We start from the raw sequence: 230,686 nt of genomic DNA on the forward strand, positions 1-230,686 counted from the left end.
GATTGCAGAAAGGCTGGATTCCAGTGTCTGGGCACTGGGATGACAGCTAGCCTGACAACCGTCATCCCGCTACGTGTTAGCGGGATCTATGCTAAGCTTACTATTACCCACAAATAAAAACATAGTATTGTATTTACTCAAATAATTTAATTTTATTAACCTGAAAGCTTATTGGATTAAAATTATTAAACTAAGAGTTATAATTTTAGCAACTAAAAGCTGTAAATTGCACCATATAAACAATTATTTCAAGCAAAAGTTATGCCATTAAGAGCTATGCAACAAACATTTATATTTGTGGGTAATAGTAAGATGCTAAGAGATACCGCGAATGAATCGCGGTATGACGTAGGAAAACCTTTCTTGGGTTAGCTATAGATCACCTTAACAAAACAAACGTTCGTACAGTTGTGCATAGGATAGAGCTATAGAAAGCATTTTTTCTATTGAAGATAAGAGCATCTTTTATATATGCTATATAGTAAAACATAGAACGCCCATGATTCCAACTATAGCAATTTTAAGTGGTGGGTTTTCTTGTGAGAGAGAAGTATCGCTTATGAGTGGAAAAGCAGTAAAAAAGGCGCTTGATAGCCTTTCATATAATGCAATAGAAATAGATGTTGACAGCAACATTGCTGAAAAGCTTAAAAAAATTAATCCCCACCTTGCTTTTATCGCTCTGCATGGACCTTATGGTGAAGATGGCTGCATTCAAGGTTTACTGGAGATTTTAGGTATAAAATATACACACTCAGGAGTTATGGCTTCTGCTGTTGCTATGAATAAAGTGATGTCAAAGCATATATTTCGATCCCTTAGTATCGACACTCCAAAAGGTTATGTAATTAGCCGAGAAGATGTACTAAAAAATAATATTAAAATCGATTATCCGTACGTCTTAAAACCAATTAACGAAGGTTCAAGTATTGGAGTGCACATAATTTTCTCGCACGAGGATTACTTAGAACTGAAAGATAATAGTTCTACTATAATGGAAAAGATGATCGTAGAAGAATACATACCGGGCATAGAGTTACATACTGCTGTATTGCTGGATGAAGCAATTGGCACTATAGAAGTACGACCAAAAAATAAATTCTATGATTATGAAGCAAAGTATACAGATGGATTTGCAGAACATATATTTCCTGCTGAAATTCCTAACAATATATATAAAATGACCTTGGAACACGCACTGAAAGTTCATCAATTTTTAGGATGCAAAACTATTTCCCGCTCAGATTTCCGTTATAATCCCCAAAATAACACTTTAAAAATGCTTGAGATTAATACACATCCTGGCTTTACTGAGCTATCGTTAGTGCCAGAAATTGCAAAATTGGCAAAAGGAATCGATTTTAATGAATTAGTTAAAATTATTATTGAAGATAGTTTGCAGCACAAAAATATTAGGGATTTAAGTCATGTTGAGCAGTATTACTAGAAGCCAAAGGAGTTTTTTGCGTAAGTGTGCCTTGGTTATTATCACAGCACTTTTTCTTACGCTAATACTTTACAGCTCACTTGATAAAATAATAAATCGATTTAATTACTACTTTACTTGGTATAATGACTGCCTATCTAGTTTATTACTCAGTAGTGGATTTTCAATCGACGAAGTAGTCGTGAGCGGCAATAAATTTACAAACAAAAAGGATATTCTAAGTTTGACAGATAGAACGCAACCTATCCTGTATATATCACTTTCAAAACTTGCCGGTAACATACAATCCGTAAGCAGGTGGATAAAACACGTAAGAGTTCACAGAATTTTGCCCAATACTCTACGCATTAATATAGATGAGCATAAACCGTTTGCTCTCTGGAAAGATAATAACAAAACCTCGGTAATTGATTTCGAAGGCAAAGTGATCGTAGATGACTATCCAGTAGATGATCTTGTTGTAATTACAGGACAAAACTCGTTATCAAACCTAGAATTTGTTAGAGATGTGTTAGAGAGTAAAACTCAATTAAGTGACCACATTTCTTCTTTTGCTTATATAGGGAATAGAAGATGGAATATCATACTTGATAACGATTCCACAGTAAAACTGCCTGAAGATAACCCTTATAGTGCATGGGACTATTTAAACCACTTACACAATACAACTGATTTTACTTTCAGCGATTGGAGTATTATTGATATGCGTATTACTGATAAAATTTTTGTGAAGAGGTGATCTGCTGTAATCCAAGTAGCCCCTTTTCCTGTCATCCCAGTGCCCAGACACTGGAATCCCGCCGCGAACCGTCATACCGCGATTCATTCGCGGTATCTCTTAACATAGATCCCTTATTTAACCGCCATACCTTAACATAGATCCCGCTAACACGTAGCGGGATGACGAGGTTATCGTCATGTCACCGCGAACCGTCATACCGTCACGAACCGTCATACCGCGATTCATTCGCGGTATCTCAGCCGCTAACAAGAGATCCCGCTAACAAGTAGCGGGATGACGGTTGTCGTTTAGCTATAAATATTTAAGAAATTTACCAAACGAAAAAAAAGGCAAAAGAAGCCCCGTGGTTGGCTAATTACTTACATTATACTTTCAAGTATGGCGTTTTTTTATTCTAAACGCTTAATAACCGCGATTTAGCTGCTTTTTAATGCAACTAACCTTTAGTCATAAATGTTTAAGAAATTTACTAAACAGAAAAAAAGGCAAAAGAAACCCTAGGGTAGCTAGTTATTCACTATCCATTTTTTAAGTTGGCGTTTTTTTATGTTTTAAATGCTTTATAAGCGCATTTTAGCTTATATTAGGTAAAACCCTAGAAATTTTATAAAGACATAAGGTGCACATAGTGCAAAAAATTAAACATGAGACGCCAGATACGTGAGTTTTTTTGTCATTTAATCTGTACAGAGAAGATAAATAAATAGCTTCAGTTTCATGATAAGGGGGCTGGCGAGGTTTGTCAAGGAATTTTTATGCAAGAGATCTATTGAAATGCCCCTGTAAAATTATACTATTAATTAGTACACTATAAATTTAAAATTATAGATATGTTAAGCAGATTGGTAATTTTGCTATTAGTTTTTATACTTCCTTTTTCTTCATACTCATACCAGTTTAGAACCAAAGCAAAGCAAGCAGTAGTCTTAGATTTAGCTTCAGACTCGTTCATTTTTGACCATAATTCCGATGAAAAAATGGCCCCATCTTCAATGAGCAAGCTAATGACTTTATATATAGCCTTCGATTATCTAAAAGCTGGAATAATACACATGGAGGATAAATTTCGAGTAAGTAGAAAAGCGTGGGAAAGGAGAGGCTCTTCTATGTTTTTGAAAGAAGGTCAATCCGTTACGGTGAGGGAATTACTTGAAGGAATTACAATAGTCTCAGGCAATGATGCCTGCATAACACTAGCCGAGGGCATTGCAGGATCAGAAGAGAATTTTGTGGCTGAAATGAATGAAGTTGCACAAAACTTGAATCTGAATGACAGTCATTTTGTCAACTCAAGCGGGTGGCCAGATGAAGATCATTTTATGAACGCAAAAGACTTGGTAATGCTGGCAAAAAGGATTTTCACCGATTTTCCTGAATATTATGATTTATTTTCCGAACAATATTTGACATATAATGAAATTGTACAAAAGAATAAAAATCTTCTACTTTTTCACGATATTGGGGTTGATGGCTTAAAAACCGGTTATACAAATGCTGGTGGTTACGGCATTGTAGCATCTGCAAAACGAAATGATAGGAGAATTTTTGCTGTCGTAAATGGTTTAAACACTGAGAAAGAGCGAATAGAAGAAGCAAAAAGATTGATACAATATTCCTTAAATCATTTTAACACCAAGAAAATATTCGCTAAGGATAGCGTAGTTGAGGAAGTAAATGTTCTCTATGGAAAAGATAAAAAAGTGCCTATTACAGTTGCAAACGATGTTACCATAACTTACAACCGCAAATTGCATGACCAAATTAAGGTGCGTATTGAATATAAAGATATGATACCTGCACCCATTAAAAAAGGTCAAGAAGTGGGCGAAGTTTTTGTAGAAATACCAGGTATTGAGCAACAAACTACACCACTTTATGCAGCAAATGACGTGCAGGAATTGAATTTCGTAGAAAAGTTTTTTAGGATGTTGTTTTAAGTTTGATATTAAAGCAATTTCGAAAGAGAGATCTATTGCACTTTAGTGTAGTTTTAACTAACAATTTCTGTTACAATACAAGATTGAAGTGTTACGAAAATGTGCTGGTTATATTTGTTGCTGTCTAGTATCCTAGAGATACTGTGGGCTGTAACACTAAAGTTTAGTAACAGTTTTACTAAAGTTGTGCCTTCGATTGCAACATTGGTAATTATGATCATTAGCATTTACTTTTTATCTCTTGCAGCATGCTTTCTACCTATTAGGGTATGCTATGCAGTTTCCTCTGGAATATGCACAATTGGAATAACTATAATTGGTGCAACCACTTTCACAGAGAATATTAATTTATCTCAAGTTTTATGTATCGTTTTAATTGTAATAGGAAGCATAGGGCTGAAGCTCTCTATTTAAACCTAAAAATTTATGCATGAATTGGATATATTTACTCTTATCGTCACTAATTGAAGTGTTCTGGGTCATAACACTTAAGCATAGTTATGGATTTACTCATCTCGTACCATCAATAATTAGCATACTCTCCATGGCTCTTAGTACATATTTACTTTCGCTCGCTACACGTTCTATACCTATCGGAGTATGCTATGCAATTTGGACTGGAGTGGGCGCTATAGGAGCTTCGATACTTGGAGTTTACCTATTTGATGAACCAGTTAATTTATTCGAAGTAATATGCTTTATTTTAGTTACATTCGGGATTATAGGATTAAAATTGTTTGATACTGCAAAACAAACTGTTGATAAAATGGAATAAAAGATCCCACTGGGATGAAAGAAGCAGATACTCCATATTGTCATGCAAATTGGAATCCAGACTTTTTTCTATATAGCATGGTGAAGACGGGAAACCGTAACCGTTCACACAATGGCGTCAACTTAAGGAAAAATGTCAGAGATTGTGTATAAAATTTCTCTCCAAATTTTTTATCATTAAATTATCCAAAGAGTGCAAGGGACAGCACTTTTGTTTCTGTTTTATTTCAACAAAGAAGTCTAAAATGTGTCCTTTTTAGGTGAAATATGCAAAAAGGAAAAAACCTTATTCTACAAATTAAAAATATAATATACTCGAAAACTTTTCAGAAAATCCATTGTGTTGAGTTTTACACGAACAAGAAAACTTCCTTTTTCGACAGTATTTTCTATGATTTTAAAGTTAGTTAAAAAAAGTTTGGGAATAGAATGTGAACTTATGGAGCCATTGACATGTACCCTCAAAGCAAGCTTTTTCTAAAGCAAGATATAAGATTTGCCATACAGGCTTTCAAGAATTTAAGCATCCAAACAGCCTATCAGGATGAACCTGAGTTGGAGAGGCTATAGACTTATTGCAGCAGATGGTTCTGGTATGAGATTACCCAGCTCTGGGGAAATTGTATCCGAGTTTGAACCAAATGGAACAACAGGCACCATTGGCAATTTGTTTGTTGATTTGTGTACTTCGCTGATTTGTAGTGCTCGTCTTGCAGCTTGGAATATAGGTGAACAAACGTTGGCGGCAGAGCAATTACCCGAAGTTATCACTCAAATGCGTTTATTAAATCAAGAGAAATTATTATTTATCTATGATCGTCTTCAGTAAAATTCATTCAGCAGCATTATGATTTGGAAGTAGATTTTATTTTTCGCTTGCAAAAAAGAAATTATAGTAAGCTATGGGAACGCTGGCGAATTAGATTTTGATTTTATATTAGAAAATGAAAAGCTAAAAAATAAAATGAAAGGACAGAAAGTAAGAGTTATAGTGCTGACATTAGCCAACTGAGAAACAGAGTTTTTGACCGAGACTTTGGAGCAAAGCTTATGTGTTAAGGTGGCACATAGAGGAGTGCTATAAACGACTCAAAGTAGGAGCAGAGTTAGAGAATTTTTCTGGAGAGGCTGTATTACAAGAATTTTGGGCAAACTTGGTCATGTGCAATATATTATCGCTTCATATGTGTGATGCACAAGGGCCTTGGAACCCAGATCAAATTACTGAGTATCGTTTAAATTTTTCAGTTTTATTTAGTGTAATGAGACAGAAACTCTATCAGGTACTTATTGCGCCAAAAAACTTTCAAGCCCTTTTTAAGTATACGCGCTAAAGTTAAAATCCGACCGGGACAGCCGCAATAAAGTAGATAAGCCTAAACGCCATCATGTCTTTAGGAGAGTTTGCTAATGAAAGTTCTTAAGTTGACGCCATTGGCTGAACGGATACGATTTATTTCAGTGCATGAGCTGGTCCTTTTCGGATTTTAGCGCTGTGTACATAACTGCACGAACATCTAGTTTAGGGGTAAGAAAAATTAGGGCCCGCAAATTAATCCAAACACATAAGTGTAGTGTTACCACCAAATGCTGTAGTGTTAACACTTACAACTTTTTCTGTAGAAAAACGCTGTAAATAATGAGGACCACCAGCTTTTGGCCCAGTGCCAGATAGTCCTCTACCACCAAATGGTTGTATCCCAACTGCTGCACCTATCTGGTTACGGTTGATGTAGACATTTCCAACTGATATTTTTTTACTTATAGTGTCAATTTGACTTTGTATACGGCTCTGCAAAGAAAACGTAAGCCCATATCCAGTACTATTTATATCACTTATAACTTCATTTAATTGTGACTTGTTAAAACGTATGATATGTAAAATAGGACCAAATACTTCTTGCTTTAATTGCGAAATTTTTTGTATCTCATAAATATATGGAGGAAAGAAATAACCATTATGAGAATTTGCATCCATGGGTACTTTAAATAACAGATTTGAATCTTTATCCTCTGACATTTTTTGCGTATGTTGAGTGAGCATATCGATAGATGCTTTGTCAATTATTGGACCAATATCAGTACTAAGTTGTATTGGGTCACCAATCTTGAGTTCTTGCGCTGCACCGCATATCATTTTTATCTGCTTCTCTGCTATGTCCTCTTGAATAAACAGCACTCTAAGTGCAGAACAGCGTTGACCACTGCTACGAAACGCAGAAAGCAAAACATCCATAGCCACTTGCTCTAAAAGAGCAGAGCTATCAACTATCATAGCATTTAATCCGCCAGTTTCAGCAATAAATGGCACAATAGGACCATCCCTATTTGCAAGCATTCTATTAATTATTTGAGCGGTTTGTGTTGAACCAGTAAAAGCTACACCGGAAATTCTATTGTCTGGAACTAATATTTTGCCTAAATATCCACCATCCCCAGGAATGAGGTGCAACACATTTTTTGATATCCCAGCTTCATGTAGTATCTTAACAGCTTCATAGGCAATAATCGGCGTTTGCTCTGCCGGTTTTGCCAGCACTGCATTACCTGCTGCAAGTGCAGCTGAAACCTGCCCAATGAAGATAGCGAGCGGAAAATTCCACGGTGATATGCATAAGAAAACTCCTCTGCCTTCAAAAAAGATGAAGTTATCTTCACCTGTTGGCCCTGGCAATTTTTTCCAGTCGCTCAGTTCATTTTTTGCTATCATTGCATAATAACGCAGAAAGTCGATTGCCTCTCTTACTTCTGCTATTGCATCGGATAAAATTTTTCCTGCTTCCACAATCAGAATGTAAATTAACTCTTTCATCCTTTCCTCAAGCAAATCTGCAGCTTTTTCAAGGCATTTAGCGCGCTCTTCTGCTGAAACATTCTGCCACTTAGCAAAAGCACTATGTGCTATTTCAAGAGCGTTTAAAGCTTGATCGCTTGTTGCACTTGACACTTCTCCAATTACATTTTCCAAATGTGCAGGATTCACTACTTCGATAAATTCAGCATTATCAAATAGTGCTTTTCCATCAATTATTGGTCCAACTTGCCACTTTTTTTCACTAAAACCCTTTATATCATCTGCAAATTGTGAGACTATCACAGAATCACTAATATCCATCCCCAAGGAATTTTTTCTTTCTGGTCCCAAAATATCTTGTGGTAATGGAATGCCTGGATGAGGTTCATAATTAAAATTTATAGCTTTTTCCAGTGGATCTGAAATTAACTCATCGATTTTAACGTTAGGATCACTTATTTGATTAACAAACGAACTATTAGCTCCATTTTCAAGAAGGCGTCTTATAAGATAAGGCAACAAGTCACTATGTTCCCCAACGGGTGCGTAGACACGACAGCTAACATTTGTTGCAAGCTCTGACATTGCATAATCATATAAGTCTTTTGCCATTCCATGTAAGCGTTGAAATTCAAATCCAGGGTGGTTTTTATCAGCAAGTTCCATGATAGAAGCAAAAGTATAGACGTTATGAGTTCCAAAGCATGGGTAAAAGCTGTTTGGTTTACTCAAAAGTTTCTGTGCGCACACGAGGTAAGATACGTCAGTATAGCTTTTTCTTGTAAATACTGAGTAATCATTTAATCCCAATTCTTGCGTACACTTGATTTCTGAATCCCAATATGCACCTTTTACAAGCCTCACCATAATTTTGTGCTTTGATCGAATAGCAACATCCTCTACAAAGTCAAGAACAGATAAAGCACGTTTTTGATATGCTTGTACAGCCAAGCCGAGCCCTTCCCACTCAGAAAGTGATTCATCAAGCCGTAATTGTTCAAACAAGATTAAGGAAATTTCAAGCCTTTCTGTTTCTTCTGCGTCTATGCATAGTGAAATGTTGTATTTTTTTGCCTCGCGGCAGAGCTCTAAAACCTTAGTGAATATCTCACCAGCAATTCGGCCAAATTGACTAAATTCATAACGTGGGTGTAAAGCAGAAAGTTTGATTGAAATTCCATGGGATTTAAAACAATCATTTATTTCAGTGGATTCACCTATAGCTTTTATTGAGTGCATGTATGAATTAAAATACTCTTCTGCATCCTCAGTTGTGTGAGCAGCTTCGCCAAGCATATCAAAAGAGTATAAAAACTTACTATTGTCATCTAGTTTTGCGTACCTTAAAGCTTCTTCTATGGTTTCTCCAACAACAAAATGATTACCAAGCATAGACATTGCTTGTTTTACTGCTTTGCGAATGATCGGTTCTCCTAAATTCTTAAGTAACTTAGAAATTGCGTAATAGAACTTCGAATCGCCTTCATTATCTCTCAATATACTGCTACCTATCATTAAACTCCACGTGGAAGCATTGACGAACAATGAAGAAGAATATCCTAAATATTTACTCCATTCTTGATTGGCAATTTTATCTTTGATTAGCTCGTCTATTGTATAATCATCTGGTATTCTAAGTAGCGATTCAGCAAGGCACATCAATGCTATTCCTTCATCATTGGAAAGCGAGTATTGCTGCATAAAGGAATCTACAATACTTAATTTATTGTGTTTGATTTTTTCAATAACTTGTTTTGCAATATTATAAATTCTATTTTTTGAATCAGCCGAAAGCTCTGCTTTTTCTACAAGATAACGTATATAACTCTTTTCATCAGTACGATAAAATCCTTGTAAACGTTTTCTGAGTTCATTAGGTTCTTGTATAGAGCTTATCATATATAATTATCTCCAAAAAATACTCCGACACCATATGTATGGTGAAATTATATCATAACTTTGCGCAGAGGAAATTGCTATTTACAAAGGGATCAGGGCTGGCTAAAAGAAGTCCATGCAATAACTTCACTAAATCAAAAAGATTGTGCAAGTATGTAGCTCAACACTCCACCACACATCAAGTATTTAGTCTCAGTTGCGGTTTGTACACAGCATTTGAGTTGAATTGATTGCCTTGAATTATCCTTTCTTTTGATGATACATTCTAGATTTCCACCTGGCACTATTTCACCTTTTATGCTTATTACCTTACTACCATCAAATATCTTTCTGGTTATTCCATTTTGAAATACAAGTGGAAGAACACCCATACCAACTAAGTTGGACCTATGTATACGCTCAAAGCTTTCTGCAATGACAACTTTAACCCCCAACAATAAAGTACCCTTTGCTGCCCAATCCCTACTTGAACCTGTGCCATATTCTTTTCCTGCAACAATGATTAGAGGTACATTATTTTCCTTGTAACGCATTGCTGCATCAAAAATTGACATAATTTCTTGAGAAGGAATATATTTTGTATATCCACCTTCGGTGCTAACCATTTCATTTTTTATTCTAATGTTAGCAAAAGTGCCACGCATCATTACATTGTGATTACCACGGCGAGACCCATATGAATTGAAATCCTGTGGTTCAATTCCAAGCCCTTTTAAATATAGACCGGCAGGACTACTCGAGGCAATATTTCCCGCAGGGGAAATATGATCAGTAGTTATGCTATCGCCAAACATTGCCAATATTTGTGCACCCTTTATATCGATTTTATTATTTTTAGGTGATAAGTTATCAAAATAAGGCGGATTTTGTATGTAAGTGCTGTTTGCATCCCAATTATAGATTTCACTTTTTTCACACTTTATCTTTCGCCAATGTTCATCACCAGAAAAAACATCCTTATACTTTTGTATGAACATCTCACGTGTTACCACACTTTTAACACAATCTTCGATTTCATTGTTTGTTGGCCATATATCTTTGAGATAGACATCATTTCCATTCTTATCTTTGCATATTGAATCTTTTGTCAGATCAATTTGCACAGTACCAGCAAGTGCATATGCAACAACAAGTGGCGGAGATGCCAAGTAATTAGCTTTGACTAACGGATGAATTCTTCCTTCAAAGTTACGATTGCCAGATAAAACTGCAGCAACGGTTAAGTTTTTGTTTTTAATGCCATCTTCTATATCTTTATTAAGTGGACCAGAATTCCCAATGCAAGTTGTGCAACCATATCCAACTAGATTAAAACCCAAAGCATTTAGATCTACCTGCAATCCAGACTTTTCTAAATATTCTGTTACAACTTGTGACCCTGGAGCAAGAGAAGTTTTAACCCAAGGCTTTGATTTTAATCCAAGTTTAATTGCATTACGAGCTACAAGACCTGCAGCAATCATCACACTTGGATTAGAAGTATTAGTGCAGCTTGTTATTGCTGCACTAACTACACTTCCATCTTGGAGTTTATCGCTTTCCTTTGACTCATTAACTAAAAACGATTTAGAAAAAGACTCTGCCACTTGTGAAAGAAAAACCTTATCTTGTGGTCTTTTGGGACCAGCCATTACTGGCTCCACGCTTGATAAATCAAGCTCTAGTGTGTCAAAAAATGCTAACTCGTCACTACTACGCCACAGTCCTTGCTCTTTCGCATAAGCCTCAACTAGCTTAATCAGCTTTTCTGGCCTTCCGGTTAAGCTTAAATAATCTAGCGTTTTTTGATCAATTGGAAAAAATCCACAAGTTGCGCCATACTCCGGGGCCATGTTTGCTATAGTGGCTCTATCTGCCAAAGATAAATAATCTAAACCATCACCATAAAATTCTACAAACTTACCAACAACGCCTTTTGTTCTTAGGATATTGGTAACCGTCAGCACTAAATCGGTCGCAGTTACTCCTTCCGACAATCTGCCAATTAATTTAAATCCAACTACTTCTGGAATCACCATACTAATTGGTTGACCAAGCATCACAGACTCAGCTTCTATGCCTCCAACACCCCAACCAAGAACTGATAATCCGTTAACCATTGTAGTATGGCTGTCAGTACCAACTAAAGTATCAGGATATATGACTCCATCATTATTACACACAACTTGCGCTAAATATTCAAGATTCACTTGGTGGCAAATCCCTGTGCCAGGCGGCACTACTCTAAAATTTGTGAAGGACGATTCTCCCCACTTTAAAAATTGATATCTCTCCAAATTTCTTTTTACTTCTAACTCAACATTCTTACTGAATGCGGAAACACTTCCATAACTATCTACTTGAACAGAATGGTCAATCACAAGATCAACCGGTACAGACGGATTTATATTGCTTGGGTTTCCTCCATTTTTCTTAACATAGTCCCGCATTGAAGCTAGATCAACAACAGCAGGAACCCCTGTAAAATCTTGCATCAACACCCTTGCTGGTTTATAGCTAATTTCGTGATTAGTGTGTTTATTAACGCAGTCTGCTAGTACTCTTATGTCATCTAGCTTTACGTTCACTCCATCTTCATTGCGCAATAAACTTTCAAGCAGAACCTTAAGTGAGCAAGGCAATTTAGTCACATCTATTCCTAAAAATTCACTAGCACTACTTAGGCTAAAATAGTTGTATGACTTCCCGTCAATGTTTAAAGTCGTTTTTGCATTTAAAGAATTGTTCATCCTATCACACTATATTAGTTAAAATTGGAATTACTGCCGTTACTTTTTTGTTGTTGACCTTGCTGCTCATACATAGTTTCGAAATCTATCGGATCTAGCATCAGTGGGGGAAATCCACCACTACTTGTAACTCTTGCAATTATTTCTCTTGCAAAAGGAAAAAGAAAAGTAGGTCCGCCAATAAACAAAGCTTGTCTTACCTCTTCCTCACTCAACTCTTTTAAATTTTCTATTGAAAAAATGCCACAATATTTCGTCTCACAAATGAAAGCTACACCATCTTTTATGCCTTCATCTTTTACCGTTGCTTTGACTTCTATATGCAAAGTAATTTCATGAAAAGATTTTTCTTCATTCACTTCTTCTTTGTTTTTCGTCCCTTCTAATTTTGCTGAATTGATATTAACCATTACATTAATATCTGGAGCTTTACTAGAAGAAAGGAATGGCGAATTCGGATTCTCAAATGATAGATCTTTAACATATTGACCGTGAATTCTCATTTTTTGTTGTGGCATTTCTTACGTCTCCTTTAATTAAGTTGAGATATTTAATACTTTCTTATATAATATATTCATTTACAAACGAATAGCAAACCTGATTATAAGTTGATATGAAAAACATATTTTCATTAATAATTAATAATGTTCGGATACTTTATATGCCAAGGAGTTGAGTTACTATGATAGAGCTTGTAATATATGCTTTATTAGCGGCGTTCATTTTTTCACGTTTGTATAATTCTTTAGGAAGGTCAGCCAACCTCAACCTAAAAAAGCTAACTAATGTATTGGATGTAAGCCGAAGTAGAGAAGATGTAGTAGAAAACATTGAGGGTTACATTGATAGCAATGATGAAAATTCAATAAAAGTTACTTATAAACAAATATTAAAAAAAAACAAAGATTTTTCTATTTCCCACTTTATAGAAGGTTCAAGCATAGCTTTTGAATTAATAATAAAATGTTTCAATCAAGGAAATTTGTCTCAGTTAAAACCACTTCTCGATAAAGACTTATATGATAATTTTGCAGAGAAGATTAAACATCGTAAAGAGGTGCACGAGTCTATAATTGTTTCTATCGTTTCACAAAAGATTTTAGAAATAAAGCTAGTAAAAAACGCAGTGTTTATTGCAGTATATTTCCTTTCAGAGCAAATTAACTTCGTTAAGAACAATGAAGGAGATACAATATCAGGTAGTACATCCACTATTAATAAAGTTGAGGATGTATGGCAATTCAAAAAAAATGTTAATTCATCAGACCCAAGCTGGTTGCTTGTTTCTATTCACTATAAAAAGACAAGTAACGATAAGACAAATGATAAGTAAGATGAGTTTTATTTGAAATGGAAAGCAAGCTACGCGAAATAGTACTTGACACTGAAACGACAGGTCTTGACACTGAATCTGGTCATCGAATTATTGAAATAGGGTGTGTGGAATTAATTAATCGTATTCCAACAGGTAAAGTATTCCATCGGTACCTTAACCCAGAAAGAGATATACCTTATCACTCGTTTAAGATTCACGGTATTAGTGAAGAATTTTTAGAAGATAAACCATTATTTTCAGATGTTGCACTTGAATTTCTTGACTTTATATCTAATGATATTTTGGTAATTCACAACGCTGAATTCGATGTTAAGTTCCTTAACATGGAGCTAAGCAAGCTGAATGCTGGGTTAATTTCCTCAGATAGAGTGCTAGATACATTACCTCTTGCGAGGAAAAAATTCGCAGGATCACCTGCTTCTTTGAATGCATTATGTAAGCGTTTTGATATATCGCTAGAGAATAGAGAATTGCACGGAGCACTAGTTGATGCTCAATTGCTTGCAAAGGTATATGTTGAACTTACAGGAGGGTTACAAACCTTTCTGTTTGATAATGAATGCAATCAGGACAGTAACTCTACATTCGTTCAGCATAAAGTGCGTAATCTAACTCCCAGAGAACATTCACCAAATAGTGAAGAAATTGATGAACATAAGAAACTGTTAGACAAAATTAACAATACACTTTGGAATAAATATATTGAATAGATCAACCAATAAAGATACAATTTAATTTTACTGAGAGCACCCTAATGGTAAGGTTTATAAGATTGTTATCTAATATGCTAGTAGCATTAGCAGTTGTTTTTTTAGGTTATTGTTATTTCACTAAAAAAGGCATATTTGCCCCAGCAGCGATTCACAACGCAGAAGTTAAGATAGGCGGAGATTTTTCTTTAATTAATCAGGACGGACAGATCTTGCGCAGTAGTGATTTTAAAGATAAATACATGATGATTTTCTTTGGGTTTTCCTCATGCAAAAGAATTTGCCCTATGAACCTTGGAATAATTTCAGAAACACTTGCAAAGTTAGATGAGAAAACTAACAACAAGCTACAAACATTCTTCATCACAGTCGATCCTGAGCGCGATAGCACGGAAAGACTTAAAGAATTTCAGCAGCAATTTGACCACAGAATACAAATGTTAACTGGTGAAAGAGAAAAAATAGACGAAGTAATTGCAAAGTATAAAGTATATGCTAGCAAAGTTGGTGGAGAAGAAGAAATCAACCATTCTTCAATAATGTACCTTATTGGCCCTGGAGGAAAATATGTTACACACTTTGCAGCTGATTTAAATTCAGACGAAAGTCAATCTGATAAGATTTTGGCTGAGATAAGAAAATACGTAAACTGAATTATAGATTTTTCTGTTAATTAGTCGAGCATGCAACTGCATGAGCATTATGATTTGAGAGCAATCTCCATGGGAAGACACACACAACTGTACGAACGTTGTAGTTTGGGAGCAATTCCCACCAGTGGGGTGTCATCCCAGTGCCCAGACACTGGGATCCAGCTTCTATGCAACTTAATTAAAAACGTTTGTTTTAGCGTAAGACAACTACCTTTAGCTCATCAGCTCAGTTATAAGCAAAATTTCTGGATTCCAGTGGGCTTTGTTGCATCGCTACTTATGAAAGGCTAACTATAGTTAGGATTATAAGTAACCTATTGAAAATCTTGTTTTTTTGCAATCAATCTGATCAAATTTAAGAATAGTAATTTATTATTTACATTAATAAATTTAATTCTATTGAAAATAGCTAAAGCATTGAAATTCTTGAATTTTAGCCGGATTAGTGAGTGGTAGTGAAATTTCTTTTACTCAAATTTAGGTATTCACTGACCGTTCTTGTTATAAATACCAGAATAATAAGCTACTGATATTCTCCATCTTTTTTATCTTTAATCCATCATAGCTAGCGATGCAACAAAGCCATTCCAGTGTCAAGCACTGGAATGACATCATCTGTTGTGCAATTTACCTTCAAAAATGAATGTTCGTACAGTTATGGAAGACACATTGGAATGACACTATTTGCTGTCTTCAAAAATAAACATTCGTAAAGTTGTGCTTTTAATATGGGTTATCAGTTTAAAAATGTTGCTAATCAGCATATATGAATGTAATATTAATTAACATTCATAAACGAAGCAATACCATGGAAAATAGTTATAATGCCGATGCAATAAAAATCTTAAGGGGTCTTGATGCTGTAAGGAAACGTCCAGGTATGTACATTGGTGACACTGACGATGGATCTGGCTTGCACCACATGGTATATGAGGTTGTTGATAACGCAATAGATGAATCTTTAGCTGGATATTGTGATCAAATTGAAGTTAGCATAAATAAAGATGGTTCAGTATCTGTAACTGATAATGGTCGTGGCATTCCAACTGACATTCATGAAGAAGAAGGAATATCAGCAGCAGAGGTAATAATGACTCAACTCCATGCTGGTGGTAAATTTGACAGCAATACCTATAAAGTTTCTGGGGGATTACATGGTGTTGGAATCTCAGTTGTGAATGCATTATCAAGCTGGTTGGAATTAACTATTTGGCGCAATAAGAAAGAACACTTTATGCGTTTTGAAGATGGTGAGTCTATTGAACCTTTAAAGGTAGTCAACGAAAATACAAACAAAAGAGGAACTAAAGTCACGTTCATGCCATCAACAGAGACTTTTAATGGCATTAATTTCAGTTACTCAACGCTTGAAAGTCGTATAAGAGAATTAGCATTTTTAAATTCAAATATCGACATTACTTTACGTGATCTGCGCAATGAACCATATACAGAATCTCATTTCAATCAGAGCAATCAATCTAAAGACAATTTTGGTACAGCAAATTTTGTGCAGTATTTAGATAAGAATAAGACACATGTAACTAAAATTGCCAGTATGAAAGGAGATGCAGAAGATCTTGGCATCAGCTTGGAAATATCGATGGAATGGAATGATTCCTACTATGAGAATATGTTGTGTTTCACTAATAATATACGGCAACGAGATGGTGGTACGCATTTGGCAGGATTTAGATCTGCACTAACTAGATGTATCAATACCTATGCAACTAATGAAGGGTTTTTAAAGAAAGCAAAAGTAAATTTAACTGGAGAGGACGTTAGAGAAGGTTTAACTTGTGTTTTATCTCTTAAGATGCCTGATCCTAAGTTTTCTTCACAAACAAAAGATAAACTAGTTAGTTCTGAAGCACGTGCAGTTGTAGAAAGTATAGTTTCTGATAAATTGAGCACAATCCTTGAAACTGATCCCAAATTGGCAGCAAGCATAGTAGAAAGAGCAATCAGGTCAGCAAAAGGAAGAGAAGCTGCAAGAAAAGCGCGCGAGCTAGTTAAAAGCAAAAACAATATTGATATTGCAACTCTGCCAGGAAAGCTTGCTGATTGCCAGGAAAAAGCCCCTGAGTTATCGGAATTATTTATAGTAGAGGGTAATTCAGCAGGTGGTACTGCAAAGCAGGGGCGTAATCGTAAAACACAAGCAGTGCTTGCCTTAAGAGGAAAAATTCTAAACGTAGAACGTGTAAGTTTAAATCGTATTTTTTCATCTGCAGAAATAGGCTCTTTAATCACTGCAATTGGTGCTGGAATAGGGAGTGAACACTTCGATATTGAAAAAGCTAGATATCATAAAATTATCATCATGACAGATGCAGATGTTGATGGTTCACATATAAGAACTTTGATTCTAACTTTCTTTTTTAGACATATGCGTGAAGTTATTGAAAAAGGTTACTTATACATAGCACAGCCACCCCTCTATAAAGTTACAAAGAATGCCAAAGACACTTATATTAAAGATGACGAAACTTTTGAAGAGTATATAATAAACTCAGCAGTTAAAAGATTAACACTAAGTGGTACAGCTACAGAATTTAACAACTTACGCCTTATTTTGAATAAATGCGTTAGCACTTCTAATATTAGCAAAAATTATGATAGAGAAATACCACAAAATCTCTTAGAGTCATTGCTAATTTTAAGTAAAAAGAATGCTCTATCATCGGCTGATGAGATATTAAAGTATTTGAAGTTAATGTACAGCGAATACACTTGGGAAGTGGAAATAAAAGATGAAGAAAAAGAAATTCATATCTCTAAATTGTTTCAAGGATTGGCAGACAAATATATATTTGCACTTAGTATGCTTGAAGGCAAAGATATGCAAAACATATTAAGTTTGCTTGATGGTATAAGTAATTTATTTAATGGTGATTCATTTTTAAAGTCACAAGAAACTGAAATAAGAATCACTTCTCCAAGTACGCTTGCAAAAATAATAATGGACTATGGTAAAAAAGGTTTAACTCTGCAGAGATTTAAAGGTCTTGGTGAAATGAATGCTGATCAGCTATGGGATACTACGTTAAATCCTGAGGCTAGAACTTTATTAAAGGTTGAAATAAAAGATTGTGAAGAAGCTGATTCCATATTTTCAATATTAATGGGTGATATAGTTGAACCACGCCGTGATTTTATTAATAGCAATGCACTTAATGTGCATGATGTTGATATTTGAACTTTTAGCAAAATGTACGAACGTTACGGGTTTAAGCAAAGACTGTGTCATTCAAGTAGCTGACACTGGTTCCTTTATAACGGTGTCATTCCAGTGCTTGACACTGAAATCCAGGTTGCTCACAAGCAAACTAGCATAGAAAGTGGTTACAACGTTTTCGATGAGATTGCAGAAAGGCTGGATTCCAGTGTCAAGCACTGGAATGAAAGCAGTCCTACGTCATGCCGCGATTCATTCGCGGTATCTCTAGATCCCGCTAACAAGCAGCGGGATGACGGTTGTCAGGGTGTCATCCCACTACCTTCTCCTGTCATCCCAGTGCCTCCCTCCCCTGTCATCCAAGTAGCTTGACACTTGTATCTTTATGATGTGAGGCATTAGAGCTAAAATACCTCACAGGGAGGGTGAAGCTGATGCAACGCTAATGCCATTAAGGCCGAATCCCAGATTTTGCTTCCCTCCCATAGAGTTATAGCTCTTCTCATAATAATCCCAATAAGGTAAGAATGGATTTATGGTAGAGGGGTTTGTATGCCAGCAGCGTATAGTTACGACTTAAGGAAAAAAGCAATGGAAGCAATGGAAGCATTGGATGAAGGAGAAAGTAGAGCAACTGTTGCCAAGTGACCTTACCCAGAAAAAGTGGAGAGAAAGAAAGGAGTTTTTTCGGGTAAAATAAAATTTTGGAGGATTAGAAATGGTAAGAGAATATACGGCAGAATTCAAATTGGAAGCTGTTAAGCTGGCAAATGAACAAAGAAAGGTAGGTCAACCAGTTGCAAAAGTAGCAAGAGATCTAGGAATAAGGGATAGTGTATTAGGAAAATGGATGAAGAAATATAACGAAAAAAAGTCAGCGGCAAATGCATTTCCAGGTAGAGGTAACATGGCTCCTTACGACAAAGAGAGGTTTGATTTACAAAGCAAGAGTAACAAGGGAAAGAGACATTTAAAAAAAAGCCCTGGCCAGTCAAAAAGAGTAAAATATTTTTTTATATAGTAACTGCTATAAAGTACAGGAATTATGTAGGATTTTCTGCTAGTGGCTACTATAAGTGGACCACAAGAAAAATAAGCAGTAGAGAATCAGCAAATAAAGAGCTACTCGCAGCTATTCAAAAAATATATCAAGTTTCTAAATGTAGATATGGAGCTCCTAAAATTCATGCTGAATTGAAGGCTTTGGGTAAAAGTTGCAACTTAAAAACAGTGCAAAGTATTATGCAGAAAAATGGTATTCAGGCTATATTGAGAAGAAAATTTAAAATTAAGAAACAACAAACGGACAGTAGCTCCCAATATATTAGACCAAAACTTTATTGTCGATCAACCAAATAAAGTATGGGATTACTTATATAAAAACCAAAGAAGGATGGCTATATTTGGCAACAATAATCGATCTATATTCACGCATGGTAGTTAATGAGCAGTTCAATAAATAAACAATTGGTTATGGACTCTTTATTAATGGCCGTTAACAAGCGTAAACCTGCCAAAAATCTACTATTACATAGTGATCAAGGTTCACAATATACTTCGCAAGGTTATCAATATCTCTTATCCATAAAAAACATAGATGAGTTATAAAGGTTGTTGTTACGACAATTCTGTTGTGGAAAGCTTCTTCAGTTCTCTAAAAAGGGAGTTACCAATAGACACCTCTCGACACTCTAAACAGCATATCAAAACTGCTATATTTGAATATATAGAAATTTTTTATAACAAACAACGTCACTATTAACTATTGCATTCCTGAGCATTTTGATTCATCATTCTCTTTGTGAAAAACATTCCAAACTTTCTCTCCACTTTTTCTGGGTAAGGTCAGTCAAACCTCCATTTTTTTTATATCAATTTATTACTTTTTTTTCGGTTTGACACACTTTTTTGAACCATACGCGTCAAGTTAAGGAAATAAAGGTATGAAAGAGATAGAATAATAAGGTATAAGTTCTCCCAGATATACTTTTAGTGAGAGAACCAATGAATAAAATAACTTGCTTATCAAAAAAGCTCAAAGAATTTTTTAATGAAAAAGCAGAGAAAATCTCAATTACAACAAGGTTTATAAAAAGAAAGAGAAAGCTAAAAGGTTCATCATTCGTAAAAGCCATGGTCTTGGGTAATATAGGAGTTGATAATTGTAGCGTAGAAACAATGTGTCAATTACTAAACGAGGACTCGATAGATATAACAAAACAAGGTTTGGATTTTAGATTTACTGAAGAAGCAGTGGAATTTATGAAAAGGATGTATAATGAATCTGTGATTCTCTTTAAAAATATCTTGCAAGTTGATTGCAAAATCTTACAGCAATTTAATAGTGTTAAATTATTGGACAGTAGCTATATTACTCTACCTAACAGTATGGAAGAGATGTATAAAGGTTATGGTACTAGCTACAGTGGCTATGAAAGCAATACTAAGTCTGGAATAAAGTTACAATTAGTTTTCGACTACATGAATCAGATAATAGACCAACTTAATTTAACGGAGGGGGTAAGATCAGACCAGGGATATAGGAAACATTTAAGTAATATATTAAGCAATGATTTGCTAATATCTGATCTCGGTTATTTTGTGCCAAGTTCTTTTAAACAAATCAATGAAATAGGAGCTTATTTCATAAGTCGTTATAAATCCGATACCAACATATATGATGTAGAAACAAATCAAAAAATGGAGTTATTAGAATGTTTAGAGGATAAGTTATTTTTAGAAAACGAGGTATTGTTAGGAAAAGAAGCAAAAATTAGAGTAAGAATTATATGTCAGAAACTAACTGAAGAACAGTCTATGGCCAGAAGAAGGAAAGCTAATAGATTAGCAAGATCGCAGGGATATACATCCTCTAAAAGAAATCAAAAATTGTTGAACTGGTCAATATTTATAACTAATGTTCCAGAAAATAAAATTAGTGCTGAGCAAGTATTAACGATTTACAGAGTAAGGTGGCAAATTGAGTTATTATTTAAATTGTATAAAAGCCATATCAGGCTTGATAAGCTAAAAGGAAAGCCATGCAGAGTATTATGTGAACTATATGCTAAATTGTGCGCAATTCTTATATTTCACGGCATAGTTGGTTGCACAGAAGTGAAAAAGAATACAGAACTTAGCTTAACAAAGGCATTTATTGAGCTAAAAAGGCGGGTTAGAGAGTTATTTTTAGTATTAACCAAAATTAATAGTTTAAAAGCATTTCTTAAAAAACTCACTATAACTTGGTCGCGATTTTCATTAAAAGACAAACGTAGAAGGGCTAGAGTATCCACTTTAACCTCTCTAAATTTGCTCACAATCTCTTAACTTGACGCGTATGCTTTTTTGAACATTCCCAACGAAAAAAGAAAAACAAGGTTTAATTTTCTTTTTTATTTGCGATTTATCTATTAATTAACCGTGAAAGGTTACGTGTAATGCTTCTTCACATAATTATCAATAATTGCCTTAAATTCTTCAGAGACATTATCACCTTGTAAAGTTTTGAAATATTTGCCGTTTTTGTAGACTGCTGAAACAGGTTTTTCTCCATATCCAGGTAAGCTGATTCCCAAATTTGCGTGTTTGCTTTCTCCAGGACCATTTACTATGCATCCCATAACAGCAATGTTCATATGCTCTACACCTGGATTTTTTTTCTTCCACATCGGCATATGAGTTTTTATATAGCCATTCACCTCTTCAGTTAATATACGAAAACGATCGCTACTCGTGCGCCCACAACCAGGACATGAATTAACCTGAGGGTTAAAGTGTCGCAAGCCTATAGACTGCAATATTTCCTGACACACCACCACTTCATTAGTACGCGATTCACCAGGACGTTGAGTCAAAGAAGCCCGTATTGTATCTCCAATGCCATTTTGCAATAAATAAGTAAGCCCTGCTGCGGTATTTACCACACCTTTATTGCCCATACCAGCCTCAGTTAAACCCAAATGCAGCGCATAATTGGAAGATTTTGCAAGTGCCATATAAACTAAAATTAAATCTTGTACTTTGCTAACTTTACATGAAATGATTATTTTGTTTGAATTTAGACCAATTTCTTCAGCTTTTTTTGCACTATCAAGAGCAGACATTACAAGTGCTTTGCGCAGTATAACGTCAGAAGGCCTTGAATTACTAAGCGAAGAGTTTTCATCCATCAATTTTTGCAAAAGGTATTTATCAAGACTACCCCAATTTACCCCAATTCTAACCGGAAGATCGTGCATTATTGCATACTCTATCACCCTTTCAAACTTCTCATCACGTTTGTCGCCAAAGCCTATATTGCCTGGATTGATTCTAATTTTACCCAGCATTTTGATGTTGTCTGGATAATCTTGAACTAATTTATCTAGCTCATATTGACCGCAGCCTACCAATATTTTACCGTCAAAACCTTCTTTATTTATCTCTTCTACTATATAAGGTATTGCTCTTGCTACCTCCTCTGAGTTCAAGGCAATTCGCACCAATTCTGAACCTGTACGCGCTAGTTCTGTTATCTCTTTTGCATAATGTTTTGCGCTACTTTTTATATTATCAGAATCTATATGCACACCAAGCGCCATAGATTGTACAACTACAGGATTATTTCCGCCTATCTTTACTTTTCCAACTTCTACAACATGAGTTTTGTGCCTGGAAATTGGCGATAATTCACATGCATCGTCATTCAATATCAGGTCTGTATCTAGCATATTATTAATTGTGATACTATTTTACTGTGTCAGCTACGCTGCCAAACGAACTTGAACCATTCAAACTATAAGCATCTACGTTATCCAAATTAGCAATAGAATCATGTGAGCACGTTCTTCTTGAAGGAGTTTCTTTTATAGTGATATTTATAGGAGAAACTTTCTTTTCTCGTGTTGAAGTAACTTTCTTCCCTTCTTGTTGTTCACTTTCATGCTGTTTACTTTCATACTGAGAAACTGGCTCTTGATCTATAAATACAGCACCCTTTAAACGTGCGATATTAATACCATGCTGATTTATCATAGTGCTCTCTTCATCGTCGACTATGCAAGCTTCCATGTCATTTGGCTCATTATCAAGACTAGCAATTTTTTTCTCTTTTAATTTTTTGATTAGATCTTCTTTATTTATAGCTCGATCTTGTAATTTTTTTTTCTTGAGCAATTCCCTACGCTTCTCATACAGTTTATATGACTCAGCAAAATCCTCATCTGTATGAAAGTTTGCACCACCAGGGTTACCAGGAGGTATGTATCTCTTACTGAGCTTAGATTTAGCTTCAGCACTATGCACAGTAAAAAAGCTAGAAACCAAAAACATTAATATAAATAAAATTTTAGAAAAAACCCTAAGCATATGGTGCTATAGTAAATATCGTGTTTTAAAAGATAGCAATTAACAAACTTTAAGTAAACCAGAATCTTTACTAACTTTACAATACAAATATTTTTCTAAAAAGTGATATGTTTGCTATCAAAAAAACCTACGCAGACTAAGAGAAGAGTAAGGTGTTACAAGTTGCGTAACACCTTTTCAAGAAAAGTGTTATGCAGCTATATGTTTGCAACTTTTAAGTTATTCTGTAGTTTTTCAGTACCATCGGTAGTATCTACATTACTAAGTTTTGCGTCTGGCGTATCTTTAGATAAGTCGTTTTTCTTCTCTTTATCAAGCTTAACTCCCTGATAGATACAGAATGCAACAAAACTAGTTATTGCTATTGCGGCAACAGCACTGACTATGATACAAATTGCCATTATTTTTTGTTGATCTGCTACTGCCTCTGCAAGTGTTTCCACTTTTTCTTGCAGGCCGTTTAAGTGCTCTTGCATAGCTTGAAACTGCTTAGTACCAATCTTGTCTTCTAATGCACTAAAAACTTTTTCAAACTGCTCAACATCTATCTTTTGAGCTTCTTGCCATTCTTTTAATGCACTAAATACCTCTTCAAACTGTTTAGCATCTATCTTTTGAGCTTCTTGCCATTCTTTTAATGCACCAAAAACTTTTTCAAACTGCTCAGCATCAATTTTTTGACTTTCTTGCAATTCTGTTACACCTAACCAATTGCACAAAATTCCTTTTACCATTTTAACCCCCTAGTTAATTAATATATTATAATTTTACATTCCCAATGTTTAAATTATTATTAAATTAACTGTCATTATGTATTGACCTTTTAATAATTTTGTTTGACTTGCTTTTTGAAAGTGCGGAAACTTAAATTAAGGTATTACAAGATTGTTATTCAACCAATATCTCTCTTTTCCCTGAGTAATTTGGAGCGCTGACAATACCTTCCTTTTCCATTCTTTCAACGATGTTTGCTGCTCTGTTATAGCCTATTCTAAGCTGCCTTTGAATGTAACTGGTTGAAACTTTTTGATCTCTTTGAATGATGGCCACTGCTTGGTTATAGAGGTCATTTTCTTCATCCTCCGTTTCATCGTGTGACTCTGTAGAAGAATTTTCATCTTCTTTAGTGATTTCCTCCATGTAGTTTGGCTCACCTTGCATTTTCAGATGATCAACTATATCTTGCACCTCATTATCACTTACAAATGGGCCGTGAACTCGAATGATCTTACCACCAGAGGCCATATAGAGCATGTCACCCATGCCGAGCAATTGTTCAGCCCCTTGTTCGCCAAGTATTGTACGGCTATCTATCTTAGAAGTAACAGCAAAACTGATTCTCGTTGGAAAGTTCGCCTTTATCACACCTGTGATCACATCCACAGATGGGCGTTGTGTTGCCATTATGATGTGTATTCCTGCAGCACGAGCCATCTGAGCTAAGCGTTGAATAGAGCACTCTATTTCTTTGCCGGCAACAAGCATCAAATCTGCCATTTCATCCACGATCACTACAATATACGGAAATGTCTCCATCTTGATTGGTATTTTTTCAAACAAAGGCTTACCTGTTGTTGAGTTAAAGCCAATCTGCACAACGCGCTCCAATTCTATTCCACTATTCATCGCTTCTGTGATTTTTTGATTATAGTTTATAACATTGCGTACATTCAAATACGACATCATGCGATAGCGGTTTTCCATTTCTTTCACTATCCACTTAAGAGCGACTACAGCCTTTTTTGGCTCTGTTACTACTGGCGTTATTAGATGCGGTATTGCATCATATATTGAAAGCTCAAGCATTTTTGGGTCGATCATTATCATCTTACATTCATCAGGACTTAATCGATAAACGAGTGAAAGAATCATAGTATTAATCGCAACTGATTTACCAGACCCTGTGGTTCCAGCAACAAGCAAGTGAGGCATTTTAGTCAGATCTGCAATAACTGGTTTTCCGCTTATTTCTTTGCCAAGCGCAATTGGGAGATTTAAGTTTGCATTTTGGTATTCTGGTGATTCAAGCAAATCACGCAGCATTACAATTTCCCGTTCCTTGTTCGGCAACTCTATTCCCATAGCATTTTGCCCACGAATTATTGAAATACGTGCAGAGAGTGCACTCATCGAACGTGCAATGTCATCTGCAAGGCCAATTACTCTTGCAGATTTCGTGCCAGCTTGTGGTTCAAGTTTGTATAAAGTCACAACCGGCCCATAGCATACACTGATAATTTTTCCTTGCACGCCAAAATCACTCAGGACTTGTTCCAGCAGAGATAAATTTTTATTGCTCTCCATTTCATTCAGCTGTTTTCTCTGCAAAGACTCCTCTGCTTTGGAAAGTAAATGAATGCTTGGAAATTCGAACTCACTGAAAATTTCTTTGGTGGCTTTTTTCTGTCTTTCTTTTGGTTGTTGTTTAGTAGTGATTTTAGTTTTATGTTTTTCTTCTACTACTAATGGTGCAACTGAATATTCAGCAGTTTTATGTGATCTGAAGAATGGAACATTTACAAATAAGCAAGCTATTTTTTTACATAAGAAGAATAGAGAGTAAATTGTTCTCTTCCAACCAACAGATCCTACAAGACCTATTGATGTTACTATCACAAATATATAAAACGGGCAGTTATTAATTAGTGCATTCCCTATTATTCCACTGTGTCTGTACCTTGCAGTGATGCCTAGCGAAAGTTGTGGTAATATAGCACATACCCCTAAATTGATTAATATTAAATAGAGAATTTTCAGCAGTATTTTTGCTGGCCTGAAGATCAACAAGTAAACTATGGTTGTAGCTATTGTAACACTAGTTAATCCAAGAAATTGAACCAATATATCAGCTAAATATGAACCTACTATTCCACCTAAATTTGTCACTTCCTCATTTGTAGCCGTGTTTAAGGAAGGATCTTTATAGTTATAGCTAAAAACTGATATATATATATATATTAAAAGGGATAGATATATTGCTGATTTTAGATATTTTTTTAACATCTACCTAAAGTAGTAAGCTACTGTATATTTTACAAAGTGAATTGTTATTAGCAATATCATTATAGATAAATCTAATCCGTTGAACGGTGGTATATATCTTCTAATAATCTTTAGTGGTGGATATGTCAATTGGTTCAAGATGTGCATTATGCTACTGACAGTTTCATTATATATGTTCACCATATTAAGTTTAACCAGCCAGTTTAGGACAACCCAACATATTAGAATGAAGCTATAAAGATCAAGTAACGTATTGAGTAGATATATGATTGGATGCATACATATCTATTACACGAAAGTTATATAAAAGACAAGTATTTAGCCTTTTCAAACTCAAAATGTTGTTTTTGCTGAACCAAAAAAAACTTCATTTTTTGAGCTGCGCAAAGCCACCTAAAGTAGAGAATGGACAAGGAAGGAGGGGTGTATAATATATATTAATGTTGATATTTATTTCTTATAAATATCATCTCTATGTCCTATCTCTGTGATAGTTACTATATGATCTAATTGATTTACTCTGTAAATTACACGATAGTCACCAACTCTTAGCCTTCTACGTCCTTTTAAGTTATGATGTAGTGGTTCACCAAAATTTATTGGGTCAACTGTAAGACGTTCTTTTATAGCCTTTTGAACTTTTAGCCTTATTGTCTTTGGAAGGTTTGGTAAATCTTTTTCAACAACACTCTTTAGAGACTTAACCTTGTAACGCTCTAATCCCACTTAATATCTTCAAAATCAACTGTTTCTGCACCTTCAACATCACGCTCATCAGAAATTTTAGATACTAAAAAATCCTCCATTTCAAGCTCAACTGCTTCTCTAAATAGTTTTCCTGCTAATTCTTGAACGGGCTGTTTAGTAAATTCAGATAATTCAGCAAGATGCTTTAAAGTTTCTTCGCTAAGAGCTATGTTAATGCCTGAATTTGCCATATGTTTTACCAAAGTCCACTAATAATTATACAACATTTTTTTTAATTTTTCAATAAAGAAAGGAAGGAGGGCTGTATAAAAATATATTTAATGTTTATCAAGTAGCCTTCTCATAAATGGTGTCTCTATGTCCTGCTGTAGCAACAAACACCTTATGTTTTGCAATATTTACAGTATAAATAATTCGATAATCACTAACCCTTATTCTTCTATACCCTTTTAGCCTGCCACGTAATGGTTTACCAAATTTAATTGGATCAGTTGTAAGCCGCTCGTTTATCGCTTTTGTAATCCTTGATCTTATTGTTTTTGGAAGATTTAGAAAATCTCTTTCAGTAAAGTTTTTTGAGTAGACAATATCGTATTTCAGTTTATGTCCTCTCCCTTTCAGATAGTACTGTGTTCCAGTCTACATCCTCACATTCCTTAATAGTTTTATATAACGCAATATCTTCTACTTCGCACTCGATTCCTTCGATGACTAACCTTTTTGCTAGTTCTTGAACGGATTCCTTGGTGATTTCAGCTAACTTAGTAAGGTTATGTGAAGTTTTTGGGTCAAAAGTTATACTAATTCCTGAATCTGTCATATGTTTTACCAAAGTCTACTAATAATTATACAACATTTTTCTGAATTTTTCAATAAAGGAAGTTGATGATATGTAAGAAAAATTTTGCCACCTGCGTTAATAAATAATTAAAGATTTAGCATATTTATCTACCCTCTATTCTATTACTTAAGTTAGACCACTTTTTTCTATTAATATTTTTTGTTTATAAAGATGAGCAGTTACTCATCACGCAGTTGATCTATGGATATAATACTACCGTTTGATAGTTTTTCAGTACATTTTTCACTTTTGTATTCTTTATCAGAGTCGATACTGATTTTGTCAAATATTAAAACATCTCCTGAAATTTTATCACGAAACTCACTAATAGCAAAAAACGGTATAGTAATTCGCTCTTGTTTTCCTTGAAAACTCAAACTGACGCTAAATTTATCCTCAGAAACTTTTAAATCATAGAATTGATGCTGTAATATAATAAGCATTTGAGTAGGGTATGACTTTTTCAAACGATCTGGCATGGTCACACCATTAAAATATGTGAAAAATAATATTTCTAAGTGAGGGATAAAACCATTACCTGATATAACATCTAAAGTCTTTTTGATAACTTGAAACTTAGCAGAATTAAGCAGTTTTTTGTAATCTGTTTGCTCCATATAACTTTCACATACGTAAATTTTGGGGGAACTTCTGTTACCCGGCGTTCCCTAAACCGTGCTTTAGTAATAAACCGGTTGTGCTAAATTAAGCAGCAACACGATATTCTTCAGCAGCAAAATTATCGTTTGCATTTAAATTATGAACTCTTAGCGGTGGTGTCTAACCGAGCAAAGCTACCATCTTTACTATGCATGTCGATCCTTAATCGCCCCCGTATAATTAAAAAACATGGTGGAGGCGCCGAGTACTGCCCTCGGGTCCAATACACCTATTACAAGGTAATTTTATTGCTATAGTACACAAAATGTACATAGCTATTATATAGCAACATTAAATAAATGTCAAGATATTATGACCTTAAGTTGATTTATTGCTAAAACAAAATTAATATTTCCAGTAAAAAATTCTGTGCTCTTAACCTGACACATATGGCTTTTTGAATACTCCCAATGAAAATATTTATAAATAAATATTTACTCTTCTTTTTTATTGTTTTTAGGTTTTTCTTGATCAACCATTTCTCCACCGATCTCTTTTATTTTTAGTATCAACGACTCTGGTACATACATGTCAATTACTTCTTCTGCTGTCACAAATAAAGCCTGATAAGAGTGTGAATTTATTATCCAATTAGGCAATATGTCTTCTGCTTCTATTTTATACTCTCCCTCTTTTTTGTCATATACTGTGTAGCAATATAAGTGCACAGCAAAAAATAATACATAAGAGAGCAATATTCCTTTAAGCACTCCGAGAAAGATTCCAGTAACTCTATCGATAAACCCCAACCTTATGGGTAATAATATGTACATTAGCCAGTTATTTATTATCATGAATATAAGATTAAGTATAATAAATACAGAGATTGTAGAAAGTATGTTTAGTGTAACTTTAGAATCAAAATATTTACTATAATTTGGAGTGAAAAAATCATAGTGATTAGCTGTCAGAAAGACCGATAAAAATAGAAACATTAGTGCGCATAGCTCTTTTATAAAGCCTCTAGTTACCGAGATTATTACGCATAGAACAACAATGAAGATAATTAGGCTATCGAAAAGCATGTTTTATATCTATATGGTTTTCAAGATATAATAGTTGTAAATAACAAGGTTGTAAAATTAATTGTATTTATGCTGCATCAATTGATCTAAATACCTAGCGATCATGTCAATTTCTAAATTCAAATAATCATTTACTTTGTTGTACTGAAAAGTTGTATTTTCCCATGTATAGGGAGTGATATTTACTGTAAATTCCTGATTAATAACTGAATTCACTGTGAGGGAAACCCCATCTAGTGTAACGGAGCTTTTTTTTGCAACAAATTTAATTAATTCTTGTGGGCACGATAGTTTGATTTCATGAGAATCTAAATTTTGATTAATTGTTAAAAATTTTACTATCCCATCAACATGACCCTGAACCAGGTGGCCATCGATCTTATCGCTTAATCTCATTGCTTGTTCGAGATTTATTTTTTTTCCTATTCTCCACGTATTTAAGTTAGCAACCTTCATAGTTTCTTGAGATGCTTGGACTGTAAATATATCGCTCATTATATCAACAACAGTTAAACACACACCAGAGCAAGCTATTGAATCTCCTTTATTTATAGAGGATAAATTTTGTGTCTTGATATGGAAAATTTGATCAGAGTTGGAGTGAGTGGTAGTATCAGTTATAGTCCCGATATCCGTGATAATTCCTTTAAACATATGGTGAAAATAAATAATTTTACCATGAAAGATCTCTTAGGACAACTTGTTTACATTTTGGGTAAGTTTAAATGCGAGAAGGAGATTTGTTCTGTTCAATAGATTCTATAGAATATTCAGAATATATAAAGCGAGCTAAATTCAAAATACACAGCGCGATTAATATTGGCAACCCTATGTTCAATGCTAACCCAATACTTTCCCTTTTTTCTGGTGGCACTAATCCTTTTAACATTGACACTTTTCCTAATGGAAAATGCCATAAGCAAAGTGTTGATGCAGATGCTACTATTATAAATAGACAAAAATAAGCCTTTTTTGAGGAAAATACAGTTTTTAACGGTGATTTGAGTGTAATGTTAGTAGGTGGTAGAGTTTTAGCTTCATTTGTTGCTGGTGAAAGATCTTTAATTGGTAAAGGGTTTGTAGATTTATGAGGAGTATTTTCATGTTGTGGAGAAGGTTGTTGTATATAAACACCTGAAACTAATTTAAGCAATTGCTCTTTTTTTCTATATACTTGTTTTTGTAAATATTCTTTACCTAAAAGTGAGTTACTAAGAGGTTGTGGCCTTTCGAGTATCTGTAATACTTCTGATATTTCGCCTGGCTCTAATATTGCATGTAATTGTTTATCTTGAAAGTAAACAATATTGAATACTGAGCTGAAAATATTGCAAAATGTTTCTGGATCTTGATTTTTGTATCCACTCATCACTTCAATAAATATTTTATCGAGTTTTTTCCCCCTGTGCTCAATTTGGTTATCTATCATAGCTACTCTAGCATCATTTTGTGCTTGTTTTATGGCTAATGGTTTTTCTTTCTCTGATAGTTCTTTGGTCTGCTTTTTTGACTTCTTTTTTCTGTTAGCCTTAAAATACTCTGTGTGCGAAGTAGTTTGACCGAAATCAGAAATAAGCATTGTGACGTCTTCTATTCTTCTTTCGTCGATTCCATCTTTTTGTGTTACCTTGTCCTGTTTTATCTCTTGAAGTGTTGGATGGTAAGTCAAAGCCCTCTGGTTTCGTATGGACAGTTTTGGTGGCTGTTGAAAGAAGAATTGTATTGTATTAAAAAAATTGGATAGCCGAAAAGAAGATCCAAACCAAAAAAAATTGTCACGCATTGCAGCAACAACTATTGGAACCCGCATCACTTGCTTTTTACTACTTGTTAAATTATAGCCAAACAGGCCTGTAACTGGTACGATTTGTTTATTTTGTGCATTTTTTTGGTTAGTTTCACTCTGTTCTTTTTTGTCTTCATTTTCAGTTTTTTCTGCATGTTGTAGCTTTTCATTTAGAAATAACTCGATTTGGTACAAGTTGTCCAGGTTAATGTTTTCAACGTCTGTTTGTAGCGTTATCGTTGTGCCCTGCAGAAGGATTTGAGGCGGAGCACTATTTACGAATTCTTCTACAGTTTTATAACTGTTAGTTTTACAGTAGTTATTATATAGTTCACTGCTTTCTTTGGGCACTTTTATGTTGGCTGTAAATTTTTTTTCCCGGGAAAGGCAGATTTTGAAAAAATCAATTAAAGGGTTTATTCGAAATAATCTTATATTAAAGGTGTCTTTATCTGTTGCTGTTAGCTCAAATGAAAATTTTTGTATATTGCTTTCAATACTTCTCGAGCGAATAGCACTGATCTTAATTGTTTCGCTAGAAAATGCTTTACTTATGTTTCTGGATTTTTCCTTAAAGAGCTTAGGTAAATCCTCTATTTTATACTTATTCTTAGTTTCAGTGTTACTGTTGTGCATAGTTGATACAGCAAATTCATCAACGCAAAGGTAAATAAAAAAGATTAATTAGTCAATAAATTAATAATCAGAATAGGGCAATTTTTCGGATTGTTGATGATATTTAAAATTTCACTATAATGAAAGTTTAAGCCAGCGTTTTTAAGATGAATAAAGAGTTATTAGATGACATACTTTCACTTGAAGATAAAGCAGTTTCCGAAATTGAGAATGCTTCTTCTTTGCAAGATTTAGAAAAAGTCAGGCTATCATATTTGGGAAAAAAGGGTGTAATTAAAGCTTATTTTGACAACTTAAAAGAGATAGAAGACGCAGGAAAAAAGCGCAATTTAGGCGAAGTTATCAACGTTTTACGTAATAAGCTAGATCAGCTTATAATGAATAAGGAGAATATACTAAAAGCCGAAGAAGTTAACTTTAAATTGCAGAACGAGGCGGTTGATATCACGTTGCCCGTTAGACCAGAAAAAATGGGCAAGGTCCATCCACTCAGTAAGGTTATAAATGAAGTAAAGCTTATTTTTGCACATATGGGTTTTAAAGCAGTTGATGGCCCTGATATTGAAGATGAATTTCATGTATTTGATGCACTGAATACTCCAAGTCATCATCCTGCGCGAGAGGAGCAAGATACCTTCTACTTAAAGAATAAAATAAACGATAAAAGAATGGTACTGCGCACTCACACTTCATCTGTACAGATTAGAACCATGGAAAAAACAAAAAAATTCCCAATTAAAATAGTAGCCCCTGGTAGGGTATACAGAAATGACTTTGATGCAACTCATACTCCTATGTTTCACCAGATAGAAGGGTTATATGTCGATGAAAACGTCAATATGGGCCAGTTAAAATTTACTATTCATCACTTCCTTAATAAGTTTTTTGGAGATAAAGGGCTGAAGATACGTTTTCGTAATAGTTTTTTTCCTTTTACTGAACCCTCTGCGGAAGTGGACATAAGTTATAAAGGTAGTAAATGGATAGAAGTGCTTGGATGTGGTATGGTGCATCCAAATGTCTTTCAAAATGTTGGAATAGACCATACTAAATACAACGGTTTTGCGTTTGGCATTGGTATAGAAAGGCTTGCGATGCTAAAATATCAAATCAGCGACCTAAGAAGCTTTTACGATAACAAAATCAGTTGGCTTGATCATTATGGTTTTCATTTTTCATCTTTAAGATAAGTGATAAATAAAGCTCATACTTTTCTCATACTTGCTGCCGGGCATGGCAGGCGGATGAATTCAGATTTGCCTAAGGTTCTGCACGAAATAGGCAATTTTTCCATACTTCAGCATGTCATTTACAATGCAAAACAGTTAAATCCTGAAAATATTGCTGTTGTAGTTGATCTGCCTTTAATTGAAAGACTAAAGTGCTTTAAGGATATACAGTTAATTACACAAGAATTAACACTTGGCACGGGAGATGCGGTCAAAACTGCGATGAGAAACCTAAGAGAATTGCCAGATTCAAGCATAGTTGTTGTGCAGTATGGGGATACTCCGCTCATAAAAAGCAGCACAATAACTAAAATGATTAGTTATTTAGAACGCAAGGCTCTAGTTTGCCTAGGTTTTAGGACAAGCAATAAAGAATACGGTAGGTTAATTATTGAGAATGGTTCCTTAAGAGAAATCGTAGAAGCAAAGAGTGATAAAAATAATCATGAAGAATTTCTTGCAAATGCTGGAATAATGGTTGCATGTGCAAAGAATTTACGTGAATTGGTGGAGAAAATAGAGTGCAATAGCTCAACTCATGAATATTACTTGACCGATATAGTTTCCATTGCAGTGAAGAGTAATTTAAATGTCGGTTACGTTATTACCGGTGGAGAAGAAGCAACGGGAATAAATAACAGAAATGACCTTATAAAAGCTGAGTTTTACTTTCAAGAAAATAAAAGAAAAATTTTTACCGACTCCGGAGTAACGCTTGTTGCACCAGAGACTGTTTTCTTTTCTCTTGATACGCAAATTGCCAGAGATTCAGTTATTTACCCATATGTTTTTTTCGGTACTGGAGTGAAAATAGAGTCTGGTGCGAAAATACTGCCATTTTCGCATTTAGAAAATTGCTTAATTAAAAGTAATGCTGAGGTCGGTCCATTTACCAGAATACGCGGAAACACAACAATTGGTAATAAGGCAAAAATAGGAAATTTTGTGGAAGTGAAAACAAGTGAAGTTGGTCAAAACACTAGAATAAAACACTTAAGTTATATAGGAAATGCTAAAGTAGGGCAGGAGAGTAATATAGGAGCAGGCACTATTGTTTGTAATTATGATGGGAAAAATAAACATGAAACGAATATAGGGAGCAATTGCTTTGTTGGCGCCAATAGCTCACTAATTGCGCCGCTTAATATTCATGATGAATCTGTAATTGCAGCAGGTAGTGTTATAGTTGAGGATGTACCAGAAAAAAGCCTTGCAATAGCAAGAGAAAAGCAAGTAACTAAGAGAATAAAGTAGTCTAATTTAATTATGTTGTTGTGTCATTTTTAATATTAGACTTCTTGCATAACCATATAACAAACTTTTATTGGGAATAGAAACAAAAAAACTTCCTTGACAAACTCCGCCAGCCCCCTTATCATAACAGTGAAGCTATTGTATTTGCTTTCGCCAATCTGCAGATTAAAAGGTAAGGATTACTTAATGTATCGGCGTCTTATGTTTAATTTTTTGCAGTATATAGATACTGTATGTCTTTACAAAACTTCATCTACATCTAGATTTTTATCTAAATAAGCTGAGCGCGCTTATAAAGCGTTACAAGACATCAAAAAATGCCAATACTCGACAGAGATAGTAAAAGACTAGCTAACTCGGGGATTCTTTGTCTTTTTTTCTGCTTAGTAAATTTCTTAAACATTTGCAGCGTAAGTTAGTTGCAATTAAAAGCAGCTAAATCTTGCTTGTCAAGCGTTTAAAACATAAAAAACGCCAATATTTTAAAGCAGATAATAACCCTAGGGTTTCTTTTGCCTTTTTTTTTATTTGGTAAATTCCTTAATATTTATGGCTAAACGACAATCGTCATCCCAGCGGGATCTAGAGATACCGCGGCGGTATGACGGTGTAGATAGTATCCCGCTACGTGTTAGCGGGATCTATGTTAAGGTATGACGGTTAAGTAAGGGATCTATGTTAAGAGATACCGCGGCGGTATGACGGTGTAGAAGTAATTCGTCATCCCGCTACGCGTTAGCGGGATCTATGTTAAGGTATGACGGTTAAGTAAGGGATCTATGTTAAGAGATACCGCGGCGGTATGACGGTGTAGATAGTATCCCGCTGCTTGTTAGCGGGATCTATGTTAAGGTATGACGGTTAAGTAAGGGATCTATGTTAAGAGATACCGCGAATGAATCGCGGTATGACGGTTAAGTAGGGTGTCATCCTAGTGCTCCTTTTTTTGTCATCCAAGTAGCTGACACTGGGATCCAGTTTTCCATATAATCTCATCGAAAATGTTGTAACCACTTTCTATGCTAGTTTACAAGCAAACTTTCCTGGATCCCAGTGTCAGCTACTTGGATGACACCTCTGGGCGCTGGGATGACAGGAGAAGGAGGCTACTTTCATGACACCATTCTTTTTCCTGGATTCCAGACTGGAATGACATCATCCTTTTTTCTAGATCCCAGTGTCAAGCTACTCGGATGACAGGAGAAGGGGCTACTTGCATGACGGTGTCGGTAAACTTAGAGCTATAATAACTATTTGCCTTTTTTCTGCTTAGGTTATGCAAGAAGTCTACTGTCTGAGAAAAGGTAGATAAAAGATGAAAACAGATAGAAGTATTTTAGTAGCTCAAAAAGAACGTTAAGTCATGCTTTTTATTTATATTGACAGCGTATATGACATCGTTTACGATTAAAGTTAATAACAATAATTTATATTTATCATGTTTGCAGTAATTGAGACTGGTGGAAAGCAATATTTAGTAAAAGAAGGTAGTATAATAAAGGTAGAGAAGTTAGAAGCTGAAGAAAAAAAAGAGGTGGAAATCAATAAGGTGATTTGTATTTCAAGTAATGGCTTATCTTATTCATCTAATGCTACTGTTAAAGCTGAAGTGTTGGAGCAGTGCAGGGGGGAAAAAATTATAATCTTTAAGAAGAAAAGAAGAAAAAATTACCGTAGGAAAACTGGTCATAGGCAGTATATAACTGTTCTTCGTATAAATGAAATTAGTCTTCAAAAGTAAGAGGTAAGATATGGCAACTAAAAAATCAGGTGGTAGTTCCTGTAATGGTAGAGATTCAGCGGGTCGTAGGTTAGGAATAAAGAAGAATGGGAAGGTTATTCCTGGTAACATAATTGTGCGCCAAAGAGGCACAAAATTCCATCCTGGAAAGAATGTTGGTATAGGTAAAGATCATACGATTTTTGCTAAAATAGAAGGCTGGGTCAGCTTTAGAAGGTCAGCAAATAAAAAGACTTTTATTGATATCGTGCCTACAGATAATATGAAAGCTTCAGCTTGAATAAATCATGGGTCTGTAGCTCAGGTGGTTAGAGCGCACGCCTGATAAGCGTGAGGTCGGAGGTTCAACTCTTCCCAGACCCACCATTTAGTAGTTACTAACTGTGTTTTCTATAGCGGTTTTGATATTGTATAAGCAAAAACATGAGTTTATATAAAAATTTAGTAACCAGTGAATCAGTGGCGGCTGGTCATCCAGATAAAGTAGCAGATCAAATTTCAGATGCAATACTTGATGAGTACCTTTTTACTGATCCTTTTGCGCGAGCTGCAATAGAGACTTTAGTCACCAAAGATAACGTTATTATAGCTGGGGAAGTGTTTGGGCCTAACATCAAAAATAGCAGGATTGAAAGTATTGTACGGAATACAATAAAAGATATTGGTTACAAGCACGATGGGTTCCACTGGAGAAAAGTGAAAGTAAATATATTGCTGCATGAGCAATCAAATGACATTGCAATAGGGTTGGATCAAGGTGCTGGAGATCAGGGCATAATGTATGGCTATGCAACAACAGAGACAGAAAACCTTATGCCGGCACCCATTTTTTATGCACACTCGATTCTGAAAAATATCATGAGCGCAGTTAAAGAAGCAAAACTTGGTCCAGATGCAAAGTCACAAATCACTTTGGCATATGAGAATAACCTCCCGGTACGTGCTGAAAGTATTATTGTCTCAATACAGCACCCTGAGGATTTGGATCAATCAAAAGTAAAAGAAATAATTTACCCTTACATAGTTTCATCTTTACCTGAAGGATGGATGTGTCCTGAGGAAAATCTCTTAGTCAATCCAACTGGTAGATTTGTTATTGGTGGACCGGTTAGTGATTGTGGATTAACCGGACGAAAAATTATGGTTGATACTTATGGAGGTTATATTCCACACGGTGGAGGAGCGTTTTCCGGAAAAGATGCAACCAAAGTTGATAGATCTGCGGCTTATATGGCAAGATATCTTGCTAAAAATATTGTCTTTGCAGGTTTGGCTGAACGTTGTCTTGTGCAGCTTTCTTATGCAATTGGTGTATCAAAACCTACTTCATTCTATATTGATACATTTGGTGCGAATAAGGTAGAGGAAAGAGTAATTAAAAAGTTTATCGAGAATAATATAGATTTATCAACAAAAGGCATAATCAAGCATTTATCGCTTAATCATCCTATATATAAACGTACAGCCTGTTATGGACATTTTGGTAAACAGTCGGAAAGGGACGGTGGATTTTCTTGGGAAAACATGGACTTATCTGCTGATCTTTGTAGAGAATTCAATATAGAAGGTAATAGTAAAATTTCTTTAGATTGCTAAAATTTTTGATTTACAGCCCCATATTTATATACTAGCTTATTGTTAAAGCATAGCACGCTTTTTCATAATAATTATACCACATTAGTAATAATTTTTATATTCAATTTTTATTGTGAGGCTTATAAAGCGTATAACGAAATAGAAGGAGAACTGTACAACGTAATTGTAAAAGAGTTTTCTGATCTTATTGATAAAATAAAAGAACACCCTTTTAATGTTGAATTGATAAATAATACATTAGATTATGAAAAATTCAAATTCTACCTTCAGCAGGATTTTCTGTATTGTATAGATTGCGCTCGTGCTTTTTTAATTGTTGCAGCTAGAGTTGATGATATTGAAATGATGAGTAGTTTAATCAATTTGGCACAAGGAGCATTTTATGTTCGAGAACAGTATAAAAAATATTTTGAAGATTGTGATCTATCTGATGATCACAAAAAGTCAAGAGCTTGTTCTGCCTTTACTGACTTTTTCATGAGTGCCGCATATCACAATTCTGTTAATGAAGCTTTAGTAGCATCTTATTCTTGCTTTAACATATACCAAATCGTTATACGCCATATGGTATATGAGATAACAACTAAAGGGGTTAAAAATAACAAATACAAAGAGTGGATCAACATTTATAGTAGCGAAACAGTAAATGCTGTAATTGATGAGGTTACTGATATTACAAATAAGCTATATAAAAAAGCTAGTGACTGTGAAAAAAAGAGGATGTATGAGTTTTTTAAGAAAGGGCTGGAATTAGAAATAATGTTTTGGGATGAGGCATATTACTCTAATATATCTAGCAAAGAATATTAGCAGCGGATTATTTACGTTAACTTGATCTTTTATCGGTAACTACAGTGTTCAGTGGCATAATTAGGAGCTGTTACGGGTCAAATCTTTTAAAGGATATAATTGAGCATCCTTTTAATGTTGAGTTAGCGAATAACACCCTAAATATAGAGAACTTCAAATTCTATGCTCAACAAAAGACGTTGTTCTTAGGTGATTATATTCGTACCACCTTAATTACTGCATCCAAAATGGAAGATTATAGTAGTATTATCTCGCTTGCTGAAGTAGCCCAAAGAGTAGTGACTGTTAATAGAATGCTATATGACTACTACTTTACTATGTACGGTATAAGTCGCGAAAAGAAATCTCTTGAGTGTTTTAATTTCACTAATTTTCTTTTATCCATCTCGCATAGTAATACCTATGAGGCTATGACGGTTTTGTATTCTTGCATGTTTATATACGAGACTGTCGTTGATAGCATGAAAAATAGATTCAAGAAAAATAATAGATATAGGGATTGGTTTAATTTTTGTTACAGTGATTCAGTAAAGTCTGGATGCATTATTTTAGAAAATATTGTTGATGGATATTGCAGCAGAGCAAGAGAAAACGAAAAGAGCAGAATGCTTGAGTTGTTTAGAATAACTGCACAATTTGTGTTAGATTTTTTGAACGGTGCATATAATTTTTCAAGATTCAATCAATTTCCTAAGGAACATTGACAATTTTAAGCTAATTTGTATCCTTAATAAGTATTTTTTAAAATGCTATGAAAAGTAAAGAACATGATTTTCATTTAGTGGATCCAAGCCCTTGGCCAATTGCTGTATCAGCAGCAATTCTTATTCTTGCACTTGGATTAGTTGGCGCGCTTCATAAACAAATTGTCGGAATGTTTTGTTTAGTTTTGGGAATCTCCGCAGTATCAGGGGTGCTGTTTTATTGGTGGAGAGATGTAATAAGGGAGGCCATTTATGACAAATGTCACACTGCCATTGTAAAACATGGACTCAAATTTGCAATGTACTTGTTTATTCTCTCGGAGGTCGTATTTTTTATAGTGTTCTTTTGTTCATTCTTTAAAGCCTGGCTTGATCCAGTTTTTTTATTTGAGGCGTTTTCTCCTGCAAAAAAAGTTGAATGGCCCCCTGAGGGAATTTTGCCACCTGATCCGTGGTCACTACCATTCATGAATACATTAATATTATTGCTTTCTGGTACAACAATTACTTGGGCAAATCACTCTTTACTTAAAAATGATAAAAAGAGCATGATTAAAATGCTGTCCATAACTATATTGCTTGGAGTTTTTTTTATAATAGTGCAAGCAATAGAGTATCATGAAGCGAGTTTTTCTCTACAAGAAACAGGAGAAAAGCTTATTTATACATCCAATTTTTACATGATTACCGGTTTTCACTGCGCACACGTTATAATAGGAATAATATTTTTATCAGTGTGTTTATTTAGAGCACGGAAAGGCCAATTTACACTTCAGGACCATTTGTGCTTTGAGTTTGCCTCCTGGTATTGGCACTTTGTAGATGTAGTCTGGATATTTTTATTTTTGTTTGTCTATTGGTTAAGCGTTTATTAAGTGGTTAAAATAATAGGTCTAGATCCAGGAATAAGCAAGACTGGGTGGGCCATTATCAGCCTGAACGAAAAAAATAATATTGAATTTTTGGGCGGCGGTACCATATCAACTGATGGTAAATTGGGTACAGGTGAACGCCTACATACAATTTTTGAACAATTAAAGAAAGTAATTTCCCTATACTCTCCGAATGAAGCTGCGGTGGAGAAAATTTTTGTTAATAAAAATCCTAAATCTTCACTAACTTTAGGATATGCAAGAGGGGTTGTAATTTTAGCGTTAAAAATAACAAAGCTAACTATGAATGAATATGATGCAAACTATGTAAAAAAAAGCATTACCGGAAATGGCCATGCTGATAAGGATCAGATGATATTTATGGTGAAGCAAATAGTTAAAAATTTGAGTATAAAATGCCACCATGCTGCTGACGCTCTTGCTGTAGCAATTTGTCATGCTTATACGAAAGGTTCTTGTTTTGTTGAGTAACTTTTATATGGGATTCAGTTTGAAGATTTCCAGATCTGGAAAAACTATTTGATTGTATTTATCTTGTCTAACGTTCGTTGCAAAATAATACATGCGGAGATTTTATCATCTATTTTTTTCGATTTTGTGATTGATATTCCAGTAATTTTTAGTGTATGAGTTGCGATAGATGTTGAGAAGCTTTCGTCTTGTAAGTATATATTTACTTTATATTTTTTTATTATTTTATTTGCGAATTGGATTATAGTTTTACACCATTTAGTTTCTTGCTCGTCCATTTTTAATGGTAGTCCTATTACCATTGATCCAGATTCATTTTCTTTGAATATTCTATGCAGATAACCTAAATCTTTGCTCATATTTTTTCTGTGATATATGCTATGAGCTGTGGCTATGAGCTGTGTTTTATCGCTAAATGCTATGCCTATTTGCTTTTCTCCCATGTCAAGGCACATTATGCGCTTATCTTTTGGAATAGACTTTAGAAACTCATCTGGATTTCTATGTAGCATCTATTAGACTTCCTTTAAAGTGACCTTACCAAAAAAGTGGAGAGAAAGTTAAGAAAATTTTTTACAAAAAGAATAATGAATCAAATTGCTCAGGAATGCAATAGACTTCTTGCATAACCCAAACTAAGTAGAAAAAAGGTATCATCTAAGTAGCTGACACTGGTTTCCATCCAAAAGGGCAGTGCCCCTATGATGTCATTCCAGTGCTTGACACTGGAATCCAGACTTTAATTGTTATACTTGTAAATAAGTCTGGTGAGAATAGACGTTCATCTCAAAATGCAGTATTTTTGTTGAAATAGCTCAACTGGATTCCAGCGTCACGCGCTGGAATGACACCTTTGTGTTTGCATAGCTGTACGAACATTGTGATTTGAGAGCAATCTCCACAAGGGAGGATGTCATTCCAGTGCCCAGACACTGGAATCCAGGAAAAAGAATGGTGTCATCCAAGTAGCTGACACTGGGATGGCTTTGTTGCATCGCTACTTATGAAAGGCTAACTATAATTAGGATTATAAGCAACCTATTGAAAATCTTGTTTTTTTGCAATCAATCTGATCAAATTTAAGAATAGTAATTTATTATTTATATTAATAAATTTAATTCTATTGAAAATAGCTAAAGCATTGAAATTCTTGAATTTTAGCCGGATTAGTGAGTGGTAGTGAAATTTCTTTTACTCAAATTTAGGTATTCACTGACCGTTCTTGTTATAAATACCAGAATAATAAGCTACTGATATTCTCCACCTTTTTTATCTTTAATCCATCATAGCTAGCGATGCAACAAAGCCCACTGGGATCCAGAAGACTTAATTTCAACCAAATAATAAAGGCTGGATCCCAGTGCTTGGCACTGGAATGACAGCAATCCTACGTCATACCGCAATTCATTCGCGGTATCTCGGCCGCTAACAAGTAGCGGGATGACGGTTATCGTTTAGCTACAAACATTAAGAAATTTACCAAACGAAAAAAAAGGCAAAAGAAGCCCCGTGGTTGGCTAATTACTTACATTATACTTTCAAGTATGGCGTTTTTTTATTCTAAACACTTAATAACCGCGATTCAGTTGCTTTTAAACCGCAACTAATCTAAATTATAAACGTTAAGAAATTTACTAAACAGAAAAAAAGGCAAAAGAAACCCTAGGGTAGCTAGTTATTCACTATCCATTTTTTAAGTTGGCGTTTTTTTATGTTTTAAACGCTTTATAAGCGCGTTTCAGCTTATGTAGGTAGAAGTTTTATAAAGACATAAGGTGCACATAGTGCAAAAAATTAAACATGAGACGCCAGATACGTGAGTTTTTTTGTCATTTAATCTGTACAGAGAAGATAAATAAATAGCTTCAATTTTATGATAAGAGGGCTGGCGAAGCTTGTCAAGTAATCTTTTGCATTTAACCCGTTTCTATGGGTAAAACAATCTGCATACCACTTAGCTAACATGAGTTTTGTTTTGACTTTTTGTGCTAATTTTGCAGAATATTAAGATTATCATTTAAATAAAATACATGACGAAAGAGGATTGGGAAGCGGTAATTGGGCTTGAGGTACACGCTCAAGTTTCTTCTAATACGAAGCTATTTTCTAGCTCATCAACGGAATTTGGTGCTGAGCATAACACTCAAGTTTCTCTAGTTGATGCGGCAATGCCAGGTACGCTGCCAATACTAAATTATTACTGCATAGAGCAAGCAATACGCACTGGTCTTGCACTTTCTGCAGAAATTAATAAGTGTTCTTACTTTGATCGGAAAAATTATTTTTATCCTGATTTACCGCAAGGTTACCAGATAACCCAGTTTTTTGAGCCGATAGTTAAAAACGGTAGAGTATTTATCAACGACAATGAAAAAGAAATAAGAATTGCGAGAATTCATTTAGAGCAAGATGCAGGAAAGAGCGTTCATGAGGAAAGCAGAACCTATGTAGAGTTAAATCGTGCAGGGGTTGCTTTAATGGAAATTGTTTCAGAGCCAGATCTCCGTTCATCTGCGGAAGCTGCAGAATGCATGAAAAAATTGAGGCAGATTTTGCGTTACATTGGTTCGTGTGATGGTGATATGGAAAAGGGATCACTTCGTTGTGATGCAAATGTTTCTGTCCGCCTAAAAGGCAGTAGTACATTTGGCACTCGTTGTGAGATAAAAAATCTGAACTCGATACGTTATATTGTGCAAGCTATAGACTATGAAATACAAAGACAAATTGAAATTTTAGAAAGTGGAGAAGAAATAAGTCAAGATACCTTATTATTTGATGTTGCTTTGGGAAAAACAAAAGTGATGAGAAGCAAAGAGGATGCAAGCGACTATAGATACTTCCCTGAGCCTGATTTATTACCTGTTGAGGTAAGCCAGGATAAAATCGATTCTATTAAATCATCTTTACCCGAGTTACCAGATCAAAAAAAGCTGCGATACATTGAGGAATTGGGTATCAACGAATACGATGCAAACGTCATTACCTCCGATAAAGCAATTGCTGATTATTTTGAGGAATTGATAAAAAAACATGATTCAAAGCTCGCCGTTACCTGGTTAACCGTAGAGCTTTTTGGTCGTTTGAATAAAGCAGGTATTGATATTGTGAGCTCCCCAATCAAAGCCAATGCCCTGTCCGAGCTCTTAGATTTTATCGTTGATGGAACAATCTCTGCTAAACTTGGCAAACAAGTGTTCGATAGTATGTTTGAAACTGGCAAACCTGCATCTCTCATCATAGAAGAGCAGGACCTAAAGCAAATAACCGATAGAGGTCAAATATCAGAAGTTATCGACACAATCATCAATAGCAACCAAGATAAAGTTCAAGAATACAAAAGCGGTAAAACAAAATTATATGGTTTCTTTGTTGGTGAAGTCATGAAATTCACCAAGGGAAAAGCCAGCCCTGATGTTGTGAATTCAATTTTGAGTGAGAGATTAGGATAAAAACAGGGGTAATGTATCTAGAAGATGATTCTACTTGGGGGGTCAAACGCATTTACCATGGTATTACCTTTCAAGAGTTATTGATCGTAATATCTCTAATGTCTAAGATGGGTAAAGAATGTTCTTTCTCCATAGACACAGAGTTAGAGTCAGCTCAAGGTTTTGATGATATTGTTGTCCGGCATGAGCAAAATAAAGGTATAGTACATGAGTTTACACAAGTTAAGCACAACCAAGATGGAACTGAAAAAATCAGTGTAAGTAGCTTATTAACAAAAAGTGGTAAGTTTAGTATTTTAAAACTTTTTCCTGCCTATTTAAAAATCAAAAATAGTGAAAAGTTTAGTGATGGAATAAAGCATTTTTTTGTCGCTACGAATATGGATTTTGATTCACCATATTCAATACAACATAAAGTAAGAAACCTAAGAGCAATGTTAAGTGGAGAAAATAAAGGAAAAAAACTTTCATTTGTAAGGATAGACACAAAAGATGAGTTTCTGGATATAGGTGATAGTGCAAGATATAGAATTAGTGATTCAGATGGTAGTGCTGCTCAATACTTGAAGCAAAATATGGATTTTATAAAGCGTGAGATAGGCAAGGAAGTTAGCAATAAAGAGATAGAAGACTTTTTAAATGAATCGGTGTTTGTGGTTAATTTACCCCATGAAGCTCAGCTAAGAGAATTATTGCTAGGTAAGTTGAGTAGTAGGTTGAACAAAAAGTTTGGCTATATTGGTGACAATCAAATCTTTTGTAATAATCTTCTAAAAAAAATATCAGACTGGGTAAAAGATATAAAAGCGCGTCCTCTTTCGTACAAAAAGGGAGAAGAACTTTTTCGAGAAGTTGAGCTGTGGGCTAGTACTTTAGGTAAGATAGAACAAGGAGTAAAAGAAAAGAATGAAAGAATTGATAAAGTAATAGAACAACAACATAAGGATAGTAAAACACTACATAAAATATATGTGGCTGTAACGACACAGGATAACAAGCGGGTAGGGAAACCTATTCAGTTTAATATAAAACATCCGGTTGAAATGTTTGTTGGAAGAAAAAATGAATTGCAAGAAATATATGATAGGCTGCATAAAAGCACTGACAAACCAATGGCAATATCGCGGATTGTTGTTATTGGCGGTTCTGAAGGAGTAGGGGAGAGTGAGTTAGCCAGAAAATATGCTTGTGAATATAAAGAGCATTATGATGGTAATCTTGTATGGGTAAATGCAGGAACACAAAAGGATCTTGAAGAATCGTTTAAAGGATTAGCTAAGGAGTTAAATAGAAGGTTACCTGAAGGTTCGAAAATTTTTATTACAGATGAAGATACTGAACAAGAAAAGGGAATCAGATCTATTATTAAGAGTGTATATAGATATTTTAAAGATGTAAAAAGTCTTTTTATTTTCGATAATGCAAGAGAATATAAAGACATCAGTAAATTTTTACCACTGTCTTTATATCCTGACTATAAAAAACCTTATGTTTTAATTACTTCTCGTGATAATAAGTGGGAAGCAAGAGGAGATATAGAAGTAATAAAGTTAGATATATTCAATAAAACGGAGGCTTTGGGATTTATTAAGAAGTCCTTAAATATAGATGACCCTTTACAGGATAAGGAAATAAAAGAGCTAATGGAAAAGCTGCAGTATTTGCCCTTGGCTTTAAAGCAAGTGGTAGTGTACATTCGCAACAAAAATAAAGAATCAAAGTTGAGAGGTTATGGAAGATTTGAGATAAGTGATTACTTAAAGGAGTGTCAACGGTACACAGGAAAATCACTTAAAGAAGGAGTTTGTAAAGATGAAGATTGTTATGCTGAAGCAGTTTCAATAACTTGTACCATTACGATGACACATATACAAAAAGAATACGGCTGTGAAACGTTGAATATTCTGGAGATAATGGCTTATCTTGCTCCTGACAAGATTCGTATAGAAGAAATCTTTTTAAAATTAATAGCAAATGATGAAGACAAACTGCGGGGTGCTGTTGAGTTACTCGATAGATATTCGATGGTTAACTTAAGTGAAGGAGTAGTAAACATTCACAGACTGGTGCAGGAAGTAACAAGATTAAAATTACAAAAAGAAGGCCGAGAAGAAGAAATTTTGAGAAAAGCTCTAGAATTGATAAACGGTGGTAATATAGCACAAGACAATATAAGTCATATTGTCTCTATTTGGGGATATGCAAGCAAATACGGTAAGTTGATTGATGACTTTTACTTTAACTCATCTTATGTATATGGAGGACCACTGTTTATAAGGAAAAGCACCCCTTTGCACTTGCTTGCTGAAAGTGGTGATTGTAAAGCAATTAGTGCAATAATAGCACATATAGAAAAACATTACTCTGGTGAATTTGTAAAAACTGTTAATGTTAAGGACAATCACGGTCAAACTTTGTTGCATATTGCTGCTAGGAGTGGGAGTTTGAATGTAATGAAATGTCTAGTCAATAAAGGTGCTAGCACTAATGCTAGAGACAAATATGGTAATATTCCATTGCATTCAGCTGCTTACGCTGGAGAATTGGATATAGCAAAATACCTGATTGTTAAAGGTAGTAACATCAATGCTACAGGCGAATGTGGCTGGGCTCCATTGCACGTTGCTGCTCAAAATGGAGAGTTGGATATGGTAAAATATCTCATCAAAAAGTATGCTAATATTGACGCTAGGGACGAATGTGGTAATACTCCACTGCATGTAGCTGTTTACACCAAAGAATTAGATATAATGGCATGCCTAATCAATAGAGACGCTTATATTGATGCTAGGAATGCACAATACAAAACCCCATTATTTTTTGCTGCTGAGAGTGGAGAATTAAATGTAGTAAAGGGCCTCGTTGAAAAAGGTGCTAATGTTAATGTTAGGGATGAGTATGACGAAACAGCGTTACACCGCGTTGTTTATAGGGCTACCTTTAGTGGAGATTTAAGAATAGTAGAGTATATAATCAATAAGGGTGCTAATGTTAATGCTAAGAACAGAGATGGTAGAACTCCATTACACTACTCTGCTTTATCTGGGAGCTACAATATTGCAGGATGCCTTATTCGAGAAGGTTCTGATGTTAATGCTAAGGATAAAGATGGCAACACTGCACTACACTTGGCTGTTATTAGGCAAAAGGTTGATATAACGAGGACGCTACTAAAACACAATGCAGACGTTAACGCTAGAAATAATTTAGGGAATACAGTACTGGACTGTGCAGTTGATAACTGCCAAGAACTTGTGGAGTTGCTTTTAGCTCATGGTGCATCCCGTGACTATTGAAATTTTGCATTTAATTTATAGCTCCGCTTCTATCAGGGCATAGGATGACAGAAGTGGGCTTTAATGGCTGTAGTACTATAGCTGTTATACGCCAAAAGTAAGTATTAGATATAACAAATAGAAGAAATTAGATAGAATGATTAAAGGGGCAAGGGTATAAAGGTTTAACTTAAAATAACCTGATAAAATTTGAATCACACTTCCAAGTGCTGGCACCCATGAAAGTAATGTAACTGCACAAATCAGTAGATTTTTTACGATTTTTGGTGTTTTATGCTCGTTCTCTAGTTTGTGGTATGATTTTCGTATAGAGATTGTTATTCTACCTAAGTACCAGTTAACTATTCCACCAAGGCTTGATCCTAGTACTCCAAAAAATAACATCAGTAGTGGAGTGTAATACGACCTGAAATAAAGCATCGTATTGAACACAAAACCTTGATGTATGGGTAAAACTAACGACGATACTAGACTATCTGTGAATAACAGAAAGTAATTTTCCATATGAGTTTACCAGGTTGTTGTACCATCTTCATTGTCAGAAATTGTAATCCCCATTTGTTTCAACTGATTTCTTATTTTGTCTGCAGTATCGTAATTTTTATTTTTTTTTGCAATTTTTCTTAAGTCTATCAACCTTTCTATTTCTTGATGATTTACATCCACAGCAAACCACTTTTCATAACTTGACTCAAGAAGACCAATAAATCTGGCACTCTTAACAAAACTCTCAGTTAATTTAAGCTTTTCACTTTCATTACTCATTTTGTTAATTTTTGCAGCCATTTCATGTAATATAGCTAGAGCTTCAGGAATGTTTAAGTCGTTTTTTAAAGCGTCTATAAAATCTTTAGAAATCTCTGCGTTACTTTCATCAATATTCGTTATATCTAAACCACGTAATAACCGATAAAATTTGTTTAAGGTTTCCTGTGCATCAGAAATAACGTTTTCTGTCCAATCAAGTGGTTTTCTGTAGTGAGTTTTGAGCAGTGCATAGCGTATTACTTCACCCTTTATTCCACTATCTAGCAAATCTCTTACTTTGACTATATTAAATAAGGACTTGCTCATTTTTTCTTCATTTACTGTAAGAAAGCCGTTATGTATCCAGTATTTTGCAAACATTGATCCAGCAAATGCAGACTTACTCTGTGCAATTTCATTTTCATGGTGAGGAAATTGTAAATCTATGCCGCCACCATGAATATCAAAATCTTTGCCAAGGTAAGCATATGACATTGCTGAGCATTCTATATGCCATCCAGGCCTGCCCTCTCCCCATGGGCTATCCCAATAACTTGAAAGTTTGTAGTCAATATCACTTGCAGGCTTCCACAGCACAAAATCTCCCGGGTGCTTTTTATTTTCATTAACTTCAACTCTGCTACCTGGAACCAATTCATCAGTTTTTTTTCCTGATAAAGCACCATATTCATGGTAAGATTCTATATTAAAATACACGTGTTTGTCAGATTCGTAAGCGTGGCCTGATTGCAGCAAATGTTCAATTAATTTTATAATATAATCTACGTTTTCCGTTGCTTTTGGTTCATATGTTGGCTTTTTACAATTTATGCTTTCCATATCATCATGAAAAGCTTTAATGTAATATGTGGTTATACTTTCTGTGTTGCTATTTTTCTCGCTTGCTGCATTAATTATCTTATCATCAATGTCGGTTATGTTACGCACATAGGTAACTTTGCCATAACAAAACTTAAGTAGCTGAAATAACACATCATACACAACAACAGACCGTGCATTGCCTATATGTGCTGTGTCATATACTGTTGGTCCGCAAACATACATTTTCACATGATCTTTATCGATTGGTGTAAAAAGTTCCTTTTTTTTTGTTAAGGTGTTGTAAAGCCTAACCATATACGAAGCTTTTGAGAAAAGAAAATGCCCCAATGATAAGTTGTGGCCCTTTGACTACTACAACAAGAGTAAGCAATAACCCACACAATGATATTAGAACTCCCAATATGGATAGAAACCCATCTTTACTCATGATACCAAGCGAAATAAGAGTTGTACCAATTGCAGGAATGAAGTTAGTAAGAGGTAGTGGAAGAGCTATTGATAACGCACAAAGCAGCATTATAAAAGCTAAAATTTTTTCACCGGGCCCATAGAAAATAAAAGACATTCTTGGTCTCATGAACTTTTCTATTTTTTTTAATGCTGGAGAAGTTTTCTCTACCACAAAAGCTAGTGTTGAACGCTGAAAAGACCTTCTTTCCAACCAATGCGGCATCCAAGGAGAATCAAATCCAAATAGAAGCTGCAGTGAGAATAAGATTAAAGGTATAGAAAGAATAGTTGTATAACCAGGTGGAACCGGTATAGGCACCGATAGCGGCAAGGAGAAGATGATTATTAAAATACCAAAACCACGCTCATGCAAAGCTGTTTTAATGTCAAACAAAGTTACTTTATCGCTATCATTGTTATTGGTATCTGCAACTTCTTTTAGAATATCAGAAGCTAATTTATCACTTTTAGTCAACTTATCATTTTTTGACACGAAAAACCTTTGATAAAAATAATTCTTAACACAATTATTGTTTTATTTCAATATGCATTATTCATTTTGCGCTAGTAATTCGTTCTTTTGTTAAAGTGTTGTAAAGCTTTTAAGAAGAGAAAGTGCTCCGGTTATAAGTTGTGGTCCTTTGACTATTACAACAAGAGTAAGCAACAACGCGCACAATGATACTAAAACTCCCAATATGGATAGAAACCCGTCTTTACTCATAATGCTAAGTGAAATAAGAGTTGTGCCAATTGCAGGAAGGAAGTGAGTAAAAGGTAATGGAAGAGCTATTATTATTGCACAAAGCAACATCATAAAAGCCAGAATCTTCTCACCAGGCCCATAGAAAATGAAAGACAGTCTTGGCTTCATGAATTTTTCTATTTTTTCTAATACAGGGGAAGTTTTCTCTACCACAAGAGCTAGTGTTGAACGCTGAAAAGATCTTCTTTCTAGCCAACTGGGCATCCAAGGAGAATCAAATCCAAATAGAAGCTGCAGTGAGAATAAGATTAAAGGTATAGAAAGAATAGTTGTATAACCAGGTGGAACCGGTATAGGCACCGATAGCGGCAAGGAGAAGATGATTATTAAAATACCAAAACCGCGCTCATGCAAAGCTGTTTTAATGTCAAACAAAGTTACTTTATTGCTATCATTGTTATTGGTATCTGCAACCTCTTTTAGAATATCAGAAGCTAGTTTTTTATCTTTAGTTAGTTTCTCACTTTTTTGCACAATTATCCTTTAATAAAATATTCCTCTTAAGCTAACATAGTTGTTGCTGTATTTCAATATTTGTTATTTATTTCATACCAACACTTCATCTCTTTCATTCTTTAACCTGACTAAGTTTTTAAACAGATGACATGCACTAAGGTGCATGTCACGAAGTATGAGGACGCTAACGATCTGGTTCATTAGACGATAATTTTTCTGAGTCCTTAAGCTCCTGTTTAAGGTTTTTGATGCCTTTTCCTAAATCACCCATAACTTGCGGTAATCTGCCTGCACCAAACAGAACTAAAATTATTATTAAGACTAGAAACAATTGCCATGGTCCTAAACTCATTTTCACCTCCATTTAAAATATTGACCTTTAAATATTAAAACTTGACTGAAGTCAAGTAACACATAGATTATATCACCTTTATTTAATTATAAATCAAGGTTTTTTAATTATTTTATAACAATCCCAAACTAGATTATTTTCTTGCAGCGAATAAGTGGAAACTTTTCGCTTAACTGTAGAGTAGAAGAGAGCTCACTAAAAAACTTTGCTAGCGTATCATCTTTAGGCTTATGGTATATATCGCTAGAAACTCCTGATTGAATAATTTTACCATTTTTCATTACGTAGATAAAATCTGCAACTTTCAATGCTTCTTGCGGGTCATGAGTTACCATTAGCACAGGGATATTTTTACTTCTGAAAAGGGACAATATATGTTGTCTTATTCGGCACTTGAGCAGTATATCTAAATTAGAAAATGGTTCATCTAACAACACAACATCAGGGTTTTGTGCCATCACTCTTGCTATTGCAACTAATTGTTGCTGTCCTCCAGATAAGGCGTTAGGGTACATATTTTCATATTTTTCTATATTGAGTAACTTCAAGATTTCCAATGCAATTAGGTGCTTTTCTCTCTTGGAAGAGCTGCGGATAGCAAAGGTTATATTTTCTACTACTGTTTTATGAGGAAATAATGCAGAATGCTGAAAAATCAATCCGATATTTCTATGCTCTATAGCGACTGATGCCTTATTACTTGCAACTAACCTATCATTTATAAAAATAGTTCCAGATTTTGGATTTTCTATCCCCGCAATTAATTTCAAAATTGTTGACTTGCCACAGCCAGAATGCCCCAATAAACATGCAACATTTCCTTTCTTTACTTTAATGTTTATATTGCTTAAAGCAAAGTCGTTTTGATTGTTATAGAAATAACCAATATTGTTAACTAGCATTAATCTTACTTAAACCATGTTATTAAATATAATAGCATTATACTCAAGAAGTACAGAAATGTTTTTTGTCGTCATAAATTGGTTATGCAAGAAATCTAGAAAAGAAAGGATTTTTTGCTATAACTTTACATGAATGGTAGGAAACACGGGACTATAGCTCAGCAGGATAGAGCGTTGGACTCCTAATCCGAAGGTCGTGCGTTCGAATCGCACTAGTCCCACCACATTAAATTTTATGGAGATTTTTTTTCACAAATACGCACACCTTTTTTTGCGGTTTTAAGATATAAATTCCCTAATAATAAAACGGGTTTTGTGTCATTCCAGTACTCCTCTCTTATAATTCACGTATTTAAGAATGACTTCTGCTAAACCTTTACTAATTCCAGGTACGTTTTGAATTTCAGCCAGAGAAGCTTTGCTTATATTTTTCACTGAACCAAAATAAGACATCAACGCTTTTTTTCTTTTGTTGCCAATGCCGGGTATTTTGCTTAATTGTGAAACTATAAACTGTTTATCGCGTTTTTTTCTATGTGAAGTTATCGCAAAACGGTGGGCTTCATTACGCAGCGATTGTAAGTAAAGCATGACTTTGCTGTCATTTGCCAGACTGAATTCTTCCCTGCCCAGCATATAAAATCTTTCATTTCCTGCGTTACGATCAGGACCTTTTGCCATACAAGCAAAAGGAACGTTTATATTCAATACTTCCAGTACATTCTGTACTATGGAAACATGTCCTGGTCCACCATCAATCAGTAAAAAATCAGGTATTATGCCTTTTATATTGCCGGAGAAACGTCTGGTTAGCACTTCCCTCATCATTTTATAGTCATCGCCTGAAAATTTTTCCTTTATAGTAAATTTTCTGTACTCACTTTTTAAAAAACCCTCCTGCCCTGCAACAACCATTACACCAATTTGTTGGTTTCCAAATATATGGCTATTGTCATAAACCTCAATACGCTTTGGAATGTTTGGTAACAAGAAGATTTTGCTAAGCTCTTCAAGCTTTTCTAGGTTATTTCTATAATCGATAAGCTTCTGCTCTAAGCTATGCTGAGAGTTATCATAAACAAATTTCAATAAATCACGCTCTTTTTTATTCTTTGCATGCAGAACTTTTACTGGCTTTTGAGCAACCTTATATAGTGCTTGTTCTATAATTTCCTTATCCACAATAGAATCTGGAACGTAAATTTGTATTGGAGGTATGTTAGCTGAATTATAAAAATTGACCAAAAAGGTGGATAAAATTTCATCATTTGAGTGATCACCACAGTTCTCGGCAAAGTAAGGAGTGCTGCCGTAGTTGTCTTTATTTCTGAACGATAACACACTAATACATGCTAGATCCTCTTCACGTACAATACTGAAGAAATCTGCATCTTTTTCAAAAGAAAAATCCGTGTGCTGTATTTGAATTTGCTCAAGAAACTTTACCCGATCTCTATATATAGCAGCAAGCTCATAGTTTTCTTCACTGCTGCACTTTCTCATTGTGAAAAGTAACTGTTCTTTCACTTCCTTATTTCTTCCAAGCAATGTATTTCGTGCCTGTTTTACTGATTGGCAGTAGTCGTCTTTTGTGATTTTGTTTATGCATGGTGCTGAGCAGCGCTTAATTTGATACTCAATACATGGTCTTTTTGTTGATGAAAAGTATTGATCTGAACATACTCTCAAGAGAAAAGCTCTTTGCAATGATAATATAGTTTGCTTAACAGCAGCGGCAGATGTAAAGGGACCATAATAATGAAACTCATTTTTCTTAAATTTGCCTCTATATTTTGCTATTCTTGGATAATCGTGCTTGGAAATTGTTATATAAGGATAAAATTTTCCATCCTTGAGCACAATATTATAAAGTGGTTTCAATGATTTTATTAGCTGTGCTTCAAGAAGCAGTGCTTCGATTTCATTCTCAGTGATGAATATTTCAACCTTAATAACCTGTAAGAGCATAACTCTAATTCGTTCAGAAAGGTTTTCGAATTGAAGGTAGTCGGATAACCTTGACTTTAAGTTTTTTGCTTTTCCAACATATAAAACTTTATTCTTATCTCCAACCATCTTATACACGCCACAGGATTGTGGAGATGATTTGATTTGTTCTTTATATTGCCTGAGCATTTATCCATTGTTTAACCTGTATGAGGTTAAAATCTGCTACTAAATGAAAGATGGAAACTACATTTTCAAGCAAAGATAATCTGTTTCTTCTCAGCTTATCAGAATCACAGTTAATCTTTATACTGTCCATAAACTGATTGATAAACGGAGCAAAACCAGCAAGTTCATCAAGTGCTACATTAAAGTGGTTATTTTTTATCGCTTGTTTTATGTTTTTACAAGCAGTTATAGCACAATTTGATAGCGCAATTTCTTCACTTTCAATCAAAAACCTCTTACCGTAAGATGCACTATAAGTAGTGCCATCACTTTTCCTTGCTTTGCTCATCATGTTACTGACTCTTTTGTAAGTGCTTAGAATTTGTTCACCTTCTGGAGTACTAAGATAACGATCCAATATAACAGTTTGCTTTTCTGCTGTCAGCAGATCATTAATATCGATTTTATATAGTATTGAATCTACAACATCTTGCCTTATATCTCTATTTTTTAAAATAACCTTGAATCTTTCTAAGCAAAATCTAAATACTAGTTCTGAAATTTGTTTTCTATTCGGCTTATCAACTGACGCTGTATTTTTATTAAATAGAAGCCTTGAATATAAAGATACTGACTTGTCTATCATTAGCCTAATTGGAACATGCAAATTATTTTCAAGTATTGTCCTAATTATACCAATTGTCATTCTCCGCAAACCAAATTGATCATACGAACCAGAGATTTTCTCACCTGCTGCAATTAAACCAACTAAGCTATCCACTTTGTCTGCAATTGACACAGCAATTGCAGAAGGAGATTTAGGACACTCCTGCTCTGGCCCGATTGGCTTATAATGCTCAGTTATAGCTTCCACTATTTCTCTATCTTCTTGAAAATAAGAAGCATAATATCCACCCATTACTCCTTGTAATTCTGGAAACTCTCTTACTATCGATGTTGCCAAATCAGCTTTTGCCAAATATGCAGCACGTTCAACTTTTATCAGCGAAGCATGTGGAATAAATATAGCTATATACTTTGACAAAGCCGTAATACGCTTCACCTTTTCCCCCACGCTGCCAAGTGAAGCATGAAATAATATTGAACCTAATCTTTTGACATAATAATCTAGATTTTCCTTTTTATCTTGAGATATTAAAAATTGGGCATCAGCAAGACGTGCTTCTAATATTCTTTCGTGTCCTTTAACAACTTCACCATTGTTGACGTTGACAACAGTGACAAAGTGTGAAATTCTCTTTCCATTACTTAAAGCAAGGTATTTTTGTTGTGTATTAACTATACTAAGTATTACTTCCTTCGGTAATCCAAATGACTTTTCTTGATTCACTTCACCAAACAGTACGATTGGCCACTCTATAAGCCCTGTCAATTCATTTAGTAAATAATCATTTTTCTCAAGTTGTAAATTCTGCTCTTTTGTGAATTTATTAATCTGATCTAGTATAAATTGCTTTCTTTTGTCCATTTGGAGAATTACACTGTTTTTTTCTAGCAATTCAAAATAGTCTTTAGGTGTTTTAACAGTAAGCGCCGTACCACTTGAGAGAAATCGATGGCCATATGTTGTGTTAGATGCTGTAATCCCTGCAAAAGATACAGGTATTATTTCATCATTTAAAATGCATAAAATGTTTTTAATTGGCCTAACCCACCTTTCTTTTCCTTTGCCCCATCTCATACTTTTTGGCCAAGAGAAATTTTTTAATATTTCTCCTAGTTGATTTTTAAGAAACTCTTGAATGTTAAATGAGCAGCTTTCTCTTTTAATGAAGTAAAAATCCTCATTATTTACTTTTCGAACGAGCAAATCTTCTTCATTTTTCTGATATTTTCTTAAAAAACCCTCGATAGCACTTTTTGGTGCGTTAATGTTTGGTCCCTTAACTTCGTTATTGGAATCCTTTAGCTCCAAAGCATTTATGTTGTCAACAAATAGAGTAATGCGACGTGCCGTTATAAAAACCTCCATTGATGTAAATTTTACATTATTTTTGTTAAAAACATTGGCAATACAGCTCTTAACTTGAGTTGCAGCTACATTCTGCATTCTCGGTGGTATTTCTTCTGAAAGGCACTCAAATAATAACTGCAACGACATACGCTATTTACTCATGTACAATTCACAACATTTTTTTGTTAGCTCTCTAACTTTACCAATATAAGCTGTACGTTCATTTACACCAAGCACACCTCTTGCATCAAGCAGATTAAGTAGGTGACTAGTTTTAATACATTGGTCATAGGCTGCCATTGGTAGCTCCTTTTCAATAAGGAACTTACACAATTTTTCCGTATCTTCGAATTGCTGCTGTACCACTTTAGTATCATAATAATCTAACGCTAGATAAGAAAATTCATATTCTCTTTGTTTAAAAATATCTCCGTAAGTTACACCGTTATCGTTCCAAATTATATCGTAAACATTATCTACACCTTGTATGCACATTGCTAAACGTTCCAACCCATATGCCACCTCACCAGGAATCATCTTGCAGTCAATCCCTCCAACTTGCTGTATATAAGTAAGCTGTGTTACTTCCATTCCATTGCATGTAACTTCCCAACCAAGTCCTGATGCTCCAACGCTCGGATTTTCCCAATCATCTTCAACAAACTTAATATCATATTTTTCTGTAGATATGCCAAGAACTTTTAAGCTATCTAAATAGACGTCTTGTAAATTATTACCAGATGGCTTTATTATAACTTGATATTGGTGATGTTGATACAGGCGATTAGGATTATCACTATAGCGTCCATCTGCTGGCCTAATTACTGGTTGTAGATATGCAATTTTTGTCGGTTTTGTATCAATTGCAGACATAATTGTTGCGGGATGTAATGTGCCAGCACCAACTTCAGATGTGTATGGGTGAAGTATAACACATCCTTCACTAGCCCAAAAATCTTGCAACTCTTTTATTATACTTTGTAAGTTCACACAAATTGCACACTTTTTATACTAAATATATAAATAAATAAGTACTATTCAATACCTATTTTTTTAACAGTATCATGTAAATAATCACCTAAGACTGCTGAACTTTCTCTCACATACTGAATTATGCTTTTATTTAGGACAATTGCATCATGCATAGTTAAATCGCAGAATATAAATGCTGTTAAATACAGTAAAATCACCGCATAAAATGTGTGAAAAATCCCCTCAAATGTAATTGACATTGCATTATTATAGCTGAGCTGTATTGAACTTATTGGCCATGGTTTTATCGCTTCTACGACATTAAAAAATACGTAAGGTATCATAAGAAAAAAGAAAAAGTGCATAAAATCATTAAACCAAAATGGGCATTGAAACATCTGCTTACATATATTCCCATAGAGTTTACTTACAGCATAATAAATTGACATTATTGCTGGCATTGAAAGTGCTACAGTCAGTACTTGCCCTGACGCTATTTGTATTACTATTTCTTCACCACTGTTTGCTGAAGGGTCTTGAGCATGAAAAATAAATATTCCAATTAATTGCATTACTAACATAACTATTGCCAATTTTGTAAAAACAGCAGCTACAACTATTCCTGAGTCTGGCATTTTATATAGTAAGTATTCGCCTCCATATGTAAGAATTAATATAACATCGACAATAAATAATATTAAAAAAGAAGACCAATAGTTCTGCCAACTTGGTAAATATCCTATTCCTAAAAGAGAGCTTACTGTTTTGGCAGGAAAAACCTTACCTAGCATCTTTCCCAAAAATTTAAAAAAAATCCCCATGTTCTAAGTAACACTTGGTTTATATTATTTATAATACTGTATTGTAACGGACTTATCAACAACTTAAAACATGTATTGAAAGATTTTAGGTAATATGCAGCAACAGTAGAAGAACGTGCGCCAAAAATTTAATAATTTTATAGGGCTTATGCACTTAAATTTTTTGCAATATCAAGTGCAGCGTAAGTGAATATTGCACTTGCACCCGCACGTTTGAAACCAATCAAAGATTCATAAATCACCTTGTCATAATCCAGCCAGCTATTATTTGCAGCAGCTTTTATCATTGCGTACTCACCGCTTACTTGGTAAGCAAAAATCGGAAAATTAAACTTATCACTTGCTGTTTTGATAATATCCAAATATGGCATACCTGGTTTAATCATAATAAAATCTGCACCTTCATTTATATCCATTTCAATTTCGCACATTGCTTCGCGCGCATTTTTATAATCCATTTGATAACCACTTTTGTCTATAGAATGTGATAGCCCACATGAACCAACGACTTGCCTGAATGGAGCATAGAAGCTAGAGCAGTATTTTACTGCATAAGATAATATTAATACGTCTTGAAAATTGTTATCATCTAATGATTTTCTGATTCTTCCTATTCTACCATCCATCATATCAGAAGGAGCAACTACATCACATCCTGATGCTGCTAAAGCAAGTGCTTGCTTACATAATATCGACACGGTTTCATCGTTTTCTACATCCATCTGATTATCTTTTAAAATGCCGTCATGGCCGTGAATAGTGTATGGATCCAATGCAATGTCTGCAATAATACCAATTTCAGGTACCTTTAATTTTACAGCACAAATTGCTCTGCAGATTAAGTTGTCAGAATTATATGCTTCCTCAGCGTTTTCAGATTTTAGTTTACTATCAACTACAGGAAAAATTGCAACAGCATTAATTCCTAAATCTTTAGCTTCCTTAACTATAGACACTAATCCATCTATTGAATAACACTTTACATCTGGTAAGCCAGAAATTGGTTCAGTTGTTTCTTCTCTGTCATGAACAAACAGAGGAAGAACCAGATCGTTTACTGATAAACTATTTTCACTTGTTAAATTGCGAACCCATTTGCTCGAGCGCCTGCGTCTTAATCTTGTATTTGGGAAATTAAACATTGGATCCAGGCAAATTCCCAGTAAAGAGCAACACCCCTGAAATGAGTATTACCCAAAGCACCGATATTGGTAGAAATACTTTCCAACCAAGGCGCATTAGCTGATCATATCGATAACGAGGTATTGTTGCTCTAATCCAAATAAATACGAATAAAAGTATAATTATCTTCAAAACGAACCAAATTAAACCTGGAATTTTATAAAGCAAACCAAGTTCTAACGGAGGATACCATCCTCCTAGAAAGAATATCGTCATCATAGCACTTGCTAGAATCATATTTGCATATTCTCCAAGAAAAAAGAGGGCAAAAGGCATGGATGAATATTCAACGTTATATCCAGAGACTAGCTCTGCTTCAGCTTCTGGTAAATCAAATGGGTGACGATTAGTTTCTGCAAGCAAAGAAATAAAAAATATTATTCCTATAGGCATTAGTAGTAAATCAACCCAAAATGGCATATTGTGTTTCGCTACCACCATCTCTCCAAGATTTAATGTTCCAGTGGTAATAACGACTGCAGCAACTATTAAGCCTATTGAAACTTCATATGAAATCATCTGAGCAGCCGACCGTATAGCACCAAGAAATGCATAATTAGAATTGCTTGACCAGCCTGCAATAATTACGCCGTATACTCCCAGCGACGATATAGCTAGCACGTAAAGCACTCCAACATTAATATTTGCTATAACCTTAGGAATAACTACTTGCTGGCCATTTTCTACAATTACTTCAGCACCAAACGGTATAACTGCCCAGGCAATTAATGCCAAGATAAAGGTAAGCATTGGAGCCATAATGAACAGTATGGTGCTCGCTCTAAATGGTATTATCGGCTCTTTAATCAGTAGCTTAATAGCATCTGCAAATGGCTGCAATAGCCCAAAAGGTCCAACTACACTCGGGCCGTGCCTCAGTTGAATTGCAGCAAGGACCTTACGCTCAAAGTATGTCAAATATGCAACTGAAAGTAGTAGCGGTACTAAAATAAATAAAATATTAACTAGCGTGTTCATAAAAAGCTTTAGTACAATCTGCCATTATTTTTGAAGCGCGACTTATTGAATCCGTCATATAAAAATTACACTCCTTTAAAGTAAAAGGTGTATTACTTAAGCTTATCTCACCATTGCTAATTGGCACCCATGTGTTTTTTACCACTTGATCAGCATTTCTAAACTGTGGACCGATAGTATCTAATTTTTTTCTCACGTCAAATAAACTATCATATGGTAAGGAGAGATCCAAATATTGCGAGAGATTTTTAATAATTAACCAATCCTCCTTTGCTTCACCTGGAGGAAATACAGCTAAATTTGTTCTTTGCACTCGACCTTCAGTGTTTACATAAGTTGCATATTTTTCTGTATATGCAGCACCAGGCAAGATAACATCTGCCACATGTGCACCCTTATCACCGTGATGACCTTGATAAATTACAAATGTGTTTTCTAACTTTGATGTGTCAATTTCATCTGCACCAAGAAGATAAACAACTTCTATTTCACCACTTTCTGCATGTTCCAATATTTGATTAATATCCCTTTCGCCTTTTTTAGGAACAAACCCAATATCTAGCCCACCAACTCTTGCTGCAGCTTTATGCAGCACATTAAAGCCATTCCAGTCATCTCTTACCATATTAAATTTTTCTGCAATTTTGCCAGCTAGAGCTAAAACTGATTCAGAATCATCTCTTATTAATGCATCTTGACCGATAATCAGCATAGGGTTTTGAGCAGCTACCAGCAGCTCACAGAACTTATGATTTCCATTTGCCATTTCACTCAAAATATCAGGATTATCGCCCAATTTCTCAACATGATACAAATATTCAATGTTAGGACCAACACTTGCAACAGGAAAGTTGCCCTGTAAATATCTCTTTCTCAATCTTACGTTAATGATCGGTGCTTCTATCCTTGGGTTTGTATTTATAAGCAGACACAAATCCGCATTCTCTATACCTTCAATAGTGGTATTGAACACATACGATCCACGATTATTTGGTATAAGTTTTGCACCATCCTGCCTGCAATCTATATTTCCCGAGCCGAGCTTCTGCATCATTTCTTTAAGTAGAAGCATAGACTCACAATCTGCTAAATCACCTGCAATTGCAGCTATTTTATTTGATTTTGTATTCTTTAATTTCTTTGCAGCAACAGTTAATGCCTCATTCCAATCAACTGGGGCTAATTTACCATCTTTTTTTATATAAGGTCGATCAAGACGCTGAACTTTTAGTCCATCATAGGCAAAGCGGGTTTTATCTGATATCCATTCTTCATTTACCTCTTCGCTCAGCCTTGGTAATATCCTCATAACCTCCGGGCCACGATAATCAACTCTAATTGCGCTACCCACAGCATCTAGCACATCTATAGTCTCACAATGTGATAGCTCCCATGGACGCGCTGTAAAGGAGTAAGGCTTTGAAGTTAAAGCTCCTACCGGGCAGAGATCTATGATATTTCCAGATAATTCAGAACTAATATGCCTTTTTATGTAAGTGCTAATCTCTACATTTTCTCCCCTTCCGATTCCTCCAAGTTCATTTGTACCTGCAACATCAGACAAAAATCTAACACACCGAGTGCAATGAATGCATCGATTCATCGCAGTCTCAATCAGTGGTCCGAAGTGTTTTTTTGGCACAGCCCTCTTATGCTCATCAAGTCTGCTGGTTCCTTTCCCATAAGCCATCGTGATATCTTGCAAATCGCATTCACCACCTTGATCGCAAATTGGGCAATCAAGCGGGTGGTTAATTAGCAAAAACTCAAGCACACCTTCACGTGCTTTTTTAACCTTAGGGGTATCAGTGTGAATAACCATCCCTTCTGCAACTGGCATTGCACAAGAGGCTACTGGTTTTGGAGGTCCACCCTCCACTTCAACCAAACACATTCTGCAATTACCAGCAATTGCTAAACGCTCATGATAACAAAAACGTGGAATTTCAACGCCCACGACTTCACAAGCTTGAATTATAGTGAGCCCATGCTCTACTTCACATTCCTTAGAATTAATAGTAACTTTAACCACAACTATTATACAGCTTCCCACTTTATAGGATTGCCGCTTACCTCATCTTCAACCAGATTGCCGTTGTCATATTGAGCAGACATATAATTCATGCGCGAATCACGATCTATATATCTAACAGGTTTTACCGGTTTATCTTTATACATTTTTTGCTCAGCTTTCTTACGCTGAGTAGGGTTATTTTTACTAGCTGTCTTTGCTTTCCCACCTGCTGCCATATAAACTCCTAAAAACTTTTCATTCTATTTTAACACTTAAGTATATAGCGTCAATATTTAATAACTTTAAAATTTCAATAGATCTCTTATTATAATCATTTTACAATCATTGTTTAAATAAAAAGTTACCCCTTGATGCCATTCCAGCGCATGACGCACAGCTGTACGAACATTGCAACTTGCAGGCAATTTGCGTGGCAGATTCAAGTAGCTGACACTGGTTTCCATCCAAGACAGCAGTAGCCCTTTCGGTGTTATTTCAGTGCTTGACACTGAAATCCAGGTTTTGATTGGATACTGAGTTGGTAAGCATAAAAGTGTAGCTAACGCGAGCTCTACGTCATACCGCGATTTATTCGCGGTATCTCAAAGCATAGATCCCGCTAACACGTAGCGGGATGACGGTTGTCGTTTAGCTACAAACGTTAAGAAATTTACCAAATGAAAAAAAAGGCAAAAGAAGCCCTGGGGTTATTATCCGCTTTAAAATATTGGCGTTTTTTATGTTTTAAACGCTTGACAAGCAAGATTAAGCTGCTTTTAATTGCAACTAACTTACGCTGCAAATGTTTAAGAAATTTACTAAGCAGAAAAAAAGACAAAGAATCCCCGAGTTAGCTAGTCTTTTACTATCTCTGTCGAGTATTGGCATTTTTTGATGTCTTGTAACGCTTTATAAGCGCGTTCAGCTTATTTAGATAAAAATCTAGATGTAGATGAAGTTTTGTAAAGACATACAGTATCTATATACTGCAAAAAATTGAACATAAGAGGCCGATACATTAAGTAATCCTTACCTTTTAATCTGCAGATTGGCGAAAGCAAATACAATAGCTTCACTATCATGATAAGGGCGCTGGCGAAGGGTGTCAAGTAAGTTTTTCGTTTCTAACGATTGTTAACATGCTGCAAAAAACTATGCAAGAGGTCTACCACTTTATTAGGTATTTGTGCAGTTATTGGTGTTATCAAGATACTCCCTAATCTTCTTCAAATCCTCCCAGGCTAAACGTTTTTGTGCCGGTTGGCGAAGTAGGTAAGCTGGATGAAATATAGCGGCTGTGGTGATTGAATTGGACAAATATTGGTTAGTGTACGTATGAAATCTGCCACGCAAATTCGATATAGTTTTTGTGCTGTCAAGAAGGCTATAACATGCGATTCCCCCGACCAAAATTAAAATTTGTGGTGAAACTAGTGCAACGTGTTTTTCGACAAATGGTCTGCACATATCAAGCTCTAGGTCGGTTGGCTTTCTATTGCCAGGTGGACGCCAAAATACAGTATTGCTTATGTATACCTTAGTGCGATCAAGATTGATTGCATTTAACATTTTATCGAGCAACATTCCACTTGCACCACAAAATGGTATGCCTTGAAGGTCTTCATTTGCTCCTGGAGCTTCACCAACGAGCATAATTTTTGCATTTGGATTACCATCGGAAAAGACAGTATTAGTTGCAGTTTTTTTTATCTCACAACCTTCAAATGATTCAACTGCACTTCTTAATTCATCCACACTACCACATTTACCTGCAAGTTTCCTTGCTTCAATTATCCAATCACTTGGAAACATGTCTTTTCCATCTTTAGTGTCATTCCAGCGCATACCTGCATCTTTCTTCTTGGTCCCAGTTTGGATAACAGAGGGTTGTACACTCTCTTTGCTCTCCAATTTTTTTTCCTCTTCACCCTCCATTAGTGTGCAATCAACGCCCACTTCATGGTAAAATTTTAATAATTCTAGGTCTTCATTGCTCATAATGCTTTTTAACCTTTTGTGCTTTTTTCATGGCCATATCATACTTTAATTTAGATAAATGTCTAATATATAATATGCCATTTAAGTGATCTAGCTCATGCTGAATACACCTTGCGAGCCAGCCGCAAGCTTTTAGCGTCTGTTCCTCATTATTTAAATCCTTATATTTCACAGTCAAATATTTTGGACGCTTAATTTCATAGCTTTGCTCTGGAATTGAAAGGCACCCTTCTTTGAGAATTACTTGTTCATCGGATAATTCCGTAATTTCAGGGTTAATCATGTAAAATTTGCCAGTCGATTCATACCCTACTGGCTCGTCTTCAGCTCGAGAGAGCTGAATGTCCATAACAAAAACTCTCCTCAGCACTCCAACTTGCACTGCAGCAAGGCCAAGACCTTCTGCATCGTACACAGTTTCGAACATGTCGTTTACTAATTCTTTAATTTTATCGTTTATATCTGTTACTTCACTGGCACGTGTGATTAGTCTTTCATCAGGGGCAATTACAATTGGTAATATGGACATAAAATGGACATAAAAATTATAATTCTATGTTTTGCTTTTCCTTTTGTCCAGAATTTAGTGTATATTAAAATGTTGCTATATCTATAATAGAAATATAAATTATTAAAGAAAGCTACAATTTAAATGAAATTGCGTAATAAGGTTAACTAATGTACTCTGCAGTAATAGCAAAACCAAAGAGAAACGTTTTTGCTGTTTTAGACATAGGTACAACAAAGATTATTTGTCTAATCGTTAAGATAAATGGCAACTTCAGCTATAAAGTAACAGGAACGGGTTATAAGATTGCAGAAGGTGTAAACGGTGGGTCGATAACTAATGTAAAACACGCAAATTACTCCATCTCATCAACTATAGGTTTAGCTGAGCAAGTGTCAGAGGAAACTATAGACCAGATATATGTGAGCATTGCTGGATGTGGCATCTCATCTTTCAAAGTACATAATGAAATTATTGCAGCTAATCATGAAATTTCTGACCGGGATATAAAACGTGTAGTTTTTCAGACGTTTGAGAAATATATTGAAGAAAATGTTATCATTCACAATATACCACTGAAATATCACTTAGATGACATGACTGACATAAAAGAAGTTGGTGGATTGTACGGAAAAAGACTATCTGCTGATGTTAATGTTGTCACTGCTTCGCGTCCAGCGCTTACCAATATTGAAAACTGTATTACCAATAATGGTGGATTAAATATGGCAGGTTGTATTGCTTCTGCATATTCTGCAGGTCTTGCGTGTCTCAGTGAAGATGAAAAAGAGCTCGGGACTGCTATTGTTGATATAGGCGGTGGGTGCACTGCAATTGGAATTTTCAAAAGAGGGAAACTTGTGTATGCAAGCAGCGTTCCAATTGGTGGCGTTCATATCACTCGAGATATTGCTTACGGGCTATGCACAAGCATAGAACGTGCAGAGTATATAAAAATACTGTATGGTAGCACTATCGTAACTTCAATAGATGAGAATGAGTACATTACAATGCAAAACAACGAAAATGATGAACCTACTCAAGTATTCAAATCTGAGCTTATTAACATCATAAGACCAAGAGTTGAAGAAATACTTGAAATGGTAAGAGAGCTATTTCAAGAGCAGAAAGATCCAATTAATAAAGTAGTGATCACAGGTGGAACTAGTCAACTCACAAGCATGAAGGAAATTGCAGGCTATATATTCAATAAGCAAGTTCGAATTGGGTGCCCTGAGTCTTGTAGCGGTCTTGATGGCGAATATGATAAAAATCCTGTATTTTCTGCTGCTATAGGCTCTATAAAGCTAATAGTTGACACTTTTTATAAAAATAATTCTGGTATTTTAGGTCAGGATGGTAAAATGAGTAAATTGTATAATTGGGTTAAATCAAAAGTTACAGTCTAGATTTCTGTTTTACCACCTTTCATACAAATGACTTGACACTAGGATCCATAGGACTTATTTTTATAATATGTAAAATTATTATGTTTATGTACTTGCGAGTAAGCGTACCAATTACAATAAGACATGGAAAATATGAACATAACTATACACTCACAAGAAGATTTTGAATTTATGCGCAAGGCTGGCAGGCTTGCTGCTGAAACTCTTGATTTCATTGCACCGTACGTAAAGGTAGGGGTGACAACTAATGAGTTAAATGATCTATGTCATGATTTTATAATTAATGCAGGTGCAATTCCAGCACCACTAAACTATAGGGGGTATCCAAAATCGATTTGCACTTCAAAAAATGCAGTTGTGTGCCATGGTGTTCCCGATAATAAACCACTTAAAGATGGAGATATTTTAAATATTGATGTCACGGTGATTTTAAATGGCTGGCATGGTGATACAAGTCGCATGTTTTGGGTTGGCAAGCCATCAATAAAAGCAAAACGCTTGTGTGACGCTACTTATCATGCATTGATGGAAGCAATCAAACAAGTTAAGCCCGGCAATAAGTTAAATGAAATAGGGCTTGCTATAGAGAAATATATTAGAGATTTTGGATATTCTATCGTACGCAGCTACTGCGGACATGGTATAGGAAAAGTCTTTCATGCTCCACCAAATGTAGTGCATTTCTATGATCAAGATGAAAATCTCGTCTTGAAGGAAGGTATGTTTTTTACAATAGAGCCAATGATTAATGCTGGAAAACATGAGACTCTGCTCAGTAAACTCGATGACTGGACAGTAACAACACGCGATCTTTCACTTTCTGCTCAATTTGAGCATACGATTGGAGTAACAAAAGATGGTGCTGAAATATTCACATTATCACCTAAGAATTGGCATTTCCCACCTTATAATTAGATTTTTTTAAATTCTGCTATACTGCAACTATACTTGGTTTACTTTGGGTAATTTTGAAGAAAGCTCACCCTTAATTTGCGATATAGCAACTAGCCCAATTAATGCACAGAAAATCATGTAAAAACTAGCTGAAGTCTCTTGTCCTGTAACCTTGATAATTGTTGTGCATATAAATGGTGCAAGGCCGCCAAAAAATCCAGCAGCTATATTTCTTGATAAACCAAATCCACTGTACCGAACCTTTGTTGGAAATAATTCGCACATAAGTGCACTGACAGGACCAAGCGATGCAGCTATTGGAATTATAAAAAGAATGTGTGCCAGCAAGTAATTGCCACTACATAACATTGAAAAAACTGGATAACTCACTATTACAAAAGCTATAAATGCAAATTTCATAACTTTTTCTCTTCCTACCTTATCAGAAAGTATTGCAAACAATATTGTCAATCCTCCGAGCGCAATTTGACTCAGTATTTCCACTATATGATTAAAATGAGTATTTACTGTTAATATTTTATTCGTAAGCACATTGAAAAATACCAAATATATATAGAGAGACGCATTTTCAACCAAGTCAATACCTATTGATATTAGAACAGGCTTTTTGTAATTGTTTAATAACTCTTTTAGTGGCAATTTAGACGGATTTTTTTGTCTTTTATACTCTGGGCTTTCATCAAGTATATATCTCATATATATGCTAATTAATCCCATTGCTAAACTGAAAATGAAAGGTAATCTCCACCCCCAAGATTCAAAATCAGATACTTTTTTGCATATGAGTACCGCTATCAAGCTTAATACTGAACCAAAAATTGCGCTTAATACTTCAATGCTGCCAAAAAATCCTTTTTTGTTTTTAGGAGCATGTTCTATTAAAAATGGTGCATTTCCTGCTTCTCCTCCAAGAGATATACCCTGCAATAATCTTAAACACACTACCAGCATTGACGCTAGTATTCCAATGCTTTGATAACCTGGAACAAAAGCAATTAATACGGTTGATAAAGTCATTAATATAATCGAGAGCAATAAGGCAACTCTTCTGCCATGTTTATCACCAATGTGACCAAATATAGCAGCACCGACTGGTCTCATTAAGAAACCCACTGCAAACATTCCAAAAGCCTTCAATACGCTGGTTAGTTGATCATCCGATGGAAAAAACACACCACCTATTATGTTTATTAAGTGGCCAAAAAGCATGTGGTCATACCACAATAAAGTGTTACAAATCAAACTTGAAAATATTACTTTTGTTATTTGCTGCATAATTTCCCTATAGCCTGTTTGATCTTATATATAAAAAAAAATGTGAACGTTATGTGAATATTATATTAACAATATTAAACCTTGATTTTAATATTATTGCTCATATATTCCGATAAGATACCATATTTTGGCAAGAAAATCTATGTACATAAATAAAATTGATGTGAAGAGTAGAGTAGAGTAGGATATCTACACCAACTGTACTTAAATTTTTTGATATGACACACACTCCAGTTTTGTTAAAAGAGATGCTATCACTACTATCACCGCAGGATGGTGGCATATACGTGGACGCCACATTTGGAGCTGGAGGGTATAGCAAAGCAATATTGGAGTCAGCTGATTGCAAAGTATATGCAATTGATAGAGATGAAACGGTAACTAAGTTTTATGATGATTTAAGCGTTAGATATCCAGATAGAATAAAACTATTCATTGAGAAGTTTAGTAATATTAAAAATTTATTAGATAGCAACAATATTGAAGGTATCGATGGAATAGTTTTTGACATCGGAGTTTCATCTATGCAGCTTGATAACGGGGATAGAGGGTTCTCATTTTTACATGATGGTCCACTCGATATGAGTATGGATAACTCTTCTTATATAAACGCTTCAACGTTTGTTAACGCTTTACGCGAAGAAGAAATCGCAAATACTATATATAACTACGGAGGCGAACGTCATTCTCGCAAAATCGCAAGAGCAATAGTAAATGCACGGAAGAAGAAAACTATCAAAACTACATTTGAGCTTGCGGATATTGTACGTTCCGTGGTATTTCGTGGAAAAAGCAAAATTGATCCTGCAACCAGAACATTTCAGGCAATCAGAATATGGGTAAACGATGAGCTGGGAGAACTTGAAAAGGGCATTAAAGCTGCATCTGAGATTTTAAGTGAGAATGGCAAATTAATTGTCGTCACCTTTCATTCCTTAGAAGATCGTATAGTCAAAACTTTTTTTAAAGATTTATGTGCTACTGATTGCAAGACATTCTCTCTTCTAAATAAAAAAGTGATCGAAGCAAGTATAGAAGAAGTAAGTGCAAATCCGCGTTCACGCTCAGCAAAACTAAGAGCTATACAGAGGTTGTCATGAGAACTTTCTGCATCATCTCAATAGTTATGTTTTTTCTTAGCATTGTAGGACTATTTAAGGTAAAATTACATGTTCAGTCATTAAATAGAGAGCTAATAAAAATAAAAAGTGAAATTAATTTAGTGCAAAGTGATATAAAAGTTTTACAAGCAGAATGGAGCTATTTGAATAATCCAAAAAGGCTTGCAAGCCTTGTAAAGAAATACCTGAAAAATAACTCTTTAATACTGGCTAGCCAGGTTAAAAATCTTGACTCTTTAAATGGCCGCAGCGTGCTAGCACAACTTAAAATCCATGATCAACAGTGAGATTAAGTCTTATTTTTTACAGATGAGCACATCACAATAAAACTTACTTTGTATCCGTTCAGGATAGCGGCAAGGTAGTATAACCATAGAGTAAAAGTGAGTTTACAACAAATGGTGTCATCCCAGTGCTTGACACTGGGATCCAGCCTTTCCATAATCATCAAAAACATTGTATTTTAACGTAAAACAGCTATTTTTATGCTTACCAACTTAATAAAATTCCTGGATCCCAGTGTCTGGGCACTGGGATAACAAAGGAGAGCAGTGTCAGCTACTTGCATAACACCATTTGTTGTGCAACTTACTTTAGTATGAAATTGCTTGCGTAAGATTTTGGCAGCCTCTTAACATTTTTTGGCATTTCAATTACGTATTTAACGTTGCGTTTTTTTGCGTAGAATACTGCTTTTTCAAGAGAGTCAAACTTTAATACAATCTGTTTTTTTGGATCTTTTGAGCCAACCCACCCCATCAAAGGTTCAATGTAGTAAGAACCAGATTCAATTTTTAGGTGCCAGAAATTTGTATTACCTAAACCAGATTGTGTTGCAGTTCTTGTTGGTCTATAAATCCTAAAAACTACTTTATCGTCAATGCCCATAGTTCTTGTTAAATAAGCTTAAATATATATCCAAATAAATCCTTTCACAAACAATTAGTATGAAAGAATGAAGTTTGAAATAAATATTTTTATGTTATATTATTATTAAATTATATTAAAAGGATTAGCTAAACAGGAGTAACCGATGACGCAACAGGAAATAGTAACAATTAATGCAGAGTTACGTGATATAACAAAAACAAAAGCGATGCATTCTCTAAGGAAGAAAGGAAACATCCCTGGAATCATATATGGAAAGGGCCATAATAATGTAAATTTGACATTGTCTGCAAAGGAATTCACGAAGCAATATAAATCAGGTTCTCTTTCTGCACATTTGATAGAGCTGAATATTTCGGGCAAAAAGGAATATGCTCTTGTTCGCGATATCCAATTGCATGTAGTAAAGGATACTGTGCAACATGTTGATTTTCAATTTGTTGATAAAGGCAGCGAAATTAAAATAGACATACCTCTATCATTTGTGAATGAAAGTAAAGCTCCAGGGATCAAGTTAGGTGGAGTGCTTAATGTTTTGTGTCGTTCTATTGCTGTTAAATGCTCTCCTGATAAAATACCTCAGGTTATAGAAGTTGATTTATCCGGCAAAATGATTGGCCAATCTATACATATCAATGATGTAAAATTACCAGAAGGTGTTAAGTTTGTAGCTCATGAAGAAGAAAATTTTACCATTGTTACAATTTCTGCTGCCGATAGTGACGTTGAAGAACCTCAAGCAGAAACAGAGGAATAGTGCACCTGATAGTTGGGCTTGGTAATCCTGGCAGTCAATATGAGCTAACTCATCATAATATCGGCTTCATCACCGTTGATGCAATCTGCAAATATTGGAATTTCCAGTCGTTCTCTAAAAAAGCCGATTATCTAATAACCTCTGGCATAATTAATGATAATAAAATCATGTTAATAAAGCCTTATTCATTTATGAATAATTCAGGCATTTCTGTTGCAAAAATACGAAACTTTTACAAATTATCGCTAGATAATATCGTTGTCATACACGATGACGCTGATTTGGAACTTGGAAGAATAAAAGTAAAGAAAGGTGGTAGTTCTGCTGGACATAATGGACTTAAATCCATAGATAGTTTTATTGGCAACGATTATTGGCGCTTGAGATTTGGAGTGGGTAGACCTGAAGATCAAAGAAGCTTAGCAGATTATGTGTTATCAAAATTTTCAAATTTTGATAATGTTACTCCCTTAGTGGAAAAAATAGCAAAAAATATACACTTAATGCTGCAAGGAGATAATACAGCTTTTATCAATTTGATTGTATAATATTACGAAACACAGGGAGTGTATGGTCCCAGAGTGTGATGGTGTGGATTTAGTATGAACAATTCAGGAGATTTTGTCCACTGTAAAGATATAAACTCAAAAGGTGTAAGACCCTTAAGAGTTTTGAGTCTTTTAGCATAATTGTAGGCCATAACAAAGTCATAAAGATGCTCTTTGAGTTGCTGGTGAGACTGATAGTAATACTTCTTAACAGTGGCATTCTTTAAAGTTTTGTTCATACGCTCAACTTGCCCATTTGTCCAAGGATGGCTAACTTTTGTTAGACGGTGTTCAATGTCATTTTCTTCACAAGCTCTATCAAATATATGTTGAAAAGCGTATTTATGGCGTTTTTGGTTGGTAAATTGTACACTGTTATCTGTCAAAATAGTGTGGATTTTATATGGTAAAATTTTAATCAAATTACGTAGAAACTCAGCAGCTATAGGTTTTGTAGCACTTTTATGCAACTCAACATACGTAAATTTGGATGTTCTATCTATTGCAACAAACAAATATAACTTTCCTTCTTCTGTTCTGACTTCTGCAATATCAATATGGAAATAGCCTATAGGATATTGTTTGAATTTCTTTTTTGGTTTAACTTCGCCATCAACATCTGGTAGTCTGCTAATGCTGTGCCTCTGTAAGCAACGATGTAGACTAGAGCGAGTCAAGTGTGGGATTGAGGTTTGCAAAGCGTAGAGACAATCATCTAATGGCAATAGAGTATGCTTACGAAATGCAACAATTACAGCCTCCTCTTCTAAAGTTAAAACAGTTGATCTTGCATGCTTCGGACCCATATCAGCGTCTTTGGCAAAAGACCGTTTTCTCCATTTAATGATAGTTTTTGGATTAAGGTTATAGTACCTGGAGAGTTTTGCTATGCTCTCTTTACTATTTTGTATTGCTCTACGAATTGTCTCTGTTGTTTTGGCGCACCCATGTAATATTTGTCCCATAATTCCTCCTTTGATGGTATTGTTTTCTCATATTTTATCATACCATCACACTCTGGGACCATACATCCCCCCCTCCCCCCCCTAATTCCTATATCAAACCTTTCTTTACTAGATTATATAGTCAATATAAAAAGCCATATAAAATTGCTTCCACTGCTGCCATGAGGAAATTGCTTATTCTTGCTAACTCTTTAGTCAGAGATGACAGGGTTTTTACTGAGGAATATAACTCTCTGTCTGTTTCTATCTAAGAGCCAGTATAGCTGTGGATAAGCACGTTTATACAGATAAAAGTACTTATCCACAGCTACATCAATTTTTCTATTGACTTTTAACACAACTGCTAAACAGATACATTCGTCATCCCGCTACGTGTTAGCGGCCAAGATACCGCGGCGGTATGACGTGGGAAACCTGACTTGCATTAACTATAAAATAGTGATTTATATAAATCCCATAGCATGCCGAATGAAGCGTTTTTTGAGGAAATTTGAATTTTCAACTGCAATCAAGCCAAGATTTCTTAGTGCTTTAGCGCAGAATATTCTGTTGGAAAACATCCTATTTAATCCATCAGTTGCAAGCGCCATTGTAAAATTATCAAAGTATCTGTTACGTGAAATTTTCTTTAATAAATAACTACTGCCAACATCAGTACCAGCCGCTTTTGCAGCAACTACGTGCTTTATAACACTTTCTACATCTCTAATTCCAAGATTAAGCCCTTGACCTGCAACTGGATGAATTGAATGTGCTGCATCGCCGATAAGCAAAACTCTACCCTTATATAACTTTTTTGCGAAAGCAAAACTTAAAGGATAAAGTTTTCTTTCACCCTCTAATTTTATCTCTCCTAAATAAGAACCAAATCTTTTTTTAAGCTCTATAATAAATTCTTCTTCAGACAGATCCATTAGCATTTTTGAAATTTCAGATTTTTCTGTCCAAACTATCGAAGAAGTATAGCCACCCTTCATCGGTAGAATTGCAAATGGACCGCCAGGGAAAAAACGCTCCACAGCTAAGTTTTGGTGATGCAGTTCATGCTTTACATTAAATACTATGCTACTTTGTTTATAGTCAAATTTCACTGTCGGTATAGAAAATAACTCTGGTAATTTAGAGTTTTTGCCTTCAGCGCAGATAAGTAGCGATGATATTAATTCCTGGTTATTATCAAGAATCACTTCCACATATCCTGAATCACAAGCAATTGTTTTATAGGAATGTGGAGAGTATATATTCAGTTTATTTAGAAAATTATTGTTGATTGCATTCCATATAGTAGCATTGTTGATAACATAACCCATTGGCTCTTCGCTAACCATTTTATGATTGTAATGCACAGTAACCGCATCTAATATGCATATATCAAGTATTGGCTCAGCTTCACTTTCCACAAACTGCCAAATCCCTAACTTTTCCAATATTTTTTTCGAGCCTTGAGAAATAGCAAATGCTCGATTATCATCTACTACACGTGGTAGACTATTTTTTTCAATCACAGCTACAGACACAGAGTCACAACTGAGGCCAATGGCAGTAATAAGACCAAGTAACCCACCACCTGAAATGATTACATCATAATTCATTTTATTTACGCTAATTGTAAAATTATATTTTATCTGTTTTGAAAATAGTTTAAACAAACTTTATATATAAATTAAATTTTTTAGATCCCAGTGTCAGCTACTTGGATGACATCTAAAGACACTCCACCTTGTCATTCCAGCACGTAACGAACAACTGTACGAACATTTTGCGAAGGCAGTGTGTTAAATGCTATGGCCGGTTTTGCCTCAAACATAAAGGTGTCATCCCAGTGCTTGACACTGGGATGGCTTTGTTGCATAGCAACTGAAAAAATCTGGTGGCTACTGACAAAATTCATTATAAAATAGCCATTTAACCTTGAAAGAAAAAATATGCCACAAAAAATGAGGGTCAGTAACCATAGCGAATATAACAAATTTCTAGAAAAAAGAGGAAATATTTTTCATTATATCAACGAAGCCATAGAAAAGTGGTACGAGAATGGTCCAAAAATACCAGGTGGCAACAATATTTATAGCGATAAAGTTGTAATTTTGGTGCACATAATAACTTGTTTATTTAGAATAGGCCTGAGGCAAACAGTTGGGTTTATAGCAGGATACCTTGAGCAAATTGGGAAAAATTTGCAAGTTATCAGCTATTCACAATCATCAAGAAGGTTTAAGAAACTCAATATTAAGATCAATGATTGCAGAAAATAATATGGAAGATATCGAAATTGCTATAGACAGTACAGGAATTAGTATATACAACAACACTCCTGGTCATAGCAAAGAAAATAGCGAAGATAGAAAGTATCGCAGCTATGAACAGACAAGAAAATTGCATGTAATGTTGAATACAAACAGCAAAAAAGCCATAGCTGTAAAATACAGTAACGGCTGATCACTATGGAGCTTGTGATTTGCTAAAAGAAGTCGATTTTCAGTATGTCATAAAAGTACTATATGCAGATAGGGCATATGACAGAGAAAAGCTCTATAAGCTGTGTAATCAATATGGTATAAAAACGAAAATTCCTCCGAAAAACAACGCAGCAGAGCATCCAAAGTTAGACTATATGGCTGAGAGAAATTCTGCAGTCAAGCTCATAAAGTCATATGATGAAGATGGTATAAAGAAGTGGAAAAAAGAGATGAGTTATGGAAAAAGATCTTATATAGAAAGTTTTTTCTCGCGACTGAAACAAACATTCGGGTTTAGTTTTAGGAATAAATCTGAGACAAATAGAGAGAAGGAACTACTTGTTAAATGCTATTTGCTCAATAAGTTCACTGATATTGGTATGGCTAAATTTGAGATAGCTTCATAAATTTATTGTGCGTTACCTACTATCCGAAGAGCGATGCAACAAAGCCCACTGGGATCCATTCTTCTTTTTTTCTGGATTCCAGCGTCACGCGCTGGAATGACAAAAGCTGCTAATTTTTCATGTAAATAATGGTTATGCAAGCAGTCTATTTTGTAACTAACAAAAGAGGACTTTGATTCGCATGTTTCTCACGCTTATTCTATTGTTTAACTATACTTTGAGCAATGTCTTCATAAATCTCTGCCAAATCCTCACTTAACATTAAAAGATTTCCGCAATCAGAAGCATGGCATATTTGTGGATCTAGAGGAACTCTGCCTAGAAGTTTGATGCCCAGCTCCTCAGACATTTTTTTTGCACCGTCTTTTCCAAATATGTATATTTTTGAGCCGCTTTGAATGAAATAACTCATATTTTCTACAATGCCAATAACCGGTACGCTGAGCTTTGTAAACATATCATAAATTTTGCGAGCATCGATTAAAGAGAGCTCCTGTGGAGTTGAAACTATTATCGCCCCAGTTAAGTTAAAATTTTCCATAAGACTTAAATGCACATCGCCAGTTCCAGGTGGTGTATCAATTATCAAATACTCTATATCGGACCATTTTGTTCCCATTAGCAGACTATAAAGTGCTTTTGTAATCATAGGTCCGCGCCATATTGCTGCACGATCTTTATCGATAAAATAGCCAATTGAAATAGTATGCAGTCCATACTTTTCTATAGGCATTGCTTTACTATCCTGTATTTCTGGCTTTAATTTTTCAGCGCCAAGCATTTTAGGAATTGAAGGACCATATATATCTGCATCAACCAGCGCAACTTTGTGTTTTAACTTTGCTAATGAGAGAGCAAGATTTAGCGCAACTGTGGACTTGCCCACACCGCCTTTACCAGAGGCCACAACGATTATATTTTTCACTCCTTCGATATGTAATTTAGCTTTTTGTTGCCCAGTTTGTTTTTGACAAGTAGCAACCACGGTCACTTTTGTCACCCCCGGTATAGCTTTAACAGCTTGCTCACAATTTCTTCTTAATTCTTCATTTGCTTGCGTGTTACCGGCAACTTCAAGCACAAAACCAACATCTTGACCTTTAATAATAATTGAGGATATTATGCCAAGAGCGATCACATCTTTACCGCTTTTTTGCTCTATGACTTTTTTTAAGTTCTCTCTTACAATTTTTTCGTTGATCATTAGCCTTTTAGGTGATTTCTTCCTGAAGTCGTTTAATCTCAGCTTGAGGAAGGCCGGTTGTCTGAGAGATAATATCAATAGAGATGTCAGCCTTAAGTAGGTTTTTTGCTACTTCAATCTTTCCTTCAATCTTTCCCTCATCAAGTTTTTTAGCGAGGATGCCTTCTTCTTTCCGCAGATCCATTATTCTTTCTTCATATGCTACTAAATCTTTTTCATTCCAGCTAAACCTGTCTAATGCATCGTAGGCTAACTTTATTATTGGTGCTTTTTCTGCTATATTCCTTAGGTCTTCATCTGTAGTTTCATCTGCATACTGTTGTCTAAGTGAAGAAGGTCGCCCCTCCTCACTCGACTTCAAAACCGTACGTGAGACTTTGCGCCTCATACGGCTTCTCTCCAATTTGGTGCTTTTCATGCACACCTCCTGTGTAATTCATCGTGACAATGTCCATGTAACAAAGATAAGTTTTTGATCATATTGTTTCGTCTATTCCGGTCTTTATGATGTATTTCTATTATATCATCACTTTTAAACCATAGTCTACAATTATCACATTTACTTTGTTGTAACTTCAATAGTTTTATTACTCTTAATGGCTTATCTGGTATTTTTCTCAGACGTTTACCCCAATAAACCCAATCACCATCATATGGAGATCTGGTTTTTTGCACTTTGTTTAATAACATGATCGCTGTGTATAATAAGATGTATCTTGTTACTTGTCATAAAACTCCAGTTATCGTTATTATACTTTTTAAAGTATTTTCTTTTTATCCAGCATTTCCCTTTGTTTGGGTGCCTAAAGACTGACCTTACCCAGAAAAAGTGGAGAGAAAGAAAAGAGTTTTTTTGGGTAAAATAAAATTTTGGAGGATTAGAAATGGTAAGAGAATATACAGCAGAATTCAAATTGGAAGCTGTTAAACTGGCAAATGAACAAAGAAAGGTAGGTCAACCAGTTGCAAAAGTAGCAAGAGATCTAGGAATAAGGGATAGTGTATTAGGAAAATGGATGAAGAAATATAACGAAAAAAAGTCAGCGGCAAATGCATTTCCAGATGTAGCACCTTATGACAAAGAGAGGTTTGATTTACAAAGCAAGAGTAACAAGGGAAAGAGACATTTAAAAAAAAGCCCTGGCCAGTCAAAAAGAGTAAAATATTTTTTTATATAGTAACTGCTATAAAGTACAGGAATTATGTAGGATTTTCTGCTAGTGGCTACTATAAGTGGACTACAAGAAAAATAAGCAGTAGAGAATCAGCAAATAAAGAGCTACTCGAAGCTATTCAAAAAATATATCAAGTTTCTAAATGTAGATATGGAGCTCCTAAAATTCATGCTGAATTGAAGGCTTTGGGTAAAAGTTGCAATTTGAAAACGGTGCAAAGTATTATGCAGAAAAATGACATCAGGGCTATACTGAAAAGAAAGTTTAAAATTAAAAAACAACAAACAGATAATAGAGCTGTAGCTCCCAATATACTAGATCAAAACTTTATTGTTGATCAACCAAATAAAGTATGGGATTACTTACATCAAAACCAAGGAGGGATGGCTATATTTGGCAGCAATAATTCTCACGTATGGTAGTTAATGAGTAGTGCAATAAATAAACAATTGGTTATGAACTCTTTATTAATGGCCATTAATAGGCGTAAACCTGTTAAAAATCTACTATTACATAGTGATCAAGGTTCACAATATACTTTGCAAGGTTATCAATATCTCTTATCCATAAAAAACATAGATGAATCATAAAGGTTGTTGTTACGACAATTCTGTTGTGGAAAGCTTCTTCAGTTCTCTAAAAAGGGAGTTACCAATAGACACCTCTCGGCACTCTAAACAGCATATCAAAACTGCTATATTTGAATATATAGAAATTTTTTATAACAAACAACGTCACTATTAACTATTGCATTCCAGAACAATTTGATGCATCATTCTTTTTGTAAAAAACATTCCACACTTTCTCTCCACTTTTTCTGGGTAAGGTCAATTTTCATTGCACCCTATATTGTCCATTCCATTAGCTTTACTACGCTCGTTACCTCACGCAGCATAATGGTCTGTTCTAGGCTGTTGGCTAGACCATACGCGTCAAGTTAAGGAAATAAAGGTATGAAAGAGATAGAATAATAAGGTATAAGTTCTCCCAGATATACTTTTAGTGAGAGAACCAATGAATAAAATAACTTGCTTATCAAAAAAGCTCAAAGAATTTTTTAATGAAAAAGCAGAGAAAATCTCAATTACAACAAGGTTTATAAAAAGAAAGAGAAAGCTAAAAGGTTCATCATTCGTAAAAGCCATGGTCTTGGGTAATATAGGAGTTGATAATTGTAGCGTAGAAACAATGTGTCAATTACTAAACGAGGACTCGATAGATATAACAAAACAAGGTTTGGATTTTAGATTTACTGAAGAAGCAGTGGAATTTATGAAAAGGATGTATAATGAATCTGTGATTCTCTTTAAAAATATCTTGCAAGTTGATTGCAAAATCTTACAGCAATTTAATAGTGTTAAATTATTGGACAGTAGCTATATTACTCTACCTAACAGTATGGAAGAGATGTATAAAGGTTATGGTACTAGCTACAGTGGCTATGAAAGCAATACTAAGTCTGGAATAAAGTTACAATTAGTTTTCGACTACATGAATCAGATAATAGACCAACTTAATTTAACGGAGGGGGTAAGATCAGACCAGGGATATAGGAAACATTTAAGTAATATATTAAGCAATGATTTGCTAATATCTGATCTCGGTTATTTTGTGCCAAGTTCTTTTAAACAAATCAATGAAATAGGAGCTTATTTCATAAGTCGTTATAAATCCGATACCAACATATATGATGTAGAAACAAATCAAAAAATGGAGTTATTAGAATGTTTAGAGGATAAGTTATTTTTAGAAAACGAGGTATTGTTAGGAAAAGAAGCAAAAATTAGAGTAAGAATTATATGTCAGAAACTAACTGAAGAACAGTCTATGGCCAGAAGAAGGAAAGCTAATAGATTAGCAAGATCGCAGGGATATACATCCTCTAAAAGAAATCAAAAATTGTTGAACTGGTCAATATTTATAACTAATGTTCCAGAAAATAAAATTAGTGCTGAGCAAGTATTAACGATTTACAGAGTAAGGTGGCAAATTGAGTTATTATTTAAATTGTATAAAAGCCATATCAGGCTTGATAAGCTAAAAGGAAAGCCATGCAGAGTATTATGTGAACTATATGCTAAATTGTGCGCAATTCTTATATTTCACGGCATAGTTGGTTGCACAGAAGTGAAAAAGAATACAGAACTTAGCTTAACAAAGGCATTTATTGAGCTAAAAAGGCGGGTTAGAGAGTTATTTTTAGTATTAACCAAAATTAATAGTTTAAAAGCATTTCTTAAAAAACTCACTATAACTTGGTCGCGATTTTCATTAAAAGACAAACGTAGAAGGGCTAGAGTATCCACTTTAACCTCTCTAAATTTGCTCACAATCTCTTAACTTGACGCGTATGGTTGGCTAGACTTTGCCTAAGTTGGATTTTCACCAACTGTATTCTAAACGCTTACTTGGCGCACCCATAACAAAAATGCCTGAAAAACGTTAATAATTATATACTATTATTAATAATTATTCAACCATATTTTAAGCTTACAATTTTGAGCTTAACTGACGCTTATGGATAGGGGCAACTCTATCACCCTGTGTTATGTTTATTTTCTAACGGACGCTGATTTTTGTATCGTAATTTCTTGCTATAAATTGGTTATATAAGAGCTGGCTTCTAAAATTTTATAACCCTAATTTGAATTAACAGACAGTAGAATCGAAAGATTATTACAAGGAGAAATCTACACAGATCGACCCTTTTGTGAATCTGCGTTTCTGCTTTCTTCAACTTGTTTTGCAAAAGATGTTTCCGGTTTCTGAAGTGGCTTAGCAATTTCACGCACAACGGCAATAACTGCTGTTAAAAACGTTTTTAACAATGCACCTAAAGCTCCACCAACTGCTTCCCTGCCATATATATGAGCTTGCTTTTCGTTACCGTCAGCAGTTTCCCCTGCCCTCCTTCTTGGATCCATCCTATGAGCAATCACCGAAAACAACACTCCCCTGATTGAAGACTTCACTTTTTCCTTTGCTTCGTGGACATCCCCATCTTTTGCTGTTTCATGTCCATGACTTAAGTGTTTAGCGTTCATTAGCTCCTTTTGTTGCTGGGCAAACATGCTACTTAATACTTCTTCTATCACTTGCTTTCTTCTCTTCTCTCTAACTCTTTTCATAGATTCTGATTTATCGCGAGTGTGTTTGGTAGTTTCAAATTCTGCATCAATATCTTCAGACGCAGCCTGACTATATAAAGTCTCTATGAGCCTGTCTATGCTTCGCTTTATTTGCATAGTCCTTTCGTAACTATCCGAATTATCAATTCCTTCGTCGATCTGATTTAGAATATCCTCAAAAACTTTCAAATAGTCTTGAATATACTGTATTATGTATTGCTTATCTTCCTCTTTGTGTTGTTCTTCTTGATTTTGCTGATTTTCATTTTCTAAACTTTTCTCTCTTTTATCATCGTTATTTTCTTCAATATCATCACCGTCTTCCTCGAAAAGGTCTTTGTCGTTCATGATTTTTTTTAATTTAGTTAAAATTCTCACCAGTTACTATTGTATATAAAAAGATTAAATTAACATTAATGAAAAGCGTTTACAACTTCAGCACTAGTTAAAACTACAGTAAAGCTGTCAAAAGTAACAGGATCATAATACCTCTCATACAATTCAACTGAACACCTAAGCCTTATCTTTTCCTTAGCATTAAAACTAATTTCATAATCATTATTAGAGTTTAGCATAGCAGAATTACGTAATAATTCATCAGCTAATACAGAGTCTAAAATTCCATTAATTTTTATCGTAATATGTCTGCTTCCAGCAGAGTCCAATACTTTTCTCCAGCCAAAAGAAGAAATATCTTTCACCTCTTCTCTGTTATTACGCAAAGTAAACCTTAGGTTTCTTATATTATTTAACACAATAAAATTATTGTCATGATCTTTAATTTTTAGCTGTAATTTGCTCATTATCACCTCCTTTTATTAAAATATCAAAATTAATTGTTGAATGTAAAATTTCATCGTGCTGACTCATAGCACAATTACTTTCCAAAATAGTTTCATTATCAGAATATTTAATACTCTTAAGTATCAAGTTAATATGCCTTATAATGGCAAACATACTGTCTATATGATAAGTATATATGTCGCATGAAAATCTTGCCTTTGTAGCAAAATTGGACAGCATATGCAGGTTATTATAATTCACTACACGCAATCTCAGGTAAGGAATGGTGACCTGTTTAGGTAAGTAGTCATAAATGTTAGTAACATATTTCCTTAAATCAGAATTTGCTTTTAGTGCTGCATAAACGCTATTGTACAACTCGTTTATAGCTTGAATTTTTTCCATGATTAACCCTCGAAAGATATATAGAAACTCGTCATCCCGCTACTTGTTAGCGGGATCTATCCGTGACGGTATGACGTAGGACTGCTGTCATTCCGCTACGTGTTAGCGGCTGAGATACCGCGGCGGTATGACGATAAGGTTTATACCTCGTCATCCCGCTGCTTGTTAGCGGGATCTATCCGTAACGGTATGACGTAGTAGCCCAGTTTGAATGACCAGAAAGAGCTACAAAACAACCTTTGGTTCGCGAAACGGAGAATATACCTTCTTCACTTCAGACAAATGGCTACTTACCTCCGATTCACGATTTTTGTAAAGAGCAGAAACATGCCGCATAATACCTAGTTTTATCTGCTCAGGAACATTGTCATAACCAGCTTCGTATACAACATCAACTCTTATTGCATTCAAACAATTGAAAAACTCAACGTAGCCCCCTACATCACTAAAATAATACTTAAGTGTTCTCTTCTCTTGATTTTTAGACATCATTGCAGTAGCCAATACTATCTTACTCACAGGGCCATAGCTTAAATAGATCCTACGAGGTACATAATCTTCATATGAAACTTGCCATGTTTGTTTCACCAGTGACTTTTCCATATGCCACTCAGCATAATCAGTAGCCATAAAAATTAGATCTGAAATCAACTTATCATCCTGGTCGTTCTCAATGCGTAAAAAAGATTTAACCTCTTCTAAAGTAACTGGAAAAGATTCAGGCTTAGATTTACGTTGCACAGATATTCTTGGTGAAGTAGATCTTATTGACATAATAACCCTCCTTTTTGATATAGCTAGAATAAGTAAGGTTTACCTCGTGACAGCGTGGGGCAAATCTTACTTACTTTAGCTATGCAGCTTGCATGCAACATTAAGTTAAATTGGCGCAGCAACAACTCTGAGTGCTTTATCGTATGAATATATTAAGAAGAGAACGTATTAAAGCTGTTTCTCCTTTTTTGTTGATAAAATTTGAACTTATAGCATATTCAACTAGGCTAGATTTTAGTAGATTGACATTTTGAGAATGAATATTATTGAAGGTGGAGTTTAACTCTTTAGCAAGCAGACTGCGAAATTTTTGCACACTGTCATATGCGATATTTTCAAGTTCATGTGCAAATTTATCTTGAGCTATAGTTGTTATATCTTCAATTTCCTTATTAAACTCCTCTAGCTTTTTTCCATTACTCTTAGAGTTTTTCGTAAAAGTTTTCATATTAATTAAACTCAACTACTTTTATGATTATAACTGTAATAAAAAAACTACCAAAGTAAAAAATTCGCACTACTGTGTAACTCATGACTGTACGAACATTGCAATTTGGGCCTACCAGGAGGGCAATGACTCTTATCCAAGTACCCTCTCTTCTTGTCATCCCAGTGCTTGACACTGGGATGGCTTTGTTGCATCGCTACTTATGAAAGGCTAACTATAATTAGGATTATAAGCAACCTATTGAAAATCTTGTTTTTTTGCAATCAATCTGATCAAATTTAAGAATAGTAATTTATTATTTATATTAATAAATTTAATTCTATTGAAAATAGCTAAAGCATTGAAATTCTTGAATTTTAGCCGGATTAGTGAGTGGTAGTGAAATTTCTTTTACTCAAATTTAGGTATTCACTGACCGTTCTTGTTATAAATACCAGAATAATAAGCTACTGATATTCTCCACCTTTTTTATCTTTAATCCATCATAGCTAGCGATGCAACAAAGCCCACTGGGATCCAGGAATTTTATTAAGTTGGTAAGCATAAAAGTAGCCGTTTTATGTTAAAACACAACGTTCTTGATGAGATTACGGCAAGGCTGGATTCCAGACTGGAATGACATCATCCTTTTTTGGGATTCCAGTGCAGCTACTTGCATCTGCCACCTGCAAACTGCAATGTTCGTACAGATGTAGGTGCTAAGTTTTACAAACACCGTTGTGCTGAACCTTGAATATCCACTTCTTTCAATTCAGTGGTAGGAGCGATGGGTTTTGATATTGCGTATGTAACGCAACTAGCTAGCAATGCAGCAGATGTTACAAAAACTACAATTATTGGTAGAACAGACAAGTCGAAAGCAATACTGAGAGTAGCACCTACTGTTAACATAGTTACAAGATTCACAGAAGCAACTTTTAAGAAACTCATTTGTCTTTTTCCTGCTTTTTCTAGCGACACTTCATTTGTTTTAGTTTTAGTTTTGCCCAGTTCACCCTCAAGTGGTGTGTTTTCATTCTCCAGACTTTTTATTTTTTGTGTTAGTGATTCATTCTCTTTATTGAATTGTTTCAACTTAGTCTCATGTCCAACTATGCAACTTTTTGATTCTGCTAGTTCCTTTTGCGCTTTTTCTAACAACACTTTTGTTTTAGAATGCTTATTTTCGTTTTCTTCTAATTCGCTATTAAGTGTTGTATTTTTACTTTCTAGATCTTGTATTTTTTGTTTTAGCAATTCATTCTTTTTCTGCTCATCCTTTAGCTGAGTACGTAATTCTTTTAACTTAGCTTTACGTTTTTCAACCTTTTCTGCTTTTTCTGGAGTTTCCGTTGCGTTGTGTGTTTTGGAATGAGAAAAGGTACTAGGTACAACCTCAGATGGCTGATCACACATACTGTTTAGTCTATCTATTAGGTCTTCATCCTTTATCAATGAGCGATCTGCTCCATATTTTATCAAAAGTTTTGCTAATTCTTTATTGTCATTTGTAACAGCAAAGTATAAAGGGATATGTCCATCTTTATCTTGTGCATTAATATTTGCTCCATTATCTATTAGATACTTTACAATCTCTACATAACCATGCACAGCAGCATAGTGTAAAGGGGTCACGCCATCTTTATCTTGTGCATCAACATCTGCTCCATTATCTATTAGATATTCTGCAATCTCTACATAACCATGTATAGCAGCATAATGTAAAGGGGTATGTCCATCTTTATCTTGTGCATTAACATTTGCTTCATTTACTACTAGATATTCTGCAATCTCTACACAACCATATGCAGCCGCATAATGTAAAGGGGTATGTCCACCTTTATCTTGTGCATCAACATTTGCTCCATCATCTATTAGATACTTTGCAGTCTTTACATCACCATTTGCAGCAGCATGGTGTAAAGGAGTCATTCCATTTTCATCTCGTGTATTGTGTTTTTCTAACTCTTTACCGATGTCTTCTGTGGAAGTATTTATTCCACTGTCGCTACTATTACTTTCATCAATAGTCGAATCTAAAAAGGTCTGTTCACCATTATATGTAGCACCGTATTGTTCCGAATGTTGATTATGACCGGGTTGTTCTATGCGCTTCCGATTATTGGCAAATCGTTGTTCTGCCTCTTGCAACTTTTGCTCCACAGCATCTCTTTCTCTTATAGCCAGTTCTCTTTCTAATGTATCATCTACTTTGTTTATATTGTTTTCATTAATGATTGAGTTTGAAGAAGTCTGTTCATCCTCATCTTGTACATAGATTTTTCTGTTGTTTGGTGTAGTTCCGTTGTTCTCTTCCTGATCTCTTGCATTACATGCTTGCACTGCAGCAGTTGCGTTATTTCCGTTCACAGCTAAATTTCCTGGAGTTTTATTATTAGGCTGCGGTAAAGTGCCTTGTCTATTTTGTCTTCTCGTAGCTCCTGCCTCAGCATAACGTTGTTCTCCTTCCTCTAACATTTCTATTATAGCCTTTTTACCTTTTACATCACCGACAATATCCCTTGGAGTTCGGCCTTGACTATCTTTTAGTAAAGGATTTGCGTCATTATTCAATAAAAGCTGAACTATCTCTTGATGACCATGCAAAGCAGCAATGTGCAAAGCAGTTAGCTTAGACTTAGCTTCATCAAGTTCATATATTGGTTCATTAACTTTTGCTTCCTTTGCTAGTAGGAGTTTTACTATTGGTACACTGTTACATTCCACAGCAAGATGTAACAACATACAATTTACAGTTTTGCCTGAATTTAATATACTGAAGATCTTATCTTTTAACCGCCCACTTTTTTTTAAATCACTATACATATTATGTGTTGTATGCTCTTGTGAGTTTATCTTTTCTAACTCATTTCCTATTCTTTCAAGTAAATTATTCTCATTTAAACCTTCACTCTTGCTTACCTCATTTATTATTTCAAAAAACTTTTCCTTTTTTATTGCCATAACCTTTCCTCTCAATTTATTTATTATTGCTGAACAGTCTCACAAAAAAGTTAAGTTTGTCGAAATTCCATGTTTGATCTAAAAATTAGTCATAAACATTTTCTATGCAAGTAGCTGACACTGGTTCATTCTATAATGGTGTCACAGCAGTCCTACATCATGCCACCGCGAACCGTCATATCGCGATTCATTCGCGGTATCTCATCCGCTAACAAGTAGCAGAATGACAGCAGTCCTACGTCATACCGCCGCGGCGCTAACAAGAGATCCCGCTAACAAGCAGCGGGATGACGAGCTTATCTTCATGCCGCCACGAACCGTCATACCGCCGCGGCGCTAACAAGAGATCCCGCTAACAAGCAGCGGGATGACGAGGCTTACCTTATCGGATTGTTTCAACACGTCATACCGCGATTCATTCGCGGTATCTCATCCGCTAACAAGAGATCCCGCTAACACGTAGCGGGATGACGAGCTTATCTTCATGCCGCCACGAACCGTCATACCGCCGCGGCGCTAACAAGAGATCCCGCTAACAAGCAGCGGGATGACGAATTACTTAACCATCATTACACCGTCATACCGCGATTCATTCGCGGTATCTCTTAACATAGATCCCCTACTATACCTTAACATAGATCCCGCTAACACGTAGCGGGATGACGAATTACTTAACCATCATCTACACCGTCATACCGCGATTCATTCGCGGTATCTCTAGATCCCGCTAACACGTAGGGGAATGACGAGGTCATGCCGCCGCAAACCGTCATACCGCCGCGGTATCTCTTAGCCGCTAACACGTAGCGGGATGACGGTTGTCGTTTAGCCATAAATATTAAGAAATTTACCAAATAAAAAAAAAGGCAAAAGAAGCCCTGGGGTTATTATCTGCTTTAAAATATTGGCGTTTTTTATGTTTTAAACGCTTGACAAGCAAGATTTAGCTGCTTTTAATTGCAACTAACCTACGCTGCAAATGTTTAAGAAATTTACTAAGCAGAAAAAAAGACAAAGAATCCCCGAGTTAGCTAGTCTTTTACTATCTCTGTCGAGTATTGGCATTTTTTGATGTCTTGTAACGCTTTATAAGCGCGTTCAGCTTATTTAGATAAAAATCTAGATGTAGATAAAGTTTTGTAAAGACATACAGTATCTATATACTGCAAAAAATTGAACATAAGACGCCGATACATTAAGTAATCCTTACCTTTTAATCTGCAGATTGGCGAAAGCAAATACAATAGCTTCAGTTTCATGATAAGGGGGCTGGCGAGGTTTGTCAAGCAAGTTTTTTCGTTTCTGTGGGCTACCTGGATTAATATTATATAGAAAGTCTGCTGCCAATAAAGCCTAAACTTACCAAATACATTTCTGTAGATTCAGATCTACTTGACTTTGGTTTAAAGTATTTTACTGTTTTAAACATTTTTTTTAGCTCGTTACAAAAATCTTTATCAGATTCTCCTTGGAAAATTTTTACTACAAACGTGCCACCATGGCTCAAGAAATGCTTTGCAAAATTGAGCGCTGCCTCACATAAAAGCATAATTCTGATATGATCCAACGATTTTAAACCACAAGATTCGGGCGCCATGTCAGATAAAATTACATCAAATTTTTGATCCTTGAATTTTTCTCTCAAAATTTCAAACTCATTGATAATATCACATTGTATAAACTCTACTCCATTAATTGCGTTCATTGGTTTTATGTCAAGAGCAACCACATTTGCACCTTTCTGAGATGCAACTTGTGACCATCCACCAGGAGAAGCACCAAGATCAATAATTTTTTGCCCTTCTTGGAATAATTTAAATTTGTTATCCATTTCTACCAGCTTATATGCTGAGCGTGACCTATAACCATCCTTGCTAGTTTTTTGCACATACTGATCATTCAAATGACGATGTAGCCACCTTGTTGAAGATAGTTTTCTGCCTCTAGCCGTCTTTACTCTAGTTTTTATTGCTAATACCCTACTTATTATTGATTATATCTTTAAGCTCTTTTTCAACTACTTCTTTTACCAGTGCATGTAGATATTTATTCAGCCATTCTGAGAGCTGAGGTTTTAAAAGAGATATAACTAATTCTTCAACAGTAAGGTTCGCTTTTTTTTGTTGTTTATGCTGTAATTCGTTTTGCATTTTTCCAAGCAACGCTTTGATCTCTTCCATATTCTCTTTTAAAATTAGATGATCGTTATTTTGCGCTTGTAAGCCGCTATTACTCGCTTTGTTATTACTCATTTGGATATTATCGTACAAATAAATATCTTTTTTTTCTTCTGAATTGTAGCTATGGCCATTAAATTGGTTATTGTTGCAAGCCATTTCCTCACTTTGGTCATCATTATCAATGTCCTCTTTTTCATTATTTTCTTTTTTGCCATCTTCTTCTATTTCTTCTGGATACTCTTCCTCAAGGTATAGCACATCATCATTTTCATCCTTTATTTCTGCTTTATCGTTACTCGCGTTTTTACCCGATATAGCTTTTTTTATATCTTCTAGGATATCTTTTACAGATTGATTGCCTTGTTCATCATGCATAGTGCTAATACCATTAAATTTAGAGGTCTATACTATTTATCATAAAAAGCAAGTTGTAAACACTAATCACATAATTGCTTTTTGCTTCAACTAAGTCTGAACGTGCTTTAAATAATGCATCTTCAGTGTCCAAAAGGTCAGATGTACTCTTTAAATTTAAGTTTACTTCTTGCTCAACTCCTTCCAATGCTAGAGCTGCTGCTTTTTCCGCTTCTTGACTTGCTTTGATAATGGCCTTTGCTGTCAACACATTATTCCAAGCATTTACAACTGCTTGTTCTATATTTTTTACCGTTTCATAATAATCGTAGGTAGATTTTTTTGCATCCATTTTAGCTTTACTGACACCAAAAGCATTAACTCCTCTCTTAAAGATTGGAACATCAAGAGTAAAAACTACATGAACATTTTCTAATAGTTTGTCTACCTTCATACCATCCTCCCCAAAATTTTTGCTTGCACTTAGATTTAAAGAAGGAAGCCACTTGGAGCTTTCAGCAATCACTTCCATTCCGGCTGCTCTTTTTTGATAAACTGCTGCTTTTAGAGATAAATTATTGGTTTTTGCTAACTGTAAACATTCATTTAGCTCTGGAACAGAAGGTAGTTTATCATTAGCTTCAGAAAGGTCATCAGCATCTTCGCCAATCAAATGATAATAAGCAATATTTACCAACTTTAATTTACCTTCAGCATCAACTCTTTCGGATATAGAAGACGAAAATTTTGCTTTTGCTAACAAAACTTCAGCATTGGTTACCTCTCCAAGGGAAAAGCGTTTTTTCATAGCTGACAAATGTTCCAAAGAAACGCGTTCTTTATGTTCTCTGAGCTTTAATATTTCTGTCTTTTGTAAAACATTAACATATGCTTTCACAGCATTAAGTGCAAGCTCTTGTTTTAATTGCTGAAATCGCATCTTTTCTGCTTTGAGAAGATGGCTTGATCGACTGAATGTGGCAAAGGTACCACCACCATCGATTAATTTCTGGCGCAATGTAAGTTTTTTTTCAGATGTATCAAGATTAAAGTTACTATCGAAATTGTATTGCAAATTAATGTCAGGTAAAAATCCAGCTAACCCAGAAGATTTATAGTGTTTTTCTGCGCTTTTATATTGGTAAAATTGAGACTTTATTTTTGAGCTATTTTTGATGGCTTTGCTTATCACTTCTCCCACATCGGTTGCATAGCAACTTATAGTATTAAAAATGATCGCAAGTGTGATAATCAATCGAAACATTCTAATTCCTATGCATATTGGTTGCGCAGCTCAATTACTAACATAAATTACTTTAATAATCAATAACTAATATTGTTGACACTATTGAGAAATTAAGTATATCATAGCTTACTATTGTTGGATCAAATAATGAAGACTTTTTTCTTAAAGGAGAAACAAATCAATAAAAAGTGGTTTGTCATAGATGCAGAAGGATTAGTGGTAGGGAGGCTTGCAGCATTTGTAGCGACACTATTACGTGGAAAGCATAAACCTGAGTATACACCTCATATGGATTGTGGCGATAATGTAATTATTATCAACGCAGAAAAGGTGCATTTCACCGGAAAGAAGCTTAAAGATAAAATTTACTATAAGCATACAGGTTATTCTGGTGGTTTGAAGAAAACTACTCCAGATAATATTTTAAATGGCAAATTTCCTGAGCGTGTAATAGAAATGGCAGTGAAAAGGATGCTTGATGATGGGCCTATGGCACGTAGACGCTTTGAAAATTTGTATGTTTATTCTGGTTCAGAGCATAAGCATCAAGGACAGCAACCTGAAAAGATAGATTTTGCCTCTTTGAATCGTAAAAATAAAAAGTAATGGAGTAAAAATGAAGAGTTCTACAATAAATAACAATGATTGGTCAGAAAAGACAATTAAATCAGCAGTTGATTCGCTTGGTCGTTTATATGCTACAGGCCGAAGAAAAGAATCTGTAGCAAGAGTATGGATAAAGCCGGGGAGTGGAAAATTTAGTGTTAACAAAAAAGGCGATCTAATTTCTTATTTTAAAAGAGAGTCAGTGTGCCAAATAGTAAAAATGCCATTTGTTGCAACTTCCACATTGGATAAATACGATGTATTTGCAACTGTAAAAGGTGGAGGGCTATCTGGTCAAGCAGGTGCTCTAGCTCATGGAATAAGCAGAGCTTTAAGTAGTGTAAGCCAAGATTTGCATTCTATACTACGTAATGGTGAGTTCTTAACTAGAGATTCACGTGTTGTTGAACGTAAGAAATATGGTCAACATAAAGCTCGGAAAAAGTGTCAATTTTCTAAGAGATAGTTATTTTATAGGGGTGTTTTTTTGTAAGTATTATACAAATATTTGCAAAAATGTATGATATCCTCTATTTTTGTGATGAATTTAGTTGACTATCGGTGTCAACATAATATGCTATTTATGTGGTTTTTTCAATATTAAGGTAATTTATGAGTAAAGAAGATATAATAAAACAATTAAAGGAAGATTGTTCTAGTCAGAATATAGATATAACAAAATCTGATTTGAGCAAGATTCATGATGCGTTTATTAAAATAATAAAGAATGAGCTTCATGGGAAAGGTGAAATACGTTTGCATGGAATAGGAACATTTTCTACTGCTATCAGTCAGGAAAAACAATGTCGTAACCCCCAAAGTGGTGAGATCATGACTGTTCCTAAAAAGACAAGGGTAAAATTTAAAGCAAGCCAAACTCTTTTAAGTATTTTAAATGAGAAGGAAAAAGCAGCAGTTAGTTAGACATTGTCATTTTCATTGTTTTTACTACGCTGTGTAAGCCGTAAAATACAGCTTCGCTAATTAAATAGTGGCCTATGTTAAGAGCTGAGATGTGAGGTATTCTTGTCATCTTCTTAGCGTGTTTATAAGTTATGCCATGTCCTGCGTGGCATTCTATTCCTAATTTATTGACGTACTCTGCAGCATTAGTAATTAACTGTAACTTTTTTTCTGATGGATTATCACAGTAATCCCCTGTGTGAATTTCTATTATGTCAGGTTTTGTCCCTAGCTTTTCAAGATATTTTAGTTGATCAATATTTGGATCGATAAACAGTGAGACTTTTATGCTAGAGCTATGCATTTCCTCTATTATACTAGAAAGTTTACTGTGCATATTCACGATATCCAGGCCACCTTCGGTTGTTAATTCTTCTCTTTTTTCTGGTACTATACTAATCGAATAGGGTTTTACCTTTTTTGCTATTTCAAGCATTTCTTCCGTGGCTGCAATTTCAAGATTTAACTCAGTGCTAATGCTTTTTTTTAGGTTAAATACGTCTTCATCTCTAATATGCCTTCTATCTTCTCGTAAGTGTACAGTAATAAAGTCTGCTCCAGCGTCAATGGCTATTTCTGCTGCTTTCAATGGATCTGGATAAGAAGTTCCGCGTGCGTTGCGGAGGGTTGCAACGTGATCGATATTAACACCTAGTTTCACAATCTACCTCAGAAATTATTTATAGATTATACATGTTATTAGGTTTTTTGCATAGTCATTGTTTGACCTTACCCAGAAAAAGTGGAGAGAAAGAAAAGAGTTTTTTTGGGTAAAATAAAATTTTGGAGGATTAGAAATGGTAAGAGAATATACAGCAGAATTCAAATTGGAAGCTGTTAAACTGGCAAATGAACAAAGAAAGGTAGGTCAACCAGTTGCAAAAGTAGCAAGAGATCTAGGAATAAGGGATAGTGTATTAGGAAAATGGATGAAGAAATATAACGAAAAAAAGTCAGCGGCAAATGCATTTCCAGATGTAGCACCTTATGACAAAGAGAGGTTTGATTTACAAAGCAAGAGTAACAAGGGAAAGAGACATTTAAAAAAAAGCCCTGGCCAGTCAAAAAGAGTAAAATATTTTTTTATATAGTAACTGCTATAAAGTACAGGAATTATGTAGGATTTTCTGCTAGTGGCTACTATAAGTGGACTACAAGAAAAATAAGCAGTAGAGAATCAGCAAATAAAGAGCTACTCGAAGCTATTCAAAAAATATATCAAGTTTCTAAATGTAGATATGGAGCTCCTAAAATTCATGCTGAATTGAAGGCTTTGGGTAAAAGTTGCAATTTGAAAACGGTGCAAAGTATTATGCAGAAAAATGACATCAGGGCTATACTGAAAAGAAAGTTTAAAATTAAAAAACAACAAACAGATAATAGAGCTGTAGCTCCCAATATACTAGATCAAAACTTTATTGTTGATCAACCAAATAAAGTATGGGATTACTTACATCAAAACCAAGGAGGGATGGCTATATTTGGCAGCAATAATTCTCACGTATGGTAGTTAATGAGTAGTGCAATAAATAAACAATTGGTTATGAACTCTTTATTAATGGCCATTAATAGGCGTAAACCTGTTAAAAATCTACTATTACATAGTGATCAAGGTTCACAATATACTGCGCAAGGGTATCAATATCTCTTAGCTGTAAAGAATATAGATGAGTAATAAAGGCTGTTGTTACGACAATTCTGTTGCAGAAAGCTTCTTTAGCTCATTGAAAAGAGAAATACTTATTGATACTTCACAACACTCTGCTCAACAAACTAGAACTGCAATATTTGAATACATAGAAATTTTTTATAACAAACAACGTCACTATTAACTATTGCATTCCAGAACAATTTGATGCATCATTCTTTTTGTAAAAAACATTCCACACTTTCTCTCCACTTTTTCTGGGTAAGGTCATTTTTGCCTTGACCAAGAAAAAATTCAGCTATTGCCTTACTTTCTCTTGCAACAACTTCTTCCTTAACAATTTTTCCTTTCTTATCAACGATACTTATAAAAGTTTCTTTTAGTGAGATCGCTATAATATTCCATGAGACTGCTCCTACTAATAAAAGTTTAAATTATTTTTGAAGAACTTATTCTACTGAATTCGTTACTTCGTGCTAAAATAATGGACTCCATCATTCAACAGCAATTACAGTATGTTTACCCTTTTTCTTGTTATTTTTCTAATCTATAGCTAGCGTTCAAAACCATATTCGAAAATACGTTTTCGGATTTTTTTTAATGCTGTTTATTTCATCCTCAACATCGTCTCTACCTTTATGAACTAAGTAGCAGCATTAAAAATTATAACGTACCCCTATCTCTAGAGTTGCATCTGGTATTTGTTTTGCTTTTATACCACTTAGTTGCCCACCCATGGTCATACCAACTGCACCAATTATCTGCGGAGTAATTTCATAATCAACACCTAACTTTAGTTTATAGGAAATAGAACTCAGTATTTTATCTACTACAGATGAACCAGCAGCTTCACCACCTGATTCTGGAGCACCTTGTGTTTCTTCTTCCTTTTCTTTTTCTTCTTGTGAACTATCGCCATCACCATCAACTGTATCACTAACACCAAAGCCAAAAGGTGTTATTTGGAGATATCCTCCTAAACCTCCGCTGACATATAGTTTAACGGGATCAATATCAAGGTCAGGATAGAAGCGGTAGTTTGCCAATAAGCTAGCTCCTATGCTCTTTAATGACTTAATATTACTGAGAACCTCAAGTTCAAATTTAGAGTTTTGGTCATAATGTTAACCAAGAACAACACCAGGTTTCATTTTAAAGCCACCACCCCAACCAGCACCAAAGTTTAAACTTGCATAGTACTTATCTTCTGACTTACTTGCACTATTACTAGCTGCACCTGCTAGAGATGAAGTAAGCAACACAGCCAAAACGCACAATCTCTTTATTTTCATATAACTCCTCATACAAAAAAATATATAATGCATAAGTATATATCCTTTATATTAAAAAAGATATAACTACATGTCAAAAAAAGTATAGCCATAAAATCAGATTATATAAAACGTACTACTCAGGTCTTTTATATAACTATATTTACTATCTTATTTGGTACAGCATATACAGTGCGAACTTTGCTTTGATCGATCTTACTGGACACAGAGTCTATCGCTATTTTCTTCAATTCTTCTTGAGGTAAGTTAATTGCCACCTTGATTGTTGTACGTAATTTTCCATTGATTTGCACTGCTATAGTTACCGTATCGTCAACTAATAATGATTCATCAGCTTTTGGCCAAGGTTGACCTCCTATTTCTTGCCATAGGCTTTCAGCTAGATGTGGTATGAATGGTTCGATTACTCTGATTAATATACATATACCTTCATCAATAAGAGATTTTCCAGTTTTTACGTCTATTTCAGCTATTAAATTCGTCATCTCACGAAATTTTGCCACTACACAGTTTAATCTGCAGTTTTCCAAGTCATCTGTAAGTCCGTGTAAGAGTTTATGAATTTTTTTTCTGTACTCTAGAAGTCCACCCGTAACATTTTCATTATCATAGTGTATATTTACAGGTCTTAGCTGCATGACCATACGCCACAATTTATTTACATAACGAGAACAACCTTCCACACCATCATCGGACCATTCCATATCTTTCTCCGGAGGAGTGTCGGACAACACAAACAAGCGAGCAGTATCAGCACCATACTTTTCTATGATAAAGTTTGGGTCAACTGTATTCTTTTTCGATTTGCTCATTTTTTCAACTTTGCCCACTTGAACTTTTGCACCTCGCGCTATTAATTCTTTTGCTTCTGCGGGAAATAGCCACTTACCATTTTCGTCTTTATAAGTTGCATGGCAGACCATTCCTTGAGTGATTAAAGTAGAGAAAGGCTCTTTAATATCAAAATAGCCACATTTGGTTAAAGCACGGCAGAAAAATCTTGAATAAAGCAAATGCAGAATTGCATGTTCTATCCCACCTATATAATAATCAACAGGCATAAAACGATTACATGCATCTTTGTCTATTGATTTATCTTCACTACAGAATGCAGCAAAATACCAGGAAGATTCAAAAAAGGTGTCGAATGTATCAGTTTCACGCTCTGCTTGCTTTCCGCACTTTGGACAATTAACAAATTTCCAAGTTGGGTGCTTATCCAGCGGATTGCCACCACTTGTAAATTCTACATCTATTGGTAGAACTACAGGAAGGTCTTTTTCTGGCACTGGAACAGTTCCGCAATCTTTGCAATATATGATAGGTATAGGGCATCCCCAATAACGCTGCCTTGAAACTCCCCAATCGTGCAAACGATAGTTTATTGTTTTTTTGCCTATTTTTTTTTCTTCAAATTTTTTAACTATGGCTTCCTTTGCTTCACTAACCATTAATCCGTTTAAGAATTCGGAGTTAAACATTGTCCCGTCTCCAGTATACGCCTCCTTTGTCATCTGAGTAGCTTGACACTGGGATCCATTGTAAGAATTCTGGTCACGCGCTGGAATGACACCTAAGTGGGCTGAAGAAATAACGGGAATTATCGGCAAATTATATTTCTGTGCAAATTCAAAGTCACGCTGATCATGTGCAGGGCAACCAAAAATCGCGCCTTCCCCATATTCCATCAACACAAAATTCGCTATGTAAAGCGGCAATTCCTTATCAAGAAATGGATGTTTGACGTTTAATCCGGTGTAAACTCCTATTTTTTCATCGTTCTCTCTTTTCGATTTTATTTCCTGGATCCCAGTGTCAAGCACTGGGATGACAACAGAAGAACCATTCTTTAAATCCTGCACAATAGGATGCTCTGCTGCCACTGCACAAAAAGAAGCCCCAAACAAAGTATGAGGATAAGTTGTAAAAACTTTTAATTTCTTATTCAGGCCAACTACTTCAAACTCTATAGTTGCTCCTTCAGATTTTCCTATCCAACGCTCCTGCATTGTTTTGACTTTTTCTGGCCAATTTTTCAAACTTTGCAGGCACTTGAGTAAATCTTCAGCGAAATCAGTAATCTTTAAAAACCATTGGGACAACTTACGTTTTTCAACAACTGCACCTGATCGCCATCCTTTTCCATCAACCACCTGTTCATTTGCAAGCACTGTTTGGTCCACTGGATCCCAGTTAACCCATGATTCTTTTCGATAGGCAAGCCCATGCTTTAAAAAATCCAGGAAAAATTTTTGTTCGTGTTTGTAATAATCAGGCTCACATGTGGAGAGTTCACGCTCCCAATTATAAGAAAGACCTATAGATTTCAACTGTGTACGCATATTATCTATATTCTCTTTTGTCCATGTTTCGGGGCTAATATTGTTATCCCTTGCTGCATTCTCAGCTGGTAATCCAAACGCATCCCAGCCAATTGGATGCAAAACCTCAAATCCATTAGCTCTCTTGTAACGCGCTATCACATCCCCTATTGCATAGTTACGTAAGTGTCCCATATGAATTTTACCAGATGGATATGGAAACATTTCCAACACGTAACACTTTTCTTGTTTACCACTCTTGCTTACAGAAAAATCCCATTTATCTTGATAAAATTTTTCAACACTTTTAAAATCATATTTCATATAAATCCAAATTCAATTACAGTTCATATGCATCAAAGGATCAACCGCTTGGCCATTATGTCGTATTGTGAAACACATCTGTGGATCTTTATCTTGTGTGCTTGATTTACCTGCAGATCCAATTACTTGACCTTGCTTTACTTTATCGCCAATTTCAACATGTATGTTTTTTAAATAGGAGTACACAGTCATGTAATTATCTTTGTGTTCCACTATAATTAAATTCCCATACCATCTCAGCCCTTTGCCTACATATATCACTTTGCCTAGTGCAGAGGAAACTACGTTCGTTCCATTTTGAGCAGCAATTTTTATGCCATCCTTACACATTTCATCAGAAGAGGTAGCTGAACCTTTAACTGGCATTACAAATTTACAATTTACCCCCACATTTTGTGTATTATTGTTATCTTTGTATATCCTATTTATGATGGCTTTTCTACTTTCTTTTTGCACTGAAGGCTCCCTAATTAAATGGTACTCTCTTGTATATTCCAGATCTCTTTTTCCGTAAAATTCTTCGCCTTTAAGCAGCACAGGTGCAGGTTTTTGCAGGCCACAGCCTATTAATATTGCTAATAACATAAGAAATGAGGCTATATGCCACATTTTAAACTCTCACAAAACTCCAAAATTTTAGCGAGACGTAGTGTTTCACGCCTGCTTGTTACTTTCCTCGTTATTTATTTTACTAGTTAAATAGTCCCTCAAATCGGTGAGTTCTTGCAACAAATTCTTTGTGACTTTTATATCATTACCAAATTCTTTTTGCACTCCTTTTATTGTATATCCTTTATCATATAGCATGTATTTTACTTTCTTTATGGCCTCTATACACTTGCGATCATATAGCCTTCTTCCTTTACGCTTTGTAGGCTTAATTTGATGAAATTGACCTTCCCAAAATCTCAAAACATGCTGTTCCAAATGTAGCTCTTCAGCTACTTCCCCAATCGTATAAAATAATTTTTCCTTGTTCATTAATTATTGATTGATTTTTTTATAATTTTTGAAGGCCTAAAAGAAACTGAATTTCTTGCCTGAATCATCACTTTCTCCGATGTATTTGGTATATTTCCTGGTCTTTCCTTCTTTTTCTTAACCAAGAATGTTCCAAATGACGATATTTTTACTATTCCATCCTTTACCAAGCTTGTCTTTATTTCGTCCAATATATCATCTATTATCGAAACAGAGTCTTCCTTTGATAATCCTATTTCTTGGTTTATATCTCCAGCTATCGTTGCCTTAGTTACTGTTGTGTCTTTTGTTGTAACGTGATCCATTATTGATAAATATTACAATACGTAAATATAATATAGCAATCGACTCGAGATTCAGCTACTTTATTTTTTAGAGTATGTCTCTTTTGTTGCATAATTTAAAATACCGGCAACTATCAATATCGCAAATATTGCAAAAAGTGCCATTTTATGATCTGTAAAAAGTGCTAACATTGACACTATAACTCCACTGCCAATAAACATAAATCCATTGATAATGGATGATGATGTGCTGATGTATTTTCGTTTCACAATCTCGCTGCCGACAGTAAAATTAAGCATATGTCCTCCCGCAAAAAACCCGAACATTAACATACAAAAGTACACAACGTGGACTGTTAAATGGCTGTATAGTAAAATAATAATTGAGACGCCTTGCAATAAAGCAAAAGCAGAAATTACATGTTTCCTATTTTTAAATAAGTTTGAGATTCGATCTGCAATTGGAGCACCAACTGCAAGACCAAGCCATAGTATTGCAGTTGCTATACCTGACTCCATTGCATTGAGTTCTGAGTTGCCCAGTAACCTTGGAGCCCACAAGGTATTAAGTGCTAAAAATGTTCCAAAAGTAATAGCACCCACCACTGAAGTTATCCAGATATCTCTTAATTTTAGCACTGTTAATATAGAGCACATTACTGTCTTCATAGAGCTTTTTATTGTGCGCTTTTCTGAGCTGCTTTCTGGAAGTGTGTTTGGACAAAAAAGCGTAAGTACAAATATCAACACACCAAATAGTATTATGCATACAATCAGATTTTTCCAATATGCATCTTCGGCAAGCAAGTTAGAGAACAGTATTTGAATTACCAAAGCAGAAAGGCTTGAAATTGTCTGCACTAGTGAAAACATTAGTCCAAATTGGGCAGCGGAAAAACATATGCTACTTGTGTGAGCAGCACCAATAAAACCAAATGATGCTCCAGTTGCAATCAACACTTGAGACAAAATCAAATGGGAGAAATTGTCACTATTAATAAGGACAAAAAACCCCAAGATCATAGTTGATAACGAGAAAAAATAAATTTTTTTACTGGAAAAAACATTAAACGTTGCTCCACTAAAAAATTGTAAGATGGCGAAAGTCCAAGTATATGCTGAATTAGCCAGTGCAACTTGCGCGATTGTAAGTCCAAGTTCCTTTTCGAGATTTACACTTATAAAGGTATAAATTATCTGCATGTTGCTGAATATAACAACCAAGTTACTAATCAGCCAAATGAACCAAGCCTTAGCTCTGCTTTCCATAAGATTTGTTTTTATAAGTAATCTATTAGAAATTTAACACTAAGTCTCTTTTTAAGCTATTGTTTCCTGACTACTGTTATAGCTAACCCAAAAAACGGTTTCCCTACGTCATGCCGCCGCGGTATCTCTTAGCCGCTAACAAGCAGCGGGATGACGATTGTCAGGGTGTCATCCCAGCGCCCCTATGATGTCATCCGAGTAGCCAACACTGGTTTCCATCCAAGACGGTGTCATTCCAGTGCTTGACACTGGGATGGCTTTGTTGCATCGCTCTTCGGATAGTAGGTAACGCACAATAAATTTATGAAGCTATCTCAAATTTAGCCATACCAATATCAGTGAACTTATTGAGCAAATAGCATTTAACAAGTAGTTCCTTCTCTCTATTTGTCTCAGATTTATTCCTAAAACTAAACCCGAATGTTTGTTTCAGTCGCGAGAAAAAACTTTCTATATAAGATCTTTTTCCATAACTCATCTCTTTTTTCCACTTCTTTATACCATCTTCATCATATGACTTTATGAGCTTGACTGCAGAATTTCTCTCAGCCATATAGTCTAACTTTGGATGCTCTGCTGCGTTGTTTTTCGGAGGAATTTTCGTTTTTATACCATATTGATTACACAGCTTATAGAGCTTTTCTCTGTCATATGCCCTATCTGCATATAGTACTTTTATGACATACTGAAAATCGACTTCTTTTAGCAAATCACAAGCTCCATAGTGATCAGCCGTTACTGTATTTTACAGCTATGGCTTTTTTGCTGTTTGTATTCAACATTACATGCAATTTTCTTGTCTGTTCATAGCTGCGATACTTTCTATCTTCGCTATTTTCTTTGCTATGACCAGGAGTGTTGTTGTATATACTAATTCCTGTACTGTCTATAGCAATTTCGATATCTTCCATATTATTTTCTGCAATCATTGATCTTAATATTGAGTTTCTTAAACCTTCTTGATGATTGTGAATAGCTGATAACTTGCAAATTTTTCCCAATTTGCTCAAGGTATCCTGCTATAAACCCAACTGTTTGCCTCAGGCCTATTCTAAATAAACAAGTTATTATGTGCACCAAAATTACAACTTTATCGCTATAAATATTGTTGCCACCTGGTATTTTTGGACCATTCTCGTACCACTTTTCTATGGCTTCGTTGATATAATGAAAAATATTTCCTCTTTTTTCTAGAAATTTGTTATATTCGCTATGGTTACTGACCCTCATTTTTTGTGGCATATTTTTTCTTTCAAGGTTAAATGGCTATTTTATAATGAATTTTGTCAGTAGCCACCAGATTTTTTCAGTTGCTATGCAACAAAGCCCACTGGAATCCAGACTTTAATTGTTATACTTGTAAATAATCTGGTGAAAATAAACGTTCATCTCAAAATGCAGTATTTTTGTTGAAATAGCTCAACTGGATCCCAGTGTCTGGGCACTGGGATGACACCATAGGAGGCTACTTGGATGACAAAAAAAGGAGCACTGGGATGACAGCAGTCCTACGTCATACCGCCGCGGTATCTCTAGATCCCGCTAACAAGCAGCGGGATGACGAGCTTATCGTCACGCCGCCACGAACCGTCATACCGCGATTCATTCGCGGTATCTCAGCCGCTAACAAGTAGCGGGATGACGGTTGTCAGGGTGTCATGAAAGTAGCTGACACTGGAATCCAGAAAAAAAGAAATATGTATCAGCTACTTTCATTTGCTGCGCCTCAAAAATAAACGTTCATGTAGCTGTAAGTCAAGCCATAAATCCAGATAAAGATCTTTAATCATTGGCTTCGTAGTACTTTTCAACCAACTTATTAAGTAACCTTACACCAAAACCTACTGCTCCTCTTGGACAAATGTCAGTACCTTTTTCGTGCCAAGCAGTGCCTGCAATATCTAAATGTGCCCAGCAAGTTTCATCCACAAAACGCTGTAAAAACTGTGCAGCCATTATGCTATCTCCGCCAGAGCCCGCAGGAGCGATATTTTGCACATCAGCAATCGGTGAATCAATAATTTTATCGTAAGTTTCATTCATAGGAAAACGCCATAACTTCTCATTTACTTCATTTCCTGCATCAATCAGACGGTTTGCTAATTCATCATTATTTGAAAAAAGACCAGCATATTCGTTATTTCCAAGCGCAACCACTATAGCACCAGTTAAAGTTGCAAGATCAATCATAAATTGTGGTGAAAATCTCTCTTGCGTATACCACAAAGCATCTGCAAGTATGAGCCTTCCTTCTGCATCGGTGTTCAACACTTCTATTGTCTGTCCAGACATTGAAGTTACTACATCACTTGGTCTTTGAGCATTACCACCCACTGCATTTTCTGCAAGTGCGACCACACCGATCGCATTTACTTTTGCTTTTCGTCCTGCTAAAGCATGCATCACCCCAACCACAGCAGCAGAGCCTGCCATGTCATATTTCATCGACTCCATACCACGTGAAGGTTTGAGCGATACTCCACCAGTGTCAAACGTTATGCCTTTACCAACAAAAGCTATTGGCTTTTGTTCTTTAGCAGCTCCATTCCATTTTATCACTACTAATTTTGGTTCTTTACTACTTCCTTGTGCAACTCCAAGCAAGGCTCCCATTTTTTTCTCTTCCATCTGCTTTTTATCAAGCACCTCGATTTCAAGGCCAAGCTTAGTAAGTTCTTTTTTTATATGATCAGCATAGGATTCTGGATATAGAATGTTAGGAGGCTCTGTTATAAAAGAGCGCGCAAGGAATATACTCTCACCTTCTTGCCTTGAGTGCTCAAATGATCTTTCAGCATTACTTAATTGCTCATCTTTTACTAATACGGTAATCTCCTCTACCTCTGTAATTTTCTCATCCTTTTTAGTTTTATACTTATCAAACTTAAAACTACGCAGAAACGCACCATATGCAACATTTGCTGCACTACCTTCGATTAAAACCGCTGCTTTTTTAATTTTTAATCTGCTTAGCTCACAATATATTTTACCACCAATATTTAATTCTTTATTTTCATTCCATTCATCCTTCTTACCAAGTCCAACAACTATGACATTTTTTTCTTCTGGCAAAGTAGTAGAGAAAAATTCACCAAAACTTCCATTGAAATTGCTAAATTGCTTTATATTATCCATGATCTGTTTTCCTTGCAAAACTCCGCCATCATTTACGGTTTCGTTGTCCTCAAATAAACCCGTTACTATTGTTTTAAAATCGGGCGAAATTTTAGAAATTGTTATTTTCATTGCTGGCATCTCCGTTGCAAATAATTGTAAACTGTACATAAAACACAGCAAAAACATCAGTAAGATATTTTTCATATACATCCTAAGTACAATAACACTCAAGTTTACTATGGACTCCCTTACATGCAAGGGTTTTTTATCTTTTATTAGAGAACTTATTATATCCGCCCAAGGTAATGTTAAACGTATAGGTTTTTATGACCTGATCACTGTAAGTAAATGGTGTTATGAGAAGGCTTGCAAGCCCATTACTAACAAAATCTCCAAGAACAGGATCAGCACAATTATCGCAATTATGGTCAACAAAAAACATTTGCGTTGTGAATTCCGGAAAATCCGGATGTTGAACTAGAAAGTTGATATGTGGAGCTCTATCACCAATTTTACCAGGTGCTATCGTAATAAAATTATAATAGCCAAGATTATTCACTACAAACCTTCCTGATCCAGCAAAATTCGGATCATCCTCTATATTCTTATCGTAATGGTTCACGCCGCGTGAATTCGCGTGCCATATAGAAACTACAGCATTTTGTATTGGTAAGCAGTTTATATCAGTAATTCTACCCACTATGTGTATTAATTCCCCTATTGCACTATTTGGAGAACCAGGTTTCCTTCTTAAATTGTTTGAAGAGCTAAAATTTTTTGGCCTTGCATCAAGGTCATATATTTCCGGAGTTTTAATGCAGTTGAGCAAAACAGGATCAGCTGCAAATAGCGGCAAACTGAATATCATTTGTACTAAAAGTGCTAACAAGATATTTTTCACATTCATTTCATTTATAATAGACTTCTTGCATAACCATATAACAAACTTTTATTGGAAATAGAAACGAAAAAACTTGCTTGACACCATTCGCCAGCCCCCTTATCATGAAACTGAAGGTATTCAGTTATCTTCATCTGTGCAGATTAAACAGCAAGAAAACAACGTAGTTGGCGTCTTATTTTTAATTTTTTGCACTATGTGCACCTTATGTCTTCACAATATTTCTAGGTTTTTACCTACACAAGCTGAAACGCGCTATTTAAAACATTAAAAAACGCCAACTTAAAAAATGGATAGTGAATAACTAGCTACCCTAGGGTTTCTTTTGCCTTTTTTTCTGTTTAGTAAATTGTATCCGTTCAGCGGAGTGGTAGAATAAGGTAGACAAAGCAAGATAATAAAGATAATCATAGAGCAAAAGTGAGGTAATGTGGTAAACCTTTTAGAACTTTGCAAAAATTTACAGCAAAAAATAGAAAAACTGGAAGCAGAGATAGAAAACTTAAAAGCAGAAAATAAAGCTTTAAAGATAGAGAACGCTGAATTAAAGGAAAGGCTCGGTTTAAATTCAAAAAACTCATCCCTGCCCAGCTCAAAAGAGCTATACAAAATAAAAAAGGACAAGCCAAAAAGCGAAAGGAATGTTGGCGATCAGGTTGGGCATAAAGGAAATTTTCATGCCACAATGGAAGCGGATAAAGTAGTAAAAATAGAGTTGCCTAATATTTGCGAATGCGGAGGAGAGCTTGTAATATGCGAAAAACCTTATGTTCACCAAAAAGTTGATCTTCCGGAAATTAGGCCTTATGTAGTAATTGGAACATGGTCGTTGTCGGAGATGCAGAAAAAGAAAAAGTAGCAAGTTACCAGAAGGTGTTACGCCAGATACATTTGGTCCAAGGGTTAAGTCTATAATTGCAGCACTCAGCGGATTTTACAAAAACTCAAAGCGTGAAGTGGCTAGTATCATAAATGACATTTTTAATTTGAACATAAGTGTTGGCAGCATATCAAATCTTACTATTACCCACAAATATAAATGTACTTATAAATAAAGTATTACAATATTAAAGTTTGCAAATATTGAGGGTATAAAAATGGCAAACGAGAGTAATGAATGGGCTAAAAATGAATTTGGAGATGCTGTACTTGGAGATAAAAGATTAACTGACCGATTAGTAAAGATTGCTGATAGTTTGATAAGTTTACCTGAAAGCTCAATTAATGAGGCATGCAGAAGTTGGTCAGAAGCAAAAGCAGCATATCGTTTTTTTCAAAATGAGAACGTAAAAGAAGTCGATATTCTAGCTTCACACATTGATAAAACAGTTGAAAGAACAAAAGCTCATAAAAGAATTCTTGTGATTCAAGATACAACTTATATTTCATACTCAAGCCATAAGCGGATTGGGAACTATTGCTGGAAAAGGAGCAGTAATGCATACAGCCCTTGCTGTTAGTACGGAAGCTGGGAATACTGGATCAAAAGATTTACTCGAGGCAACTCATTTCTGAAGAAGAAAAAAGACTAAAGAGCCATCGTAACAACGTTCATATTGAGGATAAAGAAAGTATGAAATGGCTAGAAAGTTTAAAGAAAACAAATAATATTATAGATCTGGCCCAAACCGAAGCTATAACTGTATGTGACAGAGAAGCAGATATGCATGATTTTTTTGAACTTGCACATAATCTTAACTCAGAAATTTTAGTAAGAGCTTGCCACAACAGAAATGTAAATAAAAAATTCATGCATACCAGGAACAAGCAAAAATTATGGTCATTTATCCAAGGCCTCCCTTGCGCTGGAAAAGTAGAAGTTGAAATCCCTGCTAGAGATAACAAGCAAAAAAGGACAGCGTTTTTAGAAATTAGATTCGGAAAATTTATCACATGAAGGCCATATAAAATGTAAAGAAGGTCACATAAAATATAAACCGACAGAGTCTACAACTTCACGCAATTCATGTTGTTGAAAAAAACTCTCCTCCCGAAGCAAGTCCTCTAGAGTGGATGCTTTTTTCCGGTCAGTACTTTTGAAGAAGCTGTTGAAAAAGTTAGTTGGTATTGTTTGAGATGGAAAATAGAGATATTGCATAAGATTTTAAAATCTGGTCTCAAAGTTGAGGAATGTAGACTTGGAACAGCAGAAAGATTAATGAGGTATTTAACAGTCATGAGCATTATTGCTTGGAGAATTTTCTTTATTACATCAATTGCAAGAACTAACCCAACATTACCATGTACTGCCTTATTAGCTGAGGAAGAATGGAAAGTTTTATATGTTAAAATACACAGGAAACCATGTCCAAATATAGCCCCTACTATAAAAGAAGCCGTTTCGTGAACTTGGAGGTCATTTAGCAAGAAAAAGCGACCCAAAACCAGGACCAATTACTCTTTGGAAAGGGTGGAGACGTCTCTTTGATCTAGCAGAAGGATGGCGACTTGCTCACGAACCTCATATTTGTGGGTAATAGTAAGGTTTCTAAGGGAGGGAGTAGTAGTAATACTGCTTCCTTACCTGACCAGTTTGCTCGTGATAAAGGTTTTGAGAAACGCGCTCAATACTATGCTGCTAAAGCTTATTCAAGTCAAGCTCACAAAGGTGATCAAGATCTTAAAGGAGTTATTTTTATTGCTATCGCCGATTTTATCTTATTTCCTAACAAGCTGGCTTACAAATCTGATCACGTTACTTTTGATAAAATTACCTATGAACATGATCTCAAAGATTTTAGTTGCACTTTCATCGAGCTACCAAAGTTTAATAAGACAAAAGAAGATCAGCTTTCAAATATTGTTGAAAAATGGATTTATTTTTTTAGTGCGACCCTGAAAGTCGTGGTTTTGTGGTGGTTAAATTCCACTTTCCCTAGACATCGGGGATAATGTATATCTCACATTTTAAAGGGTGGCAACCTTTGGGGTGCAAGCATGAGATAAAAGCAGGTAACACTAAACCTCATGGTGAATCCTTGCAAACAGAGTTAGATATGATTACGAGAGGAACCTATGTTTGAATTGTCGTCAAAGCATAGTATGCGAAAGGAGGTTGAATTACGCATAGACCAAAACGGTATGAAGCAAAAGTGGAACTAAAGATTGAAGACTTTAGTTATTGATGTTCCCAGCTTCCGGCAAATAGTAGGAATCTAAGTTTAACGTGAAACGAAGCCATGGAACGGAGTAACCACATAAAAGCTCTTATATTCATTAAAATATAAGTAGGTAGCCAACCACAAGCTGCTATGTGGAAGAAGAAGCTAATGCCCAAAGTAATATCTGGGATATGCAGACGTAAACACTTTAATTTGGAAGGTAAAGTGGTGAATAGTAGTGAATATGTTATGGACCAGCAAAAAGCTAGGTATGAATGGAATTCCTTGGCGAAAGCTGAAGAAATCTTCATTTAAGCTACAAAAACGAATTTACCAAGCTTCTAAATGTAATGATATCAAAAAGATGCACAACCTTCAGAGATTATTACTCAAATCAACAAGTGCAAGAACGATCGCAGTTAGAAGGGTAACTCAGGACAACAGAGGGAAAAAAACTGCAGGTATTGATGGAAAAGCTAACCTTAGTCAAAAAGAAAGATTGCAATTGGCAAACTCCTTAGATATAAGAGAGAAAGCAAAGCCATCAAGACGTGTCTGACCTGGTAAGCCATCGGAATATCGCCCGCTTGGTATACCAACTATATCGTGTCGAGCAAAACAAACACTTGTAAAAATGGTGTTGGAACCAGAATGGGAGGCAAAACTTGAGCCAAACACTTATGGTTTTAGACCTGGTAGATCATGTCATGATGCAATTGAAGCCATATTTGATGTGCTAAAACAGAAAACAGCATATGTATTAGATGCTGATATTTCTGGATGTTTTGACAATATTAACCATAATAAACTGCTTGAAAACCACACCAACGTTAAAGAAAATCATAAGAAGATGGTTAAGGGCAGGCGTTATGGAAGATGGAAAGTTTCAATCCACAAAACGTGGTACAATTCAAGGAGGCACCGTTGCTAGCTTGTGTTGCATTACACGGATTAGAGCAACATGTCAAAAAAGCATTAACAAACGAACTCTTTCAATGCATGAAAAGAAAATATGGTAGGATATCGCATAAAAACGCGCAAAAGTCTATTAGTGTAATTTTCTACTGTGATGATTTTGTCATCATACATGAAAACGAAGAGATTATTCTTAAAGCAAAAATTTTAGTTGAAGAATGGTTAGAAACCATTGGACTAAAATTAAAGCCCTCTAAAACAAGAATTTCTCATACATTAAGAACCATTGACGAAACAAAACCAGGATTTGATTTTCTTGGATTTTCAATAAGACAATATCCAACAAAAGAAAGTAAAAAAGGTTACACATTATTAATAAAACCAAGTCGTAATTCTATAAAGCAGCATACATTTGCTATTAAACATAAACTTAGAGAAATGCGTGGGGCGCCACAGGAAGTAATAATAAGGAATCTCAATCCAATAAACAGAGGATGGAGTCAATATTACTCTTCGGTAGTTTCATGTAAAATCTTTAGCTCATTGGATAATACTATACATAGAAAGCTCTGGAAGTGGGCAGTCTTTAGGCACCCAAACAAAGGGAAATGCTGGATAAAAAGAAAATACTTTAAAAAGTATAATAACGATAACTGGCGCTTTATGACAAGTAACAAGGTACGTCTTACTATACACAGCGATCATGTTATTAAACAAAGTGCAAAAAACCAGATCTCCATATGATGGTGATTGGGTATATTGGGGTAAACGTCTGAGAAAAATACCAGATAAGCCATTAAGAGTAATAAAACTATTGAAGTTACAACAAAGTAAATGTGATAATGTAGACTATGGTTTGAAAGTGATGATATAATAGAAATACATCATAAAGACCGGAATAGACGAAACAATATGATCAAAAATTTATCTTTGTTACATGGGCATTGTCACGATGAATTACACAGGAGGTGTGCATGACAAGCACCAAATTAGAGAGAAGCCGTATGAGGCGCAAAGTCTCACGTACGGTTTTGAAGTCGAGTGAGGAGGGGCGACCTTCTTCACTTAGACAACAGTATGCAGATGAAACTACAGATGAAGACCTAAGGAATATAGCAGAAAAATCACCAATAGTAAAGCTAGCATATGATGAGTTAGACAAGTTTTGCTGGAATGAGAAAGATTTAGTAGCATATGAAGAAAGAATAATGGATCTACGTAAGGAAGAAGCCATTCTTGAATACAAACTTGAGGAAGGTATAGAGAAAGGAAAAATCGAAGTTGCAAAAAATTTACTTAAAGCTGGTGTATCTGTTAATTTAATAGCTGAATCCACTGGCCTTTCTCAAGCTGAAATTGTACAGCTTAAGCAAGAAGTGGCCTAAGTATCACGGTTTTCAGGGCTTTTTTAGCTCGGCAGTGGTCTGAAAAGTCCATTTTTCACTTTATAAAATGTTTATATTTTACCACCTACTTTATTTGAATAAGTTCTTCTGCCACACTCTGAACGGATACTTGAATCAGGCTCAAGTTGACAAGTAGATGTTATCTTGTTATAATAAATATTTATTAATTTAATCTTAACTTAAGAGGGTATTTATGGTAGCAAGTGATAGTGTTTTAAAAAGGTATGCGTTAGCCTATATAAAGAAATTAGGTAATAATAATAATATTGAAGGGTTTCTACAGTATTGTAATAATACACCGAATTTAACTTGGAGCAAGGAGAATTTTAAAAATGTGTATGAAGAATTTACATATCCAAATTCAAGCAATAGGCACGATACAGGAAGCAGAAATGATCAATATAACGCAGGGAATAACACACAACCTACAGGCCCTCAGACTACACATATACATGTATACAATGATAGAGGTTTAGATTTTTGGGATTATTTACTACTTCGCAGCCTGTTTGGTGGTCCATACGCGTCAAGTTAAGAGATTGTGAGCAAATTTAGAGAGGTTAAAGTGGATACTCTAGCCCTTCTACGTTTGTCTTTTAATGAAAATCGCGACCAAGTTATAGTGAGTTTTTTAAGAAATGCTTTTAAACTATTAATTTTGGTTAATACTAAAAATAACTCTCTAACCCGCCTTTTTAGCTCAATAAATGCCTTTGTTAAGCTAAGTTCTGTATTCTTTTTCACTTCTGTGCAACCAACTATGCCGTGAAATATAAGAATTGCGCACAATTTAGCATATAGTTCACATAATACTCTGCATGGCTTTCCTTTTAGCTTATCAAGCCTGATATGGCTTTTATACAATTTAAATAATAACTCAATTTGCCACCTTACTCTGTAAATCGTTAATACTTGCTCAGCACTAATTTTATTTTCTGGAACATTAGTTATAAATATTGACCAGTTCAACAATTTTTGATTTCTTTTAGAGGATGTATATCCCTGCGATCTTGCTAATCTATTAGCTTTCCTTCTTCTGGCCATAGACTGTTCTTCAGTTAGTTTCTGACATATAATTCTTACTCTAATTTTTGCTTCTTTTCCTAACAATACCTCGTTTTCTAAAAATAACTTATCCTCTAAACATTCTAATAACTCCATTTTTTGATTTGTTTCTACATCATATATGTTGGTATCGGATTTATAACGACTTATGAAATAAGCTCCTATTTCATTGATTTGTTTAAAAGAACTTGGCACAAAATAACCGAGATCAGATATTAGCAAATCATTGCTTAATATATTACTTAAATGTTTCCTATATCCCTGGTCTGATCTTACCCCCTCCGTTAAATTAAGTTGGTCTATTATCTGATTCATGTAGTCGAAAACTAATTGTAACTTTATTCCAGACTTAGTATTGCTTTCATAGCCACTGTAGCTAGTACCATAACCTTTATACATCTCTTCCATACTGTTAGGTAGAGTAATATAGCTACTGTCCAATAATTTAACACTATTAAATTGCTGTAAGATTTTGCAATCAACTTGCAAGATATTTTTAAAGAGAATCACAGATTCATTATACATCCTTTTCATAAATTCCACTGCTTCTTCAGTAAATCTAAAATCCAAACCTTGTTTTGTTATATCTATCGAGTCCTCGTTTAGTAATTGACACATTGTTTCTACGCTACAATTATCAACTCCTATATTACCCAAGACCATGGCTTTTACGAATGATGAACCTTTTAGCTTTCTCTTTCTTTTTATAAACCTTGTTGTAATTGAGATTTTCTCTGCTTTTTCATTAAAAAATTCTTTGAGCTTTTTTGATAAGCAAGTTATTTTATTCATTGGTTCTCTCACTAAAAGTATATCTGGGAGAACTTATACCTTATTATTCTATCTCTTTCATACCTTTATTTCCTTAACTTGACGCGTATGGTTTGGTGGTCATACTACAGTTATAAATAACCCTGGTTTCAGTAGTGGTAGCCATCAAAGCAGAGAAGATAAGAAAAAAGACTCAGAAGACAATAGAAAGTTATTAGCTTTAGGTATGGTAGCTGCAGTTGTGTGTGTTGCTTTCCATGCTGGTATGTGTTTTTGGTATAACAGCAGCAGAAAAGTGGCTAGAAAAGAAGAAAAAATAGATTACCTGGATAGTAAATTTAAAACGTTCAGAAATATAGAATTTGCGGTTGGCGCTGTTTCTTTGGCAGCTTTGGTAGCTTGTGCTGTTTACCCAGTCTTACCAGTGTGGGGTTTAGTTATCCTTGGCGTTAATTCTCTTGTGTGTTTTACTGGTGGTTTAGCTTTTCATATGAAGCATGAGGAAGAATCAGAAAATATCGAGAAAGCTAAAGGAGCGGTAGATAGCTGTCTTAGACAAGGGCATGGTTATGGAGATTCTTCTCGTTATGATGCACCACCTCCTTACTTTTCTCAAGATCCTAATACTACTCCAACTGCTCCTCCTTGTAGTGAATTTGATAATTCTAATGCGAAACGGCAGTTTGAGAATTGTGAGGGGTTCACGTATGATAGAAATCAATAGTTTTATTTTTAGCCAAATTAATTGAATCAAGCCACAAAATCTGCTAAAGTTAACTTTATGAAAGCACCCTTAGCTCAGTTGGATTAGAGCATTTGACTACGGATCAAAAGGTCGGGCGTTCAAGTCGCTCAGGGTGCACCACATTTTATAGGAAGCAGAAGTCACACTTGAAATTAATATATGCAATACCTATCTTTAAAGGTTAAGCACTAAACTATTATATATGAGCAAAAAAGACTACTATGAGCTACTGGAAGTAGGCAGAAATGCCAGTATTGATGAGATAAAAAAAGCGTATAAAAAATTAGCGTTAAAATATCATCCTGATAGAAATCCTGGCAATCAAGAAGCAGAGGAAAAATTTAAAGAAGTAACAGCTGCATATGAAGTTCTGTCTGACTCTGAGAAAAGGGCAGGCTATGACCGTTATGGCCACGAAGGTGCTTCTGGTGGATTTCAAGGCTTTAGCTCTGCAGGAGATTTTAGCGACATATTCAATGACTTCTTTGGTGGAGGATTCGGTGGTGGTGCAAGTAGATCGAGAGCAAAAAGAAGTACAACAGGAGTATCTGGAGCAGACCTACGTTATGATCTTGAAATTACCTTAGAAGATGCATTTAAAGGAATACAAGCGCCTATACATTATGTGACAAATGTAAAATGTGATACATGCCAAGGCACAGGTGGCGAAGGAGCAATTAAACCAGTTCAGTGCCACACATGCCAGGGAAGCGGTAGGATTAGAACTCAACAAGGCTTTTTTACCATCGAAAGAACATGTACTACATGCTATGGGGAAGGAGAAATAATACAAAACAAATGTAAGAAATGTGGTGGAAGTGGACGTAGAAGAGATGAAGTAAATATATCCGTTTCAATTCCAAAAGGCATAGAAGAAGGAGCTAAGGTAAGGATAAGTGGTAAAGGAGAAGCTGGAACAAAAGGTGGAAAAAGTGGAGATTTATACGTATACGTGAAAATAATTTTCCATAAAGTCTTTGCTAGAAATAAAGCAGATTTACACTGTAAAGTGCCTATAAGAATGACACTAGCAGTGCTTGGTGGTGAAATCGATATTCAATCAATTGATGGAGCTAAAATAAAAGTAAAGGTCCCTGAAGGCACTCAAACTGGTACCAAACTACGTTGTAGGGAAAAGGGTATGCCATATATGAACTCACATGCTCGTGGTGATTTATACGTACAGGTAATAGTTGAGACTTTAAATCCAAAAAATTTAACTAAAAAGCAAATTGAACTATTAAAAGCGCTTGAAGAAGAGGAAAATGCAAGTGTACAACAGCAATCTGAAGGGTTTTTTAGTAAAGTAAAAAAAAAATAAGAAATCTGCTAAATGACATAAAGGGGTAACTGTTTACGGGTTTTCATTTAATCCTGCAATTCTTTGACCTTATTAATGGAAAACTTAACAATAGTGTTATTATTAGCCAACAGAAACTTCTTAGTTCCTTAAAACTATGTAAAAGCAATAAATTTCTTTATTTAAGGTCGAAGTTTTGCTATTCTCAGGTTTTAATAATTTAAATTTAATGAATATAAACAAAAATGAGTTTTTATTTCTTCCGCTTTGGGGAGTAGGAAGAATCGGGATGAATGTTAGCCTATATCATTACCAAGGTAAGTGGATTATGATCGACCTTGGTGTTGGTTTTGCAGATGAAACTATGCCAGGTGTTGAGCTGCTCATTGCTGATATAGATTTTATTGCTCAAAGAAAAAAAGATTTACTTGGAATAATCATTACACATGCACATGAGGACCACTGCGGTGCAGTGCCCCACTTGTGGGAAGAGTTGCAGTGCTCCATATATACAACAAAGTTTACGGTTAATTTTCTTAAAGAGAAACTAAAAGAATTTCGATTGGAAGGTATAGTGCCTGTGAAAGAGGTAGACATAAATGGCAGCATAAATTTGGGTCCTTTTACCGTCGAGTTTATAAATGTAACTCATTCAATTCCTGAGGCAAATTCAATATTAATTAGCACTGAAATGGGTAGTGCACTCCATACCGGAGACTGGAAATTTGATCCAAAACCTGTTGTTGGATTAACTTCTAATATGGAGCGTCTAAAAGAAATTGGCGATAAAGGTGACCTGCTTGCAGCAATTTGCGATTCAACCAATATATTAAGCAAGCATCACCCTGAGTCAGAAGGTGAAATTTATAATAATATTTATAACATAATAAAGCGGTCTAAAAAATTAGTTGCTGTTTCGCTATTCGCTTCAAATGTGGCACGAATTGAAACGATAAGCCAAGCTGCAAAAGCACTAAATAGAAAAGTAGTTTTACTTGGTAGATCTTTATGGAGAATAGTGAAAGTTGCGCAAGATAGTGGTTATTTAACTGATTCTCCTCAGTTTCTTGAAGCAAAGGAAGCAGTAAATTTTCCAAGGGAAGAACTGGTGCTACTTTGCACAGGTTGTCAAGGTGAGCCACTGGCAGCTACCGCAAGACTTGCTGCTAAGAGTCATCAAGCATTTAAAATGCAGCAAGGTGATACCATGATCTTTTCGTCAAAAATCATTCCTGGAAATGAAACTCGTGCGCACAACATGCTCAATGCCTTTATTGAGATGGGGGTAGAAGTTATTACTGAAAAAACAGAGCATGTTCATGCTTCTGGGCATCCAACAAGAGCAGAGCTAAAGGAAATGTATTCTTTAATAAAACCGAAGATGTCTATTCCAGTTCACGGCGAATATATTCACACGCATGCACATGTAAAATTTGCTAAAGAGTGCGGTGTGGCAAAAGCAATAATGATTGCACCAGGTGATATTGTTAATTTGGAGAACGGAGAAAAGGTTGATTCAATTGATGTTGACTACTTTGGTATTGATGGTATGCTGCTACGTCATCCGGAGAGCAGTGTTATAAAAATGCGTAAAAGAATGAGAGATGCCGGAGTTATTGTGGTAACAGCAGTTGTAAACAAGAAAAATAAATTGCTTGCTAAACCAAAAGTATTTGTACCTGGTGTTTTTGAAGTGCTAGAAGATGCAGCTACCATACAGAAAATTGTCAAGAAAGTTGAGTCGTTGTTTAGTTTGCAGCCAACAAAAAAAATTAAAAATAAGATTGAAAGTTCAATATTGAGTATCTTAAAGGAATATTTACTAAAAAGGCCTATAATTGAGGTTCAGATAGAACAGGTATGAAATGAATGAAGCTATTCGTTCATCTGGTGTTATTTATTTCGTTATTTATTCCTTATTTTACAAAAGCTGCTTTATATGTTGATATAAAAAAAAGCAGTGTTGGTAACATTGGTCTTGTTGTATCTAAATGTACATGTAAAACAGCGTTGGAAAGCGAATTAAGCGAAAATATTGCAAAGGTAATAGGAACAAATTTATCTAATTGTGGCTTATTTAATGTAAAACGTGGCGCGGAAGCTGAATCTAAATCTTGGAAAAGCGATACTGTAGTCACAGTAAGTTTAAGCGAAATATCTGGTAGTGCATTAGAGCTATCATTTCGTTTATTTGACACTTTTACAAAAAGAGAATTACTTACTCAGTCAGTTGTTTTTCCAGCAAAAGACTGGAGAAAAATTGGTCACCTCGTTTCGGATGTGATACATGATAGATTAATTGGTGAGAAAGGGCACTTCAACACAAAAATCACGTATATCGCTGAAGAAAAAGATAGCAACTACAAATCTGTGCGTAAAATTGCTGTGATGAATCAAGATGGAAGTAATATAAAATACTTAACAAATGGCGATAGATTTGTGTCAACACCGAGATTCTCACCAAATGGAAAGGGTATTGTTTATATCTCGTACGCAAATGGTAAAAGTTATATAATATTAAAAAATTTAAAAGATAACACTGAATCAATAATCAGCGCATTTGAAGGAGTTGTTTCTGCACCAAGATTTTCTCCCGATGGTAAATCTCTTTTAATTTCCCACTCATTGGGTGGTGAAACGAATATATTATCTTTGGATTTAAGTAGTAAACGAACAAAAAAAATTACTAAAGGTTCAGCTATAAGCACTTCTCCCTCTTTTTCTCCAGATCAAAAGTATATGGCTTTTAGTTCTGATATAAGTGGGAGTCAGCAACTGTACGTTATCGATTTTACTAACAAAAGTAAAAAACCTAAAAGAATTAGTTTTGGAAGTGGAAGATATGCTACGCCTGTTTGGTCGCCAAAAGGAGATCTGATAGCTTTTACAAAGATTCAGTCAGGAAAATTTTACATAGGAGTTATGAAGCCAGATGGCAAAGAAGAACGTCTGCTTTCAGAGGGGCATAAAATTGAATCCCCGGCATGGCTACCAAATGGTAGAGAAATCATTTTTACAAGAACAGAATCACCAAGCAACTCTAAACTATATTTAGTAGACTTAGTAAAGAAAAATCAAAAAATGGTTTCCACTCCCACAAATGCTTCTTTACCGGATTGGTCTTATTTTTGAAAGTAGATCTATTATAGGTTTGATATGAGCCTTATTTTACTTTAATCGCTTATAACCTTTGGCACTACGAAATACCCATGCTCAGGTTTTGTATTGGACAATATCTCTTTTTTAATGTTTTGAGAATTTATAACATCATCGCGTACATGAATGTCCTTGTCTATACTGCCATAACGCATAGGAGAAACACCTTCAGTATTAACTTGCAATAAAGTATCGTGTATCCAATCCAGCATTGTCAGTTCTTTGGAGTAGTGATCAATCTCGTCATTTGATAACTTAATCCTTACAAGCTGTGCAATTTTAAGCATTTCTTCCTTGGTAATTGTTATTTTTCTCTTATTTGCAAATTCTATTAGTGAAGTAATAACGTCTTCTGTTGACTTAGCTGGCATTTCTACCTCCTTGGATGAAGTGAGTTAAAATATTTACAACCGAAACAACTTCTATTTTACCAGTTTTTTCAAGTTTGTGAAGTATGGTATCCGTAATCACTAATTTATCTAAAGAAGAGGAAGAGATTTTCTCAACTGCACTTCCTGAAAGCACACCGTGTGTGATGCATGAAGTTACGGACTTTGCTCCGTAACTTTTTAAAGCAAGAGCTGCATTACACAATGTTCCACCAGAGTCAACTATATCATCAACAATGACACAATTTTTGTTTGCAACTTCTCCTATTATGTTCATTACTTGAGATGTGCCTGCTTTCTCCCTATATTTATCTACTACAATAATCTTATCACTTAACCCTATCTTGTACTTTTCCTCTAAAGTCTTTGCAAAAGCACGTGCTCTACCAATTGCTCCAACATCAGGTGCAACAATTGCCAAATTTTCCGTGTGTATAGAGTCAACAAATGCTTCAAAGCAGTTCAAATTAGTTATCGGTACATCAAAGAATCCTTCAATTTGACTTGAGTGCAAATCAATAACTGCAACACTACTTGCACCTGCAGTTTGAATAAGATTTGCAACTAATTTGGCACTTAAAGCAGACTGCACATTATTGTTCTTGATAATTCTATCTTGCCTGCTATATCCATAATAAGGAATAATTACTACTATCCTTTTGGCTCCTAATCTATTTACTGCATCAATTATGAGCAGAAGCTCCATAAGGTTATCATTCACAGGGGGAGAAAGAGATTGTATTATATATACTTCTTGATTATATAGATCATTTGCTACTTCTACATTTACCTCGCCATCGGTAAACTTTGATATCCAAGCAGAGGATGGTTGAACATCTAGCCGGTTAACTACTGATTCCCCTAATTCCTTACTAGCATTACCTATTATTATCTTCATAACGCACTAATTGAGTTTTTAAGATTATACAGAAATTGTAAAATAATTGAAATGTAAGTGTCTTTATCTAGCATTCTTGTCGGTGAATTAGGTACCTCTTGTACAATGACCTGTCATTTTCACGCGTTGTTTCAATATACAGACCCAAATTGAAACAACTATACAAAATCCTGCTTATGTTTCAAGATAAATGACTTTAATGAAATATAATTTATCTAGGCAGTGTCGACATTTATTTTAACCAAAGATAAATGCCAGCAATGTGAACAAAAGACAGAAAAGCTATGGCCAATTTGTCGTAGCGTGTAGCAACTCTGCGGAAGTGCTTGATTTTGTTGAACATCCTTTCGATTAAGTTTCTCTCTTTATACAATTCTTTGTCATATTCTCTTGGTGTTTTTCTGTTGGAACGCGGTGGGATTACTGGCTCAGCATTTACAGCTTCTGCAGCCTCAATCATATAATTTGCGTCATACCCTTTATCGGCAATAAGTGCCTCCATGTTCTTGCCTTCTATCAGGTCTAAAGCTTTTACGTAATCCGATCTTTGCCCTGCAGTAACAAAGAATCTCAGTGGGTTGCCCAAAGCATCACAAGCAGCGTGTAATTTGCTTGAAAATCCTCCTTTGCACCGTCCCAGCTCTTGTTCTTGTCTACCAGTTTCCACATTTTTTTCTTGCACCAGCAGCATGTTGATGTGCCCTGATTATTGTTGAGTCTATCATGAGCCACTCTGTGTCTCCATTAACAGCTAATGTGTTGAAAATCATCTGCCAAACACCAGATTTTGCCCACCTTATAAAACGTTTATGTACACTTGACCATTTTCCATACTCAGCCGGCAATGCTCTCCATGTTGCTCCTGTTCTACCTATCCACATTATTGCAGCTACGAATCTCCTGTTATCTTTTGCGCTTCTTCCTCTATCTCCTTCCTTACCTGGCAGACTGTTTTTTATTCCATACGCGTCAAGTTAAGGAAATAAAGGTATGAAAGAGATAGAATAATAAGGTATAAGTTCTCCCAGATATACTTTTAGTGAGAGAACCAATGAATAAAATAACTTGCTTATCAAAAAAGCTCAAAGAATTTTTTAATGAAAAAGCAGAGAAAATCTCAATTACAACAAGGTTTATAAAAAGAAAGAGAAAGCTAAAAGGTTCATCATTCGTAAAAGCCATGGTCTTGGGTAATATAGGAGTTGATAATTGTAGCGTAGAAACAATGTGTCAATTACTAAACGAGGACTCGATAGATATAACAAAACAAGGTTTGGATTTTAGATTTACTGAAGAAGCAGTGGAATTTATGAAAAGGATGTATAATGAATCTGTGATTCTCTTTAAAAATATCTTGCAAGTTGATTGCAAAATCTTACAGCAATTTAATAGTGTTAAATTATTGGACAGTAGCTATATTACTCTACCTAACAGTATGGAAGAGATGTATAAAGGTTATGGTACTAGCTACAGTGGCTATGAAAGCAATACTAAGTCTGGAATAAAGTTACAATTAGTTTTCGACTACATGAATCAGATAATAGACCAACTTAATTTAACGGAGGGGGTAAGATCAGACCAGGGATATAGGAAACATTTAAGTAATATATTAAGCAATGATTTGCTAATATCTGATCTCGGTTATTTTGTGCCAAGTTCTTTTAAACAAATCAATGAAATAGGAGCTTATTTCATAAGTCGTTATAAATCCGATACCAACATATATGATGTAGAAACAAATCAAAAAATGGAGTTATTAGAATGTTTAGAGGATAAGTTATTTTTAGAAAACGAGGTATTGTTAGGAAAAGAAGCAAAAATTAGAGTAAGAATTATATGTCAGAAACTAACTGAAGAACAGTCTATGGCCAGAAGAAGGAAAGCTAATAGATTAGCAAGATCGCAGGGATATACATCCTCTAAAAGAAATCAAAAATTGTTGAACTGGTCAATATTTATAACTAATGTTCCAGAAAATAAAATTAGTGCTGAGCAAGTATTAACGATTTACAGAGTAAGGTGGCAAATTGAGTTATTATTTAAATTGTATAAAAGCCATATCAGGCTTGATAAGCTAAAAGGAAAGCCATGCAGAGTATTATGTGAACTATATGCTAAATTGTGCGCAATTCTTATATTTCACGGCATAGTTGGTTGCACAGAAGTGAAAAAGAATACAGAACTTAGCTTAACAAAGGCATTTATTGAGCTAAAAAGGCGGGTTAGAGAGTTATTTTTAGTATTAACCAAAATTAATAGTTTAAAAGCATTTCTTAAAAAACTCACTATAACTTGGTCGCGATTTTCATTAAAAGACAAACGTAGAAGGGCTAGAGTATCCACTTTAACCTCTCTAAATTTGCTCACAATCTCTTAACTTGACGCGTATGGTTTTTTATTCTCTCCCATTGCTCATCTTTTAAATCATATAGCATTCTCTTTACCTATTAATAAAGAGTACTCTATATCACTATTTTTTTATGTCGACAAGACCTAGTCATTTGTATCTGCTAACATACTACACTTCCCATTGTAGAGCCTCTGCAACTTACTGAAATTTATAATCGCTTTATAAAAAGTTTTATACTCTTTGCTTAATTGGAGGCGCTACCTCTGCACTTTCTGCTCTGTCTAGGGTACTACTTGGTTTTTCTGCAGTAATTTTTTGAATGCTACCATCTACCTTATTCTTGATATCTGCTCCATATGATCTTAATACTTCAATAGCTTTCTCGTTTCCACTATTCAGCGCAATATCCAAAGCATCCATTCCATCATTATTTTTGTGGTTGATAAAATTCTCTAACTCAAAGATTTTTATATATTGCTCAATGATGAATTCCACCACTTTTCCAGGGCAATTATTAGCGGCAGGAAAGAGTACTGCATTGTTATTATTGTCTTTCTTTGTTACATCTGCTTTGAGCTTGTCTATCAAATACTTGATAATTTCTATTCTGCTATCATCTTCTGCTTCAGTGCACTGCCTAGCAGCTAAAAACAGAGCTGTTCGCCCATTATTGTCCACATCTTCAATATCTTGTCCCTTATCAATTAAGGCTTGTATTATATTTTTGTTCCCATATAAAGCAGCAAAGTGAAGAGGAGTATACCCTTCGGTGCTTTCTCTTTCATTAATCAATGCACCATGGCTAGCTAGTAATTCTATAAATTCTGGCGTATTTGCAAAAACTGCAAAGTGCATTGGTGTTAGATCATCTTTACCATGATTTTGAGTTTTTGCATTAACGTTTGCTCCATTTTTTATCAGCAATTTTGCTATTTCTAATTGTTTGCGTCCGATGGCAATATGCAGTGGCGTACGATTGCGTTCATAATGATCATTGACGTTTGTGCCACACTTTATTAGTAGTTCTGCAGCTTCAATATTATAGCCTTTCTTATAATAGTCCGAATGCGATAAGATATGTGTTTATGGCTATAGCAGGCCAGTAGCATATTACGGTCTGTTCGGATTATTGTAAAAAGAGCTATACCTTCCTGAATTGCAACGTATAAGGAAGCATATCCATCTTTTGTTTCCTCTGTCATACGAAATTGCGAACATGTTAGTTCATATATTATTAAGGATTATTATTAAGTTTTTATTAATACAATATTAATGTAGCGGGATGACGAGCTTATCGTCATCCCGCCGCGAACCGTCATACCACTGCGAACCGTCATCCCGCCGCGGTATCTCTAGATCCCGCTAACAACTTACTATTACCCACAAATAAAAACATAATATTGTATTTACTCAAATAATTTAATTTTATTAACCTGAAAGCTTATTAGATTAAAATTATTAAACTAAGAGTTATAATTTTAGCAACTAAAAGCTGTAAATTGCACCATATAAACAGTTATTTCAAGCAAAAGTTATGCCATTAAGAGCTATGCAACAAACATTTATATTTGTGGGTAATAGTAAGCGCTAACAAGCAGCGGGATGACGGTTTTTCAAATTATCGTAAGTCAGTTTAGCTATAGCTACAAGTTTCATTCTTCCCTTACAAATAACTTTACTGCGTCCTTTTTTCGGATTCAGAATTAGCAAGAAACGTTCTTGTAAGGTGGTCTACTAAAATTTTGCTTTATAAAACAATGTCTGAACTATGCAATTAATACATTATCAACACAACTGATTCATAAAAGCAAATATTATAACCACGAAGAGAGAAAATGTTATGCTTAGTTTAATAAGAAAGACCTTGAGAAAAAAAATGACTCATCAGGTAAACGATTCGAAATTGAAAGAGAAAGATGAAAAAAGTATTTTAAAATTAGCATCAAAAATAGAAGGCAAAAAAAGTAGCATTGCTGAAGAACTAGAAAAAATATCTGAAAAGGAAAAACAAAGGATTCTTACTACGGAAGTAAGCAAACATCGGGGTAAAGAACCAACTATTATATCACTTGCTTATGCTATACTACGTAAAGATAGTATAGCTGTTGAGAAAATGTTAAGAGTAGCTAAAGAAAACGGTATTCTGAAAGACATTCTTGACGCAACAACAACTATAAAATATCCAGGTGGTCAGGAAGAAACTTGCACACCACTTACTTATGCCATATTATGTAAAAATAGCAAAACTATTGAAGAAACTTTAAAAGTCTCTAAAGAAAACGGTATTCTGAAAGATATTCTTAACGCAACAACAACTATAAAATATCCAGATGGTCGGAGAGCAACTGTTACACCACTTGCTTATGCTATACTATATGAAGATAGTATAGCTATTGAAGAAATTTTAAAAGTCTCTAAGGAGAACGGTATTCTGAAAGATATTCTTAACACAACGGCAACTATAAGATATCCAGATAACAAGGAAGTGACTTACGCGCCACTTGCTTATGCTATGTTCTGGAAGGATAGCAAAGCTATTAAAGAAATTCTAGTAGCAGCTGAAGAGAACAGTATTCTGAAAGATATTCTTAACACAACAACAACCATGAAATATCTAGACCGGGAAGTGACTTACACACCACTTGCTTATGTTATACTACGTAGAGATAGTATAGCTGTTGAGAAAGTGTTAAGAGTAGCTAAAGAAAACGGTATTCTGAGAGATATTCTTGACACAACAATAACTATAAAACATTTAGATAGCCGGGAAGTGACTTACACACCACTTGCTCATGCTATGTTCTGGGAGGATGGCAAAATTATTAAAGAAATTCTAGTAGCAGCTGAAGAGAACAGTATTCTGAAAGATATTCTTGACGCAACAACAACTATAAAATATCTAGATGGTCAAGAAGAAATTTACACACCGCTTACTTACGCCATATCATGTAAAAATAGCAAAACTATTGAAGAAATTTTAAAAGTCTCTAAAGAAAACGATATTCTGAAAGACATTCTTGACGCAACAACAACTATAAAATATCTAGATGGTCAGAAAGAAATTTACACACCGCTTACTTACGCTATATCATGTAAAAATAGCAAAACTATTGAAGAAATTTTAAAAATCTCTAAAGAAAACGGTATTCTGAAAGATATTCTTGATGCAACAACAACTATAAAATGTCCAGATGGTCATGAAGAAACTTGCGCACCGCTTACTTATGCTATACTACGTAAAGATAGTATAGCTGTTGAGAAAATGTTAAGAGTAGCTAAAGAAAACGATATTCTGAAAGACATTCTTGACGCAACAACAACTATAAAACATTCAGATAGCCGGGAAGTAACTTACACACTACTTGCTTATGCTATACTGCGTGAAAATAGTATAGCTATTGAAGAAATTTTAAAAATCTCTAAGGAGAACAGTATTCTGAAAGATATTCTTAACGCAACAATAACTATAAAATGTCTAGATGGTCGGAGAGTAACTGTTACACCACTTGCTTATGCTATACTACGTAAAGATAGTATGGCTGTTGAGAAAATGTTAAGAGTAGCTAAAGAAAACGGTATTCTGAAAGACATTCTTGACGCAACAACAACTATAAAATATCCAGATGGTCAGGAAGAAACTTGCACACCACTTGCTTATGCTATACTACGTAAAGATAGTATAGCTGTTGAGAAAATGTTAAGAGTAGCTAAAGAAAACGGTATTCTGAAAGACATTCTTAACACAACAATAACCATAAAACATAAAAATAATCAAAAAGTAACTGATAAGTTACTTGCCGCATTACATGATCGCAAAGTTATTCAAAAAATTTTAGACATAGCTAGAGAAAATGATATTCTGAAAGACATTCTTAATGCAACAATAACTATAAAATATCCAGATAGTGAAGAAAAAATCTACACACCACTTACTTATACAATATCATGTAAAAGCAACGAAGCTTTTAATACAACAAGAGCTATAAATCAAGATGGTCAGGAAAAAACTCACATCCCATTTCCTACCCTTGATAAAAGAGAAACTGAATTAAAATTAAAAGAAAAAAGACAAAGTAGAAGAGATGAGGGATTAAATTTTAACAATGGTAGTAGTGACAAAAATGTTGAAATAAAAGTTAATGGGGATATCTTGTTGCAGCATAGTAGTGGAATTGAAAATGAAATAAATCATACTGCTGTACGTAATGATGTAAGGGGGGTAAAGCCTCTAATAGAAAGTAGAGTAAATGTTAAAGTACAGAATATAAATGCAGTGATTGCAACTTCTGTGACATTTAAAATGATTGCAACTTCTGTGACACTTGAGTTGGTAGCTAGTAAAATAACATGTGTACTGTCAAAACCCACCACTAAATTGGAAGAAGTAGCTATAACATATTTTCAAGGTTTAGCACTATATTTGTGAAACTTAATTTATATGTGCTAAACAAGATGCTGATTAGTTTTATAGCTAACCCAAGAAAGGTTTCCCTACGTCATACCGCCGCGGTATCTCTAGATCCCGCTAACAAGTAGCGGGATGACGATTGTCGTTTAGCCATAAATATTTAAGAAATTTACCAAATGAAAAAAAAGGCAAAAGAAGCCCTGGGGTTATTATCTGCTTTAAAATATTGGCGTTTTTTATGTTTTAAACGCTTGACAAGCAAGATTTAGCTGCTTTTAATTGCAACTAACCTATGCTGCAAATGTTTAAGAAATTTACCAAGCAGAAAAAAAGACAAAGAATCCCCGAGTTAGCTAGTCTTTTACTATCTCTGTCGAGTATTGGCATTTTTTGATGTCTTGTAACGCTTTATAAGCGCGTTCAGCTTATTTAGATAAAAATCTAGATGTAGATGAAGTTTTGTAAAGACATACAGTATCTATATACTGCAAAAAATTGAACATAAGACGCCGATACATTAAGTAATCCTTACCTTTTAATCTGCAGATTGGCGAAAGCAAATACAATAGCTTCAGTTTCATGATAAGGGGGCTGGCGGAGTTTGTCAAGGAAGTTTTTCGTTTCTGTGAACCACCTGCTAACCGACAGCTAACATTAACTACCGATATCGTATCTGAAGAAGCCCCCTGGCCATTCTAAAAAATTTAATGCTGAGTACACCTTATTTTTGGCTTCCTCTATAGTGCTCCCTTCTGCTACTATATTTAGCACTCTTCCGCCATCGGAAACTAAGTTACCACTTTCATCGAATTTAGTACCAGCATGAAACACCAACACACCAGGAATGCTTTCAATCTTATCTAATCCTTTAATTACTTCTCCCTTTTGATAATCACCCGGATAGCCTTTACTTGCAACAACTACACAAACTGTAGATTTGTTGTTAAGTTCCACCATTTTGACATTTAACTTTCCTTCTGCAACTGACAACATCAATTTTAACAAATCGCAATTTGAATCAAATCTAGGTAATATAGATTGCGTTTCTGGATCACCGAATCTAACGTTATACTCGAGAAGTTTTGGGCTATCTTTGCAAATCATTAAACCAGCAAAGAGTACTCCTTTATAAGACGTACCCATGTTAACCAATGCTTGAGCTGTAGGGTATATTATTTTTTGGATAATTTTTTGCTCCATGTCCTTACTTATAATTGAAGGTGATGAGTACGACCCCATACCTCCAGTATTTTGGCTTTCATTACTTTCATCAACTCTCTTATAATCTTTTGCACACCCAAGAGTTACTACTTTCAACCCATCAATAAGAGCAAAAAAACTTACTTCTTCTCCAACTAAAAACTCTTCTATGATTATTTCTTCACCTGATTCACCAAATTTTTTCTCCACTAGCATTGAATTTATTGCTGAAAAAGCTTCGCTTTCTGTATTACATATAACCACCCCTTTTCCTGCTGCAATTCCATTTGCTTTCACTACAAGTGGAAACTTTATTTTATTGCTACGTACAAAATCTTTAGCTAACCCTTCATCAACAAAACACTCGTACTTGGCAGTTGGTATACCATATCGTTTACATAGTCCCTTGGTGAAAGACTTCGATCCCTCAAGTTTTGCAGTTGCTTGACTTGGAGCAAAAACATTTATTCCCTCTGCAACTAAATCATCAGCAAGCCCATCAATTATTGGTTGTTCTGGACCAATAACAACCAACTCTATATTTTCTCTCTTGCAAAATTGTGTAACATCCACTGAATTTTGAATATTTACATCCACAAGAGCCCCAAGATCTTTCATAGCTTGGCGACCAGGAGTTACATATAACTCAGTCAAGATAGGAGATTTTTTTAGAGCCCAAAGTAGAGCGTGCTCACGCCCACCAGAACCTATAACCAGAACCTTCATCTTTATTTCCTCGCTTTTCTATATGTCAAAATTATTATTTGCTTATAACAGTATCATTACTCATGTATTTTTGCAACACGTTTGGTATTGCAATCGACCCGTCAGAATTTTGATAATTTTCCATTATGGCAATAATCGTTCTTCCTATAGCTAAAGCTGAGCCGTTTAAAGTGTGAATATATTTTTTCATCTTTTTATCAGTTTCTGAAGAGTATTTAGCGTTCATCCTTCTTGCTTGAAATGCACCACAATTTGAGCAGCTTGATATTTCTCTATATTTATTTTGCCCAGGTAACCATACCTCTATGTCATAAGTCCTTTGTGCAGCAAAACCCATATCGCCACTGCAAAGCAGCATTACTCTGTATGGCAATTCTAATTTTTTTAATATCTCTTCAGCAACACTCGTCATACCCTCAAGCTCATCATTTGATTGGTCTTCAGTTGTGATGCTTACCAACTCCACTTTACCAAATTGGTGTTGCCTTATCATGCCCCTGGTATCGCGACCTGCACTACCTGCTTCTTTACGAAAGCACTCCGAATATGCAGTAAAGCGAATAGGCAGTTCTTTTTCTTCCATTATTTTGTCAGCAACTAAATTTGTTAAAAACACTTCACTTGTGGGAATCAACCTCAATTCGTCGGTAGTTAAATACGAATCGTCAGAAAATTTCGGTAGCTGACCAACATTATACATAGCCTCGTTTTTCACCAAAGCCGGGTGGTACACCTCAGTATAGCCAAATTCATTAACATGCATTTCAAGCATAAAATTTATTAGCGCTCGTCCAAGCTTAGCTAACTGTCCTTTTAATATCGTAAATCTTGATCCGGAAATTCTCGCCGCTTGTTCGAAGTCCATTAAACCTAATTTTTCTCCGAGTTCATAATGAGATTCTGGTACAAAATCAAACTGTCTTTTTCCTCCATATCTTCTCACCTCTAAATTAGAGTTCTCATCTGCGCCTATTGGCACATCTTGCGCAGGAATATTCGGCAAGTTAGATAAAACATTCACTAACTTATCCTTTTCTGCTTGTTCTTTTAAGCTGATTGCCTCTATCTCATTTGTGATGCTTTTTGACAACTCTATTTGCTCTTCACAGGGGCTCTTGCTCATTTTAAGCTTTTTTATTTCCTCTGTGATTTCATTGCGCTGCCTATTTAAATCTTGCAATTTAGTGGTTAATGACCTTTTCTCGTGATCAATTTCTAATATCTCTTTTGCAGTAAACTCTCTTATCCCCCTGCTTTTCATTACCTTCTCAAATTCTTCAAAGTTCTTACGTATATATTCTATATCGTGCATATATTGTGCTATTACTAACATTGTTACTGTACTCCAAAAGCTCTTAATATTCAATATATTCTCATACTACTAAAATTATTATGGTTGATTTTTTTGTTAGAATTTGTTAAAATTTAATTAACTTAGCGTTCATAGGGTGTAGTATGTTGGGTATTACAAAAAATAATCAGAAAGAGAGCACTGACTTTGCTGGTGAGGAATTCGTTATCTACGCTACTTGTGTATGCCTAGCAGCCACATTCGCTGCTGGCTGTTTAGGGGCGGTAATAGGATCCCCTCTATTGACCTTTCCACTTGCTATGCTAATTTCTCATCCTGTGATTTGGATTATAATGGGAGTAGTTCTTACAGTAGCATACAAAATGGTTGTTGAACCTTTATTTTACTTAGCGAAGAACTATATTAATGGAAAAAGAGCTTCAAAGGGGGAAAAGAGTGAAGAAAAAGATACAGAACTACAAGATTTGCAAGGCAAGACTCCAGAAAAGCAAGCAAGACCGAAAACTCCTGATAGGGATAGTGGTATTTTTGACTGCAAAGAAAATAAGGATTCTTTTGTATATAAGACAAATAAAAAAGAAGATTATAAATTTTGGTTAAGTAATTTTGATATTGCAGAGATTGCAAAAAGTTACTATGGATGGATGCCATATCGTAAAAAAGGTCACAGGGAATTTTCCAAAGGAGTGTTCTTTTCTTGCCTCGATAATCTTACATCTTTTCTGGGGAACCGATTGCAAGAATATAAAGATAAAGTAAAAGGGGATAACAATTTAGTATTATCTTCAATTCTTAACTTAAATAACAATCATTGGGTAACATTGGTTATTTCTCATGATGAAAAGAGTAAAAAGTTTAGAGCATATTATTGCGATTCATTTGGTGAACCATTACCAGAAGAGGTATCAAGTGCGCTACAGAAAACTCTAGGAATAGACAATAGTAGTATTAGAAACTCAAAAGCTAAACAACAAGATGATAAGTATAATTGTGGAATATTTGCCTTAGAGAATGCTAAGAAAATTACAGATATGCTGAAAGCAGGCAAATCGTTTGATGAAATTGATGATCAGCTAAAATATGAACTTAGTTCAGAGCAATTAATAGAGAAGAGAAAAGAATTTGCAAAAGCGTTGAAAAAGGATGAACAAAGCAGGGCTGGCACGCCAAGCCCTGTATTAGGTAGTCCAGGAAATATAAGTCGTAAAGATAGCGGAGTAAGTTTAGATTCAGTAGAAAGTAAGCAAACAAAAATTGTTCAATATAATACTACAGGTGATGGCAACTGCTTTTTCCATGCGGTATTTGGTGATAATAGCTCTGGTCAATATAAAACTGAAAAAGCACAAGATATGAGAATGGAATGGCACAAATTTTTAAGTCAATTTAACTCTTTGAATGATCCAAGGATGCCTGAGTTATTGAAGGGACAGATGCAGAAAGTTTTTGGTGCATTCTTAGAAAATCCAAATCATTTGATTGGTATGTCGGACTCAATAAAAGATTTGGTTCAGCATACAAACAGACGGGTAGAGAAGATCAAAAAAAAGACTAATAAATTAATAAAAAAGTTATGTTGTCTTACAACATTAAAAGAAAATGAAGTTATAGGTGATTTAAGAAGCATTAGTGCTAGTAATCTCAATATTAGTGAAAGAAAATATGATAGAAATTATAATAGTGATACTGCAGCAAATTCTTTTCTCAATGGCAAATCCATTTATAGATCTTATCTAGAGGCAATCAGCAGCCAAAGTTACCATGTTTTCATAGAAGAAATTTCTATCTTAGCTTCGCTGGCTAATATTGAAATTGACGTCTACTATAAAAATAATGGTAATGATGTAAATACATTGTTTCTGCCAAATGCGGGAATGATAAATGAAGGTTATCAGCAGAACAACGAGCTATGGGGAAATAAAGAACAAGAAACGGTATACTTGGCACCTGGTCATTATGAGAGAGCTGAGATAGTAGAGGTAGAGCCTTCTCTTATGGAAAAAGTAAGTTCGGCTATACAAAGTGTTGTAACAGTATGTGTAAATGCGCTAGGTTTGAACACATAGAATATATGTCCCTACAAGTAGGAAATTTGACAATTGATTCTCCAGTTATTTTAGCTCCAATGTCTGGAGTGACTGATTATCCGTTTAGAAGTATTGTGAAGAAACTTGGTGCAAGTTTGTTAGTTTCAGAGATGATCGCAAGCAGAGCTATGATTATGCAAACTCGCCAGAGTTTGCAAAAAGCAAAAGTCGATGCATTAACTGCTGTGCAGCTTGCTGGGTGTGAGCCAGATGTTATGGCGGAGGCTGCAAAATTAAACGAGGACATGGGAGCAAAAATTATAGACATAAACTTTGGTTGCCCTGTTAAAAAAGTTGTAAACGGTTATGCAGGATCAGCGCTAATGCGTGATGAGAAAAAAGCCGCTGAGATAATTGAAGCTGTGGTCAAAGCAGTGAATATGCCAGTTACGGTGAAAATGCGCACTGGATGGAACGATGAAAATCGCAATGCCCCGAGACTTGCGAAAATTGCCGAAGACTTAGGAGCAAAAATGATCACTGTGCATGGAAGAACAAGAGCGCAGCTTTATAATGGTCAAGCAGATTGGAAATTCGTTAGAAATGTTAAAGAGCAAGTGAAAATTCCAGTTATAGTAAATGGCGATATTAAAAATTTAAATGATATTCAGAATGCTCTCAAAGAATCTGGAGCAGACGGAGTGATGATAGGTCGTGGTGCCTACGGTAAACCTTGGCTGATTAATCAAGCAATGAACTTTCTCAGTGGAAGTGAAACTTCTGAGCCAACAGCTTCAGAGAGATTAAGCATCATACTCGAGCATTACGACAATATTCTTGAGTACTATGGAAATGACACAGGAATAAAGATGGCCCGCAAACACATAGGTTGGTACAGTAGCGGGCTTCAAGGCTCATCTGAATTTCGTGTGAGAGTAAATAACATGACAGATAGCACAGAAGTGAAAGAAAATATTATTGGCTTTTTTGGTCAAGAGACACACTAGCTGTACTCAATTCGACTGATCGTATGCCACTACGCTCTCTTCCTCACCAGAGTGTAAATGACAACCATTATCCATCAACCATTCCTCGTCATAAGTTTCAATATCAAAATATTTTTCATATTTATCCACATTATCACAAAGTGAAAGTGCTCTGATCTTATTCATAATCAAACCTGTACCAGCAGGAATTAATCTTCCTACTATAACATTTTCTTTTAATCCACTTAAAGGATCACTCTTCCCGCAGAATGCTGCTTCTGTAAGTACTTTTGTTGTCTCTTGGAAAGAGGCAGCAGAAATAAAGGAGCTAGTTTCAAGACTTGCCCTAGTAATCCCCTGCAGAATAGGAAGATAATGAGTAGACCGTTTGCCAGAGTTACTCATAGCATCATTTTCCCTATCAACTTCCAGCTTGTCAATGCTTTCGCCAACCAAGTACATAGTATCACCAGGATCAGTAATTTCCACTTTTTGTAGCATTTGTTTTAAGATCACCTCTAAATGCTTATTGTCTATACGAACACCCTGCAATCTATAAACTTGCTGTATTTCAGAAATCATATAGTGCGCTAAAGCTTCTAACCCAAGCACACGTAAAATATCATGGAGATCAGGGTCACCATCCATCAATAGATCACCTTTACGTACAAAATCACCTTCATTGACTATTACATGCTTACTTCTTGATACCAAATATTCAACTGGAGAAATTTGTTCATCTACAGGTTTAATTAATATACTGCGTTTTCCTCTACGGTCTTTTTCAGAAAACGCTACATAGCCATCTATCTCACTAACAATAGCATGCTCTTTAGGACGACGTGCTTCAAATAACTCTATAACCCTCGGTAAACCACCAGTAATATCACGAGTTTTAACTGACTCTCTTGGTGTTCTTGTAATAACATCACCTGCATGAACCTTCTGGCCATCTTGTACATTGAGCACTGCACCGATTGGTATAAAATAACATGCTTCAACGCCACTTGCGAGTGTCATTACTTTACCATTATCGTCAAGCAGCACAATACGAGGACGTAAATTAGCTCCACCAGAATGCAATTTCCAGTCTTTTACTACTTTGCTTGATATTCCTGTAGATTCATCCATCACTTCAGTGATCGAAATTCCATCTTTTAAGTCCTGATAAGACACTGTACCAGTCTTCTCCGTGATAATAGGCAATGTATAAGGATCCCATTCCGCAACTTTATCGCCAATTTTTACTGACCCACTCTCATCTACATAAAGCTTAGCGCCGTAAGGTACACTGTGCTTCAACTTCTCACTACCAAGGCTATCAATCAACACGACTTCACAGGAACGGCTTATCACAATTTTATTTCCGTTTCTATCTATAATTATATTACTATTGTTTAACTTTATTTTAGCATTAATAGAAGCTATAATATTCGAGGATTCAACGCCTCTAGTCATTACTCCACCTATATGAAAAGTACGCATCGTTAACTGAGTACCTGGCTCTCCAACAGATTGAGCAGCTATAACACCAACTGCTTCACCTATTGAAACAATTTTACCAGTTGCAAGGTCTCTTCCATAACATAAAGAACATACACCAGGACTTATTTCACAAGTTAAAGGCGATCTAATTTTTACAACATCAAGACCTGCAATGCTGATTTGCTTTACTTTATCCTCATCAATTAATTCCCCTGCTTTTACTAATAATTCTTTTGTCACTGGGTTATATATATCATTTGCAGCTGTTCTACCCAGCACAACACTCTCTAGAGATGCAACTATAGTACTTCCTTCAACTGTAGCTCTCACAACAAGACCATTTTTTGTTTTACAGTCATGCTTTGTAACTATGCAATTTTGAGATACATCAACTAAACGACGAGTTAAGTATCCAGAGTTTGCAGTTTTAAGTGCAGTGTCAGCTAAACCTTTACGCGCACCGTGAGTAGAATTAAAGTATTCAAATACGTTCAATCCTTCACGGAAATTAGAAATTATAGGTGTTTCTATAATCTCACCAGAAGGTTTGGTCATGAGCCCTCGCATTCCTGCTAGCTGTTTCATCTGTGAAGTAGAACCCCTTGCACCAGAGTTAACCATCATATACACTGAGTTGTACTTACTATTTCCATCATATATAGATATTGCTTTTAACATATCATTAGCTATCATATCCGTACACTTAGACCATTCATCTATAACCTTGTTATACCTCTCACTTCTAGTTATTAGCCCATCTTGATATTGCATAGAGAATTTCTTAATTTCACCCCTCGCGTGATCAACATGTGTAGCTTTAGTTTCAGGTATAACCATATCACAACGACCAAAAGAGACACCAGAAAATGTGGCATACTCAAAGCCAAGTACCATTAATTTATCAGAAAATGCCACTGTAGCACTTTGACCACAGTTACGATATACCAAATCAAGTATACCAGTTATTTCCTTGACTGTTAATATCTGATTTATTAGATCGAAGCCTAGATTCTCATGCTTAGGAAAAATTTGCCATAATATTAAACGGCCAGGAGTTGTACAAACAGTTTTATAGTGAGTTTCACCGCTGCTATTAATATACTCCATCCTATACTTTATACTAGAATGAATATGTAAAGTACCATCACTCAAGGAATGCTCAACTTCACAAAAAGCACCAAAAGATGGTAAATTATCTTCCTTAGGTTCTTGTAAAGTCAGATAATATATACCAAGTACTATATCTTTACTAGGAACTATAATCGGTCTGCCATTAGAAGGACTTAAAACGTTATTAGTGGACATCATCAACACCCTAGCTTCAAGCTGAGCTTCCAATGAAATTGGCACATGCACTGCCATTTGATCACCATCAAAATCAGCATTAAACGCCGTACAGACAAGCGGATGAAGCTGTATTGCTTTGCCTTCAATAAGGATTGGCTCAAAAGCCTGAATACCAAGTCTATGTAGCGTAGGCGCTCTATTCAACAAAACAGGATGCTCTTTTATTACCTCTTCAAGCATATCCCAAACTTCTGGTTTTTCTGCTCTTATCAACTTACTAGCAAACTTAATAGTTGGAGCCATACCATACATCTTAAGCTTTGAGTAAACAAAAGGTTTGAATAGTTCAAGAGCCATTCTTTTTGGTAATCCACACTGATTTAGTTTCAAAGTTGGACCAACAACTATTACAGAACGTCCAGAGTAGTCTACCCTTTTTCCTAAGAGGTTCTGGCGAAAACGACCCTGTTTTCCTTTTAACATATCACTAATGGACTTTTTATATCCAACAGCACCAGCTTTATTTACCAAAGTATTACGACGACTATTATCAAAAAGAGAATCAACTGCTTCTTGTAACATCCTTTTTTCATTACGAATCATAATCTCAGGAGGATTTAAGCTCAACAATTTCCTCAACCTGTTATTTCTATTAATAATAGCCCTATAATGATGATTCAGATCAGAAACTGCAGGACGACCACTCTCAAGCGATACCAAAGGACGCAAATCAGGTGGTAAAATAGGTATAGTTGTAAGTATCATCCACTCAGGCCTATTTCCAGATTTAATGAAGTTTTCAACAATACGCAATCTCTTTATAATTTTCTTTCTTCTTATCTCAGAAGCAACAGATTCTAATTCTAGTCTTAAATCCTTCCTAATTTCATGTAAATCAAGGCGCGTTAGCAACTCTCTTATAGCTTCAACACCTTGCATAGCTACAAAACTATCGATCCCATAGCTATCTTTAGCTTCATTATAAGCTTTTTCACTAATAATCTCACCTTTTTCAAAAGGCGAAACAAGAGGATCTATTACGATATAATTATCGCTATATAAAATATTCTCAATATCTCTGAGAGACATATCCAATAATGCTCCAATTCTTGAAGGAAGCGATTTCAAAAACCATATATGAGCAACAGGAGATGCAAGCTCTATATGACCCATCCTTTCTCTTCTTACTTTAGAAGATGTAACTTCTACTCCGCATTTTTCGCATATGCGACCTCTGTGTCTTCTTTTTTTGTATTTTCCACATAAACATTCATCGTCATTGACAGGGCCAAAAACCTTAGGGCAAAATAATCCACCTTTCTCAACTTTGAACGTACGATAATTTGCAGTTGAAACATCTTCTATCTCACCACAAGATATACGTTTAATACTTTCAGGGCTAGCAATCGATATGCTAACCTCATTAAAAGGTTGTGCAATGTTAGTGTGAGATATATCTTCAATCACTACATCATTTTGCTTTAAATCTACATTTAAACATAAAGAACGTAGTTCTTTTATCATCACATTAAAGGATTCAGGAATTCCACATTCAAAATTACTGTCACCTTTTATTATCGATTCATAAATCTTAACTCTACCATTAATATCATCAGACTTCACAGTTAACATTTCCTGCAAAGTATAAGCAGCACCATAGGCTTGTAATGCCCAACATTCCATTTCACCAAAACGCTGACCACCAAAATGAGATTTTCCTCCAAGAGGTTGTTGAGTAACCAAACTATAAGGCCCTACTGAACGCGCATGAATTTTACCATCAACCAAGTGGTGCAACTTAAGCATGTACATGTAACCAACTGTAACCTTGCGGTCGAATTTTTCACCACTGCAACCGTCATATAATACAGCTTGTCCAGAGTTATCTAAACCAGCAAGTTCAAATAATTTTGCTATTTGTTCATCTTTTGGACCCTCAAATACAGGTGCAGCAACAGGAACGCCATCACGTAATTTGCGTGCAAATTCAATGAGATTATTATCACTAATATTACGAATATCATTACAGATAGATACGTTACTGCCATAGCTATAAACCTCAATCAGGAAGTTACGTAAATTGCTGTATGAACTTTTACAAGAGTTCAAATAGTTCTCTACTAACTCATTCAACTCGTCATTTAGTGCATTCTTATTAGGTGTATTTAAAACAGAAGCCGTTATTTCATCATCATCAATATTTTCAATTTTTTTATTATCAAGGTATGCTACTGCAAATTGTGTAAAATTATCATCGTTAAGGGACCTAATTCCCTTGCAAAAAGCACTTTTGATCTTATTGATCTCATCGAGAATATTACTTACCTTTTCCCCTAATTTTCTACAAGCCCAACCTACATGCGTTTCCAGTATTTGCCCTACATTCATTCGTGAAGGAACACCAAGAGGGTTAAGAATAATATCAACAGGAGTACCATCTTCCAAATAAGGCATATCTTCCACTGGCACAACTCGAGAAATCACACCTTTATTTCCATGTCTACCAGCCATTTTATCCCCTGGTTGCAGACTATGTTTCACAGCAATGAAAACTTTTACTGACATCGACACACCTTGAGGCAGGTCATAACCTTCATGTAATTTTTCTACTTTTCGCTTAAACTGTGCTATTGCATGTGATACTTTTTCATCAAAATCTTTTTTTAAGCTCTTAACTTGCTCAGAAATGGATTGGTTTTTTAATCCTATACCCCACCATTGCTCATGTTCAATAGAGTCAAATTTTTCTCGATCTTGAGAACCAGAATTAATAAGAAGTTTCTTCAGTTCATCATAGAAATATTCACTAGTAACATTGATTATATAATCTCGCTCTTCCTCAAAGTCATTTATCTCTTTTTGTTTGATGAGTAATGCCCTTTCATTTTCTTCAACCCCCCTGCGTGTAAAGACTTGTACATCAATTACTGTCCCTTCAACATCTGGAGATGTATATAAAGAGGAATCCGCACAATCGAATGACTTTTCACCAAAAATTGTCATTAATAACTTCGTTTCAGGAGGCAATGAAAGAGAAGGTTTAGGTGTAACTTTACCTACCAGAATATAGCCTGGACCAACTCTTGTACCAATTTTCACTATACCACTATCATCCAAGTGATATAGATTTTCTTCATTAACACCAGGTATAGCACGAGTTATTTTTTCTGATCCTAAAGGGGTATCATGTACAACACAGTCAAATTCTTCTATATGAATAGAAGTAAAGAGATCTTTTTTAACAACTTCACTAGAAATAATAATAGAGTCTTCAAAATTATAACCTTGCCAAGACATAAAAGCGACTAGCAAATTTTTACCAAGCGCCAACTCACCACTGTTAATTGCAGGACCATCAGCTATTACATCACCCTTTTTAACATAATCACCTACGCACACTAGCGGTCTTTGATTAATACAAGTATTATGGTTAGAACGCTGAAATTTCCTTAGATGATAAATATCTACGTCCAAGTAGTTAACCCTTTCTTTATCAAAAGCACGTATAACTATAGAGTTACTATCAGAACTATCAACTATGCCATCGCGTTTTGCTAAAACTACAGCACCAGAGCCAGAAGCTACAAAAGACTCCATACCAGTAGCAACCAGAGGAGCGGTAGGCTTCAATAAAGGTACGGCCTGACGTTGCATATTTGAGCCCATTAATGCTCTATTAGCATCATCATTTTCTAAAAATGGAATCAAGGAAGCTGCAACTGATATTACCTGCTTAGGAGATACGTCAATGTAACTAACTTGGTCGCTACTTACCATGACGAAGCTACCAGCATATCTACAGTATAGCATGTCATCAACAAAGCAATTATTTTCATCAAGCTTTACGCTAGTGTCAGCTATATGATGTGAGCCTTCGTCTATAGCAGAAAGATACTCAATTTGATCAGTAACAACCCTATTGACTACTTTTCTATAAGGGCTTTCAATGAAACCATATTTATTAATACGCGCGTATATAGCTAAGCTGTTGATTAACCCTATATTTTGCCCTTCAGGAGTCTCAATAGGGCAAATTCTTCCATAATGAGTTGGATGAACATCACGCACCTCAAATCCTGCCCGTTCTCTTGTTAAACCGCCAGGACCTAACGCGGATAACCTTCTTTTATGTGTTATTTCAGATAACGGATTAGTCTGATCCATAAATTGAGATAATTGAGAAGAATTGAAGAAATCTCTTAAGACATTAGTTAACACTTTTGGATTAATAAAATCAGATGGAGAAACTTTATCTAAACTAGAAGTGGACATAGAATCAACTATTGCGCGTTCCAATTTCAACAACCCAGTTCTAAATTGATTTTCTATAAACTCTCCAACTGATCTTACTCTTCTGTTTCCTAAATGATCAATATCATCTACAGATCCTTGACCGTCACGTAACAATACTATTTTTTTCACAATTTCAATAATATCTTCATGCGTTAAAACAGTTAAATCCTCATCATAATTTAATCCAAGGTAAGAGTTAAGCTTCAACCTACCAATGTTAGACAAATCATAATATTCCGGACTGAAGAAAAGATTACGGAAAAACTCTTCTACTATCTCTAAAACAGGAACTTCACCAGGACGCAAAACTCTATATATTTCATATAGTGCATCCTGATAAGACATGTTTTCATCTAAGAAAAGCGTATTTAATATATAAGGTCCAACAAACAAATTATCTATGTTCAACACTGATATTTCATCTACAGATAATAACTCAAGCTTCTTTATGTCTTCCAGCTTTATAGATTCACCAGCAGATAAAATTTTCGTAGAGCTAGCACTATCCATTAAATCTTCTGCGAGGAATAAACCACATATAGAATTAAAAGGAACCAGATACTCTTTCAATTCATTATCATATAGCTTTTTAGCTAGTCTTGAGGTAATACGAACGTTAGCTTTAAGCAGCACATTACCTTCAATATCCATTAAGTCGAAAGGCAGCCTCACTCCTTTAAATTTATCAGGAACAAAAGGCACTTTCCAACCATCTTTATGTTTTACATACTTTATTTTCTCATAAAATCTATCGAGTATATCATTATTTGATAGACCCAACGCCTTTAATAAAACTGAAATTGGCAATTTTCTTTTTCTATCAACACGAAAATACAAATGGTCTTTAACATCAAATTCAATATCAAGCCAAGAACCCCTATAAGGAATAATTCTAGCAGAATAGATCAATTTACCAGAATTGTAAGTTTTTCCCTTATCGCTATCAAAAAATACACCAGGAGACCTATGCATTTGTGAGACGATAACTTTTTCCACACCATTAATGATGAAAGTGCCCTTATCAGTCATCATAGGCAACCCACAAAAGTGGACTTTCTGCTCTTCTATAGATTTTACAACGGTTGCAAGTTTAGAATGATCTCCACTCTCTTTAATCGATTTATATTCATCAAGAGAAATACCATCCTGCATAACAACAAGACGTATAGAAGCAATAACCTGAGCAGAAAAAGTTACACCACGCTTTATACACTCAGATTCATCATACTTAGGATCATCTACCCTACAACTTATAAACTCAATAGTAGCCCTACGCAAAGGATCATTTATTGGAAAGATTGTATGAAAGATAACTTCAAGTCTTTCATTACCCTTATTCTTAGGAGTAAAAGAATCATATGATTCTTTTTGAACCTTAACCAAATCCAATAAAGAATCTTTTAAATCAATCGACCTAGAATAAGAAACTCTAGGAACAAAAGCACCAGAAGCGTACATATAAGAAGAATCAACCATTAAAATACCCCAAACTAATTAAAAGAGCTATATCAATATAAAATTAATACATTAAATATTATTCAAGCTCCACTTTAGTTGCTCCTGCTTCAATAAGTTTTTGCTTGATTTTTTCTGCTTCGTCTTTAGGAACATTAGCAGTCAAATCTTTAGGTAAAGATTCAACCAACTCTTTTGCTTCTTTTAAACCCAATGTAGAATTAACCTCTCTCACAGCTTTAATAACTCCTATTTTTTTACTCGCATCAATTTCTTTAATCACAACTTTATACTCAGCTTTTTCTTGAGCAGCAGGAGCAGCAGCATTATCACCAATAGGCGCCCCAGCACCAACAGCTCCACCAAGAAAAGAACCAGCAGGCAACCCTATTTTCTCTTCTAAAACTTTTACAAGTTCAGAAGCCTCTAATAGGTTTAAAGATAATATTTTATCAACCAAATCACTTGTTACATTACTCATAATTACCACCTTACTTAACAACAAATTTATTTTTTAGAACTATAATAATCCAAAACTCTCATAAGCCTCATAGAAGATGAATTAATAGACAACGCTAACCGAGCAGGAATATCATAAGATATTAAACGCATAATTTTAACACGCAATTCATCCAGAGAAGGCAACTTAGCCAGTTTATTAACATCTTCCACTGTTAACAATTCATTTAAATGAGCTGCGCAAATCACAGACATTTTTTCTTTGTTAGCATTAGTAAAATCAACTATTAATTTTGCAGCTTCTACTATGCCACTAGAGTATATAATAGCAACAGGACCGGAAAATTTGCCTGATAAATAAGAGAATTTACCAGTCCTTTCCAAAGCCAAGCGTGCTAGAGTGTTTTTAACTACTAATACCCCACCTGCTATAGACTTCAGACTATTCCTCAGAGTTAATGAATCATTAGCATTTATAGATTTAAAATTTACTAATATCAAGAAATCATTATTTACAAATACGTTTATTGTGCTCTGTATAAATTCATCCTTATCTTTACGCTTCACGGTATCACTCCCTTAAATTATATCTTCCACTTTGCCTATCTTATAAGCTTTACCCATAGTTGAATTTAAAAAAACACCCTTAAAGTAAATTCCTTTCGCAGAAATAGGTTTATTATCTTTAATTACTTTAAGAAAGGCTTTTAAATTTTCTAGCAAGTCATCAATATCAAATTTAATATTTCCTAATTTACCATGAATAACACCATTTTTATCTGTTCTAAATTTTACCTGACCAGACTTAATGGTTTTAATAGCTTCTGCAATGTTAGAAGTCACAGTACCAAATTTAGGGTTAGGCATCAGCCCTTTAGCACCCAATACTTTTGCAATAGGAGTGATTTTTGCCATAAAATCAGGAGTAGTAATGCACCAATCAACATCTAACTTTCTACCTTTTTTTATTTCTTCAACTAAATCCTCTCCTCCTGCAATATCAGCACCAGCTTTTTCAGCTTCTAATAAATGTTTATCTTGAGCGAAAACAGCTACTTTAATATTCTTCCCGATACCTTTAGGCAAAACTACTGTACCACGCACCTGCTCTTCAGATTTACGTGAATCTACGCCTAAATTGACCGCAATATCAACTGATTCATTAAATTTTGCTGAAGCAGACTCAACAATCTTCTTCAAACACTGCTTAGGATTATCATTATATGTATTCATTTACCTAACCTTCCACAACTTCTATACCCATAGATTTTGCAGTGCCTACAACCATTTTCACTGCTGAATCTTCATTATCCACTTTCATATCAACCATCTTGCACTTTGCTACTTTAATTATAGCAGACATAGGTAATTTAGCCACTAATTCTTTACCAGGATTACCAGAACTTTTACTTAATTTAGCCTCCTGCTTAAGTAAATAAGCCACAGGCGGACCGCTGACAGTAAAATCATGAGAGCGATCATCCTTTATGGAAATTCGCACTGTTACTAAATCGCCTACTTTATAATTAGCGTTAGCAGCACTAGTAACTTTATTAAAAGCTTCACAAAACTTAGGAACAGGTATACCACGTGGACCAAGTACTGAAGCAATTTTCGGTCCTGGAACTGCTTTCCCAGCTTCCATAAGTAAGTTAATCTTAGCAACTATAACACTCATAATTAATCCTCTATTTTCTCTACTTGAGCCAGATCAAGCTCTATTATTGTCGGCTTACCTAAAATCGATACTTCCACATTAATAATTTTTTTCTCATCGTTTACCATATTTACCTTACCAGTAAAATTTTGAAAAAGACCATCATTAATTTTCACTTTTTCACCTTTTTCATAACCATAACCTAACTTCTTTGTCTCTTGAGCATTATAAAGTGCATTACACATTGAGTGAATCTCATCATCCAAAATCACCTTTGGAATATTACCGTTTTTCAAAAATCCATAAACCTTAAGAGATTTTGGTATATTATTGATAAAATTCAATACTTCATCGCATAAATTCACGTATAAAAAGACATAACCAGGAAAGCATTTCCTTCGTGTAGCAATTTTCTTAGATTTCAACTCTACTTCACTTAGCTCTTCATATGGAATAAAAACTTCCTTAAAGTAATCATTAACACCCAATCTCATAGAATTTTCCAATATATGTTGGCGCACTTTCTCTTCACAATTGGAAGCAACTCTCAAGATATACCATTTATATCTATTAAATTCTTTACACTTTAAACTTATCTCATCATCTGAAATCATCTCAAAATCACCAGATTCGCCACTGCAGAATCCAGGCGTTTGATTCAAAATATTTTTGCTTTCATCACACAGATGCATATATACATACACTTCACATAATTCTTTTATATCAGACTTTGAATTACATACCGTTTGATAAGGAATAAACACTTCCTTAAAATAAACAGCATTACTTACCAATTCGCGTATGTTTTGCTCATATCCATAATCAACTTTAATGATATACCATTTATATTCACATTCCATAAATAATTCCAAATAAAGCCTTAATTACGTAAAGAGACATAAAATCCACAAAACAGAAGAAAATCGAAAAGCATAATATAACAATCATTACAACAAATAGAGATGACAACACCTCCTGTTTCTTTACCCAAGCAATTCTTCGTATTTCTTGCTTTATATCACAGAAAAAACCACACAAACTTTTTAACATTTCCACCACAACATTAATGCAGGAGCGATAGGAATTGAACCTACAACCTCTGGTTTTGGAGACCAGCGCTCTACCAATTGAGCTACACTCCTATAACTCAAACTCTCACTCCAAAATTTCAGAAACAACACCAGAACCAACAGTTCTACCGCCTTCTCTTATCGCAAAACGCAATCCCTTATCCATTGCTATCGGTACTTGCAATTCTACTTCTACACTCACATTATCTCCTGGCATTACCATCTCCTTCCCATCTAGCAATTTTATGCTCCCAGTTACATCCGTTGTCCTTAAATAAAACTGTGGCTGGTAATTCGCAAAAAATGGTGTATGCCTTCCTCCTTCCTCTTTCTTTAATATATAAACCTCCGCCTTAAACTTTCTATGCGGCGTTATCGTCCCCGGTTTTGCCAATACTTGCCCTCTCTCTACTTCTTCTCTTTTTGTTCCTCTTAACAATATTCCTACATTGAGTCCTGCACTTCCCTTATCCAGCAACTTCTTAAACATTTCTACACCTGTGCATATCGTCTTTTGCGTCGCTTTCAGACCTATTATCTCTATCTCTTCTCCCGTCTTTATCTCTCCCTTCTCTATTCTTCCTGTTACCACTGTTCCTCGCCCCGATATCGAAAATACATCTTCGATTGGCAATAAAAATGGTAAATCCACAGGCCTTGGTGGAACCGCTACATATTCATCTAACTTTTCCATCAATTTGTCTATTGATTTCTTTCCATATTCGCTGCTGTCATCCTCCAGCGCCTTGAGCGCTGAACCAACCACCACAGGCACTTCATCCCCTGGAAATCCGTATTTACTCAGTAATTCCCTCACTTCCATTTCTACTAAATCTATCATATCAGCATCAGCAACATCAGCTTTATTTATATACACCACGATATATCCAACACCTACCTGCTTCGCCAGCAATATATGCTCTCTCGTTTGTGGCATTGGCCCATCAACCCCCGACACTACCAATATCGCCGCATCCATCTGTGCTGCACCTACTATCATGTTCTTTACATAGTCAGCGTGTCCAGGACAATCAACGTGTGCATAATGCCTTTTCTCTGTCTGATACTCAACATGCGCTGTTGCTATCGTTATCCCCCTCTTCCTTTCTTCTGGCGCTTTGTCTATCTGATCGTACGCTACAAAATTTCCATAATGCTTCGTTATCGCCGCTGTTAACGTCGTCTTCCCATGATCCACATGTCCTATTGTTCCCACATTTACATGCGGCTTTCCAAATGCTTCCACTACTGCTGTCATAATTATTACCCTTAATTATACTCTAACTTTAACTCATCAACCACATATTGTGGCACTTGCTCATAACAAGAAAAATGCATACTATACTGCGCCCTTCCCTGAGACATAGAACGCAAAACGTTGATATAACCAAACATATTTGCAAGAGGTACCGAAGCAGTAATTATTTTACTATTATTACCTAAATCGAGCATATCAGCAACATTTCCTCTTCTACTATTTATATCACCCATAACATCACCCATATATTCTTCAGGAGTAATGATTTCAACTTTCATTATAGGCTCCAGCATTTTTGGACCAGCTTTATTTGCCATCTCTTTAAAAGCACCTTTAGCAGCAAGTTCAAAAGCTAAAGGACTAGAATCAACCTCATGAAAAGCACCATCAAGAAGGGTAGCCTTAAAATCAATCAACGGAAATCCCGAAATTATACCACCTTCTTTTATCAACTCCAAGCCATTTTCTACCCCAGGAATATACTCTTTTGGAATAGCACCACCTACAATTTTACTTTCAAATTGAAACCCAGAACCAGGCTCAAGAGGTTCAAATTTTATTTTAACCTTAGCAAACTGACCAGCTCCACCAGATTGTTTTTTATGAGTGTAATCAATTTCAACAGATTTAGTGATAGTTTCACGATATGCAACCTGAGGAGCACCGACGTTAGCCTCAACGTTAAATTCGCGCTTCATTCTATCAACAATAATCTCAAGATGGAGCTCACCCATGCCTTTCAATATAGTCTGGCCACTTTCCGCATTTACTGACATTCTTAAAGAAGGATCTTCTGCAACCAACCTATTTAGAGCAATACCTAATTTTTCCTGATCTGAAGTGGTTTTAGGTTCCACAGCAATTTCAATAACAGGCTCAGGAAATTCCATACGCTCCAATAATATAGGAAAATCAACAGAACATAAAGTATCTCCGGTGGTTGTTTTCTTTAGCCCAACTAAAGCAACTATATCTCCAGCCCTAGCCTCAGTTATATCTTCTCGGTTATTTGCATGCATAAGTAACATTCTGCCAATCCCTTCAGTTTCGTTTTTTAACGCATTTGAAACGGTAGATTTAGACTTTAATTTACCAGAATAAATACGGATAAACGTCAAGCTGCCTACAAATTTATCCGTCATCACTTTAAATGCAAGAGCAACAAATTTCTCTTTTTCTGAAGGTTTGACCTCAATTTTCTTTTCTGAATCTTTAGGATCAATTCCAACAATTACATCAACATCAATAGGAGAAGGTAAAAAGTCAACCACACCATCTAAAAGTGGTTGTACGCCTTTATTTTTAAAAGCTGATCCACATAACACAGGAACAAATTTTCCTTTAATGGTCCCATTTCTCACGCATTTTTTCAGTAAATCTACTGGCAGATCATTAGACTCAAAGTAAGTATTCATCGCTTCATCATCCATCTCAGCTGCAGCATCTAATAAAAGATTTCGATATTCTTGAGCCTTATCAAGCAAATCAGAAGGAATATCTTCATAAGAAAATTTAGCGCCCAACGTTTCTTCTTGCCATATAATGGCTTTCATAGAAATAAGGTCAATTATACCTTTGAAATCTTTCTCACTCCCTATTGGTAAATGAATAACTAAAGGTGCTGCACCAAGCTTCGTCTTTATCATATCAACACATCGATAAAAATTTGCCCCTATTCTATCCATCTTATTAACAAAGCAGATACGAGGAACGCTATATTTATCAGCTTGACGCCACACTGTCTCAGATTGAGGTTCAACTCCAGCAACTCCATCAAATACAGCAACTGCACCATCCAAAACCCTTAAAGATCTCTCAACTTCAATAGTGAAATCAACGTGACCAGGAGTGTCTATTATATTGACCCTATGATCATTCCAAAAACATGTTGTTGCAGCAGATGTGATTGTAATACCACGCTCTTTTTCCTGCTCCATCCAATCCATAGAAGCTGCACCATCGTGCACTTCACCAATTCTATTTTGCTTACCAGTATAAAATAAAATACGCTCTGTTGTGGTAGTCTTACCAGCATCTATGTGAGCCATTATCCCTATATTTCTGTATTTAGATATTCCAATTTCCATATCACAATTAATTAGCTAACATTAAAAACGAAGATGAGAAAATGCCTTATTAGCTTCAGCCATTTTATATTTTTCTTCGCACATCTTAAACGCACCACCGCGTTTATTATAAGCATCCAGTATTTCAGATTGCAAACAATCAACAGTGGTTTTTCCACTCTTTTTTCGAGCAGCAGAAGTTGCTTTAGCAATCCACCTTAACGCTAAAGAAACCGCTCTATCTTGTCGAACTTCAACAGGTACTTGATAAATTGCACCACCAATGCGTCGAGAACGCACTTCTATAGAAGGAGTAACATTTCCTACTGCTGTCTCAAAAATTGATAACCCACCTTCGCCTATTTTCTTTTCAGCTAAAGACAAAGCGTCATAGATAATCTTTTCTGCAGTAGATTTTTTACCACATTTCATGATTGTATTAATGAAACGCATCAGCAAAACACTGCCGTAACGCGAATCAGGACTTATTTCTCTTTTTTTTGCTTTATTCCGACGAGCCATAAACTTTAACCAGATTTCTTTACACCATATTTTGAACGAGCTTTCTTTCGATTTTGCACACCACGCAGATCAAGGGCACCTCTTATTATGTGATAACGCACACCTGGCAAATCTTTAACCCGCCCACCACGTATCAAAACAACAGAGTGTTCTTGTAAATTATGACCTTCACCAGGTATATAAGCCGTCACTTCACCATACCCACTAATTTTTACTCTGGCTACTTTACGGAGTGCTGAGTTAGGCTTTCTAGGAGTTGTAGTATACACCTTAGTGCAAACACCTCTCCTTTGAGGGTTGCTTTCTCCCAAAGCTGGTACCTTTTTCTTATGGGTCAATCCTAATCTACCCTTACGTATTAATTGATTTATCGTAGGCATATGTTATAAACTCAAGCTCATTAAAATAACTAAGTTTTTAGTTATAAAATAATAAACCTCAATAGTCAATATAAAAATAAACATTACTACTCTAATAATTAAGCTCAACTGCCTTGAAAGCCATCAGTAGACTTCTTGCACTACCTCCCAAGCCACAACTGTCATTCAGTAGAAACGAAAAAACTTACTTGACACCCTTCGCCAGCCCCATTATCATGGTACTGAAGGTATTCATTTATCTTCAATCTGTGCAGATTAAATGACAACAGTATTACGTAATTGGCGTCTTATTTTTAATTTTTTGCACTATGCACACTTTACGTCTTCACAACATTTCTGGGTTTTTACCTATATAAGCTGAAACGCGCTTATAAAGCGTTTAAGACAGTATAGTACGCCAATTTGCAGGATTAGAGAGTGACAACTAGCTAATACGGGATATCTTTTGCCTTTTTTTCTGCTTAGTAAATTTCTTAAACATTTAAACTAAGGTGAGTTGCATTTAAAAGCAGCTAAATTGCAGTGTTTAAGACTTAAAAAACGCCAATACTGAAAATAGACAATGACTAGGGCTTCTTTTGCCTTTTTTTCGTTTGGTAAATTTCTTAATATTTATGGCAACATGAACTGAGCAGGAAGGTGTCATTCCAGTGCTTGACACTGGAATCCAGTTTTCCATATAATCTCATCGAAAATGTTGTAACCACTTTCTGTGCTAGTTTGCTTGCTTACAAGCAAACTTTTCTGGATCTCAGTGTCTGGGCACTGGGATGACAGGAGAAGGTACTAGGATGACACCCTGACCTCGTCGTCCCGCTACGTGTTAGCGGAATCTAGAGATACCGTGACGGTATGACGTAAAGCTCGCATTAGCTATACTTTTATGCTCACCAACTTAGCTGGATCCAAGTAGTCAAGCTACTTGGATCTGCAAATTGCAATGTTCGTACAGCTGCGTGCTTGACACTGGGATTTAGTGCAGCTACCCTAAACTGGAAGCTCATCTTGCTATTTTTGGCTGAAAGAAACATATTTTTAGAATAATGAAAACAATCAGCTCTTTAATTCAAGAAGGATCGGAGTTATTATCGTCACATAAAGTTGAATCACCACATTTAGATTGTGAAATCATCATGCAGCACGTACTTGGAGTGGAAAGATCATTTATAATTGTGAACCATGCTGATCAAGTGCCAATGGAGAAAGAACTTTTATTTTGGAAATTAACAAAAAAAAGAGCGGAAAGATATCCAATATCGCAAATAATAGGTAATCATGAATTCTGGAGTAAAAATTTTATAGTTAACCAGCATGTTTTAGATCCAAGGCCAGATAGTGAAACAATAATCCTAGCAGTGTTAAAATATTACCCAAACAAAAAACAGAAACTAAAAATTGCAGATTTTGGTACAGGCACAGGTTGTTTATTGATATCCGTACTTAGTGAGTATGAATATGCTGTTGGCGTCGGTTTTGAAAAAAGCTTGGAAGCATATAAAGTTGCCTATCAGAACACAAAAAAACATGATCTTCTCAGCAGAGCCAAAATATTTCCAAGTTCGTGGACAGAGTGCAGAGGTTCATTCGATCTTATAATCAGTAATCCTCCATATATTAAAAGAAGCAAATTGAAAGACTTGCAAGCTGAAGTGCAAAAGGAACCAAGAATTGCCCTTGATGGTGGTATTGATGGTTTGAGTTGTTACTTGAGCATTTTTCCAATATTAAGGAGGTGCCTTAAAAAAAATGGGTTTGCGATATTGGAGATAGGTGAAGATCAAAGCAATATTGACAAAATAATCCCCTCATACGAATTAGCTTTTCAGGAATATGTATATGACTTAGCGGGAATGAAGAGATGCATTGTTGTGAAAAGAACATAGCTAATGTTTTTTTGCCTTCATCCCATATTATCCTATATCATCCCAGTACCCTCTACCTAGTCATCCAAGTAGCGTGACTACTTGGATCTATATTTAACTAGATCCTATGGTCAAGCCATAGGACGACAGGAACGGTTTTATGCATTTTTTAAAGGGCAACATGTTTAAGCTTTGCTGGCAAAATGGAAAGTAAGACCAGCCTCTATACCGTGTGTGTGAAATAGTTGATTACCTATATTTATTTCCTCAGTTACTTTGCTACCTGAGCTAGGATTAAGCTTCTTTTTTTTATCATTATTAGGGTCGTCTACCACTTGTCCTAACCTTTTTGCTGTAAGCTTAATATCGCTACCAATAGCACCAAAACCTCTATATCCGATATGCATATTTACATCTTCGTTTATGCGATAGTCAAAGCCAGCTTTTAATTGACCTGCGGGTCTTATTGACGGTTTTTCAAACATCGTCATTCTTGTTGCACCGATCCCAATACCAACGTAAGGAGAAAAAGAGAAACGGTCACTTTTCCAATGATGATAAACATTTGCCATTACAGATATGTTCTCAATTTGGTCATGACTAACTGCAGCACTATAGAGATAAGTTTCTTTATTAGGATCCTCACCAGTCTCCTTTAGGTATGAAACAGTTATTTGGCTACTTGTTAAACCAATATTATCCACTTTTACAGAAGAATACATCCCTTCCAATTCAGCCCTATAGCTGTTGTTACCCAATTCTCCTGTGTAACCAAATGCCACATTTGCAGCAAAAGGTGGATTATAATCTCCTTTATACTCACTTAGTGACTGACCTTCTGTGTTCTGAGCACCCCTGTCATTTATAGACAAATTTTTGATACCTGTAGTGCTTGTTTTTAGTACGCTTGTGTTATTTAAATATTGACCGTAATACCCACTACCAAAGTAAAACCCTTCTGTTTCACTTGCAAAAGATTGTTGTGACAACAATAAAGCAAATGCTGTAACCGCTAATGTTTTTTTACTAATCATTACTACTCCCCTAGTTAAAATAGCTAATCTAATACTAATTAATTAAAAATGGCTTAATATGAAAAACCTAATTATTTGCATAACTTGCACTTTTCTGAGCTAAAAATAGGCAAAGTTAACCTTACTTCTCGTCATTTTTTAATTTATCCTCATCTTCAAATTCATCCTCCTCTTCTTCGTCATCAAACCCATCATCGCTCCTATCCTCATCTTCCTCGTCATCATCTTCAAACTTATCGTCGATATCTTCATCATCAATATCTTCGTCTGCAAATTCATCTGATTCATCATATACTGCATCTTCGGTTTTAGTTTCAGCAGGATAATCAACTGAATTAGGTCCCTCAAGAACATTATTCCCCTCGTTATTAACCTTATCTTTGCTCGCAGCGGCAGAAAGAACTTTGTTTGGGTCATATGGTTCTTGTGTAGGCACACGAGTTTGTTTGAGCAGCCTTCTTGTGAAGGTGGTATCACTGTAGTACAAAATTTTCTTTGATTTAATTGGGTAAGTCGACTCTATTAAAATTATCTGATCGTCACGTGGCAACATAATAACTTCTTGAGGCAATAGCAATGCTCTCTGTATTTCAGAGATATGTAATGACCTTGAAGCAGGATTTAAATCTAAAAATTTAGGCTTATTCAACGATTCTTGTTGTACAGTTTTGTTTCCTATAAGTTGCGATATTAAATTAGCTGTTTCAATATTATTGGCTGCAAAAGTTATTCTGTAAGTCGAGTTTGACAAAAAGGAGTTCATCCCTGCTTCTTCGTATATTCCTTTGAGCTGCTCAGTATCTTGAACAATTAAGAATAACCTAACTCGATAACCACGAAAATATGCAATACCTGTTTGAAATTGCTCCATTTTTCCAAGTGTAGGAAACTCATCCATTAAAAACAATACGCCATAAGGCTCGTCATCCGATGGCAATTTTCTACATAAAAACTCAGTTGCCTGTTGGTAAAAAACCTGCATTAAAGGCCTGAGCCTAGTCAAGTTGTCAGGAGTTAAACCAACATAAACTGTAATTTTCTTCTTTTTAAAATCTAGAATATTAAAATCACTTGACGCAGTTGCAGTATCAATCAATGGGTTTGCCCACAATTCAAGTGATGAGTTCATGGTTGATACAACACCTGACCTTTCTTTATCAGCTTTTTGTAAAAAAGCTGCAATATTCATATATGCTACAGGGTGTAGTATTTTACCCATTGTATCAAGAGCAACAGCAAGATTATAAACCACGTCATCACTACGCATCGTACGCACAACTTCACCAAAAGATTTAACTTTCTCTGGTGCAGCAAGTAAGTATAATACCACTCCAACAAATAAGCTTCTTGCTTCATTCTGCCAAAAGTCTTGTTCAGGCATGATTAGGTTAGCTATTTTCTGCACATCGTCAACCATCTGCCCAGGTTTTTCACTAATCCATTGTAATGGATTGTAACAGTGACTTATTCCATCTGGCTGCGCTGGATTCCATACGTATACTTTTTGTCCTTGTCGTTCTCGCCAACCACTTGTTATTTCATAGTTTTCTAATTTTATGTCGTGTACAATTACCGAGTCAGTCCAAAATAATAAATTAGGAATTACAAAGCCAACACCCTTACCAGAACCTGTAGGTGCAAATAACAATGCATGCTGAAACCCATCAGAAATGAAGTATCCTCTTTTATCTTTACCAAGCAATAATCCCTTTTTGCTTCTTAATCCTGCTTTTCGTATGTCTTTCTCTGATGCCCACTGCGAATCTCCATGAAGTGATTCCTTCTTTTTAAATGGTCGCCACTCAATTATCCTTTCTCTTAAATTCCATAAGATAATCATTAAAACAATGATAGGCAGTGCAGAAGATATAATTAATGTGATTTTGAGCTCAAGGCTATATAACTCTGGATGATGCCAACAATATTGTATATGATCAAAAATCGTTGGCCAAAGAGCTTGAGGGAAAGGCGTCAAACTAGGATTAATTGCCTTAAAATCCACAGCATCCGGACCATCAGCAAACAGAACAAACAATATACCAGATAGATAGAAGCAAAACTCAAGTACGCTAAAAGCTACTACACCTCCTATGAGAATATTACGTAGGTGATTTCCATTACTCATAAACTACTCTTCCTTAACTTATGTATAAATTTAAGCATTTTCGCTCGCAGATCTAGTAAATAATATCTCAGAAATGCTTCTTTTGCCCCCACCGGTTCTTTTTAGCTGAATAACAATATCAATCACATTTCTAATGTATGGTATAATTTGGTCTGGAGGAATGCCAAGATTTGCCTGCATAACCATCAATTTTATTTGCTCAAGGGCCATTGTTGGACTATCTGCATGAAGGGTTGATATTGATCCAGGGTGACCAGTATTTATCGCCCTGAGAAAACTAAAAGCTTCCGCTCCACGGAGCTCACCAACTATTATTCTGTCTGGCCTTAAACGTAAGCACGCTTCTATCAAATCTTGAGTGGTTACTTTTGCTCTGCCCTGCCCTCCTTTAGAGGCAATTAGATGGACTTTATTGGGATGATCGTTCAAAACGATTTCCCTTGCATCCTCAACAGTAATAATTCTTTCCTCAGCTGGAATAGCACGCAAAGTAGCATTAGTAAAAGTAGTCTTACCAGTGGAAGTTCCACCACTAATTATAATATTTTTCTTACTTATTACAGCGTATTCTAAAAACTCTTTTATTTTTTTTTGCCTTAACAATAAATCCAAATGACGGTCAACTGGATTATCAGTTGCTTCTGTAACAGTTTCAGAAAAAGCCCCCATTTTTTCGTAATCATCGAGTGCTAACTGCATGCTAGAAGGCTTACGAATCGACATGACTACTTTATCAGGTTCACATGCTGGCGGAAATACTATCTGTATACGATAACCATTTGGTAATGTTGCCGAAAGTAACGGCGCTTCTTCGCTAAGTTTTTGTTCTGTAGCTTGAGCAATCAGTCTGCCAAGAGATTTCAAATGGTTAAGATCGAATACTTCTAATTTTTCACACCTTATTTCACCGCGATTTTCAATCCATACTTCCTTTGGCTTATTTATTGATATTTCATTTACGCCTTCTTCTTGAAATATGCCTTGTAATGGCTCCAAATATGTATCAAGTGCAGCATAGTTCATTTCATTGATTTAATATTGCCTGTGGAGGAAATACTATATCTTGGTTAACAAATACTTTCAATGCAGTGCCTTGATCAACATAAATAGTTGGTTTTTTATCTGTATATCTGCCCACTACATCCCGCATATCTTTAGAAAAATCCTCGATTGATTTCCCGATTGCTTCATCATAAACAGACTTGCTTTTTCTTTGAATTTGTTCTAACAGTTGATTTACAATTTCCAGGCTTATATTTACCTCGTCTTCTTCAATTCCTAGTGCTTTTGCTATTTCCTCTTTCATTATTTTTAGTAAATCTTGTCTGCTTTTGGCACTCCGAATTCTTCCGATAGCCCCAAGGCCTAATTTCCATTTGTCACTAGATATCTTCTTTTCTGGGTCAATAATGAGTTGGAGAGAAGAAAAATCTATTTCGGTTGCAGTGATAGACTTTACTGCATCTCTGATAGTTAGCGTATCAACAAGATTAGAAGCCTTTTGCCCTATAACAGCAGAACCAATCGAAACACCAGCAAGTGTCACTGAAGAGAATAACGCACTTACTATTTTGTTATCAACTATTCCTGCTATTCCTGCTCTACCAAGCTCGTCAGTACTAAGTGATGAGATTGCAATATCTATTCCATGTGGCAGAATCACTCTATTCCAGTTTATATTTACACGAGATTTAGCAACATTCGAGTCAAATGAATAACTGCCTATCAATCTTGAGCCTTTAGGTATTAAAACTGTATCACCAGTTTCTGCATAAACATCTCTACTCACCATAGCACGCAGCATTCCTTGCAGATCAGAGTTTATTGCAGTTTCAAGAACAGCATCAATAATTTTACCTTGAGTAATCATTAAACCAAGCTTTCCTACTCTGGTAGCTTTGCTCGATTGTGCTGAAGTGTCGGATAAAATAGCATCAGCAGCCTTGTTCTCTCCACTACCACCTGAAATTGTCAACATCTGTGCACTACGTCTGTCTCTAGGATAACCGCCACCCCCTATTGTAGGAAACGAGGTAGGTAAATTGCCCATAACATTACTAGAAGGAAAATTTTGCTTTGGCAAAATAGGTATATTTGACACAGGAGTTTCTTTTGGTTTCTCTTCTTCTTTTTTCATCACTTCTTCTTTTCTAATTTGTTTTATTTCTGGTATGATTAGTGGTGTAGGAAGAGGAGGTAAGGGTGGTAAGGGATCAGTTATTATTCTTTCAGGAACCATTACATTATCTGGAACTTGTTCCAACTTTCCTTTCAATTCTTGAACGTTTTGCTTTGTTTCCTCTTTTTTAATAACTTCTGAACCCTCTTTAGGAGAAGGACTAAAATAGAGATAATACACTCCACCAGCCAGAAGCACTAAAATAATGACCATCAATGCCCTATGACCTTGATTAGAGCCAACTGTTACTACCTTATTCTCTATTTCTGATTCATCTTCTGAATTGTTACGCCTTTCTTTATTCATATTGCATGTACCACAGCTAAAGTGACCTATTTATAATTTCAACTTCACCATCTTCATAACGCATAAATAGCTTTTTATGTACTCCTTTTATTATAACATAATCATCAAATAACAGCCTTTTACAAGGTTTATCCTCCCCTTCTACAAAAACCTGAGGTATTTTATTATTATTTCTAAATTTTAAATAGGTTAAATAACCATCATCAAATAACTCGATCGGAACTATATCCGCATTACCACCTTCATCAATATATGTATAATTGTACTTCGTATCATTTTCTTGTATTATTTTTTCTAGCTTGTCTGTAGTATATTGCATTTGAGTAGGTAAAGAAACCTCATCTAAATCAACATCAAATTCACCTTCTTCTTGAGGATAATAAAAACGTACTACGTAAGATATATCCTTTTCAGCAGAATAATCGTGATCTACTTTCTTAGCATCAGTATCCGGGTATTTATCGTAGTTTGGCCTTGAGATTAAATCAAAAATGTAATTTCTTTTTTTAGTTGTCGTAATAATCATGTTAGTGCGACTACTAACTTCAAATGGCATGATAAGCAATTTATTGTCATAAGGATTAATTTTCCAACTTGATGCATCACCAACAGCGATATTTTTAACTTTTTCTCCTTCCGCAAATTCAATATAAGAATAGTAACCCTGACTAAAAACCACCGTAAATACTTCATTAGGGCTATACACAAAAGTCTTTATTCTACTATCTATAGAAATAGGCTCATTATAATTAATGGATGCGTTTAAATTGCCACTTACAAGTAAAGCTAAAACTAATAATATCCTATACATATTCATCATCTACTCTATATGAAATAACTTGAAATCCTAATGGGTTAATATATCTTTGCTGATCATCCATTTCAAGCGATGCATATCTATATGACATAATAACTATCTTATTTTTTCTCGTAGAACTTCCATCTTTCCGTGTAAATTCCACAAAAAATCTCACCTGAAGAGCATCGTTACCCAACTTTTGAATTGAGCGAATTTTAAATTCACTTTTGGTATCTGAATATAAATTAAAAAGATCATCCATATTCTGCGATCCTACATAATTTCTAAATTCATTATACACATTAGGTGAGGAAAACAACCTCACCTTTGTATAATAGTTATAATTATAATGATATGGATCAAAAACCTCCCTTGCTTTTATATACTCTGAAATAAAATAATCGTTTAGCGCTTCATCTGCAGAATACTGTTTTACTGTGACAGGATCAACCAATTGCACTATTCCTGATTTCTTGTCAATTTCTATAACAAATGGCTCAATAGTGCTACTTGTGCTAATTTTAAATATGACTAATATGCTGATAGAGATCGTTGCTAATAATATTAATGCAAATAAAAGTAGAATATTCCTTTGAGCAATAACTGTGCTGTAGCGGTTTGAATTCCAATTTATATCCTTATCTAAGGATTCAGTATTTTTTTCTTGCTTAAAAAATCTTAGCATTTTAGTATTCCTAAAAATCTTAACTTATGTTAATAAACATAGCAAATTAACAAAGTAGTTACAGCAAAAAAGCTAAAAAACTCTTAATCTATGGCCTAATTTACCAAACTTTGTCTCCATATATGAATCGTTATATTTATTACGTTCCACAATAAGTGGTAGACACTTTGTAACTCCTATACCACTACTTTCCAATTCTGACAATTTCCTATCATTGTTTGTAAGTAATTGGATTTTGTTAATGTTCAATTTCTTAAGCATTTTAGCTGCAACAGCAAAACTCCTTTCATCATCTTCAAAACCCAATATTCTATTTGCATCAACAGTATCAAGATTATGTCCTCTTTGCATACTGTACGCTCTTAACTTATTAGTTAAACCAATGCCTCTTCCATCTTGCATCAAATACAATATAATACCACTTCCAGAGTCAGCTATCATTTGAATTGCTTGATGTAACTGACTTCTGCAATCGCATGACAAGCTATCTAACAAGTCACCCGTATAGCACGAAGAATGAATTCTCACTAATGGTTCGTCATCTTTATCTGGATTGCCAATGATAATTGCATGATGTTCTCTTCCACCACTTTCGGTTCTATAAGATATGATATTTACTTCTTGAGTCTGTTTTAAAAATAATGATGTTTTGCACACTTCATATACATCCTGATTTTCTTGAAAATTATTTATGAATGACGTGTCCAGTGCAATAACGTCATTTTTCTCGCACCAATTTCGCATTTCATGGTTATTCTCAAAAGTCATATCAGCCACTAACGCGTATGGCAATAATTCTGAGAACTTAAGCAAGGCAATAGCACATTCATCTATTGTCTTTGAGCATTGCAACTCTTTTATGCAATCTTCCTTTGAACAGTTTATTAAATAGAGCAGTTCATCAAAATTATTCACCAACAGACGTTTGCTGTTATGTTCTTTATTCTGAGATATGTATTTTACCTTACTTGAAGTTAAAGTAACATATACATTACTTGATGTAAGCTTGTATTGATTAAATAAATCTCTTTCTAAAGCCTCAGCAGCAGCAAACAATAGGTAATTACTTTCATCATATATTACAATTGGCCGACCGCGCCTGATTTCGCTGATAGCTCTTTCTACCTTATTGCTACTCTGATTTCCTATAAACATTTTTACCCATATTAAACAGCGATAAAAACTGGTGCGGCCGAGAAGACTTGAACTTCCAAGGCCTTATGAGCCACAGCGACCTCAACGCTGCGTGTCTACCAATTCCACCACGGCCGCACTATATTCTAGTTTTTATATAATTATTTTAAATTACTTAATCATTTTAGAATTTTTCATCTAGAGTGTCAATCTGATACTAGAATAATTTAGAAATTGTTTGTATAATTTGATTATGAATTTTGTGATTATAAATTTTAATCATTTAAGATAACCTTACTACTAATTTTTAACTTAGGTTTTTATACAAATGAATATAGCTAATATCTTTATTTTTTTAGCTCTCTCTCTTATAACTAGCTTTCATTTCGTCCATGCACAAATATTATACACATGGTCTCAAGTTATCCCAGAAAATAAACTAAGCATACGCGCAATTACGGACAATGACATGTGTCCCATTGTTTATGTTGATGGCGAGGAAACAGAAATGCTGAATCGCAGCTCAATTAACAATGGTGATCATAACGAAACAGTTTGTGAACTGACAGTACAAACAAGTGCCAAAAACATTAGTATTGAGGATCTACGGGTTCCTATATTACCAAAAAAGGTTAATAAAATTGCTTTCATTGGTGACACGGGCTGTAGAATAAATATGTTATTTCAGCAGGAATGTAATTCGGTAGATAGCTGGCCTTTAAAAAAAAATTTAGATTCAATCGCCCTTCATAAACCAGATTTAATTATCCATGTTGGCGATTATCATTATAGACAAACAAAATGTATAAATACAAAAAAGTGTGGCGATATTTATGGATATAATAAAGAAGTTTGGTACGCTGATTGGTTTGAGCCTGCAAAGGATATTTTATCACAATCCCCTTTCCTTTTTGTTCGTGGAAACCATGAGAGTTGTGATAGAGCTTATGAAGGATGGTTCAGGTATCTAGATTCATACCCCTTTTCGTCTGAAAAATGTGGAAACTTCGTTTCTAGTTGGTCCTTAGATGCTGGACCGATGAAATTTTTTATCTTCGACTCTTCATCCGGTGAGGATATTTTTACAACCCAAAGCACAATTGATGCTTTTGAGAGGCAATTTGATAAATTGATACAAAATAGTTCTGACAAGCCCATGTGGTTTTTAACTCATAAACCGCTTTGGAGATCTCCAAAAAAAGAATTTTTGACATTAAAAAGCCATGGTAATCTTACACAAATCGAAGCTTTTGGAGATAAATTTCCAAGCAATGTTACTACCATAGTTTCTGGCCACATTCATATAGCCCAGATTTTATTAATGGATAATGTTCCAGACCAAATTATAGTTGGAAACGGTGGTGCATCATTACACGCTCAAGATCAAGAATCTGTTTATCAAAATGTAGAATTTGACTATTTAAATGGTAAAAACTACTTAGCACACGAGGTTAGAAACTTTTTTGGCTTTGGCTTTGCAATACTAAATTTAGATGATCACGAATTTACCTTCTATAATCAACACAATAAGGAAATGTATTCTGCGAAGCTAACAGAAGATTTTAAACTTAAACGGATTAAAACTATAGTCGATTCATTTTAGGATTTGTTATTAGCTATTTTAAAAACGCTACTTAAACATTTTTTTTAATCGATTGATTTCATCAGCAAATTTTGAGTCGGTCTTTATAAAATTTTCTACTTGTTTTACTGCATGTATAACAGTAGCATGGTCTCTGCCACCAAAGTTTCTCCCAATATCTGGTAGGCTTTTTTGCGTAAATTTTTTGGCAAAATACATAGCTATTTGTCTTGGCCTTGCAAGACTGCGAAGCCTTCTATTGGATTGCATATCTGCAACCTTTATATTGAAAAATTCAGCTACTTTCTTTTGTATTTCTTCTATTGTGACTGACCTATGATTTGACCTAAGAAGATCGATTAGGGTTTCACTAGCTGATTCTACCGTCATACTTCTTCCAACTAATGAGGTATGGGTAACCTTATTTAATGCTCCTTCTAATTCTCTTATATTAGATTTTATGTTCCTTGCTAAAAACTCTAGGACATCTTTCGGAACATACATATTCATCTGCTCCACTTTTGCCTGCAATATACCAAGCCTTAATTCAAAAGTTGTTTCATTAATATCTGCCACCAACCCCCAACCGAGTCGTGATTTTATTCTTTCTTCCACTCCATCAAGATCACTAGGAGACCTATCAGCTGATATAACCAATTGTTTATTTTGGTCTATCAATGCATTGAAAGTGTGAAAAAATTCTTCTTGTGTACTATCTTTACCACTGATAAATTGCACATCATCTACCATCAATACATCTACTGATCTAAATTGCTCTTTAAATAACATAATATCTTTGCTTCGCAGCGCTGTAATATATTGGTACATGAATTTCTCTGCTGATAAATACACCACTTTTCTTTTTGCTGATGGGGAATTGACTATGTGCCAAGCTATAGCATGCATTAGATGTGTTTTACCAAGTCCCACTCCACCATATAGAAACAAAGGATTGCTGCCTAATATTGGATCTATAGATTCTGCCACACGCTTTGCCGCCGTAAATGCTAATTCATTTGGCTTTCCCACTACAAAATTATCAAAGGTGAACCTTGGATCCAGCGGCGAACCAAGATTATGATTACTTTCCTCTCTGTTTTTTAGTATAACATTAAAATTTGAATTCCTCTCCTCAATTACTTGAATATCAATAGAACGTATACTTTTATCTTCGCTTTGCCATAATGATAATATTTTTTTCATGTAATGAACTGTAATCCACTCTTTTATAAACCTTGTTGACACGGATAAAAGAACTTCCCCATTTCTGCTACTGACAAATTTTAGTGAACTCAGCCAGCTATTATATGTTGCTTCTCCATAAAGATTATAAAGACAATTTTGGATTTTTTCCCAAGTAACATTGTGATCCGTTACTGTAATAATCTGATCAAAAAACATAGTAGAAACCTTAGGGCTAGTTAAGTTCATATACCACACCAAGAAAAAAGCAATAATTAGAAAAATATAAGATAATCAATAGCTTACTGCAAAATGAAAAGCTAATACTACTTAATACATACTAAAAATTATGGTGATTTTTTGATGGGTTGTAAAGGGTATAAAAACATTAAAATTGATCATTTTTATTTCAAAAAAATGAAAAATTTGTAAATGTCGCTTGTATCGAGGATTAGAAGCATGCTATTAAAAACAGTAATACATTATGTATAAATAAGATGTTAAATTTACTGGCAAATAAGTAAAGTATTCATATAAATATAGCTAACCTAATATAGATTTACTGAAGCAAATTTATGATTATATTAAGTAATTTGAGTTGTTATGCTGTATTCGGTATTGAACTAGAGTTTTACATTGAAGGAATAGAAAAAGAATACTTATTTCTGAATAGCATCAAAAATAAAATAGCATCTCTTGAATTTTCTTGCAAGAAGGAGAATTCTACACATCAGTATGAGATAAAAAGTGGTTGTTATACGAACTCCTACAATTTAATTAAGCATTTTGAGTTAGCAAAACAATCACTTACTGAAACAGCACAAAAACTAGGTGGGAATGTTTCTTTTAAAGCAAAGCCTTATTTGGATAGAGCAGGCAGTGCATTAAATGTGCATGTTAATCTCGTGAATTCAAATAACGGTAACTTATTTTATATCAATGAGCAAAAGTACAGTGACTATCTGATTCATAGTATTGGTGGATTATGTGCAATGATGAAAAAACATATGTTGTTTTTTGCTCCAAATGATGATTCATATTTAAGATTTCAGTATCCGGATATTCACACTCCAACTACGATTAGTTGGGGAGTAAATAACAGAACTGCTGCGATAAGAATTCCCTATTTTGGCAACGATTTCAAAAGATGCCGCCTAGAGCACCGCGTTCCCGGAGCAGATTGTGACCTTGAAAAAGTACTCACAGCAATAATTGAAGGTATGGTTTTTGGTATAGAGAACAAAATTGCTCCGCCAAATAGGGTCTACGGCATTGCATCTGATCCTCAATATGAGATGGAGAGGTTAATATAACAACTATCTATCAAATCCTAATCCGTTAAACCCCTTTTGGGTAATTGGCTGTTTTAGCATTTTTTTTACATCATTATCTACATTTTTGCACTGTAATAGCAAGTCTAAAGCAGATAGTTTCTGCGTGCTTTTAGATTCAAGCTCTAGATTGCTTAACACTTGCCCAGGAAGTGGATTACCAGGCACATCCATGTGCTCAGGAAGAGGTTTCATCTGATTCTTTATAGAGCTAGAGTTATTTTGTGTAAGAGTTTTATCATTTAGCATGCTAAGAATAATTTCCTCAGGCACTACCATAGTTTTTGTATAATCAACAGGATTACTATTTTCAGCATCTATAGTCACATGAATTGGTTCGCCAAACGCATTTATAGGACCACCAAGTGATCCTTTCTCCATGCGTTCTTGTGCTCTTTTCCTTATTATTTCTTCTTCTAGCTCAGTTTCAGTTCTTTTTGGTTCTTTTACGGTATCTTTTTCTTCACCTTCATCAACACTGCTATACCCTTCATCTTCTGAAACTTTATCTCCTGAAACACGAGTAATTTCAGCTTTAGTTCTTATTTTATGAACCAGCGAAAGTAATAAGTAAGTAACTGCAGCGGCAGAAACGATAATGGCTATCTTTGCGGCAATGTGGATTGCTGTTAAAAATATTAAAGCTGATAAAGCTCCAGCTAATCCAGACACAATAACTTTATTTTTGCCCTTTGTTACATTTAGAATTGCCACCATAATAACCTCTCAAATACTGTTCTAGAATTATTATACAGGAATTTTCTTATACTTGCAATTTTGCGAAAATTTTAATTATTTGCGTAAAGTTTTAAAGCTACACAAGGATTAATTAATATGCAATGTATCTCGACTATAATATTGTACAAACACACATATTCAGCTAACATTCAACATGCAGAGCTTACTCATAGAGCGAAACAGGGCGGTGGTATTATTACTTATAGTAATTTTTATCTTCGGTTCATACGTTTATGTAAAAATGCCAAGGGAAAGCAATCCTGATATACAGATTCCTATAATCAGCGTGTTTGTTGGACTTCCTGGGATTTCTGCTCAAGATAGTGAAAAGCTATTAGTGCTTCCTATAGAAAATGAACTAAGATCCATCGAAGGTGTAAGAGAATTGAGAGCTTTTGCAACTAATGATGGTGCTCACATGATACTCGAATTTGGAACAGAGTATGATAATAAAGAAGTGCTCGATAATGTTCGTTCAAAGCTTTCAAACATAAAATCGAAGTTACCTGTTGAAGCGGAATCTCCGATAATCAATGAAATAAACTTGAGCTTATTTCCGATACTCAATGTCGGCTTAATTGGTAATTTGCCAGAAAGAGCCTTAACTGAAATAGCACGCAAGCTAAAGAAAGAAATAGAATCTCTGCCAAATGTTCTCAAAGTTGAAGTGGCAGGTATGCGTAAAGAAACAGTGGAAGTGATAGTTGAGCCCACAGTTCTAACAAAATATAACATTCAATCAAACGAAATATTCCAAGCTATATCAAGCAATAACAGACTAGTGGAAGCTGGGTCACTGGAAAATGATACCGGTAAATATTCGATTAAAATATCAGGGTTATTAAAAGATATAGAAGATATTATGAATATTCCTATTAGATCTCAAGGCGATGCAGTTTTGAGAATCAAAGATATAGCAAAAGTATACCCTAGGTTTGAGGATCACCAAGGATTTGCTCGCATTAATGGATTACCTAGTGTCGTGCTAGAAATTTCAAAACGTAACGGAAAAAACATAATAGACACAGTAAATCAAGTAAAATACTTAATGGATAAGGCAAAAGATCAATTACCTGAAAATTTAAAAGTGGTGTACTTAAACGACCAGTCAAAAAACGTCCGCGATGTGCTTGATGACTTGGAAAACGGCATAATATTTGCTGTGTTGTTAATATTGATCATAATGATGCTTTCTATGGGAACAAGGATTGCTATTCTTGTGGCACTCTCGATACCCGGTTCCTTTCTCATTGGGATAATAGCTCTTTACTTTATGGGTATAACCTTAAATATCGTTGTGCTCTTCAGTTTAATTATGGCTGTTGGCATGCTGGTTGATGATGCAATTGTGATCAGCGAATATGCCGATAGAAAGATGATCTGCGGAATGGACAAAGTAGAAGCTTTTTACACTTCAGTTCGTGATATGTTTTATCCGGTTCTATCATCAACGTTAACTAAATTAGCAGTGTTTTTTCCTCTATTATTCTGGCCTGATACTGTTGGTAAATTCATGCAGTACATACCAATTACAATAATTCTAACTTTGACTGGATCGCTCATTATGGCTTTGGTTTTTATACCAACACTTGGTGCAATATTTGGTAAGCCTTCGATAACTTCAAAAAAAGAAATAAAAAAAATGAGTGCTATAGAAAGTGGTGAAATAAAAAATGCTGGGCCTATAATAAGAGCTTACGTACGCATGCTAGAGAAGGTTTTGGATCATCCTAAAAAATTCGTATGTGCTACTGTATTCGTTTTGTTTTCATTTAGTGTGCTGTACTTTACTTTTGCTCCTGGAGTAAAGTTTTTTCCGAAAGTGGATTCAGATAATATTTTAATCAGTGTTAAAGCAAAAGAAAGCTTATCAGCCAAAGAACGAGATCTGATACTCAAAGAAGTGGAAGAACGCATTTTGAGCATTGAAAAAGAAATTCATGTTTCTTATGCTAGATCAGGAGCATTTTCAGACAACGTTATCGCCAGAATACAACTAGAACTTATGGATTGGCGCTTCAGGCGCAAAGCTAAGCACATACTAAATGATATAAGGAGCAGTGTGCAAGACATGAAAGGAATAATAATTAATGTTCAAGAGGAAAAGCCAGGACCGTCGGCTGACAAGCCAATACAAATTAACCTCAGCGGGAGTGTATCCAGTTTGAATTTAGCAGCAGAGAAAATTCTAGAAATTATGAACCAACCTTCATCCGGGTTTATAAATATTCAAGATAGCAGATCAGCACCTGAAATAGAGTGGAATATGAGCGTTGATAAGAGTAAGGCTACAAGTTCTGGAGTAAGTGTTGCAACCATTGGCGATTTTATAAAGATGGTTACAAATGGAGTGTTGATTGGAAAATATAGACCAAATAACACGGATGAAGAAATCGATATTGTACTCCGTTTCCCCAGAAGAGACCGCAACATGAAGACTATAGACAATCTTTTTATCAATACAGTTAATGGCCCGTATCCTATGAGCAACATAGTAAAATATGCCCCCGAAAAAAAGGTAAACAAACTAAGTAGGATTGATGGATCACGCACAGTGACAATCTCTGCTGACCTGGATACTGGCTATCTTGTTGATGAAAGAGTAAAGTTCATTCAGAATTCTATTGCCCAGGATTGGGACAAGGGAGTAAAAATTGATTTTAAAGGCGACAAAGAAGATCAACAAAAATCAGGAGCATTTTTGTTAAAGGCTTTTATATTAGCGATTACACTAATGATATTGGTATTAGTGACACAGTTTAATAATGTATACCATACATTTATCGTAATGACAGCAGTGTTTTTATCCACAACATGTGTGTTTTTTGTTTTCTTTCTTATCCAACAAGTTTTCGTAGTTGTTATGTGTGGAGTGGGGATAATTGCTTTGGCGGGAATTATAGTGAATAATAACATACTATTACTTGATGCCTTTCATCACCAAATTAAGGTACACAAAAATGACATCAAGCGATGTGTAATAAACGCTGCAATTTCTCGCGTTAGGCCAATATTGCTTACCGTTGCAACCACAGTTCTTGGTTTAATACCGATGATTACCAGGTTAAATATCAATTTTTTTACGCTACAAATCACATATGATGCTCCATCAAGCCAGTGGTGGGTTGACATTTCAACAACCATAGCAAGTGGAATATTGGCTGCAACGGTTTTAACTTTATTCTTTACTCCTGCGTTGCTTGTTATACAAAGACATGAAAAAACTTGACTTAAATTAGCAATCATTTAACATTTAAGATAGTGTTCTTTGCCCGTTGGAGCTATAATTATAACTAATTACATTGGATTTATTTATTATGATTGCTAATCGTAAAAGCAGTGTTAAGCAGAAAAGTAACAAGAATAACATAGTTGGAAGCCTTGATGTAATAAAAACAGCAGGAGAGCTTTCACTTCAAAAAGGTTTAGATTTTGATGTTGTAATAAAGGCACTAGAAAGTGCTATAGAAGCAGTGGCTCATCAAAAATATGGTAGCAAAAGTAAAATTGTAGTTGATATAGATAGAAACACAGGCAAAGTTACTTCATATAGAAAACTAAAAGTTATTGATGATGAATCAAATGAAAAAGAGAATACCGAGTGTGAATCAATTACGCTTACACAAGCTAAATTAATAAAAGGAGATGCAAAAGTTGGAGATACTGTTAGTGAATTACTCTCTCTTAACACTGATCTTGCTTCAGCAAGAATTGCCCAGCAAAAGATTGCTCAAATAATTAAAGATGAAGAGTCAAAAAAGCAATATGAGGAATTTAAAGATAAGGTGGGAGAAATAAGGTATGGTATTGTTAAACAAGTAGAATATTCAGATCTTATTATAGACATAAATGGCACTAGGGCATATCTTCCATTGCGAAATTTAACTGGTGGTGAATCATTTCGTGAAGGTGATAAGGTTAAAGCTTACATACAGACTGTTAAGCGCTCTGATGATGGACGTCAAATTATTCTTTCTAGGACTCATGAAGGCTTTTTGGAGGCATTATTAAATCAAGAAATACCAGAAATTGCTGACGGATTAGTGACAATTAAAGGTATAGCTAGAGATGCTGGTTCAAGGTCTAAGGTTGCCGTTTTCTCTCCCGACAAGAACATTGATCCAGTAGGTGCTTGTGTTGGAGTTAAGGGAGATAGAATAAAAACTATTATACACGAATTAAATGGTGAAAAAATTGACGTTATAAATTACTCCTCAGATTTGGGTCAATTTGTTATTAAAGCCATTACTCCTGCAGAAGTATCGAAGGTTATTATTGATGAAAATGAAAATTGCATAGAGTTAATAGTTGCTGAAGATCAATTGAGTTTAGCGATAGGAAAAAAGGGCCAGAATGTAAGATTAGCTTCAGAGCTTGTTGGATGGAAAATTGAGATATTAAGCACTCAGCAAGAATCAGAAAGGCGAAGTAAAGAACTTAGTCAATGTTCAGCTTTATTTGCTGAAGCTTTAAACTTAGAAGAGATTATGGGTCAGCTATTGGTAACAGAAGGTTTTTCAAGTGTAGAAGACATATCTAGCGCTTCAATTAAAGAGCTTGCTTCAATAGAGGGCTTTAATGAAGATATTGCAAACGAACTTCATAATAGAGCAAATAAGTACCTGAAAGCAGAAAATGATAGAAAAATAGAAGAGCTAAAAAGTTTAGGTATGGAGGATGATGTAATCAATTTAACTTTATCAATAGACAATAAAATTGCTCTTAGTAAGCATGATATTAAGACTTTAGAGGACATAGCAGATTTATCAAGTTATGAGTTTTGCAGCATACTCTCTTCCTCATCCGATAGCAAAGAAGATCTAAAAGATACAGTAGATTCAATAATCATAGAAGCACGTAAAAAGCTTGGATTAATATAATAAAATAATATGAATAATGAAGATATCAGTGATAAAAAATTAACGCTCCAAGGTTTAAGCAAGCTTAAATTAGACCTCAATTTAAACTCTTCAGCTAGCCCAAGTACTGGAGCTACAGTAGTAAAAAAAAGAAGAAAAAAATCTCATGATGCAGAAGAACATAATTTATTTGACGAGAGTAAATTAGGTTCTTTAACAGAGAAAGAACAAATTTTTCGCATTAATGCTGTGCAGAATGCTGCTTTGCTGAAAGAAAGAAATAAGAGAGAAGAAAAAGAGAAAACAGCAAAAGAAGACAGCAATAAAGAGATTGACGAGAAAAATGAAGCGGACGCTTTATCTAAGGAAATAAATAAGCAAGTTTTAAGTAATACCCACTTAGTTGAACCAAAAGAAGATAGTATTGACCATGAGGACAACGATAAAAAGTCTTTTAAAGTCAACAAAGATATATATTCTAAGCATTCTAAACTGGTAATTGCACAGGCAATAGATGAAAAAACTGAACAACCCCCTGTATTTAAGCAAAGGTTTGGTATAAGAGGTAGAAAGTCAAAGTTTACTAAGGGTAAAAATATATCAAGAGAAGTTATTATACCAGACAAAATAACTATCAGGGAGTTATCTATTCGCATGGCAGAAGATAGCAAGAGTGTGCTAAAAATGTTCAAAGAAGAAGTCGGTGAGAGTTATAGAGTAGATGATCTGGTGGATCCAGATATAGCATGTGAAATAGTGGAAAAATTTAATCATACGGCTAAACGAGTGAGCGATACCAACAGAGAAAAAGATTTATTTTTTATAGAAGGCAGAGAAAGCCTGCCTAAAAAACCTAAACCACCAATCGTCACTTTTATGGGACACGTCGATCATGGTAAAACCTCATTGCTCGATGCATTTCGTGAATCTAATGTTGCAGAAAGAGAGTCAGGTGGCATAACTCAACACATAGGTGCTTATCAAATAATGACAAAAGATAAGCAAAAAATTACCTTTATTGATACACCAGGACATGAAGCGTTCACTGCGATGCGTGCACGTGGTGCCAATATTACTAATATAGTTGTAATAGTAGTTGCAGCTGACGATGGAATCATGAAACAAACAGTTGAAGCAATAAATCATGCAAAAGCAGCAAATGTTTCCATTATAGTTGCTATTAATAAAATTGATAAATCTGAGCCTGGTGATGTAGAAAAAATAATTAATAGTTTGCCTCAATATGATCTCATCCCTGAAGGGCTTGGTGGTGATGTTATGATTGTGCCAGTATCAGCAAAAAAGAAAACTAATTTAGATAAACTAGAAGAGACGATTTTGTTAATCGCTGAATTAATGAAGCTAGAAGCAATAGAAGATTGTCGAGCACTTGGATGGGTAATAGAATCCAAAATAGATAAAGCGAAAGGAATATCAGCTACATTGATAGTTGAGGAAGGAACGTTAAAGGTTGGTGATATATTGGTAGTTGGTACAACATACAGTAAAGTACGTAGTATGGTTAATCACCTTGGTCAAAGAGAAAAAGCAGCACTACCCTCTGCTCCAATTGAAATTACTGGTCTAAATGGTGTACCAAATGCTGGAGATAAATTTGTTGTTGTAAATTCTGAAAAGCAGGCACGTGAAATTATTGAACATAGGTTAGAGTTAATCAAGAAAAAAGAAGAAAATTTAGATGAGGATGATTTAGATATATTCAGCCGTAATAACAGTGAAATAGAAGAACTATCTGTAGTTTTAAAGTGCGATGTAACTGGTTCTATTGAAGCAATATCAAGTTCAATTGATAAACTCGGTAAAGATCAAGTGAAATTAAATATCCTACACAAAGCAGTAGGAGGGATAACAGATTCAGATGTGCTGCTTGCAGAAGCATCAAGTGCAGTAATTTTAGCTTTTAATGTAAAAGTGGACTCAAAAATAAGGGACTTGGCAAAACAAAAAGGTATAGAAATACATACTTATAACATAATATACGAGCTCATTGACGACATGAGAATGTATTTAACTAAAATGTTAAGGCCTGTTACACGAGAGGTTCGTGTTGGCTTTGCATCTGTGAGGCAAATATTTAACGTATCTAAAGCTGGTAATATCATTGGATGTTACGTAAGTGATGGAGTCATAAGAAAAGATTCTTTAATTAAGGTAATGCGTGGTGGCAAATTGGTGCATGAAGGAAAGTTAAAAGCACTACGTAGATTTAAAGATGATGTTAAAGAAGTAGGTGTAAACTTTGAATGCGGAGTATCACTAGAGGGTAATGTCGATATTAAAGTTGGAGATATTTTGGAAGCTTATCAATTAGTGCAAGAAGAAAGGGTGTTATAGTAGCTGGATATGAAAAAGGAAATTAGAAACCTAAAGATAGCATCGGTATTGCATAGAGCAATATCAAGAGTTCTAATGGAAGGTAAGGTGTTCAATAAAAATGTAGCGGTATCTGACGTAAAATTAAGTAAAGATTTGAAAAAAGCAGATGTATATATTGTGTTATCTTCATTGAATATTCAAGTAGCTGACTACTTAGATCCAGAAAAAAGACGCACTGGAGATCCTTCTGAGAATAATTGTGATATTAATACTGTTGTTAATGAAATGAACCAATCTGCATGGTCAATACGTAAATCTATATTGTGTTATGTTGATTTGCGATTTATACCTGAACTAGTTTTCAAGCCTGACTTAGCGTTCGATAATTTTGTTAATGTAAGCAAAATATTACATAATCACACTTAATTAATGCATTTCAATCGTTACTTTTCATTAATGAGGTTGCACAGTTTAACAGGTTTGTGGCTTGTGCTATTTCCCAGTTTGAGCGGTATTCTTTTAGCCTCAACTTCTCTATCGTATCAGGCTCTTTTTCTCCTTGTTTTGTTTACTATAGGTGCATTTTTAATGAGACCTGCAGGGTGCATAATCAATGACATTTTCGATAGAAAAATAGATGCGCACGTTGAACGAACAAAATATAGGCCACTTGCAAGTGGTGCATTAAACATAAAGCAGGCTTTGGCTTTACTTTCACTGTTACTGTCTATTGCCCTGGTAATCTTATTATTAACTAATAAAACTACACTTATACTTGGAATAATCTCAATGTGTATGATAGCTACTTACCCTTTATTAAAGCGGTATGTTTGGTGGCCACAATTGTTCTTAGGGTTTACCTTCAATATGGGATCGCTCATGGGCTCAGCAGCAATAACAAACCAGATCAGTATAGAATCCTTGCTGTTTTATATAGGATGCGTCTTTTGGACACTTAGCTATGACACCATATACGCCCATCAAGATAAAAAAGATGATGAAAAACTCGGGATGAAATCTACCGCATTATATTTTGGTGATACAACAAAATCTTGGTTGAAAAGATTTTATTTAATATCTCTTATGACGTGGCTATATGCTGGTATCTTATCATCATTAAATAACATCTTTTATATTGCTCTATTTGCCGTAGGGTTCATATTTCACCGCCAACACAAAAATTTCAATCCTGACGATCCCAGTCAATGCATGTCCATATTTAAAAATAACTCCTACGTAGGGTTGCTGCTCTTTTTCGGCATTCTTTTAGATAGAATTATCACCTAGGTCTCAAGAGTTTCGGCTCTAATGAAATCAATAGACTCAGGTAGCCCGCAGAAACAAAAAAACTTGCTTGACAAACTCCGCCAGCCCTCTTATCATGAAACTGAAGCTATTGTATTTGCTTTCGCCAATCTGCAGATTAAAAGGTAAGGATTACTTAATGTATCGGCGTCTTATGTTCAATTTTTTGCAGTATATAGATACTGTATGTCTTTACAAAACTTCATCTACATCTAGATTTTTATCTAAATAAGCTGAACGCGCTTATAAAGCGTTACAAGACATCAAAAAATGCCAATACTCGACAGAGATAGTAAAAGACTAGCTAACTCGGGGATTCTTTGTCTTTTTTTCTGCTTAGTAAATTTCTTAAACATTTGCAGCGTAAGTTAGTTGCAATTAAAAGCGGCTGAATCTCGCTTGTCAAGCGTTTAAAACATAAAAAACGCCAATATTTTAAAGCGGATAATAACCCCAGGGCTTCTTTTGCCTTTTTTTTCATTTGGTAAATTTCTTAATATTTATAGCTAAACAACAACCGTCATCCCGCTACGTGTTAGCGGCTAAGAGATACCGCGGCGGTATGACGGTTTGCGGCGGCATGACCTCGTCATTCCCCTACGTGTTAGCGGGATCTAGAGATACCGTGACGGTATGACGGTTCGCGCGGTGGCATGACCTCGTCATCCCGCTACGTGTTAGCGGGATCTATGCTTTGAGATACCGCGAATGAATCGCGGTATGACGGTGTAGATGATGGTTAAGTAATTCGTCATCCCGCTACGTGTTAGCGGGATCTAGAGATACCGTGACGGTATGACGGTTCGCGCGGTGGCATGACCTCGTCATCCCGCTACGTGTTAGCGGGATCTATGCTTTGAGATACCGCGAATGAATCGCGGTATAACGGTGTAGATGATGGTTAAGTAATTCGTCATCCCGCTGCTTGTTAGCGGGATCTAGAGATACCGCGAATGAATCGCGGTATGACGGTTCGCGGCAGGATGACGATAAGCTCGTCATCCCACTACTTGTTAGCGGCTAAGAGATACCGCGGCGGTATAGCTATAGGATGACAAAAAAAAGGGCACTGTGACGCACAATTATCAGTTAATGCGGCATTATAAAAAACGCCAAACTTTTTTCTGCTTTTATGCAAGAAGTCTAGTCCATATATTCCTCCCACTTCTCCGCGACTTTCCTTACTATTTCCTCACTCATCTCAATTTTCTTTCCCCACTCTCGTTTGGTTTCAGGCGGGATTTTATTTGTCGCATCAAATCCCATTTTACCTCCAAGTCCACTTTCAGGGGAAGCAAAGTCTAAATAATCAATAGGTACACTTTCTATCATGATTGTATCACGCACAGGGTCCATCCTCGTTGACATTGCCCACATTACTTCCTTCCAATCACGTACATTTATATCATTATCAACAACGATAATAAACTTCGTGTATAAAAACTGCTTTAGAAAAGAAAGTATGCCCATAACAATTCTTTTTGCCTGCCCTGGATAGGATTTTTTTATCGACACTATCGCTATTCTATATGAGCAACCTTCCGGTGGCAGATAAAAGTCCACTATCTCTGGAAATTGATTGATAAGAATGGGCACAAAAATTTCATTGAGTGCTTCACCAAGAATCGATGGTTCATCAGGTGGCTTGCCAGTGAAAGTGCTAAGATATATCGGGTTTTTACGCATAGTAATTGCAGTAATATTAAATTCTGGAAATTGCTCAACAGAATTATAGTAGCCAGTGTGGTCTCCATATGGTCCCTCATCTTGATATCTATCCAAACTCACATAGCCTTCCAGAACGATTTCCGCGTGAGCTGGCACTTGAAGTGGAATAGTCTTACAATTTACAAGTTCAAGCGGCTTCTTTCGCAGCAGTCCAGCAAATTGGTATTCTGACAATGTTTCTGGCACTGGAGTTACCGCAGCAATAATCGTTGCAGGATCACTACCGATCACAGCAGCAGCAGGAAATTTCATATTTCTGCCTTCTTCCTTCCAACGCTTATGGTGAGTTGCGCCACCCCTGTGTGCAAGCCAACGCATTAGTGTTGTTTTTTTATCTATAACCTGCATACGATATATTCCAAGATTAAAATTATCTTGCTTTTCTTTCGTGGGTCCTTTCGTTACCACAATTGGCCAGGTGATAAGTGGTGCAGGTTCATTTGGCCAGCATGTTTGAATGGGCAGTAGACTTAGGTCCACTTCATCTCCGGTTAGCACTACCTCTTGACATGGAGCCTTGCTCACGACTTTACTTCGCATCGATAACACGACTTTCAACAAAGGAAACATTTTTATAGCATCCTTAAAGTTTTTTGGCGGCTCAGGTGATTGCAAAAATGCTAAAAGTTTACCAAGATCTCTTAGTTCATCAGGGTTTATGTTCAACCCCAATGCAATCCTCTTAATAGTACCAAATAAATTCACCAAAACTGGAATCGAATTTTTGCCATTTTCTGTGATAACATTTTCAAAAATGATCGCTGGCCCTTTGCTTGACAAAACTCTGCGATGAATTTCTGTCATTTCAAGAACTGTTGAAACTTCCTCCTTAATCCTAATCAGATCTTTTTTTTCTTCTAAGGCTTTGATGAAGTCACGTAAGTTGTTGTACATATTCCAGTTTTTAAAATTTTAAGTTTATATCTAGTTTTCAAGCACTTTATTGAAATTTGATCTATGCACTGTCTAGCGAGCTTTCAGTTAATTTGAGATCAAATCTTCATATTGCTTACTAAGTTTGTATTTCCTTCCTCTATTGGAAAAATCTACAATCTTGATAAACCCCATTTCCACCCACTTTTTACAAAGTTGCGCACTGGTACGAGGCTTAAAATTAAATAGTTCGCCAACCTGACTAGCTGTAATAGCGGAAAACTCCTGGAAGAGCTCAAGAGCCCTACGCTGTTTAGGATCAAGCTTACGTATAAGATCAGTCTGATCAGCGTGGTATTCTTCTTTATTTATACGTTGTAAAACGTTCTCAAATGAATTTGCCATACCTTCTACGAAATACTCCACCCACTTAGTAATATCTGCTTCAGCTCGTCCCATGTAATAGTTGTGCGATGGACCTATACTGATTGCTTCATAATACGCTCCTAGATTCTTAGCATAATATTCTTCCAATGAATAAAGTCCTTTTAGGTCATACCCACCAAGGTGTAAAATTAATGTAGTCAACAATCTTGCAGTACGACCATTACCGTCATAGTAAGGGTGAATTGTTACAAATTGATAATGCGCAATACCTGCAATAATTGGGCAAGGCACTTGCTCACTGTTACGAATCCAATCAATCATACTGCTCATGAGCTTTGGTACATCCTTTGCTTCAGGTGGCATATAAATTATTGCACGTGTAAGACTATCGCGGATAACATTTTGACCATCACGATAAGGTGTTGATTTTATTTTAGATTTTCCACTTGCCATTACTAGAGCATGCAGTGTTTGAATAGCTTTCTCAGTAATAGGCACTTCCCTTGCTGCCCATTGTTCAACTTGAGTTAAAGCTGCATAATATCCTTTAACCTCATTTTCATCTCTCCTATATTTTGGAAAGTGGCTTTTACCACTTAAAACCTCTTCAATCTGTTTAGGTTCAAGTCGATTTCCTTCAATCATAGTAGAATAGTGTGTGGTATAAAGCCGTGCAGTTTCACGAAGAGACAAAAGCATTGATACAGTGAGCGGCAAATGTAACACTTTTTCTTTTGCTGCTTCAATCCTTATAAGACAACTAGCAATTTTAGAAGTAATCGTATAATTCGGCATCGGCATAATATCTGCATTACATTACTTCTATATTATGCTGATAAAATGCAGATAATACAACATTTACACGACGCCGACCATAAACAGCAATAAATTCGGCTGATTGAGAAAGAAGTTTGTCTTGTAGAATAGCTATTTCTTTTTCTCTGCCAATTATTGGTTCACTCATATGTTTATTCCGCGGAAAATTATACACAGCGGAATAAAATTATCAACTTTGTTTTACCGCCGTATTTACAGCGTGGCGGTAAAAGATAGAGCATCTCATAATTGGCTATTCTGGAGGTAGTTTTGTCACTTGGATCACCAAGTCTTCTGATGAACTTTGTGGTAATGTGCTTGAGTTTTATTGTGTAAAGTTTGCATTTGAGGCAAAACTGGTTATAAAATACACTTGATACAAATGTTTTTATATATTAACATTAGATGCTTCTTTTAATATACAGATAAATGTGTACTAAAAGTTTTATGTTGTAGGTTTTTAAATAAATTGTATGTCTAGAATATCGTTTTTATTAATTTTAATAATAGCAATAGCAAGCTTGCCGATAATAAACAATTGGCTTTCAAATCGCAGCCAAATGCTAAGCGATGATTATATAGGTGAGAAATTAGATAATTATATAAGCAGAAATTTTGATAAGATCGTAAAAACTCTCAAAGAGGAGTCGATTAAAAGTAGTTATGCTGCTCGAGATAATGTAACCAAAAGTAAAATTTCACAATACAAGGATCAAATATTTGACCTTACTTATCCTTACTCCGGAAATGAAAATAGTAGTGTTATAGCTGTAGGCTTCCTTGACTATTCTTGTGGACATTGCAAAGCTATAAAGAATGATATAAAGCAGTTAATTAACGACGGCAAAATTAAGTATATCTTTAGGGATGCTCCAATACTTGGTAACGCTTCTTTAAAGGCAGCAAAAAGTGCTTTAGCTGTCTATTTTCTCGATAAAGAAAAATATTTCGATTTTCACCATGCTGCTTTAAGTCACAAAGGAGAATTTTCAGACGAAAGCATATTGGATATAGTGAAAAACATAGGGATTGATGAGGACGATTTTAATGATTCCATAAAAGATAACGCGGACAAAATTGAGCAAATGATAAACAACAGTAGGCTTCTAGTAAGAGATTTGGGAGTAGGTGGTATACCTTTTTTAATAATTGGAGATAGCCTGTTTGTAGGAGCAACTGATTTGAATGTATTACGCAAAAAAGTAGATGAATTAAGTCACAAGCAAGGCTAGTTACAGTTTGCCATAAAATTTTATTTTTTTGCTTGACAACTCAAATGAACCTGAGTATAGTAACTGTGGGTGTGACAGCAGTTTAACTCAGTGGTCTCACCCACTTTCCATAGCGTCATTTGCTATGTAAAACGCTTTCAAATTACAACATTTTCTTCAACTAAACTATTTTACTTTCACAGGAGGACATATGTCATTCACAGAAATTAGATTTCCAGAAAATATATCTTATGGTTCCACTGGAGGACCGGAATTTTCTACTGACGTTGTAACAACTCACAATGGTTGTGAACAGCGCAACATCAATTGGTCTCATGCACGCACTAGATACAACATAGCTTACGGGGTCAGATCAAACGAGCAGCTACTAGAACTAATAACATTTTTTCATGCACGAAAAGGTAAAGCAATAGGGTTTCGTTTTAAGGATTGGTCGGATTTTATAGCCATCAACCAAGAGATTGGTATAGGAGATAACAAAAAAACGACTTTTCAGCTAATCAAAACTTATGTAAGTGGGGAAGATAAGCATATACGTATGATCAAAAAGCCAGTACATGGGACAGTAAAGATTTATTTAAATGGTAAAGAAGAGAGTGAATATTCAGTAAATTATTCAACGGGAGAAATAACATTCATGAAACCGCCAGTAAAAGATGCGATAATCACTGCGAGCTTCGAATTTGATGTGCCCGTACGCTTTGATACAGATTACTTAAACGCTTCGATTGATGACTATGGAAGCAATAGCTGGAATAACATTCCACTAATAGAGGTGAAATTTTAGCTGTAAGCGAGCATAGATCTACATCATAGTAGGGCTACTAGTCTACCATAAATTGAAAAATTAAGCACCACTGAGGCTCTATACCTAAATGAGCCTCAGTATATGCAATTATTTTAAACTTTATCACCAGCTATATACTACAATGTTGCTGAGCTTTGCTAACATTTACACTTGAAGCTTGGGGAGATTCTAACTCAGTGCTTTTTTCTTCCTGCAAAATAGAAAGCTTCAACAATTCCTTTAGAGTTAATTTTTCAAGTGTTGTATCATCTTTGTTTAAGATGTAGTCTAGCATGTTGTTTTTCTGTAAGCGATTAACAAAATATCTATCTTCCTCATTAAGAACCTCTATCTTGTTAATACAAGATAATACTAAATCCGAATTCTTTGTTGCTAAAATTCCATTCAAAAAGATATCTAATTTTGTTTTGTCTTCAGTCAAGTCTCTAGCTAACCTATTTCTGATGTTATCATTATCAAGCACAGTGTACTCGAGGTACGAGCAAGGCTCAATAAGTATAAAGTCCTCTAAAGGTACTAGTTCTAAACAGTTGTCAGCATAAGCAAATATTCCACACTCAGTAATACGCCCTCTTCTTCTCACAACACAGCAATTGAGACGACCATGATACATTGATAACAAAGAAAAAAGACGTATTATACTTGTACCTCTATCTTTCATTTCCTCGAAAAGCTTCCTATCATTTATTAATTTGTGCAAAATGTAATCCATAGCAGGACCTGATTTGCGGAAATGAAACATATTATTCTCTTCAAAAATGGCCTCAGCTAATTCGATAGATTCTTTATCCTCATCTACAAAAGCTTTTTCATTTCTATTTAACTGTATGATCTCAGCTTTGCTATCTCTGCGTAGACCAGTTCTCCTTATTAACATCTCAAATATTTTTGTATTCATATATATCCTATATTAATTAAAGTAAATATTAATAATGTTTACTTTTTAAATAAAAATAAATGAAAATTTTAATAAAAATTAAATTTTTTTTAATAGAATAAAAATCTTTTATATTTGCTTGAGTACCAAAAGGGCTTTATTGGTGTAATGCGTTTTCTATTGCGCCTGGCTGCAGCGCGTGATGCAACCGGATTCAAGTGTCAGCTACTTTTATAGCACCACTTCTGCTTCAATAACTGTAAATACTAAGCGATCTGTCTTAAAATCTCCTCTTGTTGCTGAGCATGTACACTAGCATAACCACATGCAGGAGATGCAGCAGCAGGTCTTGCAATGCACTTAGGTCTTTTTGCTTGAATATCGAGATTGGACAACACTTCTTCTATCAATGGGTTGACAAAAAACCATCCTCCCATATTTTTTGGTTCTTCTTGACACCATATAATTTCAGCGTTTTTGTACTTTTCAAGTTCATTACTTAGTTTATCGGCAGGAAACGGATAGAATTGTTCTAAACGTATTACTGCTATATCGTTTATTTTTTGTGCTTCACATACTTCAATTATGTCGTAGTAAACTTTACCGCTGCATATTACAACTTTACGTATTTTATCATTTAGAACCAAATCTGTTCTACATTCTGGAATCACCGTGAGGAATTTTCCTTCAAAGTCAGATAGGTTAGATACTGCTCTTTTGTGGCGCAGTAGCGATTTAGGTGTAAACACTACCAAAGGCTTACGAAAGTCTCTATGCATTTGTCTGCGTAAGACATGGAAGTAATTCGCCGGAGTGGAACAATTAACTACCTGCATATTATCCTCTGCGCAGAGTTGCAAAAATCTCTCTATACGTGCGGAGCTATGCTCAGGTCCCTGTCCTTCATAACCATGAGGCAGCAATAAAACTAGACCGCTTGATCGCAACCACTTTGTTTCTGCAGATGCGATAAACTGGTCGATCATAATTTGCGCACCGTTTGCAAAATCACCAAATTGTCCTTCCCAGAGCACCAGTGAATACGGAGAATCAAGACTATATCCATATTCAAAGCCCATTACAGCATACTCAGATAGTGCGCTATCTATGACCTCAAAGTGAGCTTGCTTTTCATTTATATTGTTTAGCGGAATAAATGCTTCTTCTGTTACCTGATCAACAAGCCTTGAATGACGGTGCGAGAAAGTTCCACGACCAGAGTCTTGTCCTGATAAACGCACTCCTATTCTTTCTGTGAGCAGTGATGCAAACGCAAGACTTTCGGCAGTTGCCCAGTCTATATTACTACCAAAATTTATGCTGTCTATTCTGCCATCGAGTATTTTTCTAACCTTATTGTTAATGTTAAAGTTACTTGGGATATTGCTATTTATACGCACACCTAATTTTTTCAGCTCATCTGGCGGAACACCAGAATCCGTGTAGTATTCGCTCAAATCGTTCAGCTTTGCTCTTCTTAATTTTGACCACACTCCACCGAACCAGTCAGCTTTTTTTGGAGTGTAAGTCACTGATTCAGCAAGACTTTTATCTAATTTTGCCCTGAATTCACTGCGTAATTTATTTACTTCATCACCACTTAATACTTTCTCTGCAGTCAATTTTTCTTCATACAATGTTCCAGGAGTTTTATGCTTTGATATCGCCTTATACATAAGTGGCTGAGTGAAATTCGGTTCATCACCCTCATTATGGCCATATTTGCGGTAACATATTATGTCAATCACTACGTCCTTTTTAAATTTCTGCCTATATTCCATCGCCAAATTCGCAACAAAACTCACAGCTTCAGGGTTATCTCCATTAACGTGAAACACTGGAGCTTCTATTGATTTTGCTATGTCAGTGCAATAAAAAGAGGATCGCGCACAACACGGATTAGCAGTAAAACCAACTTGGTTATTAATGACAATGTGCACAATGCCATCCACTTTATAGCCTTCAATATTGCTTAAGGTTAAAGTTTCAGCAACCACTCCTTGACCGATGAAAGCCGCATCACCATGAATTGATATGCCAAGCACAGATCTTATATTCTGTTTTGCTCTTATTCTTCCAGCCAAAACCGGATTTACCGCTTCAAGGTGAGATGGATTAGGGCATAAACTTAAATGTATTTTCTTACCACCGGCAAGTGTTTGATCAGAAGAGTAACCAAGGTGATATTTAACATCACCGGACACCTCAAGACCACCTGGATATGCAAGATTGCCTTGAAATTCAGATAGCATTGCCGCATATTCTTTGCCCATAACTTTGGTTAGAATATTGAGTCGTCCGCGGTGAGCCATGCCAAGAACTATTTCTTCAATACTAAAAGCTGCAGAATCACTAATGATTCTCTCAATTGCAACGATAGCTGATTCCCCACCTTCGATAGAAAAACGTTTATATCCAGGAAATTTCATATGGAGAAATTGCTCGAACATCTCAGATTCAATTAAGTGCCTCAGTATTTCCTTTTTATCTTGTGAACTCAGCGTATAGGTTTGATTTTCGATCTTTTCCTGCAGCCACATCCTCTCCTCATAAGAGGAGATATGCATAAATTCAAAACCGATGTTCTTGCAGTAAATATCTCTATAGATTCCAGCGTCACTTGCCGGATATAGATTCGAATATTTCTGATAATCTACTTCCTTATTCACATTGGGTGATAACGGATTAAGATCCGCAAAAAAATGACCGTAAGATCTGAAAAAATTTGCTAAACTAGAAACTGAATCATCCACCTTAGTTACATGTTGTGCACCGCAGGTCTCCGCTTTATTAACTTCTAAATTGCTTGAAAAAATTCTATACCAATCCTCCCCGATTGATTTATCACCCTGCAAATAACGGCTATACATTTCTTCCACAAATTCTGCATTATCACCATAAAGGCAGCTTAAACTCGACATAATCACTATAAAAAGTATCAAATACTTATAAGTATAACTTAAGTTTTTTAAAAAAGAACTTTTTTAGTTTCTATACGTCATACCGCCGCGGTATCTCTTAACATAGATCCCGCTAACACGTAGCGGGATGACGATTGTCAGGGTGTCATTCCAGCGCGTGACGCTGGAATCCAGTTTTTATTTGCAGCCTACTTGACTCGAAGCTAAGTTTTCTGGATCCAAATAGTCAAGGCACTGGGATGACAAAAAAAGGAGCACTGGAATGACAAAGCTATAGGTTGCAAGCGAGACGTCATACCGCCGCGGCGCTAACAAGAGATCCCGCTAACACGTAGCGGGATACTATCTACACCGTCATACCGCGATTCATTCGCGGTATCTCAGCCGCTAACAAGAGATCCCGCTAACAAGCAGCGGGATGACGAGCTTATCGTCACGCTGCCACGAACCGTCATACCGCCGCGGCGCTAACAAGAGATCCCGCTAACACGTAGCGGGATGACGGTTGTCGTTTAGCTATAAACATTAAGAAATTTACTAAGCGAAAAAAAAGGCAAAAGAAGCCCCGTGGTTGGCTAATTACTTACATTATACTTTCAAGTATGGCGTTTTTTTATTCTAAACGCTTAATAACCGCGATTTAGCTGCTTTTTAATGCAACTAACCTTTAGTCATAAATGTTTAAGAAATTTACTAAACAGAAAAAAAGACAAAAGAAACCCTAGGGTAGCTAATTATTCACTATCCATTTTTTAAGTTGGCGTTTTTTTATGTTTTAAATGCTTTATAAGCGCATTTTAGCTTATATTAGGTAAAAACCTAGAATTTTATAAAGACATAAGGTGCACATAGTGCAAAAAATTAAACATGAGACGCCAGATTCGTGAGTTTTTTTGTCATTTAATCTGTACAGAGAAGATAAATAAATAGCTTCACTTTCATGATAAGGGGGCTGACGGAGTTTGTCAAGGAAGTTTTTTCGTTTCTATGAGCTACTTGGATGACGAGAAAGGAGCACTTACATATTTATGGCAACCTCATTACCTACGCTCAAAAAGTTTTTCAATATCACTGAGTTTCATTTCTATATAAGTTGGTCTTCCGTGGTTGCATTGCCCGGAATATGGGGTTTTTTCCATTTGTCTCAGCAGCTCATTCATTTCATCTAACCTCATTTTTCTACCCGCTCTAATTGATCCATGACAAGCGATAGTGGCCAATATTTTGTTCACTTTATCTTCTACTGGCAATGTATCTTCTATTTCCGTTAATCTATCGACTATATTAATTAGCATCTCTTTCACATCTATTGCTCCCAAAATTGCAGGGATTTCTTTTACTATCACTTTATTTTCTGATTTGATCTCAATATCAAAACCCATTTCAAATAACTTATCTTTATAAACTTCAATCATCTCCATTCCGGCTTGATTTTTGATTTCAACCGTTTCAGGAAGAAGTAGTTTTTGTCTTTTTATACTTGATTTTTGTTTTAAGCATTCATATACTAGTCTTTCATGGGCTGCATGCTGATCGACTATAATCAATTTGTCTCTTACCTCGGCAATAATGTAAGTATTATAGACCTGACAGCGTGCAAACCCGAGTGGGTGGCTCTCTATCAAATCAACTTGCTCTAACACCTTTTTTTCTAGAACCATAGCCTCCGCTTGTGCTGGGAATTTCTGTATGCCGGTATAATCAAACGATTTTGACTGTTCTGATAAGCCTTTTGCTTTTTCATTTGGAGAAGCAAATTCTTTTATTAGTTGATTTTCAAAAGGACTTGGCCTTCTTTCATTTTGAACATTAGGTTTATCAAAAGGATCTGGCAATGTTGAATCCATTTTCTGGTCATGCGCTAGAAAGGTGCCTATCCTTCTTGACAATGCTTTAATTAATCCTCTTGTCACTATCTCATATATGAGCTTCTTATTCTGAAACCTTACTTCTGACTTATTTGGATGCACATTTACATCTACTTGATCATAAGGTATCTCTAAATGTAACGCTGCGAAAGGATACCTATCGCTTGGAATAAAATCATGATATGCATACCTAACTGCGCCAATAAGTAAATTATCTTTAATTGGCCTTCCATTAACAAACGTATAGATCTGAGTGGACTTACCACGATTGACGGTCGGCTTACAGATGTGTCCCGTAAGTTTAATGTCGTCTTCTTCTTCATTGATCTCCAAAGAATTGCCCTGAAATTCTTCTTCTACTTCACACAATCTATGAAATAACGAAGTCTGCTTAGCGTATTTTAAGAGCTTTTTATTACCTGAAGTGAGAGTAAACCCTATATGATAGTTAATCATTGCTAGGTTATTTACAATATCAACAATGCTTTGAGTTTCTGCTCTTTCGGTTTTTAGAAATTTTAGTCTATTTGGAGTGGCAAAAAATAAATCTCGTACTTCAATATGTGTCCCTTGCGATAAAGAGTAAGGAGTTTGCTCCCCTATTTTCTCTCCACCCTCATAACTTATAGACCATGCTTCACTTGCTTCTCTTGCCTTAGACGATAATTTTATCCTACTTACTGCTGCAATTGAAGGCAGAGCTTCTCCTCTAAAGCCAAGATGCTTGATTTCTATCAACTCACTATCGCTCAATTTTGAAGTAGCATGGCGCATAAACGCAAGTTCTAAATCGTTTTTTTCTACTCCGTTACCATCATCTGTCACAATAATAAGGTTACGCCCACCACTTTCTATTTTGATCTCTATTTCTAAACTTCCAGCATCTATTGCATTTTCCACTAACTCCTTTACCACACTTGCTGGCCTTTCTATCACCTCCCCCGCTGCTATACGGTTTATGGTTTTTGTGTCTAAAAGAATTATTGCCATAGATTTATTATGAAACTGGTTTTTCTTTTACTTCTTTGGTCTGTTTCTCTCTCCACTTTTTTAACCTACCTGCAATTTCACTGTTGGAAATTGACAATATAGATACGGCAGTAATGGCAGCATTATATGCTCCATTTTCTCCTATAGACATGGTTGCAACTGGAACACCCTTTGGCATTTGAACTATAGAGAGTAGACTGTCCAGCCCATTTAATTGTTTACTATGCACAGGAACGCCGATAACTGGTAAACAAGTTAGTGACGCAACCATACCAGGTAAATGAGCTGCACCTCCTGCACCAGCTATAATAACCTTAAAACCTTCTTCTTGTGCAGATTTAGCAAAATTGAAGAGCCTTTCTGGTGTTCTATGTGCAGATATTATGAATATATCATGTGAAACTTCTAATGCTTTTAACATATCAACAGTATGGACCATAGTGGTGTAATCTGACTCACTTCCCATAATAACAGCAACATCTTTTTTTATTTTTGTCATATTCAACACAATTTTACTTACTAACTAAATAATGTTCCAGCTAAAAAGCAACAAATATTTAAATTATATTATAAATATAATTTATAGAATTCTCGTTAAAATAGAAATTTTAAAAATTTAAATAAATATTTATATTAAGATATAGAGATATAAACTTCTTATGTAAGATAAATTTATAAAATAATTATTTTTGTATTTCAAGCTTTGTAATCTTAGCTTGTTCTTTCTATAAATGGTTTTTTCAGATAGACTGATGGTAAAATGGTAATTTAAAATTACTAGAAATTTGATAAAAATATTAATATATAATCAACTTAAAGTTTTAAATATTGATATCATATAATTATTGACAAGTTACATAATATTAATATCTTGGTATATTAAATATTATGTTATAATATTTAATAAAGTTAATTGATATGTGAGTGTAAGAATTATGGAAATAATATCGTTAAATAACTTAGACAGTGCAGGAATAAAAACAAAGTTGCTTTATATAATAAATAAAATTATAGAAAAAAATGCTTGGACTCAGGCTTTTGCAGCTGAGAAACTTGGTATTGATCAGCCAAAGGTATCGCAAATTAAAAATGGTAAAATAGATGGTTTTTCTTTAGAGCGATTGTTAGGATTTCTAAAAAAACTTGATCATGAGATAACAATCACGATGACAGAAAGCCAAGAAATAAAATCTGAGGCAGAAAAAGTAAAACATGAAGTTGAATCGCAATAGATACAAAGTTGACAACTTGTTTTTTGTGATATAGTATAAAACTTATTAAGGTAGTATCTTATGGCTGAGTCTATTGTAGAAAAGTGTATAGAACGGGTAAGTAACCGTTTCAAATTGGTTCTGTTGGCAAGTCAAAGAACACATGATTTAAATACAGGGGCAAGTAATCCAATTCAAGCAGCTAAGTTTAAAGGTCATAAAAATACCATAGTTTCCTTACATGAAATAGCAGGAAAACAGGTGGATACTCATGAGCTGTTTAGCCTTTTGGTAGGTAGATGCAAGGAATACATGAAAGGAAATATGAATAATGTTTACAGCAGTAATACAAGTAAGCTAGCGAATTTATTAAATTTTTCTGATAACACAGATCTTGATGCAAGTCAAGAAAGCCAAGATTATGAAGTGGATGGTGAAATAGATGATGAAATAAATGATCAAGATGGCGATGAAGAAGTATCCGTTTAGAAATCTACTGAAGTCACATAGTCTTTAAATGATTTGCATTGCTATCTATACACTGTTGTTCTGTATGAGTGTAATGTTGTGTTGCATAGTGTCTAAGTCAAATGATGTGTACAATAAGGTTTTAGCGTTCAATAATTTCTCAACGCAAGTAGTTGTACTTATAACAGCAATATCAATCATTCTGAATAATTTTTTTTTAATTGATATAGCATTGTTGTATGCTAGCGTTAGCTTTATATCAACTATAGCACTAATGAGATTAATGTTGTTTTGATAATTTATGATAGGATCCATTTTCATATTTTTAGGTATTTGTTTGATAATTATTTCAAATATAGGGGTGATCAGATTTCCTGATTTCTATACTAGGTTAAATGCAGCAGGTATTACAGATTCTAGCGGTGCAACGTTATTGTTAATTGGTTTTGCTTTGCAGAATGGATTTTCAATCAATACTGTTAAAATAGTATTATTAATTTTTATAATATGGGTAGCTAACTCAACTAATAGCTATATTTTAGCGCGCACTCATTATAAAGTTAAGAAAAAAACTGTTAAAGAAGGCTAAGGTGTTAGAAATATTAAATGTAGTGTTACTTTTGTTGTTACTAACAGTTACGGTTTTTATAGTTTTCTCGCGACATTTAGTCGTAAGTGCTGTTCTAATGTGTGTATTTAGTTCACTGATTGCGCTTATATACTTAATTATGAATGCACCTGATGTTGCAATTACTGAAGCTTCTGTTGGTGCGGGGCTCAGTACAGTTTTTACGTTTGCAGCACTCTCCTTGATAAAGAATCATAAAGTAAATCTATCTCATAACCCTATAACGCTTTTTTTTATGTTATTTCTGGCTGTATGTTTGTCATATTTTATGATTCAATTGCCAGATTTTGGCAGCCACAATGCTCCGATCCACTTGCATGTTGCTCCTTATTATGTGGAAAATACCGAAAAAGCTACCGGTATTCCTAATATAGTGACAGCTATTTTGGCAAGCTTTCGTGGTTATGACACGTTTGGAGAAACTATAGTAGTTTTTACTGCTGCGCTTTGTATAACGTTGATATTAAAAGAAGAAAAAGAAAATGATTAAAGATCCGATATTAAATGCAGTAACATTTTTGATGATACCTTTTATCATTTTATTTGGTTTATACATACAATTTCACGGTGATTACACTCCGGGTGGAGGTTTTCAAGCAGGAATAATTATTGCCTCCGGGATAATATTATATTCAATGCTATTTGGTGTATCTACAACTCTAAAAGCAATACCTTATTCTGTGATTAGATTGACTAACGTGTTAGGTATTTTAATTTATGGAGGAACGGGCGTTGCAACAACTTTACTTGGCCAAAATTTTTTATCTTATGATATCTTGTTAACCAATAATAGAACCGGTCAAAAATTAGGTATTTTTTTGGTGGAATTAGGTGTAGCATTTACTGTCTGCTCCTCTATGTTAATTATATATATAAATTTTGCTCGTAGGAAAAAACAATGACTTTATATAATTATACGATTATTATTGTATTAATGGTGCTAGGTTTATATATTATTATAAACGATAAAAATTTAATCAAGAAAATGATAGGGGTAAGCGTCTTCCAAGCATCTGTTTTGTTATTTTACATATCTCTAGGATATATAAAAAGTTCCTTGCCTCCTATATTGGTTTCAAATTTTTATTCATATAGCAATCCTATACCCCATGTTTTAATGCTTACTGCTATAGTGGTTGGAATTGCAACATTTTCAGTTGGATTATCCATAGCAGTAAAAATGGAAGAAAAGTATGGAACAATCGATTAAGACAAGTGTACATAAATTAACAGTATCTTAAACTATATGAAGTAACAAATAGCCACAAGTTAAAAGTAAAATTATAGACTTGCTCGTTGTAAGTTTGTTTGTTAATAAGAAATAAAATTATAAACTATAAAGGTAATGATGTCAACTATTAATGATGCAGAAGATAAGAAAAAAATTATCAAAGATCTGGTAACTAAGAGTATAAAAAAGGGTGGTTTTATCACCTTTGATGATATAAATGATAAATTATCAGATGAAAATTTTTCGTCTGACTTTATAGATGATGCTATATCTTTATTGCAGGATTCCGGAATTAATGTGCTTGAAAGTAGCGAAGATGAAGAAGATATTCCTTCCAACAGTGATGATAGTAAACTTGATGATGATGACACATCGCCAAATGTTACTGCAACTTTAGTACAAAATGATGATCCAGTGAGGATTTATTTACAAGACATGAGCTCCGTAAAGCTTTTATCAAGGGCAGATGAAATCGAGATAGCAAAAAAAATTGAATCTGAAAAGCATAACATGTTACGTGCAATAATTGAAACATCAGTAACATTAAAGGTGATAAAAGTATGGCGTGATGATTTAAGTAATGGAGCTCTCTTACTGAGAGAAATTATAGATCTGGATGCAATTTATAACTCTGATTTTAATGTGGTACCCAAAGAAGAAAGTGAAGAGAGTGAAGAAAGTGCTGAAGATGTTGAGGATTCTGAGGATGTTTCTGAAGATGCTGAGTACTGTAGTGATGATGAGAAAGATAGTAAAAAAAGTGATGATGAGAAAGACGGTAATAATGAAGATATAAGTTCAGTCAATTTAAATGTTTCTATTCTTGAAATGGAAAGTGACTTATTGCCAAAGGTCATAGTTGCATTGGATGAGATAATTACTTTAACAAATGAAGCGTTGATATTAAGAAAAAATTCTAAAAATTTCTCTAATGAGCTAGAAAATTTGTATAATCAAATATGGTCTATAGCATTACAAATTAAGTTAAGTGATGCTGCTGTTGCCAGAATTACACAAGAACTTTATAAGATAAATAGATCCATTACGCTTGAAGAGGCTAATCTTATTGCTGAGGCTAGAAAATACGATATCGATAGAGAAAGTTTCTATAAAGTTTATGATGACGTGCTTTTAAAGCACGAATTGAAAAAGATAAGTCTTTTAAAGATCAATGAAAATCAGTCCTCTTTTACAGGTGAATTAAAAAACAAATTTTTAAGGTTTATAGACGATAACTCTGAACATATAGCTAGTACCTTGAACGGTATTAAGCAGCATATACAGGAAGATAACGTACAAGAATTTAAGGAGCTAATCAAGAGAATACAAAAACACGAACGAGAAGTCTCTGAAGCAAAGCAAGAAATGATTAAGGCTAACTTAAGGCTAGTAGTTTCCATTGCTAAGAAGTATTCAAAAAGAGGCCTTGATCTGCTTGATTTGATACAAGAAGGCAATATTGGTCTTATGAAGGCCGTGGATAAGTTTGATTACAAACGTGGATATAAATTTTCAACTTATGGCACTTGGTGGGTAAGACAATCAATCACTAGAGCAATACCTGAGCAGTCTAAAGTAGTTAGAATACCAGTTCATATGGTGGAAATTATCAGTAAAATCAACAGAGCATTAAGAAAGATGACTCATGAGATGGGAAGAGAGCCGACGTTAGAGGAATTGAGTGTAGAACTGACAATGCCACTGGAAAGAATACGCAAAGTTATGAAAATAGCAAGGGATCCAGTAAGTCTTGAAGCTCCAACAGGAAAAGATGATAGTAGTACCTTTGGTGATTGTATAGAAGACAAGCGAGTCTCCAGGCCAGAGGATGCTGCAATACTTGCTGACTTGCGTGGCATTACAACCAATGTTCTTGCAACTTTAACACCAAAGGAAGAAAGAATTTTAAGAATGCGTTTTGGCCTTGGTAAAGATGGGAAGGAACATACCTTAGAAGAAGTAGGAAAAATTTTTAATGTAACACGTGAGAGAATTAGGCAAATAGAGGCAAAAGCACTGCGCAAGTTGAAACATCCAAGCCGTGCTAGAAAACTTAGAGGGTTCTTTTAAGTATACGTGTCAAGTTAAGAAGAAGCTGATTTTGCCCGGAAAAAGTGGAGAGCAAGTTAGGCCAAAGTTGTATAATTTCACCGCTATTTTTCTTTTTCTATGAATCTAATGAAACAACATGCTAATCTACGGTAAATATTATGACAAACAAAAATGACAATTCTAATTCAAAGTATAGAAATTTTTATGTTCTGGGTGATAGCTTATCCGATAATGGCGCAATCATTGGAATTTTAAATAATTTATCCTTTGCAAAAAGCGTAAAATTTGATGATCCTTTTTATCAAGGAAGATCTTTTAGCAATGGCCCTACTGCTGTTGAATATATAGCAAAATATTTAGATTTAGATGAATTTAAACCTGGGTGGAGTTATTCATTTTTTGGGAGATGCCACGAACAGCAAGGTCAGAATTACGCAGTTTCATATGCAACAGCATCTGAAATTTTTGACCCTATTTTTTCTTATTTCTTCAATAAATTTCGTTTAGCTAACCAGCTAGATGCGGTAATTAAACATCATCCAGATATAGGTAAAGAAGATTTATTTTGCATCATAATCGGCGGAAATGATGTTATGGTTGCCACTGCTTATGACGATACTAAAGCGGAAGAAGTGTTGGAACAAGCAGTGAGTGAAATATGTAATGCACTTAAGGTTCTAAATGAACATGGTGTTAAGCATGTAGTTGTTGCAAATGCACCTGAAGTTGGCTCAATACCAGCTTTTAATAGAGATGAAGAAGCAAGGGAACTAGCTACAAAGCTCACGGAGAGTTTCAATGCAAAACTGGCTAAAGGCTTAGATTATATGAAGAAAAGTACAAATCTTGAAATAAAAGCATTTGATCTTAACTCTAAAATGAGAAGTATGTTTAGCGAATACAAGAGCAAAGGTTTAAATTGTCAAGATGCATGCACATCGAACATTGCAGACCAAGTTGGGAGATTTAAAGAAAATATAAAAATACTCTTAAAGTTGATATTTAAAGGGGAACTTGACGTTCACTATAACCCTGGGTGTAGCAAAGAAACACTAAAGGATTATTTCTTTTTTGATTATTTCCATCCAACTGCGGAACTTCATCATGAAGTTGGTAATGAAGTGTATGAGTTGATTTGACACAGTTTTTTGAACATATCCTTTTAAATAGTAACCAGACTGCATTCTGTGATTTTTAGCAAAACACGATCTTTCATTTGAGCTTTCTTCAATTTAAAATAAATACAGAAAATTGCTGCCTATAGCTAAACTGACTTAGATTTACCGATAATTTGAAAAACCGTCATCCCGCTACTATATAGTTATTGATATATATTTTCTTTTAAGCTCTTGGTTTTGATCGATAAATGTAATCATTTCATCTTCTAAAGTTTTAATTTGATTACGTAAAATTGCAAGAAGTTCCTCTATTTGTTTGATTATAGATGTATCAGTTATAGCTCTTTTTACAATAATCCGAACAGATCATAATATGCTACTGCTCTACCATAGCCATAAGCACATATCTTATCCTATTCGGACTATTGCGAGAAGTGCTATACCTGTTGGATTTGGGTTTTTTGTATTTTTGCTATTTCTACAAGTTGGTTTCTACGAGATAATTTTTGTTTCAAGCAATCAATATTACCATTACTAACTGTTAAAGGAGTAACACGCATATCTGTATTATTAATATAACGTGAGATGATACTGCAGTCTATTTTATCAGTTTTTGTAGTAATACCAAGGCTTTTAGCATAGTCTCTCCCACCTTGGTTGAATGACGTACACCTCAAAACCATTGCTTAGTAAAGTATAGGCACATAATTTTTCGTATCCACCAGTTGCCTCAAGACCAATTTTGGTTACATTATGCAAACGTAAAAAGTCCAGCATTTCATCAATGGATTGTACATTGTTTTCAAATATTTTATAATGCTCAAGTGGGTGAATGTGGAGATCTAATTTACTTTTGCTAACATCAATGCCAGCAATAATGTTTGATGAATTCATAATTCCTCCGTAATAATAACATATACTGCATTTTCCAGCCTTATATACGAGCCTAAAAGCTCAATCAGTTGTTCGGAACTTTCAGTATAATAAACCAGAGAAGAGAACCTTGCTGAACAACGATTCTTATAATCAAGGGGCGTGACGATTCCTCTTCTCTGTGTGTCTTTAATCTCACTACTTTGATATTTATAAAGACTTGTTCTTAACATATAAGGGAAGTGTCCTCTAGGTGAGATTGTGGAGCATTCGTTGCAGCATTTGGCTGTTCAATTACGCTAGTTGATTCTTTAGGTATACTATTTCCTTCAAAATTTCCATCTTTTTATTATGTTCTCTTTAGCATTTTGAGAGTGAATTATTCTAGTTTTGATATTTAAACGTTTTGTATCTGCTGTAATGATTTCACTTCCAGTTTGCTATTCTTTACATATTGAATTGCAAGCACTAACGCTTTACTTCCGGAAGCTGTGGTGCTGTAAGCTATATTTTGCAAAATAGCAGTTCTCCTGATATCTTTGCTGTCTGAGACTGACTTTACACCTTTTGAAGTATTAATCACTAGATTTATTTTTCCATCTTTGAGCATATCAACTATGTGGGGTCTGCCTTCTCTTACTTTATTTACAGCTTGTGCAGCAATGCCGTTATTGTTCAGATACGAAGCTGTGCCTTTGGTGGCATATATTTCAAAACTCAGTTCTTTCAACATTCGTGCAACTGGCAATATATACTTTTTATCATCATCTTTTACTGAAACCAGAGCTGTTCCTTCTGTTGGTAACTTGTATCCTGCAGCCATGTGCGTTTTTGCAAGTGCAGCTTCAAATGATGAGTCAATTCCCATCACTTCTCCTGTTGATTTCATTTCAGGACCAAGTAAAGTATCAACTCCTGCAAAGCGGGTAAATGGAAAAACAGCAGCTTTAACTGCAAAATGATTGAAAGGCTTGTTTTCCTGATTCAATTTTTTACCCAAAATAACTTGAGTGGCAAGCTTTGCAATAGGAATATTGATTACCTTGGAAATAAAAGGAACGGTTCTACTAGCTCGTAAATTTACTTCAAGTATGTATACATCACTAGACCTCTTGCATAACTCGATTTCTGAAGGCAATTTTGTCGTCAAAGCTTGTCTGCGCTCCTCAAATACATTCGAGTATTCTGTGGTGCTCATCTGCACTTTTCCTAAAAATTTCTCATCACAAACAGGTTCTGCAAGAGGTCTATTCTCTTGAACAGCAAACTGAATGTTTATCAGACCTTTCACTTCTAGTGCAAGAGCTATTCTTTCAGTTTGGAGCTCGATCTCTTTTATTACTTCGTCACTCAATGTATTTGTCGGTATTGAGCATGTTGAATCACCAGAGTGGATACCAGCTTCTTCAATATGCTCCATGACCGCTGCAATGAAAACTTTTTCCCCATCACATACAGCATCAACGTCAACCTCAACTGCATTGACTAAAAATTTATCAAGAAGCAGCGAACCATGCTCAAAGATTTTAGTTTGATCTAAGACGTACTCTTTAAAGCTCTGAGTATCGTGTCTAATCGACATAGACTGACCGCCGAGGACATATGATGGCCTGACTACTAGTGGAAACCCCACCTTTTCTGCGTTGGTTAACGCTTCTTCTACTGAATGGCAGATAGAATTTTCAGGTTGTTTTAAATTAAGTTGCAAAGCAAGGTTTTTAAACCTCATGCGATCTTCTGCAAGGTCAATAGAATCAAACGAAGTTCCCAAAATTTTGAAACCTCTCTCGTTAAGCACTTTGGCTAACTTTAAAGGTGTTTGACCACCTATTTGAACTATTACACCAACCAGTGTGCCATTTTCTTGCTCTTTACTTAGTATTTCAAGCACATCCTCTGCAATGAGTGGTGCAAAATATAAACGATCAGCGGTATCGTAGTCAGTTGAGACAGTTTCGGGATTACAGTTGATCATTATTGTTTCATACCCCATTTCTTTGGCGGCAGAAGCTGCATGTACGCATGCATAATCAAACTCAATACCTTGACCAATGCGATTTGGACCACTTCCTAAAATGACAACCTTTTCTCGGTCAGAAATATTCGCCTCACATTCCGTTTTATTTTCAACATCACCCTCATAGCAGCCATACATATAAGCAGTGCTCGATTCAAATTCAGCTGCACAGGTGTCTACGCGTTTATAAACTTGTTTAATGCCAAATTTTTTTCTTATTTCTTCGATTTGTTTTACTCGATCTCCAGCGTATAACGCTGGCTGGATCCCAGTGTCACGCACTGGGATGACATTAGAGGGTACTGGAATGACAGAGGTAGGTCTATTACTTAACTTTGCCAATCTTGCATCTGAAAATCCCATTTTTTTCATCTCTAACATTTCATATGCAGTCTCAGGAAGGCCGTTTTCCTTGATTTTTTGTTCAGCCAAGATGATTTGCTGTATATTTTGCAGAAACCATAAGTCATATCCTGTAATCGAATTTATTTCTTCTATGCTAATTCCGTGGCGCATTGCGTCAGCAGCAATCAGTAATCTGTTTGGTAGCAATTTTGCTAATTGAGATTTTACGTGATCAATATCAATGTTCTCAGGAAATACTTCATCAAGTCCTGTAAGATCAGTTTCAAGTGAACGAAAAGCTTTCTGCAGTGACTCATTAAAAGTGCGGCCTATAGACATCACTTCTCCCACTGATTTCATGGAAGTTGATAATTCACAATTCGTCCCCTTAAATTTCTCAAACTCAAATCGAGGGATTTTAGTGACGATATAATCAATCACTGGTTCGAATGCTGCTGGTATTATTGGAGCGCAGTCGTTACGTATTTCATCGAGCGAATAGCCAATAGCAAGTTTAGTTACAACTTTTGCAATAGGATAGCCTGTTGCTTTCGAAGCAAGTGCAGAAGAGCGAGAAACTCTTGGATTCATTTCAATTACAACGAGGCTTCCATCTTCTTTAGGATTCACTGCAAACTGAACATTTGCACCACCGGCACTAACATCAATTTCTCTCAGCACTGCTATAGATGCATTTCTCATCTGTTGGTATTCTACGTCACGCAGAGTCAAAGCAGGAGCAACAGTTATGCTATCCCCAGTGTGCACTCCCATCGGATCAACATTTTCTATCGAACAGACTATTATGCAGTTATCTTTACAATCGCGGATAACTTCCATTTCATATTCTTTCCAGCCGATAATTGATTCATCTATCTGAACTTCATTTATTGGCGAAATTTTAAGAGCACTTTCTGCAATGTTAAAAAACTCCTCTTTATTATATGCTATGCCACTACCTGCGCCACCAAGAGTGAATGATGAACGAATGATTGCTGGTAATCCAACGTAATCCAAAGCCTTTTTTATTTGTTCTTGATTTTTTATAATGATACTTTTGGGGTATTTCAGTCCTATTCTATCCATGGACTGGCGGAATAACTCTCTATCCTCTGCTTTTTTTATTGCTTCTCTATTTACCCCTATTAATTCTACGTTGTATTTGTCTAACACTCCATCATCTGCAAGTTTTATTGCACAATTGAGCGCTGTTTGCCCGCCCATTGTTGGCAATATTGCGTCTGGCCTCTCCTTAATTATAATTTTCTCTATGATTTCAGGCAGTACCGGCTCAATATACGTCGCATCAGAAAACTCAGGATCTGTCATTATAGTTGCGGGGTTGGAGTTAACCAAAATGACTTTATAACCTTCGCTTTTTAATACTTTACAGCTTTGCGTTCCGGAATAATCAAACTCGCATGCCTGACCTATAACTATTGGGCCTGCTCCTATTACTAATATAGATTCTATATCTGTGCGTTTCGGCATAATTACAATAACGGTCTCTATTCAAGTAATGTTACCAATCTTTCCTGTATATGTGAATTTTTATTAAACCTATTAGCTAATTACTTTTAGGCTTGACGCATAACTGTACGAACATTGCAATTTGCGTGGCAGATTCCAGTGCTTGACACACAGCTGTACAAACATTCATTTTTGAAGGTAAATTGCACAGCAAATGATGTCATTCAAGTAGCTGACACTGGTTCCTTTATGACGGCAGTGCCCAGAGGTGTCATCCCAGTCTGGGATGGCTTTGTTGCATCGCTACTTATGAAAGGCTAACTATAATTAGGATTATAAGCAACTTATTGAAAATCTTGTTTTTTTTGCAATCAATCTGATCAAATTTAAGAATAGTAACTTGTTATTTATATTAATAAATTTAATTCTATTGAAAATAGCTAAAGCATTGAAATTCTTGAATTTTAGCCGGATTAGTGAGTGGTAGTGAAATTTCTTTTACTCAAATTTAGGTATTCACTGACCGTTCTTGTTATAAATACCAGAATAATAAGCTACTGATATTCTCCACCTTTTTTATCTTTAATCCATCATAGCTAGCGATGCAACAAAGCCATCTGGGATCCAGAAAACTTAACTTTAAATAAGTGGCTGCATAATAAAGACTAGGCAGTGTCGACATTTATTTTAACCAAAGATAAATGCCAGCAATGTGAACAAAAGACAGAAAAGCTATGGCCAATTTGTCGTAGCGTGTAGCAACTCTGCGGAAGTGCTTGATTTTGTTGAACATCCTTTCGATTAAGTTTCTCTCTTTATACAATTCTTTGTCATATTCTCTTGGTGTTTTTCTGTTGGAACGCGGTGGGATTACTGGCTCAGCATTTACAGCTTCTGCAGCCTCAATCATATAATTTGCGTCATACCCTTTATCGGCAATAAGTGCCTCCATGTTCTTGCCTTCTATCAGGTCTAAAGCTTTTACGTAATCCGATCTTTGCCCTGCAGTAACAAAGAATCTCAGTGGGTTGCCCAAAGCATCACAAGCAGCGTGTAATTTGCTTGAAAATCCTCCTTTGCACCGTCCCAGCTCTTGTTCTTGTCTACCAGTTTCCACATTTTTTTCTTGCACCAGCAGCATGTTGATGTGCCCTGATTATTGTTGAGTCTATCATGAGCCACTCTGTGTCTCCATTAACAGCTAATGTGTTGAAAATCATCTGCCAAACACCAGATTTTGCCCACCTTATAAAACGTTTATGTACACTTGACCATTTTCCATACTCAGCCGGCAATGCTCTCCATGTTGCTCCTGTTCTACCTATCCACATTATTGCAGCTACGAATCTCCTGTTATCTTTTGCGCTTCTTCCTCTATCTCCTTCCTTACCTGGCAGACTGTTTTTTATTCCATACGCGTCAAGTTAAGGAAATAAAGGTATGAAAGAGATAGAATAATAAGGTATAAGTTCTCCCAGATATACTTTTAGTGAGAGAACCAATGAATAAAATAACTTGCTTATCAAAAAAGCTCAAAGAATTTTTTAATGAAAAAGCAGAGAAAATCTCAATTACAACAAGGTTTATAAAAAGAAAGAGAAAGCTAAAAGGTTCATCATTCGTAAAAGCCATGGTCTTGGGTAATATAGGAGTTGATAATTGTAGCGTAGAAACAATGTGTCAATTACTAAACGAGGACTCGATAGATATAACAAAACAAGGTTTGGATTTTAGATTTACTGAAGAAGCAGTGGAATTTATGAAAAGGATGTATAATGAATCTGTGATTCTCTTTAAAAATATCTTGCAAGTTGATTGCAAAATCTTACAGCAATTTAATAGTGTTAAATTATTGGACAGTAGCTATATTACTCTACCTAACAGTATGGAAGAGATGTATAAAGGTTATGGTACTAGCTACAGTGGCTATGAAAGCAATACTAAGTCTGGAATAAAGTTACAATTAGTTTTCGACTACATGAATCAGATAATAGACCAACTTAATTTAACGGAGGGGGTAAGATCAGACCAGGGATATAGGAAACATTTAAGTAATATATTAAGCAATGATTTGCTAATATCTGATCTCGGTTATTTTGTGCCAAGTTCTTTTAAACAAATCAATGAAATAGGAGCTTATTTCATAAGTCGTTATAAATCCGATACCAACATATATGATGTAGAAACAAATCAAAAAATGGAGTTATTAGAATGTTTAGAGGATAAGTTATTTTTAGAAAACGAGGTATTGTTAGGAAAAGAAGCAAAAATTAGAGTAAGAATTATATGTCAGAAACTAACTGAAGAACAGTCTATGGCCAGAAGAAGGAAAGCTAATAGATTAGCAAGATCGCAGGGATATACATCCTCTAAAAGAAATCAAAAATTGTTGAACTGGTCAATATTTATAACTAATGTTCCAGAAAATAAAATTAGTGCTGAGCAAGTATTAACGATTTACAGAGTAAGGTGGCAAATTGAGTTATTATTTAAATTGTATAAAAGCCATATCAGGCTTGATAAGCTAAAAGGAAAGCCATGCAGAGTATTATGTGAACTATATGCTAAATTGTGCGCAATTCTTATATTTCACGGCATAGTTGGTTGCACAGAAGTGAAAAAGAATACAGAACTTAGCTTAACAAAGGCATTTATTGAGCTAAAAAGGCGGGTTAGAGAGTTATTTTTAGTATTAACCAAAATTAATAGTTTAAAAGCATTTCTTAAAAAACTCACTATAACTTGGTCGCGATTTTCATTAAAAGACAAACGTAGAAGGGCTAGAGTATCCACTTTAACCTCTCTAAATTTGCTCACAATCTCTTAACTTGACGCGTATGGTTTTTTATTCTCTCCCATTGCTCATCTTTTAAATCATATAGCATTCTCTTTACCTATTAATAAAGAGTACTCTATATCACTATTTTTTTATGTCGACAAGACCTAGATTCCAGTGTCAAGCACTGGAATGACACCATAGAGGCACTGGGATGACATCCTTCCTAGTGGAGATTACTCTCAAATCACAATGTTCATACAGTTGTGGGCTTAACGGTATCTTTGCAGATACTATGGTAATTTATTCGGGAGATTTGCTGAGCGGTAAGATTTTTCCTGATATGCTGCAGTCTTCAGAAGCTAATTCCACAAATTTATCTGTTAGTTTATCAGGTGACACCAATTCAGATCCAGGAAATGCCTGCTCACTACCCACAGGTCCTTCCGTGTATACAGCATTTACACATAATTTTGTATGTTTTGTCTCAGATGCATATATCTGCACCATTATTTCTAGTGCAACTTTACTTGCAGCATACGGCATCCAATATGGATAAGAGGAAGGAGAAAGTGTCACTTCTGAGGTCATGAATATCGCTCTTCCAGCATTAGACTTTTTTAGCATTGGATCTAAGTTTTTTAGTAAGTACCAATTGGCAGTAAAATTTGTATTCATTACGTTCTGTAGCTCTTCAATCTCACAGTCATGAATGGGGTTCAGTTTGCCTAAAATTCCAGCACACGCAACTAATATATCAAGTGCTCCAGATTCTGATAATTTCAGGCTTTCTATCATGTTTGTCAGTATCTTTACATTCTCAAAGTCTAAAAGATCAAGCTGAATTAGTTTCACAGAGCCTTCTTTAAATTCTTCAAGCTCTTCAATTTCATTATATAGTGGCTTGAGATTATCAAGAGATCTTGAAATCAGAATCACACATGCACCTTCTCTTATAAACCTTTTTGCAACAGCAGAGCCTACTCCACCTGAAGCTCCGGTGATTAAAGCTACTTTACCTTCTAACTTACCCATTTCTTTCTCCTTAGCGAGATCCATTGAAATATTTTAGCTGAAAATTGAATTTTGCTCCATATATAAAAATCAAACTTAGCACATAAAAAAATAGTAATGACACTACCACACCACCTAAACTTCCATATATCAAATCCAGTTGGTCAAAGGAAGCTTTTAAATATTGCTTAAAAGCTGAAGCAGAAATCGTCCAAAGAATAACAGCTACACAAGATCCAGGAAATACGTCTGATAAATTTTGTTTTATGTTTGGTAACATAAAATATAGCCAAGAGACTACTGTGAAAAGTACAAATTCAATAAGTAAATACCTAGTATAACTTAGCCCCTGATAGGAAAAATCAATTAGCATTGGTACTAGTGTAGAAAACACTATAGTTAGAGTTATAATAAGCGTGATTACTAAAAATTGTAATATACTTAGTACTCTTCTTAATATATAAGGCGGCGAAACCGGAACTTTATAGGCCTTATTGAGTATTGTTCTAAGCCCTTCAATTGTCGATGAAGCGGTCCAAACAGCACCTACAATTGCTAAAGTTAGTAAGCTTTGCGGCGGGCCTGATATTATCTCCCTAATACGCGGCATCAAAGATGATAAAATATCCTGTGGCATGTTATCAATGATAAATACCCAGCCAATGTTGTACTGGTCTAAAAAATTTGCGAATGTTGACGCCACAGCCATTAAAACGATGAGAAAAGGAAATATTGATAACAGAATTAAAAATGATAAATACCCTGCATGCTCCACTCCATCATTATAAATTGTGTCAATCAAAGCACGATAAAGGCAATAAACGATGCTGTAAAATTTCTGTAGCACTGTAATATAGACGAACCAAGAAAAGTATTCTAAATGAAATAAAGGATACTTTTAAGCAAAAAATCCTCACCATTTACTTAAATTTAATCAAAGTGAAGGATAATCCAGCATTAAATAGAAATTATCGGAGGCATAATGAAAAATTTTCTTCTACTTGTAGCTTTAATTCTCTCCTTTGCATTTGATGCAGGTGCTCCTCCTACTACTTTTGTTGATACAAATGATACAACATCATCGGTGATATGCAAGATAATAGGCTATACTCACGGCATAGGTGGCCCAATGATCACAATAGTGATAATTGGTGCAGCGTTGCTTGCAATATTCGGCAGAATGCCGTGGCCAGCGCTTTTTGCACTCGGTGCATTTACTGCTGTGTTTTTTGGCGCTCCTGTAGTCGTTTCAAAAATAACACCAGGAGGTGTGATTTGTAAAGACGGTGTAGTAACGAATAAGTAATAGAAATTATTGGAGGCATAATGAAAAATTTTCTTCTACTAGTGGCGTTAATTCTCTTCTTTGCATTTGATAATGTTTTTGCTAGCAGTGTTACTGATGACGCAACGTCAAACACAATATGCAAAATAGTAGGCTATACTCACGGCATAGGTGGACCGATGATCACAATAGTAATAATTGGTGCAGCATTGCTTGCAATATTTGGCAGAATGCCGTGGCCAGCGCTTTTTGCACTCGGTGCATTTACTGCTGTGTTTTTTGGTGCACCTGTAGTTGTTTCAAAAATAGTACCAGGAGGTGTGATTTGTAAAAATGGTGCAACTGCTTGCCCTGATGGTACCAACTGGGATACAAGTACAGGAGCGTGTAAAAAATAGGCGCTGCAGATTTAGAAAAGCATTAGCTAAACGGTGCTTCTTAAAGGAGCACCATTATTCCACAATTGTATAAATGTTGTCCAAGTGAATAACACTGAGATCCGGGAATTTTTATAAACTGATAGGATGACAAATTTACTAGAACCCTCACCATTTACTTAAATTTAATCAAAGCGATAGATAATCAAACATGAAACAGAAATTATAGGAGGCGTAATGAAAAATTTTCTTCTACTTGTGGCGTTAATTCTCTCCTTTGCGTTTGATGCAAATGCTAATACTAGTGGTGGCACCACCAACACCGTTTTTGTTGATGAAAGTGATACAACATCATCAGTGATATGCAAGATAATAGGCTATACTCACGGCATAGGTGGGCCAATGATCACAATAGTGATAATTGGTGCAGCGTTGCTTGCAATATTCGGTAGAATGCCGTGGCCAGCGCTTTTTGCACTCGGTGCATTTACTGCTGTGTTTTTTGGCGCTCCTGTAGTCGTTTCAAAAATAACACCAGGAGGTGTGATTTGTGAAGACGGTGCAGTAAAGAATCATCCATAGAAATTATTGGAGGCATAAACGTAGTTTTCTTTACTTGAAAGTGGTCAAGCTGACCACTTTCAGTGTCTATGAATACCTAATAAATTCTCTTTCTGTAATCATATCAGTTAAAGTCTGGATTCCAGCGCCACGCGCTAGAATGACAAGGCTTATCGTCATGTCACCGCGAACCGTCATACCGCGATTCATTCGCGGTATCTCAGCCGCTAACAAGTAGCGGAATAACGGTTGTCGTTTAGCTATAAATATTAAGAAATTTACCAAATGAAAAAAAAGGCAAAAGAAGCCCTGGTCATTGTCTATTTTCAGTATTGGCGTTTTTTAAGTCTTAAACACTGCAATTTAGCTGCTTTTGAATGCAACTCACCTTAGTTTGAATGTTTAAGAAATTTACTAAGCAGAAAAAAAGGCAAAAGAAACCCCGTGTTAGCTAGTTGTCACTCTCTAATCCTGCAAAATCGGCGTACTATACTGTCTTAAACGACTTATAAGCGCGTTTCAGCTTATATAGGTAAAAACCCAGAAATGTTGTGAAGACATAAGGTGCACATAGTGTAAAAAATTAAAAATAAGACGCCAACTACGTTGTTTTCTTGCTGTTTAATCTGCACAGATGAAGATAACTGAATACCTTCAGTATCATGATAAGGGGGCTGGCGAGGTTTGTCAAGGAAGTTTTGCATTTAATTCATTTGATAATTCAAAAAACTTGAAAGAATAAAGATAGTTATTAAAATTATCTTGATTTACATCAGTTATCCAAGTTTGACATTGAATACTTAACATTTCCTCTATTAACGCCTTTCTGTAATGTTTATCCAGATGAGACATTATATCGTCAAGCAGAAGAAGTGGTGCCTTATTGTAATGAATACACCTTGCTTTTACACTGGATAAAATAATAGAAAGCAGTAATAACTTTTGTTCTCCAGTGGAGCACAGATTTATTGGTACGTTTCTTTTTTGACAAAAAACCCGAAAATTATCGTTATGCACACCAAAGGTTACTCTACCAGTCAATGAGTCTTTTTCTCTGTTTTCCTTTAGACGATTCTGAAAATATTCTGCAGTATCGTTCAAAGTTAGCTGGCTGCTGAATTTCAAACTTGCCTTTGGAAAAAGCTCACTGGAATGGTTATCAATTGTGTCTTGTAATATTTTTAAAACAGACGATCGCATACGTAAAATACTAACTGCATTAACAGCCATTATGTTTTCAAGACTAGAGAGCCAATTTTCGTCCAAGGTGTTCTCTCTCAACAGTTTACTTCGCTCACGTTTAGCTTTTCTGTGTTTCATGTAGCAGCAAGTGTAATTTTCCTCAAACAGTGAGACTATACGGTCTAAAAATTTTAATCTGTCACTTGGAGAATTAAGAAGAACATAGTCCATTTGTGGAATCAGCCATATTACATTGGATATCTTATACAGAGATGAATAACTTGATTGCGTTTTTCCATCAATTTGTATTAGTTTCTTATCAAAACTCTTTGCGATACCAATTGAATTAAAATCTGTTCCATTAAAAAAATCATAGTGCACTGCCCAATCTTCATTACTGAATCTATTTTGTATCTCACTGGCTTTTGCTTTTTTCATTCCATTGCTTTTAGCAAGCAACGAGATTGCTTCAAGTATATTAGTTTTACCAATACCATTTTTGCCAGTTATTACAACTGAGCTATCATCTGAATCCAGTTCAAAGTTTGAGTGGCTACGAAAATTATGTAATTTCAGCTTTTTTATGTAGCAATGGGTAGCCATTAACATATTCTTTAGTTTATATTCTCTTTACTTCTTCCAGAACCTCATCAACATGTCCACTAACTTTTACATTTTTCCAGATCTTCACTATTTTACCTTTTTTATCTATTAAAAAAGTAGTGCGTTCTATTCCCATATACTTTTTGCCAAACATACTTTTCTCTACCCAAACACCATATTTTCCCAACATTTCAGCATTCTCATCAGAAACTAAAGAAAACGGCAGAGAGTATTTTGCTTTGAAGTTAGTGTGGCACTTAACACTATCTTTTGATACACCAATTATCACTGTGTCAAGGGAAGAAAAATCATCTATTTTATCTCTAAAGCCTTTTGCTTCCATCGTACAACCCGGAGTATCGTCTTTAGGATAAAAATAAAGAGCTACATTTTTTTTATCAAAAAATTCACTCAGTGATAAATTTTCACCAGAATCTGTTGGTAAACTAAAATCAGGTGCATTATTTCCTACTACTAACTCCATACCTTGCTCCATTAATAACGCTTCTATCTATAGTAGTATATTGTAGTCAGAGTATCAAATTTTATATATAGCTAACACAGATAAGATTCTTAATAGGGGGCTTATTGATAACTGCCTTCTCGGCTTGCCGCTTTTGATAAAGTGTGGTTTTCGTCTGATGTAAGGCCATATCAAATAGATCCTATTAAAAATCAATCGAATCTTCACATGTTTGTTCTTCATAAAAGAAGTTCAATGTTATCGTAGTACCAAGTTTCGCTTCACTTTTAATGTCAAAAGTTCCACCCATTAACTCTACTAATTTCTTGCTTAGCGGTAATCCGATGCCCGTACCTTCGTTTCTATATCCCGAATCTGCTTGGCCAAAAACAGACATAACTTTATATATATCCTGCTGCATTATTCCTATTCCATTGTCATGAAACTCAATGGTTAATAAGTTTTTTTCTATATTTTCTTTTATCACCATTCTTATTAAACCATCTTTGGGAGTAAACTTGATTGAGTTTGATAATAAATTTATTATAACTTGTTTCATTCTCTTGGGATCTGCAATGACTAATAATTGTTTATTAGTCATCTCTTTTTTTAAATTAATCCCGGCTTCTTTTAATTTAGGTAATAGCATATTTACGCATGAATCCATTATTTTGTTCAGGTTAAACTTCACTTTTTCTACTGTTAAACTACTTGATTCAGCTTTAGAAAAATCGAGCACATCATTAATTAAGGTAAGTAAGTGTGTTCCTGCATTATATATATCGTCTGCATACTCCTTGTATTGAGAATTATCCATTGAACCTAAAGTTTTATTTTTGATCAACTCCGCAAATCCAATAATAGCATTAAGAGGTGTGCGTAATTCATGTGTAACGCTTGCAAAAAACTTTAGCTTGTTTGCATTTTCTTGCTCTAATGTCTCTTTTATCTGCTGTAATTCAATGTTAGTTTTATGTTGCTTGGCTAGCATTTGGGTATTAGAAAAGTGCAAATAGAACATTATTAATATTAAGATTATTAATAATAGGCCCAAAAATGTTAAAAACAGGCCATATGCTATAACATAAGAATTATTGTAGTTTCGAAGAATCTTCAAAAAAAACGACGGTTTAACGCTATTTTCATGGAATATAGGGAAAATAGAAGTTAATGTATTTCCTGTAGTATAAAATATTTCTTGGTTACTTAATAGTTTATCAATTTCATCGTTTGTAAGTAACTGTTCATAATCATAATCTTGAGTGTTAAAATTACTGAATATTATTCTGCCGTTTTGATCATACAGTATTAAGCTGAAATCCTTTACTTTGCTCACTGATTGTAATAATTCAGCACGTAGTTTTACTAGTTGGTTTATGTAGTCAAAATTTTTGTATTTAATGTGATGCTTTTCTATTAGTAAATAATGGTATTTTTTTATTATGCCATTTTCCAGTACGCTTTTTAAGTTTACACTTGAATCACGGTAAGAAGAAAGGAAATTACTCCTTAGTAAATGATTACAATATATCACACTGAATAAAATCATAAAGATCGATGAGAGTAATACAATAACTTTTGTGTATTTGTTTTTCTTCAACGCAGAAAACATCAATTTACCTAGCTTATACATATCCTTCTTATTGTGAAACAACGGTTTTTATGTTATTAATAATAAAATTTAGCATATAATATTTTATGACAATTTCTCCTATTTTGCCAGTTTATTCTCCTGTTAATATAAATTTTTCTCATGGCAAAGGTATCTACCTATATGATGTTGATGGTGAGCGCTACGTAGATTTTCACTCCGGAATAGCCGTTAGTAGCTTAGGTCACACTAATTCGCGATTAATTAGTGCTCTTAAATTGCAAGGAGAAAAATTATGGCATATATCAAATACCTATAATATACCTGCTGCCAATAATTTTGCAGAAAAATTAATAAACAACAGTTTCGCTGACACTGTATTTTTCTCAAATTCTGGATCAGAGGCAGTAGAATGTGGGCTTAAGATTGCTAGGATCTATCAAAATGGAAAAGGCAATAAAAATCGTCACAGAATTTTAACATTCCATGGTGCATTTCATGGAAGAACCTTTTTAACTTGTGCTACAAACGATAAACAGAAATTTTCTGAATTACTAAATCCCTACATTGATTGGTGTGATAACATCGAGCCCAATATTGAGAGCGTAAAGAAAGCAATTTCAAGTGGTATAGGCGTTATATTAATAGAACCAATACAAGGGCAAGGTGGTATCAAAGTAATGAATGAAGTCTTTATGAAAGAACTAAGAAAGCTATGTGATGAAAATGACATATTGTTATTTTTTGATTGCGTGCAATGCGGTGCTGGCAGGACAGGAAAATTATTTGCATACGAACATATAGGAGTGGAACCTGATATATGTGCTCTTGCAAAGGGAATAGGCGGCGGGTTTCCGCTAGGGGCTTGTCTTGCGACTGAAAATGCTGCTAAATATATGGCGGTCGGTATGCACGGTTCCACTTTTGGTGGCAATCCGCTTGCAACCTCAGTAGGTAATGCTGTGCTCGAAGAATTGCTCAGCCCCGGCTTTTTGAAAAATGTTGAAATTAGAGGTAAATACTCAAAAAATAAACTAGAAGACTTAGCAAGTAAATTTCCAATAATAGAGGAAGTAAGAGGGAAAGGGTTAATGCTTGGAATAAAAGTGAAAGCAGACAATCAAAAGTTTGCAGAAGAGTTAAGTCATCGCGGCTTGCTTACTGTTGGGGTAACATCAGATAACGTTGTGAGAATTTTACCTCCACTCATTATCACTGAAAAAGAGATTGATGAAGGCATCGAGATTTTGACTCAATATTTATCTGAGAAATCTTCTGATTAGATACTTGCATTAATATGAACGACAATCTGGTATGCTTAGGAATTATTACCTCTCCTCACGGAATTAAAGGAGCTGTTAAAGTAAAAACCTTTACTGAAAAGCCTGAAAATATCTTCTTATATGGTAAGCTAATAAGTGGTGATGAGAATTATAAAATAGACTCAGTATCCGTCATAGGTGATAATTTAGTAATAGCTACAATAAGCGGAGTAAATTCCCGTAATGAAGCAGAGCTTTTAAGGAATAAGAAGCTATATATAGAAAGAAGCAAGTTACCAGAGCTAAATGATGAGGATGAATTTTACCAAAGTGACCTTGTAGATATGGAAGTAAGGCTGAAAAGTAATGAATTATATGGCTATGTAAAATCTGTGTATAATTTCGGCTCAGGGGATATATTAGAAATTTTAGTTATCAGCACAAAAAAACGTATTATGCTGTCTTTCACTAAAGAGATATTTCCACATATAAATATAAAGGGGAGGTATATAGTATTAAATATACCAGAATTTATTGACTAATAAAGACTTTGATATTTATATAAAGCTATTTATAATTATAAGATCAAATTGAAAATGTAATTATGGCAGAAAGAGCTAACGATATCAGACCAGGTCAGGTGTTGGAACATAACGGCGGATTATTTTTGGTTGTAGGTATTATGCATACTCAACCTGGTAAAGGTGGTGCATACATACAAGCCGAAATGAAAAACATCAAAACCGGAGCAAAACACTATGAAAGATTTCGTTCTGATGCAACAATCAGAAGGGCAATTTTAGATGAAGAGGAATATGTTTACCTTTTCACTGAAGGAAACATTGTAAATCTTATGCATCCAAGTAATTACGAGCAAATCACTATAAATTTGGACTTATTGGGAGAAAAAAAAATTTATTTACAGGATAACATGAAAATTAAAGTTGTAGCTTATCAAGACAAAATAATTTCTGCGCATGTGCCTGATTATGTTACACTTGCTGTGAAAGAAACAGAGTCTGTTATTAAAGGACAAACTGCTACTGCTTCTTATAAGCCTGCAATTTTGGAAAACGGAATGCGCGTTAACGTGCCTCAATTTATAAAAGAAGAGGATAAAATTGTAGTATATACTCCAGGTGACAGCTATTATGAAAGAGTGAAAGAGTAAAAGGAAGAATGTCCCTCTCATCACCACGAATTAATGTGATGCTTGATTCTGTGCGTAGTGCTTCCAGGCAGCTTATGCGCGATTTTAATGAATTACAAATCTCTAATGTTAAATCAGCAGACTTTATCAATAAAACTTATTCAAAATCCAAGCAAACCATATACGATTGCTTGCACGACTACAAACGAGACTATGGGTTTATTTCCGAAGATGATACTGATCAAGAAGTAAAAGATGACACTTATACCTGGTTTATTATGCCTATAGAGGGCAGGGAGAACTTTTCCAGTTGTATGGTTTATTTTGCAGTATCAGTCTCTCTCATTCATAAAAATAAAGTTGTGGCGGCTGTAATTGATGCTCCGGCTCTTAGAGAAACTTTTTGGGCAGAAGAAAAGAAAGGTGCTTTTCTTGAGGACTTTAGATCTCGTCATATAAAAATGCGGGTGAAAAGCCGTGAAGGGGGTCTAATAGATGTAAGTGGTAATTTGTTAAATAAATTGTTGCCTGGCAATAGTAGTGTACGCTCCATCGGTTCAACAATTTTAGGCTTTGCATACCTTGCGGCAGGAAGGCACAGAGGAATAGTTTACTCTAGAGTTAACAAATATAAAGCCTTGCTCGGTAGACTTTTTCTGCAAGAAAGCGGTGGAAGGCTAACGGAAGACAACGGGCTAATCATTGCTGGAGATATAAAACTATAGCTAAAGTAATTTATGTTTACCTACAATTTGATAAGCGTAAAACTCGTCATTCCGCTACTTGTTAGCGGAATCCATGCTGAGATACCGCGAATAAATCGCGGTATGACGTAGGGCTGTACTAGCTATAGCATAAACAGGCTACAGAGATAGACAACTTTTCGAAAACTTTTACAAGAGATTCTGTTAAATGCTCTATCATTTCATCGGTATGATAAGGTGTAGGGGTAATACGGAAACGCTCAGTTCCTCTTGGAACTGTCGGGTAATTTATATGTTGAACATATATTCCATACTCATCAAATAATAATTTTGATGCTTTTTTAGATAACTCTGAGTTGCCAATTATTATTGGAATTATATGAGTTTCTGTTGGAATGAAGTTAATTCCTGCATTTCTCAGTGAGTTTTTTACTTTTTCAACGACTTGCTTTTGCTTTTCCCTTTCAATGTTGCTCGATTTTAGGTGCTCAACGCTTGCCTTTGCTGCCGCTGCTAAAACAGGCGACATAGCAGTGGTAAAAATAAATCCTGGAGCGGAACTTCTTATTACATCTACCAAGCTCTTTGAAGACGCTATATACCCACCCATCACTCCAAAAGCCTTTGATAGTGTACCTTGAATAACGGTTATTCTATCCATCAGGCCTTCTCTTTCTGCAATTCCGCCACCATGTGAACCATACATGCCAACTGCGTGCACCTCATCCAAATAGGTAATTGCATTATGTTGATCTGCAAGATCGCATATTGCTTTAAGCGGCGCTATATCGCCATCCATTGAATATACGGATTCAAGTGCTATTATTTTTGGTGTCTTTTTGTCTATAGACTTGAGTAACTGCTCTAGATGATTAACATCATTGTGTTTAAATATATGTTTTGGCCTTTTTCCTGATTTTATGCCTTCTATCATCGAAGAATGGTTCTTCTCGTCTGAAAAAATTACTACGCCCGGAATAACAGACGATAAAGTGCTAAGTGTTGTCTGGTTAGCGAGGTAGCCACAAGCAAAAGTTAAAGCAGCCTCTTTTTTATGCAAACAAGCTAAGGATTTTTCAAGTTCAACAACCTCTTTTGTTGTACCAGATATATTTCTTGTTCCTCCAGCACCAACAGATGAATTTTGGATAGCGGCAATTACACTCTCATTTTGTGACATTCCCAAATAGTTATTACTGCACCAGACTATTACTTCCCTATTTCTTTCATAGTCCATAATGTGGGGGAGCCTACCTGGTAATGACGCAAAGTGCGTAAATTCACGGTAGCGCCCCTCATCTTTTATATCTTTTATTTTATTCAAGAATATTTCTTCGTAGTTTACCAAGTCCTTATTTACCGATAATTAACATAATTATAATAAATTATTAAACGATAGACTACTATATTTATTATACATGTACGGCAGTAGGTACTTTCCCCGTGTTGAAAGGTTTTTCAACCTCGCTGTTTTCAACTTGGCTTTTAGGTGTACAGCAGTATATAATTGCAGCGGCAACCAGACAACAAGCTCCAACTGCTATCCCCACTGCTAACATTTCTAAGTAAACAAAGATAGCTATCGAAGCTACTGCAGCCACGACTAGTGTTGAAACAACTATAGTAGACAATGTGCTTTTTTTGATATTCTGTGGAGAATCATTATCTTCTTCACTTGGATCATTATCATTTTCTATATCTTTCATGAGAGGCTTGTGATCATCCAGAGTTATAGTGGAAGCACTATTAGATTGACTTATCACCATACCTATAGACTGCACAGATACACTACTATCATCCACCCCTTTGCTATTCTGCTCTAGATTATCGGCAGGTAGTTGATCACTACCATTCTTTGACACTACACCTACACTACTATCACCTGCACTTTGCAAATTAGTATTACCTTTTTCACTTGAATCATAACTCTGTACCATAGGTTGAGCTTCCAGCAAAAGTACACCATTTTGATTACTTGCAACTTCATCAGTATCTTCACTAATAGTTTCAACCAGACAACTCACATCCCATGAAACCTGCGCATCAACATGAATAACATGCTCTCTATCCACAAAGGATAATACTGTGCTATTGTCCACATAGCCGCTGCTTTGTAAACTCACACCACTTTTTTCCACTTTATTGTTTTCAGTATCACTACTCACAGGAGTTACCTGATCACTTATAGTAGCGCTAACATCTTGTATATCTTTATTGTTTTGATTATCAGACTGTCTACCATTACTTTGAACATTATTCACTTGTCCAGAGTTTTCGTTAGCTACTGAAGGCACTGGTTCTAGTATTGGTGCTGGTTTTGTATCTTGTTCATCAGTTTTAAACGTAGAATTCTTCTCACCATTTGTGCCATTATCTAAAGGATTATCATCATTCGAAGAACCTAGACCACCCGCTTGTTCTACATATCCAGCAGGTTGGACAGGAGCTTGTTTCCTCTTACTACTATCAACTTCAGTGATTACCTTTGAGCCATCATTTTTACCAACATATAGTTCTCTAAATTGCACTTCTTTTTCTTGTTCATTTTTCTTTTTTTCTTCTTTAGATCGTTTTATGCTCTCTTTACGTTTTTTAGCACTATTTTTACCCATTTCACCCTCCTCATAATTATTACCTATAGCTTCCTCTATTGAAGCCTCTTCATTGTTCATAATATTTTTTCCTCTGTCCACAATATTTTTTTCTGTCTGCTTACTGCCAGCACTTTCAAGTCCTGGATTTTCTGATAGAATGTCACTTGTTATAACTGGAATTTCTAATTCATCTGCAACGTTATTACTTCTTTTTCGTATTATAAAAGTTCCAGGAGTTTGGCACATTTCATCCCACAAATCTTGACGTTCATGACAGGAATATTTTTGCACATCAATAGAAAATTGCAGAATATTTCTAATTTGCATTAAACTGAATATTAGATCAATATTCTTTTGACGTTTATTGTCTTTTGGATCTTTAGTGTATTCATCATACACTATGCAAGCAGTCTGAACTAATCCATTTACAATACCTGGAAGACGGCTGTTATATTCACGTAAAGCTTCAGATTGCAATAATTTGTTTTCCTTTTCCAGATCTTCTATGCGCTTTTCTATGCTAGATTTAAAAATCTTACACTCCTCTTGAAAAATTACGTTAATTGCACCCTCTTCTGTGTATAAGTAACATACTTCCTTGACTAAGGAGTAATCTTCTTGGCCTATTGAGTAGTGTGTTGCATTTTTCAGTATATTCTGTATGATCGGCCTAATCACTTGCTCATTATGTGATACGTTTTGATGGATTTCTTTAGTGTAAAAAAGCACCTCGACTATAACGTCTGTGTTTGTGTATTCAACATTAGACAATGCAATCAGAATTGATTCATATATTTCATCAAACTCGTTATTTTTAAATTTTTGATTGAGATAGCCGATAACATCATTGCTGCATTTAGCACATTTTTCACACAAGTGCTCGATAAATGCAATATTACCAGCATCCAATGCAGTTTTCAGAATTAAATCATAAATTTCTTTTCTGCCACGAGCTCCTATGTTTTTCAGGATTTGTTGCCCTAGTATTGTAATAACTTTATCATCCGCAAATGCTTGTTCATATACATCGTAAATGGCATGATCTGCACTATTAGTGTATCGTTTGCACAGGTATTCAATGACAGATGTGTGTTCCTGGCTTATCGCAGTTTCTAATAAAGTAACAAAACTCTTTTTTAATAACTCTTCTGTTGAGGCTTTTTTAGTTAGCTTATTAATATATCTTTCAAATGCACCCAGCACTATCGTGATGAATTCTTCATTTTTGATCAGAGACGCTGTTTCAAGCACACCATACAAAGAATCAGGATTACTTGTTTTTAACACCTGTCCAAAATCTCTTAAAACGTATTCGACAAAAACTGCATTTAATAATTCTTGCTCTTTTCTTAATGCTATAACTGAGAAAAAACCAATCTTATTAGGTTCGACAAGTTGTATAGTTTGATCTTTTAATCTTCCATAAACTCCATCGGTACCATGGAATTTTTCTATAAAAGCTTCAATATATTTTTGACCACCAACAAGGAGAGGTAAAAGACTTAAATTTCCTTCAGCAAAAAGAAAATCCTGATATTGCTCTACTAGCTTGTCATTAGCTGCAATTGCCAATAGTACCAATTCTTTTACTGAATAATCATACTTGAAACCCTCTTGATCAAATTTATATTGTGATAGTACATTTGAATATATATGTTGATGGTTGCTTCCGTTTTGTAACTCCAAATTAAGTTGATTTGAACAGAAATCTTTGAGATTTTCATTATCCAGCGTAATAGACCTGCCTTCATAATCTTCAATATTTTGTACAACCTTGTCTAATTCTTCACAATTATCTTCTTGTATAGCTTGATTTAAGATATTTATAATCTCAGCAAAAGTTAAGTTTTTAGGAATGATACCATATGAATCTTCATCTTTTAACTCTACAGTAAACGACCTATCACAACCATCAGGAAAGTTTGCAAGTATTGCATTCTCTAAACTTAGATCTTCAGGGGGTGTGCTACATGGAGTAGCTGGTATCTCTTGACTTTCGCTATCTAAAACTTCAAACTCTTCTTCAATACCTGAATCTTCAGAATCTGGTTTTTCAAAACCATGCCAACTTTTGATTAATCTTTCAGAATTTGATTGGCCCTGTGAAGTTGTATCTTGTGATACAAAGTCTCTAAAATTGGAACCAAACATGTTTTACCTCCTAACTAGCAGCTAAGCTAAGTATAGCATTAAACAGAAATCTTGCCAAGCAAATTATTCAGTCTCTTAGCAAAGCTGCTCGCGTCATCCATCTCTTCGCCTTCCACGATGCAAGCTTGGTAAAACAATAAGTGAACCATGTCCTCCAATGTTGGGTTTTCACCACTTTCAGCATAAGATTTCATTATACTCTTTATTACAGGATGCTTAGTGTTAATTTCAAGCACCTTTGGCGTGCGGTAATTTAGCTGCTTTTGTTCACGCAAAAAACGCTCCATGCGAAGATCCATAGCACCTTCATCAACCGCTAGGCATACGGGACTATCAGTCAATTTTTTGGAAATTTTTACGCTTTTTACTGAATCTCCAAGCACTGTGGTAAAATATTGCAATATAGTTTCCTCAGTTTTTTCTTCATTCGATTTGTTTTCTTCATTTTTCTTATCTTCTTCTGAAGAGAATTTTTCCAAATCAACATCAGCGCGAGTCACAGACTTAAACTTTTGATCTTTATATTCATGAATTACACTAGTCCAGAAATCATCCACTGGATCAACGAACAGAAGAACCTCCAGCCCTTTACTGACGAACCCCTCAAGTTGCGGACTGTTTTTCACTGAATCGAGGCTATTTCCGGTGAGATAATAGATATGCTCCTGCTCAGGCTTCATTCTGCTTATATAGTCATCAATGCTGACTAATTTCTCATCACCAGTACTATGAAATCTGCAAATTGAGAGTAGTGCTTCTCTCTCATCAGTTGGCATAGCTTCGCAAAGACCTTCCTTTAAAACTGCACCAAAATTGGTCCAGAATTTTGTATATTCCTCTAAATTCTCTTTTGCTTTTTTACCGAGCTCTGATATCACACGCTTAGTGAGAGATTTTCTGATCTGCTCAACAACACGATTATTCTGCAGCGTTTCTCTGCTGATATTAAGAGGCAAGTCCGGTGAATCAACCACGCCTTTCAGAAAACGCAAGTATTGTGGTATAATCTGTACGTTATCTTCAGTGATAAATACTTTATTTACATATAACTTCACAGAGCAACGTCTATCTGGATGGAATAAATCAAAAGGTTTTATAGAAGGAACATAAAGCAAATTTGTATATTCTATTGCACCTTCATTTTTATTATGCAATATCATCCAGGGCTCCCCGCCAACGTGAGCAACACTGCGGAAAAAATCGTTGTGCTCCTCTTGAGTAACGTCATTTTTTGGCTTAGTCCAAATTGCAGCCTTACTGTTTAACTTTTCACTTTTTCCTTCTTCGTCTATAAATTCAACAGGAAAATTTATGTGATCAGAGTAAGTAGTGACAATATTTTCAACACGAAATTTATCTAAAAACTCGTTTTCTTCAGGATGCATAATGAGCGTAATTTTGGTTCCGCGAGGGACTTGATTATCTGACTTGCTGATTGAATATTCCCCATCTCCTTTGGATTGCCAGATCCAAGACTCCTCTTCTCCAGCTTTTCTCGATTCTACTATTACTTCTGATGCAACCATAAAGCTTGAGTAAAAACCAACACCAAACTTCCCAATCAGCTCCACAGTTTGGCTTGAATCCTTGCTATTCTTAATCGCATCCAAGAACTTTTGCGTACCAGAGCTTGCAATTGTACCAAGATTGTCTATTAAATCCTGTCTATTCATTCCAATGCCATTATCAGTGATATATAGCTCGTTCTTATCTTTATTGGAGCTGATAGTGATTTTTAATTCGTCACTCAAATCTAGCAAATTAGGGTTTAGTTGAGATTCATAGCGCAACTTATCACATGCATCTGATGCATTTGATATTAATTCACGCAGAAAAATGTCTTTATTGGTGTAAAGTGAATGAATCACTATATTCAGTACTTTCCCTACCTCAGCGTCAAATTTTAAATTTTCAGTTTCTTGTACATTATGCATTTTGAGCTCCATTATTTGCCTACTACCCTAATAATTTAAGTATTGAATCACGATCTTTCAAGGTCACGTACACCAAAATTAATGTGGGTGTAGTTATTATGACACCCAATTTATGGGATCTCTTGCATAACAAACTTTTGGCAGCGCATTGGATGAAACGAAAAACTTCCTTGACACCCTTCGCCAGCCCCCTTATCATGAAACTGAAGCTATTTATTTATCTTCGCAATCTCTGCAGTGGATTAATGACAAAAAAACTTAATGTATTTGGCGTAAATCATGCTTAATTTTTTGCACTATGTGCACCTCATGTCTTTATCAAATTTCTAGCTACACAAGCTGAAATACGCTATTTAAAACATCAAAAAACGCCAACTTAAAAAATGGATAGTGAATAATTAGCTACCCTAGGGTTTCTTTGCCTTTTTTTCTGTTTAGTAAATTTCTTAACGTTTATAATTTAGATTAGTTGCGGCTTAAAAGCGGCTGAGTCACGGTTATTAAGCGTTTAGAATAAAAAAACGCCATACTTGAAAGTATAATGTAAGTAACTAGCCAACCATCGGGCTTTTTTTGCCTTTTTTTTCGTTTGGTAAATTTTTTAATACTTAGATTAGTTGCAATTTAAGAGACCAGAAATGGTCTGTGCTTGGCACTGGAATAACCTCCTCCTTTGTTATCCCAGTGCCCAGACACTGGGATCCAGGAAACTTAATTGCAAGTAATGCATTGGATTTGGTGAGTATGGGTTTTATGTTATAGAATGAAACACTTTTGGTGAATTTGTAAAGAAAACTGGATCCCAGTGTTTGGGCACTGGGATGACACCATTCTTTTTCCTGGATTCCAGACTGGAATGACACCATTTGTTGTGTTTAACAAAGTTCGTACTTAGCTTCATATTAGCCGTAAATATTTAAGAAATTTACCAAACGAAAAAAAAGGCAAAAGAAGCCCTGGGGTTATTATCCGCTTTAAAATATTGGCGTTTTTTATGTTTTAAACGCTTGACAAGCGAAATTCAGCTGCTTTTAATTGCAACTAACTTACGCTGCAAACGTTTAAGAAATTTACTAAGCAGAAAAAAAGACAAAGAATCCCCGAGTTAGCTAGTCTTTTACTATCTCTGTCGAGTATTGGCATTTTTTGATGTCTTGTAACGCTTTGTAAGCGCGTTCAGCTTATTTAGATAAAAATCTAGATGTAGATGAAGTTTTGTAAAGACATACAGTATCTATATACTGCAAAAAATTGAACATAAGACGCCGATACATTAAGTAATCCTTACCTTTTAATCTGCAGATTGGCGAAAGCAAATACAATAGCTTCAGTTTCATGATAAGAGGGCTGGCGGAGTTTGTCAAGCAAGTTTTTTCGTTTCTATTCCCAATAAAAGTTTGTTATATGGTTATGCAAGAAGTCTAATGAATCGCGGTATGACGTCTTAGCTATAGATGCTGGTTTGTGTGATTTCAAGAGAAGTTTAGTAGATAAGTTGTGTTTTAAACCAGATTCGGTATTTTAAACTGAACATTTTCAGTAATACCACCTGGCATAACTGAAATTTTTACACTCAGGTTTACTTTTAGGTAGTCTATTAATTCATCAACTAATATGTCAGGAGCGGAAGCACCTGCGGTGATTCCTATCTTTTCTACGCCCTGAAACCAGCTTTTATTCACACAGCTGTAATTATCAATCAAGTAGGCTCTTTTTCCTCTGGCAGTGCACAGATCTAATAAGCGGTTTGAATTTGAGCTATTTTTACTTCCTACAACTAATACCATGTCTACAATTTCAGCTAGCTTTTTAACAGCATTTTGTCTGTTTTGCGTTGCATAGCATATGTCCTTTAAATCTGGACCTGTTATGCCTGGAAACCTTAATTTCAAGGCAGCAATAATGTCACGGGTATCGTCGATGCTTAACGTAGTTTGTGTAACATAAGACAAATTATCTGGATCTTTAACCTTTAAATCATATACATCCTGCAAAGTTTGCACTAAAGTGATAGGATTGTTTACTCTTCCCCTAATTCCCTTAACTTCTGGATGGTTTTCATGCCCAATGAGAATTAATTCTTTACCACTGTTTTCATACCTTTTTGCTTCTTTATGCACTTTGTTGACTAAAGGACATGTTGCATCAATCACTTGAATACCCTTTCTTTTTGCCTCATCTTCTATATTTTTTGATACTCCGTGCGCGCTGAAGATCAGTATTCCTTCATTATCTTCAATTTCCTCGATACTGCTTACAAAAACCACTCCTTGTTTCTTAAAGTCCTCTACTATATATTTATTGTGAACAATTTCGTGTAGCACATAAACTTGGCGCTCGTTTTTGTATTTTTCTAAAGTAATAGCTAATATGTCCACAGCTCTTTTTACCCCGGCACAAAAACCTCGTGGTTTAGCTAAGATGATTTCCATTTTTGTCAAATCAAGTAAATATGCAAGCATTACTTAAAAATAAGCTCCGCTCACTGTGTTTTATAGTACCATTATTTACGTTTTATATAATAATTATTTTTCGCATATTCTCTTTAACATTTGATCAACCTACTACTTCAGAAAATTTTAGAAAAGATAATATAGTACATAAACAACCTGATATTTTAGATAGAAATGGAGTGGTAATAGCAACAAATGTGCCCACAACATCACTATATATAGATGCAACCAAAGTAAAGAATCCGGAAAGTATAGCAGCACAACTGTGTTCTACTTTGCATGACCTCGAATACAAGAACTTATATAGAGTACTTACTTCAGAAAAGAAATTTGCTTGGATAAAGCGGCACTTGACTCCAAAAGAATTACTAGCGATCAAAAACGCTGGTGTACCAGGAGTAAATTTTTATGACGACATAAAGCGTATATATCCTCACAGTAATTTATTTTCACACGTGCTTGGTTACACTGACATAGATGGCAATGGTATTGCAGGAGTTGAGGCGTATATAAGTAAAAACAATGAGCAAGAAAAGCCCATAATACTATCCTTAGATACACGAGTGCAAAGCATAGTGCATGAAGAGCTAACTAAAGCTGTAAGCAGATATCAGGCACTTGGCGGAGTAGGAATTGTTTTAAATGTGAGAAATAGTGAAGTCATCTCGATGGTCAGCCTACCTGATTTTAATCCCAACTTACAGAATAAGGCAGAAGACGTACAAAAGTTTAATCGCGCCAGTCTTGGGGTATATGAGATGGGGTCGGTATTAAAATACTTTACAATAGCCGCAGCGCTTGATGCGAACGCTACAAAAACTAGCGATTTATATGACGTATCAACACCAATCACCATTGGAAAGTATAAAATTCAGGATTTTCATAAATCTAAAATTCCAAAAATTACTGTGCAAGATATATTTGTAAAATCATCCAACATTGGTGCAGCAAAAATTGCAGTCAAACTAGGTATTGAAAAACAGGTAGAATACTTTAAAGCTATGAAGCTATTTTCTCCTTTGAAAATAGAAATACCAGAAAAATCCACACCGATAATCCCGGATAAATGGAGTGAAAACACTTTAATAACAGCATCTTATGGTTATGGCATAGCTGTAACTCCTATACATCTTGCACAAACTGCAGCAGCATTAATCAATAATGGGATATTTCATAACGCAACCTTGATGTTGAATAAAAGAAGTATAGGAGAGCAAATTATCTCAAGAAGAACTTCCAGGGAAATGAGAAAATTATTACGTGCAGCAGTAACAGATGGCACTGGCAGAAAAGCAAAAATAAAGGCATATTCAATAGGAGGAAAAACTGGATCGGCGGAAAAAGTTGTAGATGGTAAATATAGCAAAGATGCAAACATAGCATCATTTATAGGAGTGCTAACTATGCTTGACCCAAGGTACATAGTGCTAATTGCTATTGATGAGCCTCAAGGGATGCACCATACCGGGGGAATAATTGCTGCGCCTATAGTAAAGAACATTATAAATAGAATAGCGCCTATACTAAATGTTACACCTGAGATGTAAAATTATGATTGCTTTACTACAACTTCAAATTTATCATCACCAAAATCCTTATTAATATACCAAGAACCATCATCTTTAGTTACAAATTCAAGACCTTTAAGGTCTTTTTTTATTGTCTTTCCATTTTGACCATCAATAGCGATATTAATATCGAATGTAATAATGTCTAGATTTATCATAGCTTCTTTCCCGCTGCACGAATTTAGACTGAACTTGCCTAACATGACATCATTAAAACTCACTTCCCCTGTATAGACATCACACTGACCGTCCACACAACACGTAGTTTCAATATAGAAAAGATCTGACATACAAAATACCTTAAAAAAAAGAACTAAACATATATGGCCACTACACCACACCGCTAACAAGTAGTAAAGCGTCGATAAACCTAAGTTACTTTAGCTACGTAGCCATAATACAGCTAGAAATGTAAAATTCAACAGTTAATTGTGTGATTAATAGAGAAGTCTTATTTAGTACACCTTATAGGAATGGCTGTTTAGTTTTTTTGTTAATCTTTTTTACCATGCTGTCAATCATATGCTTTATCCCTTGATATACAGAGTATGTACTTTCGTCGCTACGCATATAAGCAGAACAGGAAAATACATTATGTTCTTCGTCTTCTATTGATAACTCTGTATCGCATTTTATGTGCTCGCCGCCAAGCCTTTCTATCAACTGTTCTCTGTCATCTCCTATAGTTACCTTAACCTTACTTTCTTCTTTACCTATCTTGCTACTTAAAATTGAAACAATGATGGCTGGAGATATGCATATCGCTCCTATTGGCTTTTTTGTAACAAAAAATTCTGAAACTAATCTTTCAAATTCAGGCATTACTGTCACCATGTCTTTACTTTCAGCTAAGTCAGATAAATTTTTTGCAACCCCGTATCCACCAGGTACAACTAGCATGTCAAAATTTTCAGCTTTGGCTTCTTTTAAGTCATATATTTCGCCTCTTGCGATTCTTGCTGCTTCCACAAGTACATTCCTTTTTTCTTTTGTTGCCTCTTTTGTTCTATGATTCATAACTTGTGTGATATTGATATCAGGTGCAAAGCATTTAACATCCACTTCCTGCTGATCAAGCACAAGCAAACTTAAAACCGCTTCTCTTACCTCTACACCGTCAAGGTGACCACACCCTGATAAGACCACAGCAGCTTTTAATTTTTTTTCACCCATAAAGTACCTTGATTTCATATAATCTAGATATTTTAATACAAATTCTATATTTGGAAAGGGGTATGTTATATCAATTATAATATAATTAATGATTAGTATGTATAATTAGGCATATTTATAATCAACGAAGCTGAATATGGAATCTAGCAATAGTATGTTTTTTGACACTGACTATCCAGAACTAAGAAAAGCTATTTCAGATATAATAGAAAGTATTGCACAATCCTCACAAGAGGGGAAAAAAGAGTTATTTACAACCCTATCAGAACAAGTTAAAGGGATGAACCTCAAAGATTTAGGTTTAGCGATTAATGACCAAGGCTTGCAAAAGGAGGTCAACAAAGAATTATTTATAAAATTCATTGAAGAAGCGCTTGAAGGTTTAACTTCTGAAAATGTTAACTCAAAAATAATAGAAGAGGCGTTAAAATCTGTTAACCAACAAGCAATAAGTAATGTTATAAATAATAATAAAGGTCCACTGGATAATCTAGTCAATTATTTTAAATCAGCCTCTGCAAATAAAAAAATTGGAATAGCTTCTGCCGTAATGGTATTAGGAGCAGCATTTTCTCCGCTTATTGTGCTTGCTACATTAATAGCGCTTGTGGCTATTGGAGCACGTTATGTAGGAATAGGTATAGGAAAGGCAGGGGAAAAAATAAAAGAAGGTGCGATTGAAGCAGGAAAAGCAGTGAAAAGTTCATATAAGGATTTAATAGATAAATTACCTGAGGTTCAAAGAAGAGAAAATAATTTTGAAAAGCTAATAAGCAACTTAATGGAAAAGAATCTTGAAGCTGATGAAGGAGAAAGAACAATGCTTAGTAATGAAATAAAAATAATAAAAATGCTTCAGAATCAAGAGCAACTAGCAGCCATAAGACAGTTAATAAGGGAAGATAAGGCTGGTCTTTTGAACAATCTTATGAGCAAGGGTACTAGTACTCATGAGGAAGACATGGAGAAACTTGTAGATTTTATGAGCGAATTTCAACCTGCAATTATGGCAATTGGTAGTGACATAAAAGAGGTAGAACAAAAAGTTAATAAGAAAGCTCAGGAAATGAAGCCAAATTCTCACTTAGGTATTTCAAGTGCTGCACGAGTTAGTGAAGGAGGAATCACAGGACCAAGTTGATGCATTTTTTTACGCAAAAATTACTATCAGAAAGTGGGGTTACGCTACTCCTTTCTATCCACTTTTTTGAGCAACCCACTTCCACATCTAACACACATCTCAGTGATTATAATATCCAATTTTTGATCATGTTGTTCTACAGGTAAATCTTTACAATATTGTTTCTCATAGGCTACACCTATAAATATTTTTCCAAGTGGCCGTAATTTTTTTATCATTGTATCATACCAACCACCGCCAAAACCTAATCTATTAAAATGATCATCAAAAGCAACAACAGGAGTAATGATTGTGTCGGGAATTACATCTTCATTTGTTTCGTTCCATTCCTCAAATTTTAGTAACTTATTTTTATTAGGAATTGCTACTTTATAATCTAAATCGAGTAAACTATGCATCAAAGGCACAACATCTATTTCTCCATCCATTGGAATGTAAGCCGCAATTGTTTTGCCTTTAACGTAGCTTAAGTTCTGATTAAAGAGATTAATAAGGGAATTTGCTGCATAACTGGAATAACTTTCATCAATATCTTTTCTTATAGCTCTATATTGCTCTCTTATTTCCTTTTTGTGCTGTTTAATATCTTTGAACATGATCTATCCATTTCGCAGTAAGTTTTTCTTGTAAACTATTTTGCTTCAAGCGCTCACTTAAAAAATCAAAGTCAATAAATTCCATATCCTGGTCTTGATTACTGCAGCTATAAACAAAACTCCTTTCTCCTGTTTTCGCATTTATATGCTGCTGCACACACTGAGCGCAGATTTCTTTCATCATACACTGCATAGGAGAATTAACTGACGATATTGCTATATGACTTGACTTCAGATATGGCTTTAAAATTGTTTTTCTAGCTTCATTCACAGCTTTCATCATTTTATCAGAACCAATAGTGATAATTTTATCTATAACGTTCAAATTAATACCTAATCTTCCTTGTTGATAAGAGACTATTGCATCAACTATATTACCATGAAAGGATTTATCTTGATCTCTGCTTGTTTCTATCAATCCTTCTTCACATGCCCAAACTACTGCATTTGATGCACGCTCTATCAGTGCTCGTTTAAATACATCACTTAACTTCTTATAGCCAGCGAAGTACAAAACCTTGTTATTATTTTCAAGACATGCCTTCCCTATCGAAAATAACACTGCATTTCCAACTCCACCACCAATTAGCATTATATTCTTCATGTGCTATTTTAACTACATTTGTTCAAATTTTTTGAAATTTTATAGAACAAAGTAATTTATATAGTTCTATACACAAAGACAGAGACAAGGACACTCTCTGACTTCAACTATACCGATAACTGATAGCTGCATTTTTACGCATATCATCTAATAACAAGTTGCTTTGTATCATAATCTTTTGTTGGTACATTTTCTGTTTGATTGCTTCTATACCCGCTACATTACTCTTGATATCACACAACATCATCAACTTTGCAGTGCCATTTTCTCTCAATTCTACTATTTCATTCACACTTGTTTTACTAAATAAAATCTGTAAATCAGGATTTAAATCTCGCATTTTTATTTCAAATTCTTTTGCGTTTGGCAGCTTAAAATTATCTGCTAATTTATCAAAATTTAAACAATTAACTTTTTGCTCCTTGAGATTATCTAATAAACTTTCTGAACCTTCAACCACAATCTGTTTTAATTTTAAAGTGCTTTCCAGCAGTGCATGATTAAGTTGTACTTTATCTATTACTTTTATAACGGAGTAACCTTCACTGAAACTGAATGGACCTGCTATGTCGCTGGTTTCTAATCCTTCTAAAACGCTCTTGAGTTTTCCTTTTAGCTGACTTAAATTAACTGTTGCTTTACGCATCTTTATTGGAGATTCTGGGTTATTACTGTTGCGTAATTTTTTTACTAAATCTTCAGCTATACCATAAACGTCCTTGTCTTTTTGATCAGGAATTATAAACTCTTGGAACGTGATAAGATAATCCGGCTTTTCTGTTTGCCTTTTTACATCATCTACTTCTTTATCGCTTATATTAATAAATGGCACAATTCTTACTTCAATAATTTTGCTCCACAGTAACTGACATTTTATTTGTTTTCTTAAAATACCAAGATCTATATTATGCTTCTCTATGTATTGATCAACTTCATTAGCCTTAAGTTTAAAACTTTGGGTTAAAAATAACATAATAGCATTATCTAACTCCTCGTTGCTCAATTTTATATTCAGCCTCTGTGCTTCATTGATAATGATAATTTCGTCTATTAGCTCCCTAAGAATTTGAGGCTTTGCTTCTTTTTGATTAACACTTTGAGTGCCAAACAATGAATTTATAAAGTTGATGCGTTTTTCGATATCTAAATTTGAAATTGGTTCACCATTTACATCTGCAACAATTTCAATCTCGGTTGCAAGCAACCTAAGTGGCAACACTATCAACAGTAAAATTAGTATTTTATACATACAAGTAAAGTTGTTTAGTTAATAACCAATTCTATAATAAATACTGAGTCAATGCTAGCCAACTTTTTAATAGTGATCTCAGTGACAATGGAAATAAAAACCATTGCAACAAAATCAGGTACGCTGGTAAATAGGCTAAAAACATGCTAATATAGCGAATTTAAACCGTGCTAAAAACAGTATACGGAAGGAGAGGGATTCGAACCCTCGATACGACTTTTGGGTCGTATAACGGTTTAGCAAACCGCCGCCTTCAGCCGCTCGGCCACCCTTCCAAATTTAGAACCTAAAGATTATATAATACCAAGACCTCTACCACCTGTCTAATGCTTTTAATTGCAATATTTGTATCTGTTCAGATGCATGGCTAATGCTGAAACAAAAATTCCAGTGCTCCCTTTCTTGTCATCCCAGTGTCACGCACTGGGATGACATCGTTTACTATGTGCCATATTGCAATGTTCGTGCAGTTGTGCGCGGTATAGATTCCGCTAACGAGTAGCGGAATGACGAATTTGTTATTTTTCAAATCGTAGAGCCACTTTAGCTATAAATCAACAAAAACTAATTTCCGCTTTTAATAGAGCTTGCAACAATTTGTTTTGCTTCTTCTACACCAACCCATTCTCCAACTGCTACCGTTTTTCCCTTTTCTAGATCTTTATAATGAGAAAAGAAATGAGTAATTTTATCTAGTAGGCTTTTAGATAAGTCAGAATAGTCCTTTATATTGTCATAATAGCTATCAACACTGGAAACAGGCACTGCTAATATTTTCTCATCTTCTCCTTTTTCATCTTTAGTGAGTAATGCGCCTATTGGACGTACCGATATTAAAACACTAGATGCTAAGGGAAATTGAGTTAGCACCAAAACATCCACAGGGTCACCATCACCTGCGCAGGTATTTGGTATAAATCCATAATTGCAAGGATAAGTCATTGAGGTAGATAAAAATCTGTCAACTTGTAACAACCCAAGCTCTTTATTAAATTCATACTTTACAGGCTCAGCATTTGCACTTATTTCAATTACCACATTCACCGCATTTGGTCCCGCTGTTATTTTACTTAAATCCATAAATCACCTCTTAACTTAAGATTATACAATATATGCTTTTAAGTTGCTACATTTATGTAATTCTAAACTTATTTTGCACGGGCTGTCCTAAATTTTCATTCGTCATCTTATTGACTGTTGAAAGTGGTGGTTCCTGTGATAATTGAAATAAAGCATATACTATTACGATAGTAAGCACTGCAGCAATTACTAGATTAGCAAAATTATCCTGTGGTAGGACACCTTTTATTGGATTAAATAATTTTTGCTCCATAAAGAAATAATCAGCAACATATAACCCAACAGATAATACAAACATACCTAAAATAAGTTTACAGACTGTGTTTTTATGGTCTTTTTCTTTTTTCTTGCTGGTGATAGGATTTGGCCTACATTCATTCTCTTCTTGCAGCACTGAGTAGTATATATTATCAGGGCTCGTTATTAATTGTTCAAATTCATCACTATTTTGGTTTTTTAACAGTTGCTCTAGGGTGTTTTTTGTATTTATAGGATATATTAATCCATCCATTTTCAATGCTTTCTCTTGCCGATCCACATTCTCATGGTCGATTGTATATTTATCTCTACTTGATAATCCGATCATGTGTAGTTTGCCAGCTAAGAACATTATATAGCTCTCTATTAACTGATTCTCACATATCTCTAATACTTCTCTTTTTACTGTTTTGTTAGATGACGAAAGTTCTTTATAGTGACCACCCAAAGAAAAGAACAATGCTATATCTTTATCTGCTTTTATGTCATGAATGGAATAATAGCTGCTGATAACGCACTTATTTAATGCAAATTCTCTGTCATATTTGTTTAATGTATTTCCTTCACTTAGTAACTTTCTAAGACCAATGAGTACTTTATTTTCAAAATCTTCTTCTGTTTTAAATATTGGTTCTCTCTTTGGATTTGCTAAGATGTTAAGTAAATCTAATTTTCTTCCATCTACTACTTCATTTATATATTCATTTAACTCAGATCCTTTAATAACTTCATATATTTTATCTATGACATCTTTAGTATTCAGGTTATTGTTTTCACTTAGAATTTGATAAGCTTGAGCATAAATTAAAAACAGCCCTTGTAGACTAAATTTTAAGTTAAAATATTTATCTAATGGTTCCTCTTTTTTTCTAATGAATTCAGACAAACCAAAATGATTTCTGTGATCCATAAAACGACCTAAGTCAGCATGTTGAAAGCTACCTAAAAAAATAAATAACGTCTCTAATAAATTACCCTTACCAACAATTTTTATTAGTTCTTCAATTTCTTTTATCATTGCTGAAACCTATAATGTTCTACTTTATAGTATAAGGGATACATGGCAAAATAGCAATAAATGTTATTAGACTTCTTGCATAACCCAAACTAAGTAGAAAAAGGTATAGCTATACCGCCGCGGCACTAACAAGAGATCCCGCTAACACGCAGCGGGATGACGAGACTTATCTTTATGCCGCCGCGAACCGTCATACCGCCGCGGTATCTCCAGATCCCGCTAACAAGCAGTGGGATGACGAGACTTATCTTTATGCTGCCGCGAACCGTCATACCGCGATTCATTCGCGGTATCTCTCAGCCACTAACAAGAGATCCCGCTAGCGGGATGACGGTTGTCGTTTAGCCATAAATATTTAAGAAATTTACCAAATGAAAAAAAAGGCAAAAGAAGCCCCGTGGTTGGCTAATTACTTACATTATACTTTCAAGTATGGCGTTTTTTTATTCTAAACACTTAATAACCGCGATTTAGCTGCTTTTAAGCCGCAACTAATCTAAATTATAAACGTTAAGAAATTTACTAAACAGAAAAAAAGGCAAAAGAAACCCTAGGGTAGCTAGTTATTCACTATCCATTTTTTAAGTTGGCGTTTTTTAATGTTTTAAATGCTTTATAAGCGTATTTCAGCTTGTGTAGGTAAAAACCCAGAAATTTGATAAAGACATAAGGTGCACATAGTGCAAAAAATTAAACATGAGACGCCAGATACGTGAGTTTTTTTGTCATTTAATCTGTACAGAGAAGATAAATAAATAGCTTCAGTTTCATGATAAGGGCGCTGGCGGAGTTTGTCAAGGAAGTTTTTTCGTTTCTGTTATATGGTTATGCAAGAAGTCTATTGTATGTTTACACTCTGCATTAAAGCTTTTAGTTAAGAGCATATCCATCCACCGCCGATAACTTGCTCATCTTTATACGCTACACAGGCTTGACCAGGACTGATGCCAAAGTAATCGTCGTTTAAAATGACACAGGCTTTATTTTTTTCGTCAGTTGAATGTATTGTTGCTAAACTTCCCGCATGTGATGATCTCAGCTTCACAGTTACTTCCATACCTTCCTTTGGTTGTTCTAACCAATTTAACTCCTTGATCAATATTTTTTTTTGCATTAATACGTTGATCGGACCTACTATAACCTCATTATTTTCTGTATTAATTTTTATCACATAAAGAGGTTCATTGTGTGCGATACCCAAGCCCTTTCTTTGCCCCACTGTAAAATTTACTATGCCACTGTGCTCGCCTAGCACTTTTCCATTAACATCCACTATTTTACCTTTCTGTACAGATTGTGGAGCTAATTTAGCTATTGTTTTACTATAGCTTTCGGAAACAAAGCATATATCTTGACTGTCCGGCTTTTCAGAAATTTGTAAGCTGAAATACTTTGCTAATTTTCTTATATCACTTTTATAGAACCCACCTAGTGGAAATCGCAAAAGCTTTAACTGCTCCTTTGTTGTAGCAAACAGAAAATAGCTTTGATCTTTACTCTTATCAATGCTTCTACACAACTTTACCTCACCATTTTTTTCTAACCTTCTCACGTAATGTCCTGTTACGAGCACATCCGCACCAAGATTTTTTGTAACTTGCAATAGATCACGAAATTTTACCGTTTGGTTACATCTCACGCATGGTATGGGAGTTTCCCCACGCATATAGGTACTCGCAAAATCCTCTATTACTTCCTTTTTGAATATTTCCTCATAGTTTAAAATATAGTGAGGAAAGCCAACACTTTCAGCTACACGCTTAGCGTCATAAATATCCTGTCCAGCGCAGCATGCACCCTTTCTTGCGTTAGCATTGCCATCAGTGCCATATAGCTGAAGAGTTACACCTATCACCTGGTACCCAAGGTTATGTAGCAGTGCTGCAGCAACCGAGCTATCAACTCCCCCGGACATTGCAACAATAGCCTTGGTCTGGTGCGGAGCTTTATCTTTTAGCAGAGGTTCAATTTCAAATTCTTTTAGCATAATCGCCTTAATTTATAAACGCAAATCTTGTGTCATTCCAACATACAACTGTGCAAACGTTTTGATTTGGGGGCAATTTACATAGTAGATGATGTCATGAAAGTAGCTGACACTGGAATCTAGCTTCTATTACACAAATTCATTAAAACAGCATATTTATTTGTAATCAAGTTTCCTGGATCCCAGTGTTAGCTACTCGGATGACACCCTTTTCTGCTAGAAGTTGCCTTCAAATTACTTGGTGCATGACACTGGGATCTCATTTATATTACATAATTCCATCAAAACAATTCGATAAACTACCTTCAAAAATAATTTAATCTTGCTTGAATAAAACATGGCCAAAATAATCCATGTTTTCAAGCACTTTTCCACTACCTAAGGCAACACAACAAAGTGGGTCATCTGCAACACGAACCGGTAATTTTGTTGTTTCACTGATAACTTTACCTAGATTACGTAATAATCCACCACCACCGGATAAAACTATTCCTCTATCGACTATATCAGAAGAAAGTTCAGGTGGAGTGCTCTCCAGCGCAGTCTTAATAGCAGAAATTATCTGATGTACAGGCTCTATTAAACTCTCTGCAACTTGGTATTCTGATAAAAGCATTTCTTTTGGCATGCCACTCACTAAATCCCTGCCCTTAATTATCATTCCCTCTTTGTTATTTTCACCTGGCAGACTGGCTGAACCTATGCTTTTCTTAATTTTCTCAGCGGTTGTTTCACCGATTAATAATTTATGATTTTCACGAATATATGACTTTATTGCCTCATCCATAATATCGCCACCTACTCTGGCAGAACGTGAATAAACAATTCCACCTAAAGAAATAATTGCAACTTCAGTTGTACCGCCTCCTATATCAACAATCATAGAACCTTCAGGTTCGGTAACCGGGAGCCCAGCTCCGATTGCTGCAGCCATTGGTTCTTCAATTAAAAATACTTCATTTGCACCAGCACTTTCTGCTGCATCTTGTATAGCACGCCTTTCAACTGGCGTGGATCCAGATGGAACGCATATGATAATATTAGGTTTATTAACAGTGAATTTTGTGTTTGCACTGCGTATGAAATATTTTAGCATTTCTTCCGCACTTTTAAAATCAGCAATGACTCCATCTTTTAAGGGCCTTATCGCCTCTATCTCTCCAGGCGTTTTTCCAAGCATCATTTTAGCTTTTTTACCAAAAGCATAAGGAACGTAGCTTCCTTTTTCTTTTATTCTTGCTACAACTGAAGGCTCATCAAGCACTATTCCCTGATTTTTCTGATAAACTAAAGTGTTTGCAGTGCCAAGATCTATAGCAATATCGCTAGCGAATAAACCTTTGAAAGTGAAAAGGCTATAAAACTTTCCGGTTAATTTTCGAACAAAATTCATACATAACTCAAGAAAACCATTTATTAAGACAAATTATACTTTTCAGATAAGTAGTAAGTAACACACTCAACGTCTAAACCCTTACCTGTTACTTTTTTTAGCAGTTCCAGGCCACACTTTGCACTGTATATATTTTGAGATAACCAACTGATAAGTAAACTAAAATCTCCTTTTATTATAGCACTTAATGATTCGTAATGATTCTTTTTAACGCAAGAGAAAATCTGCACAGCAGCAATTAAAGCAATAATTTTTATAGGAAAGTAGCCCATAACACCGCTTGCCCAATATTCATCTTGAAAATAAGTGTTTAGCTCATTTTCAGCTTTTACTGGAATTTTATAGTGCTTCATACCTTCCAGCCACGCATCATGCAGGTCTTTGACTTCCAATGTACCATTTATTATATCTTGTTCTAACCTAGTTCTCAACATAATATGAGCTAACAGACTAAATTCATCTGCATTTTTTAAAAAAGAAGAAAGGTTTATTTCATTGAAAATCAAGTACAAATTTTCAACACTGCTAACTTTCTCGTTAGTTTTGCCTTTTATAGCAAATTTCTCTTTTATGTGTGGTTGAATAAACTCAATAAATTCTCTGGATGTTCCAATCATCCTTTCCATGAATAACCCTTGAGTTTCATACATAACATGTCTCGTAATTGGACTACTTATAGAATTTTGCGCTAAACATTTTTGATAAATTGCATAACCACTATGCCGTAAAAGTGAAAATAAACCATAACAAAAATCAGATTCATCATAATCTATAGGGTAGTAATAAGAAGTACGAATCTCATTTAGTGCAATACCCATTTGCTGTAAACATAATGAGCCAAGTTCAATCTGTTTCTGAGTAGCAACTTTTTGTATATTAGTAACCTTATCCTTTTTCTGCTTTTCAATTATTTTATCTACATTTTCGCTAAAAAATTTGCCTACCTTGGGGAATACTTCCCTTATATTCTTTTCTGTGATATCAGAGTCATAGTCAGCAAGCAGTGAGTCGTATTTTGAGCATTTTAATTGCTGCGATTTTATAGAAGCTACTTCGCGAATGAGTGTGATTAAATCAGTAAAACGTTCTTTTAGTTTTTCTAAGTTACTGGTTTCAGAATGAGATAGCTTCCATAAATTTTGGCATTCAACCTTAGCTTTGGATAAAGACTTTACTAAATCAATAGGAACAGCACTGTTGCTTTTATGTATTCTCTCTATTAACTTTAGCTGCTGAGTATTTGCACTTTTTTTGTTACCAAGAGCATCTGCTAATGATTCCTTTATTGCGTCATGAGAGATAATTTCATGTCTGATTTCTTCTAGAAGACTCATTTGTTCAACTTTGTCCTCTATATTCAATTGGCTTTGGTTTAGTACTTTTAGCGTATTTTCGATATTCTTTACCCTATATAATACTTCCTCTAAAAACTTATAAGATTGCATATTTGTTCATTATTTTAGAAAACATCTGTTTAATACCGTAATAGATTAATAATAAAGTTAAAAGTATATTTGCTTAAAGTACAATAAAAAATTGTACTTTTTATTCTTTTATTGGATTTTTCTACTCAGAGTCCAGCATATTATAGGAAAATTAATTGTAAGGTTGTAGAAAAAGTATTTAGTATTTTATTTCTCTTGACTATATTACAATATGGAGAGATATTAGCTACTGAAATTAAAGTTACGCACTATTTAAAATTTATGGAGGTTTAGTAATGTGGAGTAGACTGGTTATAATGTGCTGTTTTTGTTTATTACTTACTGGTGTAAGTTCTTGCCCAAAAAAAGGAGCAAATACAACAAATAAAATAAATTCTGTTGTTAAGCAGATAGGTGATAAAAGAGTTTTCTTTGGTTATGATGAATCTAGTATTGCTGAAGTAAGTGCAGATGCATTACTTGACGTAATGGAGGTGTTACAAGATAACCCTAACGCGAAGGTTACTTTAACTGGTCACACTGACAACCGTGGTTCTCATGAATATAATCTTGCGCTAGGCGCTAGAAGGGCAGATGCAGCTAAAAAATTTATGGTTAGTTGTACACCCTACATAGAAAACAGAATAAAAACTGCTTCTAAAGGTGAAACTGAGCCTTTGGTTAATGTAAAAGATGATTCTAGAAATTCTAAATATGAAAAAGAGCATGCTAAAAATCGTAGAGTGGAATTTTCATTTTCTGGAATAAAGAAATAGTTTCTTGCATTAAAACCTGGATCCCAGTGTCAAACACTGGGATGACATAAAGAAAGGGCACTGGGGTAGACAAAAAAGGACAAACTTGTCATATTTCGTTGCTTGTTAGCGGGATCTATATATACCACAAATAAGTCGCGGTATGACGTAAGAGATCTGACCTGTCTGGCCATCAAGAGACATAATGGAATTAGAGTTATTATTTCAAAATGTGGTTAATAGTTTTGCTTTCTATAACAATCAAGTTGCAGTTGCAGTATCAGGTGGTGTAGATAGTATAGTCTTACTGCACTTAATGACTAACTGGGCAAAAAAAAACAAGCTTTCACTTCCTACAGCATTAACAGTAAATCATGGGTTACGTCCAGAGTCTCAAAAAGAAGCTGATTTTGTTGTAAGTTATGCAAAGGAACTTGGAGCAAAGGAATCGTTCATATTAAAT

At 35.1% G+C, this 230,686-nt stretch carries 216 protein-coding genes, 6 tRNA genes, 1 other RNA gene and 7 pseudogenes (2 of these 230 running past the window's edge); 106 read left to right on the forward strand and 124 right to left on the reverse strand.

Annotated elements, in window-relative coordinates; genetic code table 11:
• The 7 genes and pseudogenes from AAGD66_RS04285 to AAGD66_RS04315 form a co-directional block, all read left to right on the forward strand.
• On the forward strand, window positions 1-43 hold the final stretch of the coding sequence (locus AAGD66_RS04285; protein ID WP_265040968.1) for a hypothetical protein. Its footprint begins 80 nt before the window's first position; only the last 43 of its 123 coding nucleotides appear in the window; its start codon lies beyond the left edge, outside the window; it ends in the stop codon at window positions 41-43.
• A 456-nt stretch (window positions 44-499) separates the two neighbouring features.
• Window positions 500-1,447, forward strand: coding sequence for a D-alanine--D-alanine ligase (locus tag AAGD66_RS04290; protein WP_264723700.1), 948 nt, complete (start codon window positions 500-502; stop codon window positions 1,445-1,447).
• Window positions 1,428-2,186, forward strand: coding sequence for a cell division protein FtsQ/DivIB (locus AAGD66_RS04295; protein WP_264723701.1), 759 nt, complete (start codon window positions 1,428-1,430; stop codon window positions 2,184-2,186). Before AAGD66_RS04290 ends, AAGD66_RS04295 begins: the two co-directional genes overlap by 20 nt.
• Window positions 2,187-3,019: 833 nt before the next feature.
• On the forward strand, window positions 3,020-4,126 hold the full coding sequence (locus AAGD66_RS04300) for a D-alanyl-D-alanine carboxypeptidase family protein (protein ID WP_006279754.1): 1,107 nt from the start codon (window positions 3,020-3,022) through the stop codon (window positions 4,124-4,126).
• A 114-nt stretch (window positions 4,127-4,240) separates the two neighbouring features.
• Window positions 4,241-4,540, forward strand: coding sequence for a DMT family transporter (locus tag AAGD66_RS04305; protein WP_244662759.1), 300 nt, complete (start codon window positions 4,241-4,243; stop codon window positions 4,538-4,540).
• 16 nt (window positions 4,541-4,556) lie between these two features.
• Window positions 4,557-4,901, forward strand: a complete 345-nt coding sequence (locus tag AAGD66_RS04310) for a DMT family transporter (protein ID WP_006279756.1) — start codon at window positions 4,557-4,559, stop codon at window positions 4,899-4,901.
• Window positions 4,902-5,167: 266 nt separating this feature from the next.
• Window positions 5,168-6,311, forward strand: a pseudogene (locus tag AAGD66_RS04315) (transposase).
• Window positions 6,312-6,452: 141 nt separating this feature from the next.
• Here AAGD66_RS04315 and putA read toward each other — a convergent pair.
• The 3 genes from putA to secB form a co-directional block, all read right to left on the reverse strand.
• Complete coding sequence (putA, locus tag AAGD66_RS04320) at window positions 6,453-9,593, reverse strand: bifunctional proline dehydrogenase/L-glutamate gamma-semialdehyde dehydrogenase PutA (protein WP_265024580.1); 3,141 nt, start codon at window positions 9,591-9,593, stop codon at window positions 6,453-6,455.
• Window positions 9,594-9,727: 134 nt separating this feature from the next.
• Entirely contained in the window at window positions 9,728-12,322 is a 2,595-nt protein-coding gene (gene acnA / locus AAGD66_RS04325) for an aconitate hydratase AcnA (protein WP_264723703.1), read from the reverse strand.
• A 14-nt stretch (window positions 12,323-12,336) separates the two neighbouring features.
• On the reverse strand, window positions 12,337-12,840 hold the full coding sequence (gene secB, locus AAGD66_RS04330; RefSeq protein WP_006279761.1) for a protein-export chaperone SecB: 504 nt from the start codon (window positions 12,838-12,840) through the stop codon (window positions 12,337-12,339).
• Window positions 12,841-13,004: 164 nt separating this feature from the next.
• Between secB and AAGD66_RS04335 the strand changes: the two genes are divergently transcribed.
• From AAGD66_RS04335 to AAGD66_RS04385, 12 genes are all read left to right on the forward strand, one after another.
• Window positions 13,005-13,655 (forward strand): Tim44/TimA family putative adaptor protein, encoded by a 651-nt coding sequence (locus AAGD66_RS04335; protein WP_155968284.1) that lies wholly within the window; start codon window positions 13,005-13,007, stop codon window positions 13,653-13,655.
• Window positions 13,656-13,672: 17 nt separating this feature from the next.
• Window positions 13,673-14,368, forward strand: coding sequence for a DNA polymerase III subunit epsilon (gene dnaQ / locus AAGD66_RS04340; RefSeq protein ID WP_064124802.1), 696 nt, complete (start codon window positions 13,673-13,675; stop codon window positions 14,366-14,368).
• Window positions 14,369-14,412: 44 nt separating this feature from the next.
• The gene (locus AAGD66_RS04345; protein ID WP_155968286.1) at window positions 14,413-15,021 is read left to right on the forward strand and encodes an SCO family protein; all 609 of its coding nucleotides are present in this window, start codon (window positions 14,413-14,415) and stop codon (window positions 15,019-15,021) included.
• Between the two features lie 30 nt (window positions 15,022-15,051).
• Complete coding sequence (locus AAGD66_RS04350; RefSeq protein WP_010962369.1) at window positions 15,052-15,312, forward strand: hypothetical protein; 261 nt, start codon at window positions 15,052-15,054, stop codon at window positions 15,310-15,312.
• Between the two features lie 299 nt (window positions 15,313-15,611).
• Window positions 15,612-15,734: a hypothetical protein gene (locus tag AAGD66_RS04355; RefSeq protein ID WP_010962370.1), complete on the forward strand. Its 123-nt coding sequence runs from the start codon at window positions 15,612-15,614 to the stop codon at window positions 15,732-15,734.
• A gap of 95 nt (window positions 15,735-15,829) precedes the next feature.
• The gene (gene gyrB, locus AAGD66_RS04360) at window positions 15,830-18,217 is read left to right on the forward strand and encodes a DNA topoisomerase (ATP-hydrolyzing) subunit B (RefSeq protein ID WP_155968288.1); all 2,388 of its coding nucleotides are present in this window, start codon (window positions 15,830-15,832) and stop codon (window positions 18,215-18,217) included.
• A 93-nt stretch (window positions 18,218-18,310) separates the two neighbouring features.
• On the forward strand, window positions 18,311-18,568 hold the full coding sequence (locus AAGD66_RS04365) for a hypothetical protein (RefSeq protein WP_264723705.1): 258 nt from the start codon (window positions 18,311-18,313) through the stop codon (window positions 18,566-18,568).
• Window positions 18,569-18,914: 346 nt separating this feature from the next.
• Window positions 18,915-19,217 (forward strand): transposase, encoded by a 303-nt coding sequence (locus AAGD66_RS04370; protein WP_151807816.1) that lies wholly within the window; start codon window positions 18,915-18,917, stop codon window positions 19,215-19,217.
• Between the two features lie 122 nt (window positions 19,218-19,339).
• Window positions 19,340-19,555, forward strand: coding sequence for an IS3 family transposase (locus AAGD66_RS07030; protein ID WP_353286574.1), 216 nt, complete (start codon window positions 19,340-19,342; stop codon window positions 19,553-19,555).
• A gap of 84 nt (window positions 19,556-19,639) precedes the next feature.
• Window positions 19,640-19,804, forward strand: coding sequence for a DDE-type integrase/transposase/recombinase (locus AAGD66_RS04375; RefSeq protein ID WP_156768648.1), 165 nt, complete (start codon window positions 19,640-19,642; stop codon window positions 19,802-19,804).
• Window positions 19,794-19,958 (forward strand): IS3 family transposase, encoded by a 165-nt coding sequence (locus AAGD66_RS04380; protein WP_080717620.1) that lies wholly within the window; start codon window positions 19,794-19,796, stop codon window positions 19,956-19,958. The genes AAGD66_RS04375 and AAGD66_RS04380 overlap by 11 nt, the downstream gene beginning before the upstream one ends.
• A 242-nt stretch (window positions 19,959-20,200) precedes the next feature.
• The gene (locus tag AAGD66_RS04385) at window positions 20,201-21,526 is read left to right on the forward strand and encodes an IS4 family transposase (RefSeq protein WP_264339118.1); all 1,326 of its coding nucleotides are present in this window, start codon (window positions 20,201-20,203) and stop codon (window positions 21,524-21,526) included.
• A gap of 101 nt (window positions 21,527-21,627) precedes the next feature.
• Here the strand turns inward: AAGD66_RS04385 and ispG are convergent, their stop codons facing one another.
• From ispG to AAGD66_RS04455, 14 genes are all read right to left on the reverse strand, one after another.
• The gene (gene ispG, locus AAGD66_RS04390) at window positions 21,628-22,908 is read right to left on the reverse strand and encodes a flavodoxin-dependent (E)-4-hydroxy-3-methylbut-2-enyl-diphosphate synthase (RefSeq protein ID WP_265024578.1); all 1,281 of its coding nucleotides are present in this window, start codon (window positions 22,906-22,908) and stop codon (window positions 21,628-21,630) included.
• 16 nt (window positions 22,909-22,924) lie between these two features.
• Window positions 22,925-23,545 carry a TRP75-related protein gene (locus AAGD66_RS04395; protein WP_264723708.1) on the reverse strand — a complete coding sequence of 207 codons (621 nt, stop codon included), beginning with the start codon at window positions 23,543-23,545 and terminating at the stop codon, window positions 22,925-22,927.
• A 197-nt stretch (window positions 23,546-23,742) separates the two neighbouring features.
• A complete protein-coding gene (locus tag AAGD66_RS04400; protein ID WP_155968266.1) occupies window positions 23,743-24,279 on the reverse strand; it encodes a hypothetical protein in 537 nt (178 codons plus the stop codon).
• Between the two features lie 154 nt (window positions 24,280-24,433).
• Window positions 24,434-26,548, reverse strand: a complete 2,115-nt coding sequence (locus AAGD66_RS04405) for an FtsK/SpoIIIE family DNA translocase (RefSeq protein WP_264723709.1) — start codon at window positions 26,546-26,548, stop codon at window positions 24,434-24,436.
• A complete protein-coding gene (locus tag AAGD66_RS04410; protein ID WP_006279515.1) occupies window positions 26,549-26,827 on the reverse strand; it encodes a YggT family protein in 279 nt (92 codons plus the stop codon).
• Window positions 26,828-26,998: 171 nt separating this feature from the next.
• The gene (locus AAGD66_RS04415) at window positions 26,999-27,274 is read right to left on the reverse strand and encodes a type II toxin-antitoxin system RelE family toxin (RefSeq protein ID WP_264723710.1); all 276 of its coding nucleotides are present in this window, start codon (window positions 27,272-27,274) and stop codon (window positions 26,999-27,001) included.
• The gene (locus AAGD66_RS04420) at window positions 27,265-27,486 is read right to left on the reverse strand and encodes a hypothetical protein (protein WP_006279415.1); all 222 of its coding nucleotides are present in this window, start codon (window positions 27,484-27,486) and stop codon (window positions 27,265-27,267) included. The genes AAGD66_RS04415 and AAGD66_RS04420 overlap by 10 nt, the downstream gene beginning before the upstream one ends.
• Before the next feature lie 97 nt (window positions 27,487-27,583).
• Window positions 27,584-27,877, reverse strand: coding sequence for a type II toxin-antitoxin system RelE family toxin (locus AAGD66_RS04425; RefSeq protein WP_306700832.1), 294 nt, complete (start codon window positions 27,875-27,877; stop codon window positions 27,584-27,586).
• On the reverse strand, window positions 27,858-28,076 hold the full coding sequence (locus AAGD66_RS04430; RefSeq protein ID WP_006279413.1) for a hypothetical protein: 219 nt from the start codon (window positions 28,074-28,076) through the stop codon (window positions 27,858-27,860). The genes AAGD66_RS04425 and AAGD66_RS04430 overlap by 20 nt, the downstream gene beginning before the upstream one ends.
• Before the next feature lie 200 nt (window positions 28,077-28,276).
• Window positions 28,277-28,714 carry a ClpXP protease specificity-enhancing factor SspB gene (locus AAGD66_RS04435; protein ID WP_006279412.1) on the reverse strand — a complete coding sequence of 146 codons (438 nt, stop codon included), beginning with the start codon at window positions 28,712-28,714 and terminating at the stop codon, window positions 28,277-28,279.
• A gap of 22 nt (window positions 28,715-28,736) precedes the next feature.
• Window positions 28,737-29,067: a transfer-messenger RNA gene (ssrA, locus tag AAGD66_RS04440) on the reverse strand.
• 124 nt (window positions 29,068-29,191) lie between these two features.
• Window positions 29,192-29,782, reverse strand: a complete 591-nt coding sequence (locus AAGD66_RS04445; protein ID WP_015588828.1) for a CvpA family protein — start codon at window positions 29,780-29,782, stop codon at window positions 29,192-29,194.
• 57 nt (window positions 29,783-29,839) lie between these two features.
• Window positions 29,840-30,436, reverse strand: a complete 597-nt coding sequence (locus AAGD66_RS04450; protein WP_151808045.1) for a riboflavin synthase — start codon at window positions 30,434-30,436, stop codon at window positions 29,840-29,842.
• A gap of 67 nt (window positions 30,437-30,503) precedes the next feature.
• Window positions 30,504-32,204: a hypothetical protein gene (locus AAGD66_RS04455; protein WP_264723711.1), complete on the reverse strand. Its 1,701-nt coding sequence runs from the start codon at window positions 32,202-32,204 to the stop codon at window positions 30,504-30,506.
• Between the two features lie 146 nt (window positions 32,205-32,350).
• Here AAGD66_RS04455 and pheS point away from each other — a divergent pair, with 146 nt between their 5' ends.
• From pheS to ruvC, 11 genes are all read left to right on the forward strand, one after another.
• The gene (pheS, locus tag AAGD66_RS04460; protein ID WP_264723713.1) at window positions 32,351-33,394 is read left to right on the forward strand and encodes a phenylalanine--tRNA ligase subunit alpha; all 1,044 of its coding nucleotides are present in this window, start codon (window positions 32,351-32,353) and stop codon (window positions 33,392-33,394) included.
• A complete protein-coding gene (glmU, locus tag AAGD66_RS04465; RefSeq protein ID WP_265024575.1) occupies window positions 33,395-34,687 on the forward strand; it encodes a bifunctional UDP-N-acetylglucosamine diphosphorylase/glucosamine-1-phosphate N-acetyltransferase GlmU in 1,293 nt (430 codons plus the stop codon).
• 1,053 nt (window positions 34,688-35,740) lie between these two features.
• Entirely contained in the window at window positions 35,741-35,884 is a 144-nt protein-coding gene (locus AAGD66_RS04470) for a hypothetical protein (RefSeq protein WP_153296796.1), read from the forward strand.
• Between the two features lie 241 nt (window positions 35,885-36,125).
• Window positions 36,126-36,428, forward strand: a complete 303-nt coding sequence (gene rplU, locus AAGD66_RS04475) for a 50S ribosomal protein L21 (RefSeq protein WP_264723715.1) — start codon at window positions 36,126-36,128, stop codon at window positions 36,426-36,428.
• A gap of 10 nt (window positions 36,429-36,438) precedes the next feature.
• Window positions 36,439-36,708 carry a 50S ribosomal protein L27 gene (rpmA, locus tag AAGD66_RS04480; RefSeq protein ID WP_006279564.1) on the forward strand — a complete coding sequence of 90 codons (270 nt, stop codon included), beginning with the start codon at window positions 36,439-36,441 and terminating at the stop codon, window positions 36,706-36,708.
• Window positions 36,709-36,717: 9 nt separating this feature from the next.
• Window positions 36,718-36,794 (forward strand) — tRNA-Ile (locus AAGD66_RS04485).
• A gap of 57 nt (window positions 36,795-36,851) precedes the next feature.
• Window positions 36,852-38,024 carry a methionine adenosyltransferase gene (gene metK, locus AAGD66_RS04490; protein WP_151807781.1) on the forward strand — a complete coding sequence of 391 codons (1,173 nt, stop codon included), beginning with the start codon at window positions 36,852-36,854 and terminating at the stop codon, window positions 38,022-38,024.
• A 138-nt stretch (window positions 38,025-38,162) separates the two neighbouring features.
• Window positions 38,163-38,834: a TenA family protein gene (locus AAGD66_RS04495; protein ID WP_406833413.1), complete on the forward strand. Its 672-nt coding sequence runs from the start codon at window positions 38,163-38,165 to the stop codon at window positions 38,832-38,834.
• 44 nt (window positions 38,835-38,878) lie between these two features.
• Window positions 38,879-39,538, forward strand: a complete 660-nt coding sequence (locus AAGD66_RS04500) for a TenA family protein (protein ID WP_010962391.1) — start codon at window positions 38,879-38,881, stop codon at window positions 39,536-39,538.
• Window positions 39,539-39,585: 47 nt separating this feature from the next.
• Complete coding sequence (locus AAGD66_RS04505) at window positions 39,586-40,413, forward strand: cytochrome c oxidase subunit 3 (RefSeq protein WP_006279354.1); 828 nt, start codon at window positions 39,586-39,588, stop codon at window positions 40,411-40,413.
• Window positions 40,414-40,902, forward strand: coding sequence for a crossover junction endodeoxyribonuclease RuvC (gene ruvC / locus AAGD66_RS04510; RefSeq protein WP_015588791.1), 489 nt, complete (start codon window positions 40,414-40,416; stop codon window positions 40,900-40,902).
• A 44-nt stretch (window positions 40,903-40,946) separates the two neighbouring features.
• On the opposite strand, the gene ruvX is transcribed toward ruvC, so the two are convergent.
• A complete protein-coding gene (ruvX, locus tag AAGD66_RS04515) occupies window positions 40,947-41,414 on the reverse strand; it encodes a Holliday junction resolvase RuvX (protein WP_010082183.1) in 468 nt (155 codons plus the stop codon).
• A 303-nt stretch (window positions 41,415-41,717) separates the two neighbouring features.
• Window positions 41,718-41,897 (reverse strand): hypothetical protein, encoded by a 180-nt coding sequence (locus tag AAGD66_RS04520; RefSeq protein ID WP_144054585.1) that lies wholly within the window; start codon window positions 41,895-41,897, stop codon window positions 41,718-41,720.
• Between the two features lie 1,035 nt (window positions 41,898-42,932).
• On the opposite strand from AAGD66_RS04520, the gene gatB reads away from it, so the two are divergent.
• Both gatB and AAGD66_RS04530 read left to right on the forward strand, forming a co-directional pair.
• Window positions 42,933-44,354, forward strand: coding sequence for an Asp-tRNA(Asn)/Glu-tRNA(Gln) amidotransferase subunit GatB (gene gatB, locus AAGD66_RS04525; RefSeq protein ID WP_264723718.1), 1,422 nt, complete (start codon window positions 42,933-42,935; stop codon window positions 44,352-44,354).
• Between the two features lie 11 nt (window positions 44,355-44,365).
• Window positions 44,366-47,650 carry an ankyrin repeat domain-containing protein gene (locus tag AAGD66_RS04530; protein ID WP_341814428.1) on the forward strand — a complete coding sequence of 1,095 codons (3,285 nt, stop codon included), beginning with the start codon at window positions 44,366-44,368 and terminating at the stop codon, window positions 47,648-47,650.
• Between the two features lie 84 nt (window positions 47,651-47,734).
• Here AAGD66_RS04530 and AAGD66_RS04535 read toward each other — a convergent pair whose 3' ends face one another.
• The 6 genes from AAGD66_RS04535 to AAGD66_RS04560 form a co-directional block, all read right to left on the reverse strand.
• On the reverse strand, window positions 47,735-48,154 hold the full coding sequence (locus AAGD66_RS04535; protein ID WP_151807775.1) for a YqaA family protein: 420 nt from the start codon (window positions 48,152-48,154) through the stop codon (window positions 47,735-47,737).
• Between the two features lie 6 nt (window positions 48,155-48,160).
• On the reverse strand, window positions 48,161-49,534 hold the full coding sequence (gene cysS, locus AAGD66_RS04540) for a cysteine--tRNA ligase (protein ID WP_264723721.1): 1,374 nt from the start codon (window positions 49,532-49,534) through the stop codon (window positions 48,161-48,163).
• Window positions 49,527-50,183, reverse strand: a complete 657-nt coding sequence (locus tag AAGD66_RS04545) for an exopolysaccharide biosynthesis protein (protein WP_015588796.1) — start codon at window positions 50,181-50,183, stop codon at window positions 49,527-49,529. Before AAGD66_RS04545 ends, cysS begins: the two co-directional genes overlap by 8 nt.
• 90 nt (window positions 50,184-50,273) lie before the next feature.
• The gene (locus tag AAGD66_RS04550; protein ID WP_010962397.1) at window positions 50,274-50,930 is read right to left on the reverse strand and encodes an exopolysaccharide biosynthesis protein; all 657 of its coding nucleotides are present in this window, start codon (window positions 50,928-50,930) and stop codon (window positions 50,274-50,276) included.
• Between the two features lie 166 nt (window positions 50,931-51,096).
• The gene (locus AAGD66_RS04555) at window positions 51,097-51,264 is read right to left on the reverse strand and encodes a twin-arginine translocase TatA/TatE family subunit (RefSeq protein ID WP_006013840.1); all 168 of its coding nucleotides are present in this window, start codon (window positions 51,262-51,264) and stop codon (window positions 51,097-51,099) included.
• A 128-nt stretch (window positions 51,265-51,392) separates the two neighbouring features.
• On the reverse strand, window positions 51,393-52,166 hold the full coding sequence (locus tag AAGD66_RS04560; RefSeq protein ID WP_006280146.1) for an ABC transporter ATP-binding protein: 774 nt from the start codon (window positions 52,164-52,166) through the stop codon (window positions 51,393-51,395).
• A 147-nt stretch (window positions 52,167-52,313) separates the two neighbouring features.
• Here AAGD66_RS04560 and AAGD66_RS04565 point away from each other — a divergent pair.
• Window positions 52,314-52,390 (forward strand) — tRNA-Arg (locus tag AAGD66_RS04565).
• A 94-nt stretch (window positions 52,391-52,484) separates the two neighbouring features.
• Here AAGD66_RS04565 and uvrC read toward each other — a convergent pair.
• The 10 genes from uvrC to def all read right to left on the reverse strand — a co-directional run bounded on the left by uvrC (window position 52,485) and on the right by def (window position 64,750).
• On the reverse strand, window positions 52,485-54,302 hold the full coding sequence (gene uvrC, locus AAGD66_RS04570) for an excinuclease ABC subunit UvrC (protein WP_264723722.1): 1,818 nt from the start codon (window positions 54,300-54,302) through the stop codon (window positions 52,485-52,487).
• Complete coding sequence (gene glyS, locus AAGD66_RS04575) at window positions 54,286-56,403, reverse strand: glycine--tRNA ligase subunit beta (RefSeq protein WP_264723723.1); 2,118 nt, start codon at window positions 56,401-56,403, stop codon at window positions 54,286-54,288. The genes uvrC and glyS overlap by 17 nt, the downstream gene beginning before the upstream one ends.
• Window positions 56,404-56,406: 3 nt before the next feature.
• Window positions 56,407-57,246, reverse strand: coding sequence for a glycine--tRNA ligase subunit alpha (locus tag AAGD66_RS04580; protein ID WP_264339262.1), 840 nt, complete (start codon window positions 57,244-57,246; stop codon window positions 56,407-56,409).
• A 44-nt stretch (window positions 57,247-57,290) separates the two neighbouring features.
• Entirely contained in the window at window positions 57,291-58,049 is a 759-nt protein-coding gene (locus tag AAGD66_RS04585; protein WP_264723724.1) for a phosphatidylglycerophosphatase, read from the reverse strand.
• Window positions 58,050-58,195: 146 nt separating this feature from the next.
• Entirely contained in the window at window positions 58,196-59,191 is a 996-nt protein-coding gene (gene hemB / locus AAGD66_RS04590) for a porphobilinogen synthase (protein WP_264723725.1), read from the reverse strand.
• Window positions 59,184-60,209 carry an NADH-quinone oxidoreductase subunit NuoH gene (nuoH, locus tag AAGD66_RS04595; protein WP_015588803.1) on the reverse strand — a complete coding sequence of 342 codons (1,026 nt, stop codon included), beginning with the start codon at window positions 60,207-60,209 and terminating at the stop codon, window positions 59,184-59,186. Before nuoH ends, hemB begins: the two co-directional genes overlap by 8 nt.
• A complete protein-coding gene (gene nuoG, locus AAGD66_RS04600) occupies window positions 60,193-62,241 on the reverse strand; it encodes an NADH-quinone oxidoreductase subunit NuoG (protein WP_265024567.1) in 2,049 nt (682 codons plus the stop codon). The genes nuoH and nuoG overlap by 17 nt, the downstream gene beginning before the upstream one ends.
• Before the next feature lie 5 nt (window positions 62,242-62,246).
• Window positions 62,247-62,459: a hypothetical protein gene (locus AAGD66_RS04605; RefSeq protein ID WP_006279675.1), complete on the reverse strand. Its 213-nt coding sequence runs from the start codon at window positions 62,457-62,459 to the stop codon at window positions 62,247-62,249.
• A gap of 940 nt (window positions 62,460-63,399) precedes the next feature.
• On the reverse strand, window positions 63,400-64,221 hold the full coding sequence (locus tag AAGD66_RS04610; protein ID WP_264723727.1) for a uracil-DNA glycosylase family protein: 822 nt from the start codon (window positions 64,219-64,221) through the stop codon (window positions 63,400-63,402).
• The gene (def, locus tag AAGD66_RS04615; RefSeq protein ID WP_253309681.1) at window positions 64,211-64,750 is read right to left on the reverse strand and encodes a peptide deformylase; all 540 of its coding nucleotides are present in this window, start codon (window positions 64,748-64,750) and stop codon (window positions 64,211-64,213) included. Before def ends, AAGD66_RS04610 begins: the two co-directional genes overlap by 11 nt.
• Window positions 64,751-64,899: 149 nt before the next feature.
• Between def and ftsA the strand changes: the two genes are divergently transcribed.
• Together ftsA and map are read left to right on the forward strand one after the other, a co-directional pair.
• Window positions 64,900-66,138 carry a cell division protein FtsA gene (gene ftsA / locus AAGD66_RS04620; protein ID WP_341814429.1) on the forward strand — a complete coding sequence of 413 codons (1,239 nt, stop codon included), beginning with the start codon at window positions 64,900-64,902 and terminating at the stop codon, window positions 66,136-66,138.
• Window positions 66,139-66,270: 132 nt separating this feature from the next.
• The gene (gene map, locus AAGD66_RS04625; RefSeq protein WP_155968820.1) at window positions 66,271-67,053 is read left to right on the forward strand and encodes a type I methionyl aminopeptidase; all 783 of its coding nucleotides are present in this window, start codon (window positions 66,271-66,273) and stop codon (window positions 67,051-67,053) included.
• Between the two features lie 27 nt (window positions 67,054-67,080).
• Here map and AAGD66_RS04630 read toward each other — a convergent pair whose 3' ends face one another.
• The gene (locus tag AAGD66_RS04630) at window positions 67,081-68,328 is read right to left on the reverse strand and encodes an MFS transporter (RefSeq protein WP_155968822.1); all 1,248 of its coding nucleotides are present in this window, start codon (window positions 68,326-68,328) and stop codon (window positions 67,081-67,083) included.
• A 218-nt stretch (window positions 68,329-68,546) separates the two neighbouring features.
• Between AAGD66_RS04630 and rsmH the strand changes: the two genes are divergently transcribed.
• Together rsmH and AAGD66_RS04640 are read left to right on the forward strand one after the other, a co-directional pair.
• Window positions 68,547-69,428, forward strand: coding sequence for a 16S rRNA (cytosine(1402)-N(4))-methyltransferase RsmH (gene rsmH, locus AAGD66_RS04635; RefSeq protein WP_007548285.1), 882 nt, complete (start codon window positions 68,547-68,549; stop codon window positions 69,426-69,428).
• Complete coding sequence (locus AAGD66_RS04640; protein ID WP_007548286.1) at window positions 69,425-69,736, forward strand: hypothetical protein; 312 nt, start codon at window positions 69,425-69,427, stop codon at window positions 69,734-69,736. The genes rsmH and AAGD66_RS04640 overlap by 4 nt, the downstream gene beginning before the upstream one ends.
• A 301-nt stretch (window positions 69,737-70,037) precedes the next feature.
• Here AAGD66_RS04640 and AAGD66_RS04645 read toward each other — a convergent pair whose 3' ends face one another.
• Window positions 70,038-70,337 carry an NADH dehydrogenase ubiquinone Fe-S protein 4 gene (locus AAGD66_RS04645; RefSeq protein ID WP_155968823.1) on the reverse strand — a complete coding sequence of 100 codons (300 nt, stop codon included), beginning with the start codon at window positions 70,335-70,337 and terminating at the stop codon, window positions 70,038-70,040.
• A gap of 145 nt (window positions 70,338-70,482) precedes the next feature.
• Between AAGD66_RS04645 and AAGD66_RS04650 the strand changes: the two genes are divergently transcribed.
• Window positions 70,483-71,094: a 50S ribosomal protein L25/general stress protein Ctc gene (locus AAGD66_RS04650; RefSeq protein WP_155968825.1), complete on the forward strand. Its 612-nt coding sequence runs from the start codon at window positions 70,483-70,485 to the stop codon at window positions 71,092-71,094.
• The gene (gene pth / locus AAGD66_RS04655) at window positions 71,094-71,642 is read left to right on the forward strand and encodes an aminoacyl-tRNA hydrolase (protein WP_155968827.1); all 549 of its coding nucleotides are present in this window, start codon (window positions 71,094-71,096) and stop codon (window positions 71,640-71,642) included. Before AAGD66_RS04650 ends, pth begins: the two co-directional genes overlap by 1 nt.
• 2 nt (window positions 71,643-71,644) lie before the next feature.
• On the opposite strand, the gene AAGD66_RS04660 is transcribed toward pth, so the two are convergent.
• Window positions 71,645-72,607 carry an IS481-like element ISWpi4 family transposase gene (locus AAGD66_RS04660; RefSeq protein ID WP_012673056.1) on the reverse strand — a complete coding sequence of 321 codons (963 nt, stop codon included), beginning with the start codon at window positions 72,605-72,607 and terminating at the stop codon, window positions 71,645-71,647.
• A gap of 443 nt (window positions 72,608-73,050) precedes the next feature.
• A complete protein-coding gene (gene ubiH / locus AAGD66_RS04665; protein WP_213863120.1) occupies window positions 73,051-74,199 on the reverse strand; it encodes a 2-octaprenyl-6-methoxyphenyl hydroxylase in 1,149 nt (382 codons plus the stop codon).
• A 180-nt stretch (window positions 74,200-74,379) separates the two neighbouring features.
• On the opposite strand from ubiH, the gene AAGD66_RS04670 reads away from it, so the two are divergent.
• Genes AAGD66_RS04670 through AAGD66_RS04685 form a run of 4 tightly spaced genes read left to right on the forward strand, consistent with a single transcriptional unit; the run spans window position 74,380 to window position 75,473 of the window.
• The gene (locus AAGD66_RS04670) at window positions 74,380-74,508 is read left to right on the forward strand and encodes a hypothetical protein (RefSeq protein ID WP_256437790.1); all 129 of its coding nucleotides are present in this window, start codon (window positions 74,380-74,382) and stop codon (window positions 74,506-74,508) included.
• 24 nt (window positions 74,509-74,532) lie between these two features.
• Window positions 74,533-74,862, forward strand: coding sequence for a transposase (locus AAGD66_RS04675; RefSeq protein WP_007548762.1), 330 nt, complete (start codon window positions 74,533-74,535; stop codon window positions 74,860-74,862).
• A gap of 1 nt (window position 74,863) precedes the next feature.
• Window positions 74,864-75,046: a transposase gene (locus tag AAGD66_RS04680; protein WP_167347183.1), complete on the forward strand. Its 183-nt coding sequence runs from the start codon at window positions 74,864-74,866 to the stop codon at window positions 75,044-75,046.
• 19 nt (window positions 75,047-75,065) lie between these two features.
• Window positions 75,066-75,473: a transposase gene (locus AAGD66_RS04685; RefSeq protein ID WP_007548764.1), complete on the forward strand. Its 408-nt coding sequence runs from the start codon at window positions 75,066-75,068 to the stop codon at window positions 75,471-75,473.
• Window positions 75,474-75,672: 199 nt separating this feature from the next.
• On the opposite strand, the gene AAGD66_RS04690 is transcribed toward AAGD66_RS04685, so the two are convergent.
• A complete protein-coding gene (locus AAGD66_RS04690) occupies window positions 75,673-76,677 on the reverse strand; it encodes an Mrp/NBP35 family ATP-binding protein (RefSeq protein ID WP_341814430.1) in 1,005 nt (334 codons plus the stop codon).
• 7 nt (window positions 76,678-76,684) lie between these two features.
• Window positions 76,685-77,095 carry a hypothetical protein gene (locus AAGD66_RS04695; protein WP_264723743.1) on the reverse strand — a complete coding sequence of 137 codons (411 nt, stop codon included), beginning with the start codon at window positions 77,093-77,095 and terminating at the stop codon, window positions 76,685-76,687.
• 466 nt (window positions 77,096-77,561) lie between these two features.
• Here AAGD66_RS04695 and AAGD66_RS04700 point away from each other — a divergent pair, with 466 nt between their 5' ends.
• The 5 genes from AAGD66_RS04700 to AAGD66_RS04720 all read left to right on the forward strand — a co-directional run bounded on the left by AAGD66_RS04700 (window position 77,562) and on the right by AAGD66_RS04720 (window position 80,192).
• Window positions 77,562-77,855, forward strand: coding sequence for a transposase (locus AAGD66_RS04700; protein WP_007548709.1), 294 nt, complete (start codon window positions 77,562-77,564; stop codon window positions 77,853-77,855).
• 122 nt (window positions 77,856-77,977) lie between these two features.
• Complete coding sequence (locus AAGD66_RS04705) at window positions 77,978-78,274, forward strand: IS3 family transposase (RefSeq protein WP_231115910.1); 297 nt, start codon at window positions 77,978-77,980, stop codon at window positions 78,272-78,274.
• A gap of 3 nt (window positions 78,275-78,277) precedes the next feature.
• Window positions 78,278-78,442 (forward strand): hypothetical protein, encoded by a 165-nt coding sequence (locus AAGD66_RS04710; RefSeq protein ID WP_153296803.1) that lies wholly within the window; start codon window positions 78,278-78,280, stop codon window positions 78,440-78,442.
• A complete protein-coding gene (locus AAGD66_RS04715) occupies window positions 78,432-78,596 on the forward strand; it encodes an IS3 family transposase (protein ID WP_151807939.1) in 165 nt (54 codons plus the stop codon). Before AAGD66_RS04710 ends, AAGD66_RS04715 begins: the two co-directional genes overlap by 11 nt.
• 270 nt (window positions 78,597-78,866) lie before the next feature.
• Complete coding sequence (locus AAGD66_RS04720; protein WP_264339118.1) at window positions 78,867-80,192, forward strand: IS4 family transposase; 1,326 nt, start codon at window positions 78,867-78,869, stop codon at window positions 80,190-80,192.
• A gap of 350 nt (window positions 80,193-80,542) precedes the next feature.
• Here AAGD66_RS04720 and AAGD66_RS04725 read toward each other — a convergent pair whose 3' ends face one another.
• From AAGD66_RS04725 to AAGD66_RS04745, 5 genes are all read right to left on the reverse strand, one after another.
• The gene (locus tag AAGD66_RS04725) at window positions 80,543-81,328 is read right to left on the reverse strand and encodes a hypothetical protein (RefSeq protein WP_182364772.1); all 786 of its coding nucleotides are present in this window, start codon (window positions 81,326-81,328) and stop codon (window positions 80,543-80,545) included.
• A 65-nt stretch (window positions 81,329-81,393) separates the two neighbouring features.
• Window positions 81,394-81,783, reverse strand: a complete 390-nt coding sequence (locus tag AAGD66_RS04730) for a phage tail protein (RefSeq protein ID WP_264723746.1) — start codon at window positions 81,781-81,783, stop codon at window positions 81,394-81,396.
• Window positions 81,758-82,168: a DUF3168 domain-containing protein gene (locus AAGD66_RS04735; RefSeq protein ID WP_264723747.1), complete on the reverse strand. Its 411-nt coding sequence runs from the start codon at window positions 82,166-82,168 to the stop codon at window positions 81,758-81,760. The genes AAGD66_RS04730 and AAGD66_RS04735 overlap by 26 nt, the downstream gene beginning before the upstream one ends.
• A gap of 225 nt (window positions 82,169-82,393) precedes the next feature.
• A complete protein-coding gene (locus AAGD66_RS04740) occupies window positions 82,394-82,942 on the reverse strand; it encodes a head-tail connector protein (protein ID WP_264339285.1) in 549 nt (182 codons plus the stop codon).
• 136 nt (window positions 82,943-83,078) lie between these two features.
• Window positions 83,079-83,390 (reverse strand): hypothetical protein, encoded by a 312-nt coding sequence (locus AAGD66_RS04745; RefSeq protein WP_151807564.1) that lies wholly within the window; start codon window positions 83,388-83,390, stop codon window positions 83,079-83,081.
• A gap of 83 nt (window positions 83,391-83,473) precedes the next feature.
• Here AAGD66_RS04745 and AAGD66_RS04750 point away from each other — a divergent pair, with 83 nt between their 5' ends.
• Window positions 83,474-83,596, forward strand: a complete 123-nt coding sequence (locus tag AAGD66_RS04750; protein WP_285534465.1) for a hypothetical protein — start codon at window positions 83,474-83,476, stop codon at window positions 83,594-83,596.
• A 499-nt stretch (window positions 83,597-84,095) separates the two neighbouring features.
• On the opposite strand, the gene AAGD66_RS04755 is transcribed toward AAGD66_RS04750, so the two are convergent.
• The 4 genes from AAGD66_RS04755 to AAGD66_RS04770 all read right to left on the reverse strand — a co-directional run bounded on the left by AAGD66_RS04755 (window position 84,096) and on the right by AAGD66_RS04770 (window position 90,131).
• Complete coding sequence (locus AAGD66_RS04755; protein ID WP_341814431.1) at window positions 84,096-86,333, reverse strand: ankyrin repeat domain-containing protein; 2,238 nt, start codon at window positions 86,331-86,333, stop codon at window positions 84,096-84,098.
• Window positions 86,334-87,657: 1,324 nt separating this feature from the next.
• Entirely contained in the window at window positions 87,658-88,236 is a 579-nt protein-coding gene (locus AAGD66_RS04760; protein WP_015588787.1) for an RlmE family RNA methyltransferase, read from the reverse strand.
• A gap of 76 nt (window positions 88,237-88,312) precedes the next feature.
• Window positions 88,313-88,888, reverse strand: coding sequence for a PopZ family protein (locus AAGD66_RS04765; RefSeq protein ID WP_174516014.1), 576 nt, complete (start codon window positions 88,886-88,888; stop codon window positions 88,313-88,315).
• A 19-nt stretch (window positions 88,889-88,907) separates the two neighbouring features.
• Window positions 88,908-90,131 (reverse strand): TolC family protein, encoded by a 1,224-nt coding sequence (locus AAGD66_RS04770; RefSeq protein WP_006279873.1) that lies wholly within the window; start codon window positions 90,129-90,131, stop codon window positions 88,908-88,910.
• A 129-nt stretch (window positions 90,132-90,260) separates the two neighbouring features.
• Here AAGD66_RS04770 and rplM point away from each other — a divergent pair, with 129 nt between their 5' ends.
• From rplM to AAGD66_RS04785, 3 genes are all read left to right on the forward strand, one after another.
• Complete coding sequence (gene rplM / locus AAGD66_RS04775; RefSeq protein ID WP_010082596.1) at window positions 90,261-90,719, forward strand: 50S ribosomal protein L13; 459 nt, start codon at window positions 90,261-90,263, stop codon at window positions 90,717-90,719.
• Between the two features lie 10 nt (window positions 90,720-90,729).
• The gene (gene rpsI, locus AAGD66_RS04780) at window positions 90,730-91,185 is read left to right on the forward strand and encodes a 30S ribosomal protein S9 (RefSeq protein WP_006279875.1); all 456 of its coding nucleotides are present in this window, start codon (window positions 90,730-90,732) and stop codon (window positions 91,183-91,185) included.
• Between the two features lie 146 nt (window positions 91,186-91,331).
• Window positions 91,332-91,643 (forward strand): HU family DNA-binding protein, encoded by a 312-nt coding sequence (locus tag AAGD66_RS04785; RefSeq protein ID WP_006279876.1) that lies wholly within the window; start codon window positions 91,332-91,334, stop codon window positions 91,641-91,643.
• Here the strand turns inward: AAGD66_RS04785 and AAGD66_RS04790 are convergent.
• Entirely contained in the window at window positions 91,636-92,343 is a 708-nt protein-coding gene (locus tag AAGD66_RS04790) for a pyridoxine 5'-phosphate synthase (RefSeq protein WP_006279877.1), read from the reverse strand. The genes AAGD66_RS04785 and AAGD66_RS04790 overlap by 8 nt on opposite strands.
• 136 nt (window positions 92,344-92,479) lie before the next feature.
• On the opposite strand from AAGD66_RS04790, the gene AAGD66_RS04795 reads away from it, so the two are divergent.
• The 4 genes from AAGD66_RS04795 to AAGD66_RS04810 all read left to right on the forward strand — a co-directional run bounded on the left by AAGD66_RS04795 (window position 92,480) and on the right by AAGD66_RS04810 (window position 93,514).
• Complete coding sequence (locus AAGD66_RS04795) at window positions 92,480-92,773, forward strand: transposase (RefSeq protein ID WP_007548709.1); 294 nt, start codon at window positions 92,480-92,482, stop codon at window positions 92,771-92,773.
• 122 nt (window positions 92,774-92,895) lie between these two features.
• A complete protein-coding gene (locus AAGD66_RS04800) occupies window positions 92,896-93,192 on the forward strand; it encodes an IS3 family transposase (protein WP_231115910.1) in 297 nt (98 codons plus the stop codon).
• Between the two features lie 3 nt (window positions 93,193-93,195).
• Window positions 93,196-93,357 carry a DDE-type integrase/transposase/recombinase gene (locus tag AAGD66_RS04805; RefSeq protein ID WP_010082071.1) on the forward strand — a complete coding sequence of 54 codons (162 nt, stop codon included), beginning with the start codon at window positions 93,196-93,198 and terminating at the stop codon, window positions 93,355-93,357.
• On the forward strand, window positions 93,350-93,514 hold the full coding sequence (locus AAGD66_RS04810; protein ID WP_010082072.1) for an IS3 family transposase: 165 nt from the start codon (window positions 93,350-93,352) through the stop codon (window positions 93,512-93,514). Before AAGD66_RS04805 ends, AAGD66_RS04810 begins: the two co-directional genes overlap by 8 nt.
• A gap of 472 nt (window positions 93,515-93,986) precedes the next feature.
• Here AAGD66_RS04810 and AAGD66_RS04815 read toward each other — a convergent pair.
• The 12 genes and pseudogenes from AAGD66_RS04815 to AAGD66_RS04870 all read right to left on the reverse strand — a co-directional run bounded on the left by AAGD66_RS04815 (window position 93,987) and on the right by AAGD66_RS04870 (window position 103,825).
• Window positions 93,987-94,622: pseudogene (locus AAGD66_RS04815) on the reverse strand (hypothetical protein).
• Between the two features lie 128 nt (window positions 94,623-94,750).
• Complete coding sequence (gene leuS, locus AAGD66_RS04820; RefSeq protein WP_264723754.1) at window positions 94,751-97,267, reverse strand: leucine--tRNA ligase; 2,517 nt, start codon at window positions 97,265-97,267, stop codon at window positions 94,751-94,753.
• A 12-nt stretch (window positions 97,268-97,279) separates the two neighbouring features.
• A complete protein-coding gene (locus AAGD66_RS04825) occupies window positions 97,280-97,876 on the reverse strand; it encodes a murein hydrolase activator EnvC family protein (protein ID WP_264723755.1) in 597 nt (198 codons plus the stop codon).
• A gap of 45 nt (window positions 97,877-97,921) precedes the next feature.
• Entirely contained in the window at window positions 97,922-98,248 is a 327-nt protein-coding gene (locus AAGD66_RS04830) for a MerR family transcriptional regulator (protein WP_006279880.1), read from the reverse strand.
• Window positions 98,248-98,553, reverse strand: a complete 306-nt coding sequence (locus AAGD66_RS04835) for an integration host factor subunit alpha (RefSeq protein ID WP_006279881.1) — start codon at window positions 98,551-98,553, stop codon at window positions 98,248-98,250. Before AAGD66_RS04835 ends, AAGD66_RS04830 begins: the two co-directional genes overlap by 1 nt.
• Before the next feature lie 60 nt (window positions 98,554-98,613).
• The gene (locus tag AAGD66_RS04840; RefSeq protein WP_141456806.1) at window positions 98,614-99,801 is read right to left on the reverse strand and encodes an MFS transporter; all 1,188 of its coding nucleotides are present in this window, start codon (window positions 99,799-99,801) and stop codon (window positions 98,614-98,616) included.
• Window positions 99,802-99,969: 168 nt separating this feature from the next.
• Window positions 99,970-100,095, reverse strand: coding sequence for a hypothetical protein (locus tag AAGD66_RS04845; protein ID WP_256437788.1), 126 nt, complete (start codon window positions 100,093-100,095; stop codon window positions 99,970-99,972).
• Between the two features lie 7 nt (window positions 100,096-100,102).
• The gene (locus AAGD66_RS04850; RefSeq protein ID WP_007548764.1) at window positions 100,103-100,510 is read right to left on the reverse strand and encodes a transposase; all 408 of its coding nucleotides are present in this window, start codon (window positions 100,508-100,510) and stop codon (window positions 100,103-100,105) included.
• A gap of 19 nt (window positions 100,511-100,529) precedes the next feature.
• Window positions 100,530-100,712: a transposase gene (locus AAGD66_RS04855; protein WP_167347183.1), complete on the reverse strand. Its 183-nt coding sequence runs from the start codon at window positions 100,710-100,712 to the stop codon at window positions 100,530-100,532.
• A gap of 1 nt (window position 100,713) precedes the next feature.
• Window positions 100,714-101,043: a transposase gene (locus tag AAGD66_RS04860; RefSeq protein ID WP_007548762.1), complete on the reverse strand. Its 330-nt coding sequence runs from the start codon at window positions 101,041-101,043 to the stop codon at window positions 100,714-100,716.
• A gap of 540 nt (window positions 101,044-101,583) precedes the next feature.
• The gene (locus tag AAGD66_RS04865; RefSeq protein ID WP_174515790.1) at window positions 101,584-103,086 is read right to left on the reverse strand and encodes a leucyl aminopeptidase; all 1,503 of its coding nucleotides are present in this window, start codon (window positions 103,084-103,086) and stop codon (window positions 101,584-101,586) included.
• Window positions 103,087-103,183: 97 nt separating this feature from the next.
• Window positions 103,184-103,825: a protocatechuate 3,4-dioxygenase gene (locus AAGD66_RS04870; protein ID WP_155968861.1), complete on the reverse strand. Its 642-nt coding sequence runs from the start codon at window positions 103,823-103,825 to the stop codon at window positions 103,184-103,186.
• Between the two features lie 424 nt (window positions 103,826-104,249).
• Between AAGD66_RS04870 and AAGD66_RS04875 the strand changes: the two are divergent.
• The 9 genes and pseudogenes from AAGD66_RS04875 to AAGD66_RS04915 form a co-directional block, all read left to right on the forward strand.
• Window positions 104,250-104,862, forward strand: a pseudogene (locus AAGD66_RS04875) (DUF6444 domain-containing protein); the annotation flags it as partial.
• Between the two features lie 54 nt (window positions 104,863-104,916).
• Window positions 104,917-106,296: pseudogene (locus AAGD66_RS04880) on the forward strand (IS4 family transposase).
• A gap of 7 nt (window positions 106,297-106,303) precedes the next feature.
• A pseudogene (locus AAGD66_RS04885) lies at window positions 106,304-106,645 on the forward strand (PD-(D/E)XK nuclease family transposase); the annotation flags it as partial.
• Between the two features lie 425 nt (window positions 106,646-107,070).
• Window positions 107,071-107,235, forward strand: a complete 165-nt coding sequence (locus AAGD66_RS04890; RefSeq protein WP_213863465.1) for a hypothetical protein — start codon at window positions 107,071-107,073, stop codon at window positions 107,233-107,235.
• Entirely contained in the window at window positions 107,192-107,479 is a 288-nt protein-coding gene (locus AAGD66_RS04895) for a reverse transcriptase N-terminal domain-containing protein (RefSeq protein ID WP_196770139.1), read from the forward strand. The genes AAGD66_RS04890 and AAGD66_RS04895 overlap by 44 nt, the downstream gene beginning before the upstream one ends.
• A 42-nt stretch (window positions 107,480-107,521) precedes the next feature.
• On the forward strand, window positions 107,522-107,851 hold the full coding sequence (locus tag AAGD66_RS04900) for a reverse transcriptase/maturase family protein (protein ID WP_265024668.1): 330 nt from the start codon (window positions 107,522-107,524) through the stop codon (window positions 107,849-107,851).
• Window positions 107,821-108,579 carry a group II intron maturase-specific domain-containing protein gene (locus AAGD66_RS04905; RefSeq protein ID WP_341814432.1) on the forward strand — a complete coding sequence of 253 codons (759 nt, stop codon included), beginning with the start codon at window positions 107,821-107,823 and terminating at the stop codon, window positions 108,577-108,579. The genes AAGD66_RS04900 and AAGD66_RS04905 overlap by 31 nt, the downstream gene beginning before the upstream one ends.
• A 230-nt stretch (window positions 108,580-108,809) precedes the next feature.
• Complete coding sequence (locus tag AAGD66_RS04910; protein WP_155968775.1) at window positions 108,810-109,220, forward strand: hypothetical protein; 411 nt, start codon at window positions 108,810-108,812, stop codon at window positions 109,218-109,220.
• Between the two features lie 214 nt (window positions 109,221-109,434).
• Complete coding sequence (locus tag AAGD66_RS04915; RefSeq protein ID WP_265024226.1) at window positions 109,435-109,776, forward strand: hypothetical protein; 342 nt, start codon at window positions 109,435-109,437, stop codon at window positions 109,774-109,776.
• Here AAGD66_RS04915 and AAGD66_RS04920 read toward each other — a convergent pair.
• Complete coding sequence (locus AAGD66_RS04920) at window positions 109,773-111,098, reverse strand: IS4 family transposase (protein WP_264339118.1); 1,326 nt, start codon at window positions 111,096-111,098, stop codon at window positions 109,773-109,775. The genes AAGD66_RS04915 and AAGD66_RS04920 overlap by 4 nt on opposite strands.
• 205 nt (window positions 111,099-111,303) lie before the next feature.
• Here AAGD66_RS04920 and AAGD66_RS04925 point away from each other — a divergent pair, with 205 nt between their 5' ends.
• From AAGD66_RS04925 to AAGD66_RS04945, 5 genes are all read left to right on the forward strand, one after another.
• Window positions 111,304-111,801: a hypothetical protein gene (locus tag AAGD66_RS04925; protein ID WP_264339242.1), complete on the forward strand. Its 498-nt coding sequence runs from the start codon at window positions 111,304-111,306 to the stop codon at window positions 111,799-111,801.
• Window positions 111,802-111,864: 63 nt separating this feature from the next.
• Window positions 111,865-111,942, forward strand: a tRNA-Arg gene (locus AAGD66_RS04930).
• Window positions 111,943-112,024: 82 nt separating this feature from the next.
• On the forward strand, window positions 112,025-113,143 hold the full coding sequence (gene dnaJ, locus AAGD66_RS04935) for a molecular chaperone DnaJ (protein WP_151807701.1): 1,119 nt from the start codon (window positions 112,025-112,027) through the stop codon (window positions 113,141-113,143).
• Window positions 113,144-113,351: 208 nt separating this feature from the next.
• On the forward strand, window positions 113,352-114,986 hold the full coding sequence (locus AAGD66_RS04940; RefSeq protein ID WP_341814434.1) for a ribonuclease J: 1,635 nt from the start codon (window positions 113,352-113,354) through the stop codon (window positions 114,984-114,986).
• A 5-nt stretch (window positions 114,987-114,991) separates the two neighbouring features.
• Entirely contained in the window at window positions 114,992-116,254 is a 1,263-nt protein-coding gene (locus AAGD66_RS04945; RefSeq protein WP_015588777.1) for a Tol-Pal system protein TolB, read from the forward strand.
• A gap of 41 nt (window positions 116,255-116,295) precedes the next feature.
• Here AAGD66_RS04945 and gatC read toward each other — a convergent pair whose 3' ends face one another.
• The 3 genes and pseudogenes from gatC to AAGD66_RS04960 form a co-directional block, all read right to left on the reverse strand.
• Entirely contained in the window at window positions 116,296-116,649 is a 354-nt protein-coding gene (gene gatC / locus AAGD66_RS04950) for an Asp-tRNA(Asn)/Glu-tRNA(Gln) amidotransferase subunit GatC (protein ID WP_015588776.1), read from the reverse strand.
• On the reverse strand, window positions 116,639-117,565 hold the full coding sequence (locus tag AAGD66_RS04955; protein ID WP_155968767.1) for a ribose-phosphate diphosphokinase: 927 nt from the start codon (window positions 117,563-117,565) through the stop codon (window positions 116,639-116,641). Before AAGD66_RS04955 ends, gatC begins: the two co-directional genes overlap by 11 nt.
• Before the next feature lie 232 nt (window positions 117,566-117,797).
• Window positions 117,798-118,524, reverse strand: a pseudogene (locus AAGD66_RS04960) (IS5 family transposase).
• A 92-nt stretch (window positions 118,525-118,616) separates the two neighbouring features.
• Here AAGD66_RS04960 and AAGD66_RS04965 point away from each other — a divergent pair.
• The gene (locus AAGD66_RS04965; protein ID WP_264339118.1) at window positions 118,617-119,942 is read left to right on the forward strand and encodes an IS4 family transposase; all 1,326 of its coding nucleotides are present in this window, start codon (window positions 118,617-118,619) and stop codon (window positions 119,940-119,942) included.
• A 204-nt stretch (window positions 119,943-120,146) separates the two neighbouring features.
• On the opposite strand, the gene AAGD66_RS04970 is transcribed toward AAGD66_RS04965, so the two are convergent.
• Window positions 120,147-120,992 carry an ankyrin repeat domain-containing protein gene (locus AAGD66_RS04970; RefSeq protein WP_341814560.1) on the reverse strand — a complete coding sequence of 282 codons (846 nt, stop codon included), beginning with the start codon at window positions 120,990-120,992 and terminating at the stop codon, window positions 120,147-120,149.
• Window positions 120,993-121,755: 763 nt separating this feature from the next.
• Between AAGD66_RS04970 and AAGD66_RS04975 the strand changes: the two genes are divergently transcribed.
• Window positions 121,756-124,341, forward strand: coding sequence for a hypothetical protein (locus tag AAGD66_RS04975; RefSeq protein WP_341814435.1), 2,586 nt, complete (start codon window positions 121,756-121,758; stop codon window positions 124,339-124,341).
• Window positions 124,342-124,977: 636 nt separating this feature from the next.
• On the opposite strand, the gene purD is transcribed toward AAGD66_RS04975, so the two are convergent.
• Together purD and serS are read right to left on the reverse strand one after the other, a co-directional pair.
• Complete coding sequence (gene purD, locus AAGD66_RS04980) at window positions 124,978-126,249, reverse strand: phosphoribosylamine--glycine ligase (protein ID WP_341814436.1); 1,272 nt, start codon at window positions 126,247-126,249, stop codon at window positions 124,978-124,980.
• A 34-nt stretch (window positions 126,250-126,283) separates the two neighbouring features.
• Window positions 126,284-127,561: a serine--tRNA ligase gene (gene serS, locus AAGD66_RS04985; RefSeq protein ID WP_264724267.1), complete on the reverse strand. Its 1,278-nt coding sequence runs from the start codon at window positions 127,559-127,561 to the stop codon at window positions 126,284-126,286.
• Window positions 127,562-127,704: 143 nt separating this feature from the next.
• Here serS and AAGD66_RS04990 point away from each other — a divergent pair, with 143 nt between their 5' ends.
• The gene (locus AAGD66_RS04990) at window positions 127,705-129,627 is read left to right on the forward strand and encodes a Ulp1 family isopeptidase (protein ID WP_341814437.1); all 1,923 of its coding nucleotides are present in this window, start codon (window positions 127,705-127,707) and stop codon (window positions 129,625-129,627) included.
• Window positions 129,628-129,632: 5 nt separating this feature from the next.
• Window positions 129,633-130,595, forward strand: a complete 963-nt coding sequence (gene dusB, locus AAGD66_RS04995) for a tRNA dihydrouridine synthase DusB (protein ID WP_012673040.1) — start codon at window positions 129,633-129,635, stop codon at window positions 130,593-130,595.
• Between the two features lie 6 nt (window positions 130,596-130,601).
• Here dusB and AAGD66_RS05000 read toward each other — a convergent pair whose 3' ends face one another.
• The 12 genes from AAGD66_RS05000 to rpsL all read right to left on the reverse strand — a co-directional run bounded on the left by AAGD66_RS05000 (window position 130,602) and on the right by rpsL (window position 146,506).
• Entirely contained in the window at window positions 130,602-139,115 is an 8,514-nt protein-coding gene (locus AAGD66_RS05000; protein WP_341814438.1) for a DNA-directed RNA polymerase subunit beta/beta', read from the reverse strand.
• A gap of 58 nt (window positions 139,116-139,173) precedes the next feature.
• Window positions 139,174-139,575, reverse strand: a complete 402-nt coding sequence (gene rplL, locus AAGD66_RS05005) for a 50S ribosomal protein L7/L12 (protein WP_007551887.1) — start codon at window positions 139,573-139,575, stop codon at window positions 139,174-139,176.
• A gap of 26 nt (window positions 139,576-139,601) precedes the next feature.
• A complete protein-coding gene (gene rplJ / locus AAGD66_RS05010; RefSeq protein ID WP_006279539.1) occupies window positions 139,602-140,120 on the reverse strand; it encodes a 50S ribosomal protein L10 in 519 nt (172 codons plus the stop codon).
• 12 nt (window positions 140,121-140,132) lie between these two features.
• Window positions 140,133-140,786, reverse strand: coding sequence for a 50S ribosomal protein L1 (gene rplA / locus AAGD66_RS05015; protein WP_065094732.1), 654 nt, complete (start codon window positions 140,784-140,786; stop codon window positions 140,133-140,135).
• A gap of 4 nt (window positions 140,787-140,790) precedes the next feature.
• Window positions 140,791-141,231: a 50S ribosomal protein L11 gene (locus tag AAGD66_RS05020; RefSeq protein WP_006279541.1), complete on the reverse strand. Its 441-nt coding sequence runs from the start codon at window positions 141,229-141,231 to the stop codon at window positions 140,791-140,793.
• A gap of 2 nt (window positions 141,232-141,233) precedes the next feature.
• Window positions 141,234-142,070: a transcription termination/antitermination protein NusG gene (gene nusG, locus AAGD66_RS05025; protein ID WP_070356705.1), complete on the reverse strand. Its 837-nt coding sequence runs from the start codon at window positions 142,068-142,070 to the stop codon at window positions 141,234-141,236.
• Window positions 142,060-142,260, reverse strand: a complete 201-nt coding sequence (gene secE / locus AAGD66_RS05030) for a preprotein translocase subunit SecE (protein WP_022626186.1) — start codon at window positions 142,258-142,260, stop codon at window positions 142,060-142,062. The genes nusG and secE overlap by 11 nt, the downstream gene beginning before the upstream one ends.
• Before the next feature lie 19 nt (window positions 142,261-142,279).
• Window positions 142,280-142,352: transfer RNA gene (locus tag AAGD66_RS05035), tRNA-Trp, on the reverse strand.
• 13 nt (window positions 142,353-142,365) lie between these two features.
• Window positions 142,366-143,538 carry an elongation factor Tu gene (gene tuf / locus AAGD66_RS05040; RefSeq protein WP_010962309.1) on the reverse strand — a complete coding sequence of 391 codons (1,173 nt, stop codon included), beginning with the start codon at window positions 143,536-143,538 and terminating at the stop codon, window positions 142,366-142,368.
• 11 nt (window positions 143,539-143,549) lie between these two features.
• On the reverse strand, window positions 143,550-145,625 hold the full coding sequence (fusA, locus tag AAGD66_RS05045) for an elongation factor G (protein WP_010962308.1): 2,076 nt from the start codon (window positions 145,623-145,625) through the stop codon (window positions 143,550-143,552).
• A gap of 21 nt (window positions 145,626-145,646) precedes the next feature.
• Complete coding sequence (gene rpsG, locus AAGD66_RS05050) at window positions 145,647-146,126, reverse strand: 30S ribosomal protein S7 (RefSeq protein ID WP_341814439.1); 480 nt, start codon at window positions 146,124-146,126, stop codon at window positions 145,647-145,649.
• Between the two features lie 5 nt (window positions 146,127-146,131).
• Window positions 146,132-146,506, reverse strand: coding sequence for a 30S ribosomal protein S12 (gene rpsL / locus AAGD66_RS05055; RefSeq protein ID WP_006279787.1), 375 nt, complete (start codon window positions 146,504-146,506; stop codon window positions 146,132-146,134).
• 1,043 nt (window positions 146,507-147,549) lie between these two features.
• On the opposite strand from rpsL, the gene prmC reads away from it, so the two are divergent.
• Window positions 147,550-148,389, forward strand: coding sequence for a peptide chain release factor N(5)-glutamine methyltransferase (gene prmC, locus AAGD66_RS05060; protein ID WP_264339235.1), 840 nt, complete (start codon window positions 147,550-147,552; stop codon window positions 148,387-148,389).
• A 164-nt stretch (window positions 148,390-148,553) separates the two neighbouring features.
• On the opposite strand, the gene AAGD66_RS05065 is transcribed toward prmC, so the two are convergent.
• The 8 genes from AAGD66_RS05065 to AAGD66_RS05100 form a co-directional block, all read right to left on the reverse strand.
• Window positions 148,554-149,402 carry a P44/Msp2 family outer membrane protein gene (locus AAGD66_RS05065; RefSeq protein ID WP_253303626.1) on the reverse strand — a complete coding sequence of 283 codons (849 nt, stop codon included), beginning with the start codon at window positions 149,400-149,402 and terminating at the stop codon, window positions 148,554-148,556.
• 121 nt (window positions 149,403-149,523) lie between these two features.
• Window positions 149,524-151,527, reverse strand: a complete 2,004-nt coding sequence (locus AAGD66_RS05070; protein ID WP_077188467.1) for a type IV secretory system conjugative DNA transfer family protein — start codon at window positions 151,525-151,527, stop codon at window positions 149,524-149,526.
• Between the two features lie 30 nt (window positions 151,528-151,557).
• Window positions 151,558-152,550 carry a P-type DNA transfer ATPase VirB11 gene (gene virB11 / locus AAGD66_RS05075; RefSeq protein ID WP_065094644.1) on the reverse strand — a complete coding sequence of 331 codons (993 nt, stop codon included), beginning with the start codon at window positions 152,548-152,550 and terminating at the stop codon, window positions 151,558-151,560.
• A 1-nt stretch (window position 152,551) separates the two neighbouring features.
• Complete coding sequence (locus AAGD66_RS05080; protein ID WP_174515709.1) at window positions 152,552-154,012, reverse strand: TrbI/VirB10 family protein; 1,461 nt, start codon at window positions 154,010-154,012, stop codon at window positions 152,552-152,554.
• A 16-nt stretch (window positions 154,013-154,028) separates the two neighbouring features.
• A complete protein-coding gene (gene virB9 / locus AAGD66_RS05085) occupies window positions 154,029-154,829 on the reverse strand; it encodes a P-type conjugative transfer protein VirB9 (RefSeq protein WP_174515708.1) in 801 nt (266 codons plus the stop codon).
• On the reverse strand, window positions 154,816-155,496 hold the full coding sequence (locus AAGD66_RS05090) for a virB8 family protein (RefSeq protein ID WP_155968235.1): 681 nt from the start codon (window positions 155,494-155,496) through the stop codon (window positions 154,816-154,818). The genes virB9 and AAGD66_RS05090 overlap by 14 nt, the downstream gene beginning before the upstream one ends.
• A 72-nt stretch (window positions 155,497-155,568) precedes the next feature.
• The gene (locus AAGD66_RS05095; RefSeq protein WP_010082649.1) at window positions 155,569-156,651 is read right to left on the reverse strand and encodes a GTP cyclohydrolase II; all 1,083 of its coding nucleotides are present in this window, start codon (window positions 156,649-156,651) and stop codon (window positions 155,569-155,571) included.
• Between the two features lie 29 nt (window positions 156,652-156,680).
• Window positions 156,681-156,768, reverse strand: a tRNA-Leu gene (locus AAGD66_RS05100).
• Between the two features lie 190 nt (window positions 156,769-156,958).
• On the opposite strand from AAGD66_RS05100, the gene AAGD66_RS05105 reads away from it, so the two are divergent.
• Complete coding sequence (locus tag AAGD66_RS05105) at window positions 156,959-158,233, forward strand: metallophosphoesterase (protein WP_341814440.1); 1,275 nt, start codon at window positions 156,959-156,961, stop codon at window positions 158,231-158,233.
• A gap of 27 nt (window positions 158,234-158,260) precedes the next feature.
• Here AAGD66_RS05105 and dnaA read toward each other — a convergent pair whose 3' ends face one another.
• Window positions 158,261-159,643 carry a chromosomal replication initiator protein DnaA gene (dnaA, locus tag AAGD66_RS05110; protein WP_265024549.1) on the reverse strand — a complete coding sequence of 461 codons (1,383 nt, stop codon included), beginning with the start codon at window positions 159,641-159,643 and terminating at the stop codon, window positions 158,261-158,263.
• Between the two features lie 326 nt (window positions 159,644-159,969).
• Here dnaA and AAGD66_RS05115 point away from each other — a divergent pair, with 326 nt between their 5' ends.
• A complete protein-coding gene (locus AAGD66_RS05115; RefSeq protein ID WP_264723772.1) occupies window positions 159,970-160,707 on the forward strand; it encodes a glutamine synthetase in 738 nt (245 codons plus the stop codon).
• A gap of 3 nt (window positions 160,708-160,710) precedes the next feature.
• Here AAGD66_RS05115 and AAGD66_RS05120 read toward each other — a convergent pair whose 3' ends face one another.
• A complete protein-coding gene (locus AAGD66_RS05120; protein ID WP_264723773.1) occupies window positions 160,711-161,442 on the reverse strand; it encodes a hypothetical protein in 732 nt (243 codons plus the stop codon).
• Window positions 161,443-161,617: 175 nt separating this feature from the next.
• Between AAGD66_RS05120 and AAGD66_RS05125 the strand changes: the two genes are divergently transcribed.
• The 5 genes from AAGD66_RS05125 to ubiA all read left to right on the forward strand — a co-directional run bounded on the left by AAGD66_RS05125 (window position 161,618) and on the right by ubiA (window position 169,946).
• Window positions 161,618-164,692 (forward strand): efflux RND transporter permease subunit, encoded by a 3,075-nt coding sequence (locus AAGD66_RS05125; RefSeq protein ID WP_264723774.1) that lies wholly within the window; start codon window positions 161,618-161,620, stop codon window positions 164,690-164,692.
• An 88-nt stretch (window positions 164,693-164,780) separates the two neighbouring features.
• Window positions 164,781-166,343, forward strand: a complete 1,563-nt coding sequence (gene nusA / locus AAGD66_RS05130; protein ID WP_015589511.1) for a transcription termination factor NusA — start codon at window positions 164,781-164,783, stop codon at window positions 166,341-166,343.
• A gap of 9 nt (window positions 166,344-166,352) precedes the next feature.
• A complete protein-coding gene (gene infB, locus AAGD66_RS05135; RefSeq protein ID WP_341814441.1) occupies window positions 166,353-168,677 on the forward strand; it encodes a translation initiation factor IF-2 in 2,325 nt (774 codons plus the stop codon).
• Window positions 168,678-168,686: 9 nt separating this feature from the next.
• The gene (locus AAGD66_RS05140) at window positions 168,687-169,085 is read left to right on the forward strand and encodes a ribosome-binding factor A (protein ID WP_006279769.1); all 399 of its coding nucleotides are present in this window, start codon (window positions 168,687-168,689) and stop codon (window positions 169,083-169,085) included.
• A 3-nt stretch (window positions 169,086-169,088) separates the two neighbouring features.
• A complete protein-coding gene (ubiA, locus tag AAGD66_RS05145) occupies window positions 169,089-169,946 on the forward strand; it encodes a 4-hydroxybenzoate octaprenyltransferase (RefSeq protein WP_264723776.1) in 858 nt (285 codons plus the stop codon).
• Between the two features lie 1,161 nt (window positions 169,947-171,107).
• Here ubiA and AAGD66_RS05150 read toward each other — a convergent pair.
• From AAGD66_RS05150 to AAGD66_RS05160, 3 genes are all read right to left on the reverse strand, one after another.
• The gene (locus tag AAGD66_RS05150) at window positions 171,108-172,586 is read right to left on the reverse strand and encodes a UbiD family decarboxylase (protein WP_264329614.1); all 1,479 of its coding nucleotides are present in this window, start codon (window positions 172,584-172,586) and stop codon (window positions 171,108-171,110) included.
• Between the two features lie 87 nt (window positions 172,587-172,673).
• Window positions 172,674-173,753 carry a Fic family protein gene (locus AAGD66_RS05155; RefSeq protein WP_265040996.1) on the reverse strand — a complete coding sequence of 360 codons (1,080 nt, stop codon included), beginning with the start codon at window positions 173,751-173,753 and terminating at the stop codon, window positions 172,674-172,676.
• 10 nt (window positions 173,754-173,763) lie between these two features.
• Window positions 173,764-173,916 (reverse strand): hypothetical protein, encoded by a 153-nt coding sequence (locus AAGD66_RS05160; protein ID WP_007548541.1) that lies wholly within the window; start codon window positions 173,914-173,916, stop codon window positions 173,764-173,766.
• 325 nt (window positions 173,917-174,241) lie between these two features.
• Here AAGD66_RS05160 and AAGD66_RS05165 point away from each other — a divergent pair, with 325 nt between their 5' ends.
• Together AAGD66_RS05165 and AAGD66_RS05170 are read left to right on the forward strand one after the other, a co-directional pair.
• Window positions 174,242-175,000: a DsbA family protein gene (locus tag AAGD66_RS05165; protein ID WP_264339225.1), complete on the forward strand. Its 759-nt coding sequence runs from the start codon at window positions 174,242-174,244 to the stop codon at window positions 174,998-175,000.
• 190 nt (window positions 175,001-175,190) lie between these two features.
• Complete coding sequence (locus tag AAGD66_RS05170) at window positions 175,191-175,787, forward strand: TIGR02217 family protein (RefSeq protein ID WP_151807673.1); 597 nt, start codon at window positions 175,191-175,193, stop codon at window positions 175,785-175,787.
• 130 nt (window positions 175,788-175,917) lie between these two features.
• Here AAGD66_RS05170 and AAGD66_RS05175 read toward each other — a convergent pair whose 3' ends face one another.
• The 4 genes from AAGD66_RS05175 to purE form a co-directional block, all read right to left on the reverse strand.
• The gene (locus AAGD66_RS05175; RefSeq protein WP_264723779.1) at window positions 175,918-176,706 is read right to left on the reverse strand and encodes a hypothetical protein; all 789 of its coding nucleotides are present in this window, start codon (window positions 176,704-176,706) and stop codon (window positions 175,918-175,920) included.
• A 245-nt stretch (window positions 176,707-176,951) separates the two neighbouring features.
• Window positions 176,952-179,606 (reverse strand): 2-oxoglutarate dehydrogenase E1 component, encoded by a 2,655-nt coding sequence (locus tag AAGD66_RS05180; protein ID WP_264723780.1) that lies wholly within the window; start codon window positions 179,604-179,606, stop codon window positions 176,952-176,954.
• A 1,040-nt stretch (window positions 179,607-180,646) separates the two neighbouring features.
• Window positions 180,647-182,464, reverse strand: coding sequence for a DNA mismatch repair endonuclease MutL (gene mutL / locus AAGD66_RS05185; RefSeq protein WP_264723781.1), 1,818 nt, complete (start codon window positions 182,462-182,464; stop codon window positions 180,647-180,649).
• Between the two features lie 7 nt (window positions 182,465-182,471).
• Entirely contained in the window at window positions 182,472-182,963 is a 492-nt protein-coding gene (gene purE, locus AAGD66_RS05190; protein ID WP_006280351.1) for a 5-(carboxyamino)imidazole ribonucleotide mutase, read from the reverse strand.
• Between the two features lie 436 nt (window positions 182,964-183,399).
• Between purE and AAGD66_RS05195 the strand changes: the two genes are divergently transcribed.
• The 9 genes from AAGD66_RS05195 (at window position 183,400) to AAGD66_RS05235 (ending at window position 189,193) form a co-directional block, all read left to right on the forward strand.
• Window positions 183,400-183,696 carry a helix-turn-helix domain-containing protein gene (locus AAGD66_RS05195; RefSeq protein ID WP_010081926.1) on the forward strand — a complete coding sequence of 99 codons (297 nt, stop codon included), beginning with the start codon at window positions 183,400-183,402 and terminating at the stop codon, window positions 183,694-183,696.
• Between the two features lie 60 nt (window positions 183,697-183,756).
• Window positions 183,757-184,164 carry a DNA-directed RNA polymerase subunit omega gene (rpoZ, locus tag AAGD66_RS05200; protein ID WP_007548528.1) on the forward strand — a complete coding sequence of 136 codons (408 nt, stop codon included), beginning with the start codon at window positions 183,757-183,759 and terminating at the stop codon, window positions 184,162-184,164.
• A gap of 28 nt (window positions 184,165-184,192) precedes the next feature.
• Entirely contained in the window at window positions 184,193-184,438 is a 246-nt protein-coding gene (locus AAGD66_RS05205) for a monovalent cation/H+ antiporter complex subunit F (RefSeq protein WP_007548527.1), read from the forward strand.
• A gap of 6 nt (window positions 184,439-184,444) precedes the next feature.
• Complete coding sequence (gene mnhG, locus AAGD66_RS05210; protein ID WP_155969497.1) at window positions 184,445-184,732, forward strand: monovalent cation/H(+) antiporter subunit G; 288 nt, start codon at window positions 184,445-184,447, stop codon at window positions 184,730-184,732.
• A 1-nt stretch (window position 184,733) separates the two neighbouring features.
• Complete coding sequence (locus tag AAGD66_RS05215) at window positions 184,734-185,261, forward strand: DUF4040 domain-containing protein (protein WP_015589497.1); 528 nt, start codon at window positions 184,734-184,736, stop codon at window positions 185,259-185,261.
• Window positions 185,254-185,673 (forward strand): Na(+)/H(+) antiporter subunit B, encoded by a 420-nt coding sequence (locus AAGD66_RS05220; RefSeq protein ID WP_006279705.1) that lies wholly within the window; start codon window positions 185,254-185,256, stop codon window positions 185,671-185,673. Before AAGD66_RS05215 ends, AAGD66_RS05220 begins: the two co-directional genes overlap by 8 nt.
• A complete protein-coding gene (locus AAGD66_RS05225; protein WP_006279706.1) occupies window positions 185,670-185,981 on the forward strand; it encodes a cation:proton antiporter subunit C in 312 nt (103 codons plus the stop codon). The genes AAGD66_RS05220 and AAGD66_RS05225 overlap by 4 nt, the downstream gene beginning before the upstream one ends.
• 138 nt (window positions 185,982-186,119) lie before the next feature.
• Window positions 186,120-188,072 carry an RNA polymerase sigma factor RpoD gene (rpoD, locus tag AAGD66_RS05230; RefSeq protein WP_012673419.1) on the forward strand — a complete coding sequence of 651 codons (1,953 nt, stop codon included), beginning with the start codon at window positions 186,120-186,122 and terminating at the stop codon, window positions 188,070-188,072.
• A 140-nt stretch (window positions 188,073-188,212) separates the two neighbouring features.
• Entirely contained in the window at window positions 188,213-189,193 is a 981-nt protein-coding gene (locus AAGD66_RS05235) for an SGNH/GDSL hydrolase family protein (RefSeq protein ID WP_010082050.1), read from the forward strand.
• A gap of 612 nt (window positions 189,194-189,805) precedes the next feature.
• On the opposite strand, the gene AAGD66_RS05240 is transcribed toward AAGD66_RS05235, so the two are convergent.
• Entirely contained in the window at window positions 189,806-190,066 is a 261-nt protein-coding gene (locus tag AAGD66_RS05240; protein WP_010082049.1) for an IS110 family transposase, read from the reverse strand.
• Between the two features lie 376 nt (window positions 190,067-190,442).
• Complete coding sequence (gene carB, locus AAGD66_RS05245; RefSeq protein ID WP_264723785.1) at window positions 190,443-193,898, reverse strand: carbamoyl-phosphate synthase large subunit; 3,456 nt, start codon at window positions 193,896-193,898, stop codon at window positions 190,443-190,445.
• A gap of 138 nt (window positions 193,899-194,036) precedes the next feature.
• Here carB and AAGD66_RS05250 point away from each other — a divergent pair, with 138 nt between their 5' ends.
• Window positions 194,037-194,198 (forward strand): hypothetical protein, encoded by a 162-nt coding sequence (locus tag AAGD66_RS05250; RefSeq protein WP_238514577.1) that lies wholly within the window; start codon window positions 194,037-194,039, stop codon window positions 194,196-194,198.
• 361 nt (window positions 194,199-194,559) lie between these two features.
• Here the strand turns inward: AAGD66_RS05250 and AAGD66_RS05255 are convergent.
• A pseudogene (locus tag AAGD66_RS05255) lies at window positions 194,560-195,286 on the reverse strand (IS5 family transposase).
• A 92-nt stretch (window positions 195,287-195,378) separates the two neighbouring features.
• Between AAGD66_RS05255 and AAGD66_RS05260 the strand changes: the two are divergent.
• On the forward strand, window positions 195,379-196,704 hold the full coding sequence (locus AAGD66_RS05260) for an IS4 family transposase (protein ID WP_264339118.1): 1,326 nt from the start codon (window positions 195,379-195,381) through the stop codon (window positions 196,702-196,704).
• 252 nt (window positions 196,705-196,956) lie between these two features.
• Here the strand turns inward: AAGD66_RS05260 and AAGD66_RS05265 are convergent, their stop codons facing one another.
• Both AAGD66_RS05265 and AAGD66_RS05270 read right to left on the reverse strand, forming a co-directional pair.
• Window positions 196,957-197,712, reverse strand: a complete 756-nt coding sequence (locus AAGD66_RS05265) for an SDR family oxidoreductase (RefSeq protein WP_012673418.1) — start codon at window positions 197,710-197,712, stop codon at window positions 196,957-196,959.
• Window positions 197,699-198,514, reverse strand: coding sequence for a YihY/virulence factor BrkB family protein (locus AAGD66_RS05270; RefSeq protein ID WP_264723786.1), 816 nt, complete (start codon window positions 198,512-198,514; stop codon window positions 197,699-197,701). The genes AAGD66_RS05265 and AAGD66_RS05270 overlap by 14 nt, the downstream gene beginning before the upstream one ends.
• A 135-nt stretch (window positions 198,515-198,649) precedes the next feature.
• Here AAGD66_RS05270 and AAGD66_RS05275 point away from each other — a divergent pair, with 135 nt between their 5' ends.
• The 3 genes from AAGD66_RS05275 to AAGD66_RS05285 all read left to right on the forward strand — a co-directional run bounded on the left by AAGD66_RS05275 (window position 198,650) and on the right by AAGD66_RS05285 (window position 199,911).
• Window positions 198,650-198,973 carry a TrbC/VirB2 family protein gene (locus AAGD66_RS05275; protein WP_264723787.1) on the forward strand — a complete coding sequence of 108 codons (324 nt, stop codon included), beginning with the start codon at window positions 198,650-198,652 and terminating at the stop codon, window positions 198,971-198,973.
• Window positions 198,974-198,993: 20 nt separating this feature from the next.
• On the forward strand, window positions 198,994-199,350 hold the full coding sequence (locus AAGD66_RS05280) for a TrbC/VirB2 family protein (RefSeq protein ID WP_250295293.1): 357 nt from the start codon (window positions 198,994-198,996) through the stop codon (window positions 199,348-199,350).
• Window positions 199,351-199,566: 216 nt separating this feature from the next.
• Entirely contained in the window at window positions 199,567-199,911 is a 345-nt protein-coding gene (locus AAGD66_RS05285) for a TrbC/VirB2 family protein (RefSeq protein WP_264339216.1), read from the forward strand.
• Window positions 199,912-200,577: 666 nt separating this feature from the next.
• Here the strand turns inward: AAGD66_RS05285 and recF are convergent.
• The 3 genes from recF to AAGD66_RS05300 form a co-directional block, all read right to left on the reverse strand.
• The gene (gene recF, locus AAGD66_RS05290) at window positions 200,578-201,675 is read right to left on the reverse strand and encodes a DNA replication/repair protein RecF (RefSeq protein WP_265024544.1); all 1,098 of its coding nucleotides are present in this window, start codon (window positions 201,673-201,675) and stop codon (window positions 200,578-200,580) included.
• Window positions 201,676-201,691: 16 nt separating this feature from the next.
• A complete protein-coding gene (gene bcp / locus AAGD66_RS05295) occupies window positions 201,692-202,159 on the reverse strand; it encodes a thioredoxin-dependent thiol peroxidase (protein ID WP_015589489.1) in 468 nt (155 codons plus the stop codon).
• Between the two features lie 184 nt (window positions 202,160-202,343).
• On the reverse strand, window positions 202,344-203,771 hold the full coding sequence (locus AAGD66_RS05300) for a sensor histidine kinase (RefSeq protein ID WP_209473279.1): 1,428 nt from the start codon (window positions 203,769-203,771) through the stop codon (window positions 202,344-202,346).
• A 65-nt stretch (window positions 203,772-203,836) separates the two neighbouring features.
• Here AAGD66_RS05300 and AAGD66_RS05305 point away from each other — a divergent pair, with 65 nt between their 5' ends.
• The 4 genes from AAGD66_RS05305 (at window position 203,837) to AAGD66_RS05320 (ending at window position 206,866) form a co-directional block, all read left to right on the forward strand.
• Window positions 203,837-205,012, forward strand: coding sequence for an aspartate aminotransferase family protein (locus AAGD66_RS05305; protein ID WP_265024543.1), 1,176 nt, complete (start codon window positions 203,837-203,839; stop codon window positions 205,010-205,012).
• Window positions 205,013-205,026: 14 nt separating this feature from the next.
• Entirely contained in the window at window positions 205,027-205,533 is a 507-nt protein-coding gene (gene rimM / locus AAGD66_RS05310) for a ribosome maturation factor RimM (RefSeq protein WP_038250708.1), read from the forward strand.
• Window positions 205,534-205,595: 62 nt separating this feature from the next.
• Window positions 205,596-206,162, forward strand: a complete 567-nt coding sequence (gene efp / locus AAGD66_RS05315; RefSeq protein WP_006279719.1) for an elongation factor P — start codon at window positions 205,596-205,598, stop codon at window positions 206,160-206,162.
• Between the two features lie 8 nt (window positions 206,163-206,170).
• Entirely contained in the window at window positions 206,171-206,866 is a 696-nt protein-coding gene (locus AAGD66_RS05320) for an inositol monophosphatase family protein (protein WP_341814443.1), read from the forward strand.
• Between the two features lie 118 nt (window positions 206,867-206,984).
• Here AAGD66_RS05320 and hemA read toward each other — a convergent pair whose 3' ends face one another.
• The 5 genes from hemA to ispH form a co-directional block, all read right to left on the reverse strand.
• Window positions 206,985-208,193 carry a 5-aminolevulinate synthase gene (hemA, locus tag AAGD66_RS05325; protein WP_155969391.1) on the reverse strand — a complete coding sequence of 403 codons (1,209 nt, stop codon included), beginning with the start codon at window positions 208,191-208,193 and terminating at the stop codon, window positions 206,985-206,987.
• Between the two features lie 64 nt (window positions 208,194-208,257).
• On the reverse strand, window positions 208,258-211,590 hold the full coding sequence (locus AAGD66_RS05330; RefSeq protein ID WP_265041008.1) for a hypothetical protein: 3,333 nt from the start codon (window positions 211,588-211,590) through the stop codon (window positions 208,258-208,260).
• Window positions 211,591-211,628: 38 nt separating this feature from the next.
• The gene (gene htpG, locus AAGD66_RS05335) at window positions 211,629-213,524 is read right to left on the reverse strand and encodes a molecular chaperone HtpG (protein WP_182309722.1); all 1,896 of its coding nucleotides are present in this window, start codon (window positions 213,522-213,524) and stop codon (window positions 211,629-211,631) included.
• Between the two features lie 608 nt (window positions 213,525-214,132).
• A complete protein-coding gene (locus tag AAGD66_RS05340) occupies window positions 214,133-214,390 on the reverse strand; it encodes a hypothetical protein (protein ID WP_264723794.1) in 258 nt (85 codons plus the stop codon).
• A gap of 636 nt (window positions 214,391-215,026) precedes the next feature.
• A complete protein-coding gene (gene ispH, locus AAGD66_RS05345; RefSeq protein WP_341814561.1) occupies window positions 215,027-215,956 on the reverse strand; it encodes a 4-hydroxy-3-methylbut-2-enyl diphosphate reductase in 930 nt (309 codons plus the stop codon).
• Window positions 215,957-215,976: 20 nt separating this feature from the next.
• Between ispH and AAGD66_RS05350 the strand changes: the two genes are divergently transcribed.
• Window positions 215,977-217,524 carry a peptidoglycan D,D-transpeptidase FtsI family protein gene (locus AAGD66_RS05350; RefSeq protein ID WP_264723795.1) on the forward strand — a complete coding sequence of 516 codons (1,548 nt, stop codon included), beginning with the start codon at window positions 215,977-215,979 and terminating at the stop codon, window positions 217,522-217,524.
• Between the two features lie 2 nt (window positions 217,525-217,526).
• Here AAGD66_RS05350 and AAGD66_RS05355 read toward each other — a convergent pair whose 3' ends face one another.
• Together AAGD66_RS05355 and elbB are read right to left on the reverse strand one after the other, a co-directional pair.
• On the reverse strand, window positions 217,527-217,835 hold the full coding sequence (locus tag AAGD66_RS05355) for a hypothetical protein (protein WP_010081942.1): 309 nt from the start codon (window positions 217,833-217,835) through the stop codon (window positions 217,527-217,529).
• Between the two features lie 175 nt (window positions 217,836-218,010).
• Complete coding sequence (elbB, locus tag AAGD66_RS05360) at window positions 218,011-218,718, reverse strand: isoprenoid biosynthesis glyoxalase ElbB (protein ID WP_039963711.1); 708 nt, start codon at window positions 218,716-218,718, stop codon at window positions 218,011-218,013.
• A gap of 136 nt (window positions 218,719-218,854) precedes the next feature.
• Between elbB and AAGD66_RS05365 the strand changes: the two genes are divergently transcribed.
• The gene (locus tag AAGD66_RS05365) at window positions 218,855-219,859 is read left to right on the forward strand and encodes a hypothetical protein (protein WP_264723796.1); all 1,005 of its coding nucleotides are present in this window, start codon (window positions 218,855-218,857) and stop codon (window positions 219,857-219,859) included.
• Window positions 219,860-219,903: 44 nt separating this feature from the next.
• Here the strand turns inward: AAGD66_RS05365 and AAGD66_RS05370 are convergent, their stop codons facing one another.
• The 10 genes from AAGD66_RS05370 to AAGD66_RS05415 all read right to left on the reverse strand — a co-directional run bounded on the left by AAGD66_RS05370 (window position 219,904) and on the right by AAGD66_RS05415 (window position 229,489).
• The gene (locus AAGD66_RS05370; protein ID WP_264723797.1) at window positions 219,904-220,455 is read right to left on the reverse strand and encodes a 5-formyltetrahydrofolate cyclo-ligase; all 552 of its coding nucleotides are present in this window, start codon (window positions 220,453-220,455) and stop codon (window positions 219,904-219,906) included.
• Window positions 220,439-221,059, reverse strand: coding sequence for an oxidoreductase (locus AAGD66_RS05375; RefSeq protein ID WP_155968434.1), 621 nt, complete (start codon window positions 221,057-221,059; stop codon window positions 220,439-220,441). The genes AAGD66_RS05370 and AAGD66_RS05375 overlap by 17 nt, the downstream gene beginning before the upstream one ends.
• A 103-nt stretch (window positions 221,060-221,162) precedes the next feature.
• Window positions 221,163-222,308, reverse strand: a complete 1,146-nt coding sequence (locus AAGD66_RS05380) for a SurA N-terminal domain-containing protein (RefSeq protein ID WP_264723798.1) — start codon at window positions 222,306-222,308, stop codon at window positions 221,163-221,165.
• 184 nt (window positions 222,309-222,492) lie between these two features.
• Window positions 222,493-222,583: transfer RNA gene (locus AAGD66_RS05385), tRNA-Ser, on the reverse strand.
• A gap of 92 nt (window positions 222,584-222,675) precedes the next feature.
• Complete coding sequence (locus AAGD66_RS05390) at window positions 222,676-222,837, reverse strand: hypothetical protein (protein WP_010963140.1); 162 nt, start codon at window positions 222,835-222,837, stop codon at window positions 222,676-222,678.
• A 35-nt stretch (window positions 222,838-222,872) separates the two neighbouring features.
• Complete coding sequence (ppa, locus tag AAGD66_RS05395) at window positions 222,873-223,388, reverse strand: inorganic diphosphatase (RefSeq protein ID WP_209473293.1); 516 nt, start codon at window positions 223,386-223,388, stop codon at window positions 222,873-222,875.
• 52 nt (window positions 223,389-223,440) lie between these two features.
• Window positions 223,441-224,664, reverse strand: coding sequence for a hypothetical protein (locus AAGD66_RS05400; RefSeq protein WP_208571592.1), 1,224 nt, complete (start codon window positions 224,662-224,664; stop codon window positions 223,441-223,443).
• 874 nt (window positions 224,665-225,538) lie between these two features.
• The gene (gene mnmA / locus AAGD66_RS05405) at window positions 225,539-226,651 is read right to left on the reverse strand and encodes a tRNA 2-thiouridine(34) synthase MnmA (RefSeq protein ID WP_264723799.1); all 1,113 of its coding nucleotides are present in this window, start codon (window positions 226,649-226,651) and stop codon (window positions 225,539-225,541) included.
• A gap of 316 nt (window positions 226,652-226,967) precedes the next feature.
• Window positions 226,968-228,044, reverse strand: a complete 1,077-nt coding sequence (locus AAGD66_RS05410; protein WP_007548791.1) for a rod shape-determining protein — start codon at window positions 228,042-228,044, stop codon at window positions 226,968-226,970.
• Window positions 228,045-228,067: 23 nt separating this feature from the next.
• Window positions 228,068-229,489, reverse strand: coding sequence for a carboxypeptidase (locus AAGD66_RS05415; RefSeq protein WP_010963135.1), 1,422 nt, complete (start codon window positions 229,487-229,489; stop codon window positions 228,068-228,070).
• 275 nt (window positions 229,490-229,764) lie between these two features.
• Between AAGD66_RS05415 and AAGD66_RS05420 the strand changes: the two genes are divergently transcribed.
• Both AAGD66_RS05420 and tilS read left to right on the forward strand, forming a co-directional pair.
• A complete protein-coding gene (locus tag AAGD66_RS05420; protein ID WP_182309861.1) occupies window positions 229,765-230,244 on the forward strand; it encodes an OmpA family protein in 480 nt (159 codons plus the stop codon).
• 184 nt (window positions 230,245-230,428) lie between these two features.
• Window positions 230,429-230,686 carry the 5' end (the start) of a tRNA lysidine(34) synthetase TilS gene (gene tilS / locus AAGD66_RS05425; protein ID WP_007548788.1) on the forward strand. It continues 1,038 nt past the right edge of the window, so 258 of the gene's 1,296 nt are visible here — the first part of the coding sequence; it begins with the start codon at window positions 230,429-230,431; its stop codon lies beyond the right edge, outside the window.

Source organism: Wolbachia endosymbiont (group A) of Dendrolimus pini (genome assembly GCF_964026835.1).
In the GTDB taxonomy this organism is placed as follows: domain Bacteria; phylum Pseudomonadota; class Alphaproteobacteria; order Rickettsiales; family Anaplasmataceae; genus Wolbachia; species Wolbachia pipientis.

Excerpts from the sequence above, each read along its gene's own strand:
- AAGD66_RS04290 (WP_264723700.1), top strand. The coding sequence starts at position 500 with ATGATTCCAACTATAGCAATTTTAAGTGGTGGGTTTTCTTGTGAGAGA.
- AAGD66_RS04295 (WP_264723701.1), top strand. The coding sequence starts at position 1,428 with ATGTTGAGCAGTATTACTAGAAGCCAAAGGAGTTTTTTGCGTAAGTGT.
- AAGD66_RS04300 (WP_006279754.1), top strand. The coding sequence starts at position 3,020 with ATGTTAAGCAGATTGGTAATTTTGCTATTAGTTTTTATACTTCCTTTT.
- AAGD66_RS04310 (WP_006279756.1), top strand. The coding sequence starts at position 4,557 with ATGAATTGGATATATTTACTCTTATCGTCACTAATTGAAGTGTTCTGG.
- putA (WP_265024580.1), bottom strand. The coding sequence starts at position 9,593 with ATGATAAGCTCTATACAAGAACCTAATGAACTCAGAAAACGTTTACAA.
- acnA (WP_264723703.1), bottom strand. The coding sequence starts at position 12,322 with ATGAACAATTCTTTAAATGCAAAAACGACTTTAAACATTGACGGGAAG.
- secB (WP_006279761.1), bottom strand. The coding sequence starts at position 12,840 with ATGCCACAACAAAAAATGAGAATTCACGGTCAATATGTTAAAGATCTA.
- AAGD66_RS04335 (WP_155968284.1), top strand. The coding sequence starts at position 13,005 with ATGATAGAGCTTGTAATATATGCTTTATTAGCGGCGTTCATTTTTTCA.
- dnaQ (WP_064124802.1), top strand. The coding sequence starts at position 13,673 with ATGGAAAGCAAGCTACGCGAAATAGTACTTGACACTGAAACGACAGGT.
- AAGD66_RS04345 (WP_155968286.1), top strand. The coding sequence starts at position 14,413 with ATGGTAAGGTTTATAAGATTGTTATCTAATATGCTAGTAGCATTAGCA.
- AAGD66_RS04350 (WP_010962369.1), top strand. The coding sequence starts at position 15,052 with ATGCAACTGCATGAGCATTATGATTTGAGAGCAATCTCCATGGGAAGA.
- gyrB (WP_155968288.1), top strand. The coding sequence starts at position 15,830 with ATGGAAAATAGTTATAATGCCGATGCAATAAAAATCTTAAGGGGTCTT.
- AAGD66_RS04370 (WP_151807816.1), top strand. The coding sequence starts at position 18,915 with ATGGTAAGAGAATATACGGCAGAATTCAAATTGGAAGCTGTTAAGCTG.
- AAGD66_RS04375 (WP_156768648.1), top strand. The coding sequence starts at position 19,640 with ATGAGCAGTTCAATAAATAAACAATTGGTTATGGACTCTTTATTAATG.
- AAGD66_RS04380 (WP_080717620.1), top strand. The coding sequence starts at position 19,794 with ATGAGTTATAAAGGTTGTTGTTACGACAATTCTGTTGTGGAAAGCTTC.
- AAGD66_RS04385 (WP_264339118.1), top strand. The coding sequence starts at position 20,201 with ATGAATAAAATAACTTGCTTATCAAAAAAGCTCAAAGAATTTTTTAAT.
- ispG (WP_265024578.1), bottom strand. The coding sequence starts at position 22,908 with ATGCTAGATACAGACCTGATATTGAATGACGATGCATGTGAATTATCG.
- AAGD66_RS04395 (WP_264723708.1), bottom strand. The coding sequence starts at position 23,545 with ATGCTTAGGGTTTTTTCTAAAATTTTATTTATATTAATGTTTTTGGTT.
- AAGD66_RS04400 (WP_155968266.1), bottom strand. The coding sequence starts at position 24,279 with ATGGTAAAAGGAATTTTGTGCAATTGGTTAGGTGTAACAGAATTGCAA.
- AAGD66_RS04405 (WP_264723709.1), bottom strand. The coding sequence starts at position 26,548 with ATGTTAAAAAAATATCTAAAATCAGCAATATATCTATCCCTTTTAATA.
- AAGD66_RS04410 (WP_006279515.1), bottom strand. The coding sequence starts at position 26,827 with ATGCATCCAATCATATATCTACTCAATACGTTACTTGATCTTTATAGC.
- AAGD66_RS04420 (WP_006279415.1), bottom strand. The coding sequence starts at position 27,486 with ATGGCAAATTCAGGCATTAACATAGCTCTTAGCGAAGAAACTTTAAAG.
- AAGD66_RS04430 (WP_006279413.1), bottom strand. The coding sequence starts at position 28,076 with ATGACAGATTCAGGAATTAGTATAACTTTTGACCCAAAAACTTCACAT.
- AAGD66_RS04435 (WP_006279412.1), bottom strand. The coding sequence starts at position 28,714 with ATGGAGCAAACAGATTACAAAAAACTGCTTAATTCTGCTAAGTTTCAA.
- AAGD66_RS04445 (WP_015588828.1), bottom strand. The coding sequence starts at position 29,782 with ATGCTTTTCGATAGCCTAATTATCTTCATTGTTGTTCTATGCGTAATA.
- AAGD66_RS04450 (WP_151808045.1), bottom strand. The coding sequence starts at position 30,436 with ATGTTTAAAGGAATTATCACGGATATCGGGACTATAACTGATACTACC.
- AAGD66_RS04455 (WP_264723711.1), bottom strand. The coding sequence starts at position 32,204 with ATGCACAACAGTAACACTGAAACTAAGAATAAGTATAAAATAGAGGAT.
- pheS (WP_264723713.1), top strand. The coding sequence starts at position 32,351 with ATGAATAAAGAGTTATTAGATGACATACTTTCACTTGAAGATAAAGCA.
- rplU (WP_264723715.1), top strand. The coding sequence starts at position 36,126 with ATGTTTGCAGTAATTGAGACTGGTGGAAAGCAATATTTAGTAAAAGAA.
- rpmA (WP_006279564.1), top strand. The coding sequence starts at position 36,439 with ATGGCAACTAAAAAATCAGGTGGTAGTTCCTGTAATGGTAGAGATTCA.
- metK (WP_151807781.1), top strand. The coding sequence starts at position 36,852 with ATGAGTTTATATAAAAATTTAGTAACCAGTGAATCAGTGGCGGCTGGT.
- AAGD66_RS04505 (WP_006279354.1), top strand. The coding sequence starts at position 39,586 with ATGAAAAGTAAAGAACATGATTTTCATTTAGTGGATCCAAGCCCTTGG.
- ruvX (WP_010082183.1), bottom strand. The coding sequence starts at position 41,414 with ATGCTACATAGAAATCCAGATGAGTTTCTAAAGTCTATTCCAAAAGAT.
- AAGD66_RS04520 (WP_144054585.1), bottom strand. The coding sequence starts at position 41,897 with ATGCAACAAAGCCATCCCAGTGTCAGCTACTTGGATGACACCATTCTT.
- gatB (WP_264723718.1), top strand. The coding sequence starts at position 42,933 with ATGACGAAAGAGGATTGGGAAGCGGTAATTGGGCTTGAGGTACACGCT.
- AAGD66_RS04530 (WP_341814428.1), top strand. The coding sequence starts at position 44,366 with ATGTATCTAGAAGATGATTCTACTTGGGGGGTCAAACGCATTTACCAT.
- AAGD66_RS04535 (WP_151807775.1), bottom strand. The coding sequence starts at position 48,154 with ATGGAAAATTACTTTCTGTTATTCACAGATAGTCTAGTATCGTCGTTA.
- cysS (WP_264723721.1), bottom strand. The coding sequence starts at position 49,534 with ATGGTTAGGCTTTACAACACCTTAACAAAAAAAAAGGAACTTTTTACA.
- AAGD66_RS04555 (WP_006013840.1), bottom strand. The coding sequence starts at position 51,264 with ATGAGTTTAGGACCATGGCAATTGTTTCTAGTCTTAATAATAATTTTA.
- AAGD66_RS04560 (WP_006280146.1), bottom strand. The coding sequence starts at position 52,166 with ATGCTAGTTAACAATATTGGTTATTTCTATAACAATCAAAACGACTTT.
- uvrC (WP_264723722.1), bottom strand. The coding sequence starts at position 54,302 with ATGCTCAGGCAATATAAAGAACAAATCAAATCATCTCCACAATCCTGT.
- glyS (WP_264723723.1), bottom strand. The coding sequence starts at position 56,403 with ATGTCGTTGCAGTTATTATTTGAGTGCCTTTCAGAAGAAATACCACCG.
- AAGD66_RS04585 (WP_264723724.1), bottom strand. The coding sequence starts at position 58,049 with ATGGGGATTTTTTTTAAATTTTTGGGAAAGATGCTAGGTAAGGTTTTT.
- hemB (WP_264723725.1), bottom strand. The coding sequence starts at position 59,191 with ATGTTTAATTTCCCAAATACAAGATTAAGACGCAGGCGCTCGAGCAAA.
- nuoH (WP_015588803.1), bottom strand. The coding sequence starts at position 60,209 with ATGAACACGCTAGTTAATATTTTATTTATTTTAGTACCGCTACTACTT.
- AAGD66_RS04605 (WP_006279675.1), bottom strand. The coding sequence starts at position 62,459 with ATGGCAGCAGGTGGGAAAGCAAAGACAGCTAGTAAAAATAACCCTACT.
- AAGD66_RS04610 (WP_264723727.1), bottom strand. The coding sequence starts at position 64,221 with ATGAGCAATGAAGACCTAGAATTATTAAAATTTTACCATGAAGTGGGC.
- def (WP_253309681.1), bottom strand. The coding sequence starts at position 64,750 with ATGTCCATATTACCAATTGTAATTGCCCCTGATGAAAGACTAATCACA.
- ftsA (WP_341814429.1), top strand. The coding sequence starts at position 64,900 with ATGTACTCTGCAGTAATAGCAAAACCAAAGAGAAACGTTTTTGCTGTT.
- map (WP_155968820.1), top strand. The coding sequence starts at position 66,271 with ATGAACATAACTATACACTCACAAGAAGATTTTGAATTTATGCGCAAG.
- AAGD66_RS04630 (WP_155968822.1), bottom strand. The coding sequence starts at position 68,328 with ATGCAGCAAATAACAAAAGTAATATTTTCAAGTTTGATTTGTAACACT.
- rsmH (WP_007548285.1), top strand. The coding sequence starts at position 68,547 with ATGACACACACTCCAGTTTTGTTAAAAGAGATGCTATCACTACTATCA.
- AAGD66_RS04640 (WP_007548286.1), top strand. The coding sequence starts at position 69,425 with ATGAGAACTTTCTGCATCATCTCAATAGTTATGTTTTTTCTTAGCATT.
- AAGD66_RS04645 (WP_155968823.1), bottom strand. The coding sequence starts at position 70,337 with ATGGGCATTGACGATAAAGTAGTTTTTAGGATTTATAGACCAACAAGA.
- AAGD66_RS04650 (WP_155968825.1), top strand. The coding sequence starts at position 70,483 with ATGACGCAACAGGAAATAGTAACAATTAATGCAGAGTTACGTGATATA.
- AAGD66_RS04660 (WP_012673056.1), bottom strand. The coding sequence starts at position 72,607 with ATGGGACAAATATTACATGGGTGCGCCAAAACAACAGAGACAATTCGT.
- ubiH (WP_213863120.1), bottom strand. The coding sequence starts at position 74,199 with ATGAATTATGATGTAATCATTTCAGGTGGTGGGTTACTTGGTCTTATT.
- AAGD66_RS04675 (WP_007548762.1), top strand. The coding sequence starts at position 74,533 with ATGCCACAAAAAATGAGGGTCAGTAACCATAGCGAATATAACAAATTT.
- AAGD66_RS04680 (WP_167347183.1), top strand. The coding sequence starts at position 74,864 with ATGGAAGATATCGAAATTGCTATAGACAGTACAGGAATTAGTATATAC.
- AAGD66_RS04690 (WP_341814430.1), bottom strand. The coding sequence starts at position 76,677 with ATGATCAACGAAAAAATTGTAAGAGAGAACTTAAAAAAAGTCATAGAG.
- AAGD66_RS04695 (WP_264723743.1), bottom strand. The coding sequence starts at position 77,095 with ATGAAAAGCACCAAATTGGAGAGAAGCCGTATGAGGCGCAAAGTCTCA.
- AAGD66_RS04700 (WP_007548709.1), top strand. The coding sequence starts at position 77,562 with ATGGTAAGAGAATATACAGCAGAATTCAAATTGGAAGCTGTTAAACTG.
- AAGD66_RS04710 (WP_153296803.1), top strand. The coding sequence starts at position 78,278 with ATGAGTAGTGCAATAAATAAACAATTGGTTATGAACTCTTTATTAATG.
- AAGD66_RS04715 (WP_151807939.1), top strand. The coding sequence starts at position 78,432 with ATGAATCATAAAGGTTGTTGTTACGACAATTCTGTTGTGGAAAGCTTC.
- AAGD66_RS04720 (WP_264339118.1), top strand. The coding sequence starts at position 78,867 with ATGAATAAAATAACTTGCTTATCAAAAAAGCTCAAAGAATTTTTTAAT.
- AAGD66_RS04725 (WP_182364772.1), bottom strand. The coding sequence starts at position 81,328 with ATGAACGACAAAGACCTTTTCGAGGAAGACGGTGATGATATTGAAGAA.
- AAGD66_RS04730 (WP_264723746.1), bottom strand. The coding sequence starts at position 81,783 with ATGAGCAAATTACAGCTAAAAATTAAAGATCATGACAATAATTTTATT.
- AAGD66_RS04735 (WP_264723747.1), bottom strand. The coding sequence starts at position 82,168 with ATGGAAAAAATTCAAGCTATAAACGAGTTGTACAATAGCGTTTATGCA.
- AAGD66_RS04740 (WP_264339285.1), bottom strand. The coding sequence starts at position 82,942 with ATGTCAATAAGATCTACTTCACCAAGAATATCTGTGCAACGTAAATCT.
- AAGD66_RS04745 (WP_151807564.1), bottom strand. The coding sequence starts at position 83,390 with ATGAAAACTTTTACGAAAAACTCTAAGAGTAATGGAAAAAAGCTAGAG.
- AAGD66_RS04750 (WP_285534465.1), top strand. The coding sequence starts at position 83,474 with ATGACTGTACGAACATTGCAATTTGGGCCTACCAGGAGGGCAATGACT.
- AAGD66_RS04755 (WP_341814431.1), bottom strand. The coding sequence starts at position 86,333 with ATGGCAATAAAAAAGGAAAAGTTTTTTGAAATAATAAATGAGGTAAGC.
- AAGD66_RS04765 (WP_174516014.1), bottom strand. The coding sequence starts at position 88,888 with ATGCATGATGAACAAGGCAATCAATCTGTAAAAGATATCCTAGAAGAT.
- AAGD66_RS04770 (WP_006279873.1), bottom strand. The coding sequence starts at position 90,131 with ATGTTTCGATTGATTATCACACTTGCGATCATTTTTAATACTATAAGT.
- rplM (WP_010082596.1), top strand. The coding sequence starts at position 90,261 with ATGAAGACTTTTTTCTTAAAGGAGAAACAAATCAATAAAAAGTGGTTT.
- rpsI (WP_006279875.1), top strand. The coding sequence starts at position 90,730 with ATGAAGAGTTCTACAATAAATAACAATGATTGGTCAGAAAAGACAATT.
- AAGD66_RS04785 (WP_006279876.1), top strand. The coding sequence starts at position 91,332 with ATGAGTAAAGAAGATATAATAAAACAATTAAAGGAAGATTGTTCTAGT.
- AAGD66_RS04795 (WP_007548709.1), top strand. The coding sequence starts at position 92,480 with ATGGTAAGAGAATATACAGCAGAATTCAAATTGGAAGCTGTTAAACTG.
- AAGD66_RS04805 (WP_010082071.1), top strand. The coding sequence starts at position 93,196 with ATGAGTAGTGCAATAAATAAACAATTGGTTATGAACTCTTTATTAATG.
- AAGD66_RS04810 (WP_010082072.1), top strand. The coding sequence starts at position 93,350 with ATGAGTAATAAAGGCTGTTGTTACGACAATTCTGTTGCAGAAAGCTTC.
- leuS (WP_264723754.1), bottom strand. The coding sequence starts at position 97,267 with ATGAAATATGATTTTAAAAGTGTTGAAAAATTTTATCAAGATAAATGG.
- AAGD66_RS04825 (WP_264723755.1), bottom strand. The coding sequence starts at position 97,876 with ATGTGGCATATAGCCTCATTTCTTATGTTATTAGCAATATTAATAGGC.
- AAGD66_RS04830 (WP_006279880.1), bottom strand. The coding sequence starts at position 98,248 with ATGAACAAGGAAAAATTATTTTATACGATTGGGGAAGTAGCTGAAGAG.
- AAGD66_RS04835 (WP_006279881.1), bottom strand. The coding sequence starts at position 98,553 with ATGGATCACGTTACAACAAAAGACACAACAGTAACTAAGGCAACGATA.
- AAGD66_RS04840 (WP_141456806.1), bottom strand. The coding sequence starts at position 99,801 with ATGGAAAGCAGAGCTAAGGCTTGGTTCATTTGGCTGATTAGTAACTTG.
- AAGD66_RS04855 (WP_167347183.1), bottom strand. The coding sequence starts at position 100,712 with ATGGAAGATATCGAAATTGCTATAGACAGTACAGGAATTAGTATATAC.
- AAGD66_RS04860 (WP_007548762.1), bottom strand. The coding sequence starts at position 101,043 with ATGCCACAAAAAATGAGGGTCAGTAACCATAGCGAATATAACAAATTT.
- AAGD66_RS04865 (WP_174515790.1), bottom strand. The coding sequence starts at position 103,086 with ATGTACAGTTTACAATTATTTGCAACGGAGATGCCAGCAATGAAAATA.
- AAGD66_RS04870 (WP_155968861.1), bottom strand. The coding sequence starts at position 103,825 with ATGAATGTGAAAAATATCTTGTTAGCACTTTTAGTACAAATGATATTC.
- AAGD66_RS04890 (WP_213863465.1), top strand. The coding sequence starts at position 107,071 with ATGTGGAAGAAGAAGCTAATGCCCAAAGTAATATCTGGGATATGCAGA.
- AAGD66_RS04895 (WP_196770139.1), top strand. The coding sequence starts at position 107,192 with ATGAATGGAATTCCTTGGCGAAAGCTGAAGAAATCTTCATTTAAGCTA.
- AAGD66_RS04910 (WP_155968775.1), top strand. The coding sequence starts at position 108,810 with ATGACAAGCACCAAATTAGAGAGAAGCCGTATGAGGCGCAAAGTCTCA.
- AAGD66_RS04915 (WP_265024226.1), top strand. The coding sequence starts at position 109,435 with ATGGTAGCAAGTGATAGTGTTTTAAAAAGGTATGCGTTAGCCTATATA.
- AAGD66_RS04920 (WP_264339118.1), bottom strand. The coding sequence starts at position 111,098 with ATGAATAAAATAACTTGCTTATCAAAAAAGCTCAAAGAATTTTTTAAT.
- AAGD66_RS04925 (WP_264339242.1), top strand. The coding sequence starts at position 111,304 with ATGGTAGCTGCAGTTGTGTGTGTTGCTTTCCATGCTGGTATGTGTTTT.
- dnaJ (WP_151807701.1), top strand. The coding sequence starts at position 112,025 with ATGAGCAAAAAAGACTACTATGAGCTACTGGAAGTAGGCAGAAATGCC.
- AAGD66_RS04940 (WP_341814434.1), top strand. The coding sequence starts at position 113,352 with ATGAATATAAACAAAAATGAGTTTTTATTTCTTCCGCTTTGGGGAGTA.
- AAGD66_RS04945 (WP_015588777.1), top strand. The coding sequence starts at position 114,992 with ATGAAGCTATTCGTTCATCTGGTGTTATTTATTTCGTTATTTATTCCT.
- gatC (WP_015588776.1), bottom strand. The coding sequence starts at position 116,649 with ATGCCAGCTAAGTCAACAGAAGACGTTATTACTTCACTAATAGAATTT.
- AAGD66_RS04955 (WP_155968767.1), bottom strand. The coding sequence starts at position 117,565 with ATGAAGATAATAATAGGTAATGCTAGTAAGGAATTAGGGGAATCAGTA.
- AAGD66_RS04965 (WP_264339118.1), top strand. The coding sequence starts at position 118,617 with ATGAATAAAATAACTTGCTTATCAAAAAAGCTCAAAGAATTTTTTAAT.
- AAGD66_RS04975 (WP_341814435.1), top strand. The coding sequence starts at position 121,756 with ATGCTTAGTTTAATAAGAAAGACCTTGAGAAAAAAAATGACTCATCAG.
- purD (WP_341814436.1), bottom strand. The coding sequence starts at position 126,249 with ATGAAGGTTCTGGTTATAGGTTCTGGTGGGCGTGAGCACGCTCTACTT.
- serS (WP_264724267.1), bottom strand. The coding sequence starts at position 127,561 with ATGCACGATATAGAATATATACGTAAGAACTTTGAAGAATTTGAGAAG.
- AAGD66_RS04990 (WP_341814437.1), top strand. The coding sequence starts at position 127,705 with ATGTTGGGTATTACAAAAAATAATCAGAAAGAGAGCACTGACTTTGCT.
- dusB (WP_012673040.1), top strand. The coding sequence starts at position 129,633 with ATGTCCCTACAAGTAGGAAATTTGACAATTGATTCTCCAGTTATTTTA.
- AAGD66_RS05000 (WP_341814438.1), bottom strand. The coding sequence starts at position 139,115 with ATGGTTGATTCTTCTTATATGTACGCTTCTGGTGCTTTTGTTCCTAGA.
- rplL (WP_007551887.1), bottom strand. The coding sequence starts at position 139,575 with ATGAGTAATGTAACAAGTGATTTGGTTGATAAAATATTATCTTTAAAC.
- rplA (WP_065094732.1), bottom strand. The coding sequence starts at position 140,786 with ATGAATACATATAATGATAATCCTAAGCAGTGTTTGAAGAAGATTGTT.
- AAGD66_RS05020 (WP_006279541.1), bottom strand. The coding sequence starts at position 141,231 with ATGAGTGTTATAGTTGCTAAGATTAACTTACTTATGGAAGCTGGGAAA.
- nusG (WP_070356705.1), bottom strand. The coding sequence starts at position 142,070 with ATGGAATGTGAATATAAATGGTATATCATTAAAGTTGATTATGGATAT.
- secE (WP_022626186.1), bottom strand. The coding sequence starts at position 142,260 with ATGTTAAAAAGTTTGTGTGGTTTTTTCTGTGATATAAAGCAAGAAATA.
- tuf (WP_010962309.1), bottom strand. The coding sequence starts at position 143,538 with ATGACAGCAGTAGTGGAAGCATTTGGAAAGCCGCATGTAAATGTGGGA.
- fusA (WP_010962308.1), bottom strand. The coding sequence starts at position 145,625 with ATGGAAATTGGAATATCTAAATACAGAAATATAGGGATAATGGCTCAC.
- rpsG (WP_341814439.1), bottom strand. The coding sequence starts at position 146,126 with ATGGCTCGTCGGAATAAAGCAAAAAAAAGAGAAATAAGTCCTGATTCG.
- rpsL (WP_006279787.1), bottom strand. The coding sequence starts at position 146,506 with ATGCCTACGATAAATCAATTAATACGTAAGGGTAGATTAGGATTGACC.
- prmC (WP_264339235.1), top strand. The coding sequence starts at position 147,550 with ATGAAAACAATCAGCTCTTTAATTCAAGAAGGATCGGAGTTATTATCG.
- AAGD66_RS05065 (WP_253303626.1), bottom strand. The coding sequence starts at position 149,402 with ATGATTAGTAAAAAAACATTAGCGGTTACAGCATTTGCTTTATTGTTG.
- AAGD66_RS05070 (WP_077188467.1), bottom strand. The coding sequence starts at position 151,527 with ATGAGTAATGGAAATCACCTACGTAATATTCTCATAGGAGGTGTAGTA.
- virB11 (WP_065094644.1), bottom strand. The coding sequence starts at position 152,550 with ATGAACTATGCTGCACTTGATACATATTTGGAGCCATTACAAGGCATA.
- AAGD66_RS05080 (WP_174515709.1), bottom strand. The coding sequence starts at position 154,012 with ATGAATAAAGAAAGGCGTAACAATTCAGAAGATGAATCAGAAATAGAG.
- virB9 (WP_174515708.1), bottom strand. The coding sequence starts at position 154,829 with ATGAATATGTATAGGATATTATTAGTTTTAGCTTTACTTGTAAGTGGC.
- AAGD66_RS05090 (WP_155968235.1), bottom strand. The coding sequence starts at position 155,496 with ATGCTAAGATTTTTTAAGCAAGAAAAAAATACTGAATCCTTAGATAAG.
- AAGD66_RS05095 (WP_010082649.1), bottom strand. The coding sequence starts at position 156,651 with ATGTTTATAGGAAATCAGAGTAGCAATAAGGTAGAAAGAGCTATCAGC.
- AAGD66_RS05105 (WP_341814440.1), top strand. The coding sequence starts at position 156,959 with ATGAATATAGCTAATATCTTTATTTTTTTAGCTCTCTCTCTTATAACT.
- dnaA (WP_265024549.1), bottom strand. The coding sequence starts at position 159,643 with ATGAACTTAACTAGCCCTAAGGTTTCTACTATGTTTTTTGATCAGATT.
- AAGD66_RS05115 (WP_264723772.1), top strand. The coding sequence starts at position 159,970 with ATGATTATATTAAGTAATTTGAGTTGTTATGCTGTATTCGGTATTGAA.
- AAGD66_RS05120 (WP_264723773.1), bottom strand. The coding sequence starts at position 161,442 with ATGGTGGCAATTCTAAATGTAACAAAGGGCAAAAATAAAGTTATTGTG.
- AAGD66_RS05125 (WP_264723774.1), top strand. The coding sequence starts at position 161,618 with ATGCAGAGCTTACTCATAGAGCGAAACAGGGCGGTGGTATTATTACTT.
- nusA (WP_015589511.1), top strand. The coding sequence starts at position 164,781 with ATGATTGCTAATCGTAAAAGCAGTGTTAAGCAGAAAAGTAACAAGAAT.
- infB (WP_341814441.1), top strand. The coding sequence starts at position 166,353 with ATGAATAATGAAGATATCAGTGATAAAAAATTAACGCTCCAAGGTTTA.
- AAGD66_RS05140 (WP_006279769.1), top strand. The coding sequence starts at position 168,687 with ATGAAAAAGGAAATTAGAAACCTAAAGATAGCATCGGTATTGCATAGA.
- ubiA (WP_264723776.1), top strand. The coding sequence starts at position 169,089 with ATGCATTTCAATCGTTACTTTTCATTAATGAGGTTGCACAGTTTAACA.
- AAGD66_RS05150 (WP_264329614.1), bottom strand. The coding sequence starts at position 172,586 with ATGTACAACAACTTACGTGACTTCATCAAAGCCTTAGAAGAAAAAAAA.
- AAGD66_RS05155 (WP_265040996.1), bottom strand. The coding sequence starts at position 173,753 with ATGCCGATGCCGAATTATACGATTACTTCTAAAATTGCTAGTTGTCTT.
- AAGD66_RS05160 (WP_007548541.1), bottom strand. The coding sequence starts at position 173,916 with ATGAGTGAACCAATAATTGGCAGAGAAAAAGAAATAGCTATTCTACAA.
- AAGD66_RS05165 (WP_264339225.1), top strand. The coding sequence starts at position 174,242 with ATGTCTAGAATATCGTTTTTATTAATTTTAATAATAGCAATAGCAAGC.
- AAGD66_RS05170 (WP_151807673.1), top strand. The coding sequence starts at position 175,191 with ATGTCATTCACAGAAATTAGATTTCCAGAAAATATATCTTATGGTTCC.
- AAGD66_RS05175 (WP_264723779.1), bottom strand. The coding sequence starts at position 176,706 with ATGAATACAAAAATATTTGAGATGTTAATAAGGAGAACTGGTCTACGC.
- AAGD66_RS05180 (WP_264723780.1), bottom strand. The coding sequence starts at position 179,606 with ATGTCGAGTTTAAGCTGCCTTTATGGTGATAATGCAGAATTTGTGGAA.
- mutL (WP_264723781.1), bottom strand. The coding sequence starts at position 182,464 with ATGGCAATAATTCTTTTAGACACAAAAACCATAAACCGTATAGCAGCG.
- purE (WP_006280351.1), bottom strand. The coding sequence starts at position 182,963 with ATGACAAAAATAAAAAAAGATGTTGCTGTTATTATGGGAAGTGAGTCA.
- AAGD66_RS05195 (WP_010081926.1), top strand. The coding sequence starts at position 183,400 with ATGGAAATAATATCGTTAAATAACTTAGACAGTGCAGGAATAAAAACA.
- rpoZ (WP_007548528.1), top strand. The coding sequence starts at position 183,757 with ATGGCTGAGTCTATTGTAGAAAAGTGTATAGAACGGGTAAGTAACCGT.
- AAGD66_RS05205 (WP_007548527.1), top strand. The coding sequence starts at position 184,193 with ATGATTTGCATTGCTATCTATACACTGTTGTTCTGTATGAGTGTAATG.
- mnhG (WP_155969497.1), top strand. The coding sequence starts at position 184,445 with ATGATAGGATCCATTTTCATATTTTTAGGTATTTGTTTGATAATTATT.
- AAGD66_RS05220 (WP_006279705.1), top strand. The coding sequence starts at position 185,254 with ATGATTAAAGATCCGATATTAAATGCAGTAACATTTTTGATGATACCT.
- AAGD66_RS05225 (WP_006279706.1), top strand. The coding sequence starts at position 185,670 with ATGACTTTATATAATTATACGATTATTATTGTATTAATGGTGCTAGGT.
- rpoD (WP_012673419.1), top strand. The coding sequence starts at position 186,120 with ATGTCAACTATTAATGATGCAGAAGATAAGAAAAAAATTATCAAAGAT.
- AAGD66_RS05235 (WP_010082050.1), top strand. The coding sequence starts at position 188,213 with ATGACAAACAAAAATGACAATTCTAATTCAAAGTATAGAAATTTTTAT.
- AAGD66_RS05240 (WP_010082049.1), bottom strand. The coding sequence starts at position 190,066 with ATGAATTCATCAAACATTATTGCTGGCATTGATGTTAGCAAAAGTAAA.
- carB (WP_264723785.1), bottom strand. The coding sequence starts at position 193,898 with ATGCCGAAACGCACAGATATAGAATCTATATTAGTAATAGGAGCAGGC.
- AAGD66_RS05260 (WP_264339118.1), top strand. The coding sequence starts at position 195,379 with ATGAATAAAATAACTTGCTTATCAAAAAAGCTCAAAGAATTTTTTAAT.
- AAGD66_RS05265 (WP_012673418.1), bottom strand. The coding sequence starts at position 197,712 with ATGGATCTCGCTAAGGAGAAAGAAATGGGTAAGTTAGAAGGTAAAGTA.
- AAGD66_RS05275 (WP_264723787.1), top strand. The coding sequence starts at position 198,650 with ATGAAAAATTTTCTTCTACTTGTAGCTTTAATTCTCTCCTTTGCATTT.
- AAGD66_RS05280 (WP_250295293.1), top strand. The coding sequence starts at position 198,994 with ATGAAAAATTTTCTTCTACTAGTGGCGTTAATTCTCTTCTTTGCATTT.
- AAGD66_RS05285 (WP_264339216.1), top strand. The coding sequence starts at position 199,567 with ATGAAAAATTTTCTTCTACTTGTGGCGTTAATTCTCTCCTTTGCGTTT.
- recF (WP_265024544.1), bottom strand. The coding sequence starts at position 201,675 with ATGGCTACCCATTGCTACATAAAAAAGCTGAAATTACATAATTTTCGT.
- bcp (WP_015589489.1), bottom strand. The coding sequence starts at position 202,159 with ATGGAGTTAGTAGTAGGAAATAATGCACCTGATTTTAGTTTACCAACA.
- AAGD66_RS05300 (WP_209473279.1), bottom strand. The coding sequence starts at position 203,771 with ATGTATAAGCTAGGTAAATTGATGTTTTCTGCGTTGAAGAAAAACAAA.
- AAGD66_RS05305 (WP_265024543.1), top strand. The coding sequence starts at position 203,837 with ATGACAATTTCTCCTATTTTGCCAGTTTATTCTCCTGTTAATATAAAT.
- rimM (WP_038250708.1), top strand. The coding sequence starts at position 205,027 with ATGAACGACAATCTGGTATGCTTAGGAATTATTACCTCTCCTCACGGA.
- efp (WP_006279719.1), top strand. The coding sequence starts at position 205,596 with ATGGCAGAAAGAGCTAACGATATCAGACCAGGTCAGGTGTTGGAACAT.
- AAGD66_RS05320 (WP_341814443.1), top strand. The coding sequence starts at position 206,171 with ATGTCCCTCTCATCACCACGAATTAATGTGATGCTTGATTCTGTGCGT.
- AAGD66_RS05330 (WP_265041008.1), bottom strand. The coding sequence starts at position 211,590 with ATGTTTGGTTCCAATTTTAGAGACTTTGTATCACAAGATACAACTTCA.
- htpG (WP_182309722.1), bottom strand. The coding sequence starts at position 213,524 with ATGCATAATGTACAAGAAACTGAAAATTTAAAATTTGACGCTGAGGTA.
- AAGD66_RS05340 (WP_264723794.1), bottom strand. The coding sequence starts at position 214,390 with ATGGTGTCATTCCAGTCTGGAATCCAGGAAAAAGAATGGTGTCATCCC.
- ispH (WP_341814561.1), bottom strand. The coding sequence starts at position 215,956 with ATGGAAATCATCTTAGCTAAACCACGAGGTTTTTGTGCCGGGGTAAAA.
- AAGD66_RS05350 (WP_264723795.1), top strand. The coding sequence starts at position 215,977 with ATGCAAGCATTACTTAAAAATAAGCTCCGCTCACTGTGTTTTATAGTA.
- AAGD66_RS05355 (WP_010081942.1), bottom strand. The coding sequence starts at position 217,835 with ATGTCAGATCTTTTCTATATTGAAACTACGTGTTGTGTGGACGGTCAG.
- elbB (WP_039963711.1), bottom strand. The coding sequence starts at position 218,718 with ATGGGTGAAAAAAAATTAAAAGCTGCTGTGGTCTTATCAGGGTGTGGT.
- AAGD66_RS05365 (WP_264723796.1), top strand. The coding sequence starts at position 218,855 with ATGGAATCTAGCAATAGTATGTTTTTTGACACTGACTATCCAGAACTA.
- AAGD66_RS05370 (WP_264723797.1), bottom strand. The coding sequence starts at position 220,455 with ATGTTCAAAGATATTAAACAGCACAAAAAGGAAATAAGAGAGCAATAT.
- AAGD66_RS05375 (WP_155968434.1), bottom strand. The coding sequence starts at position 221,059 with ATGAAGAATATAATGCTAATTGGTGGTGGAGTTGGAAATGCAGTGTTA.
- AAGD66_RS05380 (WP_264723798.1), bottom strand. The coding sequence starts at position 222,308 with ATGTATAAAATACTAATTTTACTGTTGATAGTGTTGCCACTTAGGTTG.
- ppa (WP_209473293.1), bottom strand. The coding sequence starts at position 223,388 with ATGGATTTAAGTAAAATAACAGCGGGACCAAATGCGGTGAATGTGGTA.
- AAGD66_RS05400 (WP_208571592.1), bottom strand. The coding sequence starts at position 224,664 with ATGATAAAAGAAATTGAAGAACTAATAAAAATTGTTGGTAAGGGTAAT.
- mnmA (WP_264723799.1), bottom strand. The coding sequence starts at position 226,651 with ATGCTAAAAGAATTTGAAATTGAACCTCTGCTAAAAGATAAAGCTCCG.
- AAGD66_RS05410 (WP_007548791.1), bottom strand. The coding sequence starts at position 228,044 with ATGAATTTTGTTCGAAAATTAACCGGAAAGTTTTATAGCCTTTTCACT.
- AAGD66_RS05415 (WP_010963135.1), bottom strand. The coding sequence starts at position 229,489 with ATGCAATCTTATAAGTTTTTAGAGGAAGTATTATATAGGGTAAAGAAT.
- AAGD66_RS05420 (WP_182309861.1), top strand. The coding sequence starts at position 229,765 with ATGTGGAGTAGACTGGTTATAATGTGCTGTTTTTGTTTATTACTTACT.